General features: G+C 61.0%; 219 protein-coding genes and 3 tRNA genes (2 of these 222 cut by a window edge). 97 read left to right on the top strand and 125 right to left on the bottom strand.

Annotated elements, in window-relative coordinates:
• Window positions 1–472 carry the 3' portion of a peroxiredoxin gene (locus Q1B16_RS07440; protein WP_299786171.1) on the top strand. The gene continues 182 nt to the left of window position 1, outside the view, so the window shows 472 of its 654 coding nt (coding positions 183–654); the start codon falls outside the window, past its left edge; it ends in the stop codon at window positions 470–472.
• A gap of 50 nt (window positions 473–522) precedes the next feature.
• Here the strand turns inward: Q1B16_RS07440 and Q1B16_RS07445 are convergent, their stop codons facing one another.
• Genes Q1B16_RS07445 through Q1B16_RS07460 form a run of 4 tightly spaced genes read right to left on the bottom strand, consistent with a single transcriptional unit; the run spans window position 523 to window position 3,464 of the window.
• Complete coding sequence (locus Q1B16_RS07445) at window positions 523–1,467, bottom strand: OmpA family protein (protein ID WP_299786173.1); 945 nt, start codon at window positions 1,465–1,467, stop codon at window positions 523–525.
• Window positions 1,439–2,011 (bottom strand): peroxidase-related enzyme, encoded by a 573-nt coding sequence (locus tag Q1B16_RS07450; protein WP_299786175.1) that lies wholly within the window; start codon window positions 2,009–2,011, stop codon window positions 1,439–1,441. Before Q1B16_RS07450 ends, Q1B16_RS07445 begins: the two co-directional genes overlap by 29 nt.
• On the bottom strand, window positions 2,008–2,745 hold the full coding sequence (locus Q1B16_RS07455) for a GNAT family N-acetyltransferase (RefSeq protein ID WP_299786177.1): 738 nt from the start codon (window positions 2,743–2,745) through the stop codon (window positions 2,008–2,010). The genes Q1B16_RS07450 and Q1B16_RS07455 overlap by 4 nt, the downstream gene beginning before the upstream one ends.
• Window positions 2,742–3,464 carry a molybdopterin-binding protein gene (locus Q1B16_RS07460; protein WP_299786179.1) on the bottom strand — a complete coding sequence of 241 codons (723 nt, stop codon included), beginning with the start codon at window positions 3,462–3,464 and terminating at the stop codon, window positions 2,742–2,744. The genes Q1B16_RS07455 and Q1B16_RS07460 overlap by 4 nt, the downstream gene beginning before the upstream one ends.
• A 46-nt stretch (window positions 3,465–3,510) precedes the next feature.
• Between Q1B16_RS07460 and sfsA the strand changes: the two genes are divergently transcribed.
• The 6 genes from sfsA (at window position 3,511) to Q1B16_RS07490 (ending at window position 8,785) form a co-directional block, all read left to right on the top strand.
• Window positions 3,511–4,227 carry a DNA/RNA nuclease SfsA gene (sfsA, locus tag Q1B16_RS07465; RefSeq protein WP_299786181.1) on the top strand — a complete coding sequence of 239 codons (717 nt, stop codon included), beginning with the start codon at window positions 3,511–3,513 and terminating at the stop codon, window positions 4,225–4,227.
• Window positions 4,228–4,294: 67 nt separating this feature from the next.
• A complete protein-coding gene (gene map, locus Q1B16_RS07470; protein WP_299786183.1) occupies window positions 4,295–5,110 on the top strand; it encodes a type I methionyl aminopeptidase in 816 nt (271 codons plus the stop codon).
• Between the two features lie 14 nt (window positions 5,111–5,124).
• On the top strand, window positions 5,125–5,808 hold the full coding sequence (locus Q1B16_RS07475) for a hypothetical protein (RefSeq protein WP_299786185.1): 684 nt from the start codon (window positions 5,125–5,127) through the stop codon (window positions 5,806–5,808).
• A gap of 80 nt (window positions 5,809–5,888) precedes the next feature.
• Window positions 5,889–6,974, top strand: coding sequence for a histidinol-phosphate transaminase (gene hisC / locus Q1B16_RS07480; RefSeq protein WP_299786187.1), 1,086 nt, complete (start codon window positions 5,889–5,891; stop codon window positions 6,972–6,974).
• A complete protein-coding gene (locus tag Q1B16_RS07485; RefSeq protein WP_299786189.1) occupies window positions 6,971–7,882 on the top strand; it encodes a prephenate/arogenate dehydrogenase family protein in 912 nt (303 codons plus the stop codon). Before hisC ends, Q1B16_RS07485 begins: the two co-directional genes overlap by 4 nt.
• 42 nt (window positions 7,883–7,924) lie before the next feature.
• A complete protein-coding gene (locus Q1B16_RS07490) occupies window positions 7,925–8,785 on the top strand; it encodes an extensin family protein (protein ID WP_299786191.1) in 861 nt (286 codons plus the stop codon).
• 34 nt (window positions 8,786–8,819) lie between these two features.
• Here the strand turns inward: Q1B16_RS07490 and fliP are convergent, their stop codons facing one another.
• Genes fliP through fliF form a run of 4 tightly spaced genes read right to left on the bottom strand, consistent with a single transcriptional unit; the run spans window position 8,820 to window position 12,026 of the window.
• A complete protein-coding gene (gene fliP, locus Q1B16_RS07495; protein WP_299786193.1) occupies window positions 8,820–9,548 on the bottom strand; it encodes a flagellar type III secretion system pore protein FliP in 729 nt (242 codons plus the stop codon).
• A 3-nt stretch (window positions 9,549–9,551) separates the two neighbouring features.
• Window positions 9,552–9,848 carry a FliM/FliN family flagellar motor switch protein gene (locus tag Q1B16_RS07500; RefSeq protein WP_299786195.1) on the bottom strand — a complete coding sequence of 99 codons (297 nt, stop codon included), beginning with the start codon at window positions 9,846–9,848 and terminating at the stop codon, window positions 9,552–9,554.
• The gene (locus Q1B16_RS07505) at window positions 9,841–10,443 is read right to left on the bottom strand and encodes an ABC transporter ATP-binding protein (RefSeq protein ID WP_299786197.1); all 603 of its coding nucleotides are present in this window, start codon (window positions 10,441–10,443) and stop codon (window positions 9,841–9,843) included. Before Q1B16_RS07505 ends, Q1B16_RS07500 begins: the two co-directional genes overlap by 8 nt.
• Window positions 10,440–12,026, bottom strand: a complete 1,587-nt coding sequence (fliF, locus tag Q1B16_RS07510) for a flagellar basal-body MS-ring/collar protein FliF (protein WP_299786199.1) — start codon at window positions 12,024–12,026, stop codon at window positions 10,440–10,442. The genes Q1B16_RS07505 and fliF overlap by 4 nt, the downstream gene beginning before the upstream one ends.
• A gap of 141 nt (window positions 12,027–12,167) precedes the next feature.
• Here fliF and Q1B16_RS07515 point away from each other — a divergent pair, with 141 nt between their 5' ends.
• The 3 genes from Q1B16_RS07515 to Q1B16_RS07525 are packed head-to-tail and all read left to right on the top strand — an operon-like array spanning window position 12,168 to window position 13,666.
• Complete coding sequence (locus Q1B16_RS07515) at window positions 12,168–12,692, top strand: flagellar basal body-associated FliL family protein (RefSeq protein ID WP_299786201.1); 525 nt, start codon at window positions 12,168–12,170, stop codon at window positions 12,690–12,692.
• 9 nt (window positions 12,693–12,701) lie between these two features.
• Window positions 12,702–13,061 (top strand): DUF6468 domain-containing protein, encoded by a 360-nt coding sequence (locus tag Q1B16_RS07520; protein ID WP_299786203.1) that lies wholly within the window; start codon window positions 12,702–12,704, stop codon window positions 13,059–13,061.
• Window positions 13,058–13,666 (top strand): hypothetical protein, encoded by a 609-nt coding sequence (locus Q1B16_RS07525; protein ID WP_299786205.1) that lies wholly within the window; start codon window positions 13,058–13,060, stop codon window positions 13,664–13,666. The genes Q1B16_RS07520 and Q1B16_RS07525 overlap by 4 nt, the downstream gene beginning before the upstream one ends.
• Before the next feature lie 17 nt (window positions 13,667–13,683).
• On the opposite strand, the gene Q1B16_RS07530 is transcribed toward Q1B16_RS07525, so the two are convergent.
• Window positions 13,684–13,760: transfer RNA gene (locus Q1B16_RS07530), tRNA-Arg, on the bottom strand.
• Window positions 13,761–13,882: 122 nt separating this feature from the next.
• On the opposite strand from Q1B16_RS07530, the gene Q1B16_RS07535 reads away from it, so the two are divergent.
• Window positions 13,883–14,914 carry a LacI family DNA-binding transcriptional regulator gene (locus Q1B16_RS07535; RefSeq protein ID WP_299786207.1) on the top strand — a complete coding sequence of 344 codons (1,032 nt, stop codon included), beginning with the start codon at window positions 13,883–13,885 and terminating at the stop codon, window positions 14,912–14,914.
• 49 nt (window positions 14,915–14,963) lie between these two features.
• Here Q1B16_RS07535 and Q1B16_RS07540 read toward each other — a convergent pair whose 3' ends face one another.
• From Q1B16_RS07540 to Q1B16_RS07565, 6 genes are all read right to left on the bottom strand, one after another.
• Window positions 14,964–15,950 (bottom strand): ABC transporter substrate-binding protein, encoded by a 987-nt coding sequence (locus tag Q1B16_RS07540; RefSeq protein ID WP_299786209.1) that lies wholly within the window; start codon window positions 15,948–15,950, stop codon window positions 14,964–14,966.
• A gap of 31 nt (window positions 15,951–15,981) precedes the next feature.
• On the bottom strand, window positions 15,982–16,830 hold the full coding sequence (locus Q1B16_RS07545) for an ABC transporter permease (protein WP_299786211.1): 849 nt from the start codon (window positions 16,828–16,830) through the stop codon (window positions 15,982–15,984).
• A complete protein-coding gene (locus Q1B16_RS07550) occupies window positions 16,827–17,759 on the bottom strand; it encodes an ABC transporter permease subunit (protein WP_299786214.1) in 933 nt (310 codons plus the stop codon). Before Q1B16_RS07550 ends, Q1B16_RS07545 begins: the two co-directional genes overlap by 4 nt.
• 261 nt (window positions 17,760–18,020) lie before the next feature.
• Window positions 18,021–18,842 (bottom strand): ABC transporter ATP-binding protein, encoded by an 822-nt coding sequence (locus Q1B16_RS07555; protein WP_299786216.1) that lies wholly within the window; start codon window positions 18,840–18,842, stop codon window positions 18,021–18,023.
• On the bottom strand, window positions 18,842–20,296 hold the full coding sequence (hydA, locus tag Q1B16_RS07560) for a dihydropyrimidinase (RefSeq protein WP_299786218.1): 1,455 nt from the start codon (window positions 20,294–20,296) through the stop codon (window positions 18,842–18,844). Before hydA ends, Q1B16_RS07555 begins: the two co-directional genes overlap by 1 nt.
• Window positions 20,297–20,377: 81 nt before the next feature.
• Entirely contained in the window at window positions 20,378–21,628 is a 1,251-nt protein-coding gene (locus Q1B16_RS07565) for a Zn-dependent hydrolase (RefSeq protein WP_299786220.1), read from the bottom strand.
• A 171-nt stretch (window positions 21,629–21,799) separates the two neighbouring features.
• Between Q1B16_RS07565 and Q1B16_RS07570 the strand changes: the two genes are divergently transcribed.
• Window positions 21,800–22,432 carry a TetR family transcriptional regulator C-terminal domain-containing protein gene (locus Q1B16_RS07570; RefSeq protein WP_299786222.1) on the top strand — a complete coding sequence of 211 codons (633 nt, stop codon included), beginning with the start codon at window positions 21,800–21,802 and terminating at the stop codon, window positions 22,430–22,432.
• A gap of 48 nt (window positions 22,433–22,480) precedes the next feature.
• On the top strand, window positions 22,481–22,717 hold the full coding sequence (locus tag Q1B16_RS07575; protein ID WP_299786224.1) for a hypothetical protein: 237 nt from the start codon (window positions 22,481–22,483) through the stop codon (window positions 22,715–22,717).
• A gap of 186 nt (window positions 22,718–22,903) precedes the next feature.
• On the opposite strand, the gene preA is transcribed toward Q1B16_RS07575, so the two are convergent.
• Genes preA through Q1B16_RS07590 form a run of 3 tightly spaced genes read right to left on the bottom strand, consistent with a single transcriptional unit; the run spans window position 22,904 to window position 26,343 of the window.
• A complete protein-coding gene (preA, locus tag Q1B16_RS07580) occupies window positions 22,904–24,211 on the bottom strand; it encodes an NAD-dependent dihydropyrimidine dehydrogenase subunit PreA (RefSeq protein WP_299786226.1) in 1,308 nt (435 codons plus the stop codon).
• Window positions 24,212–24,226: 15 nt separating this feature from the next.
• Window positions 24,227–25,018, bottom strand: a complete 792-nt coding sequence (locus Q1B16_RS07585) for a DNA-formamidopyrimidine glycosylase family protein (RefSeq protein ID WP_299786228.1) — start codon at window positions 25,016–25,018, stop codon at window positions 24,227–24,229.
• On the bottom strand, window positions 25,018–26,343 hold the full coding sequence (locus Q1B16_RS07590; protein WP_299786230.1) for an NAD(P)-dependent oxidoreductase: 1,326 nt from the start codon (window positions 26,341–26,343) through the stop codon (window positions 25,018–25,020). Before Q1B16_RS07590 ends, Q1B16_RS07585 begins: the two co-directional genes overlap by 1 nt.
• Window positions 26,344–26,561: 218 nt before the next feature.
• Here Q1B16_RS07590 and Q1B16_RS07595 point away from each other — a divergent pair, with 218 nt between their 5' ends.
• Complete coding sequence (locus Q1B16_RS07595) at window positions 26,562–26,777, top strand: DUF1127 domain-containing protein (protein ID WP_299786232.1); 216 nt, start codon at window positions 26,562–26,564, stop codon at window positions 26,775–26,777.
• 148 nt (window positions 26,778–26,925) lie between these two features.
• Here the strand turns inward: Q1B16_RS07595 and rpsD are convergent, their stop codons facing one another.
• On the bottom strand, window positions 26,926–27,546 hold the full coding sequence (gene rpsD / locus Q1B16_RS07600) for a 30S ribosomal protein S4 (RefSeq protein WP_299786234.1): 621 nt from the start codon (window positions 27,544–27,546) through the stop codon (window positions 26,926–26,928).
• A gap of 228 nt (window positions 27,547–27,774) precedes the next feature.
• On the opposite strand from rpsD, the gene Q1B16_RS07605 reads away from it, so the two are divergent.
• The 7 genes from Q1B16_RS07605 to Q1B16_RS07635 all read left to right on the top strand — a co-directional run bounded on the left by Q1B16_RS07605 (window position 27,775) and on the right by Q1B16_RS07635 (window position 34,180).
• A complete protein-coding gene (locus Q1B16_RS07605) occupies window positions 27,775–28,602 on the top strand; it encodes an EAL domain-containing protein (protein WP_299786236.1) in 828 nt (275 codons plus the stop codon).
• A 189-nt stretch (window positions 28,603–28,791) separates the two neighbouring features.
• Entirely contained in the window at window positions 28,792–29,967 is a 1,176-nt protein-coding gene (locus tag Q1B16_RS07610) for an acetyl-CoA C-acetyltransferase (RefSeq protein WP_299786238.1), read from the top strand.
• Window positions 29,968–30,018: 51 nt separating this feature from the next.
• On the top strand, window positions 30,019–30,861 hold the full coding sequence (locus tag Q1B16_RS07615; RefSeq protein ID WP_299786240.1) for a patatin-like phospholipase family protein: 843 nt from the start codon (window positions 30,019–30,021) through the stop codon (window positions 30,859–30,861).
• Between the two features lie 16 nt (window positions 30,862–30,877).
• The gene (gene phbB, locus Q1B16_RS07620) at window positions 30,878–31,603 is read left to right on the top strand and encodes an acetoacetyl-CoA reductase (RefSeq protein WP_299786242.1); all 726 of its coding nucleotides are present in this window, start codon (window positions 30,878–30,880) and stop codon (window positions 31,601–31,603) included.
• A gap of 81 nt (window positions 31,604–31,684) precedes the next feature.
• On the top strand, window positions 31,685–32,548 hold the full coding sequence (locus Q1B16_RS07625) for an EamA family transporter (RefSeq protein WP_299786244.1): 864 nt from the start codon (window positions 31,685–31,687) through the stop codon (window positions 32,546–32,548).
• A 110-nt stretch (window positions 32,549–32,658) separates the two neighbouring features.
• Complete coding sequence (locus tag Q1B16_RS07630; RefSeq protein WP_299786246.1) at window positions 32,659–33,591, top strand: VOC family protein; 933 nt, start codon at window positions 32,659–32,661, stop codon at window positions 33,589–33,591.
• Window positions 33,584–34,180 (top strand): alpha/beta hydrolase, encoded by a 597-nt coding sequence (locus Q1B16_RS07635; RefSeq protein WP_299786248.1) that lies wholly within the window; start codon window positions 33,584–33,586, stop codon window positions 34,178–34,180. The genes Q1B16_RS07630 and Q1B16_RS07635 overlap by 8 nt, the downstream gene beginning before the upstream one ends.
• Window positions 34,181–34,211: 31 nt before the next feature.
• Here Q1B16_RS07635 and Q1B16_RS07640 read toward each other — a convergent pair whose 3' ends face one another.
• The 3 genes from Q1B16_RS07640 to Q1B16_RS07650 all read right to left on the bottom strand — a co-directional run bounded on the left by Q1B16_RS07640 (window position 34,212) and on the right by Q1B16_RS07650 (window position 35,466).
• The gene (locus Q1B16_RS07640) at window positions 34,212–34,373 is read right to left on the bottom strand and encodes a DUF465 domain-containing protein (RefSeq protein WP_085630368.1); all 162 of its coding nucleotides are present in this window, start codon (window positions 34,371–34,373) and stop codon (window positions 34,212–34,214) included.
• Between the two features lie 87 nt (window positions 34,374–34,460).
• A complete protein-coding gene (locus tag Q1B16_RS07645) occupies window positions 34,461–35,261 on the bottom strand; it encodes a methyltransferase (protein WP_299786250.1) in 801 nt (266 codons plus the stop codon).
• Complete coding sequence (locus Q1B16_RS07650; RefSeq protein ID WP_299787825.1) at window positions 35,251–35,466, bottom strand: DUF2007 domain-containing protein; 216 nt, start codon at window positions 35,464–35,466, stop codon at window positions 35,251–35,253. Before Q1B16_RS07650 ends, Q1B16_RS07645 begins: the two co-directional genes overlap by 11 nt.
• A gap of 56 nt (window positions 35,467–35,522) precedes the next feature.
• On the opposite strand from Q1B16_RS07650, the gene Q1B16_RS07655 reads away from it, so the two are divergent.
• A complete protein-coding gene (locus tag Q1B16_RS07655; protein WP_299786252.1) occupies window positions 35,523–36,521 on the top strand; it encodes a polyprenyl synthetase family protein in 999 nt (332 codons plus the stop codon).
• On the opposite strand, the gene Q1B16_RS07660 is transcribed toward Q1B16_RS07655, so the two are convergent.
• The 3 genes from Q1B16_RS07660 to Q1B16_RS07670 all read right to left on the bottom strand — a co-directional run bounded on the left by Q1B16_RS07660 (window position 36,514) and on the right by Q1B16_RS07670 (window position 40,849).
• Complete coding sequence (locus Q1B16_RS07660; protein ID WP_299786254.1) at window positions 36,514–37,371, bottom strand: 4-(cytidine 5'-diphospho)-2-C-methyl-D-erythritol kinase; 858 nt, start codon at window positions 37,369–37,371, stop codon at window positions 36,514–36,516. The genes Q1B16_RS07655 and Q1B16_RS07660 overlap by 8 nt on opposite strands.
• Complete coding sequence (locus Q1B16_RS07665) at window positions 37,364–39,097, bottom strand: tetratricopeptide repeat protein (RefSeq protein ID WP_299786256.1); 1,734 nt, start codon at window positions 39,095–39,097, stop codon at window positions 37,364–37,366. The genes Q1B16_RS07660 and Q1B16_RS07665 overlap by 8 nt, the downstream gene beginning before the upstream one ends.
• Window positions 39,098–39,199: 102 nt before the next feature.
• Entirely contained in the window at window positions 39,200–40,849 is a 1,650-nt protein-coding gene (locus Q1B16_RS07670) for an electron transfer flavoprotein-ubiquinone oxidoreductase (RefSeq protein ID WP_299786260.1), read from the bottom strand.
• A 274-nt stretch (window positions 40,850–41,123) separates the two neighbouring features.
• Here Q1B16_RS07670 and greA point away from each other — a divergent pair, with 274 nt between their 5' ends.
• Together greA and Q1B16_RS07680 are read left to right on the top strand one after the other, a co-directional pair.
• Window positions 41,124–41,594 carry a transcription elongation factor GreA gene (gene greA / locus Q1B16_RS07675; protein WP_299786262.1) on the top strand — a complete coding sequence of 157 codons (471 nt, stop codon included), beginning with the start codon at window positions 41,124–41,126 and terminating at the stop codon, window positions 41,592–41,594.
• Window positions 41,595–41,611: 17 nt separating this feature from the next.
• Window positions 41,612–42,619 (top strand): hypothetical protein, encoded by a 1,008-nt coding sequence (locus Q1B16_RS07680; RefSeq protein ID WP_299786266.1) that lies wholly within the window; start codon window positions 41,612–41,614, stop codon window positions 42,617–42,619.
• A 102-nt stretch (window positions 42,620–42,721) separates the two neighbouring features.
• Here the strand turns inward: Q1B16_RS07680 and glp are convergent, their stop codons facing one another.
• From glp to Q1B16_RS07700, 4 genes are read right to left on the bottom strand one after another with little or no spacing between them, the layout of a single operon-like run.
• On the bottom strand, window positions 42,722–44,842 hold the full coding sequence (gene glp / locus Q1B16_RS07685; RefSeq protein WP_299786268.1) for a gephyrin-like molybdotransferase Glp: 2,121 nt from the start codon (window positions 44,840–44,842) through the stop codon (window positions 42,722–42,724).
• Window positions 44,839–45,330, bottom strand: coding sequence for a molybdopterin-guanine dinucleotide biosynthesis protein B (mobB, locus tag Q1B16_RS07690; protein WP_299786271.1), 492 nt, complete (start codon window positions 45,328–45,330; stop codon window positions 44,839–44,841). Before mobB ends, glp begins: the two co-directional genes overlap by 4 nt.
• Window positions 45,327–45,959, bottom strand: coding sequence for a molybdenum cofactor guanylyltransferase MobA (gene mobA, locus Q1B16_RS07695; protein WP_299786274.1), 633 nt, complete (start codon window positions 45,957–45,959; stop codon window positions 45,327–45,329). Before mobA ends, mobB begins: the two co-directional genes overlap by 4 nt.
• Window positions 45,956–46,843: a formate dehydrogenase accessory sulfurtransferase FdhD gene (locus tag Q1B16_RS07700; protein WP_299786277.1), complete on the bottom strand. Its 888-nt coding sequence runs from the start codon at window positions 46,841–46,843 to the stop codon at window positions 45,956–45,958. Before Q1B16_RS07700 ends, mobA begins: the two co-directional genes overlap by 4 nt.
• 71 nt (window positions 46,844–46,914) lie before the next feature.
• On the opposite strand from Q1B16_RS07700, the gene Q1B16_RS07705 reads away from it, so the two are divergent.
• The gene (locus Q1B16_RS07705) at window positions 46,915–47,604 is read left to right on the top strand and encodes an AzlC family ABC transporter permease (protein WP_299786280.1); all 690 of its coding nucleotides are present in this window, start codon (window positions 46,915–46,917) and stop codon (window positions 47,602–47,604) included.
• On the top strand, window positions 47,601–47,924 hold the full coding sequence (locus tag Q1B16_RS07710; RefSeq protein ID WP_299786283.1) for an AzlD domain-containing protein: 324 nt from the start codon (window positions 47,601–47,603) through the stop codon (window positions 47,922–47,924). The genes Q1B16_RS07705 and Q1B16_RS07710 overlap by 4 nt, the downstream gene beginning before the upstream one ends.
• Window positions 47,925–47,930: 6 nt before the next feature.
• Here the strand turns inward: Q1B16_RS07710 and Q1B16_RS07715 are convergent, their stop codons facing one another.
• The 4 genes from Q1B16_RS07715 to Q1B16_RS07730 form a co-directional block, all read right to left on the bottom strand.
• Entirely contained in the window at window positions 47,931–48,545 is a 615-nt protein-coding gene (locus Q1B16_RS07715; protein ID WP_299787828.1) for a hypothetical protein, read from the bottom strand.
• 31 nt (window positions 48,546–48,576) lie between these two features.
• Window positions 48,577–48,711: an aa3-type cytochrome c oxidase subunit IV gene (locus Q1B16_RS07720; protein WP_299786285.1), complete on the bottom strand. Its 135-nt coding sequence runs from the start codon at window positions 48,709–48,711 to the stop codon at window positions 48,577–48,579.
• Window positions 48,712–48,802: 91 nt separating this feature from the next.
• A complete protein-coding gene (locus tag Q1B16_RS07725) occupies window positions 48,803–49,261 on the bottom strand; it encodes a DUF6173 family protein (protein ID WP_299786287.1) in 459 nt (152 codons plus the stop codon).
• A 26-nt stretch (window positions 49,262–49,287) separates the two neighbouring features.
• Window positions 49,288–49,752: an Lrp/AsnC family transcriptional regulator gene (locus tag Q1B16_RS07730; RefSeq protein WP_299786289.1), complete on the bottom strand. Its 465-nt coding sequence runs from the start codon at window positions 49,750–49,752 to the stop codon at window positions 49,288–49,290.
• A gap of 113 nt (window positions 49,753–49,865) precedes the next feature.
• Between Q1B16_RS07730 and Q1B16_RS07735 the strand changes: the two genes are divergently transcribed.
• Entirely contained in the window at window positions 49,866–50,087 is a 222-nt protein-coding gene (locus Q1B16_RS07735) for a DUF6356 family protein (protein ID WP_299786291.1), read from the top strand.
• A gap of 134 nt (window positions 50,088–50,221) precedes the next feature.
• Here Q1B16_RS07735 and rmuC read toward each other — a convergent pair whose 3' ends face one another.
• From rmuC to Q1B16_RS07750, 3 genes are all read right to left on the bottom strand, one after another.
• Window positions 50,222–51,385, bottom strand: a complete 1,164-nt coding sequence (gene rmuC, locus Q1B16_RS07740) for a DNA recombination protein RmuC (RefSeq protein ID WP_299786293.1) — start codon at window positions 51,383–51,385, stop codon at window positions 50,222–50,224.
• Entirely contained in the window at window positions 51,382–53,217 is a 1,836-nt protein-coding gene (gene mutL / locus Q1B16_RS07745) for a DNA mismatch repair endonuclease MutL (protein ID WP_299786295.1), read from the bottom strand. Before mutL ends, rmuC begins: the two co-directional genes overlap by 4 nt.
• A 106-nt stretch (window positions 53,218–53,323) precedes the next feature.
• Entirely contained in the window at window positions 53,324–53,488 is a 165-nt protein-coding gene (locus Q1B16_RS07750) for a hypothetical protein (protein ID WP_299786297.1), read from the bottom strand.
• Between the two features lie 129 nt (window positions 53,489–53,617).
• Between Q1B16_RS07750 and Q1B16_RS07755 the strand changes: the two genes are divergently transcribed.
• Genes Q1B16_RS07755 through Q1B16_RS07770 form a run of 4 tightly spaced genes read left to right on the top strand, consistent with a single transcriptional unit; the run spans window position 53,618 to window position 56,786 of the window.
• Window positions 53,618–54,544, top strand: a complete 927-nt coding sequence (locus tag Q1B16_RS07755) for an AEC family transporter (RefSeq protein ID WP_299786299.1) — start codon at window positions 53,618–53,620, stop codon at window positions 54,542–54,544.
• Between the two features lie 13 nt (window positions 54,545–54,557).
• Window positions 54,558–55,388, top strand: coding sequence for an S-formylglutathione hydrolase (fghA, locus tag Q1B16_RS07760; RefSeq protein WP_299786301.1), 831 nt, complete (start codon window positions 54,558–54,560; stop codon window positions 55,386–55,388).
• Window positions 55,385–55,846, top strand: a complete 462-nt coding sequence (locus Q1B16_RS07765) for a YaiI/YqxD family protein (RefSeq protein ID WP_299786303.1) — start codon at window positions 55,385–55,387, stop codon at window positions 55,844–55,846. Before fghA ends, Q1B16_RS07765 begins: the two co-directional genes overlap by 4 nt.
• 22 nt (window positions 55,847–55,868) lie before the next feature.
• Window positions 55,869–56,786, top strand: coding sequence for an ornithine cyclodeaminase (locus Q1B16_RS07770; RefSeq protein ID WP_299786305.1), 918 nt, complete (start codon window positions 55,869–55,871; stop codon window positions 56,784–56,786).
• A 45-nt stretch (window positions 56,787–56,831) separates the two neighbouring features.
• Here Q1B16_RS07770 and Q1B16_RS07775 read toward each other — a convergent pair whose 3' ends face one another.
• The 3 genes from Q1B16_RS07775 to Q1B16_RS07785 all read right to left on the bottom strand — a co-directional run bounded on the left by Q1B16_RS07775 (window position 56,832) and on the right by Q1B16_RS07785 (window position 59,528).
• Complete coding sequence (locus Q1B16_RS07775; protein ID WP_299786307.1) at window positions 56,832–57,701, bottom strand: NlpC/P60 family protein; 870 nt, start codon at window positions 57,699–57,701, stop codon at window positions 56,832–56,834.
• A complete protein-coding gene (locus Q1B16_RS07780) occupies window positions 57,698–59,083 on the bottom strand; it encodes a leucyl aminopeptidase family protein (RefSeq protein ID WP_299786309.1) in 1,386 nt (461 codons plus the stop codon). Before Q1B16_RS07780 ends, Q1B16_RS07775 begins: the two co-directional genes overlap by 4 nt.
• A gap of 61 nt (window positions 59,084–59,144) precedes the next feature.
• A complete protein-coding gene (locus Q1B16_RS07785; RefSeq protein WP_299786311.1) occupies window positions 59,145–59,528 on the bottom strand; it encodes a hypothetical protein in 384 nt (127 codons plus the stop codon).
• A gap of 146 nt (window positions 59,529–59,674) precedes the next feature.
• Here Q1B16_RS07785 and Q1B16_RS07790 point away from each other — a divergent pair, with 146 nt between their 5' ends.
• Window positions 59,675–60,325, top strand: coding sequence for a carbonic anhydrase (locus Q1B16_RS07790; RefSeq protein ID WP_299786313.1), 651 nt, complete (start codon window positions 59,675–59,677; stop codon window positions 60,323–60,325).
• On the opposite strand, the gene Q1B16_RS07795 is transcribed toward Q1B16_RS07790, so the two are convergent.
• Entirely contained in the window at window positions 60,326–60,652 is a 327-nt protein-coding gene (locus tag Q1B16_RS07795) for a hypothetical protein (RefSeq protein ID WP_299786315.1), read from the bottom strand.
• 211 nt (window positions 60,653–60,863) lie between these two features.
• Between Q1B16_RS07795 and Q1B16_RS07800 the strand changes: the two genes are divergently transcribed.
• A complete protein-coding gene (locus tag Q1B16_RS07800; protein ID WP_299786318.1) occupies window positions 60,864–62,012 on the top strand; it encodes a sialidase family protein in 1,149 nt (382 codons plus the stop codon).
• 7 nt (window positions 62,013–62,019) lie between these two features.
• On the opposite strand, the gene Q1B16_RS07805 is transcribed toward Q1B16_RS07800, so the two are convergent.
• Both Q1B16_RS07805 and Q1B16_RS07810 read right to left on the bottom strand, forming a co-directional pair.
• Window positions 62,020–62,979, bottom strand: a complete 960-nt coding sequence (locus Q1B16_RS07805; RefSeq protein ID WP_299786320.1) for an N-acyl homoserine lactonase family protein — start codon at window positions 62,977–62,979, stop codon at window positions 62,020–62,022.
• An 11-nt stretch (window positions 62,980–62,990) separates the two neighbouring features.
• A complete protein-coding gene (locus Q1B16_RS07810) occupies window positions 62,991–63,437 on the bottom strand; it encodes an SRPBCC family protein (RefSeq protein WP_299786322.1) in 447 nt (148 codons plus the stop codon).
• Window positions 63,438–63,542: 105 nt separating this feature from the next.
• Between Q1B16_RS07810 and Q1B16_RS07815 the strand changes: the two genes are divergently transcribed.
• Window positions 63,543–64,139 (top strand): TetR/AcrR family transcriptional regulator, encoded by a 597-nt coding sequence (locus Q1B16_RS07815; RefSeq protein ID WP_299786324.1) that lies wholly within the window; start codon window positions 63,543–63,545, stop codon window positions 64,137–64,139.
• Window positions 64,140–64,235: 96 nt separating this feature from the next.
• On the opposite strand, the gene Q1B16_RS07820 is transcribed toward Q1B16_RS07815, so the two are convergent.
• On the bottom strand, window positions 64,236–65,258 hold the full coding sequence (locus Q1B16_RS07820; protein ID WP_299786326.1) for an aspartate-semialdehyde dehydrogenase: 1,023 nt from the start codon (window positions 65,256–65,258) through the stop codon (window positions 64,236–64,238).
• A gap of 225 nt (window positions 65,259–65,483) precedes the next feature.
• Window positions 65,484–66,326, bottom strand: coding sequence for an LOG family protein (locus Q1B16_RS07825; protein ID WP_299786328.1), 843 nt, complete (start codon window positions 66,324–66,326; stop codon window positions 65,484–65,486).
• A 72-nt stretch (window positions 66,327–66,398) separates the two neighbouring features.
• Here Q1B16_RS07825 and Q1B16_RS07830 point away from each other — a divergent pair, with 72 nt between their 5' ends.
• On the top strand, window positions 66,399–67,316 hold the full coding sequence (locus Q1B16_RS07830; RefSeq protein ID WP_299786330.1) for a threonine/serine dehydratase: 918 nt from the start codon (window positions 66,399–66,401) through the stop codon (window positions 67,314–67,316).
• A 158-nt stretch (window positions 67,317–67,474) separates the two neighbouring features.
• Window positions 67,475–68,302: a 2,3,4,5-tetrahydropyridine-2,6-dicarboxylate N-succinyltransferase gene (gene dapD, locus Q1B16_RS07835; protein WP_299786332.1), complete on the top strand. Its 828-nt coding sequence runs from the start codon at window positions 67,475–67,477 to the stop codon at window positions 68,300–68,302.
• A gap of 27 nt (window positions 68,303–68,329) precedes the next feature.
• On the opposite strand, the gene Q1B16_RS07840 is transcribed toward dapD, so the two are convergent.
• Window positions 68,330–68,725, bottom strand: a complete 396-nt coding sequence (locus Q1B16_RS07840; RefSeq protein WP_299786334.1) for a rhodanese-like domain-containing protein — start codon at window positions 68,723–68,725, stop codon at window positions 68,330–68,332.
• Window positions 68,726–68,839: 114 nt separating this feature from the next.
• Between Q1B16_RS07840 and Q1B16_RS07845 the strand changes: the two genes are divergently transcribed.
• Window positions 68,840–69,190 (top strand): hypothetical protein, encoded by a 351-nt coding sequence (locus Q1B16_RS07845; RefSeq protein ID WP_299786337.1) that lies wholly within the window; start codon window positions 68,840–68,842, stop codon window positions 69,188–69,190.
• Here the strand turns inward: Q1B16_RS07845 and Q1B16_RS07850 are convergent.
• Window positions 69,187–70,266 carry a Hint domain-containing protein gene (locus Q1B16_RS07850; protein ID WP_299786339.1) on the bottom strand — a complete coding sequence of 360 codons (1,080 nt, stop codon included), beginning with the start codon at window positions 70,264–70,266 and terminating at the stop codon, window positions 69,187–69,189. The genes Q1B16_RS07845 and Q1B16_RS07850 overlap by 4 nt on opposite strands.
• Window positions 70,263–71,834, bottom strand: a complete 1,572-nt coding sequence (locus Q1B16_RS07855) for a Hint domain-containing protein (protein ID WP_299786341.1) — start codon at window positions 71,832–71,834, stop codon at window positions 70,263–70,265. The genes Q1B16_RS07850 and Q1B16_RS07855 overlap by 4 nt, the downstream gene beginning before the upstream one ends.
• 270 nt (window positions 71,835–72,104) lie before the next feature.
• Between Q1B16_RS07855 and dapE the strand changes: the two genes are divergently transcribed.
• From dapE to rnr, 3 genes are read left to right on the top strand one after another with little or no spacing between them, the layout of a single operon-like run.
• Window positions 72,105–73,253 carry a succinyl-diaminopimelate desuccinylase gene (gene dapE, locus Q1B16_RS07860; protein ID WP_299786343.1) on the top strand — a complete coding sequence of 383 codons (1,149 nt, stop codon included), beginning with the start codon at window positions 72,105–72,107 and terminating at the stop codon, window positions 73,251–73,253.
• Entirely contained in the window at window positions 73,250–73,678 is a 429-nt protein-coding gene (locus Q1B16_RS07865; protein ID WP_299786345.1) for a GNAT family N-acetyltransferase, read from the top strand. The genes dapE and Q1B16_RS07865 overlap by 4 nt, the downstream gene beginning before the upstream one ends.
• Before the next feature lie 48 nt (window positions 73,679–73,726).
• On the top strand, window positions 73,727–76,015 hold the full coding sequence (rnr, locus tag Q1B16_RS07870) for a ribonuclease R (RefSeq protein ID WP_299786347.1): 2,289 nt from the start codon (window positions 73,727–73,729) through the stop codon (window positions 76,013–76,015).
• On the opposite strand, the gene Q1B16_RS07875 is transcribed toward rnr, so the two are convergent.
• Window positions 75,990–76,712: a glutathione S-transferase family protein gene (locus tag Q1B16_RS07875; protein WP_299786349.1), complete on the bottom strand. Its 723-nt coding sequence runs from the start codon at window positions 76,710–76,712 to the stop codon at window positions 75,990–75,992. The two genes, rnr and Q1B16_RS07875, sit on opposite strands and share 26 nt — an antisense overlap.
• Window positions 76,713–76,792: 80 nt before the next feature.
• Between Q1B16_RS07875 and Q1B16_RS07880 the strand changes: the two genes are divergently transcribed.
• The 3 genes from Q1B16_RS07880 (at window position 76,793) to Q1B16_RS07890 (ending at window position 79,938) form a co-directional block, all read left to right on the top strand.
• A complete protein-coding gene (locus Q1B16_RS07880) occupies window positions 76,793–77,500 on the top strand; it encodes a YafY family protein (protein WP_299786351.1) in 708 nt (235 codons plus the stop codon).
• Window positions 77,501–77,577: 77 nt separating this feature from the next.
• Complete coding sequence (locus Q1B16_RS07885) at window positions 77,578–78,921, top strand: lytic murein transglycosylase (RefSeq protein WP_299786353.1); 1,344 nt, start codon at window positions 77,578–77,580, stop codon at window positions 78,919–78,921.
• A 240-nt stretch (window positions 78,922–79,161) separates the two neighbouring features.
• Window positions 79,162–79,938, top strand: a complete 777-nt coding sequence (locus Q1B16_RS07890; RefSeq protein WP_299786355.1) for a transglutaminase family protein — start codon at window positions 79,162–79,164, stop codon at window positions 79,936–79,938.
• Between the two features lie 78 nt (window positions 79,939–80,016).
• Here the strand turns inward: Q1B16_RS07890 and Q1B16_RS07895 are convergent, their stop codons facing one another.
• From Q1B16_RS07895 to Q1B16_RS07920, 6 genes are all read right to left on the bottom strand, one after another.
• Entirely contained in the window at window positions 80,017–80,499 is a 483-nt protein-coding gene (locus Q1B16_RS07895; protein WP_299786357.1) for a hypothetical protein, read from the bottom strand.
• Window positions 80,499–80,981, bottom strand: coding sequence for an RNA pyrophosphohydrolase (locus tag Q1B16_RS07900; protein WP_299786359.1), 483 nt, complete (start codon window positions 80,979–80,981; stop codon window positions 80,499–80,501). The genes Q1B16_RS07895 and Q1B16_RS07900 overlap by 1 nt, the downstream gene beginning before the upstream one ends.
• Window positions 80,982–81,185: 204 nt before the next feature.
• Entirely contained in the window at window positions 81,186–82,523 is a 1,338-nt protein-coding gene (locus tag Q1B16_RS07905) for a S41 family peptidase (RefSeq protein WP_299786361.1), read from the bottom strand.
• On the bottom strand, window positions 82,520–83,650 hold the full coding sequence (locus tag Q1B16_RS07910; protein ID WP_299786363.1) for a peptidase M23: 1,131 nt from the start codon (window positions 83,648–83,650) through the stop codon (window positions 82,520–82,522). The genes Q1B16_RS07905 and Q1B16_RS07910 overlap by 4 nt, the downstream gene beginning before the upstream one ends.
• A complete protein-coding gene (gene gpmI, locus Q1B16_RS07915) occupies window positions 83,647–85,164 on the bottom strand; it encodes a 2,3-bisphosphoglycerate-independent phosphoglycerate mutase (protein ID WP_299786365.1) in 1,518 nt (505 codons plus the stop codon). The genes Q1B16_RS07910 and gpmI overlap by 4 nt, the downstream gene beginning before the upstream one ends.
• A gap of 173 nt (window positions 85,165–85,337) precedes the next feature.
• The gene (locus Q1B16_RS07920; protein ID WP_299786367.1) at window positions 85,338–85,943 is read right to left on the bottom strand and encodes a CDP-alcohol phosphatidyltransferase family protein; all 606 of its coding nucleotides are present in this window, start codon (window positions 85,941–85,943) and stop codon (window positions 85,338–85,340) included.
• Window positions 85,944–86,105: 162 nt separating this feature from the next.
• On the opposite strand from Q1B16_RS07920, the gene Q1B16_RS07925 reads away from it, so the two are divergent.
• The 3 genes from Q1B16_RS07925 (at window position 86,106) to Q1B16_RS07935 (ending at window position 89,668) form a co-directional block, all read left to right on the top strand.
• On the top strand, window positions 86,106–87,311 hold the full coding sequence (locus Q1B16_RS07925) for an ABC transporter substrate-binding protein (RefSeq protein WP_299786369.1): 1,206 nt from the start codon (window positions 86,106–86,108) through the stop codon (window positions 87,309–87,311).
• A gap of 82 nt (window positions 87,312–87,393) precedes the next feature.
• On the top strand, window positions 87,394–89,037 hold the full coding sequence (locus Q1B16_RS07930) for an ABC transporter permease subunit (protein WP_299787831.1): 1,644 nt from the start codon (window positions 87,394–87,396) through the stop codon (window positions 89,035–89,037).
• Window positions 89,030–89,668: an ATP-binding cassette domain-containing protein gene (locus Q1B16_RS07935; RefSeq protein WP_299786371.1), complete on the top strand. Its 639-nt coding sequence runs from the start codon at window positions 89,030–89,032 to the stop codon at window positions 89,666–89,668. Before Q1B16_RS07930 ends, Q1B16_RS07935 begins: the two co-directional genes overlap by 8 nt.
• A gap of 8 nt (window positions 89,669–89,676) precedes the next feature.
• Here Q1B16_RS07935 and Q1B16_RS07940 read toward each other — a convergent pair whose 3' ends face one another.
• Entirely contained in the window at window positions 89,677–90,495 is an 819-nt protein-coding gene (locus Q1B16_RS07940; RefSeq protein ID WP_299786373.1) for a WecB/TagA/CpsF family glycosyltransferase, read from the bottom strand.
• Between the two features lie 221 nt (window positions 90,496–90,716).
• Between Q1B16_RS07940 and Q1B16_RS07945 the strand changes: the two genes are divergently transcribed.
• From Q1B16_RS07945 to Q1B16_RS07970, 6 genes are all read left to right on the top strand, one after another.
• Window positions 90,717–91,844: a Gfo/Idh/MocA family oxidoreductase gene (locus Q1B16_RS07945; protein ID WP_299786375.1), complete on the top strand. Its 1,128-nt coding sequence runs from the start codon at window positions 90,717–90,719 to the stop codon at window positions 91,842–91,844.
• On the top strand, window positions 91,832–92,767 hold the full coding sequence (locus Q1B16_RS07950; RefSeq protein ID WP_299786377.1) for an NAD(P)-dependent oxidoreductase: 936 nt from the start codon (window positions 91,832–91,834) through the stop codon (window positions 92,765–92,767). Before Q1B16_RS07945 ends, Q1B16_RS07950 begins: the two co-directional genes overlap by 13 nt.
• Entirely contained in the window at window positions 92,764–94,020 is a 1,257-nt protein-coding gene (locus Q1B16_RS07955; RefSeq protein ID WP_299786379.1) for a glycosyltransferase, read from the top strand. The genes Q1B16_RS07950 and Q1B16_RS07955 overlap by 4 nt, the downstream gene beginning before the upstream one ends.
• Window positions 94,017–94,985 carry a glycosyltransferase gene (locus Q1B16_RS07960; RefSeq protein WP_299786381.1) on the top strand — a complete coding sequence of 323 codons (969 nt, stop codon included), beginning with the start codon at window positions 94,017–94,019 and terminating at the stop codon, window positions 94,983–94,985. Before Q1B16_RS07955 ends, Q1B16_RS07960 begins: the two co-directional genes overlap by 4 nt.
• A 13-nt stretch (window positions 94,986–94,998) precedes the next feature.
• Window positions 94,999–97,107: an NAD-dependent epimerase/dehydratase family protein gene (locus tag Q1B16_RS07965; RefSeq protein WP_299786383.1), complete on the top strand. Its 2,109-nt coding sequence runs from the start codon at window positions 94,999–95,001 to the stop codon at window positions 97,105–97,107.
• Window positions 97,108–97,242: 135 nt separating this feature from the next.
• A complete protein-coding gene (locus Q1B16_RS07970; RefSeq protein WP_299786385.1) occupies window positions 97,243–98,310 on the top strand; it encodes a CpsD/CapB family tyrosine-protein kinase in 1,068 nt (355 codons plus the stop codon).
• Between the two features lie 2 nt (window positions 98,311–98,312).
• On the opposite strand, the gene Q1B16_RS07975 is transcribed toward Q1B16_RS07970, so the two are convergent.
• From Q1B16_RS07975 to Q1B16_RS08045, 15 genes are all read right to left on the bottom strand, one after another.
• The gene (locus Q1B16_RS07975; RefSeq protein ID WP_299786387.1) at window positions 98,313–99,647 is read right to left on the bottom strand and encodes a Wzz/FepE/Etk N-terminal domain-containing protein; all 1,335 of its coding nucleotides are present in this window, start codon (window positions 99,645–99,647) and stop codon (window positions 98,313–98,315) included.
• A 185-nt stretch (window positions 99,648–99,832) separates the two neighbouring features.
• Window positions 99,833–100,753, bottom strand: coding sequence for a hypothetical protein (locus tag Q1B16_RS07980; protein WP_299786389.1), 921 nt, complete (start codon window positions 100,751–100,753; stop codon window positions 99,833–99,835).
• Window positions 100,754–100,788: 35 nt separating this feature from the next.
• Entirely contained in the window at window positions 100,789–105,363 is a 4,575-nt protein-coding gene (locus Q1B16_RS07985) for a MupA/Atu3671 family FMN-dependent luciferase-like monooxygenase (RefSeq protein WP_299786391.1), read from the bottom strand.
• Between the two features lie 3 nt (window positions 105,364–105,366).
• Window positions 105,367–106,386 carry a glycosyltransferase family 2 protein gene (locus Q1B16_RS07990; RefSeq protein ID WP_299786393.1) on the bottom strand — a complete coding sequence of 340 codons (1,020 nt, stop codon included), beginning with the start codon at window positions 106,384–106,386 and terminating at the stop codon, window positions 105,367–105,369.
• A gap of 5 nt (window positions 106,387–106,391) precedes the next feature.
• On the bottom strand, window positions 106,392–112,868 hold the full coding sequence (locus tag Q1B16_RS07995) for a type I polyketide synthase (RefSeq protein ID WP_299786395.1): 6,477 nt from the start codon (window positions 112,866–112,868) through the stop codon (window positions 106,392–106,394).
• 106 nt (window positions 112,869–112,974) lie between these two features.
• The gene (locus Q1B16_RS08000) at window positions 112,975–114,333 is read right to left on the bottom strand and encodes an oligosaccharide flippase family protein (protein ID WP_299787834.1); all 1,359 of its coding nucleotides are present in this window, start codon (window positions 114,331–114,333) and stop codon (window positions 112,975–112,977) included.
• Window positions 114,333–115,205, bottom strand: a complete 873-nt coding sequence (locus Q1B16_RS08005) for a glycosyltransferase (RefSeq protein WP_299786397.1) — start codon at window positions 115,203–115,205, stop codon at window positions 114,333–114,335. The genes Q1B16_RS08000 and Q1B16_RS08005 overlap by 1 nt, the downstream gene beginning before the upstream one ends.
• A gap of 120 nt (window positions 115,206–115,325) precedes the next feature.
• On the bottom strand, window positions 115,326–116,972 hold the full coding sequence (locus Q1B16_RS08010; protein ID WP_299786399.1) for a hypothetical protein: 1,647 nt from the start codon (window positions 116,970–116,972) through the stop codon (window positions 115,326–115,328).
• Window positions 116,973–117,028: 56 nt separating this feature from the next.
• Window positions 117,029–118,771 (bottom strand): hypothetical protein, encoded by a 1,743-nt coding sequence (locus tag Q1B16_RS08015; protein WP_299786401.1) that lies wholly within the window; start codon window positions 118,769–118,771, stop codon window positions 117,029–117,031.
• On the bottom strand, window positions 118,764–119,630 hold the full coding sequence (motA, locus tag Q1B16_RS08020) for a flagellar motor stator protein MotA (RefSeq protein ID WP_299786404.1): 867 nt from the start codon (window positions 119,628–119,630) through the stop codon (window positions 118,764–118,766). The genes Q1B16_RS08015 and motA overlap by 8 nt, the downstream gene beginning before the upstream one ends.
• 34 nt (window positions 119,631–119,664) lie before the next feature.
• The gene (locus tag Q1B16_RS08025; RefSeq protein WP_299786406.1) at window positions 119,665–120,765 is read right to left on the bottom strand and encodes a flagellar basal body P-ring protein FlgI; all 1,101 of its coding nucleotides are present in this window, start codon (window positions 120,763–120,765) and stop codon (window positions 119,665–119,667) included.
• Window positions 120,762–121,766 carry a flagellin gene (locus Q1B16_RS08030; RefSeq protein ID WP_299786408.1) on the bottom strand — a complete coding sequence of 335 codons (1,005 nt, stop codon included), beginning with the start codon at window positions 121,764–121,766 and terminating at the stop codon, window positions 120,762–120,764. The genes Q1B16_RS08025 and Q1B16_RS08030 overlap by 4 nt, the downstream gene beginning before the upstream one ends.
• A gap of 12 nt (window positions 121,767–121,778) precedes the next feature.
• Window positions 121,779–123,227 carry a flagellar hook-associated protein FlgK gene (gene flgK, locus Q1B16_RS08035; protein WP_299786410.1) on the bottom strand — a complete coding sequence of 483 codons (1,449 nt, stop codon included), beginning with the start codon at window positions 123,225–123,227 and terminating at the stop codon, window positions 121,779–121,781.
• Window positions 123,228–123,252: 25 nt separating this feature from the next.
• Window positions 123,253–124,554 (bottom strand): flagellar hook protein FlgE, encoded by a 1,302-nt coding sequence (locus Q1B16_RS08040; RefSeq protein WP_299786412.1) that lies wholly within the window; start codon window positions 124,552–124,554, stop codon window positions 123,253–123,255.
• Window positions 124,555–124,655: 101 nt separating this feature from the next.
• Entirely contained in the window at window positions 124,656–125,477 is an 822-nt protein-coding gene (locus tag Q1B16_RS08045; protein ID WP_299786414.1) for a flagellar motor protein MotB, read from the bottom strand.
• A gap of 211 nt (window positions 125,478–125,688) precedes the next feature.
• Here Q1B16_RS08045 and Q1B16_RS08050 point away from each other — a divergent pair, with 211 nt between their 5' ends.
• Window positions 125,689–126,462, top strand: coding sequence for a hypothetical protein (locus Q1B16_RS08050; RefSeq protein WP_299786416.1), 774 nt, complete (start codon window positions 125,689–125,691; stop codon window positions 126,460–126,462).
• Window positions 126,463–126,465: 3 nt separating this feature from the next.
• Here Q1B16_RS08050 and Q1B16_RS08055 read toward each other — a convergent pair whose 3' ends face one another.
• From Q1B16_RS08055 to Q1B16_RS08075, 5 genes are all read right to left on the bottom strand, one after another.
• The gene (locus Q1B16_RS08055; RefSeq protein ID WP_299786418.1) at window positions 126,466–128,574 is read right to left on the bottom strand and encodes a TRAP transporter fused permease subunit; all 2,109 of its coding nucleotides are present in this window, start codon (window positions 128,572–128,574) and stop codon (window positions 126,466–126,468) included.
• Window positions 128,575–128,638: 64 nt separating this feature from the next.
• Window positions 128,639–129,649 carry a TAXI family TRAP transporter solute-binding subunit gene (locus Q1B16_RS08060; RefSeq protein ID WP_299786420.1) on the bottom strand — a complete coding sequence of 337 codons (1,011 nt, stop codon included), beginning with the start codon at window positions 129,647–129,649 and terminating at the stop codon, window positions 128,639–128,641.
• 252 nt (window positions 129,650–129,901) lie between these two features.
• Window positions 129,902–133,072, bottom strand: coding sequence for an efflux RND transporter permease subunit (locus Q1B16_RS08065; protein ID WP_299786422.1), 3,171 nt, complete (start codon window positions 133,070–133,072; stop codon window positions 129,902–129,904).
• A 3-nt stretch (window positions 133,073–133,075) separates the two neighbouring features.
• Window positions 133,076–134,230, bottom strand: a complete 1,155-nt coding sequence (locus tag Q1B16_RS08070) for an efflux RND transporter periplasmic adaptor subunit (RefSeq protein WP_299786424.1) — start codon at window positions 134,228–134,230, stop codon at window positions 133,076–133,078.
• A 290-nt stretch (window positions 134,231–134,520) separates the two neighbouring features.
• On the bottom strand, window positions 134,521–135,594 hold the full coding sequence (locus Q1B16_RS08075; protein ID WP_299786426.1) for a tartrate dehydrogenase: 1,074 nt from the start codon (window positions 135,592–135,594) through the stop codon (window positions 134,521–134,523).
• 323 nt (window positions 135,595–135,917) lie between these two features.
• On the opposite strand from Q1B16_RS08075, the gene Q1B16_RS08080 reads away from it, so the two are divergent.
• The gene (locus Q1B16_RS08080) at window positions 135,918–136,919 is read left to right on the top strand and encodes a TAXI family TRAP transporter solute-binding subunit (protein ID WP_299786428.1); all 1,002 of its coding nucleotides are present in this window, start codon (window positions 135,918–135,920) and stop codon (window positions 136,917–136,919) included.
• Between the two features lie 152 nt (window positions 136,920–137,071).
• Entirely contained in the window at window positions 137,072–139,357 is a 2,286-nt protein-coding gene (locus Q1B16_RS08085; RefSeq protein WP_299786430.1) for a TRAP transporter fused permease subunit, read from the top strand.
• Between the two features lie 67 nt (window positions 139,358–139,424).
• Here Q1B16_RS08085 and Q1B16_RS08090 read toward each other — a convergent pair whose 3' ends face one another.
• Window positions 139,425–140,462 (bottom strand): aldo/keto reductase, encoded by a 1,038-nt coding sequence (locus tag Q1B16_RS08090; RefSeq protein ID WP_366140142.1) that lies wholly within the window; start codon window positions 140,460–140,462, stop codon window positions 139,425–139,427.
• Window positions 140,463–140,515: 53 nt separating this feature from the next.
• A complete protein-coding gene (locus Q1B16_RS08095) occupies window positions 140,516–141,412 on the bottom strand; it encodes a UTP--glucose-1-phosphate uridylyltransferase (RefSeq protein WP_299786434.1) in 897 nt (298 codons plus the stop codon).
• Window positions 141,413–141,567: 155 nt separating this feature from the next.
• Here Q1B16_RS08095 and Q1B16_RS08100 point away from each other — a divergent pair, with 155 nt between their 5' ends.
• From Q1B16_RS08100 to ggpS, 3 genes are read left to right on the top strand one after another with little or no spacing between them, the layout of a single operon-like run.
• Window positions 141,568–142,704 carry an NAD(P)H-dependent glycerol-3-phosphate dehydrogenase gene (locus tag Q1B16_RS08100; RefSeq protein WP_366140143.1) on the top strand — a complete coding sequence of 379 codons (1,137 nt, stop codon included), beginning with the start codon at window positions 141,568–141,570 and terminating at the stop codon, window positions 142,702–142,704.
• On the top strand, window positions 142,701–143,483 hold the full coding sequence (locus Q1B16_RS08105; protein WP_299786438.1) for an HAD-IIB family hydrolase: 783 nt from the start codon (window positions 142,701–142,703) through the stop codon (window positions 143,481–143,483). The genes Q1B16_RS08100 and Q1B16_RS08105 overlap by 4 nt, the downstream gene beginning before the upstream one ends.
• On the top strand, window positions 143,483–144,970 hold the full coding sequence (gene ggpS, locus Q1B16_RS08110; RefSeq protein ID WP_299786440.1) for a glucosylglycerol-phosphate synthase: 1,488 nt from the start codon (window positions 143,483–143,485) through the stop codon (window positions 144,968–144,970). The genes Q1B16_RS08105 and ggpS overlap by 1 nt, the downstream gene beginning before the upstream one ends.
• 107 nt (window positions 144,971–145,077) lie before the next feature.
• Here ggpS and Q1B16_RS08115 read toward each other — a convergent pair.
• Window positions 145,078–145,163: transfer RNA gene (locus Q1B16_RS08115), tRNA-Leu, on the bottom strand.
• A gap of 151 nt (window positions 145,164–145,314) precedes the next feature.
• Between Q1B16_RS08115 and Q1B16_RS08120 the strand changes: the two genes are divergently transcribed.
• Window positions 145,315–146,295, top strand: a complete 981-nt coding sequence (locus Q1B16_RS08120; protein WP_299786442.1) for a complex I NDUFA9 subunit family protein — start codon at window positions 145,315–145,317, stop codon at window positions 146,293–146,295.
• 17 nt (window positions 146,296–146,312) lie between these two features.
• Here Q1B16_RS08120 and Q1B16_RS08125 read toward each other — a convergent pair whose 3' ends face one another.
• The 4 genes from Q1B16_RS08125 to Q1B16_RS08135 all read right to left on the bottom strand — a co-directional run bounded on the left by Q1B16_RS08125 (window position 146,313) and on the right by Q1B16_RS08135 (window position 147,927).
• Window positions 146,313–146,579: a DUF6455 family protein gene (locus Q1B16_RS08125; RefSeq protein ID WP_299786444.1), complete on the bottom strand. Its 267-nt coding sequence runs from the start codon at window positions 146,577–146,579 to the stop codon at window positions 146,313–146,315.
• Window positions 146,576–146,872 carry a DUF6455 family protein gene (locus Q1B16_RS08130; protein WP_299786446.1) on the bottom strand — a complete coding sequence of 99 codons (297 nt, stop codon included), beginning with the start codon at window positions 146,870–146,872 and terminating at the stop codon, window positions 146,576–146,578. Before Q1B16_RS08130 ends, Q1B16_RS08125 begins: the two co-directional genes overlap by 4 nt.
• Complete coding sequence (locus Q1B16_RS22340) at window positions 146,869–147,138, bottom strand: DUF6455 family protein (protein WP_366140144.1); 270 nt, start codon at window positions 147,136–147,138, stop codon at window positions 146,869–146,871. Before Q1B16_RS22340 ends, Q1B16_RS08130 begins: the two co-directional genes overlap by 4 nt.
• A 63-nt stretch (window positions 147,139–147,201) precedes the next feature.
• Window positions 147,202–147,927, bottom strand: coding sequence for a M48 family metallopeptidase (locus Q1B16_RS08135; RefSeq protein WP_299786448.1), 726 nt, complete (start codon window positions 147,925–147,927; stop codon window positions 147,202–147,204).
• Between the two features lie 131 nt (window positions 147,928–148,058).
• Between Q1B16_RS08135 and Q1B16_RS08140 the strand changes: the two genes are divergently transcribed.
• Window positions 148,059–148,298 carry a hypothetical protein gene (locus tag Q1B16_RS08140; protein ID WP_299786450.1) on the top strand — a complete coding sequence of 80 codons (240 nt, stop codon included), beginning with the start codon at window positions 148,059–148,061 and terminating at the stop codon, window positions 148,296–148,298.
• On the opposite strand, the gene Q1B16_RS08145 is transcribed toward Q1B16_RS08140, so the two are convergent.
• Window positions 148,210–148,545 carry a DUF167 domain-containing protein gene (locus Q1B16_RS08145; protein WP_366140145.1) on the bottom strand — a complete coding sequence of 112 codons (336 nt, stop codon included), beginning with the start codon at window positions 148,543–148,545 and terminating at the stop codon, window positions 148,210–148,212. The two genes, Q1B16_RS08140 and Q1B16_RS08145, sit on opposite strands and share 89 nt — an antisense overlap.
• A gap of 83 nt (window positions 148,546–148,628) precedes the next feature.
• On the opposite strand from Q1B16_RS08145, the gene Q1B16_RS08150 reads away from it, so the two are divergent.
• A complete protein-coding gene (locus Q1B16_RS08150; protein ID WP_299786452.1) occupies window positions 148,629–149,207 on the top strand; it encodes a nitroreductase in 579 nt (192 codons plus the stop codon).
• Window positions 149,204–149,905: an EI24 domain-containing protein gene (locus Q1B16_RS08155; protein WP_299786454.1), complete on the top strand. Its 702-nt coding sequence runs from the start codon at window positions 149,204–149,206 to the stop codon at window positions 149,903–149,905. The genes Q1B16_RS08150 and Q1B16_RS08155 overlap by 4 nt, the downstream gene beginning before the upstream one ends.
• On the opposite strand, the gene Q1B16_RS08160 is transcribed toward Q1B16_RS08155, so the two are convergent.
• The gene (locus Q1B16_RS08160; protein WP_299786456.1) at window positions 149,859–150,155 is read right to left on the bottom strand and encodes a DUF1467 family protein; all 297 of its coding nucleotides are present in this window, start codon (window positions 150,153–150,155) and stop codon (window positions 149,859–149,861) included. The two genes, Q1B16_RS08155 and Q1B16_RS08160, sit on opposite strands and share 47 nt — an antisense overlap.
• A 34-nt stretch (window positions 150,156–150,189) precedes the next feature.
• A complete protein-coding gene (mce, locus tag Q1B16_RS08165; protein WP_299786458.1) occupies window positions 150,190–150,594 on the bottom strand; it encodes a methylmalonyl-CoA epimerase in 405 nt (134 codons plus the stop codon).
• Between the two features lie 127 nt (window positions 150,595–150,721).
• On the opposite strand from mce, the gene Q1B16_RS08170 reads away from it, so the two are divergent.
• On the top strand, window positions 150,722–151,438 hold the full coding sequence (locus tag Q1B16_RS08170; protein ID WP_299786460.1) for a response regulator: 717 nt from the start codon (window positions 150,722–150,724) through the stop codon (window positions 151,436–151,438).
• Window positions 151,439–151,522: 84 nt separating this feature from the next.
• Here Q1B16_RS08170 and aspS read toward each other — a convergent pair whose 3' ends face one another.
• Entirely contained in the window at window positions 151,523–153,301 is a 1,779-nt protein-coding gene (aspS, locus tag Q1B16_RS08175) for an aspartate--tRNA ligase (RefSeq protein ID WP_299786462.1), read from the bottom strand.
• A 173-nt stretch (window positions 153,302–153,474) separates the two neighbouring features.
• Between aspS and carB the strand changes: the two genes are divergently transcribed.
• A complete protein-coding gene (gene carB / locus Q1B16_RS08180; RefSeq protein WP_299786464.1) occupies window positions 153,475–156,807 on the top strand; it encodes a carbamoyl-phosphate synthase large subunit in 3,333 nt (1,110 codons plus the stop codon).
• A 126-nt stretch (window positions 156,808–156,933) separates the two neighbouring features.
• Here carB and Q1B16_RS08185 read toward each other — a convergent pair whose 3' ends face one another.
• The gene (locus tag Q1B16_RS08185; RefSeq protein ID WP_299786466.1) at window positions 156,934–157,575 is read right to left on the bottom strand and encodes a flagellar hook capping FlgD N-terminal domain-containing protein; all 642 of its coding nucleotides are present in this window, start codon (window positions 157,573–157,575) and stop codon (window positions 156,934–156,936) included.
• 9 nt (window positions 157,576–157,584) lie between these two features.
• Window positions 157,585–158,907, bottom strand: a complete 1,323-nt coding sequence (locus tag Q1B16_RS08190) for a hypothetical protein (RefSeq protein ID WP_299786468.1) — start codon at window positions 158,905–158,907, stop codon at window positions 157,585–157,587.
• A gap of 275 nt (window positions 158,908–159,182) precedes the next feature.
• Between Q1B16_RS08190 and Q1B16_RS08195 the strand changes: the two genes are divergently transcribed.
• The 4 genes from Q1B16_RS08195 to Q1B16_RS08210 all read left to right on the top strand — a co-directional run bounded on the left by Q1B16_RS08195 (window position 159,183) and on the right by Q1B16_RS08210 (window position 162,097).
• A complete protein-coding gene (locus Q1B16_RS08195) occupies window positions 159,183–160,454 on the top strand; it encodes a flagellin (RefSeq protein ID WP_299787840.1) in 1,272 nt (423 codons plus the stop codon).
• A gap of 67 nt (window positions 160,455–160,521) precedes the next feature.
• Window positions 160,522–160,896: a flagellar biosynthesis regulator FlaF gene (gene flaF, locus Q1B16_RS08200; protein ID WP_299786470.1), complete on the top strand. Its 375-nt coding sequence runs from the start codon at window positions 160,522–160,524 to the stop codon at window positions 160,894–160,896.
• On the top strand, window positions 160,893–161,297 hold the full coding sequence (gene flbT / locus Q1B16_RS08205; protein ID WP_299786472.1) for a flagellar biosynthesis repressor FlbT: 405 nt from the start codon (window positions 160,893–160,895) through the stop codon (window positions 161,295–161,297). The genes flaF and flbT overlap by 4 nt, the downstream gene beginning before the upstream one ends.
• Window positions 161,231–162,097, top strand: a complete 867-nt coding sequence (locus Q1B16_RS08210; RefSeq protein WP_299786474.1) for a DUF1217 domain-containing protein — start codon at window positions 161,231–161,233, stop codon at window positions 162,095–162,097. Before flbT ends, Q1B16_RS08210 begins: the two co-directional genes overlap by 67 nt.
• 44 nt (window positions 162,098–162,141) lie before the next feature.
• Here the strand turns inward: Q1B16_RS08210 and Q1B16_RS08215 are convergent, their stop codons facing one another.
• The gene (locus Q1B16_RS08215; protein ID WP_299786476.1) at window positions 162,142–163,476 is read right to left on the bottom strand and encodes a FliI/YscN family ATPase; all 1,335 of its coding nucleotides are present in this window, start codon (window positions 163,474–163,476) and stop codon (window positions 162,142–162,144) included.
• Between the two features lie 86 nt (window positions 163,477–163,562).
• On the opposite strand from Q1B16_RS08215, the gene Q1B16_RS08220 reads away from it, so the two are divergent.
• The 9 genes from Q1B16_RS08220 to Q1B16_RS08260 are packed head-to-tail and all read left to right on the top strand — an operon-like array spanning window position 163,563 to window position 168,110.
• Window positions 163,563–163,946, top strand: a complete 384-nt coding sequence (locus Q1B16_RS08220) for a FlgB family protein (protein WP_299786478.1) — start codon at window positions 163,563–163,565, stop codon at window positions 163,944–163,946.
• A gap of 10 nt (window positions 163,947–163,956) precedes the next feature.
• Entirely contained in the window at window positions 163,957–164,346 is a 390-nt protein-coding gene (flgC, locus tag Q1B16_RS08225) for a flagellar basal body rod protein FlgC (protein ID WP_299786480.1), read from the top strand.
• Window positions 164,347–164,370: 24 nt separating this feature from the next.
• Window positions 164,371–164,658 carry a flagellar hook-basal body complex protein FliE gene (fliE, locus tag Q1B16_RS08230; RefSeq protein ID WP_299786482.1) on the top strand — a complete coding sequence of 96 codons (288 nt, stop codon included), beginning with the start codon at window positions 164,371–164,373 and terminating at the stop codon, window positions 164,656–164,658.
• Between the two features lie 5 nt (window positions 164,659–164,663).
• The gene (locus Q1B16_RS08235; RefSeq protein ID WP_299786484.1) at window positions 164,664–164,933 is read left to right on the top strand and encodes a flagellar biosynthetic protein FliQ; all 270 of its coding nucleotides are present in this window, start codon (window positions 164,664–164,666) and stop codon (window positions 164,931–164,933) included.
• Between the two features lies 1 nt (window position 164,934).
• Window positions 164,935–165,648 (top strand): flagellar hook-basal body complex protein, encoded by a 714-nt coding sequence (locus Q1B16_RS08240; protein ID WP_299786486.1) that lies wholly within the window; start codon window positions 164,935–164,937, stop codon window positions 165,646–165,648.
• Window positions 165,649–165,657: 9 nt separating this feature from the next.
• Complete coding sequence (gene flgG / locus Q1B16_RS08245) at window positions 165,658–166,443, top strand: flagellar basal-body rod protein FlgG (RefSeq protein WP_299786488.1); 786 nt, start codon at window positions 165,658–165,660, stop codon at window positions 166,441–166,443.
• Window positions 166,443–166,862: a flagellar basal body P-ring formation chaperone FlgA gene (flgA, locus tag Q1B16_RS08250; protein WP_299786490.1), complete on the top strand. Its 420-nt coding sequence runs from the start codon at window positions 166,443–166,445 to the stop codon at window positions 166,860–166,862. Before flgG ends, flgA begins: the two co-directional genes overlap by 1 nt.
• Window position 166,863: 1 nt before the next feature.
• The gene (flgH, locus tag Q1B16_RS08255) at window positions 166,864–167,595 is read left to right on the top strand and encodes a flagellar basal body L-ring protein FlgH (protein ID WP_299786492.1); all 732 of its coding nucleotides are present in this window, start codon (window positions 166,864–166,866) and stop codon (window positions 167,593–167,595) included.
• Between the two features lie 17 nt (window positions 167,596–167,612).
• Complete coding sequence (locus Q1B16_RS08260) at window positions 167,613–168,110, top strand: flagellar basal body-associated FliL family protein (RefSeq protein WP_299786494.1); 498 nt, start codon at window positions 167,613–167,615, stop codon at window positions 168,108–168,110.
• Here the strand turns inward: Q1B16_RS08260 and Q1B16_RS08265 are convergent.
• The 7 genes from Q1B16_RS08265 to ubiE form a co-directional block, all read right to left on the bottom strand.
• Window positions 168,107–168,529, bottom strand: coding sequence for a hypothetical protein (locus Q1B16_RS08265; protein WP_299786496.1), 423 nt, complete (start codon window positions 168,527–168,529; stop codon window positions 168,107–168,109). The genes Q1B16_RS08260 and Q1B16_RS08265 overlap by 4 nt on opposite strands.
• Window positions 168,526–169,599 (bottom strand): flagellar type III secretion system protein FlhB, encoded by a 1,074-nt coding sequence (locus Q1B16_RS08270; RefSeq protein WP_299786498.1) that lies wholly within the window; start codon window positions 169,597–169,599, stop codon window positions 168,526–168,528. The genes Q1B16_RS08265 and Q1B16_RS08270 overlap by 4 nt, the downstream gene beginning before the upstream one ends.
• Window positions 169,596–170,363 (bottom strand): flagellar biosynthetic protein FliR, encoded by a 768-nt coding sequence (locus Q1B16_RS08275; protein WP_299786500.1) that lies wholly within the window; start codon window positions 170,361–170,363, stop codon window positions 169,596–169,598. Before Q1B16_RS08275 ends, Q1B16_RS08270 begins: the two co-directional genes overlap by 4 nt.
• Before the next feature lie 2 nt (window positions 170,364–170,365).
• On the bottom strand, window positions 170,366–172,450 hold the full coding sequence (gene flhA, locus Q1B16_RS08280; protein ID WP_299786502.1) for a flagellar biosynthesis protein FlhA: 2,085 nt from the start codon (window positions 172,448–172,450) through the stop codon (window positions 170,366–170,368).
• Window positions 172,450–173,112, bottom strand: coding sequence for a lytic transglycosylase domain-containing protein (locus Q1B16_RS08285; RefSeq protein WP_299786504.1), 663 nt, complete (start codon window positions 173,110–173,112; stop codon window positions 172,450–172,452). Before Q1B16_RS08285 ends, flhA begins: the two co-directional genes overlap by 1 nt.
• An 81-nt stretch (window positions 173,113–173,193) precedes the next feature.
• On the bottom strand, window positions 173,194–174,726 hold the full coding sequence (gene ubiB, locus Q1B16_RS08290; protein WP_299786506.1) for a 2-polyprenylphenol 6-hydroxylase: 1,533 nt from the start codon (window positions 174,724–174,726) through the stop codon (window positions 173,194–173,196).
• A 1-nt stretch (window position 174,727) separates the two neighbouring features.
• The gene (ubiE, locus tag Q1B16_RS08295; protein WP_299786508.1) at window positions 174,728–175,480 is read right to left on the bottom strand and encodes a bifunctional demethylmenaquinone methyltransferase/2-methoxy-6-polyprenyl-1,4-benzoquinol methylase UbiE; all 753 of its coding nucleotides are present in this window, start codon (window positions 175,478–175,480) and stop codon (window positions 174,728–174,730) included.
• Window positions 175,481–175,565: 85 nt separating this feature from the next.
• Between ubiE and mutM the strand changes: the two genes are divergently transcribed.
• The 9 genes from mutM (at window position 175,566) to Q1B16_RS08340 (ending at window position 186,880) form a co-directional block, all read left to right on the top strand.
• Window positions 175,566–176,417 carry a bifunctional DNA-formamidopyrimidine glycosylase/DNA-(apurinic or apyrimidinic site) lyase gene (gene mutM / locus Q1B16_RS08300; RefSeq protein ID WP_299786510.1) on the top strand — a complete coding sequence of 284 codons (852 nt, stop codon included), beginning with the start codon at window positions 175,566–175,568 and terminating at the stop codon, window positions 176,415–176,417.
• Window positions 176,418–176,482: 65 nt separating this feature from the next.
• Entirely contained in the window at window positions 176,483–177,259 is a 777-nt protein-coding gene (locus Q1B16_RS08305; RefSeq protein WP_299786512.1) for an enoyl-CoA hydratase, read from the top strand.
• Between the two features lie 156 nt (window positions 177,260–177,415).
• Window positions 177,416–177,679: a 30S ribosomal protein S20 gene (gene rpsT / locus Q1B16_RS08310; RefSeq protein ID WP_299786514.1), complete on the top strand. Its 264-nt coding sequence runs from the start codon at window positions 177,416–177,418 to the stop codon at window positions 177,677–177,679.
• Window positions 177,680–178,158: 479 nt separating this feature from the next.
• Entirely contained in the window at window positions 178,159–179,541 is a 1,383-nt protein-coding gene (gene dnaA / locus Q1B16_RS08315; RefSeq protein ID WP_299786516.1) for a chromosomal replication initiator protein DnaA, read from the top strand.
• A gap of 154 nt (window positions 179,542–179,695) precedes the next feature.
• On the top strand, window positions 179,696–180,814 hold the full coding sequence (dnaN, locus tag Q1B16_RS08320; RefSeq protein ID WP_299786518.1) for a DNA polymerase III subunit beta: 1,119 nt from the start codon (window positions 179,696–179,698) through the stop codon (window positions 180,812–180,814).
• 26 nt (window positions 180,815–180,840) lie between these two features.
• A complete protein-coding gene (gene recF / locus Q1B16_RS08325) occupies window positions 180,841–181,950 on the top strand; it encodes a DNA replication/repair protein RecF (protein WP_299786520.1) in 1,110 nt (369 codons plus the stop codon).
• A gap of 107 nt (window positions 181,951–182,057) precedes the next feature.
• Window positions 182,058–184,475 carry a DNA topoisomerase (ATP-hydrolyzing) subunit B gene (gyrB, locus tag Q1B16_RS08330; protein ID WP_299786522.1) on the top strand — a complete coding sequence of 806 codons (2,418 nt, stop codon included), beginning with the start codon at window positions 182,058–182,060 and terminating at the stop codon, window positions 184,473–184,475.
• Window positions 184,476–184,628: 153 nt separating this feature from the next.
• On the top strand, window positions 184,629–185,858 hold the full coding sequence (locus Q1B16_RS08335; protein ID WP_299786524.1) for an acyl-CoA dehydrogenase family protein: 1,230 nt from the start codon (window positions 184,629–184,631) through the stop codon (window positions 185,856–185,858).
• A complete protein-coding gene (locus tag Q1B16_RS08340; RefSeq protein ID WP_299786526.1) occupies window positions 185,855–186,880 on the top strand; it encodes a phosphotransferase in 1,026 nt (341 codons plus the stop codon). Before Q1B16_RS08335 ends, Q1B16_RS08340 begins: the two co-directional genes overlap by 4 nt.
• 21 nt (window positions 186,881–186,901) lie before the next feature.
• Here Q1B16_RS08340 and Q1B16_RS08345 read toward each other — a convergent pair.
• The 7 genes from Q1B16_RS08345 to leuC all read right to left on the bottom strand — a co-directional run bounded on the left by Q1B16_RS08345 (window position 186,902) and on the right by leuC (window position 193,373).
• A tRNA-Pro gene (locus tag Q1B16_RS08345) sits at window positions 186,902–186,978 on the bottom strand.
• A gap of 86 nt (window positions 186,979–187,064) precedes the next feature.
• Complete coding sequence (locus Q1B16_RS08350) at window positions 187,065–188,045, bottom strand: DMT family transporter (RefSeq protein WP_299786528.1); 981 nt, start codon at window positions 188,043–188,045, stop codon at window positions 187,065–187,067.
• A gap of 20 nt (window positions 188,046–188,065) precedes the next feature.
• Window positions 188,066–189,172, bottom strand: coding sequence for a 3-isopropylmalate dehydrogenase (gene leuB, locus Q1B16_RS08355; RefSeq protein WP_299786530.1), 1,107 nt, complete (start codon window positions 189,170–189,172; stop codon window positions 188,066–188,068).
• 57 nt (window positions 189,173–189,229) lie between these two features.
• Window positions 189,230–190,153 (bottom strand): endonuclease/exonuclease/phosphatase family protein, encoded by a 924-nt coding sequence (locus tag Q1B16_RS08360; RefSeq protein ID WP_366140146.1) that lies wholly within the window; start codon window positions 190,151–190,153, stop codon window positions 189,230–189,232.
• Window positions 190,154–190,212: 59 nt separating this feature from the next.
• Entirely contained in the window at window positions 190,213–191,136 is a 924-nt protein-coding gene (locus tag Q1B16_RS08365; RefSeq protein WP_299786534.1) for a hypothetical protein, read from the bottom strand.
• Between the two features lie 228 nt (window positions 191,137–191,364).
• Window positions 191,365–191,970, bottom strand: a complete 606-nt coding sequence (gene leuD, locus Q1B16_RS08370) for a 3-isopropylmalate dehydratase small subunit (RefSeq protein WP_299786537.1) — start codon at window positions 191,968–191,970, stop codon at window positions 191,365–191,367.
• Window positions 191,970–193,373, bottom strand: coding sequence for a 3-isopropylmalate dehydratase large subunit (gene leuC / locus Q1B16_RS08375; RefSeq protein WP_299786539.1), 1,404 nt, complete (start codon window positions 193,371–193,373; stop codon window positions 191,970–191,972). The genes leuD and leuC overlap by 1 nt, the downstream gene beginning before the upstream one ends.
• 279 nt (window positions 193,374–193,652) lie before the next feature.
• On the opposite strand from leuC, the gene Q1B16_RS08380 reads away from it, so the two are divergent.
• The 4 genes from Q1B16_RS08380 to Q1B16_RS08395 all read left to right on the top strand — a co-directional run bounded on the left by Q1B16_RS08380 (window position 193,653) and on the right by Q1B16_RS08395 (window position 198,664).
• Complete coding sequence (locus Q1B16_RS08380) at window positions 193,653–193,784, top strand: hypothetical protein (protein WP_299786541.1); 132 nt, start codon at window positions 193,653–193,655, stop codon at window positions 193,782–193,784.
• Between the two features lie 67 nt (window positions 193,785–193,851).
• Entirely contained in the window at window positions 193,852–195,186 is a 1,335-nt protein-coding gene (locus Q1B16_RS08385) for a mechanosensitive ion channel domain-containing protein (protein WP_299786543.1), read from the top strand.
• Between the two features lie 67 nt (window positions 195,187–195,253).
• Window positions 195,254–196,432, top strand: a complete 1,179-nt coding sequence (locus Q1B16_RS08390; RefSeq protein WP_299786545.1) for an acetyl-CoA C-acyltransferase family protein — start codon at window positions 195,254–195,256, stop codon at window positions 196,430–196,432.
• An 87-nt stretch (window positions 196,433–196,519) separates the two neighbouring features.
• A complete protein-coding gene (locus Q1B16_RS08395) occupies window positions 196,520–198,664 on the top strand; it encodes an ATP-binding protein (RefSeq protein WP_299786547.1) in 2,145 nt (714 codons plus the stop codon).
• Here the strand turns inward: Q1B16_RS08395 and yaaA are convergent.
• The 3 genes from yaaA to Q1B16_RS08410 form a co-directional block, all read right to left on the bottom strand.
• A complete protein-coding gene (gene yaaA / locus Q1B16_RS08400; protein WP_299786549.1) occupies window positions 198,649–199,428 on the bottom strand; it encodes a peroxide stress protein YaaA in 780 nt (259 codons plus the stop codon). The genes Q1B16_RS08395 and yaaA overlap by 16 nt on opposite strands.
• 36 nt (window positions 199,429–199,464) lie before the next feature.
• Entirely contained in the window at window positions 199,465–201,519 is a 2,055-nt protein-coding gene (recQ, locus tag Q1B16_RS08405) for a DNA helicase RecQ (RefSeq protein WP_299786551.1), read from the bottom strand.
• An 82-nt stretch (window positions 201,520–201,601) separates the two neighbouring features.
• Window positions 201,602–201,895 (bottom strand): YggT family protein, encoded by a 294-nt coding sequence (locus Q1B16_RS08410; RefSeq protein WP_299786553.1) that lies wholly within the window; start codon window positions 201,893–201,895, stop codon window positions 201,602–201,604.
• Window positions 201,896–202,037: 142 nt separating this feature from the next.
• Here Q1B16_RS08410 and Q1B16_RS08415 point away from each other — a divergent pair, with 142 nt between their 5' ends.
• The 6 genes from Q1B16_RS08415 (at window position 202,038) to arfB (ending at window position 207,147) form a co-directional block, all read left to right on the top strand.
• A complete protein-coding gene (locus tag Q1B16_RS08415) occupies window positions 202,038–202,583 on the top strand; it encodes a thioesterase family protein (protein WP_299786555.1) in 546 nt (181 codons plus the stop codon).
• A gap of 60 nt (window positions 202,584–202,643) precedes the next feature.
• On the top strand, window positions 202,644–203,984 hold the full coding sequence (locus tag Q1B16_RS08420) for an MFS transporter (protein ID WP_299786557.1): 1,341 nt from the start codon (window positions 202,644–202,646) through the stop codon (window positions 203,982–203,984).
• A complete protein-coding gene (mepA, locus tag Q1B16_RS08425; RefSeq protein ID WP_299786559.1) occupies window positions 203,981–204,904 on the top strand; it encodes a penicillin-insensitive murein endopeptidase in 924 nt (307 codons plus the stop codon). The genes Q1B16_RS08420 and mepA overlap by 4 nt, the downstream gene beginning before the upstream one ends.
• Window positions 204,905–204,911: 7 nt before the next feature.
• Window positions 204,912–205,739, top strand: coding sequence for an esterase-like activity of phytase family protein (locus Q1B16_RS08430; protein ID WP_299786561.1), 828 nt, complete (start codon window positions 204,912–204,914; stop codon window positions 205,737–205,739).
• Between the two features lie 91 nt (window positions 205,740–205,830).
• Window positions 205,831–206,460 carry a queuosine precursor transporter gene (locus Q1B16_RS08435; protein ID WP_299786563.1) on the top strand — a complete coding sequence of 210 codons (630 nt, stop codon included), beginning with the start codon at window positions 205,831–205,833 and terminating at the stop codon, window positions 206,458–206,460.
• 261 nt (window positions 206,461–206,721) lie between these two features.
• The gene (arfB, locus tag Q1B16_RS08440) at window positions 206,722–207,147 is read left to right on the top strand and encodes an alternative ribosome rescue aminoacyl-tRNA hydrolase ArfB (protein WP_299786565.1); all 426 of its coding nucleotides are present in this window, start codon (window positions 206,722–206,724) and stop codon (window positions 207,145–207,147) included.
• A gap of 90 nt (window positions 207,148–207,237) precedes the next feature.
• Here arfB and Q1B16_RS08445 read toward each other — a convergent pair whose 3' ends face one another.
• The 5 genes from Q1B16_RS08445 to argH form a co-directional block, all read right to left on the bottom strand.
• The gene (locus tag Q1B16_RS08445) at window positions 207,238–209,850 is read right to left on the bottom strand and encodes a TIGR02302 family protein (RefSeq protein ID WP_299786567.1); all 2,613 of its coding nucleotides are present in this window, start codon (window positions 209,848–209,850) and stop codon (window positions 207,238–207,240) included.
• A 36-nt stretch (window positions 209,851–209,886) separates the two neighbouring features.
• Window positions 209,887–211,152 (bottom strand): diaminopimelate decarboxylase, encoded by a 1,266-nt coding sequence (lysA, locus tag Q1B16_RS08450; RefSeq protein WP_299786569.1) that lies wholly within the window; start codon window positions 211,150–211,152, stop codon window positions 209,887–209,889.
• Window positions 211,153–211,349: 197 nt separating this feature from the next.
• Window positions 211,350–211,667 carry a DUF2834 domain-containing protein gene (locus tag Q1B16_RS08455; RefSeq protein WP_299786571.1) on the bottom strand — a complete coding sequence of 106 codons (318 nt, stop codon included), beginning with the start codon at window positions 211,665–211,667 and terminating at the stop codon, window positions 211,350–211,352.
• Window positions 211,667–211,840, bottom strand: coding sequence for a hypothetical protein (locus Q1B16_RS08460; RefSeq protein WP_299786573.1), 174 nt, complete (start codon window positions 211,838–211,840; stop codon window positions 211,667–211,669). Before Q1B16_RS08460 ends, Q1B16_RS08455 begins: the two co-directional genes overlap by 1 nt.
• Window positions 211,837–213,228, bottom strand: coding sequence for an argininosuccinate lyase (gene argH, locus Q1B16_RS08465; protein WP_299786575.1), 1,392 nt, complete (start codon window positions 213,226–213,228; stop codon window positions 211,837–211,839). The genes Q1B16_RS08460 and argH overlap by 4 nt, the downstream gene beginning before the upstream one ends.
• 23 nt (window positions 213,229–213,251) lie before the next feature.
• Between argH and Q1B16_RS08470 the strand changes: the two genes are divergently transcribed.
• The gene (locus Q1B16_RS08470; RefSeq protein WP_299786577.1) at window positions 213,252–213,818 is read left to right on the top strand and encodes a TlpA disulfide reductase family protein; all 567 of its coding nucleotides are present in this window, start codon (window positions 213,252–213,254) and stop codon (window positions 213,816–213,818) included.
• Between the two features lie 106 nt (window positions 213,819–213,924).
• Here Q1B16_RS08470 and Q1B16_RS08475 read toward each other — a convergent pair whose 3' ends face one another.
• The 14 genes from Q1B16_RS08475 to Q1B16_RS08540 all read right to left on the bottom strand — a co-directional run.
• On the bottom strand, window positions 213,925–214,587 hold the full coding sequence (locus Q1B16_RS08475; protein ID WP_299786579.1) for a sugar transferase: 663 nt from the start codon (window positions 214,585–214,587) through the stop codon (window positions 213,925–213,927).
• Between the two features lie 69 nt (window positions 214,588–214,656).
• Window positions 214,657–215,979, bottom strand: a complete 1,323-nt coding sequence (locus Q1B16_RS08480; protein WP_299786581.1) for a UDP-glucose/GDP-mannose dehydrogenase family protein — start codon at window positions 215,977–215,979, stop codon at window positions 214,657–214,659.
• A 133-nt stretch (window positions 215,980–216,112) separates the two neighbouring features.
• The gene (locus tag Q1B16_RS08485; protein WP_299786583.1) at window positions 216,113–216,562 is read right to left on the bottom strand and encodes a cytochrome C; all 450 of its coding nucleotides are present in this window, start codon (window positions 216,560–216,562) and stop codon (window positions 216,113–216,115) included.
• 107 nt (window positions 216,563–216,669) lie between these two features.
• Window positions 216,670–217,884, bottom strand: a complete 1,215-nt coding sequence (gene hemA, locus Q1B16_RS08490) for a 5-aminolevulinate synthase (protein WP_299786585.1) — start codon at window positions 217,882–217,884, stop codon at window positions 216,670–216,672.
• Window positions 217,874–218,695 carry a putative photosynthetic complex assembly protein PuhE gene (gene puhE, locus Q1B16_RS08495; RefSeq protein WP_299786587.1) on the bottom strand — a complete coding sequence of 274 codons (822 nt, stop codon included), beginning with the start codon at window positions 218,693–218,695 and terminating at the stop codon, window positions 217,874–217,876. Before puhE ends, hemA begins: the two co-directional genes overlap by 11 nt.
• Before the next feature lie 90 nt (window positions 218,696–218,785).
• Entirely contained in the window at window positions 218,786–219,910 is a 1,125-nt protein-coding gene (acsF, locus tag Q1B16_RS08500; RefSeq protein WP_299786589.1) for a magnesium-protoporphyrin IX monomethyl ester (oxidative) cyclase, read from the bottom strand.
• Window positions 219,907–220,203 (bottom strand): hypothetical protein, encoded by a 297-nt coding sequence (locus Q1B16_RS08505; protein ID WP_299786591.1) that lies wholly within the window; start codon window positions 220,201–220,203, stop codon window positions 219,907–219,909. The genes acsF and Q1B16_RS08505 overlap by 4 nt, the downstream gene beginning before the upstream one ends.
• Before the next feature lie 18 nt (window positions 220,204–220,221).
• A complete protein-coding gene (gene puhC / locus Q1B16_RS08510) occupies window positions 220,222–220,689 on the bottom strand; it encodes a photosynthetic complex assembly protein PuhC (protein WP_299786593.1) in 468 nt (155 codons plus the stop codon).
• Window positions 220,690–220,701: 12 nt separating this feature from the next.
• A complete protein-coding gene (gene puhB / locus Q1B16_RS08515) occupies window positions 220,702–221,337 on the bottom strand; it encodes a photosynthetic complex putative assembly protein PuhB (RefSeq protein ID WP_299786595.1) in 636 nt (211 codons plus the stop codon).
• Between the two features lie 30 nt (window positions 221,338–221,367).
• Window positions 221,368–222,147: a photosynthetic reaction center subunit H gene (puhA, locus tag Q1B16_RS08520; RefSeq protein WP_299786597.1), complete on the bottom strand. Its 780-nt coding sequence runs from the start codon at window positions 222,145–222,147 to the stop codon at window positions 221,368–221,370.
• A 27-nt stretch (window positions 222,148–222,174) separates the two neighbouring features.
• Window positions 222,175–223,614 (bottom strand): PucC family protein, encoded by a 1,440-nt coding sequence (locus tag Q1B16_RS08525; RefSeq protein WP_299786599.1) that lies wholly within the window; start codon window positions 223,612–223,614, stop codon window positions 222,175–222,177.
• Entirely contained in the window at window positions 223,611–224,282 is a 672-nt protein-coding gene (bchM, locus tag Q1B16_RS08530) for a magnesium protoporphyrin IX methyltransferase (protein WP_299786601.1), read from the bottom strand. Before bchM ends, Q1B16_RS08525 begins: the two co-directional genes overlap by 4 nt.
• Window positions 224,282–225,100, bottom strand: a complete 819-nt coding sequence (gene bchL / locus Q1B16_RS08535) for a ferredoxin:protochlorophyllide reductase (ATP-dependent) iron-sulfur ATP-binding protein (protein ID WP_299787843.1) — start codon at window positions 225,098–225,100, stop codon at window positions 224,282–224,284. Before bchL ends, bchM begins: the two co-directional genes overlap by 1 nt.
• Window positions 225,101–225,278: 178 nt before the next feature.
• Window positions 225,279–226,302: the 3' end of a magnesium chelatase subunit H gene (locus Q1B16_RS08540; RefSeq protein WP_299786603.1), read on the bottom strand. The gene runs 2,546 nt beyond the window's last position; the window shows 1,024 of its 3,570 coding nt (coding positions 2,547–3,570); its start codon lies off the right edge, out of view; the stop codon is at window positions 225,279–225,281.

Consider the following 226,302-nt stretch of genomic DNA (forward strand, 5'->3'; position numbering starts at 1 on the left):
GCGCGGCACCAAGGTGATGGGCATTTCCGTTGACGGCGTCGAGGATCACAAGAAATGGAAGGGCGATATTGAATCGACCTCTGGCTCCAAGGCGGGCTTTCCGATCATCGCGGACGAAGACCTGACCGTGGCCAAGGCGTTCGACATGCTGCCTGCGGAGTACGCTTTGCCCGACGGGCGCACACCTGCGGATAGCGCGACAGTCCGCGTCGTCTTCATCATCGGGCCGGACAAGAAGCTCAAGCTCAGCATGACCTATCCGATGAATGTCGGTCGGAACTTTGCCGAAGTGCTGCGCGCGCTCGACGCGCTTCAGACCGCAGCGAAGGAAAACGTGGCGACCCCCGCGAACTGGACCGTGGGGCAGGACGTGATCGTTCCGACCTCGGTGAGCGACGAGGACGCCATTGCCAAGTACGGCAAGATCGAAACGGTTCTGCCGTATCTGCGCAAAGCCAAGTTGTCGGCCTGAGCTTTCGACGCAGTCCAAACTTGTGAAGGCCGGGGTTTTCCCGGCCTTTTTCATTCGACGGAGATGAGTACCGCCTCGACCCGTCGATTGGCCTCGCGTCCGGCAGCGGTGAGGTTGGTCGCGCGGGGCGACAGGAAACCGACACCATCGGCCGCAACCTGCGCAGGCGCCACGCCTCTGGCGACAACGTAGGCCCGTGCGGCATCGGCACGGCGGCGTGACAGGGCGATGTTGGCGTCGAGCGATCCGGTGGCATCGGTGTGCCCGACGAAGGTGATCTGGCGCGTCGGGTTGGCCGTCAGGTAGGCCACGACTGCATCGAGCGACTGCACGGGCCCGTCGCCCAAAGAGGCCGAGCCGCTGTCGAACTCCAGATCGGCGAGGACCACATGGCCGGTTTGTTCAAGCGCGCTGACCACATCGCCTGCATCTTCGGGAATGGCGACTGACCGGGCGTTCGATACGGAAACGGCGGGCCGTCCTTGGGGACCGACCTCGATCAACTGGACGAAGACGGTTTCCCCATCGCGGCTGACGAGCAGGCTGAGTGCCTGCGTCGCGTCTGCCGATTTGGCCGACAGGAAGCGGTAGTCCGACAGATCGACATACATATTCGGCGCGCGCAGTACCTCGGTGCCAAAGCGGAAATCGAAGCCGCCACAGCTTCGGGCGGTGCATTCGAAGATGATGTCGAACCCATCCGCCATAAGTTGCTCGCGCATCGGGCCAAGAACCTGTCCCGTGGTGATCCCGGCGCCGGAAATGCGCCACGCCTTGCGCTGGACCTCACCCTCAAGGCTGGCGACGGGGATACCGCTGTCCTGGCTCCAAGCACCGATCGGAAGGTCATAGCTGCCGGATGGCGTGATCCGCGACACGGTTTCCCGCGCGCCCACAGGCAGCGCAAGGTCGAGCGCCAGCGCCTGCGACGCCGTCAGCCCCGAGGCAAGGCACAGCCCGAGAAACCTAGCGCGCCTGCGCGTGATACTCGTCATTTGGCCGCATATCCGTGGCGCTGGCCACGCGGTTGGTCATGTTGAAAAACCCCGCCACATTCACGATGTCCCAGATGTCGCGATCACTGAATCCGGCATCGCGCAGCGCTTCGCGGTCGAACTCGGCCACCTCGGCGCTCGATTTCGTGACCTTCTCGGCAAAGGCCAGCATCGCGCGGTGCCGGTGCGGAAGGTCGGCCACGCGCCAGTTCATCACCAGCATCTCGCCCAGCTTGGGATCGTCCGACAATTCCCGCACGGCCGCGCCGTGCGCGGTCAGGCAGTAGAAACACTTGTTGATCGAACTGACGACCACCGCGATCATCTCGCGTTCCAGCTTGCTCAGGCCGCTGCCTGCCAGCATCAGGTCGTTATACATCGCCGTGAAGGCATTGAGCTTGTCGATGTCGAAGGCATAGGCCCGCAGGACATTCGGGATCATGCCCAGCTTGTCCTGACAGACATCAAAGTATTTCTGCGTTTCAGGCGGCAGGGGATCCACCATCGGCAGGTTGAGCGCCGTGGGAAGGGTGTCTTTGGTCATTCGGTTTCGCTTGTGTTGGTCAGGATGCGGTAGTGGTACTGTCCCACAACCTGCATGCCGAGGGAAGCGTAGAGGCCGTTTGCGCCATCATTCGCCTGTGTGCACAGAACGCTCATCCACTCTGCGCCGTTGGCCTTGGCCCAATGCGCGGCCTGCCGCATGAGCCAGACGCCCATGCCCTTGCGGCGATGGGGTTTGGCGATCTCGAGCGCGTGCACCATCGCGATGCGATCCGAAATGGCGCAGTAGGCCGTGCCCGCCGGTTTGTCGCTGATCCGCCCCAGAAGCCCGGTCTTGGGCACCTCGGCCCTGTCCATCACGGCAATGCGATCGGGACCGATGCCGCCCGCTGCCCAGATATCACGCATAATGGCGAGCGGTTCCCAGATCGCAAAGGCAGTCACGCGGGGGACGGGTGTGTCGGTCAGCCTGTTGATCGGGCAGACCCAGAGGTTCACCGGGTCGATGATTATGTACCCGCGCCTGTCCAGCGCCGAATCCAATGCCTCTTCGCCTTCGCGGATCATGAACAGTGCATCCTGACCCAGCATCCGCATCGCGGTTTCCGCTGCGGCCAGATCATCGTCGGTCCAATCCCCTTCGGCAGTGGCGGCGCTGACGCGCTTTCCGCCACCGCCGCCGTTCCGAAGCATCCAAGGCCCGGCAGGCGTGCGGTCGGCTGGCGGCCATGTCGCCTCGGTCACGGCGTAAAGGCTCTGGACCGTCGGCGTCATGCAGGGAAGAGTTCGGACAGGCGGGCCATCGCGTGATCGATCCGAGCACCATCGGTGCCGCGCACCACGACATTCGATCCGTAGGCCCCGTTCTGCTGGAAGGGATAGGACCCGATGGACAGGTCGGGAAAATCCGCGGCAATCTGCGCCAGGGGACCGGCGATATCGCCCTCACCCCGATCCACTCGCAAGGTTTGCGACAGGATCGGCGCGCCGCCGGTCAGTGTCGGAATGACGCTTGCGACCATTGCCTGAAAGACCGAAGGCACTCCCGCCATGACATGCACGTTCCCGATGCTGAAACCGGGTGCGATCGAGACAGGATTCTCGATCAGCGTCGCGCCATCGGGAATCCGGGCCATGCGCTTGCGAGCATCATTGAACTCCATCCCGCGTCTGTCGTAATGCGCCTGCAACAAGGCACGGGCGTCTTCGCGCACGTCGATCGGCACATCGAAGGCTTCCGCGACGCAATCTGCGGTGATGTCATCGTGGGTCGGTCCGATCCCGCCAGAGGTGATCACCGTGTCATGAGCGGCGCGCAACGCATTCAACGCCGATACGATGGCATCCCGGTCATCACTGACAATGCGCACCTCGCGCAGGTCGATGCCGACCTTGGTCAGTTCCTGCGCCAGATGGTGCATATTCGCGTCGCGCGTGCGGCCCGAAAGGATTTCGTCCCCGATCACCAGCATTGCGGCGGTTGGATTGGGCATGCGCTGCCTCCTTGATCCCGATTTTTCTCAGGTATAGGCGGGGGTCATGCGCTTTCAAACCCCTCTTGTTCCGGGCACTTTGATCCGGAGATACAAACGCTTTCTGGCCGACGTAACGCTCGCGGACGGCCAAGAGGTGACAGCGCATTGCGCCAATCCCGGATCAATGATGGGTTTGGCCGAACCGGGAACGCGGGTTTGGCTGGAGCCGAATGACGATCCCAAGAAGAAACTTAGATTCGGTTGGCGCCTGGTTGAGAATGGCAACGGGCATTTCACCGGTGTCGATACGGCGGTGCCGAACCGGATGCTCCGTGCGGCCTTTGAGGCGCGTGACGTGCCCGGGCTGACTGAATTCGACAGCCTCCGCGCCGAAGTGCCTTACGGCGAAAAGAGCCGCTTCGACTTTCTGCTGTCCCAAGCGGGGCAACCGGATCTGTATATCGAGGTCAAATCCGTCACGCTGTCCCGACAGCCCGGACTTGCCGAATTCCCCGACAGCGTGACCGCGCGGGGGACGCGGCATCTGAACGATTTGAGCGATATGGTGCGACAGGGACATCGCGCGATGATGCTCTATCTCGTCCAACGGACGGACTGCTCTCGGATGACCTTGGCAGAGGACATAGACCCCTCCTATGCCACCGCGTGGAGTGGTGCGACAGCGGCTGGCGTTGAAACCTTGGCGCTTGATTGCCAAATATCGCCCGAAGCCGTGCGCCTGGGCAAACCGATTGAAATGATCGCCCCGGGTGGGCCTTAGTGTCGCGCCACTGGCAAACAGGCACATTCAGGTTTAAAATCAAAGCCAGACTTATTGGAGTTCAGGTGTGAACAATACCCTAGACGGTCGCATCACGCGCGAAGGCATCCGCATCCATGAAGCGGCGGATTTTGCCGGCATGCGCAAAGCCGGAGAGCTTGCCGCGCGCATTCTCGACGAGGTGGCCGAGCATGTCTTCGTCGGCCAGACCACGGCGACGCTGGATGATTTCATTCGCGACCGCGTCGAGGCTGCAGGAGCGACATCGGCCACGATCGGCTACAAAGGGTATCAGCACGCCAGTTGCATCAGTGTGAACCACGTCGTGTGTCACGGCATTCCCGGCGACAAGAAGCTGAAGGACGGCGACATCCTGAACATCGACGTCACGGTCATCGTCGACGGCTGGTTTGGCGACACCAGCCGCATGTATGTCGCTGGCAAACTCAGCCGCAAGGCGGAACGCCTGATCCAGGTGACGCATGACGCGCTGTTCAAGGGGATCGAGGCGGCAAAGCCGGGCAATACGTTCGGCGATATCGGCCACGCCATCCAGACCTATGTCGAGGCGAACCGCATGTCGGTTGTACGTGATTTCTGCGGTCATGGTCTGGGCCGCGTGTTTCACGCGCCGCCAAATGTCTTGCATTACGGTCGCGCGGGCACGGGGCCACGGCTCGAGGAAGGGATGTTCTTCACCATCGAACCTATGGTCAATCTCGGTCGGCCCGAAACCAAGGTTCTCGCCGATGACTGGACTGCGGTCACACGAGATAAGTCGCTCTCGGCGCAGTTCGAGCATTCCATCGGTATCACCTCCGACGGCTGCGAGGTCTTCACCCCGTCCCCGGCAGGCCGTTTCCATCCAACCTACGACCTCTGACCGGTCTCACGGGCATGGCACCCCCGCCGACGCGCGTTCTGACCATCGGATCGAGCTGCATCAATCGGTTCCAATTCGACTTCTTCCAAACCCGGCATCCGGACACGGCACCCCGGTTCGTCAGATCGCTCTTCGACTGGAACATCACCTCCCTGACTGGCACCGAAACGGTCCTGCGTCTTGCAGCCGAAGGGCGTTTGCGAGGCGTGCTTCAGGATAAGTCACAATACTATGTCGCCTGGGATGTGCTTCTGTTCCATCGGCAAATCCCGGGCCTGTGTCTCTTTCACGAACAGGAAAGCGCCAAAGTCTTCGACGACCCGTCGCAGCAAGACACGCTGATCAGCAAATTGATCCATCAGGCCGCACCGTTTCTGTCGGCAGACGACAGCGGAAGCACGCATCTGATCTGGTCCAACATCCAGCCGAACCTCCCCGACACCGTCGACAACGTGACCCCGTGGGAGCAGTTCCGGCTGACCGCCCCCCGCTACACAGCCATCACGACCCTTGGCAGCCAGCTTTTCGGGCGGGATACGACGTTTTCGTTCCTCGGTATCGAGGAAGATGTTGCCGACGAATTGGTCGGCAAACCGGACGTCCATATCGTGAACCTGCCCCGCGGTATCGACTATGAAGGGCCACCCGATCTGTATGAGCCGTTGCTGTTGGGACTGCTCGGTCCGACCAAGACCTGACGCTCTTCCAGACTGGGGTGGTTTGTCGCTTTCCCTTGCCCCGCTCCGCCGCTAAACCCTCTGCCATAGCGGAGGCTCAGATGACGAAGATCACCCCTCAACCCGGGATCATGGATATTGCGCTCTACGTCGGCGGCAAGTCGCATGTCGATGGCGTGTCCAACGTGGTGAAACTCAGCTCGAACGAAAACCCGTTCGGGCCAAGCCCCGCCGCACAGGAAGCCGTGCGGCGGTCGGTTCACGAACTCCACCGCTATCCCTCCACCGATCACGCCGCGCTGCGCACCGCGATTGCCGAGGTGCATGGCCTGAACGCCGCCCAGATCATCTGCGGCGTCGGATCGGACGAGATCATTACATTTCTCTGCCAGGCATACGCAGGCCCGGGTGATGAGGTGATCCATACCGAGCATGGCTTTGCGCTCTACAAGATCTGTGCGCTCGCCGCTGGGGCAACCCCGGTCGAGGTGCCCGAGCATGAACGTGTCACGGATGTGGACGCGATCCTGGCCGCCTGCACCGACAGGACCCGCCTCGTGTTCATAGCCAACCCCAACAACCCCACCGGCACGATGATCGGTCTGGCCGAGGTCGAACGTCTGGCCGAGAACCTGCCGCCGCAGGCATTGCTCGTACTAGACGGCGCCTACGCGGAATTCGTCGAGGGGTATGACGGCGGCGCCGGGCTTGTCCACGCGCGCGACAACGTGGTGATGACCCGGACCTTCTCCAAGATCTACGGTCTTGGCGGGCTGCGTATCGGGTGGGGATACGGCCCGACCGAGGTGATCGAGGTGCTCAACCGCATTCGCGGCCCATTCAATCTCTCGGGCACCGCGCTAGCCGCAGCCGAGGTTGCCGTGCGCGACACCGCCTATGTCGAAAAATGCCGGATCGAAAACAACCGCCTGCGCGCGTGGCTCGCTGAGGCTTTGGCCGAACACGGTGTGCCGTCGGACACGTCGATGGCGAATTTCGTGCTCGCCCGGTTTGCCGATGAAGCCGAGGCCGAGGCCTGCAATCTCTACCTCCAGAAAGAGGGCCTGATCGTGCGCCAGGTCGGCTCGTACAACCTGCCCCATGCCTTGCGCATCACCGTCGGTGACGAAGCAAGCTGTCGGCGCGTTGCCCATGCGGTAGGTCAGTTCAAGGCGGGTGCGCGATGACCCCGATCTACGACCGCGTCGCCCTGATCGGGTTGGGCCTGATCGCCTCCTCCATGTTCTGGGCCATGAAGCGCAACACCCTCGCCGGTCATGTGACGGGATATGCCCGCAGCCAGGAAACCCGCGACACCGCGCGGCGGATCGGTCTTTGTGACACGGTGTGCGATACCCTTGCCGACGCTGTGCAGGATGCCGATCTGGTCGTTCTCGCGGTGCCGGTCGGCGTCATGGGGGATATCGCGGCCGAGATCGCCCCGCACCTCAAGCCCGGCGCCACTGTCACCGATGTCGGCTCGGTCAAGGGACGCGTAATTTCGGATGTTACGCCGCATATCCCGGACGGCGTGCATTTTGTCCCGGCGCACCCGCTTGCGGGGACTGAACATTCCGGCCCGGAATCCGGTTTTGCCACGCTTTTCGATAATCGCTGGTGTCTGATCGTGCCTTCCGAAGGCAGTGACCCCGAAGCCGTCGAAACGCTGCAACGGTTCTGGCGCGGCTTGGGGTCGAATGTCGATGTGATGGAGCCCGACCACCACGATCTCGTGCTCGCCGTAACCTCGCATTGCCCACACCTGATCGCCTACACGATGGTCGGCGTCGCCGATGATCTGGGGCGCGTGACGGACAGTGAAGTGATCAACTATTCGGCCGCTGGATTTCGCGATTTCACACGGATCGCCGCGTCCGACCCGACGATGTGGCGGGATGTGTTCCTGTCGAACAAGGACGCGACACTGGAAATCCTCGGCCGATTTACCGAAGAACTCTTCGCGCTCCAACGTGCCATCCGGCAGGGCGACGGCGACTTCCTCCACGACTATTTCACCCGCACACGCGCCCTTCGGCGCGGCATCATCGAGGCCGGTCAGGATACGGCGGCCCCGAATTTCGGACGCTCTGGATAGGAAACGGTCATGCGGTTAACGAGTGTTTTGGTATGTGTTTGCATGATGGTCGCACAGGTCGCGATAGCCGCTCCCGACACCTCGCTTAGACCGATCGCGCGGGGCGATAGCTCGGAGGCTCCGCCCGCTGAAACACTCTCACAGTTGCGTCCGACGGCGCGACCGGTGCTCGATGAAGCTGACCTGACCCGACAATTGACGAATGAAATCGCCCGTGGGCCGACCGTCGCGGTGCCGACCTCCCGGTTCGATCTTCCGCCGCTGATGCAACGCGCCTTTGCCGCCGTTTCTCCACAGGCGACTGGCCTGTCCGTCCGGCCATCCTTGCGCCCCAACAGTCTCGTGCAGAAAGCCATGGCCCAGCGGCGTGAGCGCGAACGAGGCGCGGTCTGTGGCGACCCGGCGCTTCAGGGCGACGTGGTCGGTTTCGTCCCCGGGCGCCTGTCGGCCTGCGGCATAGAGAACGGGGTCCGCGTGCGTTCTGTCTCCGGCATAAGCCTCAGCCAGCACGCACTGGTCGATTGCACAACCGCCAAGGCGCTAAAATCCTGGGTCGAGAAAGGCATGAAACCTGCGGTCGGTCAAACAGGGGGTGGAGTCAGCCAGATCAAGGTCGCCGCGCATTTCGCCTGCCGGACCCGAAACAACCAGGCCGGCGCGAAAGTCAGCGAACACGGCAAGGGCCGTGCGATCGACATCACCGGTTTCAGGCTCCGCGATGGCTCCGAGATCACCCTCCTTCAGGATTGGGAACGCCGCGGCACCGGGGCCATCCTGCGAAAGATGCACCAGCGCGCTTGCGGAATTTTTGGAACCGTTCTCGGACCGGATTCCGACCGGTTCCACAAGGATCATTTCCATTTCGATACCGCCCGATACCGGAGCGGATCTTTCTGCCGCTAGGCCTTTTAAACTTATCGTATGGTCGCTTCCTCGCCTAACTGTAGGACCGGACGAGGCTCTCTGCGACAAGCGCCCAACCATCAGCCACAACGAAGAATGCCAGTTTGAACGGCAATGACACGATCGCCGGTGGCACCATCATCATACCCATCGACATCAGCACGGCAGCCACCACGAGGTCGATGATGAGGAATGGCAAGAAAATAAGAAACCCGACCTGAAACGCGCGCGACAGTTCCGATAAAAGAAATGTGGAGATCAGGACCGACAGGGGCGTCTCTGGGGTCGGCTCTGTCAGGTTTAGATCCGACCGGATCTGCGCCATCGTGTCGAACGTGTCCGGGTCGACCTGTGCTGCCATGAAAACGCGAAACGGCTCAAATCCACGTTCGAACCCTTCTTCGGTGCTGATCTGTTCATTAAGAAGCGGCGAAATACCTTGCTGCCACGATTCCATGAAGACCGGTTCCATGACGAAAAACGTCAAAAAGAGCGCGATGCTGACGAGCAGCATGTTCGGAGGCGATTGCTGAAGCCCGATCCCTTGTCGCAGGATCGCCAGCACCGTCACGATGAACGGGAAGCACGTGACGGTGATGACGATGCCGGGGGCGACGCTCAAAACTGTGATCAGCGCGATCAACTGTACCGTTGTCGCGGTGACCGAGCCCCCATCACCGAAGTCGAATGACAGGCTCTGCGCCGATGCGCCTCCGGCGACGACGAGCGCAGCCGCCAAAGCAAAAAGGCCAAGTCGGCTCACGCCCTATCCGCCCGATGCGCCAAAATCGTTCACGTCGACAAGCCTGACGGACAGCTGACCGTGATTTTCGCCCGTTTCGGTGATCTCCAACACTCCAGTGCCGATCAGCCGGTCGCCGACGTAAAGCTCCACCGGGTCTTCGACACGTTTGTCGAGGACCAGAACGGACCCCTCTTCGAGTTGCAGCAATTCGCGGACCAACGGGCGCGCGCGGCCCACAGAGACGGTGATCTCGATCGGCACCTTCGTAAATGCCGCGTCGGGTTTCTGCGGGTCTAATGTCTGGGTCGGTTTATCCATGCGCGCGCGCCTCCGATTGTTCGTACAGAACCGCATGCACCGCGTCTGTGATTTGGGCCGATACGTCCGACAGGTCGATGGACAGTTCCTTGCCGCCCAACCGGACCTCTGCCTGACCTTCTGCCACAGCGGGTGATTCCGAAACGTTGATCGGCAGGCTGCTGGATGCGCCATGCATGAGTTGCGTGACCTGCTCCGCCGCGCCCGGAGCCACGGTTATCTCGATCTGAACGGTTCCGATTTCGCGCGCGACGCGGGACAATTGATCGGCAATATGACCGCCAAGCGTGTCACGGGCGAGAGAAGGCAAAAGTTTCTCAAGGATCTCGTTGAACAGGGGCGTCAGGTTCGACAACACCTGCGCGTGAACCTCGTGATAGGTGAAGGACAAATCCTGAAGGCTTTGCGCGACACCATCCGATAGATGGGCCCCCTCCTCTGTCTTGGCCTTGATCGCGTCGTCCCAGCCTGCGCGGTAGCCTTTGTCGAATGACTCCAACCGCTCGGTTTCCAGGGTTTCGTCGGAAACCTGCGTGATGGTCGCTCCGGGCTTCACCGTGCCGAAATCTTCGAGATACGTGGCAAGAGAGGTCATCGCGCATCCTCCGGACGTGGCTCATCCAGCCAGCTTCGCAGCACTTCGACGGTCTCGCTCCGGCGTTCTTCGATCAGTGTCTTGAGCCGGGCCACGGCGTCCTCGGACGATGGCAGGTTGGTCGACCCGGCGGGATCGGCCAGAACGGGCAGGCCCATCTCGGACTCGTCCGGCTCAATTGTGCCGTTCAAAACCGGGAGATCCGACTGTGCGCTTGCGTTCAATTGCGCGGCCGACGGCGCCGGAAGGCCGAGGTCGCGGCGCGATGGTAGCAGAAGCGGGCGCACCACGAACACGCCGAGCACTAGCGCCACCACAGCCAAAACCGCGATCTGGATGAGGCTCATGGTGTCAAGCTGCCCCGCGAACCAACCGGGATCGGCGGGCAGCGAACCCAGCGGCTTCAGCGGCTCAAACGATAGCGATTTCAAAGTGATGACGTCGCCGCGCGCTTCATCGTAGCCTACAGCAGAGGCGACGAGGTCCCGCAGTGCCGTCAGTTCCTCCTCTGGCACCGGCACGAAAGACTGCGCCCCCTGTGCGTCGGTCTGAATCGCCCCGTTCACCAGCACAGCGACTGTCAGTCGCTTGATGGCCCCTGGCACCTTGATGATCTCCCGTGTCGTCTGCGACACCTCGTAGTTCAGGCGTTCACGGGTTTCCGACGATTGACGCGTCCCTGTCTCACTCGTATTCGCATCGCCGTCCGGAAGATTGGACGCCACGGTAACGGCACCCAAGCCGGCGTTTTCGGATTGATCCGATCGTTCCTCGCTGTCCGAGCTGATCACGAAGCGGCTTTCCGGATCGAACCGCCGTTCGGTGATCGATTCGCTTTCCGTGATCGTATCGATGCTGATCTCGACCACCGCATTGCCACGACCGACTCGGGCTTCGACCAGACGCAGAACACGGTCACGAAGGGCGGTTGTCCGCTCCGCGTCGTCAATCGACGACACCATCGCGCCATCATCCGACAAAAGCCCCGCTTGCGCATCGATCAGAGCGACCCCGTCCGGGTCAAGACCGGCCACTGCCGACGCCACCAGATGCCGGATCGCCTGCACCTGCGCCCTGTCGAGGCTCCCGGACCGCGCCGTGACGTGTACGGAGGCGCTGGGCGCGAGGTCGCGGCGGAAGGGATTGTCGCTGCCGGTTGCGATATGCACGCGGGCCGTCAGGATGTCGGGCGACGAGACGATGGTCCGTGCCAATTCGCCTTCTTTCGCGCGCAGATAGGCCGCATCGAACATTTGGGAGGTCGTTCCAAAGCCCGACAGGGCGTCCAACAGCTCGTAACCCTGCCCGGATGAGGCCGGGAGGCCTTCGCTGGCCAGAGTCAGACGAAGCTCATCCCGCGCGGTATCGGAGACAAAAACCGAGGTGCCCCGAACCTCGAAAGCCGCACCTTTCTGTTGCAGCGCCTGAATCACTTCACCTGCTGCTGCGGGATCAAGGCCCGAATAAAGAAGCGTCATCCTCGGCTGTGTCACCAACCGTGACATGCCCAGGACGGCAAGAAATATCCCGATTGTTGCGCCGACCACGATGACCTTGCGCGCATTGGTCAAACTTCGCCACATTGGCAATATCTGCTGCACCGATATCCTCCGAACCCAAAACATTCTGTCTCGCTGATGACTCGGTTATTGCCGGTTCGTGTTAACAATCGGTTAGTGCCTGCGGTTTAAAGACGAGGTCATGAATTCGGAAATGGGCGAGTCATGGCAACGGCTGAGGCAACTGGAACTGAGACTGACGACAGCGGGAAGAAATCGTCCAAGATCGGACTGATCCTGTCGATTGTGCTGTGCCTTTTGGGCGCCGGGCTTGGGTATTTCGGTATTTTGAGCGGACTTGTCCCTTTCGGGCCCGGCGCGTCCGGCCATGAGGCTTCGCAATCGGCAGATGACATCCCGACAACGCAGGAGGCGTCTAGCGTTCGGCCCGACGTGGCTTTCGTTACGATCCCGACGCTGATCGTGACCCTTCCGCCCGGGGCAAAGAACGACCACCTGAGGTTTTCCGCGCAAATAGAAGTGCCGAGCGAATATCAAGACGATGTCGAATATCTGATGCCAAGGATACAGGACGTGATGAACGGGTATCTCAGGGCGTTGACCGCCGAAGATATTGAGGGGCCAGGCGCCCTGTTCAAAATCAGGCTGCATCTGTTCCGCCGCATCGCAGTGGTCGTTGGCTTGGGCAAGGCAAACAGTCTGCTTGTGACAGAATTTATCCTGAATTGAGGACATGAAATGGAATTGGTCGCTGATATCCTTTTGGTCGCTGGCGCACTTGGTGCGGGGCTCTACTGCTTTGTTCTGTCCCGGCGCCTGACGCGCTTCACGGATCTCGAAAACGGCGTGGGTGCGGCTGTCGCGGTCTTGTCTTCACAAGTTACGGATTTGCAGAACGCCTTGGAAAACGCCCAAAAAACCGCGAGCCATTCGAGCGACAGTCTTGAAGACCTCACAAGACGGGCCGAGGAATCGGCCAAGCGGCTGGAATTGATGGTGGCGTCGATGCACGATTTGCCGGCCGCCCCCGCGCAACCCGTACCACCGGCGCCACCCACCGGGCCTGTCTTTTCACGTCACGCCGGAGATGCGCGATGAAATCCAGAGCCTCGAAGGGAGCGAACCGCAAAGAACGGCGCCAGACAGGAACACTCGCGATCATCGGCGCGCTTCTTCTGTTGTCCGCGACCGTACGTCTGGCAACGGAAGCGGGTCAGGTCATTGCAAGCGAGGGTCTGCTCTCCAGCCAACTCGAACCTTCAGCAAGTGCGCAAACGTTGGATCTCGCCCGCCCGGAAGAAATGACCGCCGCCCTTGACGCCATCAAGAAACGCGAAGCCCGCCTGGTTGAACGCGAAGCGGAAATGGAGGAGCGTGAAGCGACTGTCGCTTCTGCCGAGGCGGCGATCCAGGCGGAACTGACCAAGCTCGAACAGGCAGAACAAAGCCTTAGGGAGACCATCAGCCTCGCATCCGCCGCTGCCGAGGATGACATTTCCCAACTGACTGCCGTCTATGCGAACATGAAGCCCAAACAGGCCGCGGCCTTGTTCGAACAAATGGATTCCACCTTCGCCGCAGGATTTCTCGCCCGGATGCCTTCGGACAGCGCCGCGCGCATAATGGCCGGCATGACGCCGGAAAAAGCCTACGAGATCAGCGTGAGACTGGCGGGGCGAAATGCCGATATACCGCTCGAGTAGCAATTGATGTGAATGACTGGCGATCCCGGCAGGATTCGAACCTGCAACCTGCCCCTTAGGAGGGGGCTGCTCTATCCAGTTGAGCCACGGGACCGCGCGCCACAGGCATACTGATCCAATCACGGCTTGTCATCTTCTTCGAAGATTTTTTCGCAAAGTCCGCAATCGCTTGCTGGGGCGCGAAAGATTGCGATAACATCCCGTTAACAGAATAGGATGACCCCCTTGCCCAACGACGACTCCCGCCCCCTCACCCTTCGCGACGTTTCAGAAGCGTCCGGGGTTTCCGAAATGACGGTCAGCCGCGTTTTGCGCAATCGGGGTGACGTGTCGACCGCGACCCGCGAACGGGTGCTCTCTGCTGCGAAGTCGCTTGGTTACGTTCCCAACAAGATCGCCGGAGCGTTGGCGAGCCAACGGGTCAACCTTGTCGCGGTGATCATCCCAAGCCTGCGCAACATGGTTTTCCCCGAGGTCATGTCCGGCATCAGCGCCGTGCTTGAGGAAACCGAGTTGCAGCCCGTAGTGGGTGTCACGGACTACCTTCCCGAAAAGGAAGAGCGCGTTCTCTACGAAATGCTGTCCTGGCGGCCGTCGGGGGTGATCATCGCCGGGCTTGAACACACCGACGCCTCTCGCGCCATGCTCAAGGCCAGTGGGATTCCGGTGGTCGAGATCATGGATGTCGACGGCACTCCGATCGACGCCATGGTGGGCATTTCACACCGCCGGGCGGGGCGCAAGATGGCGCAAGCGATCTTGAAGGCGGGGTACGAACGGATCGGATTTCTGGGCACGAAGATGCCGCTCGATCACCGCGCCCGCAAACGTTTTGAGGGCTTTACCGAAGCTCTGGCCAAGGGCGGGGTCGAGGTGGCCGATCAGGAATTCTACTCCGGCGGATCGGCCTTGGCCAAGGGGCGCGAGATGACCGAGGCGATGCTCGCACGCGATCCTGAACTGGATTTCCTCTATTATTCCAACGACATGATCGCCGCGGGCGGTCTTTTGTCCCTGCTCGAAAAGGGCGTCGACATCCCGAACCAGATTGGCCTCGCGGGATTTAACGGGGTAGAGCTTCTAGAAGGTCTGCCACGGCAGCTTGCGACGATGGACGCATGCCGCACGGAGATCGGGCAAAAAGCGGCTGAGATCATTTCGAACCGTGTGAATTCACCCGAGGCGGACTCCCCCAAGGTGGTCGAGTTGACCCCGAAAATCAGCTACGGGGATACCCTGCGTCGATAAAAAAAGGGCCGCGAACGGCCCTTTTCGTTTCAAGTCAAGTGGCTCGACTTCAGTTCAGAACGTCAGACACCGCATGGGTCCACGCGCCATCACCCGGATCAGCCGTGATTACCGGATCCGAGCCACCGGCAAGCAACGTCTGAACCGTCCGCTCGAAATCCGCCGGATCAAGCGCGCCGTTGGACCCTGCGGTCAGCTTGGCCACTTCACCCATCATCCGCTTCTGGTGCGTTTCGGTCTGGGCGCCGGTTTCGTCATATTCGAGAACGATCATTGCCGCCTCGTCCGGGTTTTCCTCGGCCCATTTCCAACCCTTCATCGACGCGGCCACAAAGCGCTGCATCTTGTCGACGAACTCCGGGTCTTCGAGGCGGTCTTCAAGCACATAAAGCCCATCCTCGAGCGTCGCGACGCCCTGGTCCTCGTATTTGAACGTCACGAGGTCATCCGGGCTGACACCCGCATCGATCACCTGCCAGTATTCGTTGTAGGTCATGGTCGAGATGCAATCCGCCTGTCGCTGCAACAGCGGATCGACGTTGAACCCCTGCTTGAGGACCTCGACGCCGTTCTCGCTCTTGCCATCGGTCGATACGCCCATGGAACTCATCCACGACATGAACGGGAATTCGTTGCCGAAAAACCAGACGCCGAGCGTGCGGTTCTTGAGATCATCGGGGGTCTCGATGCCCGCATCCTTCCAACAGGTCAGCATCATGCCAGAGCTTTTGAACGGCTGAGCGATGTTGACGAGCGGCAAACCCTTTTCGCGTGCAGCCAAAGCGGCGGGCATCCATTCGACGGTCACATCCGCGCCACCCCCGGCGATCACCTGCGTGGGTGCGATATCGGGCCCACCAGGCTTGATGGTGACATCCAGATCGGCCTCTTCGTAATAGCCGTTTTCCAAGGCGACATAGTAGCCCGCGAACTGGGCCTGAGTGACCCATTTCAATTGCAGTGTGACCTCATCCGCTGCCCATGCCGGGGTAGCCAGACCGAACGCGGCCAAAGCGCCGAGTAGTTTACGTTTCAAAGTGTTACCTCCATGTTGTCGTTTGTCATTTTTAGTGTCCGCGATGCGACGGGTGCCAGAACGTCACGCGCTTTTCCAACCAGGCCACCAACCCGTAAAACGCCGTGCCGGCCATCGCCGAAACGGCGATTTCGGCCCAGACGAGGTCGATCGACAGGCTGCCGACACCGGTTGAAATTCGAAACCCCATCCCGCGAGTCGGTGAGCCGAAATACTCAGCAACGATTGCCCCGATCAAAGCAAGCGTTGTCGCAATCTTCAGCCCGTTGAAAACGAACGGGAGCGCCGCCGGCAGGCGCAATTTGATGAGCGTGTCCAAATAACTCGCGGCGTAGGTGCGCATCAGGTCGCGCTGCATCGCGTCGGTTTCGCGCAGGCCCTGAACCGTGTTTACGAGGATTGGGAAGAACACCATCACGACGACAACCGCGGCCTTGGACTGCCAGTCGAACCCGAACCAGCTGACCAGAATGGGCGCGATGCCGATGATCGGAAGGGCTGCCACGAAATTCCCGATGGGGAGCAACCCCTGGGTCAGGAAAGCAGACCGGTCGATCAGGATAGCGGTCAAGAATGCCGCCGCCACCCCGATGACAAATCCTGCCAGCGCGCCTTTCAAAACGGTCTGCTGGAAGTCTTCCCAAAGGATGTCGGTCGACGCGGCAAAGGTCTGCGCCACGTCCGACGGCGCAGGCAGGATCACAGGTGACACACCGAACCCGCGTACAATTCCTTCCCAAAGCACGATCAGCGTCACGCCGAAAAGCACCGGGATGAACACCCGCACAACCCGTGACCCTCGCCAGCGGGAATTGGCCAGATAAGCGTTCAGCCCCCAGGCACCGATCCAGAACACGAGAGCGAAGATGAGCCAGATCATGCCTGCATCCCCATCCGCCGCAAGGTGATGCGTTGCATCAGGTCAAGCAGCGTCACCAGAACCCCGGCAAGGATGGCCGCCGCAAAGAGCGCCGCCCAGATGGCCAGCGGCGTGCCGAACTGATCTCCGATCAGAATGCGCGCGCCCAGACCCGAGATCGCCCCCGTGGGCAATTCGCCCACAATGGTGCCCACCAAAGCGGCCGCGATCCCGATCTTGAGCGATGTGAAAAGATAGGGCATCGAGGCGGGCAACCGCAGCTTCAGGAACGCCTGCAACCCCGAGGCCGAATAGGTCTTGAGCAGATCAAGCTGCGCCGCGCCGGGCGACCGCAGCCCTTTGACCATGCCGACCAATACCGGGAAGTAACACAGGTAGGCCGAAATGATCGCCTTCGGGACCGTGCGCCCTTCGATCCCCACCTGGCTCGACAGCACAATGATCATCGGCGCCAGCGCGACAATCGGGACCGTTTGACTGATGATGGCCCACGGCATCAGGCTCATATTCACGACCCGGCTATAGACGATCGCAATCGCCCCTGCCATGCCAAGGACCGTGCCCAGAGCAAACCCCCAAAGCGTCGATTGCAGCGTGATCCAGCCGTGATAGATCAGCGACCGTTTCGACATCGGCCGACCGTTCAGCGCCATCTCGCCGGTCGTTTTCCAAAGCTCGGATCCGACTTGCACGGGCGTCGGCAGGCGCGGACGGTCCAAGCTGTAACCCAAGGCGATATGCTCGGGGTTGTTGACCATCAACCGCCAGATGGACTGCTCGAACCGCGCGCGCGATTCCGCCGGAACGACCTCTGTCCCAGACCGCTCCGCCACATCCAGCGCCCCGCGAATGTTCATCGGCGCAACCGCCGCGTACCAAAATGCGACCAATGCCGCCAATACCGCAAGGATGGGAAACAGCGACCTCATCCCGCGCGCCCCGATACCGCTTCATTGTTCCACAAATATGCAAACACCTTCGCCAGCCAAAACGTGCAGGAATTGCATATTTTAAGAACAATGAAAGGATTGGGTGGTCTCATATTCCCGCGGTACAGGCTGGCAAGCCGATGACCGTGGACGATGAAGGGACCTGCGTCCTTAAACCAAGCGCAGGCCGGTTGCGGGGGGCAGAGGGCGCCCGATGTCTCCCGCGCCGTGCGCGCGTTAACCTTAACAGAAGGATAAGCATCAATCGTCATAGGCATGGCCTGCCCGCAGCCCTTCGCGCACGCGATGCGCGATTTGCAGGAACTCCGGTGTATCGCGAATGTCGAGGGGGCGTTTTTTCGGCAGCGGGCTTTCGATGATGTCGGTGATCCGACCCGGACGCGGGCTCATGACGACGATCTTGGTCGACAGGTAAACCGCTTCGGGGATCGAATGGGTCACAAACCCGATCGTCTTTTCCGTTCGCGCCCAGAGCTCCAGGAGCTGCTCGTTCAGGTGATCGCGCACGATCTCGTCGAGCGCCCCGAACGGCTCATCCATCAGTAGAATGTCTGCGTCGAACGCCAATGCCCGCGCGATCGACGCGCGCTGCTGCATCCCGCCCGACAATTGCCACGGATATTTCTTGCCGAAGTTCGACAGTTCGACGAGGTCCAGCACGCGCGCGATCCGCGCATCCTGTTCGGCCCTCGAATAGCCCATGATCTCCAGCGGCAGCGCGATGTTCTTCTCGATCGTCCGCCAGGGATAAAGTCCTGCGGCCTGGAACACATACCCATAGGCCCGCGCGCGCCGCGCTTCGTCCGGCGTCATACCGTTGACGGTCAAAGTGCCGCCTGTCGGCGCCTCGAGTGCCGCGATGCAGCGCAAGAAAGTGGTCTTGCCACATCCCGACGGGCCGATGAAACTGACGAATTCTCCCTTACCGATGTCGAGATCAATGCCGGAGAGCGCATGCACCGGGCCGTCATTGGTCTGGAACGTCAGATCCAGCGACTTCGCCGAAATCACGGGGGTTGTCGCGCCCCGGTTCACGACCGGGGCCTCTGCCGTATCGAGCATCAAACCCCCGTCGCAGGGATGCCGGTCCGCTCGACCGGACGCGGCGCCGTCAGCTCCTTCCACGTCGACAGCGCGCGGTTGACCGTTCCATTGCCCGGCCGCTTGACGAACTGGCCATGCCCTTCCTGCGTGCGCACCTCGCCGTCGTGGATCGCCACATGCCCGCGGGTGAGCGTGAAGCGTGGCAGGCCTTTGACATGCTGCCCTTCGAACACGTTGTAATCGATGGCCGATTGCTGCGAGCTCGCCGAGATCGTCTTTTCCTTCTTCGGATCCCAGACCACGAGATCGGCATCCGCGCCGACCAGAACTGCGCCCTTCTTGGGATAGCAGTTCAGGATCTTCGCGATATTGGTCGAGGTCACCGCGACGAACTCATTGGGCGTCAGCCGCCCGGTTTCCACCCCATGCGTCCAGAGCATGGGCATCCTGTCTTCCAAGCCGCCGGTCCCGTTCGGGATCTTCGAGAAATCGCCAACGCCAAACCGCTTCTGTTCCGTGGTAAAGGCGCAATGGTCCGTGGCCACCACCGACAGCGACCCTGATTGCAGACCGGCCCAGAGGCTATCCTGGTGCTGTTTGTTGCGGAAGGGCGGCGACATCACGCGACGGGCGGCGTGGTCCCAATCCTTATTGAAATATTCGCTTTCATCGAGCGTCAGGTGCTGAATGAGTGGCTCTCCCCAAACCCGCTTGCCCTGCATCTTGGCCCGGCGGATGGCCTCATGTGCCTCCTCGCAAGAGGTGTGCACGACGTAAAGCGGCACACCCGCCATGTCGGCAATCATGATCGCGCGGTTCGTCGCCTCGCCCTCGACCTGCGTTGGCCGCGAATATGCGTGCCCCTCGGGTCCGTTGTTGCCTGCGGCCAGAAGCTTTGCCGTCAGTTCGGCAACCACGTCCCCGTTCTCGGCGTGAACCATCGCGATCCCGCCCAGCTCGGCCAGACGGCTGAACGACGCGTAAAGCTCATCGTCATTGACCATGAGCGCGCCTTTGTAGGCCATGAAATGCTTGAACGTGTTGATGCCGCGATCCTTGATCACGCTCTCCATCTCGTTGAACACCTGCTCGCCCCACCAGGTGACGGCCATGTGAAACGAGTAGTCGCAATTGGCGCGGGTCGATTTGTTGTCCCACATCTGGAGCGCGTCGAAGAGGCCCTGCCCCGGGGAGGGCAAAGCGAAGTCCACCACCATCGTGGTCCCGCCCGCCAAAGCCGCGCGCGTGCCGCTTTCGAAATCATCCGAGGAATAGGTGCCCATAAACGGCATCTCGAGATGCGTATGCGGATCGATCCCGCCGGGCATCACGTAGCAGCCGGTGGCGTCCAGTTCCTCGTCGCCTTTCAGGTTCGGACCGATCTCGGTGATGACCCCGTTGTCGATGGCGACATCCGCCTCGTAGGTCAGGTCCGCTGTGACAACCGTTCCGTTCTTGATGACTGTGGTCATGGGTTTCTCCGTGGTCCTGATCTTCTCTGGTTCAAAAACATATTGGGAGGGTCGCGCCGCGCAAAAGCGCAGTGCCCTCGCTCAACTGACGATCTCCGCCGTCTCGACGACCGCGTGGAACAGAACATCCGTTCCCGCCGTCGCCCACTCCTTGGAGATCTCTTCCGCCTCATTGTGCGACAGCCCGTCGACACACGGGCACATAACCATCGCCGTCGGTGCGACATCGTTGATCCAGCACGCGTCGTGTCCGGCCCCCGACACGATATCCATATGGCTGTAGCCCAGCCGTTCCGCCGCATCGCGGATGGCGGCCACGCATTGTTCGTCGAACGCGGGCGGGTCGAACTGTCCGACGATATGCGACTCGAAGCTGACCCCGATCTCTTCACACAGCTTCGGCGCGCGTTCCATGAATTCGTCCACCATCGCATTGAGCTTGTCGAGAAGGTGCGTCCGCAGATCGACCGTGAAAACGGCTTTGCCGGGAATGATGTTGCGGCTGTTGGGATAGATGTCGATATGCCCGATGGCGCCAACTGCATTGGGTTGGTTCTTCATCGCGATCTCTTGCACCAGCTCGGTGATGAGCGCGAGACCGCGCCCCGCGTTCTTGCGCATGTGCATCGGTGTCGATCCGGTGTGGCTTTCCTTGCCGGTCACCGTGCATTCGATCCAACGCAGGCCCTGCCCGTGCGTGACCACGCCGATATCCTTGCCCTCGGCCTCCAGAATCGGTCCCTGTTCGATGTGCAACTCGAAAAAGGCATGCATCTTGCGGTCGCCGACCTTCTCGTCGCCCTTCCATCCGATCCGTTCAAGCTCATCGCCAAAGCGTTTCCCTTTGGCATCCTCGCGATCATAGGCCCATTGCAGGTCGTGCTTGCCCGCAAAGACACCCGAAGCCAGCATCGCAGGCGCAAAGCGTGTGCCTTCCTCGTTGGTCCAGTTGGTCACCACAATGGGATGCTTGGTCTTGATCCCGAGATCATTGAGAGACCGCAGGATTTCCAACCCGCCAAGAACGCCTAGAACGCCGTCGTATTTGCCGCCCGTCGGTTGCGTGTCGAGGTGTGATCCGACGTAGACCGGAAGCGCGGCGGGATCCGTCCCCTCGCGCCGGGCGAACATGTTGCCGATCTCGTCGACACCCATCGTGCAGCCTGCATCCTCGCACCATTTCTGGAACAGCGCGCGGCCCTCGGCGTCTTCGTCGGTCAAGGTCTGCCGGTTGTTGCCGCCCGCCACGCCCGGACCGATTTTCGCCATCTCCATGAGACTGTCCCACAGGCGGTCGCCATTGATCCGCAGATTTTCTCCGGGTGCTGCCATCCCTTTTCCCCTCGCCGCTGGTCGCCGTGCGGAGCGCGTGCACCGCGCCCTCAAGTTTTTTACCATTTGGTAAAGTTACGATTGCAACGTGCCCCCAAGCTGTCAAGGTATGATCTTGGATGAGGAGTTCCGAGCAGGCCATCGTCAGGAAACCATGCCTGCAAATCAAGCATGAGAGTGAGACCGCCTGTGACCAGCACCGCCCGAAAGCCCAGCCGCATCCAGACCGAAAACCGCCAGCGCATTCGGGACGCCGCGCTTGGTCTGTTTGCCACTCACGGATTTCGCGGCACCACGCTCGACCAAATCGCGGACGCCTGCGGGATGCACAAACCCAACCTGATCTACTATTTCGACAGCAAGGAGGCGATCCATATCGATCTTCTGAACACGCTGATGGAGGAGTGGCTGAGCCCGCTCGACGCGATGGACCCGGACGGCGATCCGCTTGAAGAGATGATGGGATATATTCGCCGCAAGATGGAGATGAGTCGGCTCTACCCGCGCGAATCCCGCCTTTTCGCGAATGAAATCGTCCAGGGCGCACCACGCATGTTGCCGCATCTCGAAAGCACGCTGAAGCCGCTTTTCGACCGGCAATGCGGTATCATCAACCGTTGGATGACCGAAGGCAAACTGGCGCAAATGCACCCCGCGCACCTGATCTTTTCGATTTGGGCAGTGACACAGCACTACGCGGATTTCGAAGCGCAGATCGCGGTGCTTCTGCCGGGCGATGACAAGCGTGCACGGGGTGCAGAGGCGTTCGTTGAGGCGATGTTCCGCAAAGTGCTGACGCCGTAGGAGTTTTACCGGGGATTAACTGTCTTGGTAAAAACTGCGGATATGTCGATGCATTATCCCTTCGAGTCGCCCACTGCCTACAATCCCGGTTGGCGTGACCAGCTGTTCAGCGCGGAAGCCGTGCGCCGTCAGGGCGTTGTCCGTCGCAAGAAAGGTGCGATACACCGCGAGGTCGGGCTGACCCTCCTTCGGGCAGAGGTACAGGCGCGGGGATTCCAGCTTTTCGATGTGGGCACGGACTACCTGATCGTGTGTCATTCAAGGCCAATCACCCGCATCGGGTAATCCATTCCTCTGCATCAAAGGTCTCTACATTCCCTGAACAAAGCTATTTGCGGGCACCTTCTTGGGTATGCAACCACGTCCACGCGTTTCCAGAATTTTATGGGATGCCATGAGAATCTTCGTACGAAGATTCTCATGGCATCCCATAAAATTCTGTTAAGCGCGTGCAGAAAGCTCCCTCAAGCCTTACTCTGCTGCCTGCGCCACGGCAGGGTTGTTCGGATGGGTCGTCCAGTCCCCATGCTCCGCCGGCACAGGCTGCCCTGTCCGCTCGTCTATAACCCCTGCAGCCAGTTCTTCCATCGTGATACAGTCCTCGACAGGACAGACATTCACACACAGATTGCAGGCCACGCATTCGTCATCCTTGACGGTGAACACCCGGTCCTCTGACATCGCAATCGCCTGGTGAGACGTGTCCTCACACGCCGCATAGCAGCGACCGCACGCGATACACAGATCCTGATCGATCCGCGCCTTGGTCACGTAATTCAGGTTCAGGTTCTGCCAATCGCTCACATTCGGCACCGCCCGCCCGACGAGATCGGCGGTCGAGGACATGCCCTTCTCGTCCAGATATTGCGACAGACCCGAGATCATCTCTTGCACGATCTTGAACCCGTAGGTCATGGCAGCCGTGCAAACCTGCACGTTTCCGGCGCCCAGCGCCATGAACTCGGCGGCATCCTTCCAGGTCGTGACCCCGCCGATCCCCGAGATCGGCAGCCCGCGCATCTCGGGGGACCGCGCGATCTCGGCCACCATGTTGAGCGCGATAGGCTTCACCGCAGGCCCGCAATAGCCGCCATGCGCACCTTTGCCGTCGATCGTCGGTTCGGGCGCGAACAGGTCCAGATCGACCGACGTGATCGAGTTGATCGTGTTGATCAGGCTCACCGCATCCGCTCCACCCGCATGGGCCGCCATGGCCGGTTTGCGGATATCGGTGATGTTCGGTGTAAGTTTGACGATACAGGGCATCCGCGTGTTTTGCTTCACCCATCGCGTGACCATTTCGATGTACTCGGGCACCTGCCCCACGGCGGAGCCCATCCCGCGTTCGGACATGCCGTGCGGGCAGCCGAAGTTGAGCTCCACGCCATCGGCACCGGTCTCTTCCACGAGTGGTAGGATCGCCTTCCACGCCTGCTCTTCGCAGGGCACCATGAGAGACACGACCATTGCTCGGTCGGGGTAGTCCCGCTTGACCGCCTTGATCTCGCGCAGGTTCACCTCCAGCGGACGGTCCGTAATCAGCTCAATGTTGTTCAACCCGAGCAGTCGCCGGTCCGCACCCCAGATCGCACCATAGCGCGGTCCGTTGACGTTCACGACGGGCGGACCCGCCTCGCCCAACGTCTTCCAGACCACACCGCCCCATCCGGCCTCGAAGGCGCGGCGAACGTTGTATTCCTTATCCGTCGGCGGCGCGGAAGCGAGCCAGAACGGGTTCGGGCTTTTGATGCCCACAAAGTCAGTCGTCAGATCAGCCATTGGGCCCTCCCAGTCTCATTGTGATGTCCCGACCTGGTGGTCCGGGCAGAAATAGGACGTGCGTCCCCCTACGGTTTTCTTCGAAATCGTGCCGTCGCATCGCGTGCAGGCGTCGCCGTCGCTGCGGTGGTGAATCAACCATGCGTCCGGCAGTTGCCCGTACTCGGCATCCGTATCGACAACTGCCTGCAAGACATGGCGCAGTTCCTTGTGGAGCGTCTGTACCCGATCGCTGCTCAGAGTGTCCGCCCGCGTCTCCGGATCGATCCCGCTGCGATAAAGCGACTCGTCCGCCCAGAGATTACCCATGCCCGCCAGTTTCTTCTGGCTAAGCAGAGCCGATTTGATCGCACCACGGGTCTTGCCGATAACCTCGGCAAAGGCATTATCCCCCATCTCGAGCGCGTCCGGGCCAAGCTCCTTGTCCGCGATAAACGCATCCACATCCTCGACCAGCTCGATCCGACCGAACTTGCGCGGGTCGCGGAAATGCAGACAGGTGCCGCCCTCGAATTCCACGGTGAATCGGACGTAATCCGCTGGCGGGTCTGCGGTGTCCATCACGCGGACCGATCCCGACATGCCAAGATGGATGTGCAGCCAAGGCCCACCGACCGAGCCGACGAAGATGTACTTCCCGTGCCGTCGCGTGCGCGTGAATTGCGTGCCGATCAAGCGCTTCCGCTCGCTCTCGGTCGGCAATTCAACATGGCTCACTTCACCCAAGGCAAATCCCTCGATCGTTCGGTTCAAAGCGCCCGCCGCGATGCGTTTGCGCGCCGCTTCGCATTCGGGCAGTTCCGGCATCAGCCGGACGTCAGCGCGGCGTGAATATCCTCTGCCGCATCACGCCCTTCGGCCACGGCGGTCACGGTCAGGTCTTCACCCCCGGCCGCGCAATCCCCGCCGGCCCAGACGCCCTTGACCGAGGTGCGCCCCGGACCCGTCACGGCGATCTTGCGCCCGTCAAGATCGGGAAGGTCATCCCCCGTCAGCGTCTGACCGATGGCCTTGAACACCTGATCGGCAGCAAGACGGAAGGTCTGGCCGGTCGGCTTCAGGTCGTCATCGGTGAACTCGAACTCGATTTCCCGCACTGACCCGTTGCCATGCACAGCGACCGGAGAGGCGTTGGTGATGATCCGCACACCCTTGGCCGCCGCCAGGTCCTGTTCCCAGATGCTCGCGTTCATGCGGTCCTTGCCGCGCCGGTAGACGATGGTGACGTTCAACGCGCCCAGCAGTTTCGATTGCACCGCGGCATCCACCGCCGTCATACCGCCACCGATCACCACCACGTCGCGCCCCACTGGGAGCGTGCTCAGATCCGTGGCTTGCCGCAGGTCGGCGATGAAATCCACCGCGTCCAGAACGCCGTCCTTGTCCGATCCCGGCGCGGTCAAGGCGTTCACACCTCCGAGGCCCATGCCGAGAAACACCGCATCATATTCGGCCTGAAGATCGGCCATTTGAACGTCGCGACCCAGCGCCATATTGTTGCGGATCTCGATGCCGCCGATCTTGAGCAGCCAGTCCACCTCGCGCGCGGCGAAATCCTCGGTACTCTTGTAGGCCGCGATTCCGTATTCGTTGAGCCCGCCCGCCTTGGGGCGCGCGTCGAAGACGACAACATCATGCCCGTGCATCGCCAGGCGGTGCGCACAGGCAAGGCCCGCCGGACCGGCCCCGACAACGGCGACACGTTTGCCGGTCGGAGCCGCCCGGGAGAACGGATGCACGTTTTGCGCCATCAGCGTGTCGGTGGCGTAGCGTTGAAGCCGCCCGATCTGCACCGGCTCACCCTCGGCGGCCTCGCGCACGCAGGCTTGTTCGCACAGGGTTTCCGTCGGGCAGACGCGGGCGCACATGCCGCCCATGATGTTCTGCGTCAGGATCGTCTTGGCCGCTGCTTCGGGGGTGCCCGTGGCGATTTGGCGGATGAAGAGCGGGATGTCGATTTCCGTCGGGCACGCGGTGATACAAGGCGCATCGTGACAGAAATAGCAGCGATCGGCGGCCACCAAGGCCTCGTGATCGCCAAGCGGCGCGTGCAGGTCGGCGAAGCCCGCGCTGAGCGCATCGGGGTCCAACCGGCCTGAAACGATCCCTTCTTTCAAAGCTCTGGCGTCCATCTTCACACTCCGAAGTCAGCTTGATCCTTGGTCAAACGCTCTCACGGGTCAAAAATTTTATCAACTGGTAAAATTTTGGAAACTCGGCTTTCCGGCGAATGCTGCGCTGCGGCGTTATGCGTTCAGGGATTGGCGGGTATGCCAATCCGGAACTACTCAACGTGTTTTCAACGGCTTAGATGTGAATGAGCAAAAAATGAGCAATGCAAGGGCATATCATGGCACTTACTCAGACATACCAAGGAGAAAAGCGCGGCTTTTTCTCGAGCCTGTTCGACGGCCTGACACGCGGAGTGAACCAGATCGCAGAAGCCAATTCGCGCGTGCGCGAAGTCGAGCGTCTTCAGGCGCTGTCCGACGAAACACTGGCGGAAAAAGGCATCAAGCGCGAAGACATCGTGCGTCACGTGTTCCGCGATCTGTACTGGATGTAATCGGGTCCACCGAAAATCCGATCGGAAAAAGGGCTGCGCATCTCGCGCGGCCTTTTTCTTTGGCCAGGTCACAGAACGAAAAAAGCCGCCCCCAAGGGACGGCTTTGGAATGTACGGATCGTACGGCCGAACCGTACGACAGCCCGGATCAGTTCTGGGCGTAATATTCGATGACGAGGTTCGGTTCCATCATCACCGGGTAAGGCACATCGCTGAGACCCGGTGTGCGGACAAAAGTTGCCGTCATCTTGGAGTGGTCGACTTCGAGGTAGTCGGGAACGTCACGCTCGGGCAGTTGGACGGCTTCGAGAAGTGCGGTCATCTGCTTGGACTTCTCGCGGACCTCGATCACGTCGCCTTCCTTCACGCGGTAGGACGGGATGTTGACGCGCTGGCCGTTGACCAGAACGTGACCGTGGTTCACGAACTGACGCGCTGCAAAGACGGTCGCGACGAACTTGGCACGGTAGACGACGGCGTCCAGACGACGCTCGAGCAGGCCGATCAGCTGTTCGCCAGTGTCGCCGCGCAGACGCTCGGCTTCGGCATAGATGCGGCGGAACTGCTTTTCGGTCAGATCACCGTAATAGCCCTTGAGCTTCTGCTTGGCGCGAAGCTGGAGGCCGAAGTCGGACATTTTGCCCTTCCGGCGCTGGCCATGCTGACCGGGGCCGTATTCACGACGGTTGACCGGGGATTTCGGACGACCCCAGATGTTTTCGCCCATCCGGCGGTCGATTTTGTACTTGGCAGACGTGCGTTTGGTCACGGCTGATCTCCTTCTTGGGACGACGCCCCGAAAGGCGACTATGAAGGGCGTTGTCCTCTTGGGTGCGAAACCCATGACAGGCATCCCCTTGCGGGGGCCACCAACACCAATGAAGCCGCGCTTATACGTCCGGTCCCGGCAGAGTCAACACGCGATCTTCCGAGGCGCATTAAACCTTGTTTAAGGGCCATCGTGCAGAGTGCTGCGACCACAAGACGGGATGGTTGCATGACCCAGCGCGCAGTTCGCAAGACACTTGGCCCTTCACCCCTGGATGCCGCAGTTCTGACGCGGGATCGCGGTATTCTCGCAATGGTCGAAGACGCCGTCCACCACAGGGAGGTGCGGCTTGCCTTTCAGCCCGTGGTCCAGGCGCAGCGGCAGGATCACATCGCCTTTTATGAGGGGCTTGTCCGCGTCACCGATCCGACCGGGCGGATCATCCCGGCGGCACAGTTCATCGATCTGGTCGAAGAACGCGAAAGCGGCAGGCTTCTGGATTGCTTGTCGCTTGAACACGGGTTGCGCACGCTTCTGCACAATCCGGACATCCGGCTGGCCATCAACCTGTCGGCGCGATCCGTCGGCTATCCGAAATGGCGCAAGGTGCTGGATCGCGGACTGTCCCGCGACCCTTCGGCCGCCGGACGGCTGATCCTCGAAATCACCGAGGCGTCCGCGATGCTGGTGCCTGAACTGGTGGTGCAGGCGATGCGCGATTTGCGGCGGCGGGGCATCAGCTTTGCGCTCGATGATTTCGGCGCGGGATATACCGCGCTGCGATACCTGCGAGAATTCCAGTTCGATATCCTGAAGATCGACGGACAATTCATCCGCGGGATCGCGACCGACCCCGACAACCAGGTCCTCACCCGCGCCATTCTCGCGATTGCACAGCAATTCGATATGTTCACTGTCGCCGAATGTGTCGAATCCTCGCCCGACGGGCAGACACTTGCCGATCTCGGGGTGGATTTCTTGCAAGGCTACTATTTCGGGGCTCCCACCGTCGATCCGCCGTGGCGGCCGATCCCCCCGAAGTGGAACATGCATTAACGGCGGGGCCGACCCGCCATGACGCTAGGTCAATCCCGCCATGCGAAACAGGCCTGAGACACCCTGTCCGGTATGCCTTGGTCCACCGTTGCTTTAGGAGGGCGCCAGAAGAGGTCTGGGGCCGCGGCCGCAAATACGCGATAATCGCCGTGGAATCACTACTGGACCATGACTTTGGTGGAGGGACATATGACCAACGTCGTTATCGCATCCGCCGCACGTACGGCCGTTGGGTCGTTCGGCGGCTCTTTCGCAAACACACCCGCACATGATCTTGGCACAGCCGTTCTGAACGCGCTGGTCGAACGCGCCGGTGTCGAAAAAGAGGCCGTCTCCGAAACGATCCTCGGTCAGGTTCTCACGGCCGCGCAGGGCCAGAACCCGGCGCGCCAAGCGCATATCAACGCAGGCTTCCCGCAGGAAAGCTCGGCCTGGGGAATCAACCAGGTGTGCGGTTCGGGCCTTCGCGCGGTCGCATTGGGCGCACAGCATATCCTGCTGGGCGATGCCGAGATTGTCTGCGCCGGCGGTCAGGAAAACATGTCCATGTCGCCCCACGCTGCGAACCTGCGTCAGGGTCACAAGATGGGCGATATGAAGTACATCGACACCATGATCCGCGATGGTTTGTGGGATGCCTTCAACGGTTATCACATGGGTCAGACCGCCGAGAACGTCGCCGAGAAGTGGCAGATCAGCCGCGATCAGCAGGACGAATTCGCCGTCGCTTCGCAGAACAAGGCCGAAGCGGCGCAAAAGGCGGGCAAGTTCGATGACGAGGTGATCGCCTTTACCGTCAAGGGTCGCAAGGGCGATACCGTGGTCGACAAGGATGAATACATCCGCCACGGCGCAACGATGGAGGCGATGCAGAAACTGCGCCCGGCCTTCACCAAGGACGGGTCGGTCACGGCAGCGAACGCCTCGGGCCTGAACGACGGCGCGGCGGGTGTGCTGCTGATGAGCGAAGAAAACGCGCAGAAGCGCGGAATCACGCCGATGGCCCGCATCGCATCCTACGCGACCGCCGGTCTTGATCCATCGATCATGGGTGTCGGCCCGATCTACGCTTCGCGCAAGGCGCTGGAAAAGGCCGGTTGGTCGGTTGGCGATCTGGACCTCGTGGAAGCGAACGAAGCCTTCGCCGCGCAAGCCTGCGCCGTGAACAAGGACATGGGCTGGGATCCGGAAATCGTGAACGTGAATGGCGGCGCGATCGCCATCGGCCACCCGATCGGCGCATCCGGTGCCCGCGTTCTCAACACGCTGCTGTTCGAAATGCAGCGCCGCGACGCCAAGAAGGGTCTTGCGACCCTCTGCATCGGCGGCGGCATGGGCGTGGCGCTCTGCGTCGAACGCCCCTGATCTGACGGCCCGGACCCGCACGAGCGCGGTCCGGGCCTTTTTTTCTTTTTCATGACCGAAACTGTGCCCTCCTTCGACCAGCTGGTGTTTTCCGGCGGCGGCCTGCGGTGTTTCTGGCAAGGCGGTTTTCTGGACGTCGTGCGCGATGAAATCGGGCTTGCGCCGGATCGCATCACCGGCGTGTCGGGCGGCGCGCTGTCGGCATGTTGTTTCGTCGCGCGCCGGGGTCCGCAAATGCTCGAACGGATGTGCGAAGCGTTCGCCGAGAATGAGTCCAATGTGGCTTGGGACAGTTTCGAAGACGACGGCCTGACCCCGCATCAACGTCTGTATCGGCAATGCGTCGAAGAGGTATTGGACGAGGCCGCACGGCAGCAGATCGTAGATGGTCCGTCGCTGACGATATTGCTGGGCCATCCGCCTCTTTCGGGTTTGCCCAAGCTGTCGGGCACCGCCGCGACGCTGGCCTACGAAGCAGAGTTGCACAGCATCGCGTCGCCGCATTTCAACTGGGCGCAAAAGATCGGCCTTGGCACGTCGCGCGTCGATGCGCGCAAGGCGGCACGGGATGGCACCCTGACAGATCTGGTCGCCGCCGCCGCCGTCATCCCGCCGGTGTTCGAACCGCCCGAATGGGAGGGACGCCCGGTCATCGATGGCGGCATGGCCGACCAGGCCCCCATGCCCGACCCGGATGAGGGCGACACCTTGATCCTGCTGACCCGGCACTACAGCGGCCTCACGCCCGTGCCGGGACGCACCTATCTTGAACCGTCCGAGCCCTGCCCGGTCGACAAGATTGACTTTACAGACCCTGCCAAGCTGCGAGACACATGGTCTTGTGGTGAGGCGGACGGTCGATCGTATCTCGAAACCCTGAACCAGACCAAATAACGGAGGAGATTTTCCCATGGCACGTGTAGCACTCGTCACCGGCGGCAGCCGCGGTATCGGTGAAGCAATTTCAAAGGCGCTCAAGGCAGAAGGCTATGAGGTTGCGGCCACCTATGCCGGCAACGATGAGAAAGCCGCCGCCTTCACCGAGGAAACCGGCATCAAGACCTACAAGTGGAACGTGGCCGATTACGACGCCTCCAAAGAGGGCATCGCCAAGGTCGAAGCCGATCTGGGCCCCATCGACGTGGTTGTCGCCAATGCGGGCATCACCCGCGATGCGCCGTTCCACAAGATGACGCCCGAGGCGTGGAAAGAGGTGATCGACACCAACCTCACCGGCGTGTTCAACACGGTCCACCCCGTCTGGCCTGGGATGCGCGAGCGCAAGTTCGGCCGCGTGATCGTGATCTCCTCGATCAACGGGCAGAAAGGCCAGTTCGGCCAGGTCAACTATGCGGCGACCAAGGCGGGCGATCTGGGCATCATCAAATCGCTGGCGCAGGAAGGCGCGCGCGCAGGCATCACCGCCAACGCGATCTGCCCCGGCTATATCGGCACCGAAATGGTCCGCGCGATCCCGGAAGAGGTTCTGAATTCCAAGATCATCCCGCAGATCCCGGCGGGCCGTCTGGGTGAGCCGGAAGAGATCGCGCGCTGCGTGACCTTCCTTGCGTCCGACGATGCGGGCTTCATCAACGGCTCGACGATTTCGGCGAACGGGGCGCAGTTCTTCGTCTGATCCCGTATCGCTGTTATTCGGAAAGGCCCGCCAGTTGCGCGGGCCTTTTCTTTTGTCTGGGCGCGGTATAGCGGAGCCTTCATGACACGCACCGCCGCGACCAGTATCGGGTTCATCGCCGTCCTGCTTTGGGCGCTTCTGGCGCTGTTCACGGCAGGGTCCGATCCGGTGCCGCCTTTCCTGCTGAATGCGTTGACCTTTGCCATCGGCGGTGCGGTGGGTGTGATCTGGGTGCTTGTGCGCGGGCGCGTTTCGGTGCTGCGATTGGTGCCGTGGACCGTCTACGCCTTCGGGACCGCAGGGTTGTTCGGCTATCACGCGCTCTATTATTCGGCTTTGAGATTAGCGCCGCCCGCCGAGGCGGGGCTGATTGCCTATCTCTGGCCGCTGTTCATCGTGCTGTTTTCAGGTCTGTTGCCCGGGGAACGGCTGCGGGCGGGGCATATCATCGGCGCGTTGGTGTCGTTCGCCGGGGCAGCGCTGATCGTTTTGCGCAACGGATTCAGCTTCGATGCCGCAGCGACGCCCGGTTTGATCCTTGCGGGTCTCTGTGCACTGACATGGAGCAGCTATTCGGTGCTGTCGCGCCGCCTTGGCACCACCCCGACCGAGGCGGTGGCGGTGTTCTGTGTCCTTACCGCGATCCTGTCGGTCCCGGCGCATCTGATGTTCGAATCCACGGTCTGGCCAGAGAGCGGGTTTGGCTGGCTGTCGGTTGTGGCCCTTGGGCTTGGTCCCGTTGGGCTGGCGTTCTACGTCTGGGACATCGGGGTGAAGAAGGGCGACATCCAGGTGCTGGGCGTGGCGAGCTATGCCGCGCCGCTCTTGTCCACGCTTGTCCTGATCGTGGCGGGGTTTGCACAGGCGTCGTGGCAATTGGTGGTTGCGGCAGTCCTGATCACCGTCGGAGCCGGGATCGCAGCGCTGGCGTCGCGTCGCGGTTAGGTGCAGATTCGCACAAAATTGGCGCGCTGAAGCGTGTTTATGTGCGAAAAGATATAGATAGATTGTCAATCAACAGGGCTCAGGCCCGTTTCCCTATTCGGAGAATTGACATGCTGAACCAGATCAACGGACTGCACCATGTGACATCGCTGGCCAGTGGTGCGCAGACGAACAACGATTTTTTCACCAAGACGCTGGGCCTGCGGCGGATCAAGAAGACCGTCAACTTCGACGCGCCCGAGGTGTATCATCTGTATTACGGTGACGAAGCCGGGACGCCCGGCACGGTGATGACCTATTTCCCTTTCCCGAACGCGCGGCGCGGTCGCCCCGGCACGGGTGAGGTCGGGATCACCGGATTTGCCGTGCCCAAGGGCAGCCTGCCCTATTGGCAAGACCGGCTGGCGACGTTCGACGTGAAGAACCTACAAGCGGAAACCACGTTCGGTGAAAGCCGCCTGCGCTTTGATGGGCCGGATGGCGACGGCTTCGTGCTGGTGGAGACCGAGGGCGACGCGCGCGATCCGTGGACGAACAACGGCGTTCCAGCAGAGGCCGCCATCCGTGGCTTTCACAGCGCCGACATGCGTCTGCGTGATGCCGGGGCGAGCGCCGAATTGCTGCGCTTCATGGGCTACGAAGAGCTTGACCGTCAGGACAACGTCACCCGTTTTCATGTGCCCGGCGGCAACGAAGCCAACGTGATGGACATCACGCAGGTGAACGCCCCCGGCGCGGATCAAGGCGCGGGATCGGTGCACCACATCGCCTTTTCCGTCGACAACCGCGACACCCAATTGGACGTGCGCAAGGCGCTGATGGACACGGGCTACCAGGTGACGCCGGTGATCGACCGCGATTACTTCTATGCGATCTACTTCCGGACGCCCGGTGGTGTGTTGTTCGAAGTGGCCACCAACGAACCCGGCTTCGACCGTGACGAGGACACCGCGCATCTGGGAGAGGCGCTCAAGCTGCCGAGCCAGCACGAGCATCTGCGGGAGGTTCTCGAGGAAAAGTATCTGGAGCCGATCGTTGACTGACTACATCACTCGCGAAACCAGGGGCACGCCCGGCGCGCCCTTGGTGTTCACCTTTCATGGCACGGGTGGCGACGAGAGCCAGTTTCACGGGCTGGCGGAACAGCTTTGGCCCGGCGCGCATGTGGTTTCCCCGCGCGGTGACGTGTCGGAACACGGCATGGCACGCTATTTCCGGCGCACCGGCGAAGGTGTCTACGACATGGAGGATCTGGCCAAACGGCGTGCCGCGATGGCGAAGTTCATTCGATCGAAGATCGCCGCAACCGATGCGACGCGCGTGATTGCGCTTGGCTATTCCAATGGCGCAAACATCGCTGCGGCGGTGGCGTTTGAAGATCCGGACCTGTTTACGGACGTGATCGCCATGCACCCGCTGATCCCGTGGACGCCTGAGCCGCAGCCAGACCTCGCCAAGACGCGCTGGTTGATCACCGCAGGCGAACGCGATCCGATCTGCCCGGCGCCTATGACGAAGTCCCTGCTGGACTATCTACGCGCTCAGGACGCCGATGTGACAGAGTATTGGCACCCGGGCGGGCACGAGCTTGTGCAATCCGAGCTTCAGGCGATCCAGAGTTTTCAGACATGAAAAAGCCCGGGGGAGACCCGGGCCAATCGTGTTAGGAGAGACGCTCAATCTCTTCCTTGAGTCGGAGTTTCTGCTTTTTCAGCGACGCGATCATCAGGTCATCTGTGCCTGGCGCGCGTTGGGCCTGTTCGACCTCTTCAGACAGGGTTTGGTGCTTCCGCTTCAGTTCCTGAAGATGTGAAGTCAAGCTCATGAAGTCCTCCTGTGACTGATTGGATCTTCAGTCGACCACAGTTTTACAAATCTGTCACGCTGCAAGCGCGAAGTCGGTAAATTCCCGCTAAGACGAGCGGCTCTGCGCATGTGATTGCGCCGGAAATGGCAACGATTTGGGCGAACGCAGGACAGTTGTGATCGTTTCGGTATACGAATCGCCATCGGTTTCGTGGATTTCGCCGCGGTGCAGCACGAGCGGAGGGTGCGACACAAACGCCGCCCGCCGATTTTTGCGCCCCCGCAACAGGACAAGCCGCGCCGGGCGGTGGGTTCGCGGGTGGATCGGCCAAAGCTCAAGCGCACCCAGGGTGGCGAAAAACGCGCTCATCAGTTCGGGCAGGCGGTCGGCTCTCTGGATGAAGGTGGCGACACCCCCGGGTTTGAGCCGCTTGGAGGCAACGCTCACCCATTTGGACAGGGGCAAAGCGCCCGACCGGGATACGGCACGGTCCTGCGACCGTGGGGCGACAGCGCGGAAATCCTCAAAATAGGGCGGATTGGCGATCACGTGATCAAAGCGTTCGGATTTTACGGCGGCCGGAAGCGCGGACAGATCGGCGCAATGCACGGTGCCGGTCAGCCCGTTGTCGTTCAGATTCCGCTGCGCGAGATCGGCATAGGCGGGCTGCATTTCGACGCCCGTGCAGGTGATCCCCGGCACCCGCGTGCCAAGACAGGCCAGCGCGGCCCCCCCGCCGCAGCCGAGTTCGAGCACGGTTTGGCCGGGCGTGGCGGGGATGGACGCGGCCAGAAGCACGGGATCGACCCCCGCACGGTAGCCGTCTTTCGGTTGCCAGAGCCGCGCCGCACCCCCCAGAAAATCATCCCGGGTCAGGTCGTCCGGCGCGAAGGGCTCAGTCCTCAAACTTGACTCCGTACTCGCGCAGAACACGTCTGGCATCATCAAGCTCACCGGTCCGCACCATCAAACGGCGCGGCAGGATACCGATGGAGCCTTCGAGGATGCTCATGTTTACGTCCAATTCAAAGCTGTCTATACCCTCGTCCTCAAGCACGGCTCGGGCGAGCGGTATCAGTGTGATGTCATTGGTGCGCAAAAGCTCTTCCATGACCATGATGTAGGAACACCCGGCCCGCTTTGTCGAGCCTTCCTGAAGGAATGGTGATGATGTTGGATAAACCAAGTCAGAAACCGCATGACCGTCTGGCCGAGATTCTGGCCGATGACATGGCAGAGGTGAACGCGCTGATCCGCACGCGGATGGCGTCGGAACACGCGCCGCGCATTCCGGAAGTGACGGCGCATCTGGTCGAGGCGGGCGGCAAGCGGCTGCGTCCGATGCTGACGCTGGCGGCGGCGCGGATGTGTGGCTACGACGGCGACAACCATGTGAAGCTCGCCGCGACGGTGGAGTTCATCCACACGGCGACGCTTTTGCACGACGACGTGGTGGACGAGAGCGAGAAGCGGCGCGGGCGGCCTACGGCGAACCTGCTTTGGGACAACAAATCCAGTGTCCTGGTCGGGGATTACCTCTTCGCGCGGTCGTTCCAGTTGATGACGGAAACCGGCTCTCTGCGCGTGCTGCGTATCCTGTCCGACGCGGCGGCGACCATTGCCGAGGGCGAGGTGTTGCAGATGACCGCGGCGCAGGACCTGCGCACGACCGAGGACATCTACCTTCAAGTGGTGCGCGGGAAAACGGCGGCGCTGTTTTCCGCTGCGACCGAAGTGGGCGGCGTGATCGCCGATATGGACGAAGCGCAGATCAAGGCGCTGTTTGACTACGGCGATGCTCTGGGGATCGCGTTTCAGATCGTCGACGACCTGCTGGATTACTGGGGATCCGACGCCACCGGCAAGAACGTGGGCGACGATTTTCGCGAGCGCAAGCTGACCCTGCCGGTGATCAAGGCGGTTGCCTTGGGCGACGACGCGGAACGCGCGTTCTGGACACGCACCATCGAGAAGGGCCGTCAGGAAGACGGCGACCTCGAGCACGCGATCACGCTTCTGAACAAGCATGGCACGCTCGAGGCGACGCGGGCCGAAGCGAATGACTGGATCGCGAAGGCCCGCGCGGCGCTGGCGACGCTGCCCGCGCATCCGATCCGCGACATGCTGGATGATTTGGCCGATTACGTGGTGGCGCGGGTCAACTGAGGTCTGCGCCGACGGTCTGCGAGGCTGTGACCCACCAATCCGGGTGATCCTCGGCGATCCTTGCGGCGGCGGCTTCGGCGCTGGCGAGGTCCGGATAGATGCCGAAACAGGTGGAACCCGACCCCGACATGCGCGCGATCTGGGCATCCTCCAGGGCGGCAAGAGCGTCGGCCATCACCGGGGCCACACGGATCGCGGCAGGTTGCAGATCGTTGCGCTGATCGGCCAGCCAACCGATCCAATCCGCGTCCATGCCTTCGGGCAAATCCGTCATGGGCGGGTTGGTCTTGTCGGCCAGTTCGGCGAACACGTCGGGCGTGGCCACATGCACTTTGGGATTGACGAGAACCAGCGCGAATTGCGGCACGGGCCAGATCCGGTCGAGCACCTCTCCGATTCCGCGCATCCGCTGTGGACCGGCCCAGAGACAGACCGGCACGTCCGCACCAAGCTGCGCGGCGAGATCGGCGCGGTCGAGACTGCGCAACACCGCCGCCGCATCGGAGGACCCACCGCCGAGGCCTGCGCCATGCGGGATGTTCTTGGTCAGCGTGATGTCAAAGTTTTGCCCGCACAGCTCTGCCGCTTTCCAAGCGATGTTGGACACATCAGACGGCACGCCATCGGCAAAGGCACCCTTGACCTTCATCCGCATGGCGTCGGAGGGCGCGAGGGTGAGGTTGTCCATCACGTCAGCGAAGACCACGAAGGAGTCGAGTTCGTGATACCCGTCCGCGCGCTGGCCCGTGACGTGCAGCGCGAGGTTGACCTTGGCAGGGGCGGACGCCTCGATCACATCGGCCGGCCGCCCCTTGTCCGGCACGGCGTCGATGGCCGGTGCGTCAGTCATTGGCACCGCTGTCATTTGCGACCTGTAGCGGCGGCGCGCCTTCTTCCGCAAGCACCTGATCCAGACCGACATCCAGCTTGGCGCGAATGCGATCCGCGTCGACATCTTCTGCGGTGGAGCCGTACACGATGAAGGACAGGGCGCGACGCCACTGGAACCGGGCTTCGGTCTTGCGGCCGACGGCCCAATAGACGTCGCCCAGATGGTCATTCACGATCGGATCGACCGGCATCAGTTCGGCGGCGCGTTCCATGTGGCCGACCGCCTCTTCGTAGCGGCCAAGCCGGTAAAGCACCCAGCCCAGGCTGTCGATGATGTAGCCACTGTCGGGACGTGCGGCAGCGGCGCGTTCGATCATGTCGAGCGCCTCGTCCAGCTTGGTCTTCTGCTCAACCAGCGAATAGCCGAGATAGTTGAGGACCTGCGGTTGATCCGGGTTCAGATCAAGCGCCGCGCGGAAATCGGCCTCGGCCTCGTCCCAGCGATCCAACCGTTCATACGAGATGGCCCGGGCGTAATGCAGGAACCATTGGCTCTGGCTTTCTTCCTCGAAGAGGTCCAGCGCCTTTGTATAAGCGTCGATCGCTTCGTCGTAGCGCTCGAGCTGGCGCATGGTGTCGCCGAGCGTGGAATGAACGATCGGCTGGTCGCCATGTGTCCGAGCCAGACGTTGCAGCACTTCGATCGCCGCATCCACCTTGTCGCTGTCGCGCAAGGCGGCAGCGCGACCCAGTTCCGCCGCGTGATAGGCGGGATGATCCTCGGGCACCTCTGCATAGGCTTTGACCGCCAGATCGGATTGGCCCATCTCATCCAGCAGGCTTGCCGAAAGGAGGATGGCGTCCACGTGATCGGGGCGCAGGTATTCGGCCATGCGGGTGTAAAGCAGGGTGAATTCGTCATTCGCCTCGTTCGCCAGGGCAGCGGCCAGCGTGTAGAAGACTTCGGCCAGCCCGTCGCGCGCACCGCGTACATGGGTGAACGGCAACGCTTCGCCCGCTTCAAGCCCATCCCGCATGGCGCGCAGACCCGGATCAAGCTCTGTTCCGAAGGCGGTTTCGATGAGCGTCAGTGCGTCCTCGTTGCGCTCCAATTGGCTCATCACCTCGACATGCGCCATCACACCACGCCGGGTGAGTTGCATTCCACCGGTGCCCGCATCCTCGAAGATCGCGGCGGAGCCTTCGAAATCACCGACCGATGCCAGCGCCAAAGCCTTGTGATAGAGCGCGAAGTTGCGCAGCCCCTGTTGTGTGGACAGCGCGTCGAATTCGACCAGCGCCTTGGACATATCGCCCGCGCCAAGCTGTGCCCACGCGGTGAGCAGACCGTCGACCAGCGGACCGACACCGCGGTCGGCCTCGAGCATGTCAATCAGCCCGGCGTAATCTTCGGCAACTGCCTGTTCGGCCACAAGGGCCATATGCGCGACCTGGCTGCGATGCCCGTCATTGACCAGCTTGTTGGCCAACCCTGCGGCACGTTCCAGATCGCCAAGCGAAATCTCGGCCAGGGCGGCGCGTTCGAGGATCACGGGGTTTTCCGGATCGAACATCACCGCACGCCCGTAATACGTGGCGGCCGCCTGAATATCCCCTTCAAAGCTGGCTTGCCGACCGGCAAGGTAATCACCGGCGAGGCTGTTGGCGAAGGCCCCGCCCGGGGTGATCAGACACAGCGCCACCGCTGCCGATCCCAAAAGCCGCTTCATGCTCGATTGCGCCATGGAGTTCTCCTTGGAAACAGGCGAATTTTGGCAAAGCGTAGCGCGGGCTTTGTGCACACGCAACCAAAGCAAAAGGCCGGGCACGGGCCCGGCCTTGTCGCCTTACATGTTCGGGTAGTTCGGACCGTCGCCCCCCTGCGGCACCGTCCAGACGATATTCTGGCTTGGGTCCTTGATATCACAGGTTTTACAGTGGACGCAGTTTTGGAAATTGATGACGAACTTGTCGTCGCCCTTGTCGTCCTTCACGAATTCGTAGACCCCCGCCGGGCAATACCGCGCCGACGGACCGGCGTATTTCGGCAGGTTCACCGCCACCGGAATCGATGCATCCTTCAGCTTGAGATGCGCGGGCTGGCTTTCTTCGTGATTGGTCGCAGCAAAAGACACGTTCGTCAGACGATCGAAGGACAGCTTGCCATCGGGTTTCGGATAGTCGATCGGCTTGAACTTGGATGCCTCGCCGGTCGCCTCGGCATCGGATTTGCCGTGACCCAAAGTACCGAAGAGCGAGAAGCCCAGCGTATTGGTCCACATATCGAACCCGCCCAGCGTCAGCGACGCCGTCAGCCCGTATTTCGACCAGAGCGGTTTGACGTTGCGCACCTTCTTGAGGTCCTGACCGATGGCGCCGTCGCGCACTTCGGTCTCGTAATCCGTCAGTTCGTCCGACGCGCGCCCGGCTTGAAGCGCGGCATATGCCGCCTCGGCCGCCGCCTTGCCCGAGAGCATCGCGTTATGGTTGCCCTTGATGCGCGGCACGTTGACCATGCCGACCGAACACCCCAGAAGCGCGACACCCGGCGCGACCATCTTGGGCATCGACTGATAGCCCCCTTCAGAGATCGCCCGCGCGCCATAGGCCACGCGCTTGCCGCCTTCCAGAAGCTCTTTCACCATCGGGTGATGCTTGAAGCGCTGGAACTCCATGTAGGGGTAGAGGTGCGGGTTCTCGTAGTTCAGATGCACCACGAAGCCGACATAGACCTGATTGTTGTCCAGATGGTAGATGAACGATCCACCACCGGCATTCGACCCAAGCGGCCAGCCCATCGTGTGGGTGACAGAGCCTTGCTTGTGCTTGGCGGGGTCGATCTCCCAGATTTCCTTCATGCCGAGGCCGAATTTCTGCGGCTCCTTGCCGTTTGAAAGACCGAACTTCTCGATCACTTCTTTCGACAGGCTGCCCCGCACGCCTTCGCCCAGGAAAACGTATTTGCCGTGCAACTCCATCCCCGGCTCATAGCCCGGCCCCGGCGTGCCATCGGCGTTCTTGCCGAACTCGCCAGCGACCACGCCTTTGACCTCGCCATTGTCACCGTAAACAACCTCGGAACAGGACATGCCCGGGAACACCTCGACCCCGAGCTCTTCGGCCTGCTCGGCCATCCAGCGGCAGACATTCCCCATCGATACGATGTAGTTGCCGTGATTGTTCATCAGCGGCGGCATCGGCCAGTTCGGGATACGGACCTGACCCGCCTCGCCCAGCATGTAGAAGCGGTCCTCGGTCACGGGCACATTGATCGGTGCGCCCTTGTCCTTCCAGTCGGGGATCAGCGCATCGAGGCCGACCGGATCGAGAACGGCACCCGACAGGATGTGCGCGCCGACCTCGGACCCTTTTTCAAGAACGACCACGTTCAGATCGGCGTCCAGCTGTTTCAGGCGGATCGCGGCGGACAGGCCTGCGGGGCCTGCGCCGACGATGACCACATCGTATTCCATCGCTTCGCGCGTGTGTTCGCTCATGTCGGGCTCTTTCCTGAATGTCACGTGTCAAAAACCTGTTGGGTCACGTAACGTGCAGGTCCCGAACGGTCAATTGCGACACCACGTTACAGCCCGGTTTGCGAAGGAAATGCCGCGATTCCATGCGCCAAGCCCTGCCAAGCATCTCCATCCCCCCTTGCGTTTCGGCGGCGGGTCAGGTCACTGTTGCGACAACGCACGTGACATGTTTAGACCGCGCCAACGCAATGTGGCGCCAGAGTTTTTGCTCTGCCGACCAAGAGGGAACCGTCCCATGGAAAAGCTACCGATGACCCGCGCGGGCCACGCCGCGCTGGAATCAGAATTGAAAACGCTCAAGTCAGAAGAGCGCCCCGCCGTCATCAAGGCGATTGCCGAAGCGCGCGAACTTGGCGATCTGAAGGAAAACGCGGAGTACCATTCCGCACGCGAGAAGCAGGGCTTCATCGAAGGCCGCATCAAGGAACTCGAAGGCATCCTGAGCCTTGTCGAGGTGATCGACCCCGCCAAGCTGTCGGGTCCGATCAAGTTCGGTGCGACCGTGACGTTGGTCGACGAAGACACCGACGAGGAAAAGACCTGGCAGATCGTGGGCGAACACGAAGCCAATATCGAAAAGGGTCTTCTCAATATCAAATCCCCCATCGCCCGCGCCCTGATCGGCAAGGAAGAAGGCGACAGCGTCGAAGTGCGCACGCCGGGCGGTGACAAGTCCTACGAAGTGTTGAAAATCGAATACATCTGATGGGTCGGACCCCCGCCATGACACAGCAAAAAGACGCGCGCCCCGCCTCGGCCCCGATCCCCAACCGACCGGGTGAGGCAAGCGGCGGCCTGAGCGGCATCGAATTGACCGCCGCCGCGCTGAGCGTGCTCTGGCTGGTGATCTCGGCGGCGTTTTTCCTGTTTTCGGGCAACGAGGGCGCCGATGGTCTGCGATTTCTGCTGACGCTGATGGTGATCTTCTTTCCCGTCGGCATGATTTGGGTCGCTGCCCTTGGCGCGCGCTCATCGCGGATCATGCGCGAGGAAAGCACACGTTTGCAAAACGCCATCGACGCGATCCGCCACGCCTACATCACCAGCAATCAGGCCGGTGGGCGCGATCAGCAACCCCATCCGTCGATCGTGAAAAAGCTCGAAGAAATCGCGGATGCCCAGAAGAAGGCCGAAACGACGCTGGCGATGTTCACCTCGACCCGCGCCGCCCAGATCGCCGTTCACGCCGCCGCGCCGGACCCCGAAAGCGGGGACCAGCCCGCGCTGGCCCTCGGCACACCCGCCGAGGCGCTGCATCCGCCGCTTTCGACGTCGGATTTCATCCGGGCGCTGCATTTCCCGGAAACCGCCGACGACCAGGAAGGGTTCGCCGCCCTGCGTCGCGCGCTCAAGGACCGTCCGTCGGCGCAATTGGTGCAGGCCGCGCAGGACGTGCTGACGCTGCTGAGCCAGGACGGCATCTACATGGACGACCTGCGTCCCGACATGGCGAGGCCCGAGTTGTGGCGCCGATTTGCCAAGGGTGAGCGCGGCCGCACGATCGCGGCGCTTGGCGGTGTGCGCGACCGCTCGTCGCTCGCGCTCACGGCGGGGCGGATGAAGCAGGATCCGATCTTCCGCGATGCGGCCCACCATTTCCTGCGGCTCTTCGACAAGGGCTTTGCCCGGTTCGAAGAAACCGCGACCGATGCCGAGATTTCGGAGCTTGCCGGCACCCGCACCGCGCGCGCGTTCATGCTGCTGGGTCGCGTGACCGGGACATTCGACTGAACATCACCGGGTTTCTTTGGGCCTGAAGTACCTCGGGGGTTTGGGGGCAGAGCCCCCAAGGTTTCCGTTCACGGAAACGCTGGATGCGTTGACGCATCCATCTCATCCCTGAAACGATGCGAACGGAATATACCGCACCGGATCGCCGGGTTGCACATGCGCCGCGCCGTCCGGCAGTTCGACCAACCCTTCGGCCCAGCTCAGCCCGCTGATCCGCCCGGAGCCTTCGGATTTGAATACCTCGGCCCGCCCGTCGCGAATACGGGCGCGCAGGTATTCGCGGCGTCCCGGCTTCTTGCGCTTCTCGAACGCCGCTTGCACCGTGAAGCCCTGCGGCTCGAACCAGCCCGCGCCGGACAGGGCCGCCATCGCCGGGCGCGCGAAGATCAGCGTGCAGACCAGCGCCGCAACGGGATTGCCCGGAAGTCCGAACACCGGCGTGCCGCGCCAGAGGCCCAGCGCCAGCGGGCGCCCCGGCTTCAGCGCGATCCGCCATTCCTGCATCGCGCCGGTTTCCCGCAACAGCGCCGATATATGGTCCTCGTCCCCCGCCGACGCGCCGCCGGAGGTCAGGATCACGTCCGACCGTCCTGCCGCATCGTCGAGCGCGGCCCGCACGGCGTCCCTGTCATCGACCGCCCGGCCCATGTCGATTGCGTCGTAGCCAAACCCGGCGCACAGGCTAAGCAGCATCGGGCGGTTCGCATCGAAAATCTGCCCCGTCGACGCGTCAGACCCCGGCTCGACAATCTCGTCCCCCGTGGACAAAACCCCGACGCGCAATCGCTTACGCACGTTGAGCGCGCCGTGCCCCACCGCCGCGGCGAGCGCCAGATCGGCAGGCGTCAGCACGCGCCCATCGGTCAGAGCGAGGTCACCCGCCGCGACATCCTCACCGGCCTTGCGCGTGTTCGCGCCGCGCCGGAGCGACCCGTGAAAGGCGATTTGCCTTCCGTCCGTGCGCACGTCTTCGTCAAGCACCACGGTGTCCACCCCATCGGGTAGATCCGCCCCCGTCAGCACGCGGATCGCGTGACCCTCGGGGACCGTCCCGGAGAACGGCGCGCCAGCCGCAGCGCGGCCTTCGACCAGAGGCAGAACCTGCGGACCATCACCGACGGCCGCGCCGGCAAAACCGTACCCATCGACCGCCGTATTCGGGTGCGGCGGGTTCGATCGGTTCGCCATCAGATCACCCGCCAAAACGCGCCCCGCCGCCTGCATCAGCGGCACGGTTTCGACACCGACAACGGCGGTCATCCGATCGCGCAGCAGCGCCAAAGCATCGTCCACCGGCGTCCAGTCCACCCCGGCGGGCAGCGCGAAACAATCGTTGCGCAAAGGCGGTGGGGACAACGCCCTTTGCCCGCGTGCCGCCGCGATCAGATCGGCGCTGTGCCCGGCGCCGAGAATCCACGCCTCTTCGGCGGCCTCCGGGCCGACATCGCTCAGCATCGCGTCAAGCGCCTCGGGCGTCAGCCCGGCTAGGGCCCGCGCCAGAAGGCGCACCTGCGCGCGGTCGCGTATCTCGTCGTTTGCACCCTCCTTCACCGCCGGTTCGATCAGACCCGGCCAAATCTCGACCAGGACAGTCTGCGCATCGGACCATTTCTGGAACGGCCAGACCGCCACACCTGCACGCCGCCGCAAGCGCGCGAGCATGGGCAGCCCCATCAGGGCCTGGCTTCCCACGGTCGGGTTAAAAAACAGTTGAAAACATGAAGACGCCGCCTTGGCCGCGAGATCACAGGCGCGGCGCTCGGCACAGACATCGAAGGGAATGCCCGCCTTGCGATAGGGGACATCGGGCCAATCCGTCTCGTTGGGCTTGCCCCAGAACGGCCCCGGTCCATCGAACAGGCGATTGATCTCGGAGGCGACGTCGAAGCGATTGTTCTCGCCCGCCTCGGTGTCGGTGATCCGCGCGTCCAGCCAATCCCAGAACGCCAACGGATCGTCAGAGCCGGTCACGTGCCGGACGAAGCCATGCGGATACCCGAAGGGAAAATCGAACCCGATCAGGGTGCGGCGCGCCGCCTGGGCCTCCTTGTCGATGAACGCGCCCAGCCATGCCTCGGCCGCAACGCGCGACCGGCAATAGACCGGCTCCTGATCCGCGCCCTGCCGCGTGATCCCGATCCAGATCGCATCCTTCGAAGGCCGCGCAGGCGCGCGTTTGCCCGCCGACCAGTCGACAATCGCGATGGTGTCGAAACCGCTCAAAGCCCCACCTCGGACAGGATGAAATCGGCGATCGCGGTGGTGTCGTTGAGATCGAACACCGGGCGGTCCAGCTCCATCGACGTATCGCTGGCGACGGCGCGGATCGTCGGATCTCCGGGCGCGATCAGGGCATTGCCGGTCTCGGCGCGGAACGCTTCGACCTTTGGATGGCGGTCGCGCTTGTAACCTTCGACGAGCACAAGATCGACAGGCATCAGCTTGGCCAGCAGCGCGTCCAGCGTCGGTTCGTCCTCGTCGCGCAACTCGTGCATCAACGCAAAGCGGTTGCGCGAGGCCAGCAGAACCTCGGTCGCGCCCGCCACGCGATGCCGGTGGCTGTCCTTGCCGGGATGGTCCACGTCGAAGGTGTGATGCGCGTGCTTGATCGTGGACACCGCGAACCCGCGCCCGGTGATTTCCGTCACCAGCCGTTCCATCAAGCCGGTCTTGCCGGCGTTCTTCCAGCCGGTCACACCGTAAAGTCTCATACCATCGCCTCTGCCGTTTTCAGGTCGTCCGGCGTGTTCACGTTGAAGAACGGATCGCCTGCACCCGTTGGAAACACCGCCTCGCGCCCGCCGTGTTGCTCGGTCCAGATCACGACCTTCTTGATCCCCTGTTCCAAGGCGCCACGCAGATCGTCGCGCAGGGCCACGGGCCAGAGGCCGAAGGTTGGATGACGGATGAGACCGGAACGGCTCATGGATTTTGTCTTCTCTTCACCGCGCGGCGTCGCGGCCAGAACAAGCGGATGCGCCATGCCCCGCGCCGTGTGCTGTAGAACGTCCACGAGGTCATCAGGGAAAAACGGGGTGTCGGCAGCGACGGTGACGATGGTGTCCGCCCCCTGCTCCGCCGCCCAGTCGAGCCCCGCGAGTACGCCCGCAAGGGGTCCGGGAAAGCCCGCCACACTATCGGCCAGCACCGGCAAGCCGTATTCCGAAAAGCGCGTCGCATCGCCATTCGCGTTGAGCGCCATGCCCGCCACCTGCGGTGCGAGGCGGTCGATGACGTGGTGCAGCAAGGTCCGGCCCCCGACGCTCAGCAACGCCTTGTCGCCCCCGCCCATGCGCGTGGCCAGACCGCCCGCAAGGATGACACCCAGAGGCTTGGTCATTCCCCGCTCTTCCGGCGGTTTTTGCGGCTTTCTTCCGGAACGCTGTCGGGGTCCATATCGCGCACCAGGCGCTCTTCCCCGGACAGGCAAACAAACCGCTTGCCGCGCATCCGGCCGATGCAGGTCAGCCCCACCTGCCGCGCGATCTCGACCCCCCAGGCGGTGAACCCCGACCGGGACGCCAGGACCGGAATGCCCATCAGCGCCGTCTTGATGACCATTTCCGAGGTCAGACGCCCGGTGGTGTAGAGGATCTTGTCCTCCGGCCCGACGCCTTCCTGGAACATCCAGCCCGCGATCTTGTCCACGGCGTTATGGCGTCCAACGTCCTCCATATAGACCAGCGGGCGGTCCCGGTGGCAGAGCACCGTGCCATGAATGGCCCCCGCTTCGAGGTAGAGCGACGGCGTGGTGTTGATCTTATGCGCCAGCGCATAGAGCCATGACGTGCGCAACTCGGTCTGCGGCAGCACGACTTTGTCCAGCCCCTCCATCATGTCGCCAAAGACAGTGCCCACGGCACAACCGCTGGTGCGGGTCTTTTTCTTGACCTTCTCTTCGTAGCTGGTCTGCCGCTCGGTCCGCACGACGACAACCTCGAGATCGTCGTCATACTCGACCCGTGTCACCACATCATCGTCGCGCAGCATGCCCTGATTGCGCAGGAACCCGACGGCAAGGTACTCGGGGTAATCACCAATCGTCATCGCCGTGACGATCTCCTGACTGTTGAGAAAGATCGTCAGGGGCCGTTCCTCGACCACGCTGATCTCGGTTTCGGCGCCGGTGTGATCGGTCCCCACGACCCGCCGCGTCAGCTGCGCGGCACCGGGATCGGGCGCAATAAGATAGTCCCGAAGAACGTCATCCGGCATAGATTGCATCTCCCCCCATCCAAGGCTACGTCCGGCCCAACCACAACAGACGAGGCACAGTCATGGCGGCAGGACCCGCAATGTCAAGTTACTGGCGGGGCGTCCGCGACGGGCTTCCCTTTCTTGCCGTCGTCGGACCCTTCGCGATGTTGTTCGGCGTGCTGGCCACCGAAGCCGGGCTGGCGATCCATGAAACGATGGGGTTTTCCATCGTGGTGATCGCCGGGGCCGCGCAGTTCACCGCGCTGCAACTCATCAACGAAAACGCGCCGACGCTTGTGGTCATTGCCTCAGCGCTGGCGGTCAACCTGCGGATGGCGATGTATTCGGCGTCGATCACGCCGCATCTGGGGCCCTTGCCGATTTGGAAGCGGGGGATCGCGGCATATTTCCTGGTCGATCAGACCTACGCGCAATCCATCCTCGACTACGAAAAACACCCCGATCAGACGACCTCGGAAAAATTCGCCTATTTCATGGGTGTGATGACGCCGATCTGCCCGCCTTGGTATGTGTTCACTTACTTGGGCGCGGTCCTCGGAGAAAGCATCCCGGCCAGCCTTGGCCTGGACTTCGCGCTGCCTATTGCCTTTCTCGCGATGATCGGCCCGATGCTGCGCACACCGGCACACCGGATCGCGGCGCTGGTCGCGGTGGTGCTGGCGCTGGCCTTTGCGTGGCTGCCGTTTAACCTCGGGCTGTTGGTGGCAGGTCTGGGTGGCATGATGGCAGGCGCGCGGGCCGAAACCCGGCTGGGGCTGACACCATGAGCGGTACGACAGAGCTTTGGGTCATCATCATCGCGATGGGGCTGGGCAGTTTCGGCCTGCGCTTCGCGTTTCTTGGCCTTGTCGGGGATCGCGCCATGCCGGAATGGCTTTTGCGGCATCTGCGCTATACCGCCGTGGCCGTGATCCCCGCGTTGATCGCGCCGCTGGTGGTCTGGCCAAGCGCGACAGACGGCGAACCCGATCCGGTGCGCCTTGCCGCTGCGGCGGCCACCTTCGCCGTGGGCTATCTGACCAAGAACGTCTTTGCGGCAATGGGTGTCGGTGCGACCGTTCTGGTGACGCTCAACACCCTGCTCTGAGCGCGCTTATTGCGTCACCACCGCTTGTTCGAACTGCGCGATGGCGACCGATTTGTCGTCATCGTCATTCTCGAAAAGCCGTGTGGTTTGGACACCGGGAAGGTTCTCGAAATCTTCCATCAGCCGTTTCGGGAACCATGTCGATCCGATCGATTCAAAGCCGGGAAGCTGCCGCAGGAGCCCCGATGTGCTGAGCGTGCATTGCGCCGAGGCGACCGGGCCGTTGGCAATCGCCAGCCGCAACGCCCGCTCCGCCACTTCGGGCGACACTTCGATCCTCTGGATGACAACGTGGTAGGTCTCGCGTGCGTGGGCGCGCGCATAGAAATCCTCGACCTGCGGCGTGATTCCGTAGAGAACGTCGTCCCTTTCGGGCACGGCGCTCAGGCGAACGGTGCCGGCCGGATCGAAGATGATCCGCTGCGATCCGTTGATCATCACGCTGGTATGCGCCCCGGCCCCGGACCGGTTGTTGATCATCGTGTAAAGCGTCAACGCCGGAGGTCCGGGATGCCGATACGACGCGCTGCTGATCACCTCGGGCGAGGCGTCCGGACGCATATCCGCGCCCGCGCCGCATCCGGCCAGAGCCAATACAAGAAGTCCGGCCAGGGCGCGCATCAAGAGAGTCATATCAGCCTCGGACCCCGTCTCAGGAGTTGAAGATCGCGAGGAAGATCAGAACCCCGATCGAAAAGACCGCGACGCGGATCGACCAGCGCACGAACCCGTCAAAGGTCTTTTCCTGTTCGGTCGTATCCATCGAACCATGCTTGTGTTCAGCCATGTGAGACATCCCTCAGATATGTATGTTTTGCGACTCGCTACCCGATTTGCCCGAGCCTGTCACCCATGCCAAGCGCGCAGTGTGTCGCGGCTCAGCCATCCTGTTCCAATTCCGCCGCAAGCTCGAACCCGATGCGGCGCGGTTCGGCCTCTTCCTTGGGGATCGGCAGCGCGCGCAGCGTGACGTTGAGCTGTGAGACATGCTGGATCAACTGCATCCGGCCGCCCTCTTCGTCCGATCCGTAAAACGTGACGATATCGGGATCGAAATATCCCAGGCCTTCGATGCGCAGGATGCCGGTGTCGTTCCCGGCAAAGCCCATCGCGACCTCGTGTTCGTTGTCGAGCTGTTCCTCGAAGTTCTGGATATAGAGGATCAGCCGCTCATAGGCCCATTCGGCCGCGCTTTTCTGTTTGACCGGTTTGCGCGTCATCGCGTCGGGCAGGCGTTTCTCTCCGGTTTCGCCACAGCCTTTCGCGTGGGCCTCGACCTGTCGGGGCAGGACCTCGGCCTCGGCGGCTTCGGCCGTGGTTTGAATGTCCTGGCTCATGGCGCATCCCCTTTCGGATCGGCCCGTCAAATGGGCAGGGCCGTGGTTTCCTTGATTTCTTCCATAACGAAACTGGCGGAAATATCCGAGAGCGGAATGCGCGCGATCACACGCTTGTAAAACGCATCATAGGCGGGAACATCTGCCACGCGCACGCGCAGCAGGTAATCCAGATCACCGGTCATGCGATACGCGCCGACAACCTCGGGCATGGTGCGGACCGCCTTGTGAAACCCGTCCAGCCACTCCGCATCGTGCCGCCCGGCCCGGATCATCACGATCACCTCGAGCGGACAGCCCAGCTTGACCGGATCGGCCAGCGCCACGCGCCCGGTGAGAATGCCCGCCTCTTCCAGTAACTTGATCCGCCGCCAGCAGGCGTTGCGCGACAGGGCCACCTGTTCCGCAATCGCCTCGACGCTCAGGCTGGCATCGCGTTGCAGGATCCGCAGAATAGCCTTGTCAAAATCATCCAGTTTATGATCTGCCATGAGATTTTTTCCCAAAAAATATCGGTATATCTAAGAAATTTGGGAAGATTGTTCCAGAGAATTCAGCCATTCTGAATCAACTCACGGACCACAGCGAACAGAAGGCTAATTCAATGGCGGATACAGGCTCCTTCCTACACAAGGTTTTCATCGAACATCCGGAAACCGTGGACGAGACCTATTTCGAGCATATGCGCTTCGCCGCCGGGTTTTCCTTCTGGCTCGCGGTTGCCGCAGGCGCGGCGCTGATCCACGCGGCAGTTCCCGCGCTGTGCGAGACGACCGCCAGCACGATCCTCAAACGCCTTCACGCGCGCATCGAAGCCCGCCACTGAGACGGGCCATTCTCCGTTAACGGAGAATGGGCGATGCGTTGACGCATCACCGCGTCGGTTGGTTAACGTAAGGTTAAAAGGTCCGATCCGGTCCCAATGTTTCGCGCGCGAAACAATGGGGCACGCCTGTTGACCTATTCCCCCGCGGTCCCGGTGAGCTTGGCCACCTCGGGCGTGTCCTTGGCCAGTTCCTCGAAATCGAAATTATCGAGCCGCCGCGCCCGACGCCCCGCCTTGTCGGCGCTGATCTTGATGTCCGCGATGTCCTTCGCCGCCTGCCCGAAATGCCGGTCGAGGTTTTCCACCCGGCTGCCCAAACGGTCCACATCGGCATAAAGCAGACCCAATTCCTTTCGAATGGCCCCCGCCTGTTCCTGCATCCGCGCGTCCTTGAGGATCGCGCGCATCGTGTTCAGCGTCGCCATGCAGGTCGTGGGCGACACGATCCATACCCGCGCCGCGAAGCCTTCGCGCACCACCTCGGGGAAGTTGGCGTGCAGTTCCGCATAGACCGCCTCGGACGGCAGGAACATGAGCGCACCATCGGCGGTCTCGCCCTCGATGATGTAGCGTTCCGAGATGTCGCGGATGTGCTTTCGCAACGAAAGCCGCAACTGCTGTGCGGCGCGGTTCAACTGTTCCTGCGTGTCCGCCTTGCGCAATTGCTCGTACGCCTCCAGCGGGAATTTGCTGTCGATGGCAATCGGCCCCGGCGGGTTCGGCAGATGGATCAGGCAATCCGCGCGCTTGCCGTTCGAGAGCGTCGCTTGCAGCGTGTAGCTGTCCTTGGGCAGCGCCTTGCCCACGATGTCGGTCAACTGGATTTCCCCGAACGCGCCGCGCGTCTGCTTGTTCGACAGGATGTCCTGCAACGACAAAACATCGCCCGACAGCTTGGTGATGTTCTCCTGCGCCTTGTCGATGCTTTGCAACCGCTGTTGCAAGTCCCCAAGGCTTTGCGCCGTGCGCCGGGCCGAGCCGTGCAGGTTCTCGTTCATCTGCTCCTGCACCTGAGCCAAGCGGCGCTCCATCAGTTGCAGCATCGCGGTCTGGCTTTGCGCCTGCGCCTCGGACACATGGTGCAAACCACCGGACAGCCGTTCCTGCCCGTCGCTCAAGGATTGCACCCGCTGCCCGACCTGCGCGAGTTGGTAGACCAACGGCTCGGACAGTTTCGCCGCGCGACGCGCGGACAGAAGCGACATGATGAGCAAGACAAAGACCATTCCGCCCAAGGCAAGGGCCAACAGGATGACCGGATCGCTCAGGTCAAGGACAAGATCACCAATCTGGATCATGTGCGTCCAAACAGTCGTTCGATGTCGCTCAGCTTGAGTTCGACATAGGTGGGGCGGCCATGGTTGCACTGGCCGGAATAGGGCGTCGCTTCCATCTCGCGCAAGAGGGCATTCATCTCTTCCGCGCGCATCTGGCGGCCTGACCGGATGGACCCGTGACAGGCCACACGGGACAGGATCGCCTCGATCCGGTCCTGCACGGCGCGCGCTTCGCCCTGATCGTCCAACTCGTCCAGAATGTCCCGCAGCAGAGCGTCGGCGTTGACCTCGCCCAGGATGGCGGGTGTTTCGCGCACGACGACAGCGCCATTGCCGAAGGGTTCGACGGTCAGACCCATGCGGGTCAGGTCATCGGCGATCTCCAGCAGACGGGCGCTGTCGCTCTCGCTCATCTCGACCACATCGGGGATCAACAAAGCCTGCGCGGGCACGCCGTTGGCGGTCATCTGGGTCTTGAGCTTTTCGTAGACCAGCCGTTCGTGTGCCGCGTGTTGATCGACAATGACGATACCATCCTCGGTCTGGGCGATGATGTAATTCTCGTGCACCTGACCGCGCGCGGCGCCCAACGGCAGGTGTGTGCGGGGTGTCTCCTCGGCCTCTTCCGATACCTCTTCGACAACGCGGCCGGAATAGCTGTCCTGCATTTCGGCGAAACCGGGCGACTGAGCTTGGTAAGCGGTCTGTTTCGCGGCGAAACTCGGGCGATCCATCTGGTAGATGCGCGGCTGGCCCTGCGGTTCTGGGCGCATCGCGCCAAGGGTCGCGCCCGCGACGGTGGTTGACGCACGATGCCCGACCTCGGCCAGCGCGTGACGCAGGGCGGACACGATCAGGCCGCGTACGAGGCCGGGTTCGCGAAAGCGCACTTCGGATTTGGCGGGATGCACGTTCACATCCACCTTGTGCGGATCGCAGTCGACAAACAACGCCACCGCCGGGTGACGGTCGCGGCTCAGGAAATCGGCATAGGCCCCGCGCAGCGCGCCGATCAGAAGCTTGTCGCGCACGGGGCGTCCGTTGACGAACAGAAACTGCGCCACAGCGGCCCCGCGCGAATAGGTCGGCAAACCGGCAAATCCGCTCAGGTGAATACCTTCACGCTCGGCATCAATTGGCACGGCGTTTTCGACAAATTCGCGGCCCATGACTTGTCCCAGACGACCGCGGAGGGCATCGAACAGATCGCCGGTCACGGCATCCGCGCGGAAGGTCACGCGCCCTTCTCCACCGCCAGACACGTCGCGCAGGGCAAAGCTGATCGAGGGTTCGGCCATCGCGAGGCGCTTGAGCACATCCGAGATCGCCTGCATCTCGGCGCGGTCCGAGCGCAGGAATTTCAGGCGGGCTGGCGTGGCGTAGAACAGATTGCGCAGGGTCACGACAGTGCCCCTGGACAGGGCGGCGGGCTTGACCGGCTCTGCGGTGCCGCCGGTGACGGACAGTTCGGCGGCGTCATAGCCGTCTGCACGGCTGGTCAGGGTCAGTCGCCCCACCGCGCCAAGAGAGGCCAGTGCTTCGCCGCGGAATCCGAAGCTGTGGATGTTGAGCAGATCGGAGCCGTCGATCTTGGACGTTGCGTGGCGCGCGAGTGCGAGCGGCAGTTCGTCCGGCGGGATACCGCAACCGTCGTCGGTGACGCGGATCAGCGTCTTGCCGCCATCTGCAATCGCCACTTCGATGCGGCTGGCACCCGCATCAATGGCGTTTTCCACCAGTTCCTTGACCGCGGAGGCGGGACGTTCCACCACCTCACCCGCCGCGATGCGGTTGATGGCGCATTCCTCAAGCTGTTGAATTGAGGCGCGTATATTGGGTGCGTGGGAGTTCATGCCACGAGATGTAGCATGGGGATTGCGATTCTTCTATGAGAAGATGGATCGTTTTCGGGTTTGATCCATCAAAACATGCGCCGGTCATCCCAGCGGGACGACCCGATCAAAAGAACAGTTTAACGAGCGTGGCCGTCCCAGCCATCAAAGCCGCCGCAGCCAAGGCCGGGGCAAGAAACGTGTTCACATTGATCTGCTTTGTCTCGGCCAGAAGCTTGGCGATCTCGGCGCGCATCTTGTCGTCTGCGAGGGACTGTTCTTGATGGGTCATCGGTCTTTTACAGCGCCTTTCGTTCGATGGTGAATATAAGTCTGCACCATTTCTTGATCAAGTTCGGTAAAGACAAGGTAAAGCATCATCAGAATTGACCCCGTCCACCTGCGTGATAACACGGCGTATATGCTGGATATCTTCCTCCAAACGCTGCCGTTTTTCGCTCTGATCGCCGTCGGTTACGGCGCGGGGAAGACCGGGTTTTTCACGCCCGAGGCGACTGCCTATCTGACCAAGTTCGTTTTCTACTTCGCGCTCTCGGCGATGATCTTTCGCTTTTCGGCCAACCTGTCGCTGGCCGAGATCTTCGATTGGCGGATCGCGGCGGGGTATCTTTGGGGCACCGCGTTTGTCTATGGCGTCGGCATGGCAGTGGGGTTCCTGCGGGGCATGAACACCGAGACCGCCGCGTTCGAGGGGCAGGTGGCGGCGATCGGCAATACCGGCTTTCTCGGCGTGCCGATGCTTGCGCTCTTGATGGGGCAAGAGGCGGTGGGGCCGATCATCCTCGTCCTGACGATCGACCTCGTGGTGTTTTCGTCGCTGATCGTCATCCTTGTCGTGGGATCGCGCGAAGGGCGCATGTCGCTGCGGATTTTCAAGACGGTCGGGATCGGGTTGCTCAAGAACCCGATGATCGTGTCCATCGTTGCGGGCTTCATGGTTTCGGCGACGGGCGTGCCGATCCCGAGACCGGTCAACGAATTCCTGAGCATTCTCGGAGCCGCCGCGACGCCCGGTGCGCTGTTCGCCATTGGCGCTTCGCTGGCCAGCAAATCGGCGGAGCGGCTGACCATCGCGGGCTGGCTGAGTTTCTGCAAGCTGGTAATCCACCCTGCGGCAGTGGCGCTTGGGGTGTATTTCCTGTTCCCCGCCGATCCGTACAAGGCGGGCGTGGTCGTCGCCGCCGCGTCCTTGCCTGTGGCGGGCAATGTGTTCATCCTCGCGCAGCACTACAACGTGGCCCCGCAACGGGTCTCCGCCGCCATCCTGATCTCGACCACGGTCAGCATCGTGACCGTGTCCTTCGTGATCAGCCAGGTTCTTGTCTAGGAAAGGAAGCCTTATGGAAACCGTTTCGGAGAACAGATGCTTCGGGGGCGTTCAGGGTGTGTATTCTCACGCATCAGAGGCCTGCGGCTGCGACATGACCTTCGGGCTCTACCTGCCGCCCGACGTGACAACGGCGAAGGTGCCGGTGCTCTGGTATCTGTCGGGCCTGACCTGCACCCATGAGAACGCCATGACGAAGGCCGCCGCACAGGGCTTCGCGGCGGAGGCCGGGATGGCGCTTGTCTTTCCCGACACGTCACCACGCGGTGACGATGTGGCGGACGACGAGGCCTACGACCTTGGCAAGGGCGCGGGGTTCTACGTCAATGCAACGCAGGATCCCTGGGCGCCGCATTTCCAGATGTGGGATTATGTCAGCACGGAATTGCCCGACCTTATCGGCCGGGAGTTCGCCGTTGATCTGGACCGGCAGGCGATCACCGGGCATTCGATGGGCGGGCATGGTGCGCTGACGCTTGCGATGGCGCATCCCGGGCGGTTCGCCTCTGTTTCGGCCTTTGCACCGATATGCCATCCCAGCGGCAGCGATTGGGGGCAAAAGCAGCTTTCTGCATATTTGGGGAACAATGAAGAAGCATGGGCGCGCCATGATGCCAGCCTTCAGATGCAGGCGGTCGGGTTCGACGGGCCGGTTCTGGTGGATCAGGGCGGATCGGACCAGTTTCTGGATCTCTTGAAGCCCGAGACGTTGAGCCACGCGATGGCGGCGCGGCGGCAGGACGGGGTGTTCCGGGTGCAAAAGGGCTACGATCATTCGTATTTCTTTGTTGCGACCTTCATCCCCGATCACATCGCGTTCCACGCGGAGGCGCTGGGGCTGTGACGCGGCTTTTCGTCGATGCCGACGCCTGTCCTGTGAAAGCCGAGGCCGAGCGCGTGGCGACGCGGCACCGCGCGCAGATGTATCTGGTGTCGAACGGTGGCTTGCGGCTGTCCGAAAACCCGTTCGTGGAGGTGGTCGTCGTGCCGGACGGGCCGGACGTGGCCGATATGTGGATCGCGGAGCGGGCCGGGCCGGGGGATGTGGTGATCACCGGGGACATTCCGCTGGCCGCCCGCTGTGTCGCGAATGGCGCGCGTGTGCTCAAGCACAATGGCGAGGCGTTGGATGCGCGCAATATCGGGCAGGTTCTGGCCACACGTGATCTCATGACCGATCTGCGCGCCGCCGATCCGTTCCGGCAAGGCGGCGGGCGGGCGTTTTCCAAGGCGGATCGGTCGCGGTTTCTGGATGCGCTGGAGCGGGAAATGCGGGCGGCGGCGAAGGACGCGCCGCGCTGAGACAGCACAGGGGAGTATTACCATGACCACACCCGAGATCATTCCCTTTGCCGAGGGCGACGCGCAGCTTGATTGGATCGGGCTGACGGATGCGATTGCGGCGGGACACGATCTACCAAAGGCCGAAATCGCGGACAGCTTTCTTTATCGCGGTGGTGACACGCTGTTGAACCGAGCGGCGTGGATCGACGGGCTGGGGCTTGCGATAAAATCGGCGACGATCTTTCCCGGTAATGCCAGTCTGGGGAAACCGGCGGTGAATGGCGGGGTAACGCTTTATTCGGATCGCGACGGCACGTTGGAGGCAATCGTCGATTTCCATCTCGTGACGAAGTGGAAGACGGCCGGGGACAGCCTGCTCGCGGCCCGGCGGCTGGCGCGGGCGGACAGCGAGGTGATCCTGATCGTCGGGGCCGGGACGGTGGCGCGGTCTTTGATCGAGGCCTACGGAGCGGCCTTTCCCGATGCGCGTTTCCTGATCTGGAACCGGACGGGCGGCACAGCGCGGAACCTGGCGGAGGGGTTCGATCACGTCACAGCGGTGGATGATCTGGCCGAAGCGGTTGGGCAGGCAGATATCGTCGCCTGCGCCACAATGTCGACTGAACCGGTGCTGAGGGGCGACTGGCTGCGCCCCGGCACCCATGTGGACCTGATCGGCGCGTATCGACCGGATATGCGCGAAGCCGACGATACGGCGCTGACGCGCGCGCGGGTGTTTGTGGACTCGTTGGACACGACTGTGGGGCATATCGGCGAGATCAAGGATCCGATTGCGCGGGGCGTGATCTCGGAGGCCGATATCGTCGCGGATTACTACGATCTGGGCGCGTTCACGCGGCAGTCGGTCGACGAGATCACGCTGTTCAAGAACGGCGGCGGGGCGCATCTGGACCTGATGGTCAGCCGTTATATCCTGGAGCGGTGGAATGCGCGGTAAAGCGATGCATGGACGTATCGCCTGTTCCCGTTGACGGAAACCGGGTCAGGTTTGTGACCGCAGGCGCGCGTGCCGCAGAACAGGATCGCCCTGCGCCTTGATCCGGCGGATCGCCTCGTCCAGGGGTTCGGCGGTCACGGCCATCGCGTGGGCATTGGCGTGCAAGAGCGTGTGCGGATCGGACACCCAGCCGACATGGCCTTTCCAGAACATCAGGTCACCGCGCTCTGGCGGTGTGTCGGGGTCACAGGTTTTGCCCAGATGCGCCATCTGCTGGTCGCTGTCGCCGGGGCACGGGATGCCGCAGGCGTGGCAGGCGATCTGGACCAGGCCGGAACAGTCGATCCCGAATGCGGAATTGCCGCCCCAAAGGTAGGGAGAGCCGATCAAGCGTTCTGCGACCGCGACAGGATCAGTGTCTTGGTGGTCAATGGGGCGAAGGTGGACGGAGGGCACGAAGAGCTCTTCGCTGCGAAGCCCGGCCGACCATGCGATGCGCGACCAGCCGTCGTTTTCATCGAGGACCACGAGTTCGGACCCCATCGACAGGGGTGTGACCGGGCCGGACGTTTTCAGGCCGCTTGTTGGTTTGGCGTAGCTTTGCGCAGCGGCGATCCGGTGGGTCGGGGTCATGTCTGGGTTGCCGACAAGCTGCTCGACGGCGATCCAGCCGGAATAGCGCGTGGCCGCCGTTTCGCCATAGGCCCAGCCGTCTTCCGACAGCGCGTGAACGGTGAATGCCTGTCCGCGCAGCATCTGGCGGTCGCGTGCTTTGCCCGGTTGTGCGAACAGGTCGGTGACGGGTTTCACGGTCCGTTTGACCTCCGGGTCGGAGCGGCGCAGGCCGTGTTCGTCGCAGGCGCGTGCGATCTCGTCAGCGGTGGCTTTGGACCAGAAATCGCGCCGGTCGGTCATAGGTCCATCATGTCCGGAAGCGCGGCGAACAGGGCACGTGCCCCCTGAAGCGCGCCGCCTTTGGGGCGGCCGGGTGCCGCCGTTGGTTGCCAGCCATAAATGTCGAAATGGATGTAGCGGTCGTTTTCGTTCACGAAGCGGCGCAGGAACAACGCGGCGGTGATCGATCCGGCAAACCCGCCTTTGGGCGCGTTGTCGAGATCGGCGATGCCCGGTTCGATCATCGCCTCGTAGGGCGCGTGGAACGGCAAGCGCCAGACCGGATCGGCCATGCGACGCGCGGACAGGTCGAGCGAGGTCGCCACCACATCGTCATCTGTAAAGTAAGGCGCGAGGTCCGGGCCAACCGCGACCCGCGCCGCACCGGTGAGCGTTGCCATCGACACGATCAGGTCCGGGTTGTCCTCGGCCGCCAACGTCAGCGCGTCGGCAAGCACCAAGCGGCCTTCGGCGTCGGTATTGTTGATCTCGACGGTGAGCCCCTTGCGCGAGGTGAGTATGTCCTGCGGGCGAAAGCTGTTGCCGCTGACAGCGTTTTCGACCGCCGGGATCAGCACGCGCAGGCGAACATCAAGACCCGAGGCCATGATCATATGCGCGAGGCCCAGCACGTTGGCAGCGCCGCCCATGTCTTTTTTCATCAGACCCATCGAACTGCCGGGTTTGAGGTTCAGCCCGCCCGTGTCGAAGCAGACACCCTTGCCCACCAGCGTGATCTTCGGCCCGCGATTGCCCCAGCTCATGTCGATCAGCCGAGGCGCGCGGTCCGAGGCGCGGCCGACGGTGTGGATCATCGGGAAATTGTCCTTGAGCAGCGCGTCGCCCGTGGTCACGGTGATCTTCGCGCCATGTGTTTTGGCAAGAACGCGCGCCGCTGTTTCAAGCTCTTCCGGACCCATATCCGACGCAGGAGTATTGATCAGGTCGCGCGTCAGGAACTCGGCCTCGGCCATGATGTTCACACGGTCACCGTCGACGCCTTTGGGTGTCACAAGCGTGGCGCAGTCGGCGGTGTTTTCGCGATACCGATCGAAGCTGTAGCTGGCGAGCAACCAGCCCAGCGCCTCTTGCTCAAGCTGGTCATCGTCGATGCCGCAGGCGATCCGGTAGGTCCCGGGGGCCAGTTTCGCCATCGCCGCCGACAGGGCAAACCGGTCCCGCTTGCGCGCGGCGGGCGTACCATACCCGACCAGAGCCGCCTCGGGGTGACCCAGATCGTCCGGGATCATCAGGACGGATCCGATGGCGCCCTTGAAGCCGCTCGCTTCGACCCAGGTGCGGATGCGGTCGCTTTGCTGTCCGGCCCAGAGGGCCACGTCGTCGGTCCCCAAAACGTAGATCGGCCACGCCTCCGTATCCGCAGGTGCGAGTGCAACGGTCATGAATGTCCCCTTCTCCAACCAGGGGCGAGGGTACGCCGATGGACACCCGCTGCAAGCGGAATCAGAGCGAAAGGTCTATTCCCAGATCCGCGCAGGAGATGGCCAATTCCCCGCAGCGCAAGAGCCGACAGAGCGTCGCGGCAAGCGCCACCGGATCGCCCTGATCGATGCAGATCACTACATCGCGTCCGATCCCTGCGAGGACCGGAAGCCCGATCTGATCGGCAATCGGGCTCACCGCATGGACCGTCTTGCGCAGCGCGGCGTGATTACCTGCGGCGTAATCTTCGCGGATTTGGCGAAACCGCACAGCGATGTCTTCAAGAGCGCGGCACAGGATGTTTTCGGCAACAGCCGGACCCAGATCGCGACTGAGCCCGTTCAGCGTATCTTCGTCAAAATACGCGGTGTCGCGGGGATGCAAAACCGTCACTTGGTGCATCATGTCACTTCCTTTCTCACCCCAACCCGGCGTTCTCTATCGCAGCCATGCCTTTCGAAGTGGTAACCCCCGCGACGGTTTTTCTCTCGAATTCCGATTAAATTCGACGTATCCCGCTTGGGACGACGACCCAAGAGGCGGAGGATTTCATGAACGCCGCGAAGCCGCTGCCTGCATATCTCATCCAACGGTATCAGGGCTGGAAGGCCACGACCTACTCGGACAACCGGGCCTGGTACAAACGCCTTGCCACCGAGGGCCAGCGCCCCCGTGCAATGGTGATTTCCTGTTGCGACAGCCGCGTTCATGTCACGTCGATCTTCGGCGCCGACCAGGGCGAGTTTTTCATCCATCGCAACATCGCCAATCTCGTGCCGCCCTACGAGCCCGATGGCGACCATCACGGCACGTCAGCCGCCGTCGAATACGCGGTTACGGCGTTGCATGTGGCGCATCTGATCGTGCTGGGGCATTCCCAGTGCGGCGGCGTTCAGGGCTGTCTCGATATGTGCTCTGGCAACGCGCCGCATCTGGAAGAACAGTCGAGCTTTGTGGGACGGTGGATGGATATTCTGCGGCCTGGCTACGAACGCGTGAAGGCCATGAATGCCCCGGAAGGGCAAGTGCGGGCGCTCGAAAAGGAATCGGTGATCGTGTCGTTGGAAAACCTGATGACGTTTCCGTTCATCCGGGAGGCGGTCGACAAGGATTTGCTGACCCTGCACGGGCTCTGGACCGATATCGGCGAAGGCGGTCTGGAATTCTTCGACCCGAAAACCCGGTCTTTCCAGCCGGTCTGATCAGCTCTGAAGCGTGGCCGACGCGCCGGAGCAATCCGTGCGCAGTTTGGGACGACCAAGGCGGTTTGCCAGTCTGGACAGCGGTGTCCCGATCATCGACCCGGTACAGACCGGTTTGCCGGAATCATCTTCGAGCACCAGATGCCCGCCGCGAAACGTGATCGCGTAGCCCTTGGATGCCAGCCGCGCACATAGATCGCCCCAGCTTGTCGCCCGTTCGAAATGCGGCAGCAGCACCGTGCGCAAGAGCATTGCGGTTTCGCTGTCGAGGGGCATCGGCATGCCAAGCGTGGCATCGGATTGAAGTGGGACAGACTGTACGGCCATGACGGGTACCTTTACCAAATCGCAACATTTCAAAGCGTGCGAGTGAAATGCGGCAAGAATGGGGCAGCCGAAAGACCCGCGCTCTGGTGTGAAGAACGCGCAACAGATCGACGCGTTCCGTGATCGATTTCGGCCCCTTCAGGCAATCGTTGCGCAAAAACCGATCTGATGGCATCCTTTGCGCATCTTTCGCGCGCTTTGGAGGTCTGACATGACTGGCGCCGTGCATCTTCTTGTGGGCACCACCAAGGGCGCCTTCATTCTTACAAGCACAGACCGAACCGAGTGGGACGTCAGCGGGCCGCATTGCGATGGCTGGACGATAAACCACATGGCTGGCGATCCGGACAGCGGCACGCTCTGGGCCGGCGGCGGGAACGATTGGTCCGGGGCCGGGGTCTGGCGCTCCGAGGATGGCGGAGCGACCTGGCGTCTGAGCAAACTGTCGCGCGGCCAAATGGACGACTGGGCGGCGAACGATCCCGACTTCGCCGCAATGATCGGTTGGGAGGATGTTCCCGCGCCTTTCACGGATGAGCTGCACTCGGTCTGGTCGCTGCATCACGCGCATGGCAGTCTTTGGGCGGGGGCGAAGCCGGGCACGCTCCTGCACAGTACCGATGGTGGGAAAAACTGGGCGAAGAACGACGCGCTTGCGCAGTTCGACGGCCGCGAGACCTGGAACCCCGGTGCCGCGGGCCTGACCTTGCACACCATCGTCACCTCGCCCGATGATCCGTCCAAGATTTGGCTTGGCATTTCCGCGGCTGGTGTCTTTGCCTCCGAGGATGGGGGCCAAAGCTGGGAGCGGCGCAATCGCCTGTCCAATGCCGAAAGCTGCGGCCATCACCATCATCCCGCCGCGCCGCGGGACGGCGAAACCGGGCATTGCGTCCACAATATGGTGCGCGCGCCCGGGTCGGACCTGCTTTACCAGCAGAACCACTACGGCGTCTGGCGTTCCAACGATGGTGGGCGGCACTGGGATGATATCACCGCTGGGTTGCCGTCGACCTTCGGCTTTCCCATCGCCGTCGACCCGAACGATCCGCAAGTGATCTGGACGTTACCCCTGAACGGAGACAGCGAGGGGCGCTATCCGCCCGATGCCAAGGCGGCCGTCTGGGTGTCGCGCGATGGCGGGGATACGTGGCAAGCCCAGCGCGAGGGACTGCCGCAGGCCAACTGCTTTTTCACGGTGCTGCGGCAGGCCATGACCACCGACACCCAAGACCGGGTCGGCGTGTATTTCGGCACCAACACCGGGTCCGTGTTTGCCAGCGTCGACGGGGGCGATCACTGGGCGGAGGTGGTGCGGCACCTGCCCACTGTGCTTTCGGTGGAAGCGGTGCATTTCTGACGCGCGATCATGCGCCGCCAAGTCGCGACGCGTTTCCTGGATCATGCGTGGGCAGCATGATCGTCCCGAAAGCATCGAATTGCCGTTTCAGTATCCCGACGCTGCGCACGGCGTCAGCATGGTTTTCGACAATTCCACCAATCTCCCCGCTCTGGATCTGATCAAGCGAAAAGGCCGCGTCGCCGACAAGGCAGAGGCTCTTGCCCTCGTCCACGATCAATACGGATTGATGCCCCCGCGCATGACCCGGTGTCGGAACGAGGTACACCGTGCCGTCTGCGGTCAATGCCATAGTGTTCGCAAAGACGCCGACATTGCGCTCTGCATAGGTCACGGGGGCGTAGGCGACGCCCGACGGAAGACGACACATCAACGCGCCCGCGTGTCCTTGCCTTGCGGCGTCCGACACGAATACCCGTGCATTCGGGAACGAGGACATACCGCCCATATGGTCTGAATGCAGGTGGGTCATCACGACCTGTCTCACCTGCCCCGGCGAAAGACCAAGGCGGATCATCTGCGGCGCAATTTCGTCCTCGGGCGTGACGACGAATTGCAGGTTGCGGTTGTAGAACGTGCCCGTCATGGAATCGCAAGCAGTGTATCCAGGGTCGGCGATACGCGCGGTCTCGCCGGTGTCCACAACTATAAGGCCTTCGGGGTGTTCGATGACAAAGGCCGTGATCGGCATCCATTCGGTCCAGTTTCGGCTCGCCATGATCGCAGGGAGACGCAGCGCGGGCGGGCCATTGAACGCGCGATGCTCCCGTTTGACAGCCACCCAGCCGGTCTGGATCATGTGGAGCCGTATTCCACGAGACACTCTGACCGAAACCGGCGGTGGCGGTGGCGGTGGCGGCGCGGCATCCACCGCCTTGACCGAGCGCGTCATCAAGAAGGTGCAACCGCCCATTGCGGCCGCCATCGCGCCTAGCGACCCGAGGCCAAAAAGGCGCCGTCGCGACATGGGGCTGCCCATCATGTCTCCGCCGCCAAGGCATTCAGGTTTCGCATCGTGGGCGGCAGGGCCTTGCGAAAGGCGGGGCCGAACAAGCGCGCAAAAGGGACCGCTGCGACCCCATGAAACGAGACCCGGTGCGTAAAGGCCGTTCGGTCGGAATTGAAGAAACGCTCGACCTTCAGTCGCGCCAAGGGGAGCATCGTCTCAAAGGCATAGGAGGTATCCGGGTGAAATAGTACGACCGTGAACCGCGTCTTCGGGCCGGTGAGCGGTTGGATCCGGCCGGTGGAACCCAGTTTCATCACTCCGTCCATCGACACTGATCTGAGGCCAGTGTCCCAGCGGCCCCAGGTCGAAGGGGTTGTCCACAAGTACCAGATACGGTCCGGCATGGAGGTGGGTACCGTGAAACTGAAATCACGGTCCGTACCCGCCGCAATCTCGGTCGTGTTATCGGTTTGCATCGGCTTTCCTCGAGACAACGTTCAGAACATTTATGAATGAACCTCATTCATTTCTCATGAACGCAGACACTGGTCAATCAAGAAAATGAATGATATTCATTTTCGATGACGACCAATGACGTAAAACCGGCACAAGCCACAAAAACCGATGCAATCCTCGATGCGGCCACGCGGCATTTTTCAATGCACGGGTTCGAGGTGACCAAGCTGTCGGACATCGCCAAGGATGCAGGCGTGGGCGTTGGCACGATTTACCTGCGGTACGAGGGAAAGGCGGAATTGCTCGGCGGCGTTCTAGACCGGGCGGAGCAATCCTTTGCGGACGCTATGAATGATCCCGCGATCCGGGACATCCCATTCCCGGAGCGGTTCACGGCCATTATCTCGGCGATATTCAAGGCGGCGGACCGTGAACGCGACCTTGCCCGGCTCATGGCGCTATCGGCCTACGCCTCTCATGCCGGGGCGCATGAGACGTCTCATGTCCTGCACGCCATCAAGACCCATTTGCAGGACGGCATGGACCGAAACGAATTGCGTGCCGATGTCGATCTGCCGCTTGCCGCCCGGATGGCGCATGGCATGGTCGAAGGTGCGATGCGGGCCATGATGGCAGAACCGGCGCGCGACCCGGCAGCCGTGATCGCGCAGATCGCGCAAGCCTCAGAGCTTTGGCTTTGCACACCAAAACCAAAAGGGTGACGCCTGCTCGGTCAAGGTCGCATCGGACCAATTGATGCGCAAAAAAGCCCCCGAGGTTACCCACGGAGGCTTTGAACTTTCAATTAATAAGTGCGGTCAGCCCTTTTTCAGCACCTCGCGCCCCAGCACCTCGGCGATCTGAACCGCGTTGAGGGCCGCGCCTTTGCGCAGGTTGTCGGACACGCACCACAGGTTGATGCCGTTGTCGATTGTCGGATCCTGACGGATGCGGCTGATGAAGGTCGCAAAGTCGCCGACACATTCCTTCGGCGTGACGTAGCCACCATCCTCGCGCTTGTCGATCACCATGATACCCGGCGACTCCCGCAGGATGTCGCGGGCCTCGTCCTCGTCGAGGTGATCCTCGAACTCGATATTGATCGCTTCCGAGTGCCCGACGAACACAGGTACCCGCACGCAGGTGGCCGTGACCTTGATCGACGGATCGACGATCTTTTTCGTCTCGGCGACCATCTTCCACTCTTCCTTGGTGGAACCGTCTTCAAGGAACACGTCGATATGCGGGATCACGTTGAACGCGATGTCCTTGGTGTAGACCTTGCGCTCGTAATTGTCGGTCGGATTGTAGACCGCCTTGGTCTGATCCCACAGCTCGTCGATCGCTTCCTTGCCGGACCCGGACACGGATTGATACGTGCTCACCACAACCCGCTTGATGCGCGCGCGGTCGTGCAACGGCTTGAGCGCCACGACCATCTGCGCGGTCGAGCAGTTCGGGTTGGCGATGATGTTCTTCTTGGAATAGCCGTGGATCGCCTCGGCGTTCACCTCGGGCACGATCAGCGGCACATCCGGGTCGTAGCGATAGAGCGACGAGTTGTCGATCACCACGCAGCCCGCCTTGGCGGCGATGGGCGCGTATTTCTTGGTTGCTTCCGACCCAACCGCGAACAGGGCGAAATCCCAGCCGGTGAAATCGAACGTGTCGAGATCCTGCGTCTTCAGCGTCTTGTCGCCAAAGCTGACCTCCGTGCCCAGCGACCGGCGCGACGCGAGCGCGGCGATCTCGTCTACGGGGAACTGGCGCTCGTCCAGAATGTTCAGCATTTCGCGGCCCACGTTACCGGTGGCGCCTGCAACGACGACTCTGTAGCCCATGTGGCTCTCCTTTCGCTTGCCAGCCCCGAGGGTCGTGTCGGCGGCCGGACTGAGCGTGGCTCATACAGGACGTGCTGCGTCTGCGAAAGGGGGCGTTTGCGCGTGGCGTCTCAGGCGATGGACGCGCGCGCCTGCTTCTTCTTTTTAAAAATATGACAGGGGGTTTGGGGGACTGGTCCCCCAATCGGTCGGATCGCGCCGCGATCCGATCCGGTCGGGTTCGGCTCAGCGCCCGGGAATATCGGACCGCGGCGGAGCAGGATCCCAGTTTTCGATGATTTCGGCGGCTTCTTCGGCGGTTTCGACAAACCGGAAGAGATCGAGGTCCTCCGGGCTGATCGTACCGGCGTCGGACAAGGCGTCCCAGTTGATGATCTTCTCCCAGAAGGCGCGACCGAAAAGCAGGAAAGGCACCCGGTCCATGCGACCCGTCTGGATCAGCGTCAGCGATTCGAACATCTCGTCCAGGGTTCCGAACCCGCCGGGGAACACGCAGATGGCGCGGGCGCGCATCAGGAAATGCATCTTGCGGATGGCGAAGTAGTGGAAATTGAAGCACAGCTCGGGCGTGACAAATTCGTTCGGCGCCTGTTCGTGCGGCAGCACGATGTTGAGACCGATAGATTTGCCCCCCTCGTCCGCCGCCCCGCGATTGCCCGCCTCCATGACACCGGGCCCGCCGCCTGTGGCGATCACGTATTCCTTGCAGTTCGTCTGGATCGACTTGCGGGTCATCAATCGTGCGAAGTCGCGGGCTTCCTCGTAGAAATGCGAAAGCTCGGCAAGCGTGCTGGTGCGCGCGCTGTCCTTGTTGGCGGGACGCGGAATGCGCGCGCCGCCGAAGAGCACGATGGTGCTTTCGATCTGGTGCTCGTCGAGCATGAGCTGCGGTTTCAGCAATTCGAGTTGCAACCGCACCGGGCGCAGTTCCTCACGACAGAGGAAATCGTCGTCTGCAAAGGCCAGCCGATAGGACGGCGACCGTGTCTGCGCGGTGTCGGGCACATGGCTGGCGGTGCTTCTGTCCAGACCGGCATCGCGGAACGGGCTGTTGCGGTGGTCTTTCATGGCAGTCGGTTCCTTGTTCCTCATGTCTCAGACCTATAGCGTCCCCGTCAAAGACACCAGAGAGGCAACACAGTGGATTGGCAGACCCAGATCACCGAAGCGGCCGACCGGATCGCCGGGCATATCGTCGAAACGCCGGTGATGCGGAGCGACGCGTTCGGCCCTCAGATCGAGTTGAAGCTCGAACAGGCCCAGCACACCGGCAGCTTCAAGACACGCGGCGCGTTCAATACCTTGCTGGCCTCCGATGTGCCCCCGGCCGGGGTCGTCGCGGCCTCCGGCGGCAATCACGGCGCGGCGGTTGCCTATGCCGCGCAACGGCTTGGCCACCGCGCCCGGATCTTCGTGCCCGAGATTGCCGGTCCCGCGAAAATCGCCCTGATCGAGCGGACCGGGGCCGAGTTGACGGTGGTACCTGGCGAATATGCAAACGCGTTGGAATTGGCGCAACGCGAAGCGTCGGAAAGCGGTGCGATGCAGGTGCACGCCTATGACGCGGCACTGACGGTAGCAGGCCAAGGCACAGTCATGCGCGAGTGGGAAGCCCAGGGACTCGACGCCGATACCATCCTGATCGCGGTCGGCGGAGGCGGCCTGATCGCGGGTGCCCTTGCGTGGTTGGGCGATCGCCGAAAGGTGATTGCGGTGGAGCCGATGACCGCCTCTGCGCTGCACGCCGCGCGCAACGCTGGTGAACCGGTGGACGTGGCGGTGTCCGGTGTCGCCGCCAATGCCCTTGGCGCGCGCCGGATCGGCGACATCTGTTTCGACTTGGCGACCGCAGCAGGAACAGAGACCGTGCTAGTGTCCGATGGTGCGATCATCGAGGCGCAGCAGGCGTTGTGGCAGGCGCATCGCCAACTGGTCGAACCGGCCGGAGCGGCAGCTTTGGCGGCGCTGATTTCAGGGGCCTATCAACCCGCGCCGGACGAGCGGTTGGCGGTTCTGGTGTGCGGCGGCAATATCGCGCCTGATCCGGAATTCGGTTAACTGCAAATTATCGGCTTGGCCACTCAAAGCATCGTGCCCCGGCCTGCCTCGAGGCCGTTCTTTTTCCAGAGGCTCATCTGACCGCGCACGTTGCGCGTCCACGCATCGCGGCTTATAGGCAAAGCGATTTCAAAGAAAACGACGTGAGGAGCGCATCCATGTCCAACGCACAGCTTGAAGCCGCCATCGAAGCCGCGTGGGACGCGCGCGACACGATCACGCCATCCACCGGCGGGGAAACCCGCGAGGCGATCGAGGACACGCTGAACGCGCTCGACAGCGGCAAGCTGCGCGTGGCGGAACGTCAGGACAACGGCGATTGGAGCGTGAACCAATGGGCCAAGAAAGCGGTACTTCTGGGCTTCCGCATCAAGGACATGGAGCAACACGACAACGGCCCCCAGGGTGGCGGCTGGTGGGACAAGGTCGACAGCAAGTTCAAGGGATGGGGCGACAACCAGTGGCGCGCCGCTGGGTTCCGGGCCGTGCCGAACTGCGTCGTGCGCAAGTCGGCCTATATCGCGCCGGGCGTGGTCCTGATGCCGTCTTTCGTGAACCTCGGCGCTTATGTCGACGAAGGCACGATGGTCGATACCTGGGCCACGGTTGGGTCCTGCGCACAGATCGGCAAGAACGTGCACCTGTCGGGCGGCGTGGGCATCGGTGGCGTGCTGGAACCGATGCAGGCCGGTCCGACCATCATCGAGGACAATTGCTTCATCGGCGCGCGGTCCGAAGTCGTCGAGGGCTGTATCGTGCGCGAGGGCTCGGTTCTGGGCATGGGCGTGTTCATCGGCCAGTCAACCAAGATCGTCGACCGTGAAACCGGTGAGGTCATGTATGGCGAAGTGCCGCCGTATTCGGTGGTCGTCGCGGGATCGATGCCGTCGAAGAACAACATCAACCTCTATTGCGCGGTGATCGTGAAGCGCGTGGACGAACGCACGCGGTCGAAGACCGGCATCAACGAACTGCTGCGCGACTGAGGTGGTCGCTGCGCGCGAGCACGCACCCTACGCTTTTTTGGCGGGCTTCTCACCAACTGGGCCGCCCGCCTTTTTCCAACCGCCGAATCCATCCGTGATGTGGCTGACATTATCCAGACCCATTTCTTGCGCGACCTGCGCGGACAAGGCGGAGCGCCAACCCGAGGCGCAGTAGAACACGAACCGGTTGCCGGTCTGGAACTGCGGTTTGGCGTAGGGACTGTCGGGATCAATCCAGAACTCCAGCATGCCACGCGGGCAGTGAAATGCGCCGGGGATCATGCCCTCGCGCTCCAATTCCCGCGGATCGCGCAGATCGACAAAGGTGACGCCGTCTTGGCCGTGCAGGTCCATTACCTCTGACGCCGGGGCGTGATCGACCACTTCGTTCGCCGCTGCCACCATGTCCTTGACCGATTTCATATCATTCCTCCCTGTGTTGCGCGCAGTATGCGCAGCTTGGCGGCGGCAACAACCCTCGACGCGCAGCGGGTTTCGTGGCAGATGCAGCGCGCAACACCAAGGACAGGCCGCACCATGACCGACAGCCCGAAAAAGCCGAAGAAACCGCATTCGGTCTACACGCTTGTCGTGGAGGTTGGGCGCAAATCCGGTGACGGGCTGCCCAAAGGGGCCACCGGGGCCGGATTGATGTGCTACGCCTCTGGCGTCGACGAGGCAGAGGCGGTGCGCGAAACCGTGGCGATCCTCAAGCAGGCGGACATGGCACCGCTCGATGTGACGGGGTACGGCACACTGGAAGAGCGCAAGGCGCAGGGCCACGAGATCGAGGCGGATGAAGTCGAGCTGATGCAGAAGGCGCTCGACGAGAACGCGGTGATCGTCGCGCAGGTCACGCCCTATTTCGGTGAGCGCGACAAGGATTAAGCGGCGCGCGCCTCGGCCAGAGTGATCGCTTCGAAGGACCGCAGCACTTGGTATCCGGCGCGGTGGTGTTCCGGCAACAGCGCGCGCGGCAGGTTCGCTAGGACCGAGGCATCCAATTGCGTCCGGTCACGGCGCATCCGCCCGATATAGAGCGACTCCAGCGCGGCATCCGGGGTGCGCACGGCGTCATGGTGCGGCAGTAGAAGCTGATGGTAGGTCACGAAACGCGGTGCGGGTTCGATATGACCGGCGAATCCGTTGACCAGCGCAGAGGCCGGGATGAGCACCTCCTCGCGTCCGAACAGGTATTCGACCTCCGGACCGCTGACCAAAAGACGCTGGTGGCGCGACACGACGACGTCCTGGGTCAGGCCGAAATAGGGCGCTCGCAGACGGACGGGCCGGAACGACCCCAGGCTCGGGACCGCGCGTTTCACCGCATGTAGGATCGGGACCAGTTTGCCATTCGCCGACCGCACAACGTCGCCTTGACGCAGTTGCGACACAAGGCGCAACCCCTGCGCGGTCTCGACCGTAACGGAGGGAGAGAGGGTCGGCATCGGGCCGACCGGTTCGATATCGGTGGACAGGGCGACGAAGATCACGTCGGGGTCGATCTCGGTCAGGCCCTGAGGCCGCGCGATCGCGGCGAGATCGGACAGCAAGGGCGCGCGGGGCATCTCGAAATGCCGGATCAAGACGTGCTCGGTCTCCGGACGCGCGACCACAAGGCGCCCCAGTTGATGCGCCACGTCCCAGCTTATCGTGACCTGAAGGGTCTCGGTGCGCGCCTCGCGTCCGCGCTCCACGACCTCGTGCACCACCGTGTCGCCCTGCGCGATGACCAGAACGACACTGCCGTGTGGCGTCGACATCAGTGAGAAACTGGCCGGTGCCGCCCCGCCGCGCTTGAAACTGATCAGGGTTTGCGGGCGAGCGTCGGGTGACAGGCCGGTTTCCAGAACGACCGATCCGCGCGGCACGCAAGCGCGCGGGCGTTTGGCCAGGATCGTTTCCACATCGTCTCTGACCCAGGGGGTTCGGGTGTCGCAATCCAGAAGGGCGAACCAGCTCATGCAGCGGCCCCGAAAAGCATTAGTGCCTCGTGCTTCTTGAGGATTTGCCGTGCGGCATCGCCGTAGCCATGCCCGGTCTCAAGATCGAGATCCGGGAACAGCACGCCGATCTCTTCCAGGATGTCATCTTCGAACGCATCGACGGTCTGCGGTCCGGGCAGGAAGCTTTCGGTGGCCAGCCCGTTCGCCATGACGATCTCGTGCTGATCGAAAAGAAGATGTACGTAGGTGACGCTGCCGCCTTCGATCGTCTGCACGGTGCGGCCATTGACCAGATGCTTGGCCGCGACCAGCACTTCGGGCGTTCCGAACACCAGATCGGCCAGCGGATCGCGGACGAGGATGCGGTGTTGCGGTGACAGCATCAGGTTGGCGTGATCGCCGAACGTGCCTGCCGCGACCCGCACCGGTGCCAGATGTCCTGTCGCCGCGACCGTGCGTTGCCCGATCCAGCGCAACGGCTGCAAGCCGCGGTCCATTGTCCAGACAAGATCGCCGGGCCGCAACGCTTCGACCCGCGATTGGCCGCTTTCGGTTTGAATCAACGTGCCCGCAACGAAACAGGGCACCGTCGCGATGGTAACGAAGCCGGTATCGGTTTCGCCATTGGTGCTCTCGATCCCGTAGGTGAAATTCACCGTTTCGAAATCGTTGTCCGAGGTGACGGATAACATGCCATCCGCGTTCAGCGTGACAACCTGCCCGGTGCCGAGCGTCACGCTGTCGCCTGTGGACACGGCGATCCCGTTGATATGCGTGATCACCATGACGCCGCCGGTGTTGTTGACGTCGTTGTCCAGCACGTCGAGCGTCTTGGTCCGGTTCGTATACATGCTGATGAGGTCGGACCTTGCGACGAGTTCGGTCTGAACCGAGTCCGCGGCGATCAGCAGGTTGGAATCGTAGTTGGAATCGGCGACATCCGCGATCCCGATCCGGATCGAGTTCGTTTCGCCGGCATTGACGCGCATGGTCAGCGTCAGGGTCACGGTGAACCCGTCCATTTCGGTGTTGTAATCGTCGCCGGTGTTGTCCTTGAACAGGTTGATGTTGGCCGTGGTGTTCAAGTTCGCCGGATCGATGTCGCCGTCACCGGCGACGATATCGACCTGTTGCCCGTTAATCCAAACGCCGACGAAGTCCTGGTAAATCGAGTTGGTGAATTCCGGATATTCTTCGGACGAAAAGACGAATTGCATCGTCATCAGATTGTGATCGGGCACGAAATCGACATCGAGGTAACTTGCGTCGTACGTGTTCGTACCGGCGGCCGCGTTGAAATCGCTGTTGTTGTTCTGACCGAAGGACGATGTGGTGGTCGAAGCGCTTCGGTTCGGGTCGCCGCCGCTTTGGGTAAAGGCCCTGACCTGTCCCGTGGAGAGGATGACGCCGGTATCCGACGGAGTGACGCCAGGCGCCAACGCATCTCCGTTCGAGTAAATCGCCGAGGCCCGGCTGTCGCCGCTGTAGCTTGCATTGAGCACGGTTGCGCCGGAGCCGAAGATGGCCTGCGCCATCTGAACCGCACTGGCATTGGTGTCGTAGGTAAGCTCCGCTCCGGTCGCCATCTCTGCCTCGCATGTGCCTGAGGCATGGACCGGAGACACAAAGTGCGCGACCGGTGTTTTCACCGTGCCGCACATGCCGACCGAACACTGCTTTGCCTCAAGCAATTTATTTTTATTAATCAATGAATAGCACGCTGGTAAATGTGCTGTCATCTTCGCTGTCGGGCGAGTGCCGCAATGGGCGCGCTCAATTGCGTCCTTTTCGCCACATTTGCCACTGTCGGCACTTGGCGGTAGCCAAGGCGTAACGCTGGAAAGGGGACCACACCGATGCCGAACACCGATCCCGTCGATCTGACCGCAGCCCTTGTACGCTGCCCCTCCATCACACCCGAGGAAGGCGGCGCGCTGGTGCTCTTGCAGAAGCTTCTCGAAAACGCCGGTTTCACCTGCACCCGTGTGGACCGGGGCGGTGTGTCCAACCTGTTTGCGCGCTGGGGCGACAAGGGCCACGCGCGCAGCTTCGGCTTCAACGGCCACACCGACGTGGTGCCTTTGGGCAATCCCGACGATTGGACCATGCCGCCCTTCGGGGCCGAGATCCGCGACGGGATGCTCTACGGGCGCGGGTCCACGGACATGAAATCGGGTGTCGCCGCCTTTGTCGCCGCCGCCGTGGATTTCGTGCAGACCACGCCTCCCGATGGCGCCGTGATCCTGACCATCACGGGGGACGAGGAAGGCGATGCCATCGACGGCACGATGGCCTTGCTCGATTGGATGGAAACCCATGACGAACGGATGAGCGTCTGTCTGGTCGGCGAACCCACCTGCCCGGATCACATAGGCCAGATGATGAAGATCGGGCGGCGCGGGTCGATGAACGCGTGGTTCACCGTTACCGGCAAGCAGGGCCATTCCGCCTACCCGCACCGCGCGTTGAACCCGGTGCCCGCCATGGCGCGGCTGATGGACCGGCTGGCATCGCACGAGCTGGACCAGGGAACCGATCATTTCGACGCGTCGACATTGGCGGTAGTGACCATCGATACGGGCAACGCGGCAACCAACGTGATCCCCGCCGAAACCCGCGCTTGCATCAACATCCGCTTCAACGACATCCATACCGGCGAGGGCCTGTCCTACTGGCTGCGCGAAGAAGCCGCGAAGGTCGATCTGGAGTTCGGCACCAAGACCGACGTGAAGATCAAGATCTCGGGCGAGGCTTTTCTGACACCGCCGGGACCTCTGTCCGATCTGGTGGCCAAGGCGGTTGAGGCCGAAACCGGCGTCACACCAGAGTTGTCCACCTCTGGCGGCACGTCTGACGCGCGCTTCGTCAAGGATCATTGCCCGGTGGTCGAATTCGGTCTTGTCGGAAAGACGATGCACGCCGTCGATGAACGCGTCGAGGTGGAGCAGATCGTACAGCTCAAGTCGATCTATTTCCGAATCCTGGCGGATTACTTCGCGCAATGACCGTGACCATCACGCAGGTTTCGGACCTGACCGAATGCTACGCGATCCGCCACGACGTTTTCGTCACCGAACAGAACGTGCCGATCGACCTCGAACGGGACAACCTCGACGCAACGGCGATTCACCTGCTGGCGAGGGACGGCGACCGCCCGGTCGGGACGGCGCGGATCGTCCTGTCAGGCGACACCGGCAAGATCGGACGCGTCTGCGTACTGCGCGACCATCGCGGCACTGGATTGGGGGCTGGCCTGATCCGCGCGGCGCTCGATATCCTGCGCGACACGCCGGACATCACCCGCGCCGCGCTTGGGGCACAGATCGACGCGTTGGGCTTCTACGAAAAGCTGGGCTTCACCGCCTATGGCGACGTGTTCGACGACGCAGGCATCGACCATCGGATGATGGAGCTCCGCTTTACCGACTGACGCGACTTTCGCCATGACGCGCCCCATTGCGCGTGCTACCTCAGGCATATGAGCAAACTGCCGACAAAGGCGGACATCCTCGAGTGGATCGCCGCCAACCCGACCCTCACCGCGAAACGCGACATCGCCAAGGCCTTTGGCATCAAGGGCGCCGCGCGGATCGACCTGAAACGCCTGCTCAAGGAGCTTGAGCACGAGGGCCATCTCGAGAAGCGCAAGAAGACCTATCGCGACCCGGATCGTCTGCCGCCCGTGAGCGTGTTGCAGGTCAAGGCGCCAACACCCGATGGCGATCTCTTCGCGCGGCCACTCGAATGGCATGGCGAAGGGGTGGAGCCCATCGTCCTGATCGTACCGCGCGCAAGCGACCCGGCTTTGGGCGAAGGCGACCGTATCCTTGCCCGGATGCAGGTGGTGCACGAGGAAGACCACAATTACGAAGCCCGCCTGATCCGCCGCATCGGGACCAACCCCCGCAAGGTGGTGGGGATTTTCGCCAAGGGATCGGATGGCGGGCGGATCAAGCCCATCGACAAGGGCGCGGACAAGGAATGGATGGTCGCCGCCGATGCCACCGGCGGCGCCAAGGATGGCGAACTGGTCGAGGCGGAACAGGCCGGACCGGCGGGGCGCATGGGACTGCCGCGTGCGCGGATCACCGAACGGCTGGGCGACCCAAGCGCACCGCGCGCGGTGTCGTTGATCGCGATTCACCAGCACGGCATCCCGGACAGTTTCCCCGACGATGTGATCGCCGAGGCGGACGCGATGAAACCGGCGGGCCTCAAGGGTCGCACCGATATGCGGGACATGCCGCTGATCACCATTGACCCGATTGATGCCCGTGACCGCGACGATGCCTGCTACGCCCATCCCGACGACGACCCGAAGAACGCAGGCGGCCACGTAATCTGGGTCGCGATTGCCGATGTAGCGCATTACGTGACCTCGGGATCGGCGCTGGATCAGGAGGCCCGCAAGCGCGGCAATTCAAGCTATTTCCCCGACCGCGTCGTGCCGATGCTGCCCGACCGCCTGTCCGGCGACCTGTGTTCGCTGCACGAAGGCGTGCCGCGCGCCTGCGTCGCCGTGCGCATGGTGATCGACGCGCATGGCGAAAAGATCAGCCACAGCTTCCAGCGTGGGCTGATGCGGTCGATTGCGTCGCTGGATTACCGCACCGTGCAGGACGCGATGGACGGGACGCCGAACGACAAGACAGCACCGCTGATGGACGATGTCATCCGCCCGCTCTACGCCGCCTACAAGGCATTGGCCGAGGCGCGCAACCGGCGGCAGCCGCTCGACCTCGATCTGCCGGAACGCAAGATCATCCTGGCCGAGGATGGCACGGTGCAATCGGTGAACTTCGCCGAGCGGTTGGACGCGCACCGCCTAATCGAGGAGTTCATGGTGCTGGCCAATGTCTGCGCCGCCGAAACACTGATCGCCAAGCGCACGCCGCTTCTCTTCCGCGTGCACGAAGAGCCGCCGCCCGAGAAGATGGACAGTTTGCGCGAGACCGCCGAGGCGGCTGGGTTGACGCTGGCCAAGGGTCAGGTTCTCAAGACCGCGCAGCTGAACCGCCTGCTGCATGACGCCGCCGGATCGGACGAGGCGGAACTCATAAACCTCGCCACGCTCCGGTCGATGACACAGGCCTATTACAACCCCGAGAACTTCGGGCATTTCGGCCTCGCGCTTCAAAATTACGCGCATTTCACATCGCCCATTCGGCGCTATTCCGACCTCATCGTGCACCGCGCGCTGATCACCGCGCATGGCTGGGGCAAGGACGGGCTATCGCCCGAGGATATCGAGCGCCTGAAAGCCACCGCCGAACACATCAGCGACACCGAACGCCGGTCGATGATGGCTGAGCGCGATACCACCGACCGCTACCTCGCCGCGTTCCTGTCGGACCGCATCGGGGCCGAATTCACCGGACGCATCAGCGGCATCGCCCGCTTTGGTGTCTTCGTAAAGCTGGACGAAACCGGCGCGGACGGCCTCATCCCGATCCGGTCGCTGGGCAACGAGTATTTCCATTTCGACGCCGATGCCGGGACGCTCATGGGGTCGAATACCGGCACCCTGATCGGGCTGGGCCAGCGCGTGACGGTCAAACTCATCGACGCGGCCCCGGTCACGGGGGGTATCGGTCTTGAACTGTTGACGCTCGAAGATGCCGAACTGCCCAGCGGATCGGGCAAGGGCCGCATGGGACGCGGATCGCGCCCCAAGGGCAAGGGCGGGCCGAAACGCAAACTGGCCAAGGCCAAGAAGAAAGACGCCAAGACCAAGCGCAAGGTCACGCGGCAGCGGCGGAACGGCTGAGCTTGGGATACAATTTCGCGCGACCCCGCTCGATATAGGCCATCAGAGTTTCATTGTTTCGAACTGCACGTCGGATCGCGGTGTCGGCTGGCAGCCCGGCCAGCATGCTTAGAACCGGTACGGCAATCGTATCGGGCGCGGTCGGCTGATCGGCCAGCAGGAACCGTTTGTCCCATAGCAGGTCCGTCAGGCAATCCAGATCCGGCGTGAGAGATTGCATCCGCTGGTTCTCGTTCATCCGGGCAAACCCCTGCCCTTTCAGCCCCGCACGCACCTGCCGCCGCACCAGATTTGCCACGAACGGGCGCATGGGGGCTGGCACGCCAGCAAAAGCGATGGGCGCCATCTCGGACCAACAGCGGTCGTCGAGCCAGCGATCATGCGCTATGGCGACCCTTAAATGTTCCTCGACCATCCGGATGATGGCGTGCCCCAGCACGCGGTCACGCGATGACAGGCCCGGATGGAAATCCGCGCCACGCTGTTCGAGGTAGCTCTGAATGAAGCCACTTTCGGGAATCACGCCATCGGGGGTTCGTAATGCGGGAAGGCGGCCCAGAGGTGCCTTTGACGGTGTGGTGACGTATTCGGGCGTCCAGTCTTCGCCCGCCATCTCCAACTGGATCATGGTCTTTACGCAGAACGGGCTGAGGCTCGGTTCGCCGAAGCCTTCGCGATAGGTGATGAGAGTGAGCATGACTTTCTCCGTTTTTTACGAGACCGGAATACTCCGTCCTGCTGTCAGTTTATGTCAGCATCATGTAGCATCACGACCGTATGAGCCGCACCCATCGCCTGTTCCAACTGATGCAAGCCCTGCGCACCCTGCCTGCGCCCGCGACCGCCCTGCGACTGGCCGAGGCGACGGGCGTGTCGCCCCGCACGCTTTATCGCGACATCGACACCTTGCGAGAGCTTGGCGCGGTGATCGACGGCGAGGTGGGGTTTGGATACACCCTGATTGAGGACGCGCATCTGCCGCCTCTCGGCTTCAAGAATTCAGAGCTTGAGGCGCTGGTTCTTGGACTTCGTGAGGTTGCGGCCGTGGGCGACCCGGCGCTTGCGGATGCGGCCCGCTCCGCCCTCACGAAACTGCGCGCCCGTTTGCCGGACAGCCAGGCACACCGCCTGCGCCATTCCGTGCTCGTGGCGCATCGGTTCAACCCACCGGCCAAGCCCACCATCGATTCGGGTGTGCTGCGAGAGGCGTGCTGGGAAGAGCGGATCGTGGGCTTTGCCTATACCGACAAGCACGGCGTCGCGACGCAACGCGAGGTCAAACCGCTGAGCATCATGCTCTTCGATCAATCCCACTGCCTGCTCGCCTGGTGCCTCAAACGCGATGACTACCGTGCCTTCAGGCTGGACCGTATGTCCGACCTCGGTGTTACCGACCGGTCCTTCCGTCCGGGTCGCGTGCCGCTTCTCAAAACTTACCTTGAAAACCTCAATCAGGCGGCAGGAGATCGCTTGGTCCGCTTTTGATTGCTTCGCAAAAGGAAACAATCGCGCTAGGCTGGTGGCAAATCCGGAAAACGGACACGGGCAGCAGGAAGACCAACATGCGACTGACAGCGATGACCACTTTTCTGGCCTTGATGGGATCGGTCGGGTTTGCCGAACCCGTGACGGATCCGATCCGCCCCGTCAGCCGCGCGTTGGCCGAAGGGGTCGTGAGCCGAAACGCGGAGACGCTCCTGGCAGTCAGCGCGCCGCGCAATTCGCTGCGCCCAACCCTGCGCCCGGCGCTCTCACAGGCGTCCAAAACCGTCGTTCCCACCGCCACGCAATCGGGCTTCGCCGACTGGATCACCGGCTTCCGCACCCGCGCGATGCAAGCCGGGATCTCAAGCAACGTGTTCGACCGCGCCTTTGCCGGTGTGCAATACGATGCCGACATCATCCGTCGCGACCGCAACCAGTCCGAGTTCACCAAGACGATCTGGGATTATCTTGACAGCGCCGCCTCGGATGCCCGCGTCAACAACGGCATCGCGGCGATGACAAAACACGCGGACCTGCTGAACCGGATCGAGTCGCGCTATGGCGTGGACAAGGATGTCGTCGTCGCGATCTGGGGTCTGGAATCGGCCTACGGCACGTTCCGGGGATCGAATCCGGTGATCGGGTCACTGGCCACGCTGGCATATGACGCGCGACGCAGCGACTTTTTCGAGGAACAGTTGATCGAAGCGCTGAGGATCCTGCAAAGCGGCGATGTCGAGCTTGCCGATTTCACCGGAAGCTGGGCCGGGGCGATGGGGCATACGCAGTTCATTCCGACCTCCTACCAATCGCTCGCCGTGGATTTCGATGGCGACGGCAAACGCGATATCTGGTCCGACGATCCCGCCGATGCGCTGGCCTCGACCGCCAATTATCTTGCCAAGAACGGCTGGGTCAAAGGCATGCCCTGGGGGATCGAAGTGCGCGTGCCGCGCGGGTTCGACTACACGCTGGCAAAGCGCGACATCCAGAAGATGCCGTCGGATTGGGCGGGCCTTGGCGTTGTCGATCTGGACGGCGCACCGGTGCCGGATCACGGATCGGCCTCGCTCCTGCTGCCCGCCGGAGCACGCGGCGCGGCCTTTCTCATCTTCAAGAATTTCGACGTGATCGAAACCTACAACACCGCCGATGCCTACGTGATCGGCGTCGGCCACCTGAGCGACCGAATCGCGGGCGCCGCTCCGATCCGGTCGAACTGGCCGCGCGAGGACCGCGCGCTGACCTACGACGAGCGCAAGGAGATGCAGCGCCTGCTGACATCAAAGGGCTTCGACACGAAAAAGATAGACGGCAAGATCGGCCCCTTGACCATCAACGCGGTTCGGGCGTTTCAGACCTCCATCGGCGACATTCCCGACGGCTATGCCTCTTTGAACATCCTGAAAAAACTGCGCTGAAGTGTCTGACACTCTGCCGGGCCACATATCGGTCCTGCGCTTGGGTAAAGCAATGCTGATACCGAATTCGACGATAGCGGTCGATTGCGCGGCGATTGGCCAAGCCATAGCCCGTTTATCCGCCACCGACCCGGCTTTGATCCTTAGAGCGTTTGCACCGGGCGGTTGCGCGGCCTACACGCGGTAGGGCGTACGGGCCCAGGCCAGACCCATCCCCCGTCGCGCCAAAGGAGCCCTATCGTGATCCTGACCATTGACGTGCATCTAGAATACCAGCTTTCCAAACCCACGGATTTGCTTTTGCAGATCGAAGCGGCGGACCTTGCGGACCAGACGCTGCACCACGCGCATATCGATTTTTCCGAGGTGTCGCATTTCGCCCGCGTCGCGGCGGATGAAGGGCTGGGCGAACGCATCTGGCTGCGTGCCGATGGTCTGTTCCGCTGTGACTACACCTCCCGGATCGAGGTCGACCGCCCGGTTCTGGACCTGAGCGCGCTTGACGCCGTGCCTCCGCATCTGCTGCCCGGTGACACGGTGCGTTATCTCATGCCATCCCGGTATTGCCCCTCGGACGAATTCCAGACCTTCGTCGCGGCCGAATTCGGCCATCTGTCGGGTGGCGCGCAGATCGTCGCGATGCGGGACTGGATCAATGGCGCCTTCAGCTATGTTCCGGGCGTCAGTAACGCGCAGACCACCGCGCTCGACAGCTTTGTGCAGCGCCAGGGCATCTGCCGGGATTTCGCGCATGTGATGGTGACGCTGGCCCGCGCCGCCACCATCCCGGCGCGCTTTGTCAGCGTCTACGCGCCGGGCGTGATGCCGCCCGATTTTCACGCGGTGGCCGAAGTGTACCTTGAGGGCAGCTGGCACCTCGTTGACGCCACGGGCATGGCCCCCGCCGACACAATCGCCCGCATCGGGGTCGGTGCGGATGCCGCGGATGTGGCGTTCCTCAACATTTTTGGTCAGGCGCAGTTCGTCGCGCAAACGGTGGCGATCCAAACGGCGTAGAGTTCTTTGCGGTTAAAACCGGTCTTGAACACTAGGCCGCTTACCTGCCCCATTGAGCCGACCGGCTGGCGGCGCGGATCACTTGGGGGTGCAGCCGTCGCCACGGAAACAGGCCAGAACCTCTTTCTCCTGCGCCGCTGTCGGCGCGACATAGGTCATGCCCGGACAGGGACCGATCTCCATGACCCAGTTCCGGTCTTCCTGTTTGAGAAAGGTCAGGTGCGGGCCCTTGACCGTGCCTCCGCACCAAGGGCCAAGACAGGACACGCGCAGGATCACATCACGCTCGAAGGGCTTGGTGAACCCGTCCTGCGTCAAGGACTGACCCGCCAGCCATCCCTCAATATCCCGCGTATCCTGTTGCCCGGTTCCGCGCTGATCGACACGGTCCGGAAGCTCGGTTTCGTCGAAGAACAGGTCGCCTTTGACGACGATGTAGACATCTTCGGATTGCGCGGCGCGTGTGTAATCGCGCGCGATATCTGGCGCCATGCAGCTTAGCGCCAGTGCCGGCTGCGCCAGCGCGATCAGCAGCGCTGCTGCCACCCCGACACGTCGCATCACAGGTGGTCCTTGAACGCGGCCAGAACCCGCTCGTAGACATGCCGCTTGAAGGGCACGATGTTGTTGATGAGCTGATCCGGGTCCATCCACTTCCAGCGGCTGAACTCCTGATGCTCGGTCGCGATATCGACCTGATCGTCGGTGCCCTTGAAACGCATCAGAAACCACTTCTGCTCCTGCCCGCGATACCGCCCCTTCCAGAGCTTCCCGACAAGATCAGGCGGCAGGTCGTACGGGATCCAATCCTTGGTCTCCGCCTCGGTCTTGACGAGGTTCGCGGTGACGCCGGTTTCCTCCCACAGCTCGCGCAGAGCCGCTTCGCGCGGGCTCTCGCCCTTGTCCACACCGCCCTGCGGCATCTGCCAGGCGGGTCCCGGATTGTCGATGCGCTGCCCGACAAAGACATGCCCGTCCCGGTTCACCAGCATGACACCGACACAGGGACGATATGGCAGTCGGTCGATCTCTTCGGGGGTCATATGGGCAGGGTCCTGTGCTGTTGAGGCGCGGTATTCGAAGCCCGCATAAGGGCGCATCACAGTGTTGGCACGCCTGGGTTCGATACACCAAGAGCCGGTGATTTCAAACGACAAGAGCGCAGTCGTCGGCTTCACCGGAGACAAGAAACCCGGAAGCCTTGAAGCTCCCGGGTTGTATTGATGTTCGTCGCTTGGAGCCCCGCCTCAGTCGTTCGACGGTTGCAGCGCGGTCAGGCCCTTGAGGATGTCGATGGCATAGGCCAGTTGGTAATCCTCTTCGCGCAGTGCTGCGGCGGCTTCGGCCTTGGCGCGGTCCGCTTCGATCTGTTCGACCTCGTCCTCGCTCAGGCTGTCATTGTTCAAGCTGCCGCGAAGGTCCGCCTCGGAGCGGTTGAAGACGTTTGTTTCTTTCTCCTCCTCGGTCTCTGCGGGCCGCCGCGGCTGTGCGACGACAATGTCGGGCGACACGCCCAGCGCCTGGATCGACCGGCCCGATGGCGTGTAATAGCGCGCCGTTGTCAGGCGCATCGCACCATCGCCACGCAGCGGCATGACCGTCTGGACGGACCCTTTGCCGAACGACTTGGTGCCGACCACGATGGCGCGGCGATGATCCTGCAACGCACCCGCGACGATTTCCGACGCCGACGCAGAACCGCCATTGATCAGCACGACAATCGGCTTGCCCTCGGCCAGATCGCCGGGCGTTGCGTTGTAGCGGTCGCCATCCTCGGGGTTGCGGCCACGCGTGCTGACGATTTCGCCCTTCTCCAGAAACGCGTCGCTGACCCGGATCGCCTGGTTGAGCAGACCGCCGGGGTTGTTGCGCAGGTCGAGAACGATGCCTTCGACGTTTTCCATGCCGCCGGCTGCCTCGATCTGTTCGGCCAATCCCTCTTCGAGGTTGGCGTAAGTCTGATCGTTGAACGTGGTGACACGCAGCACGACCGCATCCCCCTGAAGGCGCGTGCGCACGGCTGTCAGCGTGATCGTATCCCGGATGATCGACACATCGAACGGCTCCGCCTCGCCTTCGCGAACCACGGTGATGATAATCTCGGACCCGACCGGGCCGCGCATCATGTCCACGGCCTCGTCCAGCGTCAGGCCCAGAACCGAGTCGCCATCGACATGGGTGATGAAATCCCCCGCCTCGATCCCTGCGTCATCCGCAGGCGTGCCGTCGATGGGAGAGACGACCTTCACGAAGCCCTCTTCCTGCGTGACCTCGATCCCCAGACCGCCGAATTCGCCGCGTGTCTGGACGCGCATGTCGGCCGCGTCATCGGGCGACAGATAGCTGGAATGCGGATCGAGCGAGGTGAGCATCCCGTCGATCGCCGCCTCGATCAATTCGCCCGCGTCCACCTCTTCGACATATTGCGCGCGGATGCGTTCGAAGATGTCGCCGAACAGGTCCAACTGCTCGTACACGTTGGTGGTGCGGGCGCTTTCCTGCGCGACCAGCGGGCCCACGAATTGCGTGGTGGCCACGATGCCTGCCAATGTGCCGCCCACGGCCGCCATGACTACTTTTTTCATTCAGTCATTCCCTTATCATCTGTGAACCACCCAAGGGGGTCCTCTGGCGTATCGCCCAGTCTGACCTCTATATAGAGCGTCTCGGACAATGCTTCACCAGCCCTTTCACCGGATGGTGATTGAATATCGCCGGATTGCCCCTCTGGTCCGCCCATCAAACCCACCGGACTTCCCTCTGGCAGAACCTGTCCGGTTTCTCCGAAAACTGTGTCGAGTCCCGCCAAGACAAACAGGATATCGGGCTCCGGTTCAAGGATCGTCACCAACCCGTAATCCAGAAGCGGCCCGCGGTAGCGGATCGTTGCCGCGGTGGGCGTGGTCACAAGTGCGCGAGGCCGCGTCGCGATGAGGACACCGGGGCGCGTGACGCCCGCGGCATCGGTCTCACCGGCCCGGCGCAAAACCTCACCGGTCACCGGCAGCGGCAGGCGCCCTTTGCGATCGCGCGCGGAGGGCAGGTCGAGATCGGCCTCGTCCTCGGAAATCTGGCTCAGACCGGCGGCAAACCCGTCGAGCGTTTCAGTGGCGGCGATCAGAATGGCGGTCCTGACGGGATCCTCGGTGAACTTGCGCGGAAGATCGGTGCGGTCAGCCATCGCCTGGCTCAGCGCCGTGCGCGCGGTCTGGATATTGGCGAGACCGGTCTGCAACGTGCTGGCCGCGTCCTGCTGAAGCTGGCGCAGCGCGGTCGCCTCTTCCACATCGGCCCGCAATCCCGCCGCCGCATCGGACAGGGCCGGCGTCACCGCTGCCATCAGCACCCCAGCCCGGGCCGCGCCGATCGGCCCGTCCGGGTGAACAAAGCTTTGCGGGCCTGCAGACGTGCCGAGCGCGGACAGAGCCGCCAAAAGGCGCGTCACCTCGGCATCGCGCGAGTCGAGTTCGCGACGCAATTCGGTTTCCCGGATCGACGCGGCCCGCAAGCCGTCCCGCATCGCCGCCAGACCGGATTCGAACGCCTGCACCGCTTCGGTCAACGCGCGCACGCGGTCGCGCGCCGTCTCGGCGGCGTCGAGCTTGGCAGTGGCCTCCTCGAGCTGCGCCATTGCGCTGCGCGCGGCGTCGGCCGGCGTCTGCGCCGCAAGCGGCGCGCCGATCAGGCAGAGAACGAGCGCAAGATGCTTCATGACCGGATCAGGCTCTTCCCCGTCATTTCCTCGGGTTGCGGCAGGTTCATCAGCGCCAACAGGGTCGGTGCCAAATCTGCCAGACGCCCATCGACCAAAGATGCGCCCACCGGTCCACCGTACATCACCACAGGCACAAGGTTGGTCGTGTGCGCCGTGTGCGGCCCGCCGGTTTCGGGATCGACCATGGTCTCGCAATTGCCGTGATCGGCGGTCACGATCATTGCGCCACCCGCCTTTTTCACCGCATCCAGCACCTTACCCAGCCCCGCATCCACCGCCTCGCAGGCCTTGATCGCGGCATCCAGATCGCCGGTATGGCCAACCATGTCGGGGTTCGCGTAATTGGTCACGATCAGATCGTACCCTGCCTCGACCGCGGCCACGAACTTTTCGGTCACTTCATCGGCCGACATCTCGGGCTGCAAATCATAGGTCGCGACGTTCGGACTTTTCGGCATGAACCGATCCTCGCCCTCTTCCGGCGTTTCCTGTCCACCGTTCAGAAAAAACGTCACATGGGGATATTTCTCGGTCTCAGCCAGCCGGTACTGGCGCTTGTCATGCTTGGCGACCCATTCGCCCAGCGTGTTCTTGATTTCCTGCTTGGGGTAGGCTGTCGTCATGTAGGCGTCATGCAATTTGGAATAATCGACCATGCCCAAGAGCCCCGACAACGCGGGCTTCTCGCGGTCAAACCCATCGAATTCAGGATCGCCGATGGCCGCAAGGATCTCCCGCGCGCGGTCGGCACGGAAGTTGAGGCAGAAGAACCCGTCCCCCTTGGCCAGACCGTGGTAATCTCCAATGACGCAGGGTTCGATGAATTCGTCGTTCTGGCCGGTGTCATAGGCGTGCTCAACCGCCTTGATCGCGGTCTCGGCAGAAGTCCCCTGACCCAGGATCATCGCGTTGTAGGCGCGTTCAACCCGGTCCCAGCGCGTGTCGCGGTCCATTGCGAAGTAACGGCCGATCACTGTCCCGATGATCGCACCTTCGGGCAGGCTGTCCTGTAGATCGGCGATGAACCCCTTCGCCGAGGTGGGGGCGACGTCCCGACCGTCGGTGATCGCGTGCAGGACGACCTCAACACCCTGATCGGTCAGCATCTTCACCGCCGCCTTGATATGGCTGATATGCCCGTGCACCCCACCATCCGAGACCACGCCCATCACATGCGCGCGTCCCCCGGCATCCCTGACCGCCCGAGCGAAATCAAGGATCGCCGCGTTCTCGAAGAAACTGCCGTCCTCGATGGCGAGGTCGATCTGCCCCAGATCCATCGCCACCACGCGACCCGCGCCGATATTGGTGTGCCCTACCTCGGAATTGCCCATCTGACCCTTGGGCAAACCCACGTCCGGCCCATGCGTGACCAGCGTTGCATGCGGGCAGGTCGCCATCAGGTGATCCATCGTCGGCGTGTTGGCCAGTTTAGGCGCGTTGGCCGTCGGATCCTCGCGCAGGCCCCAGCCGTCGAGAATGGTCAGAACGACAGGTTTCGGGGTGGTCATATACGGTATCCTTTGCGCCGCCCGGTGTTACGCGCGGTGTAGCAGAGGTGGCCCGGGATGTGGAGAGGCGGCTTTCGACCCGCGATCGAACCGCTTGCGCGGTCCGATCAACTGGGGGCTCTGCCCCCAGACCCCCGGCATATTTGTAAAAAAGAAGAAGGGCGAAAGCCGCTTTAGATAAACATCCGCCACCCGGCCAACCAGCGCGTCAGAGTGGTGATCGCGCAGAGTGCCGCGAAGCCGTAGGCAAGCCAAGGGAACGCTGCGGGAAACAGGCACATGGCCACGAAAAGCGCGATGGTTTCCGTGCCTTCGGTCAACCCTCCGAGGTAATAGATGCCCTTGGTCGGGTAATCCTCGGACGACAGCCCGCGCTTTTCGGCGATGATCGAGAAAGCGAGGAAGCTCGATCCGGTGCCGATGAAGCTGGCGATCAGCAGCGCGGCGGGTAGCGCGTTCGTGCCCGGATCGTGCAGCGCAAATCCCAGCGGGAACAGGCCGTAGAACATGAAGTCGAGCGCGATATCAAGGAACGCGCCGCGATCCGTCGGGGCGGTCAGCCGCGCGACCGCACCGTCGAGCCCGTCCGCCAGACGGTTGAGCGCAAGGCAGAAAAGCGCGGTCCAGAAAAGACCGGCCCAGAGCGCCATGACGCCGACAAGCCCGATCCCGAAGCCGAAAAGCGTGATCTGATCCGCCCTGATCCCGCTCGCAGCAAGCATCCGCGCCGGTCGATCGATGGCGCGTTTGACGAACGGTAGAAGGGTGGCGTCGAACATGGTTCAACCTTGCGAACAGGGGTTGGGGCCCGCCATACCGGGCCGGTCCGCAGCCGTATACTGAAATCTTGCACACCTGTTTGTCATTTGACCGAAAGCGGGTATCGCTGGTTTTAAGCTCAGATCGGGGCACGCGCCTCCAATATTCAAGGACGTTTCTTCATGCGGATATTCCTCGCTGCCACGCTTGCCCTTGCCACCGCCGTATCGGCTCAGGCCGAGCCGGACCCGTCGAACTGGGAAGCCGTGACCGAAGAGGCGCGCGGCCAGACCGTGTATTGGAATGCCTGGGGCGGGTCGGACACGATCAACAGCTTTATCGCCTGGATCGGCGACCGGGTCAGCGAAGACTATGGCGTGACGCTCGAACACGTGAAACTGTCCGACACCGCCGACGCGGTGAGTCGCGTTCTGGCGGAAAAGACCGCTGGCAAGGACGAGGGTGGCGCGGTCGATCTCATCTGGATCAACGGCGAAAACTTCGCCGCGATGAAGCGGCAGGAGCTGCTGTTCGGCCCCTGGGTCGAAGACATGCCAAGCTGGGCCAATGTCGACGTGGCGGGCAAACCTGCCGTGATCTCGGATTTCACCGTGCCCACCGACGGGCTGGAAGCCCCCTGGGGCATGGCGCAGGTGGTGTTCTACTACGACACCGCCCGGATTGACGCGCCGCCCACCACGATGGAGGCGCTGGCCGCCTATGCCGCCGCCAATCCGGGTCGTTTCACGTATCCGCAGCCGCCGAACTTCCTTGGCTCCACCTTCCTCAAGCAGGCGCTGATCGAATTCGTACCCGACGCATCGGTGCTGCAAGCGCCCGTCGAGGACGCGGACTACGACGCTGCAACCGCCGCGTTCTGGACCTTTCTCGATGGTTTGACGCCAAACCTCTGGCGGTCGGGCCGCGCCTATCCGCAGAACGAATCCCGTCAGATACAGCTGATGGCCGACGGGGAGATCGACCTCGCCATCAGCTTCAACCCAAACGAAGCGAGCAACGCCATCGCCAACGGGCAGTTGCAGGATAGTGTCCGCAGCTTCGTGATGGAGGCTGGCAGCATCGGCAATGCAAGCTTTGTCGCCATCCCCTACAACGCCAACGCCAAGGCCGGCGCGATGGTGGTGGCGAATTTCATTATGTCGCCCGAAGCGCAGGCGATGATGCAGGACCCCGAGGTCTGGGGCCTTGGCACCGTGCTTGATCTGGCCAAACTGTCGGGCGACGACCGGATGCGGTTCGACGCGCTCGAGCTTGGCATCGCCACCCTGCCCCCCGAAGACCTGGGCGCAACCCTGCCCGAGCCGCACCCGAGCTGGATGGTGAAGCTCGAGGAAGACTGGACCGAGCGCTACGGGGTTGCGCAATAGGCGCGATGTGACCCCCCGCTGCGACACCAAAACGGCGCGGGCCCGGTTTCTGCCCTGGGCCCCGCTTCTGACACTTGCGATCATGTTCGGCCCCGTTTTGGCCGGCGTGCTGGGCACGATCGGCCCCGCCTTCGGCTATCTGCCCGCGCTTGGCGGTGACAGCGTCAGCCCGACCGCCTTTGCGATGCTGTTTGATTGGCCCGGCATCACCCGTGCCAGCGTCCTGAGCGTCACCACCGGGATCGCGGCCACCACGATTTCGCTTCTGCTGGTGGCGCTGATCTGCGCGGCGTGGAGCGGGTCGCGCGCGTTCCGCGTCATCGAACGGATGTTGTCGCCGCTCTTGTCGGTACCGCACGCGGCGGCGGCCTTTGGGCTTGCGTTCCTCATCGCGCCGTCGGGATGGATCGCGCGGGCGACGTCGCCTTGGCTCACAGGATGGGACAGGCCGCCGGACCTGCTCATCCTGCAAGACCCGTATGGCCTGTCCCTGATCGCAGGGCTGGTGGTCAAGGAGGTGCCCTTCCTGCTGTTGATGACGCTCGCCGCCCTTGGCCAGATCCGCACGGCTCAGGCGCGGGACACGGCGTTGGCATTGGGCTATGCGCCGGTGACGGCCTGGTTCAAGACGGTGTTTCCCCGCGTCTATGCCCAGATCAGGTTGCCTGTCTTCGCGGTGCTCGCGTTCTCAATGACCGTAGTGGACGTGTCCCTGATCCTTGGGCCCACAACACCGCCCACGCTGGCGGTGCAAATCCTGCGCTGGATGAACGACCCCGATCTGTCGCAACGCTTTCTCGCGTCGGCCGCCGCAGTCTGGCAACTGGCCCTGGTGGTTTTCACGATGCTGCTGTGGCGGCTGGCGGAAATCGCGGTGGCGCATCTGGGTCGGCGATGGGTCGCCTCCGGCGCGCGCGGCGGGGCGACGCGGACGGTGCGCGCGATCGCTCTCGCCGCCGCCATGCTCAGCGCCGGGTCCATCGTCTTCGGCCTCTTTGGCCTGGCCGTCTGGTCCGTCGCCGGGCTTTGGAGCTTTCCCGACCTCTTACCAGACGCGTTCACCGGCAGGACATGGATGCGCCACGCCATGAACCTCTGGCCGATCGCCAGCGAAACCCTGATCATCGCAGCCGTTTCCACGCTTGTCGCCCTGCTGCTGACGCTCGCCTGTCTCGAAGCCGAAGAACGGCACGGTCTGAAACCCGGATCGCGGGCGCTCTGGCTGCTCTACGTGCCGCTGATTGTGCCGCAGATCGCATTTCTGACCGGGTTGCAGACATTGGCCATCTTCACAGGCATCGACGGCAACAGACTGGCCGTGATCGCGGTGCATATCATCTTCGTGCTGCCTTACGTGTTCCTGTCGCTCGCCGATCCGTTCCGCGCCTGGGACGCGCGCTACGGCCACGTCGCGCGTGCCTTGGGCGCAGGCTGCGACGGGGTGCTGTGGCGCGTGCGACTGCCGATGCTGCTGCGCCCGATCCTGACGGCCGCCGCCGTGGGCTTTGCGGTCTCCATCGGGCAATTCCTGCCGACGCTTCTGGCGGGCGCCGGACGGGTTCAGACCCTGACCACCGAAGCAGTCGCATTGGCCTCCGGGGGTGACCGGCGGGTGATTTCGGTCTATGCGTTGGCCCAGACCGCGCTGGCGCTTTTGCCCTTCGCGCTGGCACTGTTCGTTCCCGCCATCGTCTGGCGCAATCGCAAGGGGCTGCGCCATGCCTGATCCCGGACTGACCCTCGACCACGTCACCATCCGCCGCAACGGGCGCACGCTGGTCGATATCTCGGACCATATCGCCCCCGGCGAGGTGCTGACCGTGATGGGGCCCAGCGGATCGGGCAAATCAACACTGCTGTCCTACATCATAGGCACTCTGGACAGCGCGTTCGAGGCGCGTGGACGTGTCATTCTCAACGGCACCGATATCACCGATCTCGCCCCCGAGGCGCGGCATGTGGGCATCCTGTTTCAGGATGAACTGCTGTTCCCACACCTGTCCGTCGGCCAGAACCTTGCCTTTGGCCTGCGCGCCTCGGTCAAGGGGCGAGCAGAGCGGACGCGGCAAATCGAGGCCGCCCTTGCCGATATCGGGATGGACGGCTTTGCCGACCGCGATCCCGATACGCTTTCGGGCGGACAAAAGGCGCGGGTCGCGCTGATGCGGATGCTCTTGTCGGGACCGAAGGCTTTGCTTTTGGACGAACCGTTTTCCCGGCTCGACACCGAACGCCGAGATCAGATCCGCGCGCTTGTCTTCGACCAGGCGCGTGCCAAGGGATTGCCGGTGCTGCTCGTCACCCATGACCATGCCGATGCCGAAGCGGCGGGTGGTCGTGTGCATCGCTTGGAGTAATGCCGAAATCAGTCGGCTGATTTTCGACCGGTTCGCGACCTCAAACGCAGCGCATTTCCCACCTCGCCGGGCAGGATCCCGGCGCATTTGGCATATCGCGGCACCATACGCGAGGGTTGCAGTGCCGTGCGCCAAATCCATTCCATCGCAATCGCTCGCACCCATTTCGGCGCCCGCACCTGCGTTCCTGCAAAGAAATCGAGGCCCGCGCCAATGGATACGAAGCCGACTGATGGCAGCACATCCCGACCGTAGGCCGCGAACAGCTCCTGTTTGGGCGCGCCCAGCGCCAGAAACGCGATATCGGCCTGCGCGTCTTTGAGGGCGGAAAGTACGGTATCGGCGGACTCACCGGTCGGATCGAACCCCATCGGCGGCGCGAGTGTGGCGACAACGCGCGCACCGGGAACTTCGCGTTCCAGGTGGTCTTTCGCCCCGGCCAGGGCGCTCTCCGTGCTGCCCACCAGCGCGAGAGTTTTGCCCTCGGCCGCGGCGATCCGCGTGATGGGCAGGATGGCGTCAGACCCAGGGATCAAGGCGATTGGCCGACCTGCCAGTTTCGACAGCCACACGATCGGATTGCCATCCGCCACCACGATATCCTGCGCCGCGTATGCCTCGCGGAACCGGGTGTCCTGCCGCAGCTTGACCAGATGATCGAGGTTGATCGTCGCCAGCGAGAACCCCTCGCCACGGCGCAGCCGGTGGGTAATCTCGTGCTCAAGCGTATCCCAATCGGTCACGTTGATGGCGACGTCATACCCATCGCCCCAGAACCGCATTTGGCTCTGCTCTGTCACAGTCGATAGGCTTGAAGTCGATGTCATTGCGCCACATCGTCCCGAGACCGCTGCAAAATCAAGACATACCGGCATAAATTCCCCTAACACCCACGATAAAATCCGCTTTTGTCGAAATATGACCATTATTGAATGGTGTGAATCGCCCTGAAAACACGTGTAAAAACCCGAGAGCAGCCAGTGACCCGCGTCCGCACACCGATCTACCGTGGCCTCGACCACGGCGGCACCCCGTTTGGAGTGGCGTCATGACGGGTGTTGTCTCGCTGATCGGATGCGGCTTTGTGGCCGACCTCTACATGCGGTCGCTTCAGGCGATGGACGGGATCACCGTGGCAGGGGTCTATGATCACAACCCGGGCCGTCTGGCGCAGTTCTGCACGCATTGGGGTGTGCCCGCCGTGGGATCACTAAACCAGTTGCTAGACCAGCACCCACGCGATGGCGTCGTGCTCAACCTCACGAACCCATCCGCGCATTTCGAGGTAAACAGCGCCTGCCTGGCCGCAGGATGCCACACCTATTCCGAAAAACCGCTCTCCATGGCGTTGGACGAGGCCAAGACGCTGCATGCACAGGCCGATGCGGCCGGGCTCATGTTGGCGTCCGCGCCATGCAGCGTTCTAGGCGAAGCGGCGCAAACTCTGAGCCACGCGCTGCGCACCGGAATCGCGGGGACCCCGCGCGTGATCTATGCGGAACTCGATGACGGGTTCGTGCCGCAAGCCGCCTACCGAAAATGGATTTCCGAATCCGGCGCGCCCTGGCCATTCGAGGATGAATTCCGCGTCGGATGCACGCTCGAACATGCGGGCTACTATTTGGGCTGGCTGATCTCGTGGTTCGGATCGGTGCGCACGGTGGTCGCCGCCTCGGCCGAGACCGTCTCAGAGAAGGAAGGCACCGGGCCATTCGCGCCCGATGTATCCGTGGCGACGCTGTTTTTCGACAACGGCCCGATGACCCGGCTGACCTGTTCCATCGTCGCCCCGCATGACCACCAGATCCGCATTATCGGTGATGATGGCGTGCTCGCCTGCAAGGCCGCGTGGGACAATTCGGCCAAGGTGACCTTTGCCAAACGCATGTCGATCCGCCGCCGCCTGATGGAATCGCCATTTCCGAAAACGCTCAAGCTGTCCCAGCCGACCCATCCCAAGGTCAAACGGTGGGGGGCCGCCGCGATGAACTTCATGCTTGGCCCCGCTGAAATGCTGGAGGCGATCCGAAAAGGCCGGCCGTCCCGCCTGTCCAACGATTTCGCCCTGCACATGACCGAGGTTGCATTGGCTATGCAAAACGCAGGCGAAAGCGCGGGCGCGCAATCCATGACCACGCGCTGCGACCCGATGGACCCGATGCCATGGGCGATGTGAACCGCGTCCTTATCACCGGCGCGTCGGGCTTCATCGGCCGCGCGACCGTGACCGCTGCGTCGGAGGCCGGATTGGAGGTTGTCGCGGTGCAGCGCAGGCCAGGAGCCGACCGCACGGGTGTGTCGTACGTTTCGACCGACCTAACCGTACGGGACTCGGTCGGAGTTCTGATCGATGCGCTCCAAGGCTGCGACGCCGTCATCCACCTTGCCGCCGCGATGTCGGGGGATCCGGAAGATCACAAGAGACTTACCGTTGGCGGCACAGAGCATCTGATCGAAGCGATGCGACAGGCCCGGACGCCGCATCTGACGCTGGCCAGTTCCATTGCCGTATTCGACACCAGCCAGGTGCCGATTGGCGGTGATCTGACTGATGATTGCCCGCTGGAGAACCCGGCCATGTCGCGCGACGCCTATTCCGGCGCGAAGGTGCGTCAGGAAAACGTCGCCCGCGCCGCGCGTCTGAACAGCCTCGCCATCCTGCGCCCCGGCATTGTCTACGACAACGGTCAACTGTGGAACGCGCATCTGGGCGTCAGGCTCGGGCCGATCCTGCTGCGCATTGGTGGCGACGATCCATTGCCGATGTGTCATGTGGACCGCTGTGCCGCAGCGTTAGTTCACGCAACTGTGCACAAGGTAAACAACACGTTTACCGTCCTCGACCCTGCCTTGCCGACGCGCGGACGGGTCATCACCGCCCTGCGCCGCACGGGCTGGCCACGGCTGGTGGTTCCGGTCCCTTGGCAGGTCCTTTGGTCAAGCGCCCGACTATTACGTCCGATTTCGACAAACCTACCCGGCCTACTGCGCGAAAACGTGTTGCGCCAGCGCGTCTTGCCCATGGGTTACCGCATGAAAGATCCTTTCGGTGTAGACCCCCTGCCCGATCCGTCTCCGGACTGGAGGGCCGCCGCATGACCCTTCCCAAGATCGCCTACCTCACCGGCGAATATCCCCGCGCCAGCGACACGTTCATCCAGCGCGAGGTCGCAAACCTGCGCTACTTGGGGCTCGAGGTTCTGACCTGTTCGATCCGCACCACCGGGGCCGAGCACCTGATCGGACCGGAGCAAAGCGAAGAACATGCGCGCACCTTCAAGGTGCTTGACGCGGTGAAATCCCCCGTAACAACACTGCGCGCGCATTGGCGGTGGGTAAAGACGCCGGGCCGCTACCTGTCGGCGCTTGGCCTAGCATGGCGCACCGCGCCGAAGGGACTCAAAGGGCGAGTCTACAACCTGATCTATTTCGTCGAAGCCGGTGTGCTTGCCGCGAAACTGGCTGACGAAGGCGTTACGCACCTGCACAACCACATCGCCAAGGCGTCGTGTACTGTCGCGATGCTTGTCGGCGCATTGTCGGGTCTCCGCTGGAGCTTTACCATCCACGGGCCGGATATCTTTTTCGAACCCCATCATTGGCGGATCGACGAAAAAGCCGCGCGCGCGGCGTTCGTGGCTTGCATCAGCCATTTCTGCCGGTCGCAACTCATGTGTTTCGCCGATGCAAAGCACTGGTCCAAACTGCACATCGTGCATTGTGGTGTGGACCCGACCAAATACGCGCCCAAGCCAGATCGCAATGGTTTGCAGGCACTCTTTGTCGGACGTTTGGCCGGTGTGAAGGGCGTGCCGATCCTGATCGAGGCGATGGCGCGGCTGGCCGAGACATACCCCAACCTGACGCTCAGGCTGGTGGGCGACGGGCCGGACCGCACCGCCCTTGAGACCGAGGTCGCGGAGCGCGGCTTACAGAACCGCGTGGCGTTCCTTGGCTACAAATCGCAGGCCGAGGTGGCCGAGGAACTGGCGCAGACCGACGTGTTTGTCCTACCCAGCTTTGCCGAGGGCGTGCCCGTTGTCCTGATGGAGGCGATGGCCGCGCAGGTGCCGGTGGTGACGACCCGGATCGCCGGTGTGCCGGAACTTGTCGAAGATGGTGTCAGTGGTCGACTGGTTCCCCCAGGCGACGTTGATGCCTTTACCAGAGCGTTCGATGCGCTTTTGTCGAACCCGGACCAACGCGTGTCTTTCGGTGCGGCTGGACGGGCGAAAGTGATGGCGGAATACGATGCCGCAACAGAAGCGGCGTGGCTGTCGCAGCTGATCCAGGAATATGCAAAGGGCGGCCCAACTCCGGGTCTGCGGCCCGAGGGAAGGCACCAAGCATGACAGTCGATGTCGTTCTGATCGGGCGCAACGAAGGTGACCGACTGGTGAAATCGCTGGCATCGGTCCTGCCGCAGGCGCGACGTGTGGTCTATGTCGACAGCGGGTCGACGGATGCCAGCGTCGCGAATGCCACAAAGGCCGGTGCCGAGGTCGTGAACCTTGATATGTCGGTGCCGTTCACCGCCGCGCGCGCCCGCAATGCCGGGTACGACGCGGTGATGGCACAGGACGAACCCCCGGAGGCGGTTCAGTTTCTGGATGGCGATTGCACGATGGCGGAAGGATGGCTCGAGGCCGGGCTGGCCCGACTGCGTGCCGAACCCGACCTTGGCCTTGTCACGGGCGTGCAAGCCGAATTGCAGCGCGACCTCACTATCTACAATCAGCTTTCCGATTTCGAATGGAAACGCCCGGTCGGAGAGATCGATGCCTGCGGGGGCAACATGATGGTGCGGGTATCCGCATTTCAGACAGTGGGCGGTTTCGACCCCACGGTCATCGCCGCCGAGGATGACGAGTTCTGTACCCGTCTGCGCAAAGCGGGCTGGAGGCTCATCCGCATTTCAGAGGACATGTCCTTGCACGACGGAGGACCCCTCCGGTTCGAACAATGGTGGAAACGGGCCGAACGCACAGGTCACGGGTTCGCGCAGGTCGGGCACCTGCATCCAGACTATTTCGTGCGCGAACGGCAGCGTGGCTGGGTTTACGGGCTTGGGCTGCCGCTACTCGCCATTTTCGGCGCGGCGGCGTCACCAGCGGTGCCGGTCCTGGTGCTGGGAGTGTACGGCTTTTCCTACCTGCGCACGGCCAAGGGGTTGCAGGCAAGGGGTCTGCCGTCGCACGAAGCGCGCATGCATGCGGCGTTTCTCACGCTGTCCAAGTTTCCGAATGTCATCGGGATGCTTCGCTACCATTGGCGGCGTCTGAGCCATGCGCAGATGCGCATCATCGAATACAAGTAAGGGGTTTAGGTACATGGCTTTGTCCAAGGTTCGCGTTGGTCTGATCGGGGCTGGCTATATCGCAAGCTGGCACGCGGACGCATTGCGCGCGACCGAAAGGGTAGAGATCACCGCGATCTGTGATCCATCCGAGTCCGCGGCATCCGCCTTGGCCGATGGGCTGGGCGTGCGGGTGTTTGCGGACGTCGCCGACCTGATCGAGGCCGGTGTCTGCGACGCGGTGCATATCCTGACCCCGCCGCATCTGCATCATGCCTTGGCGATCCAATGCCTCAAGGCCGGGTTGCATGTGCTGGTGGAAAAGCCGGTGGCGACATCGGCCGCCGAAACTGCCAAAATCGAAGCCGTGGCGCAGGAAAATGGCGTGCGCTTCCACGCCGGGCACAATTTCATGGGCCTGCCGTCCTATGATCGGCTGAAAGACATGCTGGCCAAGGGTGAGCTTGGCCGCGTATCGGTGGCCGAGGTGCATTGGTGTCTGCCACTTGCGCCCTTGCGGTCCGGGCCGTTCGGCATCTGGTTGCTGCGGGAACCGAAGAACCTGCTGCTGGAACTGGGGCCGCACCTGATGGGCTTCATCGTCGATCTGTTCGGTGCGCCGGATATCCAGTCGGTGCACCTGTCGAAACCCATTGACCTACCCGGCGAGGACACCCGCCATCAGGCATGGCGCATCATGGCTCAGGCGGGTGATGTCGACGTAACCCTGACCATGAGCGTGGTCGAGACGATTGACGACCGATCGCTGGCTCTGCGCGGATCGTCCGGACGCGCGCGGCTGGACTTCGCGGCCGATACCTTGCTTGTCGAGCGTGAGAATGCGTCGGACCTGGTTCTGAACCCGCTCAGGCGGCAACTGGACCTGTCTTGGCAACATCTGCGCGAAGGGGTGGGGAACACGATCACACAGGTCGCATCGCTCAACCGCAAATCGCCCTATGCGCTGAGTTTTCGGGGCATGGATGCCGCGATCTACGGCGCTTTGCGGAAGGACAAACCGGCGGATGCGCGTTTCTCGGGGGCCAGCGCGGTCAAGGTCATGACGGCGTTGGATCAGGCGTTGGCGCTGGTGCCGGAGGCCGATCTGAGACCGGCAGAGCCGAAAGCCAAGACTCGCGACCCGAAACCAACCGCGATGGTGATCGGTGGCACCGGCTTTATCGGACGCGCGTTGACACGGGCCTTGGTGGCCAAGGGACAGGATGTGCGCGTTCTGAGCCGGGGCAAACACGGTCCCTTCCCCGATCTGCCGGACGAGGTCGAAACCGTTGGTGTCTCGCTGTATGACAAGGCAGCGCTGGTCGCGGCGATGCAGGGGATCGACGTGGTCTATAACCTCGCCCGATCGCTTGAAGGCACCTGGGAGGACGCGCTGGAACATGATGTGGGCGTCGCGGTACGGATCGCCGAAGCCTGCCAGGAGGCGGGGGTCAAACGATTGGTCTATACCGGCACCATCGCCAGCTACGATATGTCTTCGCCGTTGCAGAAGATCACCGAGGATGTGCCGTTTCCCTCCGACATGAGCGACCGCAATATGTATGCGCGGTCCAAGGCGGAATGCGAAAAGCGCCTGATGGAGATGCACCGCGTGGATGGTCTGCCGCTGGTCATTGCGCGGCCGGGGATCGTTGTCGGGCATGGCGGGCCGTTGCAGCATTGGGGCATCGGACGCTGGCATGGCGCGGGCGCGGTGCGCATCTGGGGCGATGGGCTAAACATCCTGCCTTTCGTGCTGATCGACGACGTGGCCGAAGGGTTGATCCTGATGAGTGAACACCCCGATGCGGTGGGCGAAAGCTACAACCTGATCGGAGAGCCGATGCTGTCAGGCAAAGGATATTTCGAAGCGATCCACAAAGCCCTCGGAGCGCGCATCCGGGTGAGCACCGGCAATCTGACCCTGTTCTGGGCGGCGGATGCCGTAAAGCATGTGCTCAAGGTCTATGCGTTGCGGCGCGGGGGGCTGACGCGACCGTCGCTGGCCGATTGGAAAAGCCGCGCGCATCTATCGCCGTTTGTGAACACCAAACCCAAGCAGGAACTCGGCTGGAAACCAGAAGCCGATAAGGCGGCGTTCATCGAAAAAGCGATTGGAAAGGCAAATCTCTTCGGGTTCTGATCGCCTTGAATTGATCAACAATCCCCTCAAATCGGACGTATTCTTGACAGATTGGCCTGTCAGACACGCATGGTGCGGACCCGTCCGTGCGAGAGCAGACCGGAAGGTGACAATGCCCCGCCAAGAGGCTGAAACATGACCGAGCAGCCAAAATTCCAACGCCGGAAACGGCGCGGGGCGGCAACGCCTGTTCAGCCATCAGACCGTGCGCGGACATCTGCATCCGACCCGGAAATCGCGAAACGGGACGCGTTAATCGCCGAGAAAGAGGCTCTGCTGCAACGCAAGGCGGAACTGGAAGCCGACCGGAAACGCCAAGCGGAACTTGAGGCTGAACGGGAAGCCGAGCAAAAGCGAGAGGCCGAACAGCAGCGTCTTCTAGACACCGAGCGCGCCGCCCAGGCCAATGCAGCACCAGTTAAGCCAAAGGCGCCGCTGGTTCTCGCCAGGGCGCCCCAAAAAGGCTCTGACGATCCGGAACGGTACTGGAAGTGCATCGATCGCTTCGCGCTGGATGAGCATCGGCTCGCCGCCCGAAACGTTGTGACTGCGCTGCGCAGTGACCCGTCGCATACGCGGTTTGACATCCTGCGCACGCGGATGCTTCAGGCCCTGTCCGAAAACGGCTGGAAACGGGTGGCGATCACCTCGCCCACCAAGGATTGCGGCAAGACCTTCACGGCTGCGAACCTGGCCATCAGCCTGTCGCGGCAGGAAAACTGCCGGACCGTTTTGCTCGATCTCGATATGCGCAGCCCCAGCCTTCACAAAATTTTCGGCGTGACCGACACTGGCGCGATTGGCGACATGCTGCGCGGAGAGATCGCGCCCGAAGACCATGTTCAGGGATTTGCGGCCAACCGGATTTCCGCCGGATCACACGTAGCCATCGGTTTCAACGGCATGGTCGAACCCTACGCGGCAGAGCTTCTGCAAGACCCCTCAACGAAGCGCGTGTTGAGCGAGATCGAAACCAAATTCGCGCCCGACGTGATGCTGTTCGACCTGCCGCCTGCGCTATTGAACGATGACGTGATCGCGATGCGTCCGCATATCGACGCACTGCTGATCGTGGCTGCCGGCGGAACGACCAAGGCCACCGAGATCAAAGAGACCGAGCGACGGCTGGGAGACAAGATCCCGCTTCTTGGCGTCGTGCTGAACAAGGCCGAACAGTCCGAAAGCGGCGATTACACGTATTGACGTTACTGCGCGCTGCGCGGTGAGACTGACAGGCCTGTCAACGTCGCGAGCGGTTTCGCGATCAATGCGATCGCTCCGAGAAGGAACGCGGCAAGCACCCCCCATCCAAATTTCGATCCATTGCTTTTCTTCTTGGTCGGCGCCGCCGAGGCGTTTTCGATCACCGGGACCGAGATCACGGGACGCACGCCAAGGATACGCTCCATCTGGGCCGCATTGCGGATCGGCGGGTTGAGCATCTCCAGAACGAAGGCCACGCCAACGGCCAGCAACAAACTTGCCACCCCACCCAGCATCGCAATCGACCGCTTGCTGCGCGATATGGCGTAGACTGGCGCGATGGCAGGCTCGAGGACTTCGAAACGCGCCAGTTGACGTTGCTCTTCGAGACTCTGACTCATTTCCGCATCGGCCTTGCGGCGCGAGATGACGGTGAATTGTTCGTTCAACTGCGTCAGTTCACGCTCGAGCGACGCCAGTTCCCGTTCAACCGCGGGCGCACGGGTGAGCAAAGCATTGATTTCAGTGGTGCGATTCTCGATCAGGGCGATCTGGTCTTCCAAGAGGCTGACTTCTCGCTGCAATGCTTCCGGGCGAACGCGGGCGCTGTTGGACTGAAGGCTCAGGATCTGCTGACGCAAGGTGAGAAGCGTGCCGTTAAGGGTCGTCAATTCACCTTGCAGCACGCTGATATTGGCAGGCAGCACTTCGGCATTGGCCGACTTGTATTCGGCGATCACGGCTTCGGCGGCGATGATCTCTTCGCGGATGCGCGCCTCTTCGATGTTGAAGAACTCCAGTTCCACCTGCGCGCGGTCAACGCTGCGGGTGCGGGCCTCTTCCATGACGCGGGCGAGAAGATCGTTGGCGACATCGGCGGCCGTTTGCGGATCGCTGAGATTCACGTCGATTACCATTCCCGAAACCGATTGGTTCGGCTGCCAAGCTTCGCCGGTGAGGATCGGCTCGATCCGAACGGATTCACGCATGGCGGTCAGGCGCTCGGTCGGGGTCATGCTGGGGTCTTCGTTGAAGAGGTCATGCGTCTCCATGATCTCGGTCAGAGACCCGCGTGACATGACGCGCTGTTCGATCAAGCGCACCGTACGGCGTGTATCGAGGCCACCACGCGGATCAATGGCGGCACCTGGGGTGGAGTTGGTTCCGGAAACCTGCGGGTCCTCGATCTGCACCACGGCAATGGCGTTGTAGACAGGCGTCCGCGTCAGCGCGACGACGACCGATACGACGCACCCTATCAGGGTGATCAGCACGATCAATCCCAGACGCCGCTTGAGCGCAGAGAAAACCTCTTCGAACGACTGAAAATACAACACGCGTTCAACTCCAGTACCAAGGCCCCCGCCTTGCCCAATGTTGGGTCAAACTATGACCATGCGCCTTGGACAAGTCACAATTTAGACAAAACAAGGCGAAATTGCGACAGCGAACGAGCGGCGAATTTGGAAACAACGCGTTTCCAAACGGCGTAAGTCGGTGAAAGTAGGGGTCAAACAGCGGTTCAGTTCTGCGAAATACCCGTGACCGGCAAAGCGGACACGACGTCCCACACAGTGTCCTGCATCAAGCGCGCAAGATTTGGGCCGGGCGCTTTGGCGGGTGTTCCGTCGGCCCGGTCAAGCTGTGCCGGGAGGCCCACCGGAGAGCGTTGATAGAGCACCGCGTAATGCGTCAAGGCGACGAGGTAGGCTCCAAGGTCGTTGACGTGGATCGGGTCGAGCGTTCCGTCTTCAAGGCGGGCGAACAGGTCTTCGCGCGTAGCAACCCCATCCACCGGCTTCCCGGCTTCGATGCGGCGCACCAGTTCTGCCATCACGCGACCAGCGGGGATCACGTAGATCGGTTCGGGGTCGGGAATCGCCGCCATCGCCTGCGCCAGAAGCACCCCTTCCCAATACCGCGCCGGGTCGGTGTCGAGGCGATCGAGCCAGCCTTCGGGATCGTTCAGATCATGCCAGGATTCGTAGAGATAGGTGCGGATGTGCGGGTTGCCGTCCCGCGCTGCCGTCACCCATTTTTCGAGGTATAGCGGTGCATCGAAGTAATCGATGGCGGCTTCGATCTCGACCATTTCGGTCAGAACGAACGTGTTGTACTCGCCGCTCGCCAGTGCCTCTTTCGCATCACGATAATGCGCGTGGGCGTTCTCTGTCTCGAACCCCTGAGCCGGCTCATCAGGCTCCCAGTGCGCCTTGAGCGGTGTGCCCCAGCCCAACTGCGAGGCGTGTTCGTGTCCCGCCAATTGCGCCAGTATCGCGGGCATGTCGCGACCCACAAGAGAGTGCCCAAGGTGGAACACCTTGAGCGGACCATCCGGAGGCGTGAGGGGTGTTTCGTAGCGGGCCGCCAGTTCCGCAGGCGTCAAAGCCTGAGGGGGCTTTACGACATACCAAATCACCGCACCGCTGATGGCGGCAATCACGCCGGCTAATAATAGGCGACTCTGCCGCGTCGGCATCAGGCCTGACGCCGCGCCCGCATCGCGCGGCGGCGCGCCATGGCATCGGTACGTGCCTTTGCGCGATCTTGCGGTGTCGGTTGCGGGATCGCCGTGACAGTGGCGGGTTGTGCCGGACCCACCGTTCCGCCTCCGAGTTTGGCGACACGATCAGCCAGTGCCCCGAGCGTCGGGAACTGGAAGATGTCGGTGATGGAGAGCTTCGGAATATCCAGACGGTCGCGCAAGGCGCGGTGGGTTTGAACTGCCAGGAGCGAGTGACCTCCGAGCTCAAAGAAATTGTCGTCTGCCGCGACGGACGCAACGCCCAGAACTTCGGTCCAGATGGCACCGATCCGCGCGCGCAAGGCATCGTCCGCCGCGCCGGGCGTCTGCGTTGGTTCAGCCGCTTTTGCCTTTGCCCGGACCGAAGTGCCTGTTGGTGCCGGCAACGCCTTGCGATCAATCTTCTGGTTCGGCGTGACCGGGAACGCGTCGAGCGTGACAATGTGAGAGGGCACCATGTAGTCCGGTAGTTGTGCAGCCAGCGCAGCGCGCAGGTCTTTGGTGTCGACCTCGGACGCGGCGGTCACATAGGCCACGAGGCGCACATCGCCCGGTGTGTCTTCTCGGGCGACGACGACGGCATTGGTGATAGCGGTTTCCTTTTGCAGCACAGCTTCGATTTCGCCGAGTTCGATCCGAAATCCACGCAGCTTGATCTGCGTGTCGGCCCGGCCGAGGAAATCCAACCTGCCATCGGGGCGGCGGCGCACCAAGTCGCCTGTCCGATAGATGCGCCCGGACGCAAACGGGTTGGTCCTGAACCTGTCCTCGGTCATGTCGTCCCGCAGCCAGTATCCGCGCGTCACACCTGCGCCGCCAATCCAAAGCTCGCCCTCTTCGCCAATGCCGACCGGGTTCAACGCCTCATCGAGGACGTAAAGCTGCGTATTGGCGATGGGGCGGCCGATAGTGACCGTCGCGTCTTCGTCGCTGGCGGACGCGGACGAGGACCAGATTGTTGTTTCCGTTGGGCCGTACATATTGGTGATGGTTGCGTTGGTGGCTTTCTTCAGATCGGCCACGAGCGCGCCCGGAAGGGCCTCACCGCCAAGGAACAGATGCTTCAGCCCGGACAGACGCGCACGGGCGTCGTCGTCCATCGCGATCACGCGTGCCATCGACGGGGTGCATTGCATATGCGTGACGTTGTGCCGGGCCAGCATGGCGGCGATGGAGAAATCCGTGTCCTCGTGATCACGCGACGGTGCGGAACGGCGGACGACCTCGGCCAAAGGTTTGAGACCCTCGAGCACCTGATCGGTGTCGATACCGTAGTCGATGAGAAAGGCAATCTCGGACACGCCGATTGCCCTGAGCTGATCCACGCGGGCAAGCGCATCGTCGATCGTGCCGAAGAGGCCGCTGTCGTTGAAGTAGCGTTCGAAGGCGAAATCGAGGATGCCTTCGAGGTCTTCCTCGCTCAGGTCACCGAGGTTCAGTTCGAAGGGGTTCTTCACGCCCTCGGGCTTCTTGAAGGCCGGGAAGGCCCAAGCATATTGCTTGATCAGACCGGCGGCAGAGCGCAGGTAGTCTTTCATTGGTTCGCGCGCGATTTCGCGAGCGTGCTCGCGGGTGTCGGACAGGCACGTGTGGAGCATCAGGGTGACTGTAAAATCGTCCGGATCGTGCCCCGCGTCGCGCAAAGCATGGCGATAGAGGGTGATCTTTTCGGCAACCTCATCAATGGATTGGCCGAGCAGATGGGTCAACACGTTGGCACCATTGGCCCCGGCTTCGCGCCACGTGTCTGGATTGCCCGCCGTGGTCACCCAGATTGGCAATTCCTTTGACACGGGACGCGGTTGGGTAACCACCTCGTGCATCTGGCCATCCTTGCGCGGGAAGGCGACGGGTTCGCCGCGCCACAGCTTGCGCACTTGGTCGATGGCCTCGAACATGGCGGGCTTGTTGTCGGGCGGGGTGTTTTCCGGTCGCAGGACAAAGTCGTCAGGCTGCCAGCCGCTCGCAATGGCCAGACCGGCGCGACCATTGGTGAGATTGTCGATCACCGCCCATTCTTCGGCGATGCGTGCGGGATGGTGCAGCGGCGCGACACAGCTTCCGGCGCGGACGCCGATGTTCTTTGTCACCCCGGCAACCGCCGCGCCGGTGACGGACGGGTTTGGATAGGGCCCGCCGAAAGCATGGAAATGGCGTTCGGGCGTCCAGATGGCACAAAAGCCGTTCTCATCGGCAAATTTCGCGCCTTCGAGAAGCAGGCGGTACTTGTCCCGGCCAACACCGTCGTCATTGCCCCAGTAATAGATCGAGAAATCCATCCCATCGTCGCTCTTGCGGGACGGACCACCGGAGATGATCCCACGCTGGTTGCCGCTGGGCAGAACAACTTTGATACCGCGCGCCATGGTGTAGAACAGTTCGAGCACCGAGATATCGAAGCTGAGACTGGTGACGGCCAGCCATGCGGCATCGGTGCTGTCCGGGATCACGGCATCCATGCCGGCATAGAAATTCAGGACATTGCGATGTTCGACCATGACGCCTTTCGGCAGGCCCGTCGATCCGGAGGTGTAGATCACGTAAGCGAGGGAGTCGCCTGCGGCCACAGGTGCCGGATTGTCCACCGCAGCAGAGGCGAGGCGCGGGTCACGGTCGATGACCAGAAGCTTTGCTTTCGTATGCGGCAGGTCGTCCTTAAGCGTGCTTTCGGTGATCACCACGCGCGCGTCGCTGTCCGACAAGTAATGCGCGAGACGGTCTTTCGGATAGTCGGGGTCAAGCGGCAGATACGCGCCCCCTGCCTTGAGGATGCCCAGCGCGCCCGCGATCAGATCGGGGCCACGACGACAGTGCAGGCCGACCATTGTATCGGGCGCAACTCCCATCGCGCGCAGCGTATGCGCGATGCGGTTGGCGTGTTCGTTGAGCGTCGCGAAGGTGATTTCCGACGTCTCGAAAACCAGAGCGGTGGCATCCGGGGTGCGCGCGACTTGCGCTTCGAAGGCGGCATGCATGGTTTCGGGACCGTCCGGCGCAACGTCTGTCGTATTGAAGGTCCGCAGAACGTCCCGACGTTCGCCGGGCGGAAGCGGGTCCAACGCATTGGCGGGTTTGCCATCGGAGAGTTGGTCTGCGATCCAGCGCACGCGGCGGATCAGGATCTGCGCGAAATCAGGTGAGATGCGCCCTTCGTCCACATGCACGGTCGCCGTGGCGTCGGACAGATCGAAGGTGATCGCGGCGCCGGGGATGGGCCCTGCGTTCAAAGATAAACCGAGGGCCGGGGTGCCCAGCGGTGACAGAGCGGGATCACGCAGCGCGAGATCTATGGCGACGCCTGTGTCGGCTTGCGGGATGCCGTCGGACAATTGTGCAGCGGTCACCGGCACCCAAGGGCAGACAAGCCCTGTGCGCGCGGCGGTCGCAAGGTCCGGATGTGTCACCGCGAGAACGCATCCCGGCTGGTCCGACAGCCGTTGCATCAGGATTGCCAAAGCTGGCGCTAGGTGCTCGGGCGCGATTTGCGTTTGCTCTGACGTGACGGACGGCGCGCCCGATAGGGTGAACGGCAGCGTGAGCGGAATCGCACCCGCAAGCGCACGGCGCCAGTGTTTGTCCCGCTTGGCGACAGCACGCATTGTTTCGGTGATCCTGGCGCGCTCTGTTTCGGAAGGCGCTGTCAGGACGGCCCCGACAGACGTAACATCTGTCGGTTTGATGCTGACCCCGCTGGCATCGGTCAAATCCGACAGGCAAAGAGCGCCCTTGGCGAAGGCGACGGTCATGGATCGGTCATCGACACCGATCACCGTGCCGGGGGAAGCGTTGCTTTCGGTCAACCTCGCCTGCCCGATCATCAAGGTCCTTTCGCCAATCCGCAGTTTGGGCAGGCAAATCGGGTTCCAATAGGTGCCGTGGTCCAGAGCGCGGATCAGACGCAGGGCTGTCTCTGCCGGTTGGTCGAATCGCAAAAGACCGTTTGCGTCGGGCCGATCGGTCAGCGCGTGATAGCTGCGTTGTGCAGGATCCTGCGCGCGGCGGCCAGGCAGGGCGTTCGCCAATTCGGACAAAAGGTCGGGAAAGCTCGTCAACCCGGCCTCGTAACACTTGGTGTTCAGCGTGAGCGCGGTGTCTTCCGGCAAGATGTCGATGGCGCGCTGGACGAGGATATCGCCGGTATCGACGCCATCGTCGATCAGGTGCCATGTGATGCCATGCGTGGTTTCGTCGTCGATCAAAGCCCAGACCGGCGCATTCAGACCGGCGCGTTTCGGCAGGGGGCCGTCGTGGAAATTGACCGCCCCCTTGCGCCCAAGGGCCAGCACGTCGGGTGGCAGGATTTTCAGGTTGGCGATACTGAGCACCCAATCGCACGACACATTTCCAAGGCGCGCGGCAAGGTCGGGACCGTGGCGTTCCACGCGAATTTTGCGACCGCTCGCCCAGGTCGCAAGGTCGGCGTCGTCCGTCACGAGCGCGGTCAGGCGATGCCCTTCGGACAACAGCGTTTCCGCGCAATGCCGGGTCAGGCTTTCGTCGCCGATGATGATGCTGTCAAAATGGGTCATGGGTCAGTCCACGCTGGTCTGAAGTGTGGGGGTCGGACGCGGACCGATGGATCGGATCGACGCATCGGGCGTCGGTCGAAACAGCGCCTGTGCGTCGTGGGCGATAAGATCGCGGATAAAGCGGTTGGCGTCAGTGTTGGGCTTGCGTTCGATCAGACGGCGCAGACGCCACAGGGATGTCCCCAGAGCGTTGAGCGCCGTGGCGGCGATCGCATAGGTGCGCCCGAAATTCTTGCTGTAGTAATACCAGCGGCTTTCGTACCAATAGGGCGGCGTGCGTTTCCACGTGCCCATCCCGGTCGAGACCGAGCCAATGTGGCAGACCCGGCTTTCGCGGACGAAATGCACCTCGTGACCCGCGCGATGGGCGCGCAGGCAGAGGTCTGTTTCCTCGAAATACAGGAAGAAGGTTTCGTCAAAGAGGCCGATCTCGTTCAAGACGCTGACCCGCGCCAGCATGGAGGCCCCGACGATCCAACCCACGGGGCCTGACGCGTCGGGCACGTGGAGCGGCAGTACGTAGCGTCTCAATGCCCGCGTAACCGGGCCCATCCGGGCAGACGCCTCGAATTCGGAGGCCAGACCGGGGAAGCGGAACGCGCTGCAATGGTCGGCGCCGTCTTCTCCGTAGATCCAACTCCCGGCGATAGCGACCTTGGGATGGGTGTCGAGGTAGTCGACCAAAGCGCCGAGCGCATCTGGCTCGACCGTTGCATCGGGGTTGAGGATGTAGACGAATTCCGCGGTCGGGCAGATGTCCAACCCGGCGCGGATCCCGAAATTGTTGCCCGCGCCAAAGCCACCGTTGCGCCCGGATTGAAGAACATGGACGCCAATGTGATCCGGCCAGGTCGCTGCCTGCACGCCATCCTGCATCTGCTGAAACGAAGCGTCCGGCGAGTCGTTGTCGACGAGCACGATGACACCGCCGAAATCGCCCATCGCGGCCGCCGCCGACTGCGCCGCGAGAACCGACAGGTCGGGCGTTTTGTAGTTGAGGACGACAACGACGATATCCGTCATGATGGTTACTCCGCAGCCTCTGTGGCCTTGAACGTCAGGACTGTGCCCTTGCCGCCAATCGACGCCTCGGTCGTGGTGATGACAGTGCGCAGGTAGCTTGCCAGAACCCGGACATTGGGTTCGAGAACCATGCTGTCATGGTCGCCCGGAACTTCGAACACTTCTATCTGCGGCGTATACTGGCCCCAATCATTGTCGTCGAAAAGATACGCCCGTTCGTGGTTCACCAATCGGCGGTTCGACACCGTCCATGTGCCCACCAGCGGCGGACGGAAGAGGGCGATCCGGCCTTCCCAGGGCCGCATCTCGTAAGCGGCAACAGCATTGAGGAACGCCTGTTCGATTTCAGCGTTGTGAAAGCTATGCGCGGTACGAGTTTCGGTCGTGGCACGCCGCTTTTCGATTTCCCACCGGACGCGGTTGCGCAACCAGACAAACGGATAGGCGATGCCTTTGCGGCGGGTTTCCTGCCATTGGATCAGCAGCCTGTCCTTCCGGGACAGTGGTCGCCGCTGCGGCAAGGGCGTGTCGAGCAGAACGACCAGCGCGACTTCGTCCCCCATCGCGCGCAGTTGATGCGCAATTTCATAAGCGGTAATGCCGCCGCCGGAGAAACCTCCGACAAGGTAGGGGCCGGAGGGCTGAACCTGCTTCATCTCGGCAATGTAGTCGCGCGCAGCAGCGGCAATCGTGCTGTGCGGGTCTTCGTCGCCGTAAAGGCCCCTGGCCTGCAATCCGTAGAACGGCCGATCAGTTCCCAGAAGCTGTGCGAGATGGCGTAGATTGAGGACATTGCCGAACATGCCCGCGACGAGGAAAAATGGCGTTTTCGGCCCGCCTTCTCCGTCGTGCATCGCAACGATATGTTTAAAGCGACGTGTCTTGGGCTTGGGCTTTTTCTCGGACGTGGCAGGCGCGTCGGTAAGACCTGTGCGTTCCTGGATGAGCGACGCGCAAGCGCGGATTGTCGGTGCCTCGAACAGAACGGAGATCGGGAAATCGACATTGTAGGTTTTGCGGACCTTGGCAAACAATCGCACCGCGATCAGGGAATGCCCACCAAGATCGAAAAAGCTGTCCTCGACACCGACATTCTGAACGCCAAGCAGGTCCTCCCAAATACCGACAAGCGTGCGTTCCACTTCGGTTTCCGGAGCGACGTAATCCCCGTCAAGTTGCGGACGGTCGAATTTCTGTGACCCGGACCCGGTATCCGTGGTCATGCCCGCTTGTTCGATCAAAGCCTCCATATCGAGCGACGATATGAAGATCTGCGGCGCGTCGCCCGCCAAGGCGCGCCGGAAGGCGTCGGCTCCGTCTTTCGGCAGGATACCTTGCGACAGGTTGTGCTGGAATCGTTCCTCGGCGGGAGATAGCGGTTGCGTCGACTTGCTGAAATCGGCGGGTTCGAACTCGGCTTTGCTCACCTTGATCGGAGCCGCAAGCGTAGTCATGTCGGACAGGCGCTTGATGGAAAATCCTTCGATCTCCATGCAGATCGTGCCGTCAGGCAGGGCGAGCGTGATGTCGAAGGATGCCGTTTCGTCCGCGTTCCGGTTGCTTGATGCAGACCGCACCCAACTGACGATGCGGTCGGGCAAGCGGTGGTAGACACGCACGCTGTCATAAGACACCGGCACCCAGAGGCTTTCGGCGCGGTAGCCCTCGATCAGTTCCATCGCCCATCCCGTCGCGATATCGAGCAGGGCCGGGTGGAAATGCCAGCCTTCGTCGTCCTGCGCGGCGGAGCTAAGCGATAGGTCCGCGATGCCTTCGCCCTTTCCATACGCCATGCTGTCGAGAACCTTCCAGCGTGGTCCGAAGGTCAGATGCGGTTCCTGTGCCGCTTCCAACTTGGCGCCGGTGCTGGCCGTCCTCACGGAACCGCAGCGGGCGCGAATGGCCTTGATGTCGAGCGGTTTGGGCGGGGTTTCGGGGATAAGCGAAAGCTCGGCGGTAACGGTGGGGGCGAACCCCGCGCGACCGGCGATCTTGCAATCCCCCAGTACGTCGAGGTGATAGCCTTCGTCACGCCGCGCCAGGCGCAAGCGGATGTCGCGGCGGCCTGTTTCCGGCACGTGCAGCGGGCGCAGGAAGGTCATGTTGCGGATCGCAAAACTGTCGCTTTCGCCCTGCCCGCGCAGCGCTTGAGCCGCAAGGGTCAGGTAGCCCGCACCGGGGAACAGGGCATCGCCATGTTTGGTGCGGTGCTCGTCGATGAACCAGTCTTGCGTGGAGTAGCGGGCCTCGAACAAACGGTGGCCCGACGGATCGAAGCCGGTTTGGTGAAGCAGGGGAAGATCGACCTTTGTGAAAGAGGTCGCGTCGGCATTGCCGAGCCGGTCTGCCAGCGCGTCGGCGGCCATACCGACCTCGGACCAGATGCCCCAGTTGATCGCAATGACGCGGGTTGCACCGCCCTTCCGAGACAAGGCATAGGCATTGAGAAATTCATTGGCCGCAACGTAGTCGATCTGCCCGGTCGGCGCAGTCTGGGTCGAAGAGGACGAGAACAACACCATGAGGTCGATGGTGCCGTCCGGGAACAAGTGATCCAGAACCTTGGTGCCGTGGATCTTCGCCGAGAACACCTGCTCGACCGAGGCGGTGGACTTGGTGAGCAAGGGTGCATCGTCCATCACGCCAGCGGCATGGATCACTCCGTCGATGCGGCCGTCTCGCGCGATGGCGTCATCGACCACGGTCGTCATATCGGCAAGGTTGCACACGTCCGCAGCATAGGTGTGGACGGTTGCGCCCAGCGCTTCGAGGTCCTGAACCGCGCGAATACGGCGGGCGTGTTTGTCCTGTGGCGCGTGGCGTTGCAGATAACGCTCCCAAAGCTGACGGTCTGGCAAAGGATCGCGGGCAGTCAGGATCAAGGTGCATTTCTCGCGGGCCAGCTCGGACGCGATGGTCTGCCCGATCCCGCCGAAGCCGCCGGTGATCAGATAGGTTCCACCGGGTTTGATCACCGGCTTCGATGCGGTTTCAAGCGGCTCTTTCTTGAGCCGTTGTTCGTACCGCCGGTCCCCCCGCAGAGCGACAGTCGGGCAGGAGGCGTCGGCGATCATGTCTTCAATGACCTGATTGGTCAGCGTTTCCCACGCTTGATCGAAGTCGCCGGTCTTGCGGGCTGTTCCGAATATGCCACGAGCAGCTTTGACGGGCAGGACGAGATCGACCGAGGCTACGGCCATACCAGGCACTTCGCGCGGGATCACGCGGACCGGACCGGCGAGGATGGCCTTTTCCGGCGATACCAGCCGTTCATTTCCCACGGCGGCCGCGCCATTAGTGAACACGGTGATCTGCGTTGGCTTCGGCAGCGTGTCATCGGCGATGACCTGCGCGATGAACATCAGCGAATAGAACCCGTGCTCCTGCATCCGGTGAAAGAAGCTCGATCCGGGGCGGTGGCTCTGATCCTTGGTGATACCCCAGAAATGCGCGATGCGGCTGGGGACCAGACCCCGCGCCAGCATATCGCGGAACAGAAGGTCGTAACCTTCGCGGCCGCGCTCGGGGGCCAGCACATAGGTCTTATCGTCGATGCGGGCAAAGCTGTCGCCGGGCCAGACCTCGACAATGGTGTGGCCAACCGCACGCAGCCGCTTGGCTGCTGCCGAGGCAACCCCGGCATCATCCATGAACATCAGCCAGCTTTGCAGATCGGCCTTGTCCAGTTCGGTCCGCACATCCACGGGCGTCACGGCATAGTGCGGGCGCCAAGACGGGGTCCAGCCCCAGTTTTCGATCCCGTCGATCCGTGTCAGGAAGCTCGACACCGCTTGGGTTTGAGACTGGCCCGGTTCAATGAAATAGCGGCTGCGCTGGAACGCATATGTGGGCAAAGGCACCCGGTTGCGGCGCGCGTCGCCCCAGACCTGGCCCCAATCGAAATCGCCACCCAGCGCCCAGATCCGGCCCAGAACCTCGAACATATGACGGTCATCGGCGATGTCTTCTTCCGGGTGACGCAAGCTCGACAGAACCTGGTTGGCGCTGACGCCGTCGCACTGGCGCGCAAGAGCGGATAGCGCCTTGCCCGGCCCGACTTCAAGATAGATGCGGTTCGGTTTATCGGAAAGCGTCTCGATGCAATGCGCGAAATGCAAAGTGCCGCGCAGATGGGACACCCAGTAATCTGGGCTGGTCGCCTCTTCGTCGGTCAAGATCACACCGGTTCTGTTGGAGGTGATCGGGATGCGAGGCGCGTTCAGAGTGAGCGTTTCGAGATACCCGCGGAACCGCTCGAGGATCGGATCGAGCATGCGCGAATGTGCGGCGATGTTGATCGGAATACGCTGATGGTCGATCTGACGGCGGGTGAGTTCCTTTTCCAGTGTCATCAATGCGGCATCCGGGCCGGATGCGACGCTGAGACCGGGGCTGTTGATCGCGCCGAGGTCGAGTGCATCACCCAGAAGCGGCTTCAGGTCTTCTGCCGGCAGAGCGACCGAGATCATTCCGCCCTTATCCACCGTGTCGAAGAGCGTGCCGCGCAGGTGAACAAGGCCGATGCAGTCTTCGAACGACATCACACCCGCCACGCAGGCGGCCGTGTTTTCGCCCATGGAATGGCCCGCAAGCGCGGCAGGCTGGAGACCCCAGCTCATCCAGAGCTGCGCCAGCGCGTATTCCACGATCATGATCAGCGGCAGTTGCAGCGACGGTTTGCGCAGCACCTCGTCGGCCTGTGCTTCGTCGCCCGGCTCCGGCAGCCAAAGCGCGCGGATGTCACGGGACTCCAGCGTTTCCAGATGGGCCAAACCGCGGTCCATCCATTCGGCGAAGACGGGTTCGGTCTCGTAAAGGTCACGGGCCATCCCGGCATATTGCGCACCGCCGCCGGGAAACAGGAACGCGAAGTCGGGCTTGGACAGCGCCTCGTGCGTGTGCAGGCGACGGGGATCAGCCTGCTCCAATAACCGCGCGGCCTCGTCGTGGTCGGAGGCAACGACGATCCGGCGTTTTTCAAACGCGCGGCGGCCTTCCTTAAGCGTCCAGGCGACATCGGCCAGAGGTTGATCCGGGTTCGACCGCAGATGTGCGGCCAATTGCGCTGCGTTCGCGTCAAGCGCAGCCTTGGTCCGGCCCGACACGGTGAGAATCTGAAACGGCCAGTCGCTTGCTTCAGACGGTACTTGCGTCGGGGCCTCTTCAAGCACGACATGCGCGTTGGTCCCACCCACGCCCAGCGAATTCACCCCTGCCCGTCGCGGGTGATCGGACTTGGGCCATTCGGTCAAACGGTCATTGACACGGAACGGAGAGGTTTCGAAATCAATCGTCGGGTTGGGTTTTTCAAAGCCGAGGCTGGGCGGCATTTGACGATGGTGCAGCGCCATCGATGCCTTGATCAGGCTGGCGACCCCGGCGGCAGTATCCAGATGCCCGATGTTGGTTTTGACCGACCCGATGCGACAATGGCCGATCTTGTCGCTGGTCGCCGTGAAGGCCTGAGTCAGCGCGGCGACTTCGATAGGATCGCCGAGATAGGTGCCGGTGCCGTGGCATTCGACGTAATCGACACTGTCCGCCGTGATGCCGGCGACGGCGTGCGCTTCGGCAATCGCATCGGCTTGACCGTCCACCGACGGCGCAAGGTATCCCGCCTTGGCCGCGCCATCGTTGTTGACCGCGCTGCCCTTGATGACGGCCCAGATGTGATCGCCATCGGCCAGCGCATCGGACAGGCGACGCAGCACGACCACCCCGGCCCCCGAGCCGAACACGGTCCCCTGTGCGCGATGATCGAAGGCGTGGCACTGGCCATCCGGAGACAGAATCTCGTTTTCCTTGTAGAGGTAGCCCTGACCCTGTGGCAGCTCGATGGTGACACCGCCCGCAAGCGCCATGTCGCATTCGCCGTTGAGCAAGGATTGGCAAGCGAAATGCGTGGCGACCAGAGAGGTAGAGCACGCGGTCTGCACACTGACCGAGGGGCCATCGAGATCGAAGATGTGGCTGACGCGCGTGGTCAGGAAATCCTTGTCATTGCCGGTATGGCGCAAAAGAAACATGCCCGTGCCGTCGACCAGGTCGGGATTTGAACACAGGTTGAAATAGAAATAGCTGCCCATGCCGCAGCCGCCGAACACGCCGATCCGTCCATCGTGGCGCTCCGGCATATGGCCCGCGTTCTCAAGCGCCTCCCACGCGCATTCGAGAAATTGGCGATGCTGCGGATCCATGATCGCGGCATCTTTGGGAGACAGACCAAAAAACTCGGCATCGAAATGATCGAAACGGTCCAGCCGGGCGGCGTAGGGCACATAGTCACGGTGACGCAACAGGCCCGGCGGCACACCTGCCTCGGTCAGTTCATCCTCACTCAAACGGTGAATCGACGACACACCGTCCCGCAAGTTGCGCCAATAGTGCGCCAGCGATGCCGCGCCCGGCAGATGGGCGGACATGCCGACGATGGCGATGTCCCCATCCGCACCCGATAAAGGCGCGGTTGTTTCATCCGTCATAGTCTTACCCTAGTCCCTAGGTGGAACCAGTATCGCATAATTATGATCAAACTTGGGCATCGCGCTTGGTCGCAGGGCAGGGTTTTGACCCAAGGTAAATTCGACCCTAAAGCGCCGCGAGCTCTGCCAACGCCTCGGCATTAAGCCAGAGCGCGATTGCGATGATGGCCAAGCCAACAATGCCGTAGACCGCGTCATGTTTTGGATCCCACGCCCCGACGCGGCGGGCCATCCACACCACGAAGGGATACGCCGCTACCCCGGCCAGACCCTGACCGATGAGCGCGCCAAAAAGGCCGCCCCACGCCAGACCCGCGAACAGAAAGCCAACGGTCAAAACGGCGCGGGCGGCCGACAGGACGAAAAATCGTCGTGAATCCCCGGCGGCAAGGGCAGCTTGTTCATAGGTCAGGACGATGATTTGCGGAATTTGCATCGCTGCGATCAGAACCACCACGGCCCCGGCCATGGCGTAGCGCGGATCGTAAAGCAGGTCGATCAGGACCACGCCCATAACCGACACCATCCCTGTGAGTAGGACAATCGCCGCCGTCAGCAGGAATCGCATTTTCTGCAACTTGCGAAAATTCTCGACACTCTCACTGGGCGGGCGTTCCCGGTAGACCGGGATCAGCACCTTGCGCGTCATGACACCGCCCATCAACAGCGGAAAACTCGCAAGGAAGAAACCGATATTGTAGATGCCGAACTGGTCCAGCGGCAGGTATTTTCCCAGCAGCAGCTTGTCCGACTGCATGTAGAGAAACCCGCAGATCGTGCTGAGGAAAATCCACTTGCCAAAGCTGATCAATTCATCCGCCGCCGCACGCTCCCAATGGAAGCGGTTTCGCTGGCCCGGCAAGAAAACCATGTAGAGCGCCAGCAGGATGACCGATGCCGCGACACCGCTGATCACCAGTGCCCAGACCGATTGCAGATACCAGGCAAGACCGACGGCGATCGCGATGCCAGAGATCTGCGAGAGAAGGTCCAGGGCGGTGATACGCCCCAATAAAAGATGCCGGTTCGCCGTGTCGATCCGGGTCGGATTGAATCCCGCGATCAAAAGGCTGATCCCGGCGCAGGGCAGTATCCACGCCAATAACGGCTCTTCGTAAAGGGCGGCGACGGGAATGGCGATGACACAGGCGACAGCCCACAGAAGACCGCCGCGGATCACCTGAATGGTCCAGGCCGTGTCCAGAAACCTCTGATCGTCGCCGCGTTTTGACTGCATGATGGCGGGACTTACCCCGACGTCGGAAAACATCGCGAGGCCCTGCATGATCACTGCCACAAGTGCCATCATGCCGAACGCCTCGGGGAACAGAAGCCGGGTCAAAAGCAGGTTCGAGAGAAGGCGCAGCGCCTGTCCCAGTCCGTAGCCGCCGAGCGTGAAAACCGAACTGCGCATGAACCGCGCGTTCAGGGAGCCTCCACGAAACCGTGCCGCCAAGCCATCCATCACCGACCACGACTCCAATCCTTCGATGCGTTGCCGGTCAGTCGGACGGCCAGAGCAACGCCGGAATAGACGGCAAATCCGATTGGGTCTTTTAAAGCCAGCTTCGCTTTCTCTGAAAGAGGAAAGGCGGGTTTGTCATCATTCTGCACAAGGTCGGGATAGCGCTTTGCGATTTCGTCCACACCGATATTCTGTCGCCTGCGCACGCGCACGAGATTGCGCCATCCCTCGACAAGCGGCCACGAATACGTCGCCTTGACACCCACGCGCTCCTCAGGACGAAAATTCAGTCGGACGAACGTGTCGTCCGAGATGATCTCGGGAAACGGCCCCCAACGCATGCGCCCTGCGGCGTTCACTGCGAACAATCCGGCACCGGGTACGCCGTGTTTCATGAAGGGCACTTTGGCGTAAATTCGAGCGTAGGCCCGGGTCGTCCAGGAGTGCGGTGTCACGAGCCGGAGAGTGCCGCTGGCGTAACGCGGCTCGCACGTGTTCAGAGCGCGGTAAAGTTCCGCGAACAGCGATTTGGATACTTCGACATCCGCATCGAGGTAGACACGGATAGCAGCCCGGGCGATACGGTCTCCGGCATTGAGCGCGCCAAGCTTGCCGCCCTCCTTGCGATCGAGGACGCGCAGATCCCATCCTTTGGCGTCAAACGCCTTTCGATGCTCCAGGGCCCTTTCGGTGGTTCGGTCGCGACTGCCGTTCGACACAACGACCACCTCAACGGATTCCGATGCGTCCCATTCACTTTGCAGCACTGCTTTCAGACAGTGCCCAATCAACGCCTCCTCATTCGAAGCTGGGATCAAAACGCTGAGAACGGGCAAAGCTTTATTTGTATGACCGCAAGTGTCTGGCGGCATGGAGGCAATATCCAAAATGTCAAAAGGCCTGCGATATACAGGCACAAATTGCATAAGATCATGTCAAATTTAAGGATAGTGGGAAAACGGTGTATATGTGTCATCTTGCAGAGCGCGGCTTCACTGTAACGCCGTCCAACGCGGGTTTTCATCATCCAGATGCCGCAACGCGCCCCAACTTCCCCATTTGCTTGGCGGAGCGACGTCCACAAACACATTGAACGGGCTTGCGGTCAGCCCTGCCCAAGCCTCCAACGCCTCACGATAAAGGTCGCCCATCTCATCGGAATAGTTGAATTCCATCAGGAATGAGACAAGGCGTTCATCCTCGATCGCGTCTCCTATCGGAGCCGCGTGGGTTCCGCCTTCATACATGATCAACTCCAGCCCGGCCTCTCGTGCTGCTTGCGCGTGGTACGGCCAGAGCGTGTTTGCCAATTCGGTCAAAGATCCGTTTCTGACGACCTCTGCGGCGTGGTTGGAAACGCCATCGAACCGGTGCGCTTTCGTGTATTCACGCAACGCAACACGTGACAGGCCCGCGCTTTTTCCGGCCGCTTCCGCGCGTTCCTGCGCCGCGTCCAGCACAGACTGAAGCGTGCCCGGCTCTCCAAGCTCGTATCCGAAATACCCGGTAACGGCGTAAGCATCGAACATCTCGGATGGAGAATACCCCAGCGCCGCCCGAGCGTGCTCTCCCGCAAGGCTGGCCTGTTCCAGTTCTGGCCAACCCGTGTGGACCGAGACGATGCGCTTCAACCTCGACTCCGCATCAGCGCCATAGACTTCGGTCCAGATGTCCATCACTTCAGCCGCGCGTTTTCCATAAAACTGCATCCAGCCGTCACCGACATCTCCCCACAGTCCCTGCGCCTGTCGTTGCGCCCACTGCGCCTGGTCGAAGATAAAGTTCCACATTTCGTTGGAATATTCGATATAAGCCACGCGCTCGGGTCTCAGCATATCCCGCACCGTTTCGGCAAAATTGCGGATCAGCATGTCGTCGGCGAGATGAGGAATTGTGAACCACGGATCGGCCCCGATCTGATTGGCCAGATCGATCATCACCGACAGGGGAACTCCGCGCCACGCGTAGCTGAAATCGCTTTTTGCAGGTAGGTCGCTCCAGCTTTGGACAATTGAGTCGTTGGTATTCAACCAGTCCATGAAACGCAGAACCTCGACATCCCCCAATCTGTCGACCCATTTCGGGTTGAACACAGCGCCGTCGAGCAAGGCAGCCTCCTGATCTTCGCGGATCACCCGGATATTGCGGATCGGATCGTCCGGATCAGTTGCCTTTATCGCAATCCCGACCAAACCGGGACCGGGCGTATAGGTGAACACGTGTCGCCCGGCCTCTCGCGCGATCACTCGACCTCGGCCCGTCACCTCGAGACGGCCTATTCCGTCGAACAACACCACATATCGCCCCGCAAGGTGAGCGCCGTCCTCTGGTTGATCCGTCAAAATCAGCGTCTCCAAGCGGTCAAGACCAGCCGGCAGCCTTCGCGGCCAGCCTGCATCATCGAAGACGCCGTCAGCCTGCAATGTTTCAAATTCCATCCCGCCCCACTGACCAGGCAGGTGGCCGATCCAGGGCCGCGCTGATTTCATGAGATCGAGGAATGGGTGCTGCGTCGACCAGTCAGAGATACCGTTCAGTCCGAACGCCCGACCATCGCCTTGTGCCGAGACTGACGTTGCGGCCAGATGCCCGAACACCGTCAACCAAAGGGCAAAAAAGAGTTTAACGACGTATCTCAAAACTTCACTTTTCTTCATTCGGTTTCTGGACCGACAGCGGCCAGATTTATCGGCGGCTAGCGTTCAAACTGCTCCGACAATACTTGTCGCATCGCTCTTGTGGCCTCTAACTGGTTTTGCGCCGAGGCTACCGTTACATCGACTTTGTCCGGCGTATTCACGTCTGTGGCAAGGGGACGTGGCACAATCTCTCCAGTGTTTAGTGCTCCGGCAGTTGATCCAATCGGAAACGATTCAAGCTGAGTGGCGCGCTCATCAAGGAGACCGGAATACTCCTGAAAGAGCGACTCAATCTGACCGGCCTCTTCCACAAACCCTTCAGCCAAGAGGCGCTTCGCTACGCGACGAAGCACCGGTTCTGGAGGCGACGGTTCAAGCCCAGGGATCGCTGCCAAGGCGAGCTGAACAAAGGTTACGCCATCCGCATATTCCGTTGCATGATCTACGAACTTTGAATTCGCGGCCTCGGCATCTTTAGGTGAGAGGGGATTTTCCGACTTCAAAGCGGTCAATGCATCGAAATAGCGACGATGCTCGAGAAATGACAAAAAGGCGGCATTCCAGCTTTCGATCTCATGCTCGGTGTCCCGTAACTCTAGCGAAACTGCCGCGAGGCGATCGGGATCAGCATCGGTCTGGGCGGTGTCCAGAACCGCCCGCGACGACAATGCCTTTTCTGCCTCAAGATGCGCGATCAGTTCGGGAAACAACGCATCGCGCGTATCTAGGAAGTGCGCGGATAATCGAGGGAAAAGGACAATTTGAAGACCTGTGGGCAAGCGAGAAAAGCTGTGCAGAGCGTCGAGTTTTTCGGAATTCGACGTGTCATGCGGTTGTTTCGATGCGGCAAGAATGAGGTCTGCAAGGGGATCACATTCGCCAAACCGCCGCCACGGAATTGGACCATCTCCGGTCAGAGCCATCATGAAGTTGGTGAAACTTTTAGTATCCTGAAGGGTCGGATCCGTTGCTTCGAAAGCATCCTTCGCTTCATCGAATGCCCCGGTTTTCAAGTAATTCACGATCGACGCATTTGCAGCATCGCCAGAGTTCGTCAACGCGACGGGATCATTGATTTGCCCGAAAGACTCGCCACGGAGCGCCTCCACAGAGGTCGTTTCGATGCCGTTCCACACAGCGCTTGACCAGAGGCAATTATCGCCAGTTTCATTTGAGGCGGCCACTGGTTCCGAAGGTTCCTCGACTTCAACCCGCTCGCCAAGCCCTTTTGGCGGCGCAGCAATCTGCGAAAAACCATTGATATGAGTGGTTTCGCTCATTTGTTTTGCAATGCTTTTCGAGAGTCTTTCGACGACCGAGTAATCAAGATCAAAGGCGGTTGGTCTGCGTTCTTGCAGAAACGGCTGAGGTGCTCGTTCCGGAAAGGTCGCCGTCACATTTGGAAGGAGAGGCAAAACAACAGCGGAGTCGTTTTCTACCTCGGAGATATCAATGACGATCAGACGATCGGTGTCGGCGCGTACGTCCGCGATGCATTGACAATTCAGCTGAAGGGTTAGCAGACCTGCAGCTGTTTCAAGAGATTGAACGCGCTTCTCACTCAATCGGTCAAACAATCTGCTGGCATCCAGTTTGTCGATCTCAGGGATGACACTCAGTTCAAAACGACCGGGCTCGACCGCGCGAAGCTGAACATCTCTGGTGTTCTGCTCGGTCTTGATCGTGAGACGGGTGAAGCCGTCATGTTCACCTCCGCGCGCGACGCCAGTATTGGCAATCAAGACTTGAGGCCACATCAACACGAAGAAAGTGAGTAAATTAAGCATCTTATCAGGCATGGCTTTTCAATGTCTTGAGTGCTTCATCCAAGGCGGCGAATTCGGGCCGGAAATGATGCGGGATGCTCTGACGCGCCACTTCGAGGCAAATTTTCGGCGGATGTTGATGCAGATGAGAAACAAAAACCTCCTTGATCGCACGATAGAAATTTATGTCATCATCGGCAGCCGCTTTCACCTTGAGCGCGAACGGTGCGACCAGACAGTATGCAAGGAAAACGCCAAGAAACGTGCCGACCAAAGCCCCGCCGATCAGTTTGCCCAGCACCTCAGGCGGCTGGTCGATGGACCCCATGGTTTTGATCACACCAAGGACCGCCGCAACAATCCCCAATGCCGGCAATCCGTCCGCGATGGATTGCAGACCATGCACCGATTGTTCCAGATGATGCTTGGTTTCATCGATTTTCTTGTCGAGCAGTTCCTCAACCTGCATCGGGTCGTCATAATTCATCGACGCAGAGCGCAGGGTATCGCAGATGAGATCCAGCGCGGTGTGGTCTTTGAGCAGTTTCGGAAATTGAGAGAAAATCTCGGAGTCCTGCGGGTTGTCTATATGCGCCTCAAGGCCGACCGGGTTCTTTCTGGCCAGATTGATTAACTGGTAAAGCACCTGAAGTAGTTGGTTGTAGTCCTCGGCCTTCCACTGACTGCCTTTGAAGACTTTGAGCGTGTCCTTCCCGGTTTGCTTCAAAGACGCAAACGTGTTGCCTACCGCGAATGCACCGACGGCTGCCCCGCCGATCATCATCATCTCAAAGGGGAGCGATTTCAGAATGATACCCAGTTTGCCGCCTGCCAGGAGGTAGCCGCCGAAAACCATGATGAACGTAAACGCGATGCCCGCAAGTGCGATCATGTCAGATTGTCCTTTTCAGCTGCGCGCAGCGGTTTCACATAACCACAAATTCGGCGTGCAAAGCCCCTGCCGCCTTGATGGTCTTTAGAATATCGATGAGGTCATTCGGCGTGATCCCCAGCGCGTTAAGCCCTGTAATCACGTCAGAAAGCGTTGTTCCGCCGGGCACCTCGGCCAGGGAAACGGCAGGTGCATTCTCGATCTGCGCGCCGGTCCGTGGCACAACGACGGTTTCACCTTCGGCAAACGGGTTGGGTTGCACAACCACCGGCTGTTCCTGAACCGTCAGCGTGAGATTGCCCTTGGACACCGCGACGCGCGAGACACGGACGTTTTCACTGATCACGATGGTTCCGGACCGCTGATCGACGACGACTCTGGCAAGCGTATCGGGTTCAATCCGCAGATTTTCGATCTGGGCCAGAAGATGCGCCGGAGACCTTTGGCCCGCGGTTGCCAGATCGACAGCAATCGTTCCGGAATCCGACATGTTCGCAATAGGCGCTCCAGCCGCCACATTTATGGCGCGCTCGACCCTGTACGCTGTGGAAAAATCGGGACTTTTCAGGGCTATTGTCAGATTTTGCATCGTGGAGAAATCAAATGCCACCTCGCGCTCGACGATAGCCCCTGACGGGATGCTTCCCGCGGTGGGAACGCCTTGAACCGTACGTGCCGCGTCACCTTCAGCAACGACACCGCCAGCGATGATCGATCCCTGGGCGACGGCGTAGATTTGGCCATCCGCAGCATTCAGAGGCGTCATGACGAGCGTTCCGCCGCGAAGGCTCGATGCGTCACCTATCGCGGAAACGGTGACGTCGATCCTGCTGCCTGCGCGCGCAAAGGCGGGAAGCTGGCTTGTTACGATGACCGCCGCCACGTTTTTTGCGCGGAACTGTTCACCCGTCACATTGACGCCGAGACGCTCGAGGATATTGGACATCATGTCCTCGGTGAACGGTGAGTTTCGCAGGCCGTCGCCGGTGCCATCCAGACCGACCACAAGACCATACCCGACAAGGTCATTGCCCCGGACGCCCTCGAAATTGGCCAGATCCTTGAGCCGGACGCCTTGCGCCAAGGTGATCGTCGGAACGAGAAGCAGGATAAGCGCCGACAGAAAAGCTTTCATCGCAGATACTCCGCCAACGAAGTTCGGCTTTGACGCGCCGCGATACGGTAGAAGACCTCTAATTGCTGTTGCGCGGCTTCGAATTCGGAGGCTGCTTCGAACTGATCGATGCCCAGTAAAGACAGGCGATCAGTGGCGATCCGCGCCTGGTTAGCTTCGGTCATTACTCGCGCGTTTTCGATGATGGACTCCGTCAGGCCAAGGCTCGCGCGTTCCTCGGTCAATGTGCGGTCGGCTTGCAGAATGTCTGCACGACTTTCACCGAGGAGGCGCGATTGTTCGACGATCGACAGATTCAGCGCAGGATCGCCCGCCACTGCGGCTTTCGCCAAGCCCTTCAGCAAGTCTTTGACCGTGTCGCCATCCGCCCGCAGGCCGAATGTAGCGGTGTCGTCCTTCGTGAGTGGGAGAGACATGAACCCCGTGTCCGAGCCCTGATAGGCCGTCGTTTCAAAGCCACCGCCCGGTGTATCGAACCAGGAATCGAGCGCGGCCTGAACATCCGCGGCAATGGTGGCGCCGAGGGTCGCTGTGCGCACCAAGGCCAAGAGATCAGCACCATCGGGAAGAGGTTTTGTTTGCGTTGCGGTTCCAGAAAACACGTACTTTCCAGCAATTTGCGAATTCAACGCATTGACCGTGTCGATAAAGACCTCGGCCGCGCTGTCCGATATGGTCTTGAGTTCAGCCGGGCTTTGGAGTTGGGACACCAAGGACAGGTTATCCGTCAACCGTCCCGCCTGATCTTGAATGCGCCCGAGGATCGATTGGGTCGATCCGGCAAACACCGCGGCTTCCGCGATACCACGCCGGTGTTGTTCCAGCAGAATTGCTTTCCGGTCCAACAAGGAAACAGCCATCGTCGCTCCTCCCAGATGACGCGCCTTGTCTTTGGCCAGGCCCGTGGTTGCTGCCTCGGCCGCGCTCTCTGCGCCATTTCTGAGGCTGGTCTGAAACCGACTGGACATCATGAATGCCGCCAAATCGCCAATTGCTCGCATGGTTTATTCCCTTCAAATTCTAAGAAGTTCGGACAGCATGTCGTCGACCACCTGCACCACCCGCGCGTTTGCCGCGTAGGATTTCTCAAGCTCGATCAACTTTTGAAGTTCCTGATCGGTATTCACGCCGTCAGAGGCGACCGATTGTCGAACGCTGTCGAGATGCGCGGAGGCATAATTGCGGGCATCGAACGAACGAACGCGGTTCGCCGCGGCGTCACTGGACAGGTTTTGAACATATCCGATAAGCGATTGGTCCCCCGACCCAAGCGCAGCGGACCCCGCCGCGATGGGCCGTGTGATTTGAGTGCGCAATGCTGATAGAAGCGTGGCATTTCCCGCATCCCCTTGCGCCGTCGCATTGATGCCATCGCGCCAACGCCATGGCTCCGAATTGGAGCTGCTGAGTGCATTGTTCAGAGTGATGCGTCCGGCGAGGCCGATTTCGTTCGTCGGCACGAAAGCCAAACCATTGTCCGTGAAGACGCCCGCATCCCCGGGGCCGAGTGTCGTGTCCGGGCCGCCGGAACCGAAACGGTGGATCGCCTCGCGTGCAACCCCGTCCAGGCGCGCCTGCGCCTCCGGCACAATCGTGTCACGTAGAGCGAACTGCGCGGCGAGCGCGCCGCCGTTCATCATGGCTGAACCGGGAACGTCGACCGCCTGGCCGTTGATCTGAAGCCGCGACACCAATCCGTTGGATGTATTCATATGGGGGAGCACCATAGGGGTCGCGTCGAAGGATAGCTCAACCGCCCTTTCATCCAGAAGTGTGCGTCCTTGCGCCGTGAAAACTGCGATCACGCCGCTGTCTCGTTCGACCACGTGCAGCGGAACGAACTCTGACAATTGATCAAGCACGGTGTCGCGTTGATCCATCAGTCCGAGGGAGTCCTGACCAAGATGTTTGGCCGTCATGATCTGCTTGTTCAGTCCCTCGAGTTGCGACAGGCCGGAGTTCAACGTCCTGACTGCGGTCGCAATTTGCTGGTCAGCACGCGAGCGTTGGGTCGTCAGACCATCGCTCGCCTCTCGCAGGGCAGAGACAAATCCTTCCGCAGCGAATGACACGGTTTTCAAACGTGTTTCGGATGACGGATCGGACGCGGCTGACAGCAATGCCGTTTCCATCCTCGTAAGCTTGTCGGCGATCGACCCAAGTGTATCGACGCTGCCCACCAGTTGCTCGAATTTTGCGTCGAACGCCGCGAAAGCCGAGCTTGCCGAAAAGTCCGCTGCCGCCAGCCGTTTCTGGTAGGCAAGGATCGGGTCGGATTGACGCGTGACCTGTGCCACGCGCACTCCGCCCGAGGATTGGTTGACGTCTGTCGTCAGAACAACCTCTCGGCGGCCATATCCTTCATTCAGCGCATTTGCGATGTTTGCGGAAAGCACGGAGGTGCCGCGCGCATTGGCGAAAAGCCCGCTCAGCGCGTTGGAAAGGGCGCCGGAGAGACTCATGTCGTTCTCCTTCCTGTGTCAGGGGTTAGCGTTTGATGTTGGTGGCTTCTTGAAGCATTTCATCGACAGTCTGGATGACCTTCGCGTTCGATGAATACGCCCGCTGTGTGCGGATCAATTCGGTCAATTCGTTCGCGATGTCAGTCGCGGATTCTTCCAGTGCGAAAGACAGAATATCTCCGGTCGATCCGTTACCGGCGTCCCAAAGGAAGAAGCTGCCGCTTTCCGGGGTCGGCATGTAGAGCTGGCTTCCAGCGGCGGCCATTCCATTCGGGTTCGGAATGTCGACAAGCGGAACCTGATACAATGTGCGCGTGGTCCCAGTGTCGTAGAACGCCGTCACCAACCCGGTTTCATCGACTTCGACGGACGTCACTTTTCCCACGGGCGCACCATCACGGCTGATATTGAAAGGCGCGAAGATATCGGACAGTTGCGAGAGACCTTCATTCAGACCGGGACGCCCGATATTGATGTCGATAGGACCGCTGGGCGCGGTAATGGTGAAGACGCCGGTTGCCGGATCATACGGTCCACCCGAAACGTCGGTCACGCCGAGCAAGGTACCGCCAAGAGTACGCGCATCATCGAATTCCAGGTCGTATTGACCTATCACCGTTGCCGGATCGGCGCTGTCGATGACCTCAAGCGACCACTGGTTCGACGTGCCGGTGGCCGGAACCACCGGAGTGAAGGTGAATTCGAGCGTCTGTGCGCGGCCCAGGTTGTCGTAATATTCAATGGATTGGGTCAGCGGGTCGCCCAGCGCACCGGTTTCTGTTTCCGTGGCCGGCAGGTTGATGCCCAATTCAATCCGGGTGGTCGGTTCACCGCTGAACTGATTGACGTTGATACGGACGGGTTCCAAAGCCTCGCTCGTGGCGCGCGGATAGTTCGGGATAGTGCCATCCAGATTCGCGGGCCAACCCAATAGCATCTGCCCGGATGCGGTGCGCAGGTACCCGTTGGCATCCGTCCGGAACGAACCGGTGGTGGTCAGGAACATCTGCGGCGATTCTGCACCGGCCAGCACCTCGGTCGCTTGAGCCACAGGCAGGAACCCCCGCCCGCTTACGGCGAGGTCGGTCGAATTAGACGTGGTCGTAATCGCGCTTTCCTGGTCGATATAGCGTTGCGTCGTGGTGCGTACGCCGCCGGCGGTGTAGGTCCCACCCCCGGACGTGACGACCATGGAATGAAAATTCGCCTCGACCCGTTTGTAACCGGGTGTCTGGGAATTGGCGATATTGTCGGAAATCGTTGCCAAGCGGGTTGCGTTGGACGCGAGGCCGACGACGCCCGCGCTAAGTGAAGAGGAAATCGACATGAAACGCCTTTCTGGTGAGTTGGCTTGTTTCACTCACCAATAGGACGATGGGTTTAACGGCAGGCTAACGGATAAAAATTGACCTATTTCGAAACATCATCTCAGTACCGAAGGAAGATAATTTCGATCCTATTGTTGCGATGAGCCATGAGGTTGTCGACGACCGGTTCGCGGTCTCCGTACGCCGTGACGCGGCGCAAACGCTCGGTTTCAAGGCCATAGCCGGTGAGCAGTTCAGAGACCGCGAAAGCACGATCCGCCGACCAATCCCACACGGGATCCTCGATCCGAACCACCGGCACCTTGGCCACGTGCCCTGCGATGGCAATCTGGTTCGCCAGCAACTTGCTTGCCTCGCGGACGGCATAGGCAATTTCCATCAGCATCTTGGTCGGTTCTGCGCCGTCGGTGAACAGCGGCTCGTCCTCGGTGTCGAAGAATTCGAGGACCAACCCTTCGTCGGTGACTCGCGTCACGACATGGCGGAGCCATTGATCCTCGAGCAGACTTTCCCCGCCAAGTCCTAGCAGGACATCCTGAACCTCTTTGAAGGCTTCGGCCTGGCGGCTATCGCTGTCGTCCTCGGCCCCGGCCGACGCGTCGCCGGTGGAGTCGTTCAGAGAGCTCGCGCCGACACCCATGCGCGGAAGGACATCAGCGGCAAACACGCTTTCACCCATAAACATTCCGTCCGAACCGCTGGAAAGTCGGCTGATCGGGGCGGTTGGACTGAAGTAATCGGCGATGCCTTTGCGTTGCTTTTCGGTGGTCGCGTTCAACAGCCACATCAGCATGAAGAAAGCCATCATTGCGGTGACGAAATCGGCATACGCCACCTTCCAGGCACCACCATGGTGCCCGCCTTCAACGATTACTTTCTTACGCTTGATGATAACTGGCGCGACATTTCTGTCAGTCGCCATTCCCTACACTCCTTACGCCCCGCAGTTGGGATAGCAGTTGGACGTAAACCTTGGCTTAACACTTAAAAATCGAGGTGTTTCGACGAGCCGCGTTTTCCTCCGAATGGGCGTGATTAATTCGATGCTCTCGCAGTTCATATGCGCCAAGCCAACAAGCGGCTTGAATTATCGAATTCCCGAGACAGCTTTGAAGGATCGTCAGGAGAGTGCCATGCAAAGATTTCTTGCCACTATCTGTCTGGTTGCCGCGACTGGCCTCTCCGCTCCGGCGCAAGCCGAGATCTTTCACCGAGAGACCATCCCGAACTTCCGCGCCGTCAGCATCGCCTATGACGCTTTGGTGTGTGGCATCTGGATTGCGAACGAAAGCAACGAGGTGGTTCTGCTTTCGACTTTCGGCAAGGAACTCCGAAGGTTTGACACAGGCATGCGCATCGTCCGCAGCCTGACTGTCGAAGACGATGGGCTTCTGATCGCGAACGGTTGGGGTGCGTTTCGGCGGCTGACCCGCGACGGTCGGCCGATCGATACGCCCTTCCGCCTGAGCGACACGCTCTACGACACCGAAGGCCTGCACCGCGACGCCGATGGCAGTTTTCTTGTCGTCGAAGACGATCCGTCGCGGCTGATGCGGATTGCCCCGGATGGTACGGTCCTGATGGAGTTATTCGGCGACAGTTTCGACCCGCCGATGACGGAACCGCAAGGCGTGACCCGAGATCCGTATTCTGGAAACATCCTGGTTGTGGATGACAATGAAGGTCTGAACAGCCTGTTCGAACTTGCCCCGGACGGTCGCGTTCTGTCCGTCACGCCGCTGTCCGAATTCGGCCGCGATGCGGAAGGGGTCGCGCTGCAACCGGAAACGGGGACGCTTTATGTGGGCTTCGACACCGGGCAGGCTTTGGCCATCTTCGACTGGATCCCGAGCGAGATCACCATCGAGACACCCTTGGAGCACGGACCAGATTGCGCATACTCGTGACGTTTAATGCGCGGACGCCTCCTGCGCCGACGCGCCAAAGCGGATGTTCCAGAGTAGTAAGGCCATCACCGCCGCGACCCCGCAGAGGTTGATGACGAAGGCGGCTGGCCACAGGCACGCCAGGCCAGCGGCAAGGCACAGGACACGCATGACAATGCCGAAGCGGCGCTCCATGCAGCCCTGCAATCCGGCGGACAGCGCGTAGACACCGAACACCGCAAAGAGGAAGATCTGGATCATCGCGGGCCAGTCCCCTGATAGGAACGGCGTGTAGGCGAAAAGAACGGGCACGATGTAAAGGCCCTTTGCCAGCTTCCAGCTTGCCACACCGGTCGCCATTGCTGGCGCTTTGGCGATCGCCGCAGCGGTGAAGGCGGCAAGAGCCACGGGCGGGGTCACATTGCTGTCCTGCGACAGCCAGAAGATGATCATATGCGCGGACAAGAGCGCACTCGTGGCGACCGCCGGCGGGACAACTAGATCACGCAGCGGTGCCGCGATTTCAAGAGGAAGGCTCTGGATCAGTCCGGCGGCCTCGGAATAGGTCAACTCCCGACTGAGAAGCTCGGCCTGTTCGGGCACGCCAAACATCAGCACTGCCTTCGCAGCATCCGGAAGCGCACCCGCGGCCAGTTGGGTGATGACGAACTGATCGCTGATCATGCCGGACAAGGCGGGCGCCGAAAGCGTGGCGAGCACGATATACGCGGCCGTCACCGGAAGACCCATGCCAAGGATAAGACTGGCCAGCGCGATCAGCACCAGCGCGATCAGGATGTTGCCGCCCGCCCAGCTTGCGATCATCAGGCTGAACGTGTTGCCGACACCCGCAGTCGCGATCACGTTCACGATAAGCCCCACCGAACACAAAAGCACCGCCGTAAGGACCATGCCTTTGGTGCCCATGACGAAGGCTTCGAATACGGCCGTTGGCCCCATCGGGTTCTTGGTGAGCCAGCTTGATCCGATGACCGCGATGATGCCGAAAACCGCCGCATAGGTCGGCGTGAAGCCGATCACCAGAAGCGTGATCAGAGTGCAGATCGGAAGAACGAAACTTGCCCCACCCTCTTTGAAGGCAGACCCGAGCGTCTGCCCCTCGTCCGGCATCGGAGCGAGGTTGTTGCGTCGCGCTTCGATGCGGACAAAGAACGCGACGGACAGGAAATACAGAAGCGCTGGCAAGGCAGCGACCGCCACGATCGTCTCGTAGGGGATTTGCGTAAAGCTTGCCATCACGAAGGCCCCGGCCCCCATGATCGGTGGCATCAACTGCCCCCCGGTGGAGGCCGCCGCCTCGACACCGCCCGCGAATTTCGGCTTGAAGCCCGCGCGCTTCATCAGCGGGATGGTGATGACCCCTGTGGACGCGGTGTTGGCCACGGCAGAACCCGAAATCGTGCCTGTCAGTCCCGATGCGATCACCGCAACGATGCCCGGACCGCCAACCAGTTTGCCTGCAACTGCTCGCGCCATGTTGATGACGAATTCACCGGCCCCGGACCGAAGCAGGAAGGCGCCGAAGATGATGAAAAGAAATACGTAGGTCGACGAAATGCGCGCGATGGTGCCGAACATCGCGTCGTCGCCATAGATCGAACGGAACGCGACGGTTTCGATGCTCAGGCCCGGGAAGGAAAAAACCCCCCCGATATATTTGCCCCAAAACGCCACATAGGTCAGCGACAGGATGATGAGGATCGGAATGATCACACCGGCCACGCGGCGGGTCAGTTCGATGGCGCCCAGGATACATATGGTCACCGCGATCCAGTCGAGCGGTGCGAGTTTCACGCCCCGGTCATAGATCGCGTTTTCCGCGAAAGTCAGCCAAACGGCAGATGCCGCAACCGCGATACCGATCACCAGATCGAGCATGATCGGAGCCGGCTTGCCGGACGACCCGCGCCACATCGGGTAGAGAATGGCGGCAAGTGCCGCGAAGCCCGCAAAGTGAAACCCGTTGCGCTGCAACTCGGACAGGACCGGATCGAAGGCCACGTAAATATGCCCGACCGCGATCAGAAAACAGACAACCGACAAGGCAAGGTCGGCCGAGCCGGTGAAGGTCCGCAAGCGTCCTCCGTCTTCGTCTTTTTCGCTCTCTGCCATGGCCCCACCCGATCATGGTTGACCAGCCCACGGCACCTGCGGCGGGCTGGTCGATTGTGTCGGTTTACTGAGCGATCAGCCGCTCAGGTACGTCCAAACCGGCTTCCTGATAGTAGCGCAGCGCGCCGGGATGCAGCGGCAGGGGCAGACCTGCAATCGCGCTTTCAAGCGCCATCGCCTTGGTTGCCGGGTGGATCGCCTGAAGGAACGGCAGGTTTTCGTACATCGCCTTGGTGATCTGGTAGACGTGCTCTTCCGGGACATCCGCGCTGGTCGCGAGGAAGTTCGGCTGCGCAATGGTCTGCACATCCGTGTCCTGACCCGGGTAAGTGCCCGCCGGAATGGTGAACGGGGTCCAGAGACCGCGATCGCCGTCACCCATCGCCATTTCCTCTTCGGTGAAGTTGAGCAGCGTGACCGAATCCCCGGCAGAAGCCATCAGCTGACTGATCGCGCCAACCGGGATACCGGCCGGAATGCCGACGCCCTTGACCTGACCATTCTGAAGCGCCTCGGACGAAGGCCCGTAGCCGCCGAACACCAATTCGTAGTCGTTTTCGATGTCGATGCCGAAACCGGACAGAATCGCGGCGTTCGAACCGATGGTGCCCGAGTTCTGGCTGCCGAGCGCCATGCTCTCACCCTTCAGCGCAACCATGTCCGCCATCGTGCCGGTCGTGGCTGCATCGGAAGAAATGATGAAATGCTCGACGTTCTGCCAGAGCATCGACACCGAGCGCAGGCTTTCCTGCGGACCGACTTCTTCCAATGGCCCGGTGCCGGTTGCCGCGTAGTAACCGTAAAGGCCCTGCAAAATGCCGAACTGGGCTTCGCCTTCACGGATCAAGCGGACGTTTTCACCGGATCCCGCAGAGCTGATTGCGGCCATGCCGATATTGGTGCTGGGCTCAAGCTTGACCTTCACGAGGGTCGCAAGCGCAACGCCCACCGGATAGTAGGTCCCACCGGTCGATGCGGTCGCCAAGATGTAGTTCGCACCTTCGTCCTGAGCCTGAGCAGCCATGCCCGACAACGCGAGTGTCGCGGCAAGTGCCGCGGTCTTGAAGTGTTTCATATAGTCCTCCCACTAAGTGCACTTTTGACAGCGCTGGAGGCATCATAGGCAAAGAATTCAGAAATCGGTAGGGATCAATCTACATTTCAGCCACAACATCACCTGCAAAAATTCCCGTAGCCTATTCAATCAGCACGCATTTCCTGAAATACAGCCTCCCGATCTTGTCGGCATTGGGCCGACCGGCGCGAGCACGCGCAGCTTTGCATCCCCACGCGAAACGCCCGCAAACGACAGTGAAATCCCAAGTGTCTACTCCGCCGCGACCGGTTCGGGCCCTGCGTCAGCTTCGGCGGGACGCGCCGACAAGACGAGGCGCAGCAGGGGTGGAACGGTCAGCAGCGTCAGGAAAGCCGACATGGCGAGACCACCCACCACGACCGCTCCAAGACCGCGATAAAGCTCGGAACCGGCACCGGGAAACAGAACCAACGGAAGCATCCCGCAAACCGATGTCAGCGTGGACATGAAGATAGGTCGAATACGATTTCGCGTCGCTTCCTCGATCGCATCGACTGGCGACATCCTTTCTTCACGCAGGTGGTAAAGCGACTGGTGGACGATGAGGATGGCGTTGTTGACGACAATGCCCACAAGAATGACGAAACCAAGAAGGGTCAGCATGTCCAAAGGTTGTGTGCCGATCATGTTGAGCACAGCCAATCCGCCGACACCCCCCGCCGCGGCAACGGGAACCGAGATCATGACGACAAGCGGCAAGACGAAAGACTCGAACAGAACCGCCATGACCAGGAAGACGATCACCAGCGCCACGGCCAGATTGATCTGAATCGCATTCCATGTCTGAGACAGTTGGTCTGCTGTACCGGATACGGACATGCGGACACCGGGTGGCAGTCCCTGCTCTTCCAAAGCGGCAATCACTTCGGTTTCCAAGAGTTCGACCGCAGCCTCCAGCGGCAGCGCGTCTGACGGACGCACTTCAAGCGTGATCGTACGGAGGCGTTCAAGATGCCGGATTTCCGTGGGGCCCGCCGTCACACGCACCTCGGCCAGTTCGGAGACCGGCACGATCCGCCCCGTTGGTGTGACCACCGGGAAGCTGCCAACATCCTGCGTGCGCAACCCGCTGAGGATCGTGGTGTCGCCCTTCAGCGTCAGGTCAAGCCGACGGTTTCCCACGTTGATCTCGGCGACGCGCAGGCCGTCGTTGAACGCATCCACCGTCGCGGCAAGGTCCTGTGTCGTCAGCCCCGCATCTGCCAGGCGCACGCGATCCGGGATTAGACGGACCTCGGGCGCACCCAACTCGAGGCCCGGAATGGGCCTGAATTGGTGCCCTTCGGAGCGCGGCAAAAGCTGGCCAATCGTTCCTGCGGCGCGACCCGCAACGCTGAGGATGTCTTCCAGTTCATCACCCGAGATATTCACCTCGATGGTTCTACCGCCACCGACGCCCCGCCCGAAAAGGGACGGTTGCGTCATGAAACCGAAGGTGCCCGGTTCGGCAAAGATCGGGCGCGACAGGATCGGGATGATCTCGGCCACGCGGTCGCCGTCCACGGTTGCTGCCCCGACAAAGCTGTTTCCCGGTGTCGCGACGAAGAAGAACGACTCGAGCGCAGGCAACCCATCCTCGGTCTCGGTTGCGGGCGCGGCGGACCACATTGGTTCGGCCACAGCTTCGATGCGCTGCGCGATGGTTTCCGTGGTTTCGAGATTATAGCCGGGAGGCGGGATGATGAGGCCGAACACAAGGTTGCGGTTGCCTTCAGGCAGGTATTCGAGCTTTGGCAAAAACAGCCACGCGGCCGCCATCGCACTTGTCGCGATTGCCGCCACCATCACCAGCCCGGCCGTACGGAAGCGGACCGTGAACCGTACGTATCGCATGATCGCCCACGTGAAGGCCCGACCGAAATGGTCGATCCCCGGCAAGGCCAGCTTTTTCGTTTCGCCGCTCTTCAGCAACCGGCTCGACAGCGCGGGGATCACCGTCACCGCGACCACCAGTGACAACAGGACGGAGACCGAAATCGCGACGGCGATGTCGCGGAACAACTGCCCCGCTTCCAGTTGCATCACGAGGATCGGGATGAACACCATGACCGTAGTCAGCGCCGACACGAGGATCGCACCCCAGACCTGTTTCGCGCCGATATAGGCCGCCTCGCGCCGCGATTTGCCCTCTTCGCGCAATCGGAAAATGTTTTCGAGAACGACAATGGCGGCATCGACGATCATGCCAACGGCGAAGGCGATACCGGCGAGCGAGATCACGTTGAGCGTTCTGCCCGTCACAGCCATTGCCACGAAGGTCGCCACGATCGACACCGGGATGGCCATGCTGATCACCAAGGTAGCGCGCGGGCTGCGCAGGAAGATCAACAGGACCGTCGCCGCCAAAAGACCCCCGATCCAGATGTTCTGGGTCACCAGATCGATGGCGCCCTCGATGTAGATGGTTTCATCATAGACCTGTTCCAGCGTCAGACCGTTGGACGCGACGGGCCCCTCTTCAAGTTCGGAGATGACCGATTTCACCTCGGCCATGGTCGAGATGACGTTCGCGCCCTGTTCGCGCACGATATTGAAGGCCAGCGCCGGTTCGCCGCGGAACCGAAGGCGTGCTGAGTTTTCCTTGTAGGCAAAGCTGACATCGGCCACGTCGCCGACGCGCACGCGGCCCAGCGCGCCGTTCGCACCCAGGCTTTCGCTGCGCAGAACAACGCTGTTGATCGCTTCGATGGTGTTCAAATTGCCATCCGCGCGCACCGTGTAGCGGCGCTTGCCTTCCTCGACATCCCCAGCCGAGATGCTGATGTTTTCCGCCCGCAACCGGGACACGACCGCAGGAATTGTCAGTCCAAGCCGCGCCAGCTCTTCGGGGCGGATCACGATCTGCAACTCGCGGGACACGCCACCGAACACGTTGACGGTGGACACGCCGTTCACGCGTTCAAGCCGCTCTTTGACGATGTCCTCGACGAAGTCGCCGTAGGTGGGCAGCGGGCGGGTGTTGCCCTCCTGCGCCCGGACCATAACCCAGGCAATCGGGCTGTCATCGGACCCGGAGGTGTTAAGCGTCGGCTCGCCAGCTTCGCTTGGATAGCCGCCGACGCGGTCGAGACGGTTCGAAACGAGCAACAGAATGTCGCCCATGTCGGAACCGATCGCGAATTCCAGCGTCACGGAAGCCTGCCCGGTCTGGGCGCGGCTGGTCATGATCTCGAGCCCTTCGAGACCCCGGAACGCATCTTCCTGCGGGTTGATGATCTCGCGCTCGATCTCGACCGGCGCGGCACCCGGCCATGTCGTCTCGACAACGACAACCGGCTTGCGCACGTCAGGGGCCAGTTGAACCGGGATGCGGCTCAGCGCCAGTGCACCGAAGAGCACCGCCATGATGACCACGGCGATGACCGCGATGGGACGTTCGATGGATGCGCGGATCAGGTCCATCGATCAGCCCTCGCTCTCGGGCGCGTCCGCCGATTGCGAAGCATCCGACGGAGGCCCCGAGCCCTGTTGCGGACCAGTCGGCGCGATGTCCTGACCGGGACGCAACCGTTCGTTGCCTCGGACCACGACCTCATCGCCTTCGGACAAGCCCGACAGGATCTCGAACGAGTTGTTCAGCGCGGCGCCGATTTCTACTGTGCGCGGCATGGCCTTGCCATCTTGGTTGACGAAAACGCTCCATCCTCCCTGCGCCTGCACCAACGCGTCTTTCGGAACGATCAGGACCTCGCGCGGCGCGCTGATTGGCACATCGAGAGTCACGGTCTGACCAACGGCGACGGACGCCTCTTTGTCAGCGAGTTCGAAACGCACGGGGCGTGTGCGCGTTGCGGCGAATTCCGTCGGCAGAATGGCCCGAAGGTTCAATTCCACGGTGTCGCCGATATCTGTCGTGGCGGTCACGGATTGGTCGCCGCGCAGTGCGCTTACGAACCGCGCGGGGACGTTCGCCTCGATCTCGAGCGCGCTGGTGTCGATCAGCGTTGCCACCTGGCTTCCCGCTGCAATGAACTGCCCAACCTCGGTGGCCACGTCGAGTACGACGGCATCAAATGGCGCGCGCACGACGGCATTGTCCAGGCGGTAGCGTGCCTGTTCTAGGGCGTTCTGCGAGGCCTGAATGCGCGCCTGCGCCTCTTGCTGCGCGCCTCGGGCTTCGGCGAAGTCGCTGGCACGCTCTTCGAGCTGCGCCTCGGCGATGGTTGAATTCTGCCGGAGGGTTTCAGCACGGCGGAACGCCTTTTCCGCGCGGTCCAAACGGGCGGCCGACACCTCGATCCCGGCTTGGGCGATGGCGATCTGTGCCTCTGCTTGCGCCATTTCGATCCGCAGAAGCTCGGTATCGAGCCGCGCCAGCACATCGCCCTGCGAAACGCGATCTCCGACGCGAATCGGAACGTCCTGCGCAACGCCCCCGACGCGGGCTGCGACGGCGCTTTCGCGACCGGCAACAACTTCGCCGAACACCGTCACGGTCTCCGCCATAGTGCCCATTGAGACGAATTCCGTCGACACACCGGCAGGACCCCCCTGGGCCAGCGACATGCCGGGAACGACCATCAGGATCACAACGCCAATCAATCGTGCAACAGCGCGCATTGCACCTCTCCTTTACTTGGCGGCAACATGCCGCAATGCAGAAGCTAGCGCAGTCTTTTCGAAAAGCATCGCATTAAACCCTGCGCGGTGTGGGATAAACGGACCCAAGTTCCCGCAAGTGGTCTAATAGCCGAAAGAGCGCATCGATTCTTCATCGGGGATTGCGTGACCACAATCAAGCGCGAGGGCATGGACATCGCCCTCTCGCCAAACACCTGCCCGATAAGAAAGATCATCGGTTGGCTTGCGGGCCACATCTACGGATAACGAAGCTCCGATCACCATGCGCATCAGGCATTTTCGCCGCGGATCGCGTCGCACACCGCATCCGTCACGTCTTGAGTGGTGGCAGTCCCTCCGACATCGGGCGTCACAATACCGTCAGCACATACCTTTTCCACGGCCCGCATGAGCCGCAAGGCGGCTTCGCTTTCGCCAAGATGGTCGAGCATCTGGCTGGCGGTCCAGAACGTGGCGACCGGGTTTGCAATGCCCTTTCCGGTGATATCGAAGGCCGAGCCGTGGATCGGTTCGAACATTGACGGGAAGCGGTGCTCGGGATCAATATTGGCCGTGGGGGCCACGCCCAGCGATCCCGCAAGCGCGCCCGCCAGATCGGACAGGATGTCGGCGTGAAGGTTGGTCGCGACGATGGTATCGAGCGATTGCGGCTTCTTGACCATGCGCACCGTCATTGCATCGACCAGCATCTTGTCCCAGGTCACATCCGGGAACTCCCGTGCGACCTCGGCCGCGATCTCGTCCCACATGACCATTCCGAAACGCTGCGCGTTGGATTTGGTGACGACGGTCAGAAACTTGCGGGGCCTCGATTGGGCCAGTTGAAACGCGTAGCGCATGATCCGTGTGACGCCGACCCGCGTGAAGATCGCAACTTCGGTGCCGACCTCTTCGGGCATCCCCTTGTGCGCGCGTCCGCCGTGCCCCGAGTATTCGCCTTCGGAGTTTTCCCGGACGATCACCCAATCCAGATCACCGACCTCGACCCCACGCAGGGGGGACGTCACGCCGGGAACGATTTTGGTGGGTCGCACGTTGGCGTATTGGTCGAAGCCCTGACAAATGGGCAACCGCAGCCCCCAAAGCGTTATGTGATCGGGAACGTCTGGCGCGCCGACCGCGCCGAAATAGATCGCGTCGAACGGTTTGAGTTGCTCCAACCCGTCCTCGGGCATCATGACGCCATGGGTCTTGTAATAAGCGGATCCCCAATCGAAGGTCGTGACGTCGAACTCTATGTCGCCGACCCGATGCGCCAGGACGGAAAGGACTTCGCACCCTGCTGCGATGACTTCCGGTCCGATACCGTCCGCTGGAATGGCCGCAATCTTGTAAGTGCGCATAGAATCCTCCCCTTAACCCGGCCCAGCTTTGCTTCCGTAGCGCGAGAATTTCCGAACAATTGCAACTTGTCTGGACCGGCGCAACGTGAGTCGCACAACAAATTAACGCTACTTCTCAAACGATAGCTCGTGTCCCGAAGAACCGGAAAACGGTCTTCAAACGTCGATTTTCCTGATCAAACAAGTCAGAAAACCCATTTTTTGGCCTTTTTGCCTTGAGCAACGATCCCGCTGTCCTATAGCTAAGTCGCAATGCGTCTGGAGGGGCGCATGTCGATCGGGCAGCACATCAAGGCTCGGCGACATCAATAGCGGAGGACTACATGACCAATCACACAATAGCGAAACTGTCCGCAGCGGCAGTGGCGACAGCTCTTACGACCGGCGCGGCATTTGCGGAATCGCATGTCGACCGCTCGGGCTGGCCCGAAAGCTTTACCGTCGGCACCGCGTCTCAGGGCGGCACCTACTTTGCCTATGGCTCCGGCTGGGCGAACCTTGTTGCAGAAGAGCTTGGCGTGTCCGGCAGCGGCGAAGTCACCGGTGGCCCGATGCAGAACATGGCACTGGTGCACACAGGTGACGCGCAGTTCGGCATGACCACGATGGGCCCCGCAGCGGAATCGCTGGAAGGCACCAACCCGATCGCACCTGGCCTGCAAATGACGAATGCCTGCGCGATGTTCCCGATGTATCAGACGCCGTTCTCGGTGACAGCGCTGTCTTCTTCGGGCATCACCTCCATCTCGGAGATCCCGGATGGCGCACGCATCGGCTTCGGCCCTGCCGGGTCCACATCGGACACCTACTTCCCGCGGATGATGGAAGAGCTTGGTGTCAACTTCGAGCGTCGCAATGGCGGCTGGTCCGATCTTGGCGGTCAGCTTCAGGACGGTCTTCTTGATGTCATCGCCTTCGCCGCGGGCGTTCCGGTTCCGGCCGTGAGCCAGCTCGAGGTTCAGACGGATGTGAACATCATCGAATTCACCGAAGAAGAACAGGCGACAATCCTCGAAGCTTTCCCGGTTTCGGAATTCGAGATCTCGGCGGACACGTATACCACGCTCGAAGCACCGGCGCGTTCTGTGTCGATGTGGAACTTCGCGATTGCAAATTGCGAACTGCCGGAATCCTTTGTTTATGCAGTTGTCGACACAGTAATGTCGGACAACGAGCGTATGGTGAACATTCACCGTGCCGCCGCGTCCACGCTGCCCGAGAATTGGGACAAGAACAAAGTCATGAAATGGCACCCGGGCGCCGCACGCTGGTTCTCTGAGAATGCAGGTGCAGACATCGCCGCAGACATGATCCACGGCGGTTGATCCAAAGGCCATTTGTCGGCGATACTTGACCATTGTCGACAAATACCGATCCATGAGACCGCGTCCCGAATTCGGGCGCGGTCTTTTTTCAACGATGGTATGAGAAGGGTATCACAGAGAATGCCCAGGCCATCATCCGGGGGGACAAGACGATGACGGACGCGAACACTCAGCCAGTCGGCGACGCGCGCGAAGAACCGATCCTTGCCGAAGGCGTGGATGAAGAACCCGTAGAAAGCAACCGGCGGCTTTTCACCGGCTGGGGCTATCTGCTGATGGCCGGGCTTTCGACGCTTTATGCCGCGTTTCACATGATCGCGCTCAACGGTGTGTCCATCTCCGCGATGACCGGGGTCGAAGTGCCCATTCTGCCGCAATTCCCGCTGGAGACCTGGAACTTCAGGATTGTGCACATCTCGGGCGCACTGGCGCTTGGTTTTCTACTCTTCTCGGCGCACACCTTTTCGGATGACGGGCCCGCGCAGAAAAACACCAGGCTGCTGTCCCTGCTGTCGATCCTGCTGGTCATTCCAGCGCTTGTCTCCGGGGCGACGTCCATTGGCTACTTGAACCTCATCAATTCCGGCACCCTGCCTGAGATGGGCGGCCTCACCACATGGGCGGCCTTCCCGGGAACCGAAATCTACGCCAGTGAAGTCTGGTGGTTCGGAACGCCTTTGCTGGTCGCAACCTTCGGAGCCATCGTAATCGGCTGGTTTGAGCGCCGTAACCGCGATCTCTTTGCTGCCTCGGACATCGTTCTTGCAATCTGCGGCATCGTCGTCGCGATTTACCTGATCGCGATCTACGGCACGGCCGCGCGTAATTCCGTGGGCACCGCGTTTGTGCCGATCGGTGTTGCCTTTGCCGCGACCGCCGGTTCCGCGATGATCCTCGAACTGACGCGACGCGTGGCTGGCCTCGCGCTTGTCATCATCACTGGCGGGTTCCTCGTTTACACGTTCACAGCACATCTTCTGCCCGGCATCCTTGCGGTGCAGAACGCCTATTCATGGCAGCGCTTCTTCGGCCATGTCTATTCTGACGCAGGCATTCTCGGTCCGACGACTGCCGTGTCTTCGACCTACATCATCCTCTTCATCATCTTCGCGGCCTTCCTTCAGGCGTCGAAAGTCGGTGACTACTTCGTCAACTTCGCCTTCGCTTCGGCAGGGCGCGCGCGCGGCGGGCCAGCAAAGGTCGCCATTTTCGCCTCTGGCCTCATGGGCATGATCAACGGCACATCGGCTGGCAACGTGGTGGCCACCGGGTCGCTGACGATTCCGCTGATGAAGAAGGTGGGCTACCAGAAAAAGACCGCAGGCGCGGTCGAAGCCGCCGCATCGACAGGCGGGCAGATCATGCCGCCGATCATGGGGGCGGGTGCCTTCATCATGGCCGAGATCACGGGCATTCCCTACACCGAGATCGCCATCGCGGCGATCATCCCGGCGATCCTGTATTTCGTGTCGATCTACTTCATGGTCGATTTCGAGGCCGCCAAACTCGGCATGCGCGGGATGCGCGAGGACGAGTTGCCGAAGTTCAACAAGCTGGTCCGGCAGGTCTACCTCTTCATCCCCATAATCATCCTCATCGCTGCCTTGTTCATGGGCTATTCAGTGATCCGCGCAGGGACGCTGGCGACGGTTGCCGCCGCGGTCGTATCCTGGTTCACGCCGTTCCGCATGGGCATCAGGTCCATTCTCAAAGCGTTCGAGCTGGCCGGGATCATGTCGATCCAGATCATCGCGGTCTGTGCCTGTGCCGGTATCATCGTGGGCGTCATCTCACTCACCGGGGTCGGCGCGCGGTTCTCTTCGGTTCTGCTCGACCTGGCAGGCGTGAGCCAGCTTCTGGCTCTGTTCTTCGCGATGTGTATCGCGATCCTTTTGGGGATGGGTATGCCGACCACGGCGGCCTATGCCGTTGCTGCGTCCGTTGTGGCGCCCGGTCTTGTGCAACTGGGTATTCCGACACTGACCGCGCACTTCTTCGTCTTCTACTTCGCGGTCCTGTCTGCGATCACGCCACCGGTTGCCTTGGCCAGTTACGCGGCTGCCGGGATTTCCGGTGCAAACCCGATGGAGACATCCGTTGCGTCGTTCAAGATCGGCATCGCGGCGTTCATCGTGCCCTATATGTTCTTCTACAACAGCGCGCTTCTGATGGACGGCACATGGCTTCAGGTCACGCGTGCGGGCCTGACCGCCACGGTCGGAGTGTTCTTGCTCAGTTCGGGTGTGCAGGGTTGGTTCCTTGGAGGACGTTCGGCGTGGTTCCTGCGGATCGCCCTGATCTTCGCCGCGTTGTTCATGATCGAAGGCGGGTGGTTTACCGACTTGGTCGGCATTGGCATCGCAGTGGCAACCTTCTTTGTTCAGAAGATTCTGCGGCCCGATCCGGATGCGACGATTCCGGTCAGGGGTGCGGACTGAAGCCCCTATTCTTCACGCCAAAAAAGGCCGGGTCGCATTGCCCGGCCTTTTTTCATGTCAGATAGGTTCAGCAATACCCTTCGGGACCGGCCCACTGCTCACGTGTGTACCGATCTCCGTGCGCCCAGCCTGAGGGCAGGATTTCCTCGATCTCGGTCATCATCGTGTCAGACAGCGAAAGTTCAGTCCCTGCGACACACTCCGCGAGGTGCTCTGCCGAGCGCGTTCCCGGGATCGGAATGATGTGGTCCGCCCGCGCCAGACACCATGCGATTGCCAAGGCGGTCGCGGTCGTGCCGTGATCTAAAGCATATGCCTGAAACCTTTTCGCGTAGGCCAGATTGAAGCTGAAATTCGGCTCCACGAAACGCGGATTCGTCTTGCGAATGTCCTTCTCTAGGAAAGACGCAGGATCAGGCAGGACGCTCGACACCATGCCACGCGCCAAAGGCGAATACGCCACAAGTGCGACGCCAAGCTCCTTGCATGTTTTTAGAATGCCCAAGTCGGGTTGCCTGGACCACAGTGAATATTCGCTTTGAACCGCATCGACAGGCCCGACGGCACATGCACGGCGCAAAGATGCAGGGGCGATTTCCGAAAACCCGATACCGCCGATCTTGCCTTCACCCTTGAGCGCGAGAAGCGTCTCCATCACCTCTTCGATCTCGATGCTCCGGTCACGCCGATGGATGTAGAACAGGTCGACGTGATCGATCCCGAGACGCTTCAGAGACCCTTCCAATTCTGCACGCAAGTGTTCCGCCTGATTGTTGAAGCCGCGATTTCCATGTTCGCGATCTCTCCAAATTCCGGCTTTCGTGGCGATGGTGAATTTGGTGTTATCACCTGTCAGGAAGGTTCCGATCATCTTTTCGGAAACACCTAAACCGTAGACATTCGCGGTATCTAGAAAATCGACGCCCAGATCGAGTGCCTTCGACAAAGTTCTATGCGCTTCGACCTCGGTGGTTGCGCCGTAAAAGCCGCCAAAACTCATGCAGCCGAGCCCGACCTCAGAGACCCGCTTTCCGGTCTGAAATAGCTGTCTTTGCTTCACCCGTTCCCGCCTTCCGCGTCGCCGATGTTCGTTGCCAGGGATCACAGCATGCGAAAGGCGTCAGGGAAAGACCATTCAGCGCATTTCTGGGTCCGCGTTCAGGCGGCAGCCGCTTTGGTGTCAGCCACCAATCCGCGTTCGGTCAAGACAGCGAGGCACTCGGGATCGTCCATCGCCAGTTTCAGCGTCGCCTCCAGCATCCCGGCCTTCGATCCACAGTCGAACCGTGTGCCAGAAAACTGAAAGCCTCCCAAACCGATCTCCGATGCACCGCGGGCAATGGCATCGGTCAGTTGGATTTCCCCGCCTGCACCGGGTTTCTGGGTCGCCAATGCATCAAAAATGGAGCCATCCAAAACATATCTGCCGACGACAGCTTGCAGCGACGGCGCATCCTTGGCCGCAGGCTTTTCGACCATGCCATCTGCTTTCACGATTGATCCGTCTTTACCCGTGACCGACAACACCCCGTATTTGTGAACGCGGTCTTCGGGGACCTCCATCGTTGCGACAAGGTGGCCAATATCGCCGTCGCCGTAGGCGCGTACCATTTCAGAAAGACATCCGACAGGGCCGAGGATCAGATCGTCTGGCAGAATGACCGCCACGGGGCCGGGAAGTACCTCATCGCGCGCACAGAACACGGCGTGCCCAAGGCCCTTCGGCTCGGTCTGCATGACGAAGCGAACATCATCCTCGATCGGGCAAAGTGCAGCGTCAGAGAGGGCTTCGGCGATGTCTTCCTTGCCGCGTGACCGCAACTCCCGCGTCAAGCGTGCATCTTCCATGACGTAGCGCTCGATCGCAGATTTGGACGGGTGGCTGACGAAGACCATACGTTCAATCCCGGCGTCCCTCGCCTCGTCAACGGCGTATTGGATCAAAGGCGTGTCGAGGACCGGCAAAAGCTCTTTTGGCGTTGCTTTGGTCGCGGGCAAAAAGCGCGTTCCAAGGCCGGCGACGGGAAAGATCGCTGTGCGCACATGACGGGTCATAGGTTTGGTCCTCATTTGAGTGGGTGACACTTTTCAACGCTGCATCAGAGAAAAAGTTTCGCAGTTGCAGCATTTTTTCTGCACCTGCATGGAACCGGTCGACAACTTGTGCGTTCTCGCTCCATGATTTCATTTCTCACGGTGCGGGCATGAGGATGGACGGTGTCACGGGGCACCCTCTTCCACGTGCCGCGCAACCTTTTGATAACGTGACTGTTATCGGGGCCGGCGCTTACGGAACGGCCCTTGCTCATGTGGCGGCGCAGGGCGGCATGAAAGTCATGCTGTGGTCGCGCCGCAGTTCTGTGGCGGACGATGTCAATCACAACGCGATGAACGCGCATTACTTGCCTGACATACCTTTGGCCGAAACACTTCATGCCACCACCGATATACAGCACGCCTTGCGCCGCGCTGATGCAGTGCTTTTGGTCGTGCCCTCAAAGTCTGTTCGAGAGGTGGCGCGAGCCATGCGAGACTTTGTACCAAAGGGAATTCCGATCACGGTTTGCGCGAAAGGCATCGAAGCCGAGACCGGTTTTCTCATGTCGCAAATCGTCGAAAGCGAGCTTCCCGGGCACCCCATTGGCGCGCTCTCGGGACCGACCTTCGCAAGAGAGCTTGCCGCCGGGCATCCGTCAGCAGCCACATTGGCCTTCACATTTGATCAAGCCGATCGTCTGAACCCCGAGAAAAGCGCGGCAGCGCGTATGGCCGTCTCAATGGCCACCCCAGCATTCCGCACCTATCTTTCCGATGACTTGGTGGGTGTGGAAATCGGCGGGGCGGTCAAGAACGTCATCGCAATCGCCTGTGGCATGATGGGCGGCGCAGGCTTTGCCGAAAATACGCGCGCTGCTTTGATCACCCGGGGTCTGGACGAGATGAAAGCTCTCGCAGAAGCGTTGGGTGGTCGCAGGGAAACCGTCACCGGGCTGTCGGGGATCGGTGATCTGACCCTGACATGCTCAAGCACGACTTCGCGCAATATGTCTCTGGGTGTGCAACTCGGAAGCGGATTGTCCCGCGACGCTTGTTTCGACGGCAAACCGACTGTGGTAGAAGGCGAAGCCAATGCCAAATCAGTCACCGATCTAGCCCGAAAACTCTCGGTGCCGATGCCGATTTGCGAAACCGTGCGCAGCATCCTGCACGACGGTGCTCCCATCGCTGAAACCTTCGCGCGCTTCTGGTCAGAACCCATCGAGGCCGAGCCCCGCGCCATGTCTCTGACATTTGAGCACCCGACCTCGCCAGCCGCACCCATTGCCTGCAAGGAGATTGCCTCATGACCATTCAGGTTCCAATCAATCCAGACATTCGCGACAAGTCATTTGTGCTGGCCACCGATCTTGATGGCACGTTTCTAGGCGGAAGCGCTGGAGCGCGCGAAATCCTTTACGACTGGATCGAAGACAATCGTGACACGGTCGGGCTGGTTTTCGTGACAGGCCGACACCCGGAGTTCATTCACGAGCATTGCGACACGTTCGGGATCCCGATGCCGGAATACGTGATCGCAGATGTCGGAACGACGATCGCGCAGGTCCATTCACCGGGAATGGTTCTTCCTGTTCCCGAACTCGAGGCGCCCATTGCACAGGCTTGGGACGGAAAAGCCGACAAGGTTCGTCCGCTTATGGATCGGATCGACGGGCTGACCCTTCAGGACACGCCGTTTCGCCACCGCTTGAGCTATAACATTTCACCTGAGGGTTTCGACACGTCCGCTTTGGACTCGGTTATAGCGTTGGACGTGGACGTTCTTGTTTCGGACAATCGATTCGTCGATGTTCTTCCCCGGGGCATTTCCAAAGGGCCGACACTGCATCGCCTTCTGAAAGCCCTTGGCATCAAACCAGAGCGCGTTTTGACGGCGGGCGACACGCTGAACGATATTTCGATGCTCACGGCCGATCTGTTCGCCGTTGCCGTCGGAGGGTCCGAGCAAGCGCTCTATGACAATCTTCCCGAGTCCCCGAAAATTCACCGTGCGCGCGGCGAAGGTGCCGCGGGCATTCTCGAAGCCATCGAGAAATTCAACCTTCATCCCACTCCAAGGAGTTCATGATGCCATCTGATCTTGTGATCGTTTACCACCGTCAACCGTACGAAGAGGTAGAAGAGAATGGCAAAACGGTTCTGCGCGAAAACAAAAGCCCGAACGGGATCGTGCCGACGCTGAAGAGCTTTTTCGGTAAGGTCGATCACGGCGCATGGGTCGCGTGGAAGCTGGCCGAGGATGGCAACGACCCAGGCTGGGAGCGACAGATCGAAGTCGAAGACAGCTTTGGCAGCTATTCCGTGTCGCGCCTCCCGCTGACACAGAAGCAGGTGCACGAATTCTATCACGTCACCTCGAAAGAGGCCTTTTGGCCTATCCTTCACAGCTTCAAGGACCGCTACAATTACGACCCCGTCGATTGGCCAAATTTCCGCGAGGTGAATTGGCGCTTTGCCGAAGCCGCAGCCGCCGAGGCGGCGCAGGGCGCTCTGGTTTGGGTGCATGATTACAATCTGTGGCTCGTTCCCGGGTATCTTCGCCAGATGCGACCGGATGTGAAAATCGCGTTTTTCCATCACACACCCTTTCCGGCGCCGGATATGTTCAACGTTCTGCCGTGGCGGCGTGAGATCATTGAAAGCCTGATGGAATGCGACAGTGTCGGATTTCACATCCCACGCTACGCCACGAATTTCGCGGCCGTCGTGCAAAGTCTGATGGACGTCGAAATCAAGGAACGTGCGAAGGTGCCCGATGACCTGATCGCCGAGGGCACCGCTATGACGGAGCGGCGTGTGCCAACGATCCTGAGCGGACCGGACCGTGACGTTCACCTGAGCGTTGCGCCTGTGGGCGTCGAAGTTGATTACATCCAAAGCCGCGCTCGCGAGGACGCGACGGAAAAGCGCGCAAAAGAGCTGTTGTCGGATCTTGGTGATCGCAAGCTGATCCTTTCTGTCGGACGCACCGACTACACCAAGGGCGGTATCGAACAGTTACAATCCTTCGAACGCATCCTTGAAGATCGACCCGAGCTGCGCGGCAAGATCCAATTGATGCATGTGTCGGTCAGCGCGAACCGGGGTATGGCGGCTTACGGGAAGATCCAGTCGGCGATCGAAGAAGCGGCAGGCCGCATCAACGGCCGCTTCGGCTCACTCGATTGGCAGCCGATTACGCTCGTCTCACGGGCGATTCCGTTCAAGGACCTGGTGGCGTATTACCGCGCGGCCTCGGTCGCGTGGATCACTCCCCTGGCGGACGGAATGAACCTCGTCGCCAAGGAGTTCATCGCATCCCGCGTCGATGGCGATGGCGCGCTCGTGCTGTCGGAATTCGCCGGCGCTGCAGTGGAGCTGAGCGCGGCCGTGGCGACGAATCCGTTCTCCAACCGGTCCATGGATGTTGCGATTGGCCAGGCCCTGGATATGTCCGAGACCGAGCGGCGCGATCGAATGGCGTCAATGCAGCAAGCGGTGCGGCACTACGATCTCTCGAGCTGGGGAAAATCGGTGGAAGCTCTTTTGCCACCAGCGCGAAAAGACGCGGCATAGTCGTAAGAAGGGAGCCAGCTTGGCTCCCTTTTTTCAGAGAATGGAAAAGCCAGACCGCTAGGCACAATCACGCCGCAAGACTTTCGATTTATCAAATTTTGGAAAATTGGTGCCCAGGAGAGGACTCGAACCTCCACGGCCTTGCGGCCACTGGCACCTGAAGCCAGCGCGTCTACCATTCCGCCACCTGGGCAGGTGTCGTGGAGCGGCGTTTAATCCGGTCCAGAATGGGTGTCAACGCACTTTTTGAAAGGCTACGGCGGTCGCTTTGCGGCAATCCAACACCTTGCCCGTGGCACAGGACAACGGTACAGGTCACCTAGGCTATGAGCGGGAGCATTCACATGTCCAAACTCGTCACGATCTACGGTGGTTCGGGGTTTGTCGGTCGCTACATCGCGCGACGGATGGCGAAAGACGGATGGCGCGTCCGTGTCGCGGTAAGACGTCCGAACGAAGCGATCTTCGTGAAGCCTTACGGCGTTGTCGGACAGGTGGAGCCCATTCTGTGCAATATCCGCGATGACAACAGCGTGCGTGCCGCGATGCAGGGCGCCGATGCCGTGGTCAACTGCGTTGGAATTCTGGCGGAGTCGGGCAAGAACACCTTTGACGCAGTCCAGTCCGAAGGTGCCGGTCGTGTGGCTCGGATTGCTGCGGAAGCGGGGATCTCTACCCTCGTCCATGTTTCGGCAATCGGCGCGGATGCGGATGGCGAAAGCGACTACCAGCGCACCAAGGCCGAAGGCGAAGCGGCCGTGCTCGAACATATGCCAAATGCCGTCATCCTTCGTCCGTCCATCGTGTTCGGGCCCGAAGATCAGTTTTTCAACCGCTTTGCGGGCATGACGCGCCTTGGTCCGATTCTTCCCGTGGTCGGTGCCGATACGAAGTTTCAGCCCGTCTATGTCGATGACGTGGCCAAAGCCGCCTGCGTCGCGGTCGCAGGCAAGGCGGAGCCCGGCGTTTACGAGTTGGGTGGGCCGGACATCAACACGTTCCGGGAACTGATGCAGCACATGCTGACCGTCATCCGCCGCCGCCGCTTGATTCTCAACATCCCGTTTTTCGCGGCTTCGATCATGGGCGGCCTGTTCGATTTCGCGAACACGATCAGCTTTGGCCTTATCCCGGCGATGATCACCCGCGATCAGGTCAAAAACCTTCGCCACGACAACGTTGTTGGCAATGGTGTAAAGACCTTTGCCGATCTCGGTATCAAACCGGTCGCAATCGAGGCTGTCCTTCCGGACTACCTGTGGCGGTTCCGCCCGTCAGGGCAGTACACCGGGATCAAGGAAAGCGCACGGAACCTGCGTACCTGACTCGAATTCACTGAAGCTCAGTGGGTTTGAGCAAGCGCCTTCAATTGACTGGCGTTCGCACATCCGGGCGGCGCTGACTTTGCAAGCGCGCGCTGTTCGCCCAGCCAACACTGGCAGGACTGCACCAAAGGGCATTCCCGGCATTCAGTTACCATCGCCGCGTAGTCCTGTGCCGTCAATCGGCCCAAGGCCATTGCTTCGGACAGGCTGATGCCCATGACCTTCGCCACGCTGCGTGTCAGCCAGAAATGAAGCTCCGCATCTCCTAACACTTGGGCTTTCATGTGTGTTGTCCTTCTGCAAGGCGTCGAAGGAGGTTTGCGTTTACGCAGTCAGCGGGCGGTTGAGATCCGTCGCTTCGGCTTTGGGTATCAAGCCACCGCGTGCAGCCATCGACCCACTGACAGGACCGGCATCTCTGGACCATGTCGGCCCAAGACTCGGTATCCAAATTTCCGGCATCCACCGCTTTGACCACGTCGATGTCACAGGTCTTGGCCATACGTTTCAGCAGCCAATAGTGGACGCCGGTATCGCCAAGCGGTTTCCACGGTAACTTGGTCGGCGGATGAGTCATGACGATCTCAGGGACGTAAACAAATCACCGTTGCGGCAATATTCGGGTAGATTCAGCGTCGGACCGGCACTGTCCAGAAGGCATTTGCACGCCTCGGTTTGTGTGCATCCGACGCAACGGTCGACGGCTTCATCGAATTGATGTTCCGAGACGTCTGCCCGCAACATCATTTCTTGCAGGTCCAGGCCCTGCCGGTCGGCCATTGAAAGAACCAGTCTCGTATGCGTTTCGCGATTGGAGTCGTAGGACATGAGAATGCTCCGCATTGATCTGCCCTAAGGGTAAGGCGCGATGCGAGAGCGATCTTTGATGCAGGTCAATCAGTCCGATCAGAGCCCGGCGGCCGTCCGGCGTACGATCTCCATTCGGGCGGCATTCGGCGGATGCGTGCCAAGGAAACGATTGCCGGGATCGGGGATCTTGTTGAAGAATTGCGCACCGACCACGGGGTTGAACCCTGCGCGCGCGGTGATGATCGTGCCCAATCGGTCAGCTTCGAGTTCAAAATCCTTGGAATAGGTGCGCGCGCCGAGGGACGCTCCGATCTGCTCGGCCGATTGAACTGCGGCCTCATCGGCGCCGCCAAGGGCTGCAAGCCCCGACAGGATCACCGCCCCCACCGCCGCGTTCTGCTGGGTGCGGACAAGGTGCCCCAAGACATGGTGTGCCGCTTCATGCCCCATGACGAAGGCCAATTCGTCGGCATTTTCAACCGACGCGATCAAAGCCAGGTTGAACGCGAGAATCGGGCGGCCGTTGCGATCGACCGTCTGAAAGGCATTTGGCGGCTGTCCCGGACGATCATCGACGACGATCTGGAAATCGCAATTCGCTCCGGGTGCGCGGCGTCGACATTCCTGCTCCGCCACAGGTTCGACCGTTTCGACGACGGTCACGAACTGACGCGCGGCGATCCCGGCGCGGGTGCGTGCGTCCTGCTCGGACATCTGCGGCTGGCTTGTTTGCGTCCGGGGCGGCGGCGACGAGGTCGGCACCGTTGGCGTCACATCACATGCAGCCAGAAGCACAAAAGAAAAAACGACGAGCCAGCGCATCACGGAGTTCCTCACATTCAGAACCCTAGAAATAAAGCGGTTGGGCCATGTCTGCCAGTCCTGATCTCGCTTAGGTGATTTTCCGCAGATGCGCCTTGGCTTTTCCAGAAGTACCGCGTTACGCTTTTTCCATGTTTAGTATCGAACACGAATTCGACTCGACCGTCGTCACCTTGGTGGACGAAGGCGAGGGACCCTTGCAGGAAGACGTTATCGTCAACGGCTTTGAGGAATGCATCACGGTGGAGCAATACGATCCACGAACCGATCGGGTGAACCGTGTCACGTTGTCGATGTCCCAAATGCGCGACTTGGCCGCCGCGATCTCTTTGCCCGAAGGCGTGTACTCTCGAGAGGAAAAACCCGGCTAATCAACGCGAACGACCTTGTGTCGACTCGTATGGCCTGAACCAGAGTTAATCGCGACTTGGGGACGCCCAGCGCCTTCGACAAAAGCTTGATGACCGCAGCGTTCGCCTTTCCATCCAATGGCGTGGCCGTGACGCTGACCTTGATCGCCTCCGCTTCCATCTCCACCTTATTTGCAGGTGCGTTTGGGGTCACACGCACGAGAAGTGTGGCACCTGGTATCGCGAGCTGAGCCAGACTGTTCTTCATCTTGGTTTCGCCGTATCACGCAAGCAATTGGACACACAGCCTGACCTGCGAGTGTGTCATCAACGGACCACGAAGGAGGCATCATGCCAAACGCAAATACGGCTGTCCTCGAATTTCTGCAAACGCGGCGGTCGCGCCCGGCCAAGCTGTTGCAGGCCCCTGCCCCGGATCGCGAGGCGCTTCTCCCGATCCTGACCGCCGCCGCGCGCACGCCCGATCACGGCAAGCTCGAACCTTGGCGCTTTATCGTGCTCGAGAAAGCGGCACTCGACCGTCTTGCAGACGTGGCCGAGCACTGTGCGCGTGGCGTCAATAAATCCGATGAGGATGTCGCGAAGGCGCGCAAGCAATTCGATGACAGCCCGCTTTGCGTCGCCGTGATCGAGGTTCAGAAACCGTCGGATAAAATTCCGGCGATCGAGCAGACCTATTCCGCCGGAGCGGTCTGCCTGGCCTTGCTGAACGCCGCGTTGGCATCCGGTTGGGGAGCGAACTGGCTCAGCGGTTGGTGCGCCCATGATTTCGAGTTCTGCAAATCCGCCCTTGGCCTTTCGGAAAACGAGCGTGTCGCGGGATTCATCCATATCGGCACCGCAAGCACCGTCCCGCCGGAACGCCCGCGTCCTGATATCAATGCGATTACAACCTGGCTCGACACATGATCCTGAAAAGCTTTCTTCTGACATTGGGTCAGCTGGGCGACCCGCGCTTTCGCAAGGTTTTGTTCCTGGGCATCGGTCTTGGCCTTGCTTTGCTGGTCGCTTTCTTCGCAGCGCTCATGTGGGTGCTCGGGGCTCTTCTTGGCCCTGAAGCTACCCTGCCGTTCATCGGCGAAGTGACTTGGCTGGATGATCTCGTCAGCTGGACCGCGCTACTTTCGATGATTGTCTTGTCGGTCTTTCTCATGGTCCCGGTCGCATCCGCGATCACGTCGCTCTTTCTGGACGATGTGGCCGACGCGGTGGAGGACCGTCATTATCCCGAACTGAGCAAAGCACCCCGCGCCTCGTTCGGCGACGGGTTGCGCGACACGGTGAATTTCCTTGGCGTGTTGATCGCGGCCAACCTGTTCGCGATCATCCTTTATCTGCTGTTCCCACCCTTCGCGCTGTTCATCTTCTGGGGGCTGAACGGGTTTCTGCTGGGTCGAGAATACTTCACGCTGGCCGCCATGCGACGCGAAGGGCGCGCTGGGGCCAAAGCGCTCCGCAAGCGGCACATCGGAAAAATCTGGCTGGCAGGCACTCTGATGGCGATGCCCTTGTCGCTACCTCTCGTGAACCTCGTGATCCCGATCCTGGGTGCGGCGACCTTTACCCACTTGTATCACCAAATTCAGGGGCGGGCCCCATCCGGTTGAAGAAATCGAGGTCACGAACCGTGATCCAGCCAGACAGGATAATGCCCGCGATAATCACCCAGAGCACCGCACTGATCCCCGTCGTGATCCAGGCTTTTTTCTTGAGATTGTGCACCTCGGGGGACCCCGCATGGGTGCCTGGCACAACCTGACCCACGTCCCCTTGCGTCTGAAGACGGATGGGAATGACGATCAGGAACACCATGAACCAGATCACGGCGAAAAGGACGATGGCGGATGTAATGGACATAAAAAGCTCCTTCATCCCCTAAGATGGGACGGCGTCAGACTTGTTCCAGTTCCACCAGACAGCCGTTGAAATCCTTGGGGTGCAAAAACAGGACCGGCTTGCCATGCGCCCCGATCTTCGGCGTTCCGTCCCCCAGAACCCGCGCTCCGGTTTCCTTGAGATGATCCCGCGCCGCCAGGATGTCGTCGACTTCGTAGCACACATGGTGAATGCCGCCCGACGGGTTCTTTTCGAGAAACCCGTTGATGGGGCTGTTTTCGCCAAGCGGGTACAGCAGTTCGATCTTGGTGTTGGGAAGTTCGATGAAGACAACCGTCACACCGTGATCCGGCTCGTCCTGAGGCTCACCCACATTCGCCCCAAGCGCGGTGCGATACTGGTCGGCCGCCGCCGCGAGGTCAGGAACCGCAATGGCTACGTGATTCAAACGTCCGATCATCTGGGTGTCTCCGTCGCTGATGTGTCGTGCTTATGGTCCGGCGTATAAAAGCAGACAAGAGGGAGGGCCGCATTAACGACCTGTTAGTCAAGACCGCGCCAAAGTGAAGCGACTCATGGAGGGCGATATGATTGACGATCAGGCTTTGGACCAGATGCGCAGACCAACGGTGACGCGGCCTTTGCTGGGCCTCACGATACTCGCGGTCGAGGATAGTTTGTATGCGTGCGATGCGCTCAGGCTAATGTGTTTGCACAGCGGGGCCCGTTTGCGGCGTGCCGATTGCTTGAAATCCGCGCGCAGGCATTTGCAGGTTTACCGGCCCTCTGCGGTGATCGTCGATATGGGTCTGCCGGACGGTAGCGGTGCCGACCTGATTGCGGAATTGTCGAACACTGTTCCCAGAGTGTCGGTCATTCTTGGAACCAGTGGCGACAGCTTTGCCGAAGACGTCGCCTTCGCCGCCGGGGCCGATGGGTTCCTGGCCAAACCCATCACCAATCTCGGAGTGTTCCAGACGGCCATTCTCCAGCATTTGCCGAAAGATCTGCAACCGTGTGGACTGCGCATGGTCCGGTCCGAGCCGATCCATCCCGATCCGGTCGCTTTTCGCGAAGACATGGCGCACGCGGCCGAAATTCTGAGCGGCCCGATCGACTCATCGACCGTCGAATATCTCACTCTCTTCCTGCGGGGCGTGGCGCGGACTGCCGAGGACGAGAAACTGGAAACCGCAGCGTCAGACCTTGCCGATGCGCGGTCCGGTGGCGGCACACTCGAAGGACAGATATCGCGCCTGTCCGGGTTGGTGCAGGCCCGATTGCAGGACGCAGTGGCAATCTGAAAAAGGTTGGGGCCGATTTTTGGTTAGGCAAGAAAAAACGGCGCCCCGTCAGGCGCCGTTTCCAACATTATCTTTTAAGTAGGGTCAGTCGTCCTGTGGGATCACCCGAAGGTGCAGTTCCATCAACTGGTCGCTGGTCGGATCCGACGGCGCGTTCATCATGAGATCCTCCGCCCGCTGATTCATCGGGAACATGATGATCTCACGAATGTTCGCCGTATCGGCCAGCAACATCACCATCCGATCGATCCCAGCCGCGCAGCCGCCGTGGGGCGGTGCACCAAAGCGGAACGCATTGACCATACCGCCGAACCGCTTGCGCACTTCGTCCTCGCCGTAGCCCGCGAGTTCGAAGGCCTTGAACATGATCTCTGGTTTGTGGTTCCGGATAGCGCCCGACACCAGTTCGTAGCCATTGCATGCCAGGTCGTACTGATAACCCAAGACGTTCAGCGGGTCCCCTTGCAACGCGTCCATGCCCCCTTGCGGCATTGAGAACGGATTGTGACTGAAGTCGACCGCACCGGTTTCTTCGTCGGCCTCGTACATCGGGAAATCGACGATCCACGCGAACGCAAAGCGGTTTTCATCCGTGAGACCCAGCTCATTGCCGATAACGACCCGCGCCTTCCCGGCCACGGTTTCGAAACTGGACGGCTTCCCACCAAGGAAAAACGCCGCATCGCCGACGCCAAGGTCCAGTTGCTGACGGATCGCCTCGGTGCGCTCTGGCCCGATATTCTTGGCCAGTGGGCCCGCCGCCTCCATGCCGTTTTCGCCCTCGCGCCAGAAGATATAGCCCATCCCGGGCAGACCCTCTTTCTGGGCGAAGGCGTTCATGCGGTCGCAGAATTTGCGGCTACCGCCGGTCGGCGCGGGGATCGCGCGGATCTCGGTGCCCTCTTGCTCCAGGAGTTTCGCGAAGATGGCGAAACCCGACCCCCGGAAATGCTCGGACACGATCTGCATCTTGATCGGGTTGCGAAGGTCCGGCTTGTCGGTCCCGTACCAAAGCGCGGAGTCGCGGTAGGAGATCTGCGGCCACTCCGCATCGACCTTACGCCCGCCACCGAACTCTTCGAACACGCCCTGCATCACCGGCTGGATCGTGTCGAACACGTCCTGTTGGCTGACGAAGGACATTTCCATGTCGAGCTGGTAGAAGTCCGTCGGTGACCGGTCAGCGCGCGGGTCTTCGTCGCGGAAGCAGGGCGCAATCTGGAAATACTTGTCAAAGCCGCTGACCATGATCAGCTGTTTGAATTGCTGCGGCGCTTGCGGCAGCGCGTAGAATTTGCCCGGATGCAAACGCGAGGGCACGAGGAAGTCGCGCGCGCCTTCGGGGCTCGACGCGGTGATGATCGGGGTTTGGTACTCACGGAACCCGCTGTCCCACATGCGCTTGCGGATCGACGCGACAACGTCGGACCGAAGGGTCATGTTGCGCTGCATCGCCTCGCGCCGCAGGTCGAGATAGCGATAGCGCAGGCGGGTTTCTTCCGGGTACTCCTGATCGCCGAACACGATCAGCGGCAGCTCTTCGGCCGCACCCAGCACTTCCATGTCTCGAACAAAGACCTCGATCTCACCTGTTGGCAGTTTCGGATTTATGAGGCTCGCATCACGGGCTTTCACTTCGCCATCAATACGGATGCACCATTCCGACCGTACCTTTTCGACGGCATCGAAAACCGGGCTGTCGGGATCGCACAGAACCTGCGTGATTCCGTAGTGATCGCGAAGGTCGATGAACAGAACGCCGCCATGATCCCGGATGCGATGCACCCAGCCGGACAGGCGAACGGTCTCACCGACGTTCTGTGACGTCAGATCGGCGCAGGTGTGGGTGCGGTAAGCGTGCATTTGGACAGTCCTCGGGCGGAGAAATTTGGCCCGATACACCCTTTCAGCCTTGGGAAGTCAAGCCATGCCCCGATGGCGGACGACCCGCATGCACACAAAAATCCAACCACGCCGCTTGCAGTCGCCCGCGCCATCCCTATAACGCAGCCAGTTTGCATGATGAGGGTCGATCAATGCCAAAGCGCGATGACATCAAATCGATTATGATCATCGGAGCCGGGCCCATCGTCATCGGTCAGGCTTGCGAATTCGACTACTCGGGCGCGCAGGCCTGCAAGGCGCTTCGAGAGGAAGGCTACCGGGTCATCCTCGTGAATTCGAACCCGGCCACCATCATGACCGACCCCGAACTTGCCGACGCCACCTACATCGAACCCATCACGCCCGAGATCGTCGCCAAGATCATCGAAAAAGAACGCCCGGATGCGCTTCTTCCGACGATGGGCGGACAGACGGGTCTGAACACGTCGCTCGCTCTGGAAGAGATGGGTGTGCTTGAGAAATACGGCGTCGAAATGATCGGCGCCAAGCGCGAAGCCATTGAAATGGCGGAAGATCGCAAGCTGTTCCGAGAAGCGATGGACCGCATCGGACTGGAAAACCCGAAAGCAACCATCGTGACCGCGCCAAAGAAGGCCAACGGCTCTGCCGACCTCGAGGCTGGCGTCGCGCTTGCCCTTGCTGAACTGGAACATATCGGTCTGCCCGCGATCATTCGTCCGGCCTACACCTTGGGTGGGACCGGCGGCGGTGTTGCCTATAACCGCGAGGATTTCGTGCATTTCTGCCGGTCCGGCATGGATGCCTCTCCCGTTAACCAAATCCTTGTCGATGAGTCCCTGCTTGGCTGGAAAGAGTTCGAGATGGAAGTCGTGCGCGACCGAGCCGACAACGCCATCATCGTTTGTGCCATCGAGAACGTCGATCCGATGGGCGTCCACACCGGCGATTCCATCACCGTGGCCCCCGCGCTGACCCTGACCGACAAGGAATACCAGATCATGCGCAATGGCTCGATCGCCGTTCTGCGCGAGATCGGCGTGGAAACCGGTGGCTCGAATGTTCAATGGGCTGTCAACCCGGAAGACGGCCGCATGGTGGTCATCGAAATGAACCCGCGCGTCAGCCGGTCATCGGCATTGGCCTCCAAGGCGACCGGGTTTCCCATCGCCAAGATCGCGGCAAAGCTCGCGGTGGGCTACACGCTCGACGAGCTCGACAACGACATCACCAAGGTCACGCCGGCCTCGTTCGAGCCGACCATCGATTACGTCGTCACTAAGATACCGAAATTCGCCTTTGAGAAATTTCCCGGCTCCGAACCGCACCTGACCACCGCGATGAAATCCGTGGGTGAGGCGATGGCCATCGGCCGGACGATCCACGAGTCTCTGCAAAAAGCGCTGGCCTCGATGGAATCGGGCCTCACCGGGTTTGACGAAATCCACATTGAAGGCGCGCCCGAGAAATCGGCCGTCATCAAGGCGATCTCCCAGCAGACGCCAGACCGGATGCGGACCATCGCGCAGGCCATGCGGCACGGTTTGAGCGACGATGACATCCACGCAACGACCATGTTCGACCCGTGGTTCCTTGCCCGCATCCGCGAGATTGTCGATGCCGAGGCTGACGTCCGTGCCAACGGTTTGCCGGACACGGAATCGGAAATGCGCGCGCTCAAGATGATGGGATTTACCGACGCGCGCCTCGCGATCCTCGTCGGAGTGACCGAAAAGGATGTGCGCGCGCAGCGGCTGAAGCTCAACGTGAAGGCCAGCTTCAAGCGGATCGACACCTGTGCGGCCGAATTCGAAGCGCAGACCCCCTATATGTATTCGACCTACGAGCACCCGATGATGGGCGAGGTCGAATGCGAAGCCCGCCCATCTGATCGGAAAAAGGTCGTCATCCTGGGCGGCGGTCCGAACCGCATCGGCCAGGGCATCGAGTTCGATTATTGCTGCTGCCACGCCTGCTTCGCCCTCACCGACGCGGGTTTTGAGACCATCATGGTCAACTGCAATCCAGAGACTGTTTCTACCGACTACGACACGTCGGACCGGCTGTATTTCGAACCTCTGACCTTCGAACACGTCATGGAAATTCTGCGCGTCGAACAGGACAAGGGCACGCTGCACGGCGTTATTGTTCAGTTCGGTGGGCAAACACCCTTGAAGCTCGCCAATGCGCTCGAAGCCGAGGGCATTCCGATTTTGGGCACCACACCCGACGCCATCGACCTGGCCGAAGACCGCGAACGCTTCCAGGATCTTGTCAATCGGCTCGGGCTGAAACAGCCGCATAACGGCATCGCCTCAACCGATGCTCAGGCGCTTGCCATCGCCGACGACATCGGCTTTCCGCTGGTCATTCGACCATCCTATGTGTTGGGCGGTCGTGCGATGGAGATCGTCCGCGATATGGCGCATCTCGAACGGTACATCAAAGAAGCGGTGGTCGTGTCCGGCGACAGTCCGGTCTTGCTCGACAGTTATCTTTCGGGCGCCGTGGAACTGGACGTCGATGCCCTGTGCGACGGGACGCGCGTTCATGTGGCCGGCATCATGCAGCACATCGAAGAAGCCGGCGTACATTCCGGCGACAGCGCGTGCTCTCTGCCGCCCTATTCGCTGTCCGACGATCTGCTGGCCGAAATCAAACGCCAGACCGAAGCCTTGGCTCTCGCGCTCAACGTGGTCGGCCTGATGAACGTCCAGTTCGCGATCAAGGACGGCGAAGTCTATCTGATCGAGGTCAACCCACGCGCGTCGCGAACAGTGCCTTTCGTCGCCAAAGCAACCGATTCGGCCATCGCGTCGATCGCGGCGCGGGTCATGGCAGGCGAACCGCTCACGAATTTCCCGCAGCGCGAACCGTATCCTGAAAACGCGGATTACGACACGGTGCTCCCTTTGGCGGACCCGATGACGCTTGCTGATCCCATGATGCCTTGGTTTTCGGTCAAGGAGGCTGTTCTGCCTTTCGCGCGCTTCCCCGGGGTCGACACGATCCTCGGCCCGGAAATGAGATCGACGGGTGAGGTAATGGGGTGGGACCGGTCCTTCCCGAGAGCATTCCTTAAGGCCCAGATGGGTGCCGGAACGCACCTGCCGAAAACAGGTACGGTCTTTTTCTCGATCAAGAACGAAGATAAAACAGAACAGTTGGTCGAAACCGCAAAAATTCTCACGGATCTGGGTTTCACAATTGTAGCAACAGCCGGAACCGCGCAATTCCTGTCAGAGCACGGGATAGCCTGCGAGACGACGAAAAAGGTTTACGAAGGTCGCCCAAATATCGTCGATTTGATGAAAGACGGAGGCATCGACCTGGTCATGAACACAACCGAAGGCGCTGCTGCGGTGGAAGACAGCCGTGAAATCCGTTCCGTCGCGCTTTACGATAAGATCCCCTATTTCACGACAGCCGCCGGCGCCCACGCGGCGGCCCTTGCGATGAAGGCTCGCGAGGAGGGTGATTTGGTTGTGAAGCCCTTGCAGGCATAAACTCGACGAAGTTTGAGGTGTTGGCTGGCATTGCGTCTGCCGGATCTGGCAAGCTCATTTTGGCAAAGCCATTCATAGGTCTTGCACGAATGTCGTTTACTTCACACAGGAGCAGAGGATCCTCCCCTATCTGAGCTTTGACACCGAACTTTCGCTGACAACGGTCCCATCCGCCAAGAGAAGCTCTGCTTCGCCGTTTCCAAAACGAACCTCTTCGACAGTTGCAGCGGTCGACACCGGGATATCCAACACGGCATCGTCCGAAACTCTCCGCACCATTGCCGTGAATTGCCCCGGTTCCGCTATTTGCCCATCCACACCCTGACCACTCCAAGTGATCCGTGTTTGACCCGGCGCAACGCCAATCTCACCGGCAACCCCGCCCGATGCGTCGAGAATCATGATCTTCGCGGAGTCATTCGGCGCCGAACCATCTTCTAATTCCAAATCGATAGGCAATCCGGAAAATTCAAATGCTCCCTGATGCACCGCAACCCGTCCAACCAAGTCGGAATAGCCAGCAAGACGATTCGTCTTAAGGCCGGAAAGAATTGCCTCAAGTCTCTGGTTTGTCAAAGTCTGCTGTTCGACCATAGAAAACGCTGCCAGCTGGCTTGCGAACTGGTCGGCTTCCATTGGGCTCAGTGGGTCCTGGTTCTGAATTTGGGTCGTCATCATTCTGAGAAACGTCTCGAAATCGCCAGACACATCGGTCGCCAAGGCAGCGCGCTGGTTAGTGCTATTGGCATTCAGTTGAGAAACATCCATCGATAACTCCTATATTCGACAGTCCAGACCGGAAATCAAAAAATTTTCGATTTTTCCATTTTCTTCGAGATCGACAAAGATCATTGTCTGATCATCTTGATTTCTCCCGCGCTCGTGAAATTCCGATGACTCTTGGCCATCGCTCAGATCGAATTTGAGGGAAAACTCATCAACTCCATAACCTTTAAGAAAATGCCTCAAGTCCGACTGATGCCGAGAAAGAGCGTCAAATACATCTTTGTTGGTTGCGTTGAAGCTAATATCAAGATCAGTGTTAGTCGACCGCACGTTGAAATCGAACGATTTGTCGTTTGAGAGGTTTTCGCTCCCGTAAACTAGGGCGTGCGTCGGTATTTTTGACGGAAAATTATAGCTAGCTTGACTATGACTTACCGAAGGATTGACATTTGCGTTTCCGGGCATCGGCATCATTTCTTTTAGCCCAAGTCTTTCTGGTTCCATTTTCAAATCCACACCGGCAATAATCGATGAAACGTCCTGCACTTTATTAAATTGGATGGCACGATTTTCACTGAGCGAATTTAGAACTGTTTCTCTCAAGGATCTGACCGAAGCTCTTAGTTCATTCGAACTATTTTCCATTACCCCGGTCGAGTTATTATCGGATTGCTTATTAATTCCTTCTATTTTCGTTGAGCGATGAAATTTTTTCGGTTTCAAGGAGTTGATCGGGACCCTGTTCTCTTTACCTTCCGAAACTAAGTTTATCGAAAGTTCGGCCTGATTATCTTTATGAACCTTAAGAGCATCAATCATTAAACGCTGATACGTTAAATTATTACTAAATTCAGGGTGAAAGAAATTTGAATTTCGCTCTTCCTTGCTTTTTCCATTCTCGACAGGATTTTCCTGTCGATTGACATTAAGACTAGCATCGGAACCGGTGTCGGTGAATGTAATCAGATCATGACGTGCTGAACCAAAGCTATCCGCCCCGCCAATTAGCCACTCCCCTTCTCCCGGTTTCATCCTAAACGAAGAATTCAGCGATGCATGAGTCATGGTTGGATGTTCAAGTTCCTGTCGTGAACCAGCCAAAGCTAATGTGACGCGTTCCACCGCCGGTTCGCTATGTGCAGCAATTAAAGTGAACTCCACGCCGGCATCTCGATTTTCCGAGAATGGAATCATGGGATCGGACTCTATTTTCGGTTCCGCTTCCAGCATATCCTCTGAACGCGGAGCGAGATTCTCGTGAACGCTAGTCCAAAAGCGCTTTGCATCCGCCCCTTCATGTAACGAGGGCTCAGGGCGACCTTGAGCAGGTGAAGAGACGCCGCGTCCCATAGAAAAAATCATGTGCTCGGTCATCTGGTTTTGCCTTTTAAAGCGCGTTCGATACCTGCAACGTATTTCCTAACAATTCGTAACGTATCAAAGAATGAATAATCAAATTTTACATAACCAAATCTTTCCCGAAATAGAGGGTTCATCGTTTCTTCATTCTTGCGAACCAAGTTGATCCGGCACGATACCCGTGGCGCGGGAACTATTCTCAGCAAGTGTCAGAATGACCTTCACCTTCCAATACCGAAAACACTTCGGATTGGATCGACCATGTGCAAAGCACGACTGAAAGGAACACAATGTCCAGTATTATGACGAACAACGGCGCAATGGTTGCGCTTCAAACGCTGAAATCCATCAATTCACGTCTGACCGACACGCAAAACACGATCTCGACCGGCAAGTCTGTCGGAACCGCTCGTGACAACGCGGCTGTCTGGGCGATCTCAAAGGTCATGGAATCTGACGTCAAAGGCTTCCAAGGCATTTCCGACAGCCTCAACTTGGGGGAATCAACCGTAGCGGTGGCGCGCAACGGGGCGGAAACGGTGACCGATCTGCTGACCGAGATGAAAGGCAAGATCGTCGCAGCGCAGGAACAAAACGTTGATCGCGCTAAGATCCAGACCGACATCGTTGCACTGCGTGACCAGATCAACGCGGTCGTCGGGGCTGCGCAGTTCAACGGTCTTAATTTGCTGTCCAATCGCGAAACAGACGCCGGAACCGGCACTGTCAACGTCCTTGCCTCGCTGGATCGATCGTCAACTGGTGTTGCAGCCAGCGACATTGCCATTGGCAAGAAAGACCTTGGAACAGCCGCGAGCTCCGTCACAGGCGGTACCGTTGCCAACCTTACCGCTGCCGCGACACTGAACGGCACACAATCGGCGTCGCTTGCCGTGACCACACCAACCGGTGCCGGTCAGGTCTTCAGCCTGGGTATCGCCGGGACCGACGCGGACGGCAGTACATTCACGGCTGCCGACTATACGACCGGAACAACAGCCGCGGATGCACAAAAGATCATGTATATCGCACGCGACGGTGACACGGCGGGTGACGTTGCCAAAGGGCTTGCCCAGGCGTTCGCAATCTATGCCGCTGAAGAAGGCCTAGACACTTCGGTGTTCAACGTCACCGCGTCCGGTGGCAATCTGAACATTGCATCAACAGTCACCGACGCAACCGATACGATTGCCGCCCGGATCGACACGTTGACCAGCCCGACGGAAGTTGTCATCGGCGGGGGTTTGGAAAAGCTGAACGATATCGACGTTACCAGCGACAGCGGTGCTGATGCAGCCCTGGTGGCGGTCGAATTTATGATCCAGAACGCGATCGACTCGGCCGCATCCTTTGGTTCCGCACAAGGCCGGATCGAAACTCAGGCCAACTTCATCTCCGGCCTGACGGACTCGCTCAAATCCGGTATCGGGACGCTTGTCGATGCGGACATGGAAGAAGCATCGGCACGACTGCAGGCGCTACAGGTGCAACAACAGCTGGGCGTTCAGGCCCTGTCGATTGCAAACCAGGCACCTCAGTCCCTGTTGTCACTCTTCCGCTAAGATCAAATTCGGGCCGCTACGGCGGCCCGATGCCTTTTTGAAGCAACACAGAATATAGGGTCCAGCTGTGAATGCACATAATCTTGCGTACCAAACATACGCGTCCGCATCTTCGACGAAATCGGCCAAAGACACCGAAATTGACATTATCCTGAGAGTCACTCGCGAGTTGAAAACCGCTGGGGACGATCGCAAGAAAAATTTTGCGAAGTTCGCTTCGGCCCTGCAAACCAACCGGAAACTCTGGGTGACATTGGCATCAGACGTTGCAAATGCGCAAAATCAGCTTCCGCAAGACTTGCGCGCCAGGCTCTTTTATCTGGCAGAATTCGTCCAAAGCTATTCAAGCGACGTGCTGAAAAACGATCTCGGCATTGCGCCGCTTCTCGACATCAACCTTGCTGTCTTGAGGGGGCTCGGAACCCGGGCAGGTGAGCCATGAGCGGGCTGGTTCTGAAACTCGGCCCGAAAGAGCGCGTGCTTATCAATGGAGCGGTGATCGAAAACGGGGACCGTCGTTCGCGGATCACCGTTGTCACCTCGAGAGCGAATATCCTTCGCTTGAGGGATGCGATCCATCCGGACGATGCCAACACCCCGGTTCGCCGTGCATGTTATCTTGCGCAGTTGCTGTTGAGCGGTGAGGTCGACACAGTTTCAATACAGACACGATTGGCCGGTCAGATTCAGTCACTCGCTCAAATCCTGCGAGACAAGGAAAGCGCCACGATCCTGGCGCGCGCGAAAGAGGCCATTGAGGACGGAAACGCTTATACGTGCCTCAAACTGCTCAGGCAGTTGTTGCCTCTCGAGGCCCACCTTCTTTCGGTCAGCCACCAATGAGTTTTCAACCCTTCGTTGTCGGCAGCGGTCTGTCGGCATGGACGTTACTTAAGTCCACGATTGGGACGCAGAAAGCGGCTTTCGGTTCGAACTACGTCACGCAATCCGACACGAAATATTTCAGCGATGTGTTCGATACTTTAGATACACCCGAAGACATCGTGTCCAACAGGCGGGCACTTCGTGTCGTTCTTGGTGCCTACGGGCTGTCGGACGACATCGAGAATCGGCACTTTATCAAAACGGTCATGGCCGAAGGGGTTACTGATCCATCGGCTTTGGCCAACAAGCTTTCGGACCGGCGATATCGCGCCCTTGCCGGTGATTTCGATTTTTCCAAGTCGCCCCCATCCCACAAGAGCATCGCCGATCTGGCTAGTCGCACTGTCGACAATTACCTTGCGCAATCCTTTGAGATCGAGATCGGCAAGACGGATCCGGACATGCGACTTGCCCTCGGCTTCAAACGGTCGCTTGCCGAACTTGCGCAATCGGCGACATCGAACAAAGCCGCCTGGTTCCAAATTCTTGCCACGCCTCCCATCAAGGAAGTGGTGCAGACCGCGCTTGGTTTGCCGACCGAGTTCTCGAAGCTCGACATCGATGATCAGCATCAACGGATTATGGAGAAGGCGTCGCAAGTGTTTGGCACCGACAATGTTTCGGAACTTTCTGCAGAAGATGTTGTGGAACAGATGACGCGCCGCTTTTTGATCATGCGGCAAGCCAAATCGGGCGGGCAGAGTACCTCGCTTCAAACGGCACTTGTCCTGTTGAGTTCGATCCCGAAACGCGAGTAGCGCGCCACATAAATCGCCTTACCGATCGACCAGGTACATCTGCCTCAATCCTTCAGCGCACCACAGCGACGCAAGCAAAATCGCAGCCGTTCAAAGCTGGCTCCGATACCTCCCGCCGCACGACTTACACAGAATTCGTTGAACTCCTTTCGGAAAAGGACGGCCTGATCGAGCTCGGGATCGGCGCCCTCGGAATACAGGCCTGACTGAACCAGTGCCGATGATCCGTTGTAGACAGCAACCAGGGATCGAGCCTTTGAGATCAATGTATTTTCGGTCGGGTTTGCAGCATCCGGAAGAGACCGAGATACCGATTGAAGGACGTCGACTGCCGGAAACTGCCCCTGATCGGCGAGCTTTCGATCCAGAACGAAATGCCCGTCCAGAACGCCGCGCAGCATGTCCGCGACGGGTTCATTCATATCCGATGCGGCGACAAGGACGCTGAAAATGGCCGTTATATCCCCGCATCCGTTGGGGCCGGGGCCCGCGCGTTCGGCCAACTTCGTGATTTGCATCGGCGTGGATGGAGGAAAGCCGCGAAGACTGGGGAATTCTCCGGCCGATACGGCGACCTCGCGCTGCGCCTCGGCGAACCGCGTGATGGAATCGACAAACAAGAGCACGTGCTTTCCCGCATCACGGAAATATTCCGCAATCCGCATCGCGGTCATCGGGCATCGCATCCGCGATGTGGGCGCGGCATCCGCGCTTGCGGCGACGACCACTGTACGGGCCATGCCCGCCTCACCCAGAACGGTCTGGGTGAAATCGTTGATCTCGCGCCCCCGCTCTCCGACGAGGGCCATGACAATCACGTCAGCTTCCATTCCTCTGACGAGATCCGCCAAAAGCCGCGATTTACCGACACCCGATCCCGCGAAAATGCCAACGCGTTGCCCCTGCACGATGGGTAACATCGTGTTGAACAAATGAAATCCGGTGTCGAGCCGCTGACCCAAAGGCTTGCGGGAAACGGCAGCCGGAGGTTCGTTCAGAATGTCGACTGAACTCGTGCCTTTCTGTAATGTCCGCCCGTCCATAGGGGTGCCGAAAGGATCGATCACCCGTCCGATCCATCCGGGATCAGGCGCGATTCGCGCGCGCCCGCAAGATACAACTCGATCCGCTAATGCGACCCGGACCGGTGCTTCGTCGGGCAGCATGGTCACACCATCGGGTCCGAGGCACAGAACCTCCCCCATCAAAGTCGTCCCATCCTGACGGACAAGGCGCAACCGATCGCCAAGCGACACATCCTCTTCGAGCCCCGCAACCTTGAGCGTATGACCGTCCGCCGCGATGACCCGGCCAACGGCGCGCGTCAGCGCGATATCCGCGACCTTGCTTTTCAGGTTTATCAGCGCGGCATTCTGCATCGTTCGCTCCATTCGTATTCTGACAACCCTTTCTAAAGGAATCAGGGTTAAGCCTTCGTTGAACCAAACGAGGGAGAAGCCCTGTCATGTTCCAGAACCTGGACCTGTTCAAAACCGCGATGTCGATGGCCCGCCATGCCGGGCTGAAACAGGCACTGACGTCGCAAAACGTCGCCAATGCCGACACACCGGGATACCGCGCCAAAGCGGTGACACCTTTCGCGGAACTGGTTCCGAAACCGTCCGACGGCTTCGCACTCAAAGCGACCAGACCCGCGCATCTTTCGCCCTCCACAGACTTTTCGAGCGCTGCATACAGCGTTCGCACCAACGGCGAACCGAACGGCAATACCGTGGTTCTCGAAGATGAGATCATGAATTCCGTCGATGCAAAGCGCCAGCATGACCGGGCGCTCGCTGTCTACCGCGCCTCGCTCGGAATGCTGCGCAGCGCGTTGAGCAAGCAGTAGGAGCGTCAGGATGTCAGCTTTTTCAGACGCCTTGGGTGTATCCGCCAGCGGCCTTAAGGCTCAGGCCCACCGGCTTCGGATCGTTTCCGAAAACGTGGCCAACACCGACACCCCCGGCTACCGCCGCAAAACAGTTGCCTTTGCATCCGAGGTCGCGACATCGGGGGTCGCCAAAGTCGCGCTTGATGATGTGGTGCTGGATCGGCGACCGGGTGAACAGATCTATGATCCGGGCCACCCAATGGCCGACGCGAGCGGCCATTACACCGGATCCAATGTCGATCTGGTCATTGAAATCGCGGACGCCCGCGAGGCGCAGCGCAGCTACGAAGCCAATCTCAAGATGTTCGATCAAGCCCGCCAGATGTCGTCGGGCCTCATGGACCTTCTACGCAAGTAACCCTTTCCAGAATGGAGAAACCAAATGGACGTGAAATCGCTTTTTGCCTCTCAGCAATACGCCGCTTTGAAACCGGCAACGGAACCTGATCCAAGAGCCGCGATCGCACAGAGCTTTGCCAAGATCACCGAAGACTTTGCCCAAACGCTGTCGACAACTGAATCCACGGCGATGGGATCCATGTACGGCGACGCTGATCCGCACGCCCTTGTCGAAGCCCTGTCGCACTCGCAGCTGGCGGTCGAAACCGCCGTGACCGTGCGCAACCGGGTGGTCGAAGCGTATCAGGAAATCCTTCGGATGCCGGTCTGAAGGCCATGCTGAGCGAAGGCTATATCTACGATGTTCTCCGTGAAGGTTTGCGGATCGGCGTTCTGATCTCGGCCCCTGTTCTGGTGGCCGCTTTGGTGACGGGCGTTTCGATCGGCTTGTTTCAGGCACTGACGTCGATCCAGGAGATGACCCTGACCTTCGTTCCAAAACTGGTCGCGATGCTCTCGGTGTTTTGGGCGTCCATGAACTTCATGACCCAAAGCCTGATCGACTTTTTCCAGACGATCATCGTCCCATCCATCGCAGGAGGCTGACATGGAAAGCACAGGATACGTCACCCTGACACGCCAATCCGGGCTGATGCGCGAGATGGAGATCATCGCGCATAACATCGCCAACGCGGCGACCACCGGCTTTCGCCAGCAGGGGCTGGTGTTCTCGGAATTCGTGCAGGCGGTCGAGGGGGGAGACAGCCTTTCGATGGCCGCCGCGCGGGTCAAGAAAACCTCGGCATCTCAGGGTATCCTGACCCAAACGGGAAACACTCTCGACCTTGCCATCGAAGGCAGCGGTTACTTTCAGGTCGAAACGCCGAACGGCATTCGGCTGACCCGGGCCGGGGCGTTCAACGTCGATTCGCTCGGCGACATCGTCTCGACCGATGGGCACCGCGTCCTCGACATCGGCGGCGCGCCGATCAATGTCCCGCCGGGTGAAGCCGATGTCAAAGTCGCCGCTGACGGCACGATCAGCCTGGGCGACAGGCTGTTGGGTCAGATCGGGGTTGTCGAACCTGAACCGGGGGCGGACCTCGAACGGGAATCCGGCGTTCTTTTCAGAACCGATTCAGCTCTCAACCCGTCGGAGGATGGGCTGGTGCTTCAAGGCCATCTTGAAGGGTCGAACGTCGACGCGATTTCCCAACTGACGCGAATGATCGAGGTACAGCGCGCCTACGAGATGGGTCAAAAGCTGCTCGACATGGATCACGAGCGAACGACCTCCGCCCTTCAAACACTCATCAAATAAGGAGGCGACATGCGCGCTCTCAAGATTGCGGCAACCGGAATGACGGCTCAGCAAATGCGGGTCGAGATCATTTCGAACAACCTGTCGAATATGAACACCACGGGCTACAATGCGCGGCGCGCGGAATTTGCCGATTTGCACTACCAGCAGATCGCCCGCGCCGGCACAGTAAACGCCTCCGACGGCACCGTGTTGCCGACCGGTGTTCAGGTCGGACTTGGCGTGCGCCCGGCCGCGGTCTCCGTTCATCTTGCGCAAGGGTCCCTCAGTCAGACCAATTCGGATCTCGACCTCGCGATTGACGGGAATGGCTATCTTGAAGTGGCGCTGCCGTCTGGACAAACCGCCTACACCCGCGATGGATCGTTGAAACGCGATGCCGAGGGGTTGATCGTCACATCCGAAGGTTTCCCGGTCGCGCCCGAGATCGTGATCCCGCAGGACGCGCGTAGCATTTCGATCAACCCCGAAGGCGAGGTGTATGCGTATTTCGCCGAAACGGCAGAGCCGCAACTCCTGGGGCAGCTCAATCTTGTCGGCTTCGCCAACGCGAAAGGGCTCGAGGCTCTAGGCGGTAACCTCTTTGGCGAAACCGAAGCGTCGGGCGGCCCATTGGTTGCCACACCCGGTGAGGATGGGCTCGGCACGCTTCGGCAAGGCTATCTCGAAGACAGCTCGGTTGATCCCGTCCGCGAACTGACCGAATTGATCGAAGCCCAGCGCGGTTATGAATTGAACGCCAAAGTCATCTCGGCAGTCGATCAGATGCTCGGCGCGACAACGCAGGTTCGCTGATGCGGTATCCCTTGACCCTCGTTTTCACCTTATGTGCCGCTCCCGCGTTAGCCGAGTCCGTGGTAGCGGTGAAAACACTGCGCGCCCGCGAAGTGATCACCGCCCAAGCCGTCCAAGTGCAGGATGTCGACGTGCCCGGGGCCGCCGAAACTCTTGACGAGGTGATCGGTACCGAGGTCAAACGAGCAATCTACGCGGGACAGGCCGTTCTGAAAGCGGACATTGCACAACCCGCCCTGATCGAACGCAATCAGATCGTGGCCGCCACATTCAGCGTCAAAGGCCTGACCATCGACACCGAGGCCCGCGCGCTCGAACGGGGATCGGTCGGCGACATCATCCGCGCCATGAACCTCACCTCCCGCACGACGATCCGTGCCGAAGTGATGGAAGATGGCCGCCTGAAAGTGCTCCCCTGACATGAAATACGGATTTCTCATCAGCCTCGCCGCGACTGCGATCGTCTCCAACTGTGGTCGCCTCGATCATATCGGGCAACCGCCGACCCTTTCACCACAGAATGAGAGTGTCGAACGCGAAGCGATGATCTACGCGGGTTTGCCGGTCACGACAGCGGACCTGTCACCCTACAGGCAGGCATCTTTATGGAGCGGGGACCAAACGTCGCTCTTCGGAGACCGCCGCGCCTTTACCAAGGGGGACATCCTTACAGTCATGGTCGAGATCGACGACCAGGCGGAAATCTCAAATACGACGTCTCGGGGACGGTCTTCGCAGGAAAGCCTCGCGGTGCCGCAACTTCTCGGATTTCCGCAACGGCGCAACAAGGAGCTTCCCGACGGGGCTAGCTTGGATGCAGCGGTTGAACTGGATTCAACCAGTCAGAGCCAGGGCAACGGATCGGTCAGGCGAAACGAGAAACTGACCCTGCGGATCGCGGCCACGGTTGTCGACGTGCTGCCCAATGGCGTGTTGCGCATCGAAGGAACGCAAGAGGTCCGGGTGAATTTCGAGCTTCGCGAGCTTTTCGTATCCGGCTTCGTCCGCCGCGCCGACATCACCCGCCAGAACGAAATCACCTACGACAAGATGGCGTCGGCCCGCATCTCCTACGGCGGCAGAGGTCAGATCAGCGATGTGCAACAACCCCGGATCGGCCAGCAAGTGCTGGACGCGGTGCTGCCCTTCTGACTGCGAAAGAGGATGTCATGATCAAGAAACTGCTGCCCCTGCTGTCCCTCATTGTCGGTCTTGGTGGCGGTGGCGCTGCCGCCATCGTCCTGGCACCTGCGGCTGAAAAGCCGGATGAACTCTCGACAAACGCCGTCGAGGATTCACAGGCCAAGCAGATCCCCGACGATCATGATGCACAGCCTGGCGACACGGAAATCGTCAAGCTGCCAAACCAGTTCGTAATTCCCGTCATTCTGAACAATCGGGTACGGGCCATGGTCATTCTGACCGTTGCGCTTGAGGTTCAAACCGGCGCGGCTGACGAGGTCCGCACGCTTGAGCCGAAACTTCGGGACATGTTCCTGTCCGAATTATTCAGTCTGGCCGCCCTGGACGGATTTCGCGACGAAATAATTTCGCGGCAAACGCTCGACCTCGTCAAGCGCGCCTTGACCGAACGCTCCAAAGAAATTCTTGGCAAACAGGTCGTCACCGTCCTGATCACCGACATGGCGCGGCAAGACGCGTTCTAATGGCGCTTTTTCATCTCGAACAAGATCTGCGCCCGCTCTTCTTCCGTTTGAAAAACCGGAAGCCGCGCTTCACGCTTTTCGATCTGCAAAGCAAGACCCAGCCTCTGCCGCATCATCGCCTTCAGCGTTCCCTCGACCTGACGCCGTTGCATCGCGGCTTTGGCCAACGCGGGTTGCAGACGCCTTTGATCGTTTGAAAGCTTGCGAAGCCGCAATTCGCGAAACCGAAAGGATGCCGGATCGATGGCCGCGTCTTCCTGAAGCGACGCCGAAAGCTCGTGTTCTTGTTCTGTGATGGCGACCTGTCTGGACCTCAGCTCGGCCTTGATCCTCATTTCATGCGTCAGCATGACTTCCAATGCCTGCACCCGCGCTTCGAGAACGCCCAAGGCTTTACGAAGGCTTTCGGTTTCCCTCATTTGCGCAACATCTCCTGAATGCGCCTTGAATAGGCAATGGCGGCGGCGACGGCCTTGTAATGATTCGTTTCGATCGACATGCCCACTTTGACATTCGCATAAAGCTCTCGGGCTGTGGGCGGGTCTCGATAGATCGGGACACCAGACTGCATCGCGATCTCGCGGATCTTCCTCGCTGTCTCATCCGTTCCGCGCGCGACGCATTTCGGCACGGTGGTGTCCTCCCCGGTCCACTGCAACGCGACGGCGTAATGGGTCGGGTTCGTGATAATTACTGTGGCCTTGGGAACATCGAGAAGCATCCGATTGGTCGCGATTTCCTCGGCCTTGGCGCGACGCTGCTGGCGAATGTTCTCGTCGCCTTCCTCGTTCTTGTGCTCGTCCCTCAGTTCCTTGTGCGACATCCGGTTTTTGCTTGCGTGGTCATGAATTTGCCAAAGCAGATCCAAAGCGGCGAAACCGACATACGCGATCAAAGTGAACCACAACCAACGCATTGCCACGTCATAAATATTGGCCAGCGCCATATGTTCACCACGCACGATCGCCATCTCGAACAGCGCGTAGCCGTCGAATATGAAGACCGCCATCAAGACCGCAAAGACGGAAAACTTTGCAAAGTTCTTGGCGAACTCGAACAGACCCGACCATCCGTATTTTTTCTTGGCATTCGCGATCAGGGATATGCGGTTCAGCTTTGGTTGGAGCTTGTCGCCAGTGAACACCATCTGCTTGGTTCCGATCAGGCCAGCCGCCAGAACGACGAACGGGAGGATGAACAGGACCGCGAGCAGCGGCAGTATCCAACCGGCCACTGCTTGCAGGACACTCGTACCATCGAGAAGACCGCGTTGTGACACGGATTGGGCGATGAAACCTCTGATCCTGAAAACCACGTCGGTCATGATCCCGCTGAAGACCGCGTAGAGCGCAATGATGAAAAGAACGAGAACAACGAGGTTCACGACATCCTGCGACCGGACGAATTCGCCCTTCTTCCGCGCGTTTTCCAGCTTTCTGGGGGTGGCGTCGTACGGTTTGTCGCCCTGGTCTTCCTCGGATTCGCTCATCGCGGCCCTTCAAACGGCATCATCAGGATCGTCAGCGCTTTTTCTTGCCAAACGGTCAAAAGGAATTCGGAATGCTGGTGAAGGAAATAGATGGAAAACAGCGCCACGAAGGGGATGCCGATGAAGGACACCATGAATTGCGGCATCGCTTTGTTGATGAAGCCGATACACAGATAATAGACGAACATCAGGCTTGCGAATCCTGCCGACAAGATGACGGCGTGGTCGAAGATGTAATCCATGAGCGAGGTGATCGTCGCTGCGAAATATCCGGTGATCGCGTTCCAATCGGGCAACTGGGCAAAGTAACTCGCGAACAAACCGTACAGCATCTGATCCGCAAGCGTCGTGGAATACAAAAGCGCGATAGCGGTCGTGGTCAGAATGTGGCTGACAACCGGCATCGGCTCGGTCGCATTGCCCAGCATCTGGGCAAGCGAAATGTTCTGGCTGATGATCGTACCTGCCTTTTCCAGCAGGATGATCATGCCGCGTGAAACGATTCCGATGAAGTACCCGACCGTGATTTCCCGGACGGCAAAGATCAAAAGTTCCGTGCCTGTCAAGGACGATGCTGGAAGATACGGTTGCAAAACCGGCGCAATCGCTATCGAGAAGAACCCGGCAACTGACAATTTGATGCGCACCGAGACATAGCTTTCGCCGTATCCGGGGACAAACGAGATCGCCGGCGCCATCCTGAGAAACACGGCGAAAACAAGCCAGATTTGAGCGTTGATCTCTGAGAGAACGCCCTCGGTCATCGTCAGGCCGCAATCGTGCCGACAAGGGCGGGCTTTGCATCGAGGCCGATCTCCTCGAACGCCATGACGGGGTTGGTGATCCCCTTGGCCGTGAGCAGGCTGCGCAGGAAACGACGGCGGCGCGCTGGCGTGATGAGGGCGGGAAACAGTCCCTTCTGGCTTGCCTTGGCGAGCTCTTCGGCAATCTTTTTCGACAGGGTTTCAAACTCTTTCGGCGGTAAGGCGACATCAGGTGCACCACGGTCGTTGGTGACCTCGCATTCCTCGAAACGCCGTTCCCAATCCGAAGCGAGATGCACCAAGGGGATGGTTCCATCTTCCCGGCGCATGGCCGCCACCAGTTGAAAGCCCAGTCGCTGCCGAACGTGTTCGCAGATCGCCTCGGCAGAGAGGCCTTGTCCACGGGTTTCGGCGATTGCTTCGAGAATGAGTTGAAAGTTGCGGATCGAAACCTGCTCATCCAGCAACAGCTTCAGCACCTGAAGAAGCGTGTCCATCGGCACCTTGTCCGGCACGATCTGGTCGATCAGGGCACGATTGGCCTCTGCTCGTCCCGGGTTCGACAAAGCGCCGAGTTCGTCCAGAAGCCGTTTCAGCGACTTCATCGTCAAAAGCCGCCCCAGGTTGCGTTTGATCACCTCGAGCAGATGGGTCGCCAATACCTCGCTCGGGGAGACGACGGTCAATCCGTTCAACTGTGCATCTTCGCGCTCGGCGTCCTGAATCCAGCGGGCGGGAGCACCGTAGACCGGCTCTTCGACGTCGCGCCCGGTTGGGAGCGCCGCGGCACCTTCGGGAATGAGCGCCAGCATCAGATCAGGGTGCAGAACGCCCCGCGCAACTTCGACACCGTGGATGCGAAGCACGTAAGTACCGTCCTTGAGCATCACATCATCGGTCAGCCGAACTTCGGGCATGATCGTTCCGAAACTCTTGGCGATATGCGTGCGCATATTGACTATGCGTGAATCCAATCCGTTTGCGGGATCGAGCACCATGTCCACGAGGTCAGGTGCGAATTCGACATGGATGTCGTCGAGATCGAGCACATCGCCGATCGGTCGATCCCGCGCTGATTTGGGCGCTTCCTCCGGCACTTCCTCGGAGTCGGCCTCCGACGCGTGGCGGTTCACCCAGTAGGCCAATCCGCCAAGGATCATGCCGCCCGTCAAAAACGGCACGACCGGGAGACCGGGAACCAAGGCAAACACGCCCATGAGGACGGCGACGGTGGCCAATGCCGCAGGGTGGCGGCCAAGCTGCGAGGTGATGGCGAGATCAGTCGCACCGATCGCGCTGCCCCGTGCCAACAAAAGCGCCGCAGCGATCGAGATGATCACGGCCGGGATCTGCGTGACCAGACCATCCCCCACCGTCAGGATCGCATAGGTTTCGAACGCGGCGCCAATCGGCATTCCGTGGATCACGGTGCCCATGATGAGGCCCACCACGATATTGAGAAGCGTGATCAATAACCCGGCAACCGCGTCGCCCTTGACGAATTTCGAAGCGCCATCGAGCGAACCGAAGAACGTGGTTTCCTGCAGTTCCCGCTCCCGGCGCGCCCGCGCTTCGGCATGCGTGATCGCCCCGGCGGCCATATCGCTGTCGATGGCCAACTGCTTGCCCGGCATACCGTCCAAGGCAAAGCGCGCCCCAACCTCGGCCATGCGCGCCGCACCTTTGGTGATCACCATGAAATTGACGATCAGCAGAACGCAGAAGACGACAAGCCCCAGAAAGACACTGCCGCCCATCACGAAATCCGCAAATCCCTGAATGACGTTTCCGGCCGCGTCCGTGCCAGTATGACCCTCCCCAATAATGAGCTTCGTCGAACTGATATTGAGCGACAGCCGCAGCATCAGGGACGCCAAAAGGATGGTCGGAAAAGCCGAGAAATCCAGAGGGCGTTCGACAAAGAGCGTGACCGTGAAGATCAGAATGGCGAGCGCGAAGGAGGTCGCGAGGCCGATATCCAAAACGAAGGCCGGCACCGGCAGGATCATCATGACGATCACCGCCATCAACGCGACGGCAAGGCCAACCGTCGGTTTCGCAAACAAATTGCCCAACGCGTCGCCCATCAGTTTGTCCTGTTAAATTGAATGAACGGCTGGCTGCCTGTGGCGTCGGTCAGAAAAAGTGAGCCGGGCCGGGCCGTTCCCGATTGGCCGAAGAGCACGGGCGCAGGCCGTGGTGCCTCAAGGGGAACGGGCGCATCCAGCGCTGCCACCCGATCATGAAGACGCCTGAACTTGGATTTGTACCGCTCCGCGTATTCCGGCGTGCGGCTGTGATAGGCACCGGCGGCTTCGGTCCAATTCCCGTGTTCGCGGTACAGGTCCGACAGGAATTGCGCGGCATAAAGCGCGTTCAGGTCCGGATCGAACATATCGTCAAGGGAACGGAACCCTTCGGCATGCCAGCGATAATTGATCTGGAAACAACCGATATCGATATTCGATACCCCGCGTTTCACTTTGGAGAAAACGTAAGACCGCGCGTCGTCTTCCGTCTGGAACCACGACCCGTCGCCCGCATGGTTGACCGTCCACGGCCAGGGGTCCGCATCTTTCCCACGGCCGGTTTCAAGGCGGGTGATCGTCCTCATGACATCCAGCGGGACACCGGTTTCGGCAGCGGCGCGCTGAGCCGCAGCGTCGCAAATGCTGGCAATTGCGGGCCAGGCCCCTGCGCAAACCAGGGATAGCGCCAATAAGACGGATTTCACCGATATTCCGGTCAACACACGGCCCTCGCATTCTGCGGTTTGGGCGACCGTAGAGGAACGAGGGTTAGGATTTGGTTACGAGAGGAGTGCCCGTACTCAGAAAATCGCTTCGAGCAGCGCCACAAGGCCGCCGCCGATTACTGCGCCGATCACAGACCACATCACAGCCGTCCTGACCGGCGTCTTCCTGGGCTCGGGCGAACCTTGCGCCTGGGCGATCAACAGCTGTTCCATCAATCCCGGCAAGCGCGGTCCGAACCGTGCAAGCACAAGCGCCGTCTTGCCGAGGTCCTTCGCGAAGGCGCGCGGGCCGATGCTCGTCTTGATGTAATCCTCAACAATCGGCTTCGCGACATCCCAGATGTTCATCTTAGGATCAAGCGACCGCGCCACACCTTCGACGACAACCATCGTACGCTGAAGCAAGATCAGTTCGGTGCGGGTTTCCATGCCGAAACGTTCTGTCACTTCAAAGAGATAGCTTAGAAGTCTCCCCATGGAGATGCGGGTCGCATCCATGCCGAAAATCGGCTCTCCCACGGCGCGCAGGGCACGGGCAAATTCGTCGACATCGCGGTCGTTCGGCACATAGCCCGCCTCGAAATGCACCTCGGCCACGCGTTTGTAGTCGCGTCGGATAAACCCATAGAGGATCTCGGCATAAACCCGGCGAGTGTATTCGTCGATATGCCCCATGATCCCGAAATCAAGCGCGATGATATCACCATTCGGTGCCACCTTCAGGTTGCCTTGGTGCATGTCCGCGTGGAAGTATCCGTCGCGAAGAGCGTGCTGCAAAAACAATTGCAGGACCCGTTCACTGAGTGCCACGCGATCATGACCGGCGGCATCCAGTGCATCGTTGTCGCCAAGCGGAACGCCCTCGGCCCAACCCAGTGTCATCACCCGACGACCCGACATTTCCCACTTCACTTCGGGAAGCTGGAAACCGGGATCGTTGATCGTATTCGCCGCAAATTCCGAAGCGGCAGCAGATTCAAGCCGCAGGTCCAATTCGCCCATCACCACGCCTTCGAAATGGGTGATGACGTCCTTGGGGCGCAGACGGCGCGAGGAGGGAGACAGGAATTCGATCATTCCGGCCGCGAAATAGAAGGCGTCGATGTCCTTGCGGAAATCCTTTTCGATATGCGGACGCAGAACCTTGACCGCCACCGTTTCCCCGGTTTGCGCCAGCTTGGCCTTATGCACCTGCGCGATCGACGCGGCGGCGACCGGTTCGCTGAACTCCGAGAACACTGTATCGACCGGTACGCCCAATTCGGACGACACCATCGCCTTGGCTTCGGCAACCGAGAACGGCGGCAGCTTGTCTTGCAGCACCCGCAGCTGTTTGGCCATCTCGTCGCCCACCACATCGGGCCGGGTGCTCAGAACCTGACCGAACTTGATATAGGCAGGGCCCAGTGCCGTCAGCGCGCGCGGCGCGGCGGGAACCGAGGGATCGCCTTCGTATCCCAGCCATTTGAACGGCCAGCCAAGCAGACGCGCTGCCACGCGGAGAGATTTGGGCGCATCGAAGGCGTCAAGCACGACACCCATCGCACCCGTACGTTCCAGCGTCGCGCCTGTACGGATCAGGCGCAGGATGTTGTGCGGGCCTCTCACGTCAGATCTTCCAGCCCGAATGCAGGCAGGCGATACCCATGCTCAGATTGCGGTACTTGGCGTTCTCGAATCCAGCCTGACGTACCATGCCCAGAAACGTGTCCTGATCCGGGAATTTGCGGATCGATTCGACGAGATACTGATAACTGTCGCGATCATTGGCGATAGCCTGACCCAAACGCGGAATGATGTTGAAGGAATAAAGATCGTAGACCTTCTGCATCATCTCATTCGGGATTTGGCTGAATTCCAGAACCATCAACCGTCCACCGGGGCGCAGGACGCGGAACGCCTCATTCAGCGCCTCTTGCGGGCGCGTGACGTTCCGGATGCCGAAAGAAATGGTGTAGACATCGAAGGTGTTGTTTTCGAACGGCAGGTTCATCGCGTCACCGACAACCCAGTCGAGGCTATCGCTCATCGCGTTCGCCTCGGCGCGCTTGCGGCCCTCGATCAGCATGGGTTCTGTCAGGTCAAGCACAGTCGCATGGCCGCGACCGGCACGTTTGAGAAAGCGGAACGAAATATCCCCGGTCCCCCCCGCCACATCGAGAAGCTTCTGTCCCGGGCGCGGGGCGAGCCAGTCCATCATGGCGTCTTTCCAGAGGCGATGGATGCCAAGCGACATGGCGTCATTCATGACGTCGTATTTCGACGCAACAGAGCTGAACACGCCCTGCACGCGACCTGCCTTTTCGTGCTCAGGCACATCCTGAAAGCCGAAATGCGTGGTGGATTGATTTTCGTCTGCCATAAGCCTTGTCGTTTCCCGTGCCAGACTTTCTTATAGAGCGCCCAGACGGCGTTACAATGCGACGGCACGAGACAGGATAGCCCGAATGCCCGAATTGCCAGAGGTTGAGACGGTACGACGCGGGCTGGCCCCCGCAATGGAGGGTTTCGTGATCGCCCGAGCCGACGTGAACCGGCCCGATCTTCGCTGGCCCTTTCCCGCGCGAATGGCCGAACGACTGACCGGAGCTCGCGTCCTCCGGTTGCGGCGGCGGTCGAAATATATTCTTGCCGATCTCGACAGCGGGGAAACGGCGCTTATCCATCTTGGCATGTCCGGACGCATGCTCGTGTCCGGCGACCCGCTGGGTCAGTTCGTGCATGATCACCCCGCACCCGAGAAACATGACCACGTGGTTCTGCACATGGACAACGGGGCGCGGATCACCTTCAACGATCCCCGCCGCTTTGGCGCAATGGATCTTTTCGCAACCAACGAGGCCGACACGCACCCGCTGCTGGCGTCCATCGGTCCGGAGCCCTTGGGCAACAGCTTTGACGAAAGCTACCTGATCGACGCGCTCGCCCATCGAAATACGCCGATGAAATCCGCCCTTCTGGATCAGAAAACGGTCGCCGGTTTGGGCAATATCTATGTCTGCGAGGCGCTGTTCCGGTCGAAAATTCACCCGACCCGCCCAGCGCGGCGGGTGTCGAAAAACCGGGTTTCGCAGCTCGTCCCCGTGATCCGGCAGGTCCTGTTCGATGCCATCGAAGCCGGTGGATCCTCCTTACGCGATTTCCGCCAAGCCGATGGCGAGCTTGGATATTTTCAGCACAGCTTCGATGTCTACGGGCGTGAGGGCGAACCCTGTCGCGCCCCCGGCTGTACCTCAACAATCCGCCGTATCGTGCAATCGGGCCGGTCGACCTTCTATTGCCCCACCTGTCAAAGATAGCTTGAACGGGGCCAGTCACATGCGTAAGGCTGCACCTCTGAGATCACCGAACGGAGCCCTCACTCATGGCTTATGAGACGATCATCGTCGAAATCGAAGATCACGTTGCCACCATCAAACTCAATCGGCCAGACGCGCTGAACGCGCTCAACAGTCAATTGCTGTCGGAATTGGCCGATGCCCTGGCGGACGCCGACTCTAACGAAAAGGTGCGCTGCATCATCCTGACCGGCTCGTCCAAGGCCTTTGCCGCCGGAGCCGATATCAAGGAGATGTCCGAGAAAACCTTTGTCGAGATGTTCATGTCCGATTTCTTCGGCTCCGAATCCCAGGCGGTGTGCAAGGTTCGCAAACCGATCATCGCCGCCGTTTCCGGCTATGCGCTGGGCGGTGGGTGCGAACTTGCCATGATGTGCGATTTCATCATCGCGGCGGACTCCGCGAAATTCGGCCAGCCCGAGATCAATCTCGGCGTTGTGGCCGGTATCGGCGGCACCCAGCGCCTGACGCGCTTTGTCGGCAAATCAAAATCCATGGATATGCATCTTACCGGTCGCTTCATGGACGCCGAAGAGGCGGAACGCTCGGGTCTCGTCAGCCGCGTCGTCCCGGCCAAGTCGCTGATGGAAGAGGCTCAGGCCGCCGCTGCCAAGATCGCCGAGAAATCCATGCTCGCGACCTTCGCCGTCAAGGAGGCCGTGAACCGCGCCTACGAGACAACGTTGAGCGAAGGGCTATTGGCGGAACGGCGTCTGTTCCATTCGCTTTTCGCGACCGAGGACCAGAAGGAAGGCATGGCGGCGTTTCTCGAAAAACGAACGGCCCAGTTCCGCGACCGCTAGTCGCGAAAACAGGTCTTTTCATCAAGAACATCTGGGGCTATACGCCCCCGATACATGCGTGTGATGCCCGCTTAGGCAAGATTCGATCCGGTCGATGGTTCCGGGCGTACTGTCACATGTAACCCGATTTGAACGAAACGAACCAGGATAGATCACATGGCAAATTCGCCCCAGGCCAAGAAGCGTGCAAAGCAGAACGAAAAGCGCTTTGCCATCAACAAAGCCCGCCGCTCGCGCATCCGGACCTTCCTTCGCAAGGTCGAGGAAGCCATCGCCTCCGGCGACAAGGAAGCCGCAACCGCAGCCCTGCGCGCGGCACAGCCCGAAATCATGCGTGGCGTGACCAAAGGCGTGTTCCACAAGAACACAGCCTCGCGCAAAGTGTCCCGCCTCTCCGCTCGGGTCAAAGCTCTCGGCTGAGAATCGTCGGCTGACAAACTTGCTGCTCTAAATCAAGACGCCGCTTCATCCGAAGCGGCGTTTTTTGCCGACACTTGCGCGGCTTTGCACCGGTTGGAGATTCTTTTTCGCCTTTGCCTGAGTCAACAAAGAAGATCAGTTGATGGAGCAATTCCCACCCTTATAAATCAGACCTGCGAGTCACATCGCCGTTGGGGGGACAGGCTCCGCCAGTTCAGAATCGATACGACAATCTGCTTCGATTCCGGTCTGGTGGCAAAATTGATAGAAGATCAACCGCCTCGTCCATATTGATGCTAAGGGCTGTAGCGAACACCAAGTTGCCAGGGGTTCCTCTTCCCATGTCTCTGGTCGTCCAGTTGGGTCTGGGCTGACCGCAGCTCGTCATTTCCCAAGATGTGCCGCAAGGGCGACATAACAATGTCGTCCGATCAGGGGACAAGCATGTGCATGCATATGCCGACAGTGGAACGGGACAGATGACACAAGACCAATGGGGAACAATACGGGATGAACTTCATGAGACCATGGGCGCCAACAGCTTCCAAAGCTGGATCGAACCACTGACCTATGTTGGAACCGAAGACGGCATCGCCCGCTTCCGCGTTCCGACGAACTTTATGGGTAACTATGTATCGCTGAACTATGGCGACATGCTTTTGTCCAAGATCACTAGGATCAACCCGGCGGTCAGGCGGATCGTCTTCGACACCGCCACCGCCAACCAGACCAAATCAGCCCGCGACCAGATGATGTCCATTCCCGAAGAACCGGTCGCCGCTCCTGCGGTTCAGACAAAGTCTGTGTCCCTGTCCGACACGCTCCACGGGTCCCCTCTCGACAAGAGGTTCACCTTCGACACCTTCGTCGTCGGCAAGCCGAATGAACTGGCCCACGCCGCAGCCCGTCGCGTCGCCGAAGGTGGGCCCGTCACCTTCAACCCGCTCTTTCTGTATGGGGGCGTCGGCCTCGGCAAAACGCACCTGATGCACGCCATCGCATGGGAGCTGCGCACCAAGCAGCCGCATCTCAACGTGCTCAACCTGTCGGCAGAGCAATTCATGTATCGCTTCGTCCAGGCCCTGCGCGACCGCAAGATGATGGACTTCAAGGAATTGTTCCGGTCCGTTGACGTTCTCATGGTGGACGACGTGCAATTCATCGCGGGCAAGGACAGCACGCAGGAGGAATTCTTCCACACGTTCAACGCGCTCGTCGATCAGCACAAGCAGATCATCATTTCGGCCGACCGCGCCCCGGACGAGATCAAGGACCTCGAGAATCGCATCAGGTCTCGCCTTCAAAGCGGTTTGGTCGTCGATCTGCACCCGACGGATTACGAACTCCGCCTTGGCATCCTTCAGTCGAAGTCCGAGATGTATTCGCGGATGTATCCGGGTCTCGAAGTCGAACGCGGCATCCTCGAATTTCTAGCGGCCCGTATCGTGAGCAATGTGCGTATCCTCGAAGGCGCATTGACGCGGCTCTTTGCCTTTGCGTCGCTCGTCGGCAAGCCGATCTCGATGGATTTGACCCAAGAGTGCCTCACCGACATCCTGCGCGTGTCCGAGCGCAAGGTGTCCATCGAAGAGATCCAGCGCAAGGTCGCGGATCACTACCTCATTCGTCACTCCGACCTCGTCGGTCCCAAACGGGTCCGGACGTTCGCACGTCCGCGCCAGATCGCGATGTATCTGTGCAAGCAGTTGACCACCCGGTCGCTCCCTGAAATCGGACGTCACTTCGGGGGGCGCGACCACACCACGGTCATGCACGGCGTCAAACGCATCGAAGAGCTGAAAAAACAGGATGCGCAGATCGCGGAAGATGTCGAACTCCTCCGCCGTTCGCTCGAAGCCTGAGTCCCAGACACAACAAACCGGGCTATGGCGTGTCTTACTGCACGCCCGCCCTTGACCCTGCGCGCAATCCGGCCAAGAAATTGCAAAACAAGGGCTTGGAGAGCAACCCTGATGCGGGTTACTGTCGATGTCCGGCCAGTCGGGGGATGAAGGCATGAAATTCAGCATGGAACGCGGAACGCTGCTCAAGGCGGTGTCGCAAGCGCAATCCGTCGTCGAACGGCGCAACACCATTCCCATTCTGGCCAACGTCCTGATCGAAGCCGAAGGCGACACGGTTCAGTTTCGCGCGACCGACCTGGATATCGAGGTGGTGGACCGCGCAGTGGCTCAGGTCGAACGCGCCGGTGCGACAACCGTCTCCGCCGTGACGCTGCACGAGATCGTCCGCAAGCTTCCCGACGGAGCTTTGGTGTCCCTGTCCGAAGACAGCGCCTCGGGCCGACTGACCGTCGAAGCTGGGCGCTCCAACTTTTCTTTGGCAACGCTGCCCAAGGAAGACTTCCCGGTCATGGCCTCGTCGGAATACAGCGCCAACTTCTCGGCCCCGGCGCCGGTGTTGCGTCGGCTGTTCGACAAGTCGAAATTCGCCATCTCGACCGAGGAAACGCGGTATTACCTGAACGGCGTCTACATGCACGTCGCCGATGGAGAAGATGGCAAGGTGCTGCGCTGCGTGGCCACAGATGGCCACCGCCTCGCCCGGATCGACGCTCCGTTGCCGGATGGCGCGGCCGACATGCCTGGCGTCATCGTCCCGCGCAAGACCGTGGGCGAGATGCGCAAGTTGCTAGATGATGACGACATGCAGATCGCGGTTTCGGTGTCGGAAACCAAGGTCCGCTTTGCGACCCCCGATATCACCCTGACCTCCAAGGTGATCGACGGGACCTTCCCCGATTACACCCGCGTCATTCCGCAGGGCAACACCCGCCGTCTCGAAGTGGATGCGGCAGAATTCGCCAAGGCGGTGGACCGCGTTGCCACCGTATCCTCGGAACGCTCGCGCGCGGTAAAGCTGTCGCTGGACGAAGACCGGCTCGTCCTGTCGGTCAACGCACCGGACAGCGGTGCGGCGGAAGAAGAGCTTGCGGTGGCCTATGGCGATGATCGGCTCGAAATCGGTTTCAACGCCAAGTACCTGCTGGAAATCGCCACCCAGGTGGATCGCGAAAACGCCGTTTTCATGTTCAACTCGGCGGGGGACCCGACCCTGATGCGCGAAGGCAATGACACCAGCGCGGTCTATGTCGTCATGCCCATGCGGGTGTGACACCGCGCCTTTGAACGGGGGCGCCGTTGCCGCTTTATCTCAACCGCCTCTCACTGTCGCATTTCCGCTCTCATCTGAACGTGACGCTTACCCCCGATGCGCGTCCCGTGGTGCTGTACGGACCGAACGGCGCAGGCAAGACCAACCTGATCGAAGCGGTATCGCTGTTTTCGCCCGGTCGCGGAATGCGGCGGGCCTCGGCCCAGGATATGACCCGCCGCCCTGAGGCGTTGGGCTGGAAGGTCAGCGGACTTGTCGAGACGCCCGAAGGGTTACAGGACATCGCGTTCCAGTCAGAGCAAGGCGCACCGCGTCAGGTCAGGATCAATGACAAGCCCGCGCCGCAAACACGGCTTGGCGAACTGGTCCGACTGCTCTGGCTCCTACCGTCGATGGACCGGCTCTGGATCGAAGGGGCCGAGGGGCGCAGGCGGTTTCTGGATCGCATGACGCTCAGCTTTTTCCCGAACCACGGTGACGTGTCCCTCACTTACGAAAAGGCGATGCGCGAACGCAATCGTCTGCTCAAGGATCAGGTCCGCGACCCAATGTGGTACAAGGCGCTCGAGTCCCAGATGGCGCAGTCGGGCGCGGTGATCCATGCCAATCGGCAACGGGCGCTGGCGCGCATCGCGAGCGCGCAGGACCAAGCCAGCACGCAATTCCCGGCGGCTCAGCTTGATTTGATCCAGACAGAGGGCGAAATGCCCGACACCGAGAACGATCTGCGCAGCGCCTTCGAGGAAAGCCGGTTTCGCGATCTTGCCGCCGGACGCACCCTTGTCGGCCCGCATCGCGCCGATCTTTACGGTGTTTTCGCGGCAAAGGGCGTCCCGGCGGCAGACAGCTCGACCGGCGAACAGAAGGCGCTTCTGATCTCTCTCGTTCTGGCCAATGCGCGCGCCTTGGTCGAAGATTTCGGCGCCCCGCCGATCGTCCTGCTGGACGAGGTGGCGGCCCACTTGGATGCGGATCGGCGCGCCGCGCTCTACGATGAAATCTGCGCGCTCAAGGCACAGGCCTGGATGACTGGGACCGGCCCGGAACTCTTCACCGAACTCGGCCAACGCGCGCAGTACTACGAAGTGACCGAGACCGAAAACGCGACATCCGTTTCGCCCGGCACGCTGCCCTGACAAGCAGTCCGCCCGCCGAATTGGGCAACCGCTAAATCTTGTGTCAGCCGCGTGACAACCTTCTGGCTTTGGCGTATAAATTCAGCAGAAAAACGAAGGGTAAATTCATGGCAGACCCCGCACAGGCACCGGAAGAATACGGCGCGGATTCCATCAAGGTTCTCAAGGGCTTGGAAGCTGTCCGCAAACGTCCGGGCATGTATATCGGTGATACCGACGACGGCTCGGGCCTGCACCACATGGTGTACGAGGTCGTCGACAACGGCATTGACGAGGCGCTGGCCGGTCATGCCGACTTCGTGCGGGTCAAGATCCACGCCGATAACAGCGTGTCCGTGCGGGACAACGGACGCGGGATTCCGGTGGATATCCACGAGGAAGAAGGCGTTTCGGCGGCCGAGGTCATCATGACCCAGCTGCACGCCGGCGGTAAATTCGACCAGAACTCCTACAAGGTCTCAGGCGGTCTGCACGGCGTGGGCGTGTCGGTGGTGAACGCGCTCTCGGACTGGTTGGAGTTGCGGGTCTGGCGCAACGGCAAGGAGCACATCGCGCGGTTCGAACGCGGCGATACCGTCAAGCACCTCGAAGTGGTTGGCGATGCCAACGGCGAAAAAGGCACCGAAGTGCGCTTTCTCGCGTCCACAACCACCTTCTCGAACCTCGAATACGATTTTCACACGTTGGAAAAGCGCCTGCGCGAACTGGCGTTCCTAAACTCGGGCGTCCGCATCATCCTCGAAGACGAACGCCCGGCCGAGCCGCTCAAGTCCGAGCTCTTCTACGAAGGCGGCGTCAGGGAATTCGTGAAATATCTCGACCGCTCCAAGGCGCCTGTCATGACCGATCCGATCTTCATGGTCGGCGACCGCGACGGAATCGGCGTCGAAGTGGCGATGTGGTGGAACGACAGCTATCACGAGACAGTCCTGCCGTTTACCAACAACATCCCCCAGCGCGACGGCGGAACCCATATGGCGGGCTTCCGGGCGGCGTTGACGCGGACGATCAACAATTACGCGCAATCATCGGGGATCGCGAAGAAAGAAAAGGTCAACTTCACCGGCGACGACGCGCGCGAAGGTCTGACCTGCGTTCTGTCGGTCAAGGTCCCGGACCCCAAGTTCTCCAGCCAGACGAAAGACAAGCTGGTGTCCTCCGAAGTGCGCCCCGCCGTGGAAAGCCTCGTGAACGAGAAACTCGCCGAATGGTTCGAGGAAAACCCGAACGAGGCCAAGCGCATTGTCGGCAAGATCGTCGAAGCCGCACTGGCCCGTGAAGCCGCCCGCAAGGCGCGCGAACTGACCCGCCGCAAGACGGCGATGGATGTGAATTTCCTTGCGGGCAAGCTCAAGGATTGTTCGGAAAAGGACCCGGCACAGACCGAGCTTTTCCTCGTCGAGGGGGACAGCGCCGGGGGGTCTGCCCAGACCGGGCGCGACCGCCGCACGCAAGCCATTCTGCCGCTGAAAGGTAAAATCCTGAACGTCGAACGCGCGCGGTTCGACCGGATGCTGGGAAGTCAGGAGATCGGCAATCTGGTGATGGCGCTTGGCACCGGGATCGGGCGCGACGAATTCAACATCTCGAAACTGCGATACCACAAGATCGTCATCATGACGGACGCCGACGTTGACGGCGCGCATATTCGCACCCTGCTGCTCACGTTCTTCTATCGCCAGATGCCCGAGTTGATCGAAGGCGGATACCTCTACATCGCCCAGCCGCCGCTATACAAAGTCATGCGCGGCAAGTCCGAGGTGTACCTCAAGGATCAGGCCGCGATGGAGGATTACCTGATCCAGCAAGGCACCGATGGCGCGCAGCTTTTGCAGGGCAATGGCGAAGCGATCCTTGGCCAGGACCTTGTTCGCGTGGTGGAAGAGGCCCGTCAGCTCAAACGCGTTCTGGACGCCTTCCCGACGCACTACCCGCGCCACATTCTCGAACAGGCCGCCATCGCAGGCGCGTTCGTGCCGGGTGCTGTGGATGCCGATCTGCAAGGCGTGGCCGACAAGGTCGCAGCACGGCTCGACCTGATCGCGCTCGAATACGAACGCGGCTGGCAGGGCCGGATCACGCAGGATCGCGGCTTCCGCCTTGCCCGCATCCTGCGCGGTGTCGAAGAGGTCCGCACGCTGGACGGCCCGATGCTGCGCTCCGGTGAAGCCCGCAAGACCGGCAGCTTTACCGAAAGCCTGCAAGCCGTCTACGACAAGCCCGCGCAATTGATCCGCAAGGATCGCAAGCAGATGATCCACGGTCCGCTCGATCTTCTGGATGCGATCCTCGAAGAGGGTGAAAAGGGCCTGACCTATCAGCGCTACAAGGGTCTGGGCGAAATGAACCCGGATCAGCTTTGGGAAACCACGCTGGATCCGGACGCGCGCACGCTGTTGCAGGTCAAGGTCGATGACATGACCGAGGCGGATGATCTGTTCACCAAGCTGATGGGCGACGTGGTTGAACCGCGCCGGGAGTTCATCCAACAGAACGCGCTGAGCGTCGAGAATCTGGATTTCTGATTTCGAATTGGCTTCGCCAATCCGACAGATGCGAGGGGCTCTGCCCCTCGCGCTCCCCGAGGTATTTTCGGCCCAAAGAAACCCGGTGATTTCGGCTCTGGTCCTTCTCGGCAAGCTTGCCTACGGTCTGGCGGAAGAGTGGGAGGATAAGACATGGACCTAGGGCTTTCGGACCGCGTGCAGGCTTTGGTCGATCAAGTGCGCGACATGGTCGAGACCGAGATCGCGCCGTTGGACGCCGAATTCCATGAAGAGGTCGGCAAGCATCCCTCGGGCGATCGGTTCCAGCACACCGAACGGCAGCTGGAGATTCTCGACGGCCTCAAGGCCAAGGCGAAGGAGCGCGGCCTCTGGAATTTCTGGCTCACCGACAGTGACAAGGGCCACGGGTTGACCACCGTCGAATATGCCTACCTTGCCGAAGAGATGGGCAAGGTGCATCTGGCCGCCGAGGTCTTCAACTGCTCAGCGCCCGACACCGGCAACATGGAGGTGCTGGAACGCTACGGTGCGGACTGGATGAAGGAGCGGTGGCTGACGCGACTGCTCGAGGGTGAGATCCGGTCGGCCTATGTCATGACGGAGCCCGATGTCGCCTCCTCCGATGCCGCGCAGCTGGCGTTCGAAGCGAAGAAGGACGGCGAAGATTGGGTTCTGAACGGTGAGAAATACTGGATCTCCGGCGCTGGTGATCCGCGCTGTGCGCTGTATATCCTGATGGCCTGCACCGCACCGGACGCGGCCAAGCACAGCCGCCACACCATGTTCGTGATGGATGCCGACACGCCCGGCATCGAGGTGTTGCGGCCGATGCATGTCTTCGGACAGGACGACGCCCCGCACGGCCATATGCACCTGCGCTTCACCGATGTCCGCATCCCTGCCAAGAACGTCGTCCTTGGTGAAGGGCGGGGGTTCGAGGTGGCGCAGGGACGGCTTGGGCCGGGGCGCATCCATCACTGCATGCGCTCGATCGGGCTGGCGGAAAAGGCGCTGGAGCTGATGTGCCGCCGGGGCCTGCACCGCGAGGCGTTCGGCAAACCGCTGATCGAACTTGGCGCGAATTACGACATCATCGCAAACGCCCGGATGGAGATCGAACAGGCACGCCTGCTCTGCCTCAAGGCCGCTTGGATGATGGACACCCAAGGCACCCGCGCGGCCCAGCCGTGGATCAGCCAGATCAAGGTTGTGGCGCCTCTCATGTCGCTCAAGGTGGTGGACGAGGCGATGCAGCTTTACGGCGGCACCGGGATCAGCCAAGACACACCGCTTTGGCGGATGTGGACACATCTGCGGACGCTGCGCTTTGCCGATGGTCCCGATGCCGTTCACCGCCGCCAGGTCGCGCGCGCCGAGCTGCGCAAATACACCAACGCATGAGTTCGGCATCTTTCGATCCGGCGGCAGTCGAGGCATGGATGGCCGCGCATGTGCCCGGATTTCGCGGGCCGATCACGGTCGAGAAATTCGCCACGGGGCAATCCAACCCGACCTTCAAACTGACCGCGCCTTCGGGGGTGTATGTCCTGCGGCGCAAGCCCCCCGGTCAGTTATTGAAATCCGCCCATGCGGTTGACCGGGAATTCCGTGTGCAACGCGCGCTTGCCGCAACGGATGTCCCCGTCGCCCGCATGTACGCGCTCTGCGACGATGACAGCGTGATCGGGTCGATGTTCTACGTGATGGACCATGTTCAGGGCCGGACCTTCGTTGACCCACGACTGCCCGATGTGGCGTCTATGGATCGGTCCGCGATCTTCGATGACATGAACCGCGTTCTGGCCGCCATTCATTCTGTTGATCTTGAGGCCACCGGGTTGGGCGACTATGGCCCCCAAGGCAATTACTACCAACGCCAGATCGACCGCTGGACCAAGCAATACCGTGCCAGTGAGACCGAGCCTGTGGCGGACATGGACGCGTTGATCGATTGGCTTCAGAACAACGTGCCGGCCGACGATGGTAAGGTCACTTTGGTGCATGGCGATTATCGGATCGACAACCTGCTCTTCGCACCGGACAACCCCACTTGTATTGCAGTGCTCGATTGGGAGCTTTCTACCCTCGGCCATCCCTTTGCCGATCTTGCCGCTGTCATCATGCAATGGTCCCTGCCCCCCGGCGACACCGGGCGCGGTCTGGCCGGGGTGGATCGCAAAGCCCTTGGCATTCCCGAAGACCAGGCTTTCATCGACGCCTATTGCGCGCGCATGGGACTGCCCGGGATCGACAGCTTCGGCTTTTACCTGGCCTTCTGCTTTTTTCGGATGGCGGCGATCCTGCAAGGTGTCAAACGACGGGCGCTCGATGGCAACGCATCGAATCCCGAACGCGCGCTGGAACTGGGTGCCTTCGTTCCGGCCTTCGCCGAAGGCGGTTTGGCGGCCGCGAAAACCGCGTAACGTACAGATTGTCGTGGATACTGGTCGGGCTGAGAGGATTCGAACCTCCGACCCCCTGCTCCCGAAGCAGGTGCGCTACCAGGCTGCGCTACAGCCCGACCGTGTCCGGGGAACTACTGCCAGCGTGCGGATTTGACAAGCCTTGATTTGGGCAAAGCGCCTTTGAATTTGGCGCGATCGCGATCTAGTCGCGCTCGTTGGTTGTCATGGACTGATCCCGGAACCGGCCCGAGGACATCAGATCGCCCAGCCGCGGCATGGAGGGCGTTCCGAACCGGGTCCGGGTGCGCAACACAGGGGTGTTCTTCGACGTGCCGCCCCGGCTTTCGCGGAAGACGATGTAAAGGCCCGATGCGATGATGATTGTCGCGCCCGCTGCGGTGTAGGCATCCGTGGCCTCTCCGAAGAAGATTAACCCGTAGGCCGTGGCCCACAGGATTTGTGAATACTGCATCGGGGCCACGATGGCCGCTTCCCCGGTGCGGTAGGCGGCAATGATGATCCGGCCCGCGATCCAGGCCATGATCGAAATCACAGCGAGCATCCCCAGATGTTCGATCGGCATCGGCTTGTAGACAAAGGCGAGCGCCGCGCCCATCACCGCGAAATTGGCGACCATCGGATACAGCAGCATCACGACCGTTCTTTCTTCGGCGCCGATCTTGCGCACAACGATAGAGGCGAACGCGCCGCCGAACGCCGCCAGGATTGCGGCTCCGTGTCCCAGGGTAAGCTCGGTCGATCCGGGCCGCAGCACGACCATCACGCCGATCAGGCCGACGATCACAGCCATCCAGCGTTTAAGGCGAACGGTCTCACCCAGTACTGGGATCGACAGAACCGTGATGATCAGCGGTGTCGCGAAAAGGATCGCATAGGTTTGCGTCAGCGGCAGAACTGAAAACGCGTAGAAGGCCGAAACCCCCGTCACAACCGCAGCGACCGTGCGCACGGTCATCCACCACGGATGTACCGGTAGAAGCGTTCCCGGCTTGGCGTCCCGCATCAACATGATCGTCGCCAGCGGAAAGCTGAGCAAGACGCTGAAAAACACGATCTGGATCGGAGAATAGGTGGCCCCCAGCGTCTTGATGAAGACGTCGTGAGTCGAGTAGAGCCCGAAGGCGATCAGGGCCAGCACAGCTCCCTTGACGTTCGAAGACATGGCTGGCCCCTTTGATTGGTTTACAGGCTCGCGTCGAGCGCGGCGACGATGGCATCGCCCATTTCGGAGGTCGACATCGGCGTGCCGCCTTCAGGGCCCATCAGGTCGGCCGTGCGTGCACCATCGGCAAGAACGGTCTCGATCGCCGCTTCCAGTCGCGCCGCCTCATCGCCCTGATCGAAGCTGTAGCGCAGCGCCATCGCGAAACTCAGGATGCAGGCGATCGGGTTCGCCTTGCCCTGCCCGGCGATATCCGGCGCGGAGCCGTGTACGGGTTCGTAAAGGGCTTTGGGACGACCATTCGCCATGGGTGCGCCAAGGCTGGCCGAGGGCAGCATCCCAAGGCTACCGGTCAGCATCGCCGCCGCATCGGACAACAGATCGCCGAACAGGTTGTCGGTCACGATCACGTCGAACTGCTTGGGCCAGCGGCACAGCTGCATGGCGCCCGCGTCGGCGTACATATGCGACAGCTCCACATCCGGGTAATCCTCGTCATGCACCTTTTGCACGACCTCGCGCCAGAGGATGCCCGACTCCATCACGTTGGCCTTCTCCATCGAACAGACCTTGTTGCCGCGACGGCGGGCCAGTTCGAACGCCGACCGCGCCACGCGATCGATCTCGCTCTCGGTATAGCGTTGCGTGTTGATCCCGACACGTTCGTTGCCTTCTTCGAAGATACCGCGCGGTTCACCGAAATAGATACCGCTGGTCAGTTCCCGCACGATCATGATGTCGAGACCAGCGACAACGTCCTTTTTCAGGGACGAGAAATCTGCCAGTGCATCAAAACACTGCGCCGGGCGCAGGTTTGCGAAAAGATCCATCTCTTTGCGCAGGCGCAGCAATCCCCGCTCGGGCTTCACGCTAAAATCAAGCGCGTCGTATTTCGGGCCACCGACAGCACCCAGCAAAACCGCGTCAACTTCGAGCGCCTTGGCCATCGTGTCGTCGTGCAGTGGGGTTCCATGCTTGTCATAGGCGGCACCGCCGACAAGGTCTTCGCTCACGTCGAAGGTCAGGTCGCGCTTTGCGCCGTACCAATCAATGACCTTGCGTACCTCGGCCATAACTTCGGGGCCGATCCCGTCACCGGGCAAAATCAAAAGCGAAGCATTGCTCATCATCAGAGTCCTTTGATCAACTGAGTTGGCTTCGCCTAGCCTTGCAAGGCCGTAGCGTCAAGGCAGCGCTATATCCGGCAGCGTGATGTCCACCGTGATCAGCCGATGCGGTTGATACGGCAACCCGGGCCAGACACGGGCGGCCCGGATCGGCAGGTCAGCGGAAGGCAAAAGGTATGACACCCGCATCGGACCCGGCCTTTCCCAGTTTGCAGTGATCTGGCCGGGAAGGGGGTCGGTCAGATCACGCCGGGCCAGGAAACCCGCCATCGCATCGCGATACCCCTCGCCTCGCTCGGGGTCGAGGTTGGTGTTGGCCATGAACACGAAGGGTGACGGTGCGATCGGCCCATAGTGACCATTCAGTATCAGCTCCCATAGTCGTAACTCATCGAGGTTGCGCCGACCGTTCCGATCCTCCGGTCCATCGAAAACCGGCGCGCCCGCGTGGCCGATAAAAAGCGACATGCGGCGTGACTTGCCATCGACAAAGGACACATCGACCGGCACGATCCAGTGCCCACCGCTGGACAGGCGCTGCACCTCCCGCCCGGAATCGTCGTCTTGCGCATGGTGCCCCGGCAGCTCGCGCCACAGCAGATCGGTGAAGGACTGAACCGCATCCTCTGCGATGGGATAACGCGACAGGACCGCCAATGATTCCTGACCCGGAAAGCGGCCATAGGCCTGCGCATCCTCAGCCTCGTTCAGCCGACCGTCGCCGTCGATGTCATACCCTGTCGGGATACCGGCGTTTGATCGCAACGGCAGGACATGATTGAAACCTCCATCGATCAGGTCGGAAAAGGCGTTTAGCGTCGCCCCCGAAGCGTCGAAATCGAATTGGGTCAGGACGAGGATATCCGCGCCAATCTCGGCCAGCGCCTCAGCCATCAAGACGAGGGCCGGATCACCTTTCTGTATGTCCCGAAGTAAAAGCCCGGGCCCATCCCGCGACAGCGGTGCATGCCAAAGCGCCAACCGCAGGTCTTTTGCAGGGAGTGGATTCGCGGACCAGAGAAGAAGGAATAGACAGCCGCTCAGACAAGCTGCAAATCGTCTTCCTGCGCATAGGCGCGACGGCGTTTTTCCTGAATCAGCGCCGCCACCCGGAACAGCGCAACCCCTCGCATCATCAATGTCAGCGGCAAAAATGCCCACGCGCACAGCACCCAGATCAGAACTTCCGGCATCGCGAGAACCGACGCATCGAACGCGCCGATCCAGAATCGCAGCAAGGCCGGGATCAGGAATGGCAGGAGAAATCCTAATGCGAGGTTAAAATGCGCATCCCTCTTGAGGCGGAACAACACATCCCGCCCGGAGGTCGGGTCAAAAAGCGGGAGGTTGATCCAGAAGTTGAAAGCCTGCTTGCGGATCGGCCAGAAAATGAAGCGGGCGTGGATCCAGAACAGAAGCAACGAGATCATCGTCACCATCAGAAGCAAGCTGGCGATCTCGGTCGCGAGATCAACGTCGAGCCAGCCGGGCGCTTCTGCAAATGTGATCGCCATGAGGCGCACCGGCGAAAACGGGAAATCGAGCGTCGATCTTGCGCCCATTGCAAGGTTCTCGAGGAACGTCGGCGGCAGGGCCGGGTCTTTCGTGCTCAGCGCGACCAACAACGACGCGAACCAGACGCAAAAGAACAGCGCCAGGAACCGCAGGCGATTGAACGGTGGGGCGTTTCGGAATTCAAGGAACGTGGGGTATTCGCTGTAGTATTCGGCAAAGGTCACCACCGCAGCCACCAGCGCGACGAGGGCCGCCATCTGCGCGGCATCGCTCGACGTGCCTGGCAACACCAGCGACGGGACTGCAACAAGCAATGCCATCATAAGTGCGCGCGCAGCTGATCCGATGATCCGCTTGACCACTTTGCTTCCCTTCAAACCGGACGGACGCGATACGATGCCGCGACCTTGTTCCGCATTTGTGCCGTCGGGATCGACGGACTGCCTCATTGTTGCCCCAGTTTTGCCCAAGTTCGCCGTGCCGCTCAACTGCGGTGACGCGGTATGTCCGTGAAATCATTGATTACGCTCGAAAACTGGTGCGCGATTACATCAGCCGGTGACACGAAATATGGCAGAGCGGAGAGCGACCACAACATCTTGTGCACTCATCTCCGAGGCCCAAAACGAGAAAGGCCGCCCGGTGGGGCGGCCTTTGAAATACGGTATCGGACGTGTTCAGACCCAGGGACGCGACTGCGATGCCTGCGTTTCGAACGCATCGATCGACGCCGCCTTTTCCATCGTCAGGCCGATATCGTCGAAACCGTTCATCAGGCAATGCTTCTTGAAGCTGTCCACCTCGAACGGGAAGCTTTCGCCGTCGGAACTGGTCACGACCTGGTTCTCCAGATCCACGGTCATCCGGGCATTCGATCCCTTCTCGGCGTCCTTCATCAACACGTTCACCGCCTCTTTCGGCAGAACGATGGGCAGGATGCCGTTCTTGAAGCAGTTGTTGTAGAAGATGTCCGCAAACGAGGTCGAGATGACCGACTTGATCCCGAAATCCTTGAGCGCCCAGGGCGCGTGTTCACGCGACGACCCGCAGCCGAAATTGTCGCCCGCCACCAAGATTTCCGCGTCCCGGTATTGCGGCTTGTTCAGCACGAAATCGGGGATCTCGTTTCCGTTGTCGTCGTATCGCATCTCGTCAAAGAGGTTCACACCCAGACCCGACCGCTTGATCGTCTTCAGGAACTGCTTGGGGATGATCATATCGGTGTCGATATTCACCAACGGCATGGGCGCCGCGATCCCGGTGAGTTTTTCGAACTTGTCCATTACATCATCTCCCGCACATCGGTGAGTTTACCTGTTACAGCCGCAGCCGCAGCCATTGCGGGTGACATCAGGTGTGTCCGGCCACCCCGGCCCTGCCGCCCCTCAAAATTGCGGTTCGACGTTGCCGCACAGCGTTCTCCGGGGGCAAGCTGATCGGGGTTCATCGCAAGGCACATGGAACAGCCCGCAAGGCGCCATTCGAAACCCGCCTCTTTGAAGATATCCGCCAGACCTTCTTCCTCGGCCTGCGCGCGGACCAGACCGGATCCCGGCACGACCATCGCGCGTTTCACGGCGATCTTCTTGCCTTTGAGGATCTCGGCGGCAGCCCGCAGGTCTTCGATCCGACCGTTGGTGCAGGAGCCGATGAAGACGGTATCGATCTCGATATCCGACAACTTCTGACCGGGCTTGAGACCCATGTAATCGAGCGAGCGCTGCGCCGCACCGACCTTGCCACCCTCAAAGCTGTCCGCAGACGGCACTTCGGCGGTGATCGGCAACACATCCTCGGGCGAGGTGCCCCAGGTGACGACCGGTGCGATGTCTTCGCCCTTGATGGTCACGACCTTATCCCAATGCGCGTCATCGTCGGAATAGAGCGTTTTCCACCAGTCAAGCGCCGCCTCCCATTGAGCACCTTTCGGGGCGTGCGGACGTCCCTTGACGTACTCGAACGTCTTTTCGTCGGGCGCGATCAGACCTGCACGGGCACCGCCTTCGATGGCCATGTTGCAGACGGTCATGCGCCCTTCCATCGACAGGTCGCGGATCGCCTCACCGCAGTACTCGATGACATAGCCGGTGCCGCCGGCGGTCCCGGTTTCACCGATCACGGACAACGTGATGTCCTTGGCGGTCACACCGGGGCGCAGCTTGCCGGTGATCTCGACCTTCATGTTCTTCGATTTCTTCTGGATCAGCGTCTGGGTCGCGAGAACGTGCTCCACTTCAGATGTCCCGATCCCGTGCGCCAGCGCGCCAAAGGCCCCATGCGTTGCCGTATGCGAGTCGCCGCAAACGACGGTCATGCCCGGCAAGGTCCAACCCTGTTCGGGCCCGACAATATGCACGATGCCCTGACGGACATCGGACACCGGATAGTAATGGATGCCGAAATCCTTGGCGTTCTTGTCGAGTGCCGCAACCTGGATGGCGCTGTCTTCGGTCATGTTCTTGGGGTCTTCCCGTCCCGGTGTCGTCGGCACGTTGTGATCCGGCACGGCAATCGTCTTGTCCGGTGCCCGCACCGTGCGGTTCGCCATGCGCAGACCCTCAAAGGCCTGCGGGCTGGTCACTTCGTGAACAAGATGCCGGTCGATATACAACAGACAGGTGCCATCTTCGGCTTCATGCGCGACATGGGCATCCCAGATTTTATCATAGAGCGTTTTGGGGGACATCTGTCCTCTCCCTTAAACAATGTGGATGTGGTGGTGGTGTCGTGTGGGCTCAGACGCCAAGTGGTAGCCGCGCGCGCACCGTGTGCGTCGCACCGAAAAAGCGTTCCCGCAGACGGGCGCGCTCAGCCAGATCGAAAACCATTTCCATGACCCGTGTCCTACATCATCGCCCCCAGCCGCCGCAAGGGCGGTGCACAAAGCCGGACTACACCAGAGGACCGCAGCCAAACTGATCCGATGGCATCCGTCCGCCGTAAAGAGAATGACGAGGGACACGAAATGCTGACAAAACTCAACATCATCTATCTCGGCCTGATCGGGATCCTGTGTGCCGGGCTGATTCTGCATGCCGCCAGCGCAGGGGCGGATATCGGTCCCGTGGCCGTGACCTTGCCGTTTACGACATCCTAAGTCGTAAGCTGTTGCACTGCTTGCGCGGCGATGCGACGCTGCAATAACGCAGTCACCCGGGCATGGAATGGATCCTGATATCGTTTCCACAGAATCGCTGACCGAGGTCTCGCTCGGGCTTTACACCTGGGCCGAGGCGATGCTCTCGAGCTTGCTGCGCCCGTGGAACGCCTACCAGTTGCTGATCGCTCTTGGCATCTTCGTTGCCGCCCATCTGATCGCCGCCGTCATCAAGCCCCGGATGCACGATTGGATGCGGACGCGCGAGGGCTGGCCGAAATGGCGGATGCGCGCCTTGGTCGTGTTCCACCGCCGTTTGCGGATGGTGCTGTTCGTCGCGCTCATCTGGCTGGTCGTTCTGGTGATGCGCGAAACGACATGGCCCTCCCGGTCCTACCTTCTCGCGATCATCGCGAACCTGTCGACCGCTTGGCTGTTCATCGTCTTCGCAACCCGGCTCATCAAGAATGCCCTTCTGCGCGGGATCGTCCGTTACGGCGCGTGGATCTGGGTCACTCTATCGATCACCGGGCTCGCCGACGAAGCGCAGGGTATCTTGGACAGCGCGGCTTTCACGATCGGGGAAACGCGCCTGTCGCTCTGGTTGGTGATTCAAGCAATCGTCATCCTCGCAACGCTGTTGACCGTGGCCCGGCTTATCAGCGGCACCACCGCCGCCACGATCCGTCGCAACGAAGACATTTCCCCGTCGATGCAGGTGCTGGCGATCAAGTTCCTGCAAGTCGCGCTGTTCGGTGCAGCCTTCTTCATGGGCCTGCGCATCGTGGGTGTCGATCTGACCGGCTTGGCCGTGCTGTCCGGTGCGATCGGTGTCGGCCTTGGTTTCGGTCTGCAAAAGGTCGTGTCGAACCTCGTGTCGGGCATCATCATTCTGCTCGACAAGTCGATCAAACCCGGCGACGTGATCTCGCTTGGCGATACGTTTGGCTGGATCAACAGCCTTGGCGCACGCTATGTCAGCGTCGTCACCCGCGACGGCAAGGAATACTTGATTCCAAACGAAGACCTGATCACCGGGCAGGTGGTGAACTGGTCGCACTCCAACGAATTCGTCCGGCTCGACATCTTCTTTGGCACGGCCTATGGCGACGATCCCCACAAGGTGCGCGAGATCGCGATCGCCGCGGCGCAATCCGTGGACCGTGTGTTAAGCTTCAAGGCACCGGTCTGTCATATCGTCGGATTTGGCGACAGCTCGGTCGATTACATCCTGCGGTTCTGGATTCGTGACCCTACGGGCGGCCTTACGAATATCCGGGGCAACGTGTATCTTGCCTTGTGGGACGCGTTTCAGGAGCATGGCATCTCCATCCCGTTCCCGCAGCGTGAAGTCAAAATGCTTCAAGGTTCGCAACTTGACACAAAATCGCTTTCGGACTGACGAAAAGTTGCGGCTGACAATCGCATAAGACACTGAAAGTAAATACGGAATAAGGACGTTAACGACCATGAAAGACGAAATAGTCATCCTGGACGGGGCGCGCACCGCGATCGGCACATTCGGCGGATCGCTCACCGCGACGCCGCCCATCGAGCTTGGCACAGCCGTCGCCAAAGCCGCGCTGGAACGGTCGGGCGTCGAGGGTGGTCAGATCGGGCATGTCGTGTTCGGCCATGTCATCAACACCGAACCGCGCGATATGTACCTGAGCCGGGTTGCCGCCATGCAGGCGGGCATCCCCGACACCACACCTGCGATGAACGTCAATCGCCTCTGCGGATCGGGTGCGCAGGCCATCGTGTCGGCGGTGCAGTCCCTGATGCTGGGCGATGCCGACTTCGCCCTTGCGGGCGGCGCTGAGAGCATGAGCCGGTCGCCCTTTATCGTCCCGGATCAGCGCTGGGGCGCAAAGATGGGTGACATTCGCACGCTCGACATGATGCTGGGCGCGCTCAACTGCCCGTTCGGAACGGGGCATATGGGTGTCACGGCGGAAAACGTCGCCGCCGAACATGAGGTGAGCCGCGAAGACCAGGACGCCTTTGCCCTCGAAAGCCAAAAGCGCGCCGCCAAGGCCATCGAAGACGGCCGCTTTGCCAGCCAGATCGTGCCGGTTCAGGTGCGGGTCAAACGCGACATGGTGGATTTCGCCACGGACGAACACCCCAAGGCCACGACGATGGAGGCGCTGGGCGGTCTGAAAACCGTGTTCCAGAAAGACGGCACCGTGACCGCTGGCAATGCATCCGGCATCAACGATGGCGCGGCGGCGCTTGTTCTGGCCACCGCCTCTGCCGCCGACAAGTCCGGGCTGAAACCCAAGGCGCGGGTCCTGGGATACGCCCATGCCGGCGTGCGCCCCGAGGTGATGGGCATTGGCCCGGTCCCTGCGGTAGAAAACCTGCTGGCCCGCACCGGTCTCAAGATCACCGACTTCGACGTGATGGAAAGCAACGAGGCGTTTGCTGCGCAGGCCCTTGCGGTGAACAAGGGGCTTGGCCTCGATCCGTCCAAGGTGAATCCGAATGGCGGTGCCATCGCATTGGGCCATCCGGTGGGCGCAACGGGCGCGATTATCACCATTAAGGCGCTCTACGAGCTGGAACGGATCGGCGGCTCCAAAGCGCTGATCACCATGTGCATCGGCGGCGGTCAGGGCATCGCGCTCGCGATCGAGCGGCTTTGATCCAAACCCGGTCCGCACACCGGGCCGGGTTAATTCATTTTTCACCATGATCCCGGAAGGTCTCCGTCACGGTAAACGGAGGTCTGGATGAGTCTCGCCAACAAGCTGGCCGAGGAACGCCGCGCGCGTCTGGCGGCGGAACGTCTGCTTGAACTCAAACAGGCCGAGCTATTTGCCGCCAACCGCAAGCTGGGCACCCATGCGCAACAGCTGAGCAATGAAATCGTCGAAACCCGCGCCGAGGTGGCGATGGTACGCGGCGAAAACCAGCGCGTGAAAACCGAACTGGGCGTCGCCCACGAAAAGATCCAGATCGCGGAGCGCCGCCTGTGGCATTCGATCGAGACCATTCAGGACGGGTTTGCGTTTTTCGACGCAGACAACCGCATGATCGCCGCCAACCGCGCCTACTTGGCTGTGTTCGAGGATCTCAAAGAGGTGCAACCCGGCATCACCTACCCCCGCATTCTTCAGCTTCTGACCGAGGAGGGGATCGTCAATATCGGTTCCGAATGCCCCGCCGACTGGCGCGCGCGGATGCAGGATCGCTGGCAACAGGACGATCCGCAACCGATGGAGATCCAGCTGTGGAACGGCGAACACGTGCGCATCTTCGACCGTCGCGGCCCGTCTGGCGACGTGGTGAGCCTTGCGCTGAACATCACTGAAAGCGTGCGGTACGAAGAACAACTGCACGACGCCCGAGAACGCGCCGAAGCGGCGAACCGCGCCAAATCGGCCTTTCTTGCCAATATGAGCCACGAGATCAGAACCCCGATGAACGGCGTGGTCGGGATGGCCGATCTGCTGATCGAAACCGATCTGGATAGCGAACAGCGATTGTTCGTGGATACGATCAAACACTCGGGCGAGGCGCTTCTGGTCATCATCAACGACGTTCTGGATTACTCGAAGATCGACGCAGATAAGTTGGTCCTGCATCCCGAACCGTTCGACCTTGAACAGACCCTGCACGAAGTGGTTCTGCTCTTGCAGCCCAGCGCGCGCGCCAAGGGGCTGACGCTCAAAATCGACTACGACATCTTGCAACCCACGCGCTTTGTCGCCGATCCGGGACGCATCCGGCAGATCGTCACCAATCTGATGGGCAACGCCGTCAAGTTCACGCTGGAGGGTCATGTGCTGTTGCGGGTTGTCGGGGATCGGATCGCGGACGACCAAATCAGCCTGACCATCACTGTCGAAGACACCGGAATCGGCATTGCGCCGGATAAGGTCGACCACGTGTTCGGCGAATTCAATCAAGTCGAAGACGACCGCAATCGTCAATTCGAAGGCACCGGACTTGGCCTTGCCATCACCAAGAGGTTGGTCGAACTGATGGGGGGTCAGGTTTGGGTGGAGTCGCAAGAGGGCGTCGGAAGCTGCTTTGGGTTCAGCGTAAACCTTCCGCTTGATCTGACAAACGAAGACCCAGTGCCGAAGCTTGATCCGGCGTTGCAGCGGATTCTGGTGATCGACGAAACAGACAAGGGCGACACCACCCCGCTGATCAACCAGATCAGCGCGCTGGGCGGCAGACCGGTTTTGTGCAGCGACCCGAACAGGCTGACGCCCGAAACGGTGGCAGGGGCCAATCTCGTGGTGATCGGCCTCGACCCGGACGGTCCTGCGTTTCCATCTTTCGTCGATGCCCTCCGGTCTCTGGCACCCGACGCCCCGATCCTGTCGCTGTCGCACGATCCGAAACGGGTTGCCGAGGCAGGGCTGGCCCACGCCATCACCCTGCAACGACCCTACGCCCGCACCGCATTGCTTGACGCCATCACAAAGGCCGCCGTTCACCGGGCGCCGTCAAAGCAATCGCCAGATGCGGTGTCTTCCGGTATTCCCAAAGTGTTATTGGCCGAGGACAACCGCACGAACCAGCTTGTCTTTCGCAAGATGATCGGGAAGTTGGATATCGACCTTACGATTGCGAACAATGGCTTCGAGGCGGTCTCTGCGTTCGAGACAGACCACCCCGACGTGATCTTCATGGACATTTCCATGCCCGGAATGGACGGGAAAGAGGCGACAGCCCGCATTCGCGCGTTGGAGGGCAAAGGCGCGCAAATTCCGATCATTGCCGTGACGGCCCACGCGATGGAGGGAGATCGCGACATGATCCTTGCGGCCGGATTGACGGATTACCTCACCAAACCGTTGCGCAAAGAGGCGCTTCTGGAAAAGCTCGAACTCTACTGTCCGCGCTGTCAGCTGGCGTCGTAGGGACGGACGAATACCGGTTTGTCCGGCTCTGACAGGTCTTCCCGGTAGGCGTAACCGCCGAGGTCGAAATCCAGAATACTCGCCGGATCGGTCAGCCGGTTTTGAATCACGAACCGCGCCATCGCGCCGCGCGCTTTTTTGGCGAAGAAGCTGACGATCTTGGGGCCTTTGCCGTCGCCCTTGTCCTCCATGAAGGCGGGGGTGACGATGCGCAGGCCCAGCGCCTTGGGCGGGACCGCGCCGAAATATTCCTGGCTTGCACAGTTGATCAGCGTGTCGCTGTCCACCTCTGCCGCCTGCGTTTTGAGCTCCTTCGCGATCTGGTCGCGCCAGTAGTCGTACAGGTTGCCGCCGCGCCGGGTTTTCAACCGGCTGCCCATCTCAAGCCGGTAGGCCTGGATGCCATCCAAAGGACGCAGCACGCCGTAGAGACCGGACAGGATGCGCAGGTGATCCTGCGCCCAGCGCAATTCATCCGCGTCCAGCGTCTCGGCTTCGAGCCCCTGGTAGGTGTCCCCTGCAAAGGCCAAAGCGGCAGGGCGCAGATCGTCCGATGCAGGTGCCTCATCAAAGTCGCGAAAGCGGTCGCGGTTGAGTTTGGCCAGATCGTCGCTTAGGTCCATCAGGGACTTGAGGTTGCCCAGCGTCAGGTTGCGCGCGGTCTTTGCGAGGCGATTGGCGTCGTCCTGAAACACCGGTTCCGTCATCGTCACGTCACGCTCGGACCAGTCCAGACGTTTGGCCGGGGAAATCACGACGAGCATGGCAGCACCTTTGTTGTCTTTGCGGTTCCCGGTGATCTAGTCCGCGTTGCGCAGAACGTCCAGAAAGGTGTCGGCAAAGCGGTCGGCGCGCCGGTCGCCGATGATACGCGCGATCCCGCTGGCATCGCGCGGTTTGTTCTGGGCAAGCTTGGCCAATTGCCCGGCTTCACAGGACATCGGTTTGAGCGTGCCACAACCCCCGCGTACCAGTTGCGCCTGCGCTTCGAGCAATGCGTCATAGAGGCCGCCGGCACCACGGCTCGCCAGCTTGCGCCGGGCAGGATGCGCCTCGGGCACGTCGCCAGCGATCACTTCGAGAAAGGCCCGCCCGTAGCGTTCAAGCTTCTTGGCCCCGACGCCATTGATGCGCGCCATGTCGTCAAGCGTTGCGGGCCGGGTTTCGGCCATCTCGATCAGCGTCTTGTCGGGGAAGATGACGTAGGCCGGGACCGATTGTTCCTCTGCCAGCGCGCGGCGTTTGGCCTTGAGCGCAGAGAGCAGCGGCGCGTCTTCGTCGCTGACCAGTGTGCGGACCTGCGGGCGGCGTTCGCTGGCCGCCTCGATGCTGTCGCGGCGCAGGTTGATCGACGCCTCGCCCCGCAGAATCGGGCGGGCGGCGTCTGTCATCACCAACGCACCGTGGCGTTCGGAATCCGGGCGCATCAGATCGTGCCCCATCATCTGTCGGAACACCGCCTGCCATTCGCCGCGTTTCAGATCCTTGCCGACGCCAAATGTCGGAAGCTGGTCGTGATTGCGCGCCAGCACCTTCTCGGTCTTGGTGCCCAGCAGAATGTCGATCAGGTGCCCGGCGCCAAAGCTTTCGCCGGTGCGCAGGGCGGCAGACAGCGCCTTGCGCACCGCTTCGGTGCCGTCGAAAACCTCGGCCGGTTTGTCGCACAGATCGCAATTGCCGCAGGTGATGTCACTTTCGCCGAAATAGCCAAGCAAAGTCTTGCGACGGCATTCCTGCGCCTCGGCCAAACCCAGAAGCGCATTGAGCCTGCCGTGATCGGCATGGCGGCGTTCGGGGGGCGCGTTGCCTTCGTCGATCTGCGAGCGGCGCAGGCGGATGTCGTCGGAACCATAGAGCGTCATGGTTTCGGCAGGCGCGCCATCGCGGCCGGCGCGGCCGATTTCCTGGTAATAGGCTTCGATGGATTTGGGCAGGTCGGCATGGGCGACCCAGCGGATGTCGGGTTTGTCGACCCCCATGCCGAAAGCAACCGTGGCGACCACGATCAAGCCGTCTTCGGTGGCAAAGCGCGACTCAACGCTGCGGCGTGCGTCGGGGTCCATGCCGCCGTGATAGAAACAGGCGGTGTGCCCTTCGGCATTGAGAGCCTGCGCCAGTGTTTCCGTCTTGGCACGGGTGCCACAGTAGATGATGCCGGACTGGTCCTTGCGGGCGGCGGCGAATTGCAGGATTTGGTCGCGCGGCTTGTTCTTTGGGGCGAACATCAGGTGGATGTTGGGCCGGTCGAACCCGCGCAGGAAGGTCGTGGGCGGGTGGTCATCGAAGAGGCGATTGACGATCTCTTCCTGCGTCTCAGAGTCTGCCGTCGCGGTGAAAGCGGCAAGCGGTACATCAAGGGCGCGGCGCAACTCGCCGATGCGCAGGTAATCGGGGCGGAAATCGTGGCCCCACTGGCTGACGCAATGGGCTTCGTCCACGGCAATCAGCGACACACCTGCCTGTTGCAGCATCCGCTGCGTGCCGCCCGAGGCAAGGCGTTCCGGGGCAAGGTACAGAAGCTTCAGGTCGCCGGAATGAAGCATATCCCAGATGGCGTCGTTTTCTTCGTCCGTATTGGCCGAGGTCAGCGCGCCCGCATTGACACCCGCTTCGCGCAGGCCGCGCACCTGATCGCGCATGAGCGCGATGAGCGGGGAAATGACGACCGTAACACCGTGACGGACCAATGCAGGAAGCTGGAAACAGAGCGATTTGCCGCCACCCGTCGGCATGATGGCCAGCACATTGTCGCCTTGCGCCACGGCATCGACGATCTCGGACTGGCCGGGACGAAAGCTGTCGAATCCAAAGACATCCCGCAGAATTGTATCTGCGTCGGATAGATCGCGGGGCATGGGTGACCTGTCAGGTTCTTACTATATCTGCTCTTAACCTGACAGTCTCATACTAAGGATGCGTGAACAAGCCTTAGCCGCGTCAGAAGCTGTAGAACCAGCCCGCGTTGTTCGTCAGCACGATACGGATGATGTAGATGCCGATGAGCGCCACCAGTGGGGCGAGGTCGATGCCGCCCATCGGGGGCAGAACTCGGCGGAGGCGGGAATACATCGGTTCGAGGATGCGGTTCAGCGCGTCCCAGATCTGGGCGACGATGGGCTGACGCAGGTTCAGGACCTGGAAATTGATCAGCCAGCTCATGATGACGTGGGCGATGATGAAGAACCACACCACATCGAGAAGCAGCATGAGGATCTGGTAGAGCGATTGCATCGAACGAACTTCCTTTGGCCAAGATTGCCCAAGAGGTAGGCGCAAGCGACGCAGAGAACAAGTGACGGCTGGTTGCCGCGAGGTCGCGGTTGACGTGATCGCTTGTCAGGTCAACTAAGCACGAAACGGCAGGAGTGTTCCGGTGTATCCCTTTATCCGCATGGCCCATGGCATTTGGAAAGCGCGCAAGGCGCCAAAGCTGGGTCCGTTTGGCACCTATGTGTCACAGCACCGCTGCTGGCCGTGGGACATCGACATGTGGATGGAGCTCAACAACGGGCGGACGCTGACGCTTTATGACCTTGGGCGGATTCCTCTGGCTCAGGTCACCGGATTGATCGGGATGATCCGCAAGGAGCGCTGGGGACTGACGATGGCGGGTGTCGTTGTCCGGTACCGTCGCCGCATCCGCACATTCGAGCGTTTCGAGATGCGCAGCCGGATGCTGTGCTGGGATGCGCGGTTCATCTATATCGAACAGTCGATGTGGAAGCAGAACGGCGAATGCGCGAACCATGCGGTGTACCGATCTGCCGTGACCGATCGCAACGGCATCGTGCCGACCGAGCGCGTAGTCGCCGCGATGGGGCTGGCGGAAACGCCGTCGCCGGAGATGCCCGATTGGGTGGCAAAATGGCTCGAGGCCGAGGATATGCGTCCCTGGCCCCCGATGCAGGACGCGGCCTAGGCGATACGGCGCTTGCCGGGTGCGCTTTTCGCACCCATAACCCCGAAAAGGGGTGTTGGCATGGCGGACGTGACATTGCGGAAACGGATCTGGGGCTGGTTCTTTTTCGACTGGGCCAGTCAGCCCTATAACACGCTTCTGATCACGTTTATCTTTGCGCCCTACATCAAGGAATTGATGGGCGATGGCACCGCCGCGCAATCAGCCTGGGGGTTCGGCATCGGTGCTGCGGGCATCGTGATCGCATTACTGGCCCCGGTGCTTGGTGCGCTGGCGGATACCGGGGGCAATCGGCTCCGCTGGATTTGGTTGTTTTCGGTGATGTACGTGGTCGGTGCGGGTGGGCTTTGGCTGGCCGCGCCCGGAGATTACAGCCTTGTCCTGATCCTGACATTCTTTGCCATCGGCATGATCGGGATGGAGTTCGCGACCACCTTTACCAATTCGATGCTGCCCGATCTGGGCACCCGCGAAGAGATCGGACGCATCTCCGGCAACGGCTGGGCTTTCGGCTATGTCGGGGGGTTGGTGGCGTTGGTCATCATGCTGCTGTTCTTTGCCGACAATGCCGAGACGGGGCGCACCCTGATCGGGTTGGAGCCTGCCTTCGGGCTGGATGCGGAGGCGCGCGAAGGCACGCGGTTTGTCGGGCCGCTGACGGCGATCTGGTTCATCGTGTTCATGGTGCCGTTCTTCCTCTTCGTGCGCGACCCGAAGGCGCATCCTGCCCCCAAAGGCGCGGTGAGGCTGGCGTTACGGGATTTGGTCAACACGCTGCGCCGCTTGCCGCAAGAGCGGTCACTGTTTGCCTACCTCGGATCGGCAATGTTCTACCGCGATGCACTCAACGGGATGTACGCGTTCGGCGGCATCTACGCGGCGGGTGTGCTTGGGTGGAGTGTGCAGAATGTCGGGATTTTCGGCATTGTCGCCATCATCGCGGGCGCAGTGGCGGCCTGGGGGGGCGGCATGGCGGATTCCCGCTTTGGGCCCAAGCCGGTGATCGCGGTGTGTATTGTGGTCCTGACGGCGGTGGGAGTGTCCATCGTCCTGATTTCGCGAGAGACCATGTTCGGCGTGTCACTGGCCGAAGGGTCCAGCCTTCCCGACATCGCGTTCTACATCATCGGCGCGGTGATCGGCGCGGCAGGTGGTGTGCTGCAATCGGCAAGCCGCACGATGATGGTGCGACAGGCGAACCCGGAGCGTATGACCGAAGCGTTCGGTCTCTACGCGCTTTCGGGGAAAGCGACCAGTTTCCTGGCACCTCTGCTGATCGGAGTGACGACATATCTTACCGGTTCACAGCAATTGGGGGTCAGCCCGGTGATAGGGCTTTTCCTGATCGGGCTTGTGTTGTTAGTCTGGGTCAAACCAAACGGGCAGTGGGCAGTGGCATGAAACGGTTTTCCATAGGACTTGCACTTGCGGTTTTCCTGAGTGCCTGCGGAAGCGGTGACGCGCCGCGCAGCGCGCAAACGAATGCGGCAGAGGCGCCTCGCGTGACGGGCGTTCTGAGCACGCGCCAGGCGAAACAGCTGTTCGGCGGAATGGATGTCGGCTCTCGGCAGTCGCCGGCAGCCTATGGCAGCTACTCCAAGGGGTGTGCCGCCGGTCAGGTGCAATTGCCGGAGACCGGCCCGACATGGCAAGCGATGCGGCTGTCGCGGAACCGGAACTGGGGCCTGCCGGTCACGGTGGATTTCCTGCAAGACCTGTCGCGCATCGCCGCGCGCGAACCCGGTTGGAACGGGCTGTATATCGGCGACATCAGTCAGCCGCGCGGTGGTCCGATGTTGACTGGGCATGCAAGCCATCAGATCGGGCTGGACGCGGATATCTGGATGCGCCCGACGGATCGGTTGAACCTCAGCCGAACTGAGCGTGAGAATATCTCGTCGATTTCCATGCGGCGTTCCAGTGGCGCGTTCACCAACGACCGATGGACCAAATCACACCACAACATCATCAAGGCAGCCGCCAGCGACCCGCGTGTCGCGCGGATCTTTGTCTTCCCGGGTGCCAAGGTCGCGATGTGCAACGCCGAGACCGGCGACCGCAGTTATCTGCGCAAGATCAGGCCGTGGTACGGGCATCATTACCACTTCCACGTGCGGCTGAACTGTCCGCGCGGCATGTCGGGCTGTGTCGATCAGGATCCGCCGCCACCGGGTGACGGCTGTGACGATGCACAGGCCTGGGTGAACAATATCCTCAACCCACCGCCGCCCGATCCCAATGCGCCTCCTCCAAGACCGCGCCGCGAATTGACGTTGGGCGACCTGCCCGCGCAATGCGCCGCCGTGCTGTCGTCGAACTGATACCGGTTTGACCCAGGACATGCCCTTGGCCCGGTTCCTGTCGTCCTATCACTGGACACAGGATCGGGAAGACTTTGGCGGCTATTCCGCCATCACGCTGGCACCCGATGGTGCAGGATTTGTCCTGTTGAGCGACCGTGCGCATGTGATCGAAGGCACAATTTTTCGCCATGAAGGCCGGATCATCGGGATCCGCAGCACCGAGATCGCACCGTTGGATTTCTCGGACGATCTGTTCGACAAGCCTCTGAAACGGGACACCGAGGGAATGGCGCGCGATAGCGCAGGGCGTTTGTACCTCGCTCTCGAAAACGCCAACCGCGTGATCCGACGCGAGAGCGATGGCAGCTGGGCGACCCTGCCGGCCTACCCTGCCATTGATGCCCTGCCGCCAAATCGAGGGCTCGAGGCATTGGCGATCGGACCGGACGACGCGGTCTATGCAATCCCGGAAGTGTCGGACGGATTGCAGGAGCCATTCCCGGTGTTCCGATATCGCGAAGGAGCGGGATGGGATCAGCCCATGTCGATCACGCGTAGCAATGGGTATCTGCCAACCGGGGCGGATATCGGGCCGGATGGTCGGCTTTACGTGTTGGAACGGGGCTTTGGCGGGTTCGGATTTTACAGCCGGGTGCGTCGGTTCGATCTGACAGGCGAGGATGACGCCGAAGGCGAGACACTTCTGACCAGCGCGACCCGGCGGCATGACAACCTCGAAGGGCTTGCGGTATGGCAAGCTGAGGACGGGTCGCTGCGCCTGACGATGGTGTCGGACGACAACTTCCAGTTTTTCCAGAAAACCGAAATCGTCGAATACGCTGTCAGCATTTGACTTGCCTGTGCCGAAGTGTCGCTTTAAGCGTCGCGCCATTCCCGTCCGTCGGGAATCAAGTCCCCGCAACCTTGGCAAAACGGGAGTCACAATGACCCGCGCTCATATCCCTGGCATCATCGCGATGGCGCTCATCGTGCTGGCGTCGAACATCCTTGTTCAATTCCTGTTCGGAAACTGGCTGACCTGGGGGGCGTTCACCTACCCGCTGGCCTTCCTTGTCACCGACCTCATGAACCGCCTCTACGGGCCGAGTGCCGCCCGCCAGGTGGTGTTTGCGGGCTTCATCGTTGGAGTGTTCTGTTCGCTTGTCGGCACCCAGATCCAAGGGGAGTTCGGTCCGTTGGTGACGTTCCGGATCGCGCTGGCGTCCGGGCTCGCGTTCCTGACAGCGCAGCTCATGGATGTTGCGATCTTCGACAAGATGCGTAGCGGTGTCTGGTGGCGCGCGCCTTTGGCCTCCACGCTGATCGGCGCGTCGATTGATACCGCGCTGTTCTTCAGCATCGCGTTCTCCGGCGCTTTGACCTTTATCGAGCCCGAAAATGATGTGTCCTGGGCAGGCGAGATGCTGCCGCTTCTGGGGGCCGGGCCGATTGTACCGCTCTGGGTGTCGTTGGCCGTCGCGGATTGGATGGTGAAAATCGCCTTGGCCTTGATCGCACTGATACCTTTTCGACTCATCGTGCTTCGATTTCGCGAAAACTCGGCGTTGACGTAAGAAAACTGTTGCACCGTGGGCAAACCCTGTCACGCTGAAGGTGCGTTTTATCAACAGCTGAAAGGAGGTGATCCAGTGTCGAGAGAGGTATTGGAGAGAGGTGTCGGAACAGTTCGAGAGGCACACATCTAGGGCAGCCCCTGGGTGATGAACCCATCGAATTGGTGTGGAACCTAACCGGACCCCACCTCCGTAAGTCTCGAAGGGTCGCCACATCGGCGACCCTTTTTGTATGCGCGCCGCCGCGCTATGTGGATGATCATGCTCAAGATTTCAGACAGCATCACGATCGAGGACTGGGAACTGACGGAACAGTTCATCCGGTCCTCCGGCCCGGGCGGTCAAAACGTCAACAAGGTGTCGACCGCCGTGGAACTGCGGTTCGAGGCCGAGCGGTCGCCGAACCTGCCCGGTCCAGTGAAGGCCCGGTTGCGCCGCATTGCGGGTCGGAAATGGACCAAAGAAGGTGCGCTGGTCTTGCAGGTGGACGAGACCCGATCACAGGCGCGCAACCGCGATATCGCGCGAGATCGTCTGAAAGAGATGATCGTGCAAGCGTTGCGCCCACCAAAGCGCCGCGTGCCAACGAAGCCGACTCTCGGGTCGAAAAAGCGGCGCTTGAAGGCGAAGAAAGTGCGCGGCGAGGTCAAGTCGCTGCGCGGACGGGTCGACCCAGACGGAACCTGACTTGTAGGGTCGAATTGGCGTTGCCAATCCGACCGGCTGGGGCTCTGCCCCAGACCCCGAGGTATTTGTAGCCCAAAGAAGCCCAGGCGGTCAGAAACGGTCAAGCAGGCGTTCGAGATACTCGAGTTCTTCTTCGGGGCGTTCACCGTCGCCCGAGCGGCGGCGTATTTCATCCAACAACTCGCGGGCGCGACGGTAAACGTCTTCCCCCTGCAAGAGGTTCTCGTCCGAGCCGATCTGCCCGTTGGAGCCGACATTGCGGCCCAGAGGATCGCGCTGCTGGCCGGGATCTGCGCCCTCGGCCATGCCCTGTTGGCCCTGACCCTGCTGCTGTTGCTGGGCCATCGCTTCGCCAAGGTTGCGCATGCCTTCGCGCAGCGCTTCCATCGCTTCGGACTGGTTGTCGATGGCACCTGCCAGATCGTTTTCGCGCAGCGCCTCTTCGGCACCTTCCATCGCTCCTTCGGCACGATCCAGAGCTTCGCGGGCGGCATCACCGGCCTCGGTACCCGCACCCGGCAGGTTTTGGGACTGGCGATTGAGTTCCTGCCGCAAGGCGCGCTGGCGGTCGGCGAGGCTTTCCTCAAGACTCTGACCCTGACCGTTCTGGCCTTGGCCCTCTTGCTGACCTTGGCCCTGACCCTGCTGCTGGCCGGGTTGTTGGCCCTGTCCTTGCTGCTGACCCTGGCCTTGTTGCTGACCGGGCTGTTGGCCCTGCTGGCCCTGTTGACCGGGGTTGAACTGCTCCTGCAAATCACGGAATGCCTGATCCGACAGGCCCTGCTGTTCCCGCAGTGTCTCGGCCAAACCCTCCATCGCCTGTTCGCCGGGCGATTGGCCCTGCTGGCCCTGACCTTGCGTGACCTGCATATTTTCCATCATCTGACGCAGCTGTTCGAGCGCTTCCTGCGCTTCGGCCATGCGGCCCTGCTCCATCAGTTCCTGGATGCGGTCCATCATTTCTTGCAGGTCGTTCTGACTCATCTCCATCATGTTCTGGTTCTGAGTCATTTCCTGATCGGGATTGTTCTGCTGGTCCTGCTGCGCCTGACGGGAGAGCTGGCGCAGGTAATCATCGGTCGCTTCCCGCAGCTCCTGCATCAGTTCCGCGATTTCCTGATCCGACGCGCCGTTGCGCATTGCTTCGGCCAAGCGGTCCTGCGCGCGTTGCAGCCGTTCAAGCGCATCCTCGAGATCACCCTCTTCGAAACGCAGCGCCAGATCCCACATGGCTTGCGCGATTTCCGCCTGTTGATCGTCGGTCATCGACACCTGGGACAGCGCTTCGACCCGGCGCATGATAGTGCGCATGCGGAGGAAGTCGGTGCTGGACCGGAAAACATCGTCCGGACGGTGCGAAATGGCGCGCATCAGCATCGCGATATCGCCCGCGTTTTCGCGATTCCACAGAAGCGACCGTCGCAGATCGATGATGGCGGATGCCATTGGATCGAAGAACCGCCGTCCGGGCAGGGAAATCACTTCACCCGCTGTCTCACCGATCTGATCCGCTTCGTCCGTGACCGTCAGGCTGATCGTCACCGGAAGGTTCGCCCAAGGATGTTCCGAGAAATTGTCGATCAGGGTTTCCGTAAACTCGGACCGATCACCGGCGATCGGCATGGGAAGCGGCACTTCGATTAGCGCGCGCGGTTCAGGATCGATGCGCAGGCCATAGCGGCGATCAACCTCGTCCAGCGCCAGTTCGATCCGGGCCATGCCTTCGGCGACGGCGTAATCGTCCTTCGCGGTGAACGGGATCTGCGCTTCGCCTTCGTAGCTGACCTCGATCTCGCCGTCGCGCATCACTTCGGGCGCCTGATCGGGTGTCGCGACAATATCCCACGCGCGACCGCCGGTGCCCGAAATCTCAAGCTCGCCGGATTGCGCGACGGTGAATTCCTGCGCGGTGTTGATGGAGGCCGCAATCAAGTCCTCTTCGGTGGCGGTCGGTGAGACGCTGCCCGAGACGGTTTCCGTCACGCTGAGCGCACCGACTTCGCCGTAAAACCGCAGAGTGATGCGGCTGCCTTCGGGCGTTTCCAACTGTGCCGTACGGATGTCGTTCAGGTAGATCGACGGCAACCCAGTGTAATGCGGAGGCTCCAGCCAGCCTTCCCAGGTTGGCCCGGACGCGAGGTCAGACCCGGTCGGACCCATCGCCGAAACGGTCTGCACGCGCAGGACCGAGCCAAAGATCGCGGCAACAAGAAAAGCCAGAACGGCCACATAGCGAAGCGCAAAAGGATCGGCCTTGGACACGCGCAGGTCCGGCTCGGCCGCTTTTGCGTCTTTCAGACGTGCCGCCATCCGCTTCTGGTGTGCATTCCATACGGCAAGCGAGGCGGGATCGTGCGCACCAATCGCCTGGCTGTCCATCGAGGCAAGGATCGGATTGCCCGGCAACGTCGCGTCCAACCGTGCCAAGGCGGCGGATTGCGACGGCCATGAAAACCTGCGGACGCCCCTGACGAGCGCCCAGAGACCCGTCAGCGCCGATACGCCAAGAACGGTCCACACCACTTCGACAGGCACATAATCCTGCAAACCCAGCATCAGGAAGGCGAGAACCGCGAACAGAACCGACCAAAGCGGCCAGAAGGACCGCACAGCGGATTCCGCAGCCATCCCCAGACGCGTCAGCAAAAGGGGCCGACGCAACGCGGCGTCGATTTCGGCAGGCAAGTGATCCCGTGCGGACATTCCGATCTCCCGGTCAGCTGACCGCAAGCGAAAACCTCACAGCCATGGGGGGATGGTATCTCGGTTTATGATTTCGTCAAAGTCCGGGCGCTTGCGGATGACAGCGAATTGATCGCCCTTTGCCAAAACTTCGGGCACAAGCGGGCGCGTGTTGTATTCACTGGACATCACCGCGCCGTAAGCTCCGGCTGATCTGAACGCCACGAGGTCTCCGGCCTGAAGCGGCGGCATCATGCGATTCTTGGCAAAGGTGTCACCCGATTCACAGACAGGACCGACGATGTCGAAGGGTTGCTGCTCCACGCCGGGGGCCGCTTCGACCACCGGGACAATATCGTGATAAGCGTCGTACATCGCGGGTCGGATCAGGTCGTTCATCGCGCTGTCGAGGATCAGAAACTGACGCCCCTCACCCTGCTTCACATAGATGACCCGGCTGACCAGGATCCCGGCATTTCCGGCGATGAGCCGACCCGGCTCGATCTCGATCTCGCAGCCCAGATGGCCCACGGTGCGTTTGATCAAGGCGCCATAGTCCTGTGGCAGCGGCGGGGCTTCATTGCTGCGCGCGTAAGGAATACCCAGCCCACCGCCCAGATCAAGCCGCTTGATCGTGTGCCCATCAGCGCGCAACTGCTCGGTCAACTCCGCCACCTTGCGGTATGCCAGTTCATAGGGCTCCAGATCGGTCAACTGCGATCCGATATGCACGTCGATCCCGATCACTTCGATCCCCGGCAGCGCCGCCGCCTCGGCGTAAACGGCGCGCGCCTTCGAAATCGGGATCCCGAACTTGTTCTCGGATTTCCCGGTCGCAATCTTGGCGTGCGTCTTGGCGTCGACATCCGGATTCACACGCACAGTGATCGGCGCGGTCTTGCCGAGCGCGGTGGCAACTTCGGAGATAACCCGCATTTCGGGTTCGCTTTCGACGTTGAACTGGCGAATGCCCCCTTCCAGGGCCTGACGAATCTCGGCCCGGGTTTTGCCAACGCCGGAAAAGACGATACGATCGCCTGAAACGCCCGCTGCCTTGGCGCGCGCGTATTCACCCCCGGACACCACGTCCATCCCGGCCCCCAGATCAGCCAGGGTCTTGAGGATCGCCTGGTTCGAAGCCGCCTTCATCGCGTAGCAGACCATGTGGTCCATGCCGTCCAGGGCTTGGTCAAAAAGCTGGAAGTGGCGAGTCAGCGTTGCGGTGGAATAAAGGTAAAACGGCGTGCCAACCGAGGCAGCGATGTCGGACACGGGAACGTCCTCGGCGTAGAGTTCACCGTTACGATAAAGAAAATGATCCACAATCGCCTCCAGATCAGACCGCGCCGCAGTAGCGCAGCCGATAGATTGGCGCCACCCCCTGCTTCTTCTTTTCACAAATATGCGGACGCGACTTTGCCTTGTTCCCGTGTTCGTCAATTGGTTGACCTGACCCACCTGGCGCCAATCCGGAGCGAAGCGGAGATTACCTGAGCGGGCCACAGGCCCGCACGATATGATCAGGTGACAGGTCTGGACCGTAGAAAGAGGTACAGCGGCAGACCGCAGCTGACGCCTATGCAGTAGGTCGCGGGAATGGCGATCAGGGCCGTCCAGTTCCGGCGCACGGCCACTTCGGCGATGATCCAGATGGTCAGCGATACGGCAGCGATGGTCAGGTCCCAAGTCAAACCGGTGGTCGCGTCATTGACGTACCATGCGTCGATCATCGCGCTCAGGCTCCAGCCGTTTTCCTGGAACCAGGACAGAAAGTAATACATCGGGTGTATCGCGCCCCAGATGGCAAGGGCGAGGTATATCCAGCGCATCGGGGGCATCAGAAACTGCCTCCGATCGTCACGGGCCCAGAGCTGACGCTCACCCCCGTCGATGTGTGAACACCTCCGGACCCGACCGACACGGTCGTGGCGACCGAGGGCGTCAAGGGTGGCCCGTCCGCACCGCAGGCCGCCAGGGCGAAAACCGCGAGGACAAGCGCGCTCCGGATCATTCCAACACCTCTTTCCATCGGGCGATCTGCTCGCGGACACGCACGGGCGCGGTGCCGCCATAACTGGTGCGGCTGGCGACAGAATTGTGAACGCCCAGAACCTCGAATACATCCGCGGTGATATCCGCATGGACCGATTGCATGTCTTGCAGCGTCAAATCCGGCAAATCGCATCCTTTCCGTTCGGCCATCGCCACCAGAGACCCGGTGACATGATGCGCCTCGCGGAAAGGTAGGTCGAGCGTGCGCACAAGCCAATCCGCCAGATCGGTCGCGGTGGAAAACCCGGCAGAGGCAGCGGCTTCGAGATTGGCGCGATTGGCGGTCATGTCCTTGACCATGCCCTCCATCGCAGCGAGCGCCAGCATCCAGTTGTCGGCGGCATCGAAGACCTGTTCCTTGTCTTCCTGCATGTCCTTGGAATAGGCGAGCGGGAGACCCTTCATCACCATCATCAGCGCAACATTCGCCCCAAAGATGCGCCCGATCTTGGCGCGGATCAGCTCTGCCGCATCGGGGTTCTTTTTCTGTGGCATGATCGACGATCCGGTCGAGAACCGGTCGGACAGGGTCACAAAACGGAATTGCGCCGAGGACCAGATCACCAGCTCTTCGGCAAAGCGGCTGAGGTGCATGGCGCTGATGCTGGCCACGCTCAGGAACTCCAAGGCGAAGTCCCGATCGCTGACGGCGTCGAGGCTGTTGGCCATCGGCCGATCAAAACCCAGCGCCTGTGCCGTCATATCCCGGTCGATGGGAAATGACGTGCCTGCCAGCGCGGCTGCCCCAAGCGGAGACTCGTTCATACGTTTGCGCGCGTCCTGAACGCGGGACAGATCGCGTGCGAACATTTCCACGTATGCCATCATGTGATGGCCCCACGTCACCGGCTGCGCCGTCTGAAGATGGGTGAAGCCCGGCATGACCCAGTCCGCCCCGGCTTCGGCCTGCGCCACCAAAGCGCTGATGAGGGCTGTCAGGCCCGAAGACGCCGCATCGAGCTGATCTCGCACCCAGAGCCGGAAATCCGTCGCGACCTGATCGTTGCGTGACCGACCGGTGTGCAACCGCCCCGCCGGTTCGCCGATGATCCCTTTCAGACGCGCTTCCACATTCATGTGAATGTCTTCAAGAGCCGTCGAGAACGCGAAGTCGCCTGTTTCAATCTCTGACAAAACGGTGAGCAAGCCTTCCCGCATCGCCTCGGCATCGCTAGGTGTAACAATGCCTTGCGCGGCGAGCATCGCGGCGTGGGCCCTTGAACCGGCGATGTCCTGTGCTGCCATACGTTTGTCGAACCCGATCGAGGCGTTGATCGCCTCCATGATCGCATCGGGACCGGCGGCGAACCGGCCGCCCCACATCTGGTTCGAGGATTTGTCGGACATGGTCTTACCCCTTCGGAGGGAAAATGAAGAAATTACTTGCCGCCATCCTCTATACGGGCCTCGTTGCGCTTGCAAACCCGGCGCTGGCCGATCTGGCCAAGGCCGAGGCGATGCGCGACGGTGACATGAAAAAGCTGACCTTCCACAGCACACCGCAGGCTGCGGGGACAGCGGAATTCACCACGTTCGACGGCGAACCGATATCGTTGGCGGATTACCAGGGCAAATGGGTGCTTCTGAATTTCTGGGCGACCTGGTGCGCGCCGTGTCGAAAAGAAATGCCGATGCTGTCCGAATTGCAGCGCGAATTCGGCGGCGACAGTTTCGAGGTCGTGACCCTCGCCACAGGTCGTAACCCGCCCCCGGCGATGGAGGCGTTTTTCGAAGAGATCGGCGTGGATAATCTGCCGCTGCACCGCGATCCGGGATCCGGTCTTGCGCGAGAGATGGGCGTTCTGGGTCTGCCGATCACCGTGATCCTCAATCCCGAAGGTCAGGAAGTGGCGCGCATGCGGGGCGATGCGGATTGGGCGTCGGACAACGCCAAGGAAATCCTGCGCACCATTCTGGGTGAAGACAGCGCAGGCTGAATCACGCGAGTTGAACAGACAGGAGGTTCACACAGGTCCCCGGACGCCCACACGGCACGCAGCGCTTTACCTGTCGTAGCTGCCAAAAGCGCTCCCGCGCGTGCCGTTATCTATATGCCCCTTGAACTATAACAGACCGCCTACCCGGCATAGAGCCACCGCTCGGACTTGCGAGAACAACTGCGAGTGTCTTCCACATGATCCAGCAATCGAGCCTAATCGATTTGTGTTCCCGATAGTGATGTTCGATCTGGAACTTGCAGGGAAGAATCTTGGTGACGTATGTGGCTTCAAGCTCTGACATACTGCGCGAGGACGCCATGATCCGCTGCTCCTCGAGCGCCAAGCTGACGGTGCCGAGACCCGTCACGCCAGGTGCGATCGACAGTATCTTGTCAAACTCCTCGGGAAATTGCGCGGCCGCGGCGGGCGTTGGCGGACGTGGCCCGATGAAGTTCATGTCGCCTACCAACACGTTCCAAATCTGCGGAAGTTCATCCAACCTCAATCGACGCAGCACAGCACCCAACCGAGTGATCCGATTGGTTTTGTCTGCCCCTGTAGGCAAACCGTCATCCGCGCCGCGCATCGTCCGCAATTTCCACATCGTGAAAGGACGGCACCCCGCCTTGAGCCGTTGCGCCGCGAACAGCGGCGGTTGACGGTCGATGACAAGGATCAGGACCACGCACATCAAGAGCACCGGCAACGCGATGATGAGGACCACCAGCGCGGCCAATATTTGTAGAAATCGCGATTTCCGGGTCATAGGCCAGGCTGAACTCTTATCAGGTCTGGGTCCAGCCTACCGAAACTTTGATTAACCGTTGGTTAATGATCAGGCGTCGGAAAACCCAGCGCGGCCAACGCTGACATACGCGACAAAGCCCGCATCGCGCACGACGTCTGCATTATAGATGTTGCGTAAGTCGGCCATCACCGGGCGGGCCATGTTGCCCGCGATCTGGCCAAGATCCAACGCCCGAAATTCGTTCCATTCCGTCAAAAGGACCAACAGGTCGGCATCCTTTACAGCAAGGTAGGGATCTTCTTGCCACTGCACGCCGGGCAAAAGCGCCTCACCTTCGTGCTGACCCTGTGGATCACAGACCCGCACTTTCGCCCCGCCGCCCACCAGCGCGGGCACGATCGTGAGCGATGGTGCATCGCGCATGTCGTCCGTGTTGGGCTTGAACGTGACGCCCAAGACGGCCACCGTCTTGCCGTTGAACGACCCGTCACAAAGGTCCTGAAGCTTGCCGATCATACGGCGCTTGATGTCTTCGTTCACCGCGATCACCGCTTCGGTGATATGCATCGGGCTGGCGTGTTCCTGTCCGATCCGCGCAAGCGCTTTGGTGTCCTTGGGAAAGCAGGACCCCCCGTAGCCCGGCCCGGCATGCAGGAACTTGTTGCCGATGCGGTTGTCCATGCCCATGCCCTTGGACACCTGTTTCACATCTGCCCCGACCTTTTCGCACAGAGCCGCGATTTCGTTGATGAAAGTGATCTTCGTGGCGAGAAACGCATTGGCGGCGTATTTGATCATCTCCGCGGATTCGAGATCGGTCGTGACGATGGGAAAGTCGCGCAGGTAAAGCGGGCGGTAAATCTCGGACATCACCTGTGCCGCGCGATCTGTTTCTACGCCCACGACAACGCGGTCCGGCTTCATGAAATCGTCAATCGCAGCCCCTTCCCGCAGGAATTCGGGATTGGAAGCGACATCGAAATCGAGGTCGGGATTGGCGGCGGCGACCACGTCGCGCACCTTGCGGTTCGTGCCGACCGGGACCGTGGATTTCGTGACGATGACAACGTAATCCTTGGCCGCTTTTGCGATCTCCTCTGCCGCAGCCATGACGTAGGTCAGATCCGCATGACCATCGCCGCGTCGTGTGGGCGTGCCGACCGCGATGAACACCGCCTCGGCGCCATCAATCGCCGCCGACAAGTCGCGGGTGAATTCCAGGCGTCCGGCTTCGACGTTCTTGGCCATCAAAGCATCGAGGCCCGGTTCGTAAATCGGAACCTCTCCCCGCTCGAGCATATCGATCTTACGCTGATCCTTGTCGACGCAAACAACGTTGTGGCCGAAATCCGAGAAACACACCCCGGACACAAGACCCACATACCCGGTCCCGATCATCGCAATCTTCATGGCACTGCCCTTTCACTATCGAAGGCTTTTTGCGCCGGGCGTCTGTTTGGGTCAACTCCACCAGGGCGTTCGCCCAAAAGAAAAGGGCGCGCTGTGGCAGCGCGCCCCTCTGATGTCTTTCAGATCGAATCGATTACGATCCGGTGTCTTCCATCTCGGGACCAACGGACACGAGATAGGCATAGACGTCCTCCATGCCGGACCGCAGGCGGAACGACATCTTGGACCGTGCGCTGCTGTCGTCCAGATACTCGGCGAGGAAACCCTTGGGATCCTGCACATATGCAACGAAGGTTTCCTCGTTCCACTCGAGCCCGGCTTCGCCTGCTGCGACAAGGCTGTCACCGTAGCGGAAATCTTCCACGGTGCCGGCCTGACGGCCGATGATGCCGTAAAGATTGGGACCAGTACGACCGCCCTTTACGATTTCGGTGCCATCGTCCGCCACGATCATGTGGCAGGATTTGCACTTGTTGAATTCACGTTCACCCGCTTCGGCATCGCCGGAACCTGCATGGCTTTCGGCAAATGCAGAGCCCGCGAGCGTCATTGCTGTGGCCGCTGTTGCGATCATCAACTTCATTGTTGAACTCCTCTTTCGTGTTCGGACGCACAATAGCGCCGTATCGATCTGTTAACCAATAGCAAACCGAGTTTGTTCCGCATGACGTAACCGCGTTAGGTCCGAAGTCAAGCGACCTGATGCGCGATTGCGCACTGTTTCCAGAGGGTTGCCAGCGCCTGAACCAGCTGTTCGATATCCGCGTCGGAATGAAGTGGGCCAGGCGTGAATCGCAGACGCTCTGTTCCCTTCGGCACCGTCGGATAGTTGATCGGCTGAACGTAAATACCGTAGTCCTGCATCAGGATGTCCGCCAACATCCGGCATTTGACCGGATCCTTGATCATCACCGGGATGATGTGGCTCGGGTTGTCCAGATGCGGAATGCCCTGATCGTCCAGACGCTTGCGCAGCTTGGCGACCTGCTCCTGCTGCTTGCGTCGTTCCATGTCGCTCTGCTTGAGATGCTGGATCGACGTGCGCGCAGCCGCGGCCACCGCCGGAGGCAACGCGGTGGTAAAGATGAACCCGGACGAGAACGATCGGATAAAATCACACATCGCGTCGGACCCGGTGATGTAACCGCCCATGACGCCGAACGCTTTGCCCAAAGTACCTTCGATCAAGGTGATCCGGTCCGCCAGCCCTTCACGTTCGGAAACACCACCGCCGCGAGGGCCGTACATGCCAACCGCGTGAACTTCGTCGAGATAGGTCATCGCGCCGTGCTTTTCCGCGACTTCGACGATTTCCTTCATTGGGCAAATGTCGCCATCCATCGAGTAGACCGACTCGAACGCCACGATCTTGGTCGCGTTCGACGGCAGCGCCGCCAGCTTGCGATCGAGGTCCTCGGGATCGTTGTGCTTCCAGATGACCTTGTTGCAGCGCGCGTGGCGGATGCCTTCGATCATCGAGGCGTGGTTCAACTCGTCCGACAGGATCACCGCGTCCGGCAGGCGCGATCCAAGCGTCGACAGGGCGGCCCAGTTCGACACGTAGCCAGACGTGAACAGCAGCGCCGACTCCTTGCCATGCAGATCAGCCAGCTCCGCCTCGAGCAACTTGTGCTGGTGGTTCGTGCCGCTGATGTTCCGAGTACCACCGGCACCGCAGCCATTCTCGGCGACAGCGTCCTGCATCGACTTGATGACCGCGGGGTGCTGGCCCATTCCGAGGTAATCGTTCGAACACCACACGGTCACCTCGTCCGGGCAATCGTCATCATGCGATTTGGCCTTCGGGAAGGCGCCACACTTGCGCTCCAACTCGGCAAAGATGCGGTAATTTCCCTCTTCCTTTAGGGCATCGAGTTGGGCATTGAACAAGCTGTCAAAGTCCATGGGCGTCCTCCGTTCGTATCGTCTTGTCTTCTTGTTTTGGTTTGGGCGCCGGGATCATCCAGCGCCAGAGTTTTTCGTCGGGCAGCGGCAGCACCATGAACCAGTGCTCGAGCAAAGCGAGCGCGGTCATGGCCGCCAACAGGGCAAAGCCGATCGTGTCGGCCGGGGTTTGCGCGGAATAGATGCGCTCCAGCCAGCACGCGACGGCAAAGGTCAGCGCGCTGACCGAAATCGGGAACAGCCAGTTCATCTTGGCGTGACGGAAGTGGCTGGGCAGATGGGCGAGCGGCTTGGGCAGGAATTCCGTGTTGATCTTCGGCACACCCAGAAACAGGTTCAGTTTCGCGGATACGCGGGCGAAGAACAGGACCGCGAAGGTCCAGAACCCAAAGGTGTTTACGGCGTCCTTCGTGACAAGCCAGAGCGCGATCAGGGTGCCTGCCAAAAGCATCTCGTGATAGGCAATGGTGCCCCAGGCCCGGATGAAGCGTTCCCATTCCGGGATGTCCGCGCGGCATTCATGCAGGTTTGGACCCGTGATCGTACCGGTCAGGAACGCGATCTCGATCCAGGCCCAAAGCGCCAGAGCCGCGAGAAAGGCGTGATATGACGCAGCAGGGCTTTCGACGGAGTCGGTGACCCAGATGCCGAACCCGCCCAGAAAGAACACCGGCAAAGCCGCCCAAGTGAGCACTTGCCCAAAACGCGGGCCATGCCGGTCGGCATATTTCACGACCATGAGGATCGCCCCGGTGGAAAACCACCAGAGAAAAAGCGCCACGAGGGCGGCGATCCAGGGGTCATTCAACACGCGTCTTTGTCCTTCTTCTTTTACCAAATATGCCGGGGATGTGGGGGGCTGGCCCCCCACCCGGTCGCCGCCCTTGGGCGGCGAAACCGCTTAGTAGGACGGCACCAACCGGGTCACGGCGGGCACCTTATGTTTCTTCACCGGGATCGTATACAGCGACACAAAGCACGACGCCGCCTTTGCCGATCCGGCCCACTCCTTGAGCTTCCCGCCCAGACCGCCCTGCTTTTTGCCCTCGGCAATCTGCACATTCGCGCGCTGCAAGCGTTCCAGCGTCGGCTGCCAACGCGGATGGTCGATATCCAGCGTGATCGGGAAGATCTGCTTGGTCAGCTCGGATGTCTTGGTGAAGACCTCGTGCGCGTACCAATCCGGATCGACGCCCAGCGCCTTATGGAAAGCAGGGCGCTGATGATCGCGCACATACATGGTGGCGTAGACGGCCGTAAGGAAGAACTTGATCCAGTAGACATTGCGCCCCTGAGTCAGTTTCGGGTCCGTCTTCATCAAAAGCGCGAACGCCTCGCCATGGCTGAACTCGTCGTTGCACCACTCTTCGAACCACTTGAAGATCGGATGGAAGCGGTGTTCGGGATGTGCTTCGAGGTGACGGAAAATCGTGATGTAGCGGGCGTAGCCGATCTTTTCCGACAGGTAGGTGGCATAGTAGATGAACTTGGGCCGAAAGTAGGTGTATTTCTTCGACTGCGTCAGGAACCCGAGGTTCACCCGCAGCCCCGCTTCGCGCAAGGCATCGTTGATGAAGCCGGCGTGCCGCGCCTCGTCGCGCGCCATCAGTTGGAACAGTTGCGTGATGTCCTTGTTGTTGCCGCGCCGCTTCATCTCCTTGTAAAGCACGCAGCCCGAAAACTCGGCGGTGCAGCTTGAAATCAGGAAGTCGATGAATTCCTTTTTCAGCTGCGGCTCCATGTTCTCCCAATCGACATGGTCCCAATCTTCGTTCTTCTTGAAGTGACCCTTGTTGGGATCCGCTTCCATCTGGGCGATCAACGCGTCCCATTCGGCCCGGATACCATCGACATTGATCGCGTCCAGTTCGTCGAAATCGGTGGTATAGAACCGTGGCGTCAACAGGGTGTTCGCCATCGCGGTTTCGGTCGCGAAATTGTCGTCGTACTTCGCCTGTTCTTCCTGGATGGCGAGACCTTCTTCGACGGTTGTCGCGTCGGCGGAGTGCTTGACCTGCATGTTCATAGCGTGACCTCCTCGGAGAACGAGAATTCACAAAGCTCCATCACTTCGAAATCGCCCGTAAGGCGAGTCCAGAGTTGTTCGAGCTTGGAGGCGCGGACGATGATCGCCTCGCGGTCTTCGGAGACGACTTCGCCGAACGGGGCCATGATCTCGGGCCCCTGAACCTTCACCTCATCACCGGGGTAAATCACTGCGCCGTTGTTAAAGCGCACATGCGCATGAAGGCTCTCGAAACAGTGGCTGATTTCCACTGTGCACGGCGCCCTTTCGATATCTTTTGTCAACAGACCCATTGTCCGATTCCCTTTCGGTTAGTTCAGCAGCTTGGCGAAAGCGGCCGAGTTGTCGGCGCCGAACCCCATGAGGTCGGCCCCCCATCCCGTGCTGGGATCAAAGATCTCAAGACGGTTGTTTTCACGCGCACGAACGATCACCGGACCGTCCAAATCCACACGTGCCTTGGTGCGTTCCCGTTGCAGGACGCGCCACATACCAGAGAGGAAACCGCCCTCGTCCGGGCTGTATTCCGCGATCAGCGAGCGATCTTCTGCATAGACCTTGGCCGCGCCGCTCATGGCACCTTCAAGGTACAGCGTTTTCTCGATCACGATAGGCGAATCCGGTGCGGTATATTGCACAGGACCGTCCATCCAGCGGTAGGCGCTGACCATGATCAGACAGATCATCACCATCCCGAACATCGCCCGCACGAAAAGACGCGGGACAAGCTCGCGCTCCGTGGCGTGAATTCGGGCCTTGTCGACTGTTTGTGTTTGCATTGCCATCGCTCCTTATTCAGCCGCGACAGCGGCTGGGGCGCCGGTTGTCCGCTGGACTTGGGGTGTCGAAACGCGGGCCTCGGCTGCCTCTGAGATCATTGCGGCGATCTTTTCGGCCTCGGGGATGCAGCGGAGCGCGGGCTGCGTCGGAGAGATGCGCCAAGGGCGAACATGGGGCCAACAGACAAGATAGCTGATCCGCGTATCACCCAGCAGATCGAACGCGATCGTGCCCGTCCCTGACTTGCGAAGATCGAGATTGGCGGACCCGATCTGCGTATAGGGCAGATTCAAAGTCACGGTCAGCGCCGCCCCGATCCGCATGGCGACGCGGCGATTGGTGACGGTGTAGACCGTGTAATGCGCTTGCGCGAAGGCGATGCCAAGCAACAAGGCGCAGACGATCGCGCCGAGAATGAGGAACGGAACGGAGGCCCAGATCGCCTGACCCAACGGCATGAGATCCGACACCGCCACGAACCGCCACGCCGCGAGAAACACGAAGTATCCCGCAACCCAGAGCAGGTTCAGCGATTCCTTGGCCAGGGCCCACCAGTCCGGTTTGCCCTGCCAGAGGATCACCTCCCCCTCGGGAGGTGTCTCTGGGAGGCCTTTGACAGGTTCTACCTGAAAGTCATCGTGTGGCATGGTGGTTCCCCTTGTCGTCTGATTGGCTGATCAGAGTTGCGGTTCGAGACGATCCTGGCTCGCGTAGAGCGTGCCGCCGCCGTAATAGGCGCTGATCTTGTCTTCCTCGAGCTTGGTGATCTGTTGCGCCGCAGCAAGCTTTGGCACCCCGGCGAAATGTTCGCCAAAGATCGACCGGACCTTCACGCGGTTGCCCCAGATGCGGGTGAAGGTGATCGGCACAAGGCGCGATCCACCACCGTATTCGGCATCGAGTTCCATCTCGAGATAGCGGACAAGCTGTTCCGGCTCATCAACCCACATATCGGTGATTTTGCCGACGATGGCGCCGTCCCCTGCCACAACAGGCAGACCGCGCGGGTCACGCCCAGCGGAGACACGAAAGCTTTCGCTGCCCGACATCGGGATGATCTTGGGATGGCCGTGACCGTCGAGTTCTGGCTCGTCACGGCGCGGAGCCCAGCTTGCCGGGCCGACACCATCGGCCATCGGATCACCGACCGGATCAAACGGGAAACCGCCGCTGTCGAATTGCTTGGTCAGCTTGGCGTTGATGTCCGTCCGCTCGGGCGTCTGGCCCGACGGGACGACGTATTCGCCACGGCCATGCGGCAGTTTGAATGTCTTGTCCGACGGGTTCGGGAACACGCTGCCCGCATCCGCCTGGCTACCGTCTTCGTCCAGAAGCGGATAGCCTTCGCGCTGGTTCTCGCGCTGGATCCAGATCACGAGTCCGACAAAAAAGATAAAAAACAACCAGAGCGAGATGCTCGCGAGGTCGAGGTTTCCAAGGATATAGTCTTCGGTCATCGGTTTAGTCTCCTTGATGGGCCTTGGTCAGGTTGGGAAATCGGCAAGGCCCAGCCCTGTCGGTTTCTGGTGAAAGGTGAGTGTGCTTCTGTTTTGGCTAACGAGACGGCCCAGAACGATGAGCGTCGCAAACAAAAGCGCGATTTCGAGGTGATAGACGACGGAATATCCGGTCGCCGGGGTGGCAAGCGCCTCGCCCCAGCTGCCGGACATCGCGATCGCGTTGACCGTGTCGCGGGTCGCGCCACCGATCAGAGTGGACAGACCCGCCGCCGTGGCCTGCGCCGCGCCCCAAGCGCCAAGCGCGAGACCGCGACCGGCAATACCTTCGACCGGAAGGGTCATTGCGGCGGTCAGGGTGGAGATGGCGAAGTACCCACCGCCGAACCCGATCAGGCCCGCTCCGAGAAAGAACAGCAGCGCGGAATTCATCGGTGCGGCGAAAATCACGATGCTGAACGCTGCGATCCCGGCAAGCAGTCCCATCGAGGCCATGCGATAGGTGTTGCCACCGCGCGCCAGGACACGCGCAGCAAGCGCGAACCCGCATAGCGCACCGGCGGCCCATGTCGCGGTGAGAAGCGTCGTCACAGAAACGCTCAGCCCAAGGATTTGCCCGCCATAGGGTTCAAGCAAAACGTCCTGCATGTTGAACGCCATCGTCCCCAGGAAAACCACGACCAGAAGCCGACCTGCGGTGCCCCCCGAGGTCAGATCGGTCCAGGCGTCCTTGAACGATGGTTGCGGTGCCTCGCGCTCTTCCTTCGACATCGGGCGCACGCGTTCCTGCTTCCAAAGCGCGATCACGTTCAGGACCACGGTGACCACGGCACATCCCTGGATCACCTTGATGAGCAACAGACCGCTGAAGTCCCGAAGCAGCCAACCGATGACGATGGCCGACAGGCCCATGCCGATGAGGAACATCACGTATAACAGCGCCACGACCCGTGGACGGGTTTCGTCGGTCGCGCGGTCGGCAGCAAGCGCCAGACCGGCGGTCTGCGTCATGTGCATCCCGAGGCCAGTCATGATGAAGGCCAGCGCCGCCAGCACTTCGCCCGCGAAGGGAATGTCGTGTGTGACATCGCCGCCCAGCACCAACAGGCAGGCGGGCATCACGGCAAGACCGCCGAACTGCCAAAGCGTGCCGAACCAGAGATAGGGAATACGCTTCCATCCGATGGCGGAACGGTAATTGTCGGACTTGAAGCCCAAAAGCGCCCGGAACGGCGCGATGAGCACCGGAAGCGCGACCATGATGGCGACCAGTGTGGCCGCGACCGAAAGCTCGACGATCATCACGCGGTTCAAGGTGCCCAGCAGCATGACACCGGCCATGCCGACCGACACCTGGAACAAAGCCAGCCGCAACAGTTGGCCAAGGGGCAGATCGTCGGACGCCGCATCCGAAAACGGCAGCATCCTCATGCCCAAAGACTTCACCTGGTTGCGGCTCACGATCATGGACGGAACTCCAAAGCCTGGCTGATGTAGAAACCCGAATTGATCCGACCCAGATCGTTGAGTTGACCAATGTCAGAGACTGTTTTCGACAAGCGGGATGGCCCGTGGGGGATCATCACCGGTGATCTGTCTGACCGGGGAAATGCCTTGCCTGCGTACCACATCGTCATCAAAAGCGGCGTGCGCGGCGCGACGGTAAAGGCCACCGACCCGCGTGTCCGTTCGCCAAGATTGACAAGCGCGCGGCGGATGTCGGCTTCGGTGTAGTAAATCAGGCTGTCCATGGCGATGACGTGGTCGAACGACCCAAGATCGGCAGAGAGCATGTCACCGCTGGAGAACGTCACCTTCGAATGCAAGCTTGTCGGCAAACGATCCTGCGCGATCTTGACCAGCGACGGAGAAATATCCACCGCCACGACATCGGCACCGCGCATGGCCAGTTCCTGCGTCATCTGCCCAGCGCCACAGCCAGCATCCAGAACGCGTACACCGTTCAGGTTGGAAGGCAGCGCAGACAGCAGCTTGTCGCGCATCTGGTCCCGGCCCTTGCGAACGGTCTCGCGAATGCGGCTGACCGGAGCGTCCGAGGTCAGGCGCTCCCAAACCTTGGTCGCCGTGCGGTCGAAATAGTGTTCGACCCTGTCGCGTGTGGCGTCGTAGCTCATCAATCGAATCCCAAAAGCTCGAATATGTCGCGGTCTTCGAGCGGTTGCGGGGCCATCGCCTCGGTTCCGTTGAACAGGGTCTCGGCCAGGCGGATGTATTCCTTACGCGCCAGAACGATGTCTTCCTCGTCCGGCATCTCGAACAGCGTCTTCTTCTTGAGCCGCGACCGGCGGATGGCGTCGTAATCGGGCATGTGCGCGATGCGCTTGAAGCCGACCTTGTCGCAATAGCGATCCACCTCGTTCGTGTCCTTGGAGCGGTTCGCGACACAGCCCGCCAGACGGACCTTGTAGTTGGCCGACTTGGCCTGAACGGCGGCGATGATGCGGTTCATCGCATAGATGCTGTCGAAATCGTTTGCCGTCACGATCACTGCGCGATCGGCATGCTGTAGCGGGGCAGCAAAGCCCCCGCAGACCACGTCGCCCAGAACGTCGAAAAGCACGACATCGGTATCTTCGAGCAGGTGGTGCTGCTTGAGCAGTTTGACGGTCTGACCCACCACGTAGCCACCACAGCCCGTGCCAGCGGGCGGACCACCGGCCTCGATGCACTTCACGCCGTTGAAGCCGTCAGCGACGAAATCTTCGGGGCGCAGTTCCTCGGCGTGGAAATCGACCTCTTTCAGGATGTCGATGACTGTCGGCTGAAGCTGACCTGTCAGGGTGAAGGTGCTGTCATGCTTGGGGTCGCAGCCGATCTGCAACACCTTCTTGCCCAGCATGGAGAACGCGGCGGACAGGTTGGAGGAAGTGGTGGATTTGCCGATCCCACCCTTGCCGTAGACGGCAAACACCTTCGCTCCCTCGATCTTCATCGAGGTGTCCTGATGCACCTGCACCGATCCTTCGCCGTCCTGTCCCTTGAGAACCGGCGGCGCGGACAGGCCGCGCGCTTCCAGGCCAGCGGCTTCGCGCAATGCGGCGCGGGCGGCGGGGGGGCTTTTGGCGTCGAGTGGGCTCATGATGTGGGCCTCCGGTTATACGTGTTGGCGCTCATTCTGCGGCGATCCCCTCGAGGCGATCTTCCAGAGCGTCGGCAGCGTCTTGCAACGCGGCCAGAGTTTCGGCGTCGGGGTGCCAGTAGTTGCGGTCGTGCGCCTCGAGCAGGCGGTTCGCCATGCGGCTCGATGCGGTCGGGTTCAGGTCGGCAAGACGGGCGCGCATGTCTTCGTCGAGGACGAAGGTTTCGCTCAGTCGCTGGTACACCCAGGGCTCGACCTTGCCGGTGGTCGCTGACCATCCCATCGTGTTGGTGACTTGCGCCTCGATCTGGCGCACACCTTCAGCCCCGTGCTTGAGCATCCCTTCGAACCATTTTGGGTTGAGGCTGCGCGACCGGGTTTCCAGCGCGACCTGGTCCTGCAAGGTACGCACCTTGCCGTTGCCGCGTGTGGTGTCGGAAATGTAGATCGCCGCCTCTTGTCCACCGCGCGCGCGCTTCACGGCGCGAGAAATGCCTCCAAGCGTGTCGAAGTAATGGTCGACCGTGGTGACACCCAATTCGACGCTTTCAAGATTTTGGTAGGCGACATCGACGGTCTTGAGTGTCTCTTGAAGCAGCGCATGGTTGGACGATGCCTTGCCGTTCACGCCATAAGCGAAGGACTTACGCGCCTCGTAGGCATCGGCAAGCTCGTCCTCGTCGCCAAAGGCAGAGCTGTCGACCAATGCGTTGACGTTTGCGCCATAGGCCCCCTCGGCGTTGGAGAAGACGCGCAATGCAGCAGTTTCCAGATCAACGCCGTTTTCCTGCGCATAGACCCAAGCATGAGCGCGGATAAAGTTCATCTCAAGCGGTTCGTCCGCCTCGGCGGCTTTCTTGGCGGCTTCAGCCAACATGCGGGTCTGCAACGGCAGAAGATCGCGGAAAATGCCGGACAGCGTCATCACCACGTCGATGCGCGGGCGGCCCAGTTCATTTAGCGGGATCAGGTCGGCACCGGAGAGCCGGCCAAAGCTGTCGAAACGCGGTTTCGCGCCGATCAGCGCCAGGGCTTGTGCCAAAGGCGCGCCATCG

The sequence above is a fragment of the uncultured Marivita sp. genome (assembly GCF_947488135.1).
Taxonomy (GTDB): domain Bacteria; phylum Pseudomonadota; class Alphaproteobacteria; order Rhodobacterales; family Rhodobacteraceae; genus Marivita.

Bases quoted from the DNA above. Each gene is read 5' to 3' on its own strand.
- Q1B16_RS07625 (WP_299786244.1), top strand. From the start codon at position 31,685: ATGACACGCACCGCCGCGACCAGTATCGGGTTCATCGCCGTCCTGCTT.
- fliE (WP_299786482.1), top strand. From the start codon at position 164,371: ATGGACGTGAAATCGCTTTTTGCCTCTCAGCAATACGCCGCTTTGAAA.
- Q1B16_RS07955 (WP_299786379.1), top strand. From the start codon at position 92,764: ATGACCCTTCCCAAGATCGCCTACCTCACCGGCGAATATCCCCGCGCC.
- bchM (WP_299786601.1), bottom strand. From the start codon at position 224,282: ATGAGCTACGACGCCACACGCGACAGGGTCGAACACTATTTCGACCGC.
- Q1B16_RS08125 (WP_299786444.1), bottom strand. From the start codon at position 146,579: ATGAAAGCCCAAGTGTTAGGAGATGCGGAGCTTCATTTCTGGCTGACA.
- gpmI (WP_299786365.1), bottom strand. From the start codon at position 85,164: ATGACCACCCCGAAACCTGTCGTTCTGACCATTCTCGACGGCTGGGGC.
- Q1B16_RS07990 (WP_299786393.1), bottom strand. From the start codon at position 106,386: ATGACGGATATCGTCGTTGTCGTCCTCAACTACAAAACGCCCGACCTG.
- sfsA (WP_299786181.1), top strand. From the start codon at position 3,511: ATGCGCTTTCAAACCCCTCTTGTTCCGGGCACTTTGATCCGGAGATAC.
- fliF (WP_299786199.1), bottom strand. From the start codon at position 12,026: ATGTGGCGAAGTTTGACCAATGCGCGCAAGGTCATCGTGGTCGGCGCA.
- Q1B16_RS08215 (WP_299786476.1), bottom strand. From the start codon at position 163,476: ATGCAGAATGCCGCGCTGATAAACCTGAAAAGCAAGGTCGCGGATATC.
- Q1B16_RS08160 (WP_299786456.1), bottom strand. From the start codon at position 150,155: ATGTCCATTACATCCGCCATCGTCCTTTTCGCCGTGATCTGGTTCATG.
- Q1B16_RS08275 (WP_299786500.1), bottom strand. From the start codon at position 170,363: ATGACCGAGGGCGTTCTCTCAGAGATCAACGCTCAAATCTGGCTTGTT.
- Q1B16_RS07935 (WP_299786371.1), top strand. From the start codon at position 89,030: ATGCCTGATCCCGGACTGACCCTCGACCACGTCACCATCCGCCGCAAC.
- Q1B16_RS08485 (WP_299786583.1), bottom strand. From the start codon at position 216,562: ATGAAGTTGATGATCGCAACAGCGGCCACAGCAATGACGCTCGCGGGC.
- flgK (WP_299786410.1), bottom strand. From the start codon at position 123,227: ATGAGTCTCTCCGGCGCCCTTTCCAACGCGCTGAGCGGGCTTTTCGCC.
- dapE (WP_299786343.1), top strand. From the start codon at position 72,105: ATGCCGAACACCGATCCCGTCGATCTGACCGCAGCCCTTGTACGCTGC.
- flgA (WP_299786490.1), top strand. From the start codon at position 166,443: ATGCGGTATCCCTTGACCCTCGTTTTCACCTTATGTGCCGCTCCCGCG.
- gyrB (WP_299786522.1), top strand. From the start codon at position 182,058: ATGGCAGACCCCGCACAGGCACCGGAAGAATACGGCGCGGATTCCATC.
- Q1B16_RS07515 (WP_299786201.1), top strand. From the start codon at position 12,168: ATGGCAACGGCTGAGGCAACTGGAACTGAGACTGACGACAGCGGGAAG.
- Q1B16_RS07720 (WP_299786285.1), bottom strand. From the start codon at position 48,711: ATGGCTGAACACAAGCATGGTTCGATGGATACGACCGAACAGGAAAAG.
- Q1B16_RS08060 (WP_299786420.1), bottom strand. From the start codon at position 129,649: ATGAAACACTTCAAGACCGCGGCACTTGCCGCGACACTCGCGTTGTCG.
- Q1B16_RS07945 (WP_299786375.1), top strand. From the start codon at position 90,717: ATGACGGGTGTTGTCTCGCTGATCGGATGCGGCTTTGTGGCCGACCTC.
- Q1B16_RS08385 (WP_299786543.1), top strand. From the start codon at position 193,852: ATGGATCCTGATATCGTTTCCACAGAATCGCTGACCGAGGTCTCGCTC.
- Q1B16_RS07855 (WP_299786341.1), bottom strand. From the start codon at position 71,834: ATGGCGACCGGAGCGGAGCTTACCTACGACACCAATGCCAGTGCGGTT.
- dapD (WP_299786332.1), top strand. From the start codon at position 67,475: ATGTCCAACGCACAGCTTGAAGCCGCCATCGAAGCCGCGTGGGACGCG.
- Q1B16_RS07585 (WP_299786228.1), bottom strand. From the start codon at position 25,018: ATGCCGGAACTGCCCGAATGCGAAGCGGCGCGCAAACGCATCGCGGCG.
- Q1B16_RS07840 (WP_299786334.1), bottom strand. From the start codon at position 68,725: ATGAAATCGGTCAAGGACATGGTGGCAGCGGCGAACGAAGTGGTCGAT.
- puhA (WP_299786597.1), bottom strand. From the start codon at position 222,147: ATGACCGAAGACTATATCCTTGGAAACCTCGACCTCGCGAGCATCTCG.
- bchL (WP_299787843.1), bottom strand. From the start codon at position 225,100: ATGAAGATCGAGGGAGCGAAGGTGTTTGCCGTCTACGGCAAGGGTGGG.
- Q1B16_RS07880 (WP_299786351.1), top strand. From the start codon at position 76,793: ATGAGCCGCACCCATCGCCTGTTCCAACTGATGCAAGCCCTGCGCACC.
- puhC (WP_299786593.1), bottom strand. From the start codon at position 220,689: ATGCAAACACAAACAGTCGACAAGGCCCGAATTCACGCCACGGAGCGC.
- Q1B16_RS07665 (WP_299786256.1), bottom strand. From the start codon at position 39,097: ATGGCGCAATCGAGCATGAAGCGGCTTTTGGGATCGGCAGCGGTGGCG.
- hydA (WP_299786218.1), bottom strand. From the start codon at position 20,296: ATGACCACAGTCATCAAGAACGGAACGGTTGTCACAGCGGACCTGACC.
- Q1B16_RS07940 (WP_299786373.1), bottom strand. From the start codon at position 90,495: ATGACATCGACTTCAAGCCTATCGACTGTGACAGAGCAGAGCCAAATG.
- Q1B16_RS08150 (WP_299786452.1), top strand. From the start codon at position 148,629: ATGCCAAACGCAAATACGGCTGTCCTCGAATTTCTGCAAACGCGGCGG.
- Q1B16_RS08000 (WP_299787834.1), bottom strand. From the start codon at position 114,333: ATGGATGGCTTGGCGGCACGGTTTCGTGGAGGCTCCCTGAACGCGCGG.
- Q1B16_RS08350 (WP_299786528.1), bottom strand. From the start codon at position 188,045: ATGTCTTCGAACGTCAAGGGAGCTGTGCTGGCCCTGATCGCCTTCGGG.
- Q1B16_RS07630 (WP_299786246.1), top strand. From the start codon at position 32,659: ATGCTGAACCAGATCAACGGACTGCACCATGTGACATCGCTGGCCAGT.
- Q1B16_RS08340 (WP_299786526.1), top strand. From the start codon at position 185,855: ATGAGTTCGGCATCTTTCGATCCGGCGGCAGTCGAGGCATGGATGGCC.
- Q1B16_RS07845 (WP_299786337.1), top strand. From the start codon at position 68,840: ATGACCGACAGCCCGAAAAAGCCGAAGAAACCGCATTCGGTCTACACG.
- hisC (WP_299786187.1), top strand. From the start codon at position 5,889: ATGACGAAGATCACCCCTCAACCCGGGATCATGGATATTGCGCTCTAC.
- Q1B16_RS08055 (WP_299786418.1), bottom strand. From the start codon at position 128,574: ATGGCAGAGAGCGAAAAAGACGAAGACGGAGGACGCTTGCGGACCTTC.
- Q1B16_RS07820 (WP_299786326.1), bottom strand. From the start codon at position 65,258: ATGGGCTACAGAGTCGTCGTTGCAGGCGCCACCGGTAACGTGGGCCGC.
- Q1B16_RS07595 (WP_299786232.1), top strand. From the start codon at position 26,562: ATGGCACTTACTCAGACATACCAAGGAGAAAAGCGCGGCTTTTTCTCG.
- hemA (WP_299786585.1), bottom strand. From the start codon at position 217,884: ATGGACTTTGACAGCTTGTTCAATGCCCAACTCGATGCCCTAAAGGAA.
- Q1B16_RS08070 (WP_299786424.1), bottom strand. From the start codon at position 134,230: ATGCGCGCTGTTGCACGATTGATTGGCGTTGTGATCCTGATGGTCGTT.
- flgH (WP_299786492.1), top strand. From the start codon at position 166,864: ATGAAATACGGATTTCTCATCAGCCTCGCCGCGACTGCGATCGTCTCC.
- Q1B16_RS07785 (WP_299786311.1), bottom strand. From the start codon at position 59,528: ATGATGCACCAAGTGACGGTTTTGCATCCCCGCGACACCGCGTATTTT.
- Q1B16_RS08140 (WP_299786450.1), top strand. From the start codon at position 148,059: ATGTTTAGTATCGAACACGAATTCGACTCGACCGTCGTCACCTTGGTG.
- Q1B16_RS08085 (WP_299786430.1), top strand. From the start codon at position 137,072: ATGACGGACGCGAACACTCAGCCAGTCGGCGACGCGCGCGAAGAACCG.
- Q1B16_RS08015 (WP_299786401.1), bottom strand. From the start codon at position 118,771: ATGCCTGATAAGATGCTTAATTTACTCACTTTCTTCGTGTTGATGTGG.
- Q1B16_RS07575 (WP_299786224.1), top strand. From the start codon at position 22,481: ATGCATTATCCCTTCGAGTCGCCCACTGCCTACAATCCCGGTTGGCGT.
- Q1B16_RS07750 (WP_299786297.1), bottom strand. From the start codon at position 53,488: ATGACCCATCAAGAACAGTCCCTCGCAGACGACAAGATGCGCGCCGAG.
- Q1B16_RS07525 (WP_299786205.1), top strand. From the start codon at position 13,058: ATGAAATCCAGAGCCTCGAAGGGAGCGAACCGCAAAGAACGGCGCCAG.
- Q1B16_RS07450 (WP_299786175.1), bottom strand. From the start codon at position 2,011: ATGACCAAAGACACCCTTCCCACGGCGCTCAACCTGCCGATGGTGGAT.
- flgG (WP_299786488.1), top strand. From the start codon at position 165,658: ATGCGCGCTCTCAAGATTGCGGCAACCGGAATGACGGCTCAGCAAATG.
- Q1B16_RS08145 (WP_366140145.1), bottom strand. From the start codon at position 148,545: ATGAAGAACAGTCTGGCTCAGCTCGCGATACCAGGTGCCACACTTCTC.
- Q1B16_RS08445 (WP_299786567.1), bottom strand. From the start codon at position 209,850: ATGTCCGCACGGGATCACTTGCCTGCCGAAATCGACGCCGCGTTGCGT.
- greA (WP_299786262.1), top strand. From the start codon at position 41,124: ATGGAAAAGCTACCGATGACCCGCGCGGGCCACGCCGCGCTGGAATCA.
- Q1B16_RS08305 (WP_299786512.1), top strand. From the start codon at position 176,483: ATGGCTTATGAGACGATCATCGTCGAAATCGAAGATCACGTTGCCACC.
- Q1B16_RS07705 (WP_299786280.1), top strand. From the start codon at position 46,915: ATGTCAAGTTACTGGCGGGGCGTCCGCGACGGGCTTCCCTTTCTTGCC.
- Q1B16_RS08065 (WP_299786422.1), bottom strand. From the start codon at position 133,072: ATGGACCTGATCCGCGCATCCATCGAACGTCCCATCGCGGTCATCGCC.
- Q1B16_RS08435 (WP_299786563.1), top strand. From the start codon at position 205,831: ATGACCCGCGCTCATATCCCTGGCATCATCGCGATGGCGCTCATCGTG.
- Q1B16_RS08080 (WP_299786428.1), top strand. From the start codon at position 135,918: ATGACCAATCACACAATAGCGAAACTGTCCGCAGCGGCAGTGGCGACA.
- Q1B16_RS07680 (WP_299786266.1), top strand. From the start codon at position 41,612: ATGACACAGCAAAAAGACGCGCGCCCCGCCTCGGCCCCGATCCCCAAC.
- Q1B16_RS08075 (WP_299786426.1), bottom strand. From the start codon at position 135,594: ATGCGCACTTACAAGATTGCGGCCATTCCAGCGGACGGTATCGGACCG.
- Q1B16_RS07615 (WP_299786240.1), top strand. From the start codon at position 30,019: ATGACCGAAACTGTGCCCTCCTTCGACCAGCTGGTGTTTTCCGGCGGC.
- Q1B16_RS08220 (WP_299786478.1), top strand. From the start codon at position 163,563: ATGTTCCAGAACCTGGACCTGTTCAAAACCGCGATGTCGATGGCCCGC.
- Q1B16_RS07930 (WP_299787831.1), top strand. From the start codon at position 87,394: ATGTTCGGCCCCGTTTTGGCCGGCGTGCTGGGCACGATCGGCCCCGCC.
- Q1B16_RS08030 (WP_299786408.1), bottom strand. From the start codon at position 121,766: ATGCGAGCAATTGGCGATTTGGCGGCATTCATGATGTCCAGTCGGTTT.
- Q1B16_RS08460 (WP_299786573.1), bottom strand. From the start codon at position 211,840: ATGATCCGGAGCGCGCTTGTCCTCGCGGTTTTCGCCCTGGCGGCCTGC.
- dnaN (WP_299786518.1), top strand. From the start codon at position 179,696: ATGAAATTCAGCATGGAACGCGGAACGCTGCTCAAGGCGGTGTCGCAA.
- phbB (WP_299786242.1), top strand. From the start codon at position 30,878: ATGGCACGTGTAGCACTCGTCACCGGCGGCAGCCGCGGTATCGGTGAA.
- Q1B16_RS08105 (WP_299786438.1), top strand. From the start codon at position 142,701: ATGACCATTCAGGTTCCAATCAATCCAGACATTCGCGACAAGTCATTT.
- Q1B16_RS07900 (WP_299786359.1), bottom strand. From the start codon at position 80,981: ATGACCCCCGAAGAGATCGACCGACTGCCATATCGTCCCTGTGTCGGT.
- Q1B16_RS07535 (WP_299786207.1), top strand. From the start codon at position 13,883: ATGACCCCCTTGCCCAACGACGACTCCCGCCCCCTCACCCTTCGCGAC.
- Q1B16_RS07960 (WP_299786381.1), top strand. From the start codon at position 94,017: ATGACAGTCGATGTCGTTCTGATCGGGCGCAACGAAGGTGACCGACTG.
- Q1B16_RS08050 (WP_299786416.1), top strand. From the start codon at position 125,689: ATGCAAAGATTTCTTGCCACTATCTGTCTGGTTGCCGCGACTGGCCTC.
- Q1B16_RS08185 (WP_299786466.1), bottom strand. From the start codon at position 157,575: ATGGATGTTTCTCAACTGAATGCCAATAGCACTAACCAGCGCGCTGCC.
- Q1B16_RS22340 (WP_366140144.1), bottom strand. From the start codon at position 147,138: ATGCGGAGCATTCTCATGTCCTACGACTCCAATCGCGAAACGCATACG.
- leuB (WP_299786530.1), bottom strand. From the start codon at position 189,172: ATGAGCAATGCTTCGCTTTTGATTTTGCCCGGTGACGGGATCGGCCCC.
- flhA (WP_299786502.1), bottom strand. From the start codon at position 172,450: ATGGGCGACGCGTTGGGCAATTTGTTTGCGAAACCGACGGTTGGCCTT.
- Q1B16_RS07565 (WP_299786220.1), bottom strand. From the start codon at position 21,628: ATGGCAGCACCCGGAGAAAATCTGCGGATCAATGGCGACCGCCTGTGG.
- Q1B16_RS07810 (WP_299786322.1), bottom strand. From the start codon at position 63,437: ATGCAAACCGATAACACGACCGAGATTGCGGCGGGTACGGACCGTGAT.
- puhB (WP_299786595.1), bottom strand. From the start codon at position 221,337: ATGCCACACGATGACTTTCAGGTAGAACCTGTCAAAGGCCTCCCAGAG.
- Q1B16_RS07910 (WP_299786363.1), bottom strand. From the start codon at position 83,650: ATGAAGCATCTTGCGCTCGTTCTCTGCCTGATCGGCGCGCCGCTTGCG.
- Q1B16_RS07715 (WP_299787828.1), bottom strand. From the start codon at position 48,545: ATGCGCGCCCTGGCCGGACTTCTTGTATTGGCTCTGGCCGGATGCGGC.
- Q1B16_RS08380 (WP_299786541.1), top strand. From the start codon at position 193,653: ATGCTGACAAAACTCAACATCATCTATCTCGGCCTGATCGGGATCCTG.
- Q1B16_RS08195 (WP_299787840.1), top strand. From the start codon at position 159,183: ATGTCCAGTATTATGACGAACAACGGCGCAATGGTTGCGCTTCAAACG.
- leuD (WP_299786537.1), bottom strand. From the start codon at position 191,970: ATGGACAAGTTCGAAAAACTCACCGGGATCGCGGCGCCCATGCCGTTG.
- Q1B16_RS07640 (WP_085630368.1), bottom strand. From the start codon at position 34,373: ATGAGCTTGACTTCACATCTTCAGGAACTGAAGCGGAAGCACCAAACC.
- Q1B16_RS08025 (WP_299786406.1), bottom strand. From the start codon at position 120,765: ATGAAAGCTTTTCTGTCGGCGCTTATCCTGCTTCTCGTTCCGACGATC.
- acsF (WP_299786589.1), bottom strand. From the start codon at position 219,910: ATGAACATGCAGGTCAAGCACTCCGCCGACGCGACAACCGTCGAAGAA.
- Q1B16_RS07925 (WP_299786369.1), top strand. From the start codon at position 86,106: ATGCGGATATTCCTCGCTGCCACGCTTGCCCTTGCCACCGCCGTATCG.
- Q1B16_RS08365 (WP_299786534.1), bottom strand. From the start codon at position 191,136: ATGAGGCAGTCCGTCGATCCCGACGGCACAAATGCGGAACAAGGTCGC.
- flgC (WP_299786480.1), top strand. From the start codon at position 163,957: ATGTCAGCTTTTTCAGACGCCTTGGGTGTATCCGCCAGCGGCCTTAAG.
- Q1B16_RS08265 (WP_299786496.1), bottom strand. From the start codon at position 168,529: ATGAGGGAAACCGAAAGCCTTCGTAAAGCCTTGGGCGTTCTCGAAGCG.
- Q1B16_RS07755 (WP_299786299.1), top strand. From the start codon at position 53,618: ATGCTGGATATCTTCCTCCAAACGCTGCCGTTTTTCGCTCTGATCGCC.
- Q1B16_RS07590 (WP_299786230.1), bottom strand. From the start codon at position 26,343: ATGGACGCCAGAGCTTTGAAAGAAGGGATCGTTTCAGGCCGGTTGGAC.
- ubiE (WP_299786508.1), bottom strand. From the start codon at position 175,480: ATGGCAGACGAAAATCAATCCACCACGCATTTCGGCTTTCAGGATGTG.
- Q1B16_RS08005 (WP_299786397.1), bottom strand. From the start codon at position 115,205: ATGCCGCCAGACACTTGCGGTCATACAAATAAAGCTTTGCCCGTTCTC.
- Q1B16_RS07985 (WP_299786391.1), bottom strand. From the start codon at position 105,363: ATGACCCATTTTGACAGCATCATCATCGGCGACGAAAGCCTGACCCGG.
- Q1B16_RS07805 (WP_299786320.1), bottom strand. From the start codon at position 62,979: ATGTCGCGACGGCGCCTTTTTGGCCTCGGGTCGCTAGGCGCGATGGCG.
- Q1B16_RS07650 (WP_299787825.1), bottom strand. From the start codon at position 35,466: ATGGAAGAGCTTTTGCGCACCAATGACATCACACTGATACCGCTCGCC.
- Q1B16_RS08420 (WP_299786557.1), top strand. From the start codon at position 202,644: ATGGCGGACGTGACATTGCGGAAACGGATCTGGGGCTGGTTCTTTTTC.
- Q1B16_RS07655 (WP_299786252.1), top strand. From the start codon at position 35,523: ATGATGTTGGATAAACCAAGTCAGAAACCGCATGACCGTCTGGCCGAG.
- rmuC (WP_299786293.1), bottom strand. From the start codon at position 51,385: ATGATCCAGATTGGTGATCTTGTCCTTGACCTGAGCGATCCGGTCATC.
- Q1B16_RS07795 (WP_299786315.1), bottom strand. From the start codon at position 60,652: ATGGCCGTACAGTCTGTCCCACTTCAATCCGATGCCACGCTTGGCATG.
- Q1B16_RS08390 (WP_299786545.1), top strand. From the start codon at position 195,254: ATGAAAGACGAAATAGTCATCCTGGACGGGGCGCGCACCGCGATCGGC.
- Q1B16_RS07780 (WP_299786309.1), bottom strand. From the start codon at position 59,083: ATGACCGTTGCACTCGCACCTGCGGATACGGAGGCGTGGCCGATCTAC.
- preA (WP_299786226.1), bottom strand. From the start codon at position 24,211: ATGGCTGATCTGACGACTGACTTTGTGGGCATCAAAAGCCCGAACCCG.
- Q1B16_RS07965 (WP_299786383.1), top strand. From the start codon at position 94,999: ATGGCTTTGTCCAAGGTTCGCGTTGGTCTGATCGGGGCTGGCTATATC.
- Q1B16_RS07700 (WP_299786277.1), bottom strand. From the start codon at position 46,843: ATGCAATCTATGCCGGATGACGTTCTTCGGGACTATCTTATTGCGCCC.
- Q1B16_RS07445 (WP_299786173.1), bottom strand. From the start codon at position 1,467: ATGACGAGTATCACGCGCAGGCGCGCTAGGTTTCTCGGGCTGTGCCTT.
- Q1B16_RS07790 (WP_299786313.1), top strand. From the start codon at position 59,675: ATGAACGCCGCGAAGCCGCTGCCTGCATATCTCATCCAACGGTATCAG.
- Q1B16_RS07875 (WP_299786349.1), bottom strand. From the start codon at position 76,712: ATGCTCACTCTCATCACCTATCGCGAAGGCTTCGGCGAACCGAGCCTC.
- mutM (WP_299786510.1), top strand. From the start codon at position 175,566: ATGCCCGAATTGCCAGAGGTTGAGACGGTACGACGCGGGCTGGCCCCC.
- leuC (WP_299786539.1), bottom strand. From the start codon at position 193,373: ATGTCCCCCAAAACGCTCTATGATAAAATCTGGGATGCCCATGTCGCG.
- ggpS (WP_299786440.1), top strand. From the start codon at position 143,483: ATGCCATCTGATCTTGTGATCGTTTACCACCGTCAACCGTACGAAGAG.
- Q1B16_RS07800 (WP_299786318.1), top strand. From the start codon at position 60,864: ATGACTGGCGCCGTGCATCTTCTTGTGGGCACCACCAAGGGCGCCTTC.
- Q1B16_RS07505 (WP_299786197.1), bottom strand. From the start codon at position 10,443: ATGACCTCTCTTGCCACGTATCTCGAAGATTTCGGCACGGTGAAGCCC.
- Q1B16_RS08170 (WP_299786460.1), top strand. From the start codon at position 150,722: ATGATTGACGATCAGGCTTTGGACCAGATGCGCAGACCAACGGTGACG.
- Q1B16_RS08505 (WP_299786591.1), bottom strand. From the start codon at position 220,203: ATGGGTCTGTTGACAAAAGATATCGAAAGGGCGCCGTGCACAGTGGAA.
- Q1B16_RS08525 (WP_299786599.1), bottom strand. From the start codon at position 223,614: ATGATCGTGAGCCGCAACCAGGTGAAGTCTTTGGGCATGAGGATGCTG.
- Q1B16_RS07520 (WP_299786203.1), top strand. From the start codon at position 12,702: ATGGAATTGGTCGCTGATATCCTTTTGGTCGCTGGCGCACTTGGTGCG.
- Q1B16_RS07490 (WP_299786191.1), top strand. From the start codon at position 7,925: ATGATGGTCGCACAGGTCGCGATAGCCGCTCCCGACACCTCGCTTAGA.
- Q1B16_RS08235 (WP_299786484.1), top strand. From the start codon at position 164,664: ATGCTGAGCGAAGGCTATATCTACGATGTTCTCCGTGAAGGTTTGCGG.
- Q1B16_RS08120 (WP_299786442.1), top strand. From the start codon at position 145,315: ATGTCCAAACTCGTCACGATCTACGGTGGTTCGGGGTTTGTCGGTCGC.
- mobB (WP_299786271.1), bottom strand. From the start codon at position 45,330: ATGAGACTTTACGGTGTGACCGGCTGGAAGAACGCCGGCAAGACCGGC.
- Q1B16_RS08395 (WP_299786547.1), top strand. From the start codon at position 196,520: ATGAGTCTCGCCAACAAGCTGGCCGAGGAACGCCGCGCGCGTCTGGCG.
- Q1B16_RS08130 (WP_299786446.1), bottom strand. From the start codon at position 146,872: ATGACTCATCCGCCGACCAAGTTACCGTGGAAACCGCTTGGCGATACC.
- Q1B16_RS08190 (WP_299786468.1), bottom strand. From the start codon at position 158,907: ATGACCGAGCACATGATTTTTTCTATGGGACGCGGCGTCTCTTCACCT.
- Q1B16_RS08455 (WP_299786571.1), bottom strand. From the start codon at position 211,667: ATGCCCCCGATGCGCTGGATATACCTCGCCCTTGCCATCTGGGGCGCG.
- Q1B16_RS08100 (WP_366140143.1), top strand. From the start codon at position 141,568: ATGGACGGTGTCACGGGGCACCCTCTTCCACGTGCCGCGCAACCTTTT.
- Q1B16_RS07730 (WP_299786289.1), bottom strand. From the start codon at position 49,752: ATGGCAGATCATAAACTGGATGATTTTGACAAGGCTATTCTGCGGATC.
- Q1B16_RS07485 (WP_299786189.1), top strand. From the start codon at position 6,971: ATGACCCCGATCTACGACCGCGTCGCCCTGATCGGGTTGGGCCTGATC.
- Q1B16_RS07500 (WP_299786195.1), bottom strand. From the start codon at position 9,848: ATGGATAAACCGACCCAGACATTAGACCCGCAGAAACCCGACGCGGCA.
- Q1B16_RS07735 (WP_299786291.1), top strand. From the start codon at position 49,866: ATGGCGGATACAGGCTCCTTCCTACACAAGGTTTTCATCGAACATCCG.
- Q1B16_RS08470 (WP_299786577.1), top strand. From the start codon at position 213,252: ATGAAGAAATTACTTGCCGCCATCCTCTATACGGGCCTCGTTGCGCTT.
- aspS (WP_299786462.1), bottom strand. From the start codon at position 153,301: ATGCACGCTTACCGCACCCACACCTGCGCCGATCTGACGTCACAGAAC.
- Q1B16_RS07460 (WP_299786179.1), bottom strand. From the start codon at position 3,464: ATGCCCAATCCAACCGCCGCAATGCTGGTGATCGGGGACGAAATCCTT.
- Q1B16_RS07455 (WP_299786177.1), bottom strand. From the start codon at position 2,745: ATGACGCCGACGGTCCAGAGCCTTTACGCCGTGACCGAGGCGACATGG.
- Q1B16_RS07545 (WP_299786211.1), bottom strand. From the start codon at position 16,830: ATGATCTGGCTCATCTTCGCTCTCGTGTTCTGGATCGGTGCCTGGGGG.
- Q1B16_RS07775 (WP_299786307.1), bottom strand. From the start codon at position 57,701: ATGACCGACCGGCGCGATTTCTGGTCCAAAGCCACCGCTGACGAGATC.
- mutL (WP_299786295.1), bottom strand. From the start codon at position 53,217: ATGAACTCCCACGCACCCAATATACGCGCCTCAATTCAACAGCTTGAG.
- fghA (WP_299786301.1), top strand. From the start codon at position 54,558: ATGGAAACCGTTTCGGAGAACAGATGCTTCGGGGGCGTTCAGGGTGTG.
- Q1B16_RS07920 (WP_299786367.1), bottom strand. From the start codon at position 85,943: ATGTTCGACGCCACCCTTCTACCGTTCGTCAAACGCGCCATCGATCGA.
- mobA (WP_299786274.1), bottom strand. From the start codon at position 45,959: ATGACCAAGCCTCTGGGTGTCATCCTTGCGGGCGGTCTGGCCACGCGC.
- Q1B16_RS08045 (WP_299786414.1), bottom strand. From the start codon at position 125,477: ATGGCGACTGACAGAAATGTCGCGCCAGTTATCATCAAGCGTAAGAAA.
- Q1B16_RS07710 (WP_299786283.1), top strand. From the start codon at position 47,601: ATGAGCGGTACGACAGAGCTTTGGGTCATCATCATCGCGATGGGGCTG.
- Q1B16_RS07905 (WP_299786361.1), bottom strand. From the start codon at position 82,523: ATGAAAAAAGTAGTCATGGCGGCCGTGGGCGGCACATTGGCAGGCATC.
- argH (WP_299786575.1), bottom strand. From the start codon at position 213,228: ATGTCCGACAAATCCTCGAACCAGATGTGGGGCGGCCGGTTCGCCGCC.
- mepA (WP_299786559.1), top strand. From the start codon at position 203,981: ATGAAACGGTTTTCCATAGGACTTGCACTTGCGGTTTTCCTGAGTGCC.
- Q1B16_RS07605 (WP_299786236.1), top strand. From the start codon at position 27,775: ATGACCCAGCGCGCAGTTCGCAAGACACTTGGCCCTTCACCCCTGGAT.
- yaaA (WP_299786549.1), bottom strand. From the start codon at position 199,428: ATGCTCGTCGTGATTTCCCCGGCCAAACGTCTGGACTGGTCCGAGCGT.
- Q1B16_RS08040 (WP_299786412.1), bottom strand. From the start codon at position 124,554: ATGTCGATTTCCTCTTCACTTAGCGCGGGCGTCGTCGGCCTCGCGTCC.
- Q1B16_RS07850 (WP_299786339.1), bottom strand. From the start codon at position 70,266: ATGAGCTGGTTCGCCCTTCTGGATTGCGACACCCGAACCCCCTGGGTC.
- Q1B16_RS07670 (WP_299786260.1), bottom strand. From the start codon at position 40,849: ATGAGCGAACACACGCGCGAAGCGATGGAATACGATGTGGTCATCGTC.
- Q1B16_RS07995 (WP_299786395.1), bottom strand. From the start codon at position 112,868: ATGACGGATGAAACAACCGCGCCTTTATCGGGTGCGGATGGGGACATC.
- rpsT (WP_299786514.1), top strand. From the start codon at position 177,416: ATGGCAAATTCGCCCCAGGCCAAGAAGCGTGCAAAGCAGAACGAAAAG.
- Q1B16_RS07885 (WP_299786353.1), top strand. From the start codon at position 77,578: ATGCGACTGACAGCGATGACCACTTTTCTGGCCTTGATGGGATCGGTC.
- Q1B16_RS07475 (WP_299786185.1), top strand. From the start codon at position 5,125: ATGGCACCCCCGCCGACGCGCGTTCTGACCATCGGATCGAGCTGCATC.
- Q1B16_RS07550 (WP_299786214.1), bottom strand. From the start codon at position 17,759: ATGAGGTCGCTGTTTCCCATCCTTGCGGTATTGGCGGCATTGGTCGCA.
- carB (WP_299786464.1), top strand. From the start codon at position 153,475: ATGCCAAAGCGCGATGACATCAAATCGATTATGATCATCGGAGCCGGG.
- dnaA (WP_299786516.1), top strand. From the start codon at position 178,159: ATGACACAAGACCAATGGGGAACAATACGGGATGAACTTCATGAGACC.
- Q1B16_RS07725 (WP_299786287.1), bottom strand. From the start codon at position 49,261: ATGAGCCAGGACATTCAAACCACGGCCGAAGCCGCCGAGGCCGAGGTC.
- Q1B16_RS08135 (WP_299786448.1), bottom strand. From the start codon at position 147,927: ATGCGCTGGCTCGTCGTTTTTTCTTTTGTGCTTCTGGCTGCATGTGAT.
- Q1B16_RS08095 (WP_299786434.1), bottom strand. From the start codon at position 141,412: ATGACCCGTCATGTGCGCACAGCGATCTTTCCCGTCGCCGGCCTTGGA.
- motA (WP_299786404.1), bottom strand. From the start codon at position 119,630: ATGATCGCACTTGCGGGCATCGCGTTTACGTTCATCATGGTTTTCGGC.
- Q1B16_RS08260 (WP_299786494.1), top strand. From the start codon at position 167,613: ATGATCAAGAAACTGCTGCCCCTGCTGTCCCTCATTGTCGGTCTTGGT.
- Q1B16_RS07570 (WP_299786222.1), top strand. From the start codon at position 21,800: ATGAGAGTGAGACCGCCTGTGACCAGCACCGCCCGAAAGCCCAGCCGC.
- Q1B16_RS08270 (WP_299786498.1), bottom strand. From the start codon at position 169,599: ATGAGCGAATCCGAGGAAGACCAGGGCGACAAACCGTACGACGCCACC.
- Q1B16_RS07865 (WP_299786345.1), top strand. From the start codon at position 73,250: ATGACCGTGACCATCACGCAGGTTTCGGACCTGACCGAATGCTACGCG.
- Q1B16_RS08410 (WP_299786553.1), bottom strand. From the start codon at position 201,895: ATGCAATCGCTCTACCAGATCCTCATGCTGCTTCTCGATGTGGTGTGG.
- Q1B16_RS07950 (WP_299786377.1), top strand. From the start codon at position 91,832: ATGGGCGATGTGAACCGCGTCCTTATCACCGGCGCGTCGGGCTTCATC.
- arfB (WP_299786565.1), top strand. From the start codon at position 206,722: ATGCTCAAGATTTCAGACAGCATCACGATCGAGGACTGGGAACTGACG.
- Q1B16_RS07815 (WP_299786324.1), top strand. From the start codon at position 63,543: ATGACGACCAATGACGTAAAACCGGCACAAGCCACAAAAACCGATGCA.
- Q1B16_RS07660 (WP_299786254.1), bottom strand. From the start codon at position 37,371: ATGACTGACGCACCGGCCATCGACGCCGTGCCGGACAAGGGGCGGCCG.
- Q1B16_RS07825 (WP_299786328.1), bottom strand. From the start codon at position 66,326: ATGAAAGACCACCGCAACAGCCCGTTCCGCGATGCCGGTCTGGACAGA.
- recQ (WP_299786551.1), bottom strand. From the start codon at position 201,519: ATGCCCCGCGATCTATCCGACGCAGATACAATTCTGCGGGATGTCTTT.
- Q1B16_RS08480 (WP_299786581.1), bottom strand. From the start codon at position 215,979: ATGAAGATTGCGATGATCGGGACCGGGTATGTGGGTCTTGTGTCCGGG.
- flbT (WP_299786472.1), top strand. From the start codon at position 160,893: ATGAGCGGGCTGGTTCTGAAACTCGGCCCGAAAGAGCGCGTGCTTATC.
- mce (WP_299786458.1), bottom strand. From the start codon at position 150,594: ATGATCGGACGTTTGAATCACGTAGCCATTGCGGTTCCTGACCTCGCG.
- Q1B16_RS08335 (WP_299786524.1), top strand. From the start codon at position 184,629: ATGGACCTAGGGCTTTCGGACCGCGTGCAGGCTTTGGTCGATCAAGTG.
- Q1B16_RS08475 (WP_299786579.1), bottom strand. From the start codon at position 214,587: ATGACCCGGAAATCGCGATTTCTACAAATATTGGCCGCGCTGGTGGTC.
- Q1B16_RS07895 (WP_299786357.1), bottom strand. From the start codon at position 80,499: ATGCGACGTGTCGGGGTGGCAGCAGCGCTGCTGATCGCGCTGGCGCAG.
- Q1B16_RS07610 (WP_299786238.1), top strand. From the start codon at position 28,792: ATGACCAACGTCGTTATCGCATCCGCCGCACGTACGGCCGTTGGGTCG.
- Q1B16_RS07770 (WP_299786305.1), top strand. From the start codon at position 55,869: ATGACCACACCCGAGATCATTCCCTTTGCCGAGGGCGACGCGCAGCTT.
- Q1B16_RS07555 (WP_299786216.1), bottom strand. From the start codon at position 18,842: ATGCTCGATACGGCAGAGGCCCCGGTCGTGAACCGGGGCGCGACAACC.
- Q1B16_RS07970 (WP_299786385.1), top strand. From the start codon at position 97,243: ATGACCGAGCAGCCAAAATTCCAACGCCGGAAACGGCGCGGGGCGGCA.
- Q1B16_RS08155 (WP_299786454.1), top strand. From the start codon at position 149,204: ATGATCCTGAAAAGCTTTCTTCTGACATTGGGTCAGCTGGGCGACCCG.
- rnr (WP_299786347.1), top strand. From the start codon at position 73,727: ATGAGCAAACTGCCGACAAAGGCGGACATCCTCGAGTGGATCGCCGCC.
- Q1B16_RS08240 (WP_299786486.1), top strand. From the start codon at position 164,935: ATGGAAAGCACAGGATACGTCACCCTGACACGCCAATCCGGGCTGATG.